This window comes from Pseudomonas sp. B21-054 (assembly GCF_026016345.1).
Taxonomy (GTDB): Bacteria; Pseudomonadota; Gammaproteobacteria; order Pseudomonadales; family Pseudomonadaceae; genus Aquipseudomonas.
The window spans coordinates 518658-749343 of record NZ_CP087204.1 but is presented as its reverse complement, the minus strand read 5'-3'; the positions used below and the strand labels follow the sequence as shown (position 1 = coordinate 749343).

The following is a 230686-nucleotide window of genomic DNA, read 5'->3' as shown; positions in this document are numbered from 1 at the left end:
TGTGTGGACCCGCACCTTATCCGCCCGCCAGCACCGGCATGTCATACATATATATCTCGAAACACCAGCAGGGCGGTGCAAGACTCGCTTATCCACTTTGACGGCGACCTGGCGTACACTGCGCGCCTTTGCAGCCCTGCGCTGCCCCCTGTAGATTTTTCCAAAGGTGCCCGCCATGCCTTGGCTGCAAGTACGTCTGGCCATCAGCCCGGAACAAGCCGAAACCTACGAAGACGCGTTTCTTGAAGTGGGCGCGGTATCGGTTACCTTCATGGACGCCGAAGACCAGCCGATCTTCGAGCCGGAACTCAATACCACACCGCTGTGGTCCCACACCCACCTGCTGGCCCTGTTCGAAGGCGGCACCGAGTCAGCCAGCGTGCTGGCCCATCTCGAGCTGCTGACCGGTAGCCCGTTGCCCGAGCATCACAGCGAAGTGATCGAAGACCAGGACTGGGAACGCAGCTGGATGGACAACTTCCAGCCGATGCGCTTCGGCCAGCGCCTGTGGATCGTCCCGAGCTGGCACGCCGCCCCTGAACCGGAGGCCGTGAACCTGCTGCTGGACCCGGGCCTGGCGTTCGGCACCGGCACCCACCCGACCACCGCCCTGTGCCTGGAATGGCTCGATGGCCAGGACCTCAAGGGCTGCGATGTACTCGATTTCGGCTGCGGCTCGGGAATCCTGGCCATCGCCGCGCTCCTGCTGGGCGCCAGGGAAGCGGTCGGCACCGACATCGACGTCCAGGCCCTGGAAGCGTCCCGCGATAACGCCGGGCGCAACAACATTGCCGAAGCACTGTTCCCGTTGTACCTGCCGCAAGACTTGCCACAGGTCCAAGCCGACGTACTCGTGGCCAATATCCTCGCCGGCCCGCTGGTGTCCCTGGCCCCGCAACTGTCGAGCCTGGTCAAGCCGGGCGGGCGCCTGGCGCTGTCGGGCATCCTCGCCGAGCAGGGCGAAGAAGTCGCCGCCGCTTATGCCGCGGACTTTGACCTCGACCCAATCGCCAATCGCGATGGCTGGGTGCGCATCACCGGACGTCGGCGCTAGAATGGCCGCCTGTATCGACCGGATTGCCGCATGACTGACAGTTTCGTCACCCAGTGCCCGCATTGCCACACCAGTTTTCGCGTCAGCCATACTCAATTGAGCGTGGCCCGCGGGGTGGTTCGTTGCGGCTCATGCCTGCAAGTGTTCAACGCCGCGCGGCAGTTGCTGGAACAACGCGCGACCAAGGAAACCGTCACGCCCCTGGCACCACCGATCAAGAGTCCTGGCGCCGAAGCCGCGCCCCGGGCGATCAGCCAGAAGCAATGGACCGCCGCCGAGCTGGACCTCGATGATCTGGACAAGGAACTGGCACGCCTGGAACGGCGCGACAAGCGGGCACCGGATACCTTCGGTCGACGCCGTGAGGACAACCTGAGCGCCCAACGCGACCCGCTCTCGAGCGAGCAGGAACCCTGGTCCGATAGCCTGTACAGCGAATCCGCTGCCGAACGCGCCGAAACGCTCATCCAGCCCCCCGTTGAGCCCTTCGAGCCCCATGAGCCCGCCCGGCCACCGCGCACCGAGCCATCTTTGTCCCTGGCCCTCGAACCGCTGGAACCGGAGGACGAACCTGTCACCCCGCTACGCCTGGAACCGGAGGACGAGCCCCACGAACACCTCGAGCGCCTGTCGGCCACCGACGACCACGACGACGAACCCGTGCAATCGGCACCGCTGCGCAAGTCGCGCGAACGCCATGAGCCCGGCCTACGCGCCGAGGCCCTCCATGACCTGGACGACGACCCCCTGCAACTGGACTGGCGCAAACGCCGCTCGCCCTGGGGCCGCCGGTTGCTGTGGAGCCTGTTGATCCTGCTCGCCGCCGCAGCCCTGGGCGGCCAGTACATTGCCTACCATTTCGAGGAATTGGCCCGCCAGGACCAATACCGTCCCTGGTTCCTGCAAATCTGCCCGACCATCGGTTGCGACGTACCGTCCAAGGTCGACATCGCCAAGATCAAGAGCAGCAACCTGGTGGTGCGCAGCCATCCGGAGTTCAGCGGCGCCCTGGTGGTGGACGCGATCATCTACAACCGTGCGCCCTTCTCCCAGCCTTTTCCCCTGCTGGAGCTGCGTTTCGCCGACCTCAACGGGCACTTGATCGCCAGTCGCCGCTTCAAGCCTGGGGAATACCTGGGCGGCGATCTCGAAGGCCGCGGCGAAATGCCGCCGCAGACCCCGATCCACATCGCCCTGGACATCCTCGACCCTGGCCCTAAAGCGGTGAACTACAGCCTGAGCTTCCATTCGCCCGAGTGAAGCCGCCAGGGGCGGTCGATTGACGACAGCTTTCTGACTCAGCCCACCCAGACCAAACCACTGGCGATAACAAAATAGCTGTTCAGATTTTATCCAATTCGACCTTTATCCAGTCATCGAGAGCGGGTATCATGCCAACCCTTTTTCGAAGTCTCATGATCCGGCCCCACTTCAGGGAAGTCCTATGTCGGCGGTACGCATCGGCCCATATACATTGCAGAACGGCCTGGTTCTCGCCCCTATGGCGGGCGTCACCGATCAGCCCTTTCGTCAGCTGTGCAAGCGACTGGGCGCAGGTCTGGTGGTTTCGGAAATGGTCACCAGCGACATGAGTTTGTGGAACACCCGCAAATCGCGCCTGCGCATGATCCACGAAGGCGATCCCGAGCCCCGCTCGGTACAGATCGCCGGTGGCGACGCACAGATGCTGGCGGAGGCGGCCCGGGCCAATGTGGCACTGGGCGCGCAGATCATCGACATCAACATGGGTTGCCCGGCGAAGAAGGTCTGCAACAAGGCCGCAGGCTCGGCACTTTTGAAAGATGAAGCCCTGGTCACCGAGATCCTGCAGGCGGTTGTCGCCGCAGTCGATGTGCCGGTGACCCTGAAGATCCGCACCGGGTGGGACCGGGAGAACAAGAACGGCCTGACGGTGGCGAAGATCGCCGAACAGGCAGGTATCACGGCGCTGGCGGTCCACGGCCGCACCCGTGCCGACCTGTATACCGGTGAAGCGGAGTACGACACCATCGCCGCGATCAAGCAGGCGGTGTCGATTCCGGTCTTTGCCAACGGCGACGTCGATTCGCCCGAGAAGGCCCGGTACGTGCTGGACGCGACCGGTGCCGACGGACTGTTGATCGGCCGGGCTGCCCAGGGGCGGCCATGGATTTTTCGTGAGATCGAACACTTCCTGCGCACGGGTGAAAAACTCGCTGCGCCGCAGTTGTCCGAGGTGGAACGTATTCTGCTAGAGCATCTGGCCGCGCTGCATGCCTTCTACGGAGAAGTCATGGGTGTACGCATCGCTCGCAAGCATGTGGGCTGGTATCTCGCAACCCTGCCGGGCGCCAGGGAGTTTCGCGCCCGTTTCAATCGTTTGGATGGTACGCAAGCACAATGCGCCGACGTTCAGGCGTTCTTCGCTGAGCGTTACAAGAGCCTGACAGGGGACGAAGGGGTGGCCGCATGACGATGATGACCGAGACTTTAGTGAGTGGAATAACACCCGTGAGCGACAACGTGAATTTGAAACAGCACCTCAACACGCCCAGCGAAGAAGGTCAGACCCTTCGCGGGAGTGTCGAGAAGGCGCTGCACAATTATTTCGCCCACCTTGAGGGCGCTGCCGTCACGGATGTGTACAACCTGGTGCTTTCCGAAGTCGAGGCACCGCTGCTCGAAAGCGTGATGAACTACGTCAAGGGCAACCAGACCAAGGCCAGTGAGCTGCTGGGCCTGAACCGCGGCACCCTGCGCAAGAAACTCAAGCAGTACGATCTGCTGTAAGCATTCAATCAAACCAGAAAGGCGCCCGCGTAAAAAACGGTCGCCTTTTTTGCTGACTTCCCTTGCTTTTGATGGAAATTGAAATGACCGACCAGACCACCCGCCTGCCGATCCGCCGCGCCTTGATCAGCGTCTCCGACAAGACCGGGATCCTCGAATTCGCCCGCGAGCTGCAACAGCTGGGCGTCGAGATTCTTTCCACCGGCGGGACCTTCAAGTTGCTGCAGGACAACGGCGTCGCCGCAGTGGAAGTCGCGGACTACACCGGTTTTGCGGAAATGATGGACGGTCGGGTCAAGACCCTGCACCCGAAGATCCACGGCGGCATCCTGGGCCGTCGCGGCATCGACGACGCCATCATGAACGAACACGGCATCAAGCCGATCGACCTGGTGGCCGTCAACCTCTACCCGTTCGAAGCCACCATCAACAAGCCTGGCTGCGACCTGCCGACCGCCATCGAGAACATCGACATCGGCGGCCCGACCATGGTCCGCTCGGCGGCCAAGAACCATAAAGACGTGGCCATCGTGGTCAACGCCAGCGACTACGCCAGCGTGCTGGAGAACCTCAAGGCCGGTGGCCTGACCTACGCCCAGCGTTTCGACCTGATGCTCAAGGCCTTCGAACACACCGCCGCCTACGACGGCATGATCGCCAACTACATGGGCACCGTGAACCAGGCCGCTGAAACCCTGTCGACCGAAGGCCGCAGCGAATTCCCGCGGACCTTCAACACCCAGTTCGTCAAGGCCCAGGAAATGCGCTACGGCGAGAACCCGCACCAGAGTGCGGCGTTCTACGTGGAAGCCAAGCCTGCCGAAGTCGGCATTGCCACCGCCACCCAACTGCAAGGCAAGGAACTGTCGTTCAATAACGTGGCCGACACCGACGCCGCACTGGAATGCGTGAAGAGCTTCGTCAAGCCTGCCTGCGTGATCGTCAAGCACGCCAACCCGTGCGGCGTGGCCGTGAGCCCGGACGCCGAGGGCGGCATCCGCCAGGCCTACGAACTGGCCTACGCCACCGACACCGAGTCGGCTTTCGGCGGTATCATCGCCTTCAACCGTGAACTGGACGCCGAGACCGCCAAGGCCATCGTCGAGCGTCAGTTCGTCGAAGTGATCATCGCCCCTTCGGTCAGCGAAGAAGCCCGCGCCATTGTTGCCGCCAAGGCCAACGTGCGCCTGCTGGCCTGCGGTCAGTGGTCGGCCGACCGTGCGCCGGCCTGGGACTACAAGCGCGTCAATGGCGGCCTGCTGGTGCAGAGCCGTGACATCGGCATGATCGGCAGCGAAGACCTCAAGGTGGTGACCCAGCGCGCCCCGAGCGAGCAGGAAATCCACGACCTGATCTTCGCCTGGAAAGTCGCCAAGTACGTCAAGTCCAATGCCATCGTCTACGCCAAGAACCGCCAGACCATCGGTGTCGGCGCCGGCCAGATGAGCCGCGTGAACTCGGCCCGCATCGCCGCCATCAAGGCTGAACACGCCGGTTTGCAAGTACAAGGCGCGGTCATGGCCTCCGACGCGTTCTTCCCGTTCCGCGACGGCATCGACAACGCGGCCAAGGTCGGCATCACCGCGGTGATCCAGCCGGGTGGCTCGATGCGTGACGCTGAAGTGATTGCGGCTGCTGATGAAGCAGGGATTGCGATGGTGTTCACCGGCATGCGCCACTTCCGTCACTGATACATCGATCAACTGCGGGAGCGAGCTTGCTCGCGATAGCGTCGGATCAGTCAGCATTGAAGTCCGCTGACACCCCGTCATCGCGAGCAAGCTCGCTCCCACAGAAAAGCAGCTTCAGTGCTGCATACAGAATCAGCGTCATCCGAGGTTTTTGAAATGAATGTTTTGATCATTGGCAGCGGTGGCCGTGAACACGCCCTGGCCTGGAAAGTGGCTCAGGATCCCCGCGTGCAGAAGGTTTTCGTGGCGCCGGGCAATGCCGGCACGGCCATCGAAGCCAAGTGCGAAAACGTCGCCATCGACGTGCTGGCCCTGGAGCAACTGGCTGATTTCGCCGAGAAGAACGTCGCGCTGACCATCGTCGGCCCGGAAGTGCCGCTGGTCGCCGGCGTGGTCGACCTGTTCCGCGCCCGTGGCCTGGATTGTTTCGGCCCGACCGCCGGCGCCGCGCAGCTGGAAGGCTCGAAAGCGTTCACCAAGGATTTCCTGGCGCGTCACAAGATCCCGACCGCCGATTACCAGAACTTCACCGAAATCGAGCCGGCCCTGGCCTATCTGCGGGAGAAAGGCGCGCCTATCGTGATCAAGGCCGACGGCCTGGCCGCCGGTAAAGGCGTGATCGTCGCCATGACCCTGGCCGAGGCCGAAGAGGCCGTGCGCGACATGCTGGCCGGCAATGCCTTCGGTGACGCCGGTTCCCGGGTGGTGATCGAAGAGTTCCTCGACGGCGAGGAAGCCAGCTTTATCGTCATGGTCGATGGCAAGAACGTCTTGCCGATGGCCACCAGCCAAGACCACAAACGGGTCGGCGACGGCGACAGCGGCCCGAACACCGGCGGCATGGGCGCCTACTCCCCGGCCCCGGTGGTCACCGCCCAAGTGCATCAGCGGGTCATGGACCAGGTGATCTGGCCGACCGTGCGCGGCATGGCCGAAGAAGGCAACGTCTACACTGGCTTCCTGTACGCCGGCTTGATGATCGACAAGGCTGGTAACCCAAAAGTCATCGAATTCAACTGCCGTTTCGGCGATCCTGAGACCCAGCCGGTGATGCTGCGCCTGCAATCGAGCCTGGTGCTGCTGGTCGAAGCCGCCCTGGCCCAGGCGCTGGACAAAGTCGAAGCCCAATGGGATCCGCGTCCAAGCGTCGGCGTGGTATTGGCGGCGGGCGGTTACCCGGGCGACTACGCTAAAGGTAGCGTTATCCAGGGCCTGGACGCCGCGGCCCGGTTGGAAGGCAAGGTTTTCCACGCAGGTACTGCCTTGAAGGACGGCCAAGTGGTGACCGCCGGCGGTCGCGTGCTTTGCGCCACCGCCATGGGCGCCAGTGTCGACGCCGCCCAGCAGCAAGCCTACAAGCTTGCCGCCGAGCTTGATTGGGAAGGCTGTTTCTACCGCAAGGACATTGGCTACCGTGCCATTGCCCGCGAGCGCGGTGAAAATCTGGAATAACCCGGTCATTCAGCCAGGCAAGGGTCGGTGGCCCTTGCCTGTCTACTCGGGCGCCGCGCATAGTTATAATCTGGCATCAACCTACGAAGGGATTTCGCCGTGCGCTGGCTCAGGATTGCCATAGGCTTTACCGTCACCCTGCTGACGCTGCTCTGCATGCTCCCGGCACAGGCCGCGCCAGGCAGTGGCTGGGCGATATTGCTCGACGAACAGGGCGACCTGAAGCTGAGCGACATCCGCTCTGCCCGCTACACCAATCAATTCAGCCCCATCGACCTGGACCGCCTCAAGGCGGCCGAACCCGGCGGGGCCCTGTGGCTGCGTTTCCGGCTGGCCCCCGATAAACATGAACAAATCCTGCGCATTTTCGCGCCCGACCTGTCCCGCCTGAATCTCTATGTGCTGGACGGCGATACCCTGGTTGACCAACAAGTCAGCGGCGATACCCTACCGCGTACCGAACTGCCCGTGCCCACCAGCGACTTCATGCTGGCACTGCCGCGCAGCGATAAACCGCTGGACGTCTACCTGCGACTGGCATCCCGACACGAACTGCGCCCCTACGTCACCCTGCAACCGGCGGTGTTGGCGGCGGCCAATCAGAACCAGACGCTGATCTATGGCCTGCTGTTCGGCTGCATCGCCATGCTGATCCTGCACAACCTCACCCGCTACGCCTATACCCGCTCACGCAGTTGCCTGTGGCTGGCGGCCTGCGAAGGGCTGCTGATGCTGAGCCTGGTGCTGCTGCTGAACCTGGCAGGCCCCTGGCTGCCCGACTGGCCCACGATCCAGACGCCGGGGGCCTACCTGGCCCTGCTGCTGACCGCGCCCTGCGGCTTGATGTTCGCCTATCGCTTTTTCGCGCCCCTGGGGCCGCATCCGCTGAACCGGCTGCTGCTGGGGGATATCGTGGTCGTCATGCTGTGCAGCCTGTTGCTGTTGTTCGTCAACACGCTGCCGCTCAATATCATGACCTATGCCCTCGTGGCTCTCGCCGGCCTGAGCATGCTGTTCGTCAGCGCCTGGCACTGGCAAAAGGGCTACCGCCCGGCACGGCTGTTTGTCGCGGCCATGGTGGTCTTCAACCTGGGCACGTTGATCATCCTTCCGGCGCTGCAAGGGCTCACGGAGGTCCCTCCGCAAGGTTTGATCGTCACGCTGCTGGTCTTCATCTGCATCAGTGGCCTGCTGATGAGTGTCGCCCTGGGCGAGCGCCAGCGCTCGATCAATGAAAGCCGTTTCAGCATCAGCCGCGACCTGGCGGCGAGCAATGCCGAGATCAATGCCAAGGCCGAGTTCCTGGCCAAGATCAGCCATGAGATCCGTACTCCGATGAACGGCGTACTGGGCATGACCGAACTGCTATTGGGCACCCCGCTGTCGGTCAAGCAGCGCGACTACGTGCAGACGATCCACAGCGCCGGCAATGAACTGCTGACCCTGATCAACGAGATACTCGACATTTCCCGGCTCGAATCCGGGCAGATCGAACTGGACGATGTACAGTTCGACCTCAATGCCTTGATCGAGGATTGCCTGAGCATCTTCCGCGCCAAGGCCGAGCAGCAAAATGTCGAGCTGATCAGCTTCATCCAGCCCCAAGTGCCGCGGGTGATCAGCGGCGATCCGACGCGGCTGCGCCAGGCGCTGCTGAGCCTGCTGGAAAACGCCTTGAAGAAGACCGACGAGGGCGAGGTGTTGATCGTCGTGGCCCTCGACGAGCGCAGCAATCAGCCACGCCTGCGCATCGCAGTGCAGGACAGCGGCTCGCCGATGGACGCCGAAGAACGCGACACGCTGATGCATGCCGAATTGCACAGCAAGAATTTCCTCTCGGCCACGCGCCTGGGCGGCAACCTGGGCCTGGTCATCGCCCGCCAGCTGATCATCCTGATGCACGGGGAGTTCGGCATCAAAAGCGGCAGCAGCCAGGGCAGCACCCTGTGGCTGACCTTGCCGCTGGACCCGGACCGCCTCGAACATCCGACTTCCGACCTCGATGCCCCGCTGCAAGGTGCGCGGGTGTTGATCGTCGACGACAACGACACCTGTCGCAAGGTGCTGGTGCAACAGTGCAGCGCCTGGGGCTTGAATGTCAGCGCGGTGCCGTCGGGCAAGGAAGCCCTGGCGCTGCTGCGCACCAAGGCGCACCTGCGGGATTATTTCGACGTGGTACTGCTGGACCAGAACATGCCTGGCATGACCGGCATGCAATTGGCGGCCAAGATCAAGGAAGACCCGAGCCTGAACCACGACATCCTGTTGATCATGCTCACCGGCATCAGCAACGCGCCGAGCAAGATCGTGGCCCGCAACAGCGGGGTCAAGCGCATCCTCGCCAAACCGGTGGCCGGCTATACCCTCAAGACGACCCTGGCGGACGAACTGAACCAACGCAACAAAGGCCAGCTGCCGAACGTACCGGTGAATGCGGGCCCGATCACGCCGGTGAAAGTGCCCAGCGATTTCCGCATCCTGGTGGCCGAGGACAACAGCATTTCCACCAAGGTCATCCGGGGCATGCTCGGCAAACTCAACCTGCAACCCGACACCGCCAGCAACGGCGAAGAAGCGCTCAAGGCCATGAAGGAGCAGCGCTACGACCTGGTCTTGATGGACTGCGAAATGCCGATCCTCGACGGGTTCTCCGCCACCCAGCAACTGCGCGCCTGGGAAGTCGGTAACCAGCGAACCCGCACCCCGGTGGTCGCGCTCACTGCGCACATCCTGGCTGAACACAAGGAGCGCGCCCGCCAGGCCGGAATGGACGGACACATGGCCAAGCCGGTGGAGCTTTCACAACTGCGCGAGCTGATCGAGCACTGGGTGGCCCAGCGTGACCAGCAGAACCGTACGGCGCAGACGTCCTGAGCCGACAGACGGCAAAACGCCTGATAGACTCCCGTCGTCTCCTTCGCCTTGAGCTTCGACCATGCTCCATGTGCTGTTCAGTGTTTACCTGAAGATGCTGGTGCTCTACAGCCCCTTCTTCGTGTTGTCGTGTTTTATCGGCCTGACTCGCGGCTACTCGCGCAAGGAGCAACGACGCCTGGCCTGGAAGGTGGCGACCGCGACGCTGGTGTCCAGCGTATTGCTGTACTTGTTCGGGCGAGTGATTTTCAGCGTGTTCGGCATCACCGTGGATGCGTTCCGTATCGGTGCCGGCAGTGTGTTGTTCATTTCGGCGCTGGGCATGGCCCAAGGCAAGTCGGCCGTACAAACGGACAATGTTCAGCAGGACGTGACCATCGTCCCGCTGACCATTCCGTTGACCGTCGGCCCCGGCACCATCGGCGCCCTGCTGGTGATGGGCGTGAGCCAGCCGCACTGGGACGACAAACTCATGGCCATCATCAGCATCGCCCTGGCCAGTTTCACCGTCGGCGTGGTGCTTTACCTGTCCAGTCGCATCGAGCGGATCCTGGGTGACCAGGGCTTGCAGATCGTCAGCCGGCTGATGGGTTTGTTTGTCTGTGCATTGGCGGCACAGATCATCTTTACCGGCGTGAGAGGGTACCTGGTGCCGTAGCCATCACGGTGCCTGGAACTCAGGCACGCTTGCGACGGCTGAATCTTTTACTCAGTACCTCCCTGCGGTGTTCGCCCAGATACTCTTCGATGTCTTGCCTGAACGCTTCGTAGCGGGCAGGGTTGAAGGTCACGAACGATTTACCGCGGAAGATATCTCGCGCTGAAGATTGCCAGTTCACGAACAGAACCCCACCGTTACTCGAAGTCCCGGACTGTCTTATCGAGGCGGACGATGCGACCAGGGTACCGTCGGACATCTGCTCGCATGGAATGACCGATAAACGCGCGCCTTCGGCCACCTTGACCTGGCTGTTGAACAGACGCATGGTCTCCTCATCTCGCTTCAGTCCATCAATCGTGGTGTTCACCACGGCACCGAGCACCGCCGCTCCCGGAACGCCGGCCTTAACACCATCGATGACCCCCTTGACGATATCGCTGATCACGAAATCCATGTCTACACGCCGGGCACTCTCGGAGTAACGGGTATAGCCGTCCTCGGCGATGAAGCACCCGAGGTCTCCCAGGCATTGGATAAAGGCGTCGTACCACGCCCGGGTATTTTTGCCGCCGGGCACCTCATAGTTGGCTTCCATGATCGCCATGGTCATCAGGTTTTCCATGATCGCCATGTTGTTCTGCGACATGTTGTTGCCATAGCCCACGAGCGCATCCCCCAACATGAGCGCATCCAGGTCCTTGTTCGGATTGTCATGCATCTGCACGACAGACCTGCGTACACGTCGACCCGCAGTGGCCAACGCCTTGCGCCTGTTGATACGCGCACTGAGCAACTCAACACTTTGCGCCACACTGATTACACTTTCGAACTGTTCCATAAAAACCTCCTTGGTTATATATAAGCCCGCTCCTGCGAACCCACTTCAATCTAGATTATTTTCTTCAAAAATAACAACACCGACTGTTTGCAGTATATGTAGCTGCCCACCCCTTCAAATATTCAGATTTAAATTAACTATCCACCCACTTAAAACCAACGTTCATCATTGCACTTCTGCCGCCACTTAACTTTAACGGAGAGCACTCATGAACAATGAACTATTAACCGGACTGGTCACCGGCCCCAACCTGTTTTCCTATATCGGGACACCGACCCTGCAAGACCACAATGACATTGCCGACTGCAACAACATCGCCACCCGATCGGCCGATCTCGGCCATCACCGTTATGCAAACCCCAAGGGCTGGTTCGAAGAGTATGCCCGCACCTTGAATTTCCTCGGCTGGTCGCTGTATGACGACTCCATCCATACGCGTACACAACATCTGCTCACAGGCTCCGTGGCCGATTTCCTGGTGGAGAGCGCCCACGCCATGAAGGATGCGCGGCAGGCCAACGCGATGATCGATACCCTCGACACGCTAAAAACCGATCACCCGGCCATCCTGTCCTTTGACAGCGAAACCCAGGAAGGCGAGACTTTTCAAATTGTCCCGGCCCGCTATGACTCACAAGGCAACCTTCATATTGCCCTGTTCAAGCTCGAACTGAGTGTCGAAATAAAACAACGCAACTTTCTGTTCTGGAACTGGGAAAGGCGTTCAGCCAGGATTATCCAACGCAGGGCTTTTCTGAAGTTAGACAGAAACGAACTCGACAGCAGAAGAACACTGATCAATCGATTATTGAATGAGCACTTGATGAGACGCTTTACCTTAAGAAAGGCGCGCCTCGTAAACTATTGACATTTCAAAGCCTGGCGTGACAGCGCAACGTCTTTTTCGGGATGACACGATTCAATAAAAAAGGGTTGCCCGTGATAACACCGGCAACCCTTTTCCACCTAAAGCCTAATCGTGGACGACGGCCTTGGTTCAACCCACTGCATTAGTCTCCTCCGTAGACGTTTCATTCGACAACGCTTCCAGCGTGACGCCGTTCTGGGCGTCCTGCAAAGCGTCCAGACGCTGCACCAGTGTGGAAACGGCATAGTGTCGATGCTCACCGAAACTGAGCAACACGTCGCCTCGCAAATTGACATCGGCCGCATACACCTCACGAAAAATCACACTGTGACCGCTGTCCGGATCGATGATCACCAGGTGCTCATGAACCTTGCTCAGCAGCAACTGGTCCGGCTCTTCCAGCTCCCAGATCAACTTGCCGGGGACAGTCACCGCACTGCCCAGCGGATGTCGGCAGTCGAGGACCACCGACTTGATCCTCAACCAGGCCGCTTTTGACAGCCGGTAACTCACCGCGCCTTGGCCCATGCGCAGGATCAGGATCTTGACGTCGTCAGGCATCAGCGGCAGGAGATCATCGATCTTCGCTTCATGGCCCTCGACGACCATGACCTCGCCTTCACGCTGGACATAGCTGAGCGGCCCACCATGGCCCATGCTGGGCAAGGTCAGCAGCTTTCCATTCTGGCTTTCATGCAACAGGATATTAGTCTGCTGCAGGGTTCCCAAGACTTCGAAAGACTCCGGAATGGCGGCCTTGGGCACCCGGATCACGCGCGCGCTCTCGGCCACGAACCACGTCAGGCTACCGGGTTCCTCCACCGACAAGAGCGGGCTGTGAAACGGCTGGCTCGCCAATTGCCTGAGCCCCTCGATCTCCCGGCCACCTTGCATGACGACCCATTCCTGAGTGACACCGGTAATCAACGCCGGCTCCTGATCCCGCAGCGCAACCACCACACCTTCGTATGTCACGCCACGCAGCCCCACCCCATCGGCCGTCAGCTCGACAAATTGCCAGGGCGACCATTCACGCTGCGGGTGGGGCAGCACGTCAGCCTTCAACAATTGCGACCCCTGGCCAAAGGCAGCGTCCACTTTCTGCGGATCGATAAAGGCCTGGCGATAGACTTCGCCGCTCGCCACATCGAGCAGCCAGGCGGCCTCGCCATCCGGGGTTGCGCCCAGCAGCCGCAGCTCCGTGGCGCTGCCCAGGTCAGCCAGCAGCAACCGGTTGCCGACGTACCAGGCGCACAACCGCTCGTCACCGCTGAAGTTGGTCAAACCGATCAGGGCAAGACTTTTGTTCCTGTGCTGCAGGACCAGCGCATCCAAGGCCGTCCACCATTGCGCCCGGTCCTTGAACCACTCTTCCCTGACGCCGCCCAGCGCCAGGTCGCCCTGGCCACTCAGGTTGTAGAACACACCGCCAGAGCCCAACGCCACGTAGCCACCGTCAACGGCGATGACATTTTCCAGCTGGGGGACACGTGCCCACCGGTTGGACCAATGCCCCTTGCCCTCCACCAAAGTACGCCGCCTACTGCACAGTTCCTGTTTGAGCCTGTCGTAGATGACAAACACATCGCTGTCGTCCGGCGGTGCGAGCAGCGTCAGATCCGTCATGTTCTTGATCGAGTCGGGCCAGCCACGTGGCTGGTTGCGCCTCGGCGAGGGACGGATGATCAAGCGGTCACTGCGGCGCACCCAGGCCATGTCCCGCCACTGCGCATCGGACTTCCAACAGATCGAAACGAAGGGGGCCGGTTGCCAATTGACGGTGACGAACGAATCCTCAGAATGGGTACTCGGTGTAAAGGACGGACTGTCACCCAGGACCTGCGACCAGTCGGCCAGCGTCTCGCTGGCACTCAAGGCCGGCTCCATCGCCAGATCCAGCTCTCGCGTGATCGAACCGAGCAGCAGTTGCCCGTCATGGATCAGATACACCAAGACATCGACGGTCTGATCCGCGCGGGTGTTTTGCTGGACGACATGAATCACCCCCTGCGCGTCCGCCTCGACGCTCTTGATGGTGCTTACCAGGTTGCTCGTACTGCGCAACCAGTAACGATGGCTCACCAACCCAGTGACCGCATCGACTTGCCAGATGATCACGTTCTGCGGGTCGTAGAAATAGCAGGAGTCGCCGACCACTGCCCTCAGCACCGCGTCCTCGACACCCAGCAGATCGTCGCGAATGTAAAGAAAGCGGTCCTCCTTCGCGTCATACCAGGCCGTGATGTAGCGAGGCTCGTCCGGGTCCTCAAACGGAATGAGGTGGTGGTGAATCGGTGTGTACGCCATCGCTAGACGGTGGTCTCGAGCCAGGGCCTTGAAATGATCCTGCAACGTTTGCTGATCCATGCCGGGCGGTGCGTCCAGTTCCAAAAGCACGAGCGTGCGGTTAGCCAAATCAACCTTGAATACTTGATTGTCGGCAAGCCGGAGTAAAACTTCGTGGCGCCACCCTCCAACGATCGTTACCTGAACGTCGTCGATGAAGAGCTTATCGTGACGCTCAATCCTGATCTCTTTCTCCGAGGCCCAAGAGGCGTCCATAAACCAAGTGGTCACCTGCAGGCTCGTCGACTCCAGGCTCAGTTTCACGCCGGGATGAACGACCAATGCGCATCGTTTGCCGGCCCCCTGGATTTTATAAGCGATCATGTTGTGCCAAATCGGGGGAATAAGAGGCACCACCAGTGAACGGTCAGCACTGTCGAGCAATACGTCGATCACCGTTGGCCGATAATCGGGAATCATGCGACGGACGATGTATTCACTGGGAAACGAATAAAAGGAAAACTGAAATTGCCAGCTGCCGTCCGCTTTCCTTTTCTCCAGGCGCCGTGCCGTGTCGAACCCGGTGTCATGACGCGATGTCGCGAATGGCAGGGCGATGTACTCATAGCGGTAACAGGTTTGCGGTGTGCAGGGCAGTATGATGACTTGGCCGGCAGGTGGCTTGAATGCAACTTGCCCCGGCAGACCTAGGTCTCGACGGATGTTAATGGCCCGATCGTAATCGAGTTCTATCGTCGGCACCCCAAAATGATCGCGTTGCGGATAGAGCTTGGGGCTGTCCAGCATCAACGCGCCCCGAGTCAGATCCAGCGCCTGGACGATCAACGAGGAGCGCGGCAGCCATGCACCCTGCCTGGCATCAAACCGGTACGCCTGCAGATGAGCCTTGGCGATTTCATCGAACAACACCCCGACCTCTTTGGCTTCTTCGGCAATGGTGGCGAAGCCCCGGGCCAGGGCCGCCACCCCCACCGCCAACCCACCGAGCATCACTGCGGCACCGCCCAGCATCGCGCCGGCGGTCGTGGCGCCAACCGCGTACGCCCCCACCGACAACACCAGGCTGGCGGAGTCGAAAGCCAGTTGGGTGCCGAACTGAGCGCGCTCGACGTCGTTGTGGGCCGTCGCCAATTGGTAGATGTCAAACCCGACATTGGCCAGTTGCAGCAGTCCCCCTGTGGCTTCACTGACGCTGGAGCCCAGCGCCGCCTTGACCACTGGCGCGACGGTACGAGCAATCAACTTCTCCTCGGCCAGTGCCTGCCGAACCAGGCCGACCAGGCCCGCGATATCCGCCACGACGCCATGCACCAACTGCGCGTAATTGACGTAGGCATGCAAGCGCACCGCCAGGGTCAGGGGCCGACTCGATCCTTCCTGTCCGCACAACGCGCTCATCAGGGCTTGTATGGCAAAGCCGGCGTTCAACGTGTGGACACCCCCTACCTCGGTTGGGTCGTTCATCGCGGAGGGTTTGTTGGCCAATGCCGAAAACTGTTCCGAGAGGTAGCTTTTTATACGCAGGAGTCGATGGTCATCCGTGACGACCCGTACCAGTTGCTCAGGCTTGACCGGATCGATCAAGCTCACCCGGTACGACCCGTCCGGCGTGACCTCCAGCGTATCGAACAACGGTACGAGGTGAGACGCCAGCTGGTTTTCCTGCCGCAGGCGGCTCGTCGCTTGCTCGATTTGCTGGCTCCACCAACGGCCATCCAGTGCCAGCAGGCAGCTGCCCAGGCGAGGGTTGTTCTGCAACGATTGTCCACGTGCGTTGGCCAGCCGCTGCCTCATAGGACGTTGCGACTGCTCGGGCAAGGCGTCGGGTTGCAGCAGTTTCGAAACCTCAATGGCACCGGGCAATACCAGCCTCGACACCCGTGCACCTTCCAGTTCGATCAGGTCGAAAGTCGGTCGCGCCGCATCGCCATACGCCGCGTAATGGCTGGCCATGTCCTGTTGAAGAAAGAACCGCTCCAGCGCCTGTCTGAACGGGGTCGGATGCTCGAACTCAAACACACCGAAATTCGGATCGTAGAAGTGATAGGTGCTGCGCTCCCCCTCAATGGTCTTGGCCACCAGCATGGCGTGGTTATCGGAGTTGAGCATCAGCGTGCTGGTGGTCGTCCTGGCTTGCAGGATGTCCACGACCTCATTCAGGTCCGAGCGCGCCAGCGCACTGCCAACGTCGCCGAGCTGCACATCGCGCAACGACTCCACACTGTTGAGGAAGGTCACCGAATCGCTGGCCCCGGGCTCGAGCACGGCGAGGTAGAAACGCTCGCGCAGGGTGTTGACCGCGGCCTTGCCTTGGGACAAGGCCGCGGCCATGGCGAGGGCCAGGGGATAGCAACGTCCGCCCACTCTGTCACCCTCGCCCTGGAGCAGCAGGTCCTGCGGCACAAGCTTGTTCGTGGCGGCCTCGAAACCGCTCAGGACAGCATTGAGGCGTTCGTCAATCCGGACGCGGTATTCAAGCTTCGCCACCTGACGGATCCGGGCAACGTGCTGGCCCCATTGGCGCAACGTCAACGGCTGCTCCAACGCGGTTTTCTTCATGCCCAAGGCGGTTTCGCCATGCCTCGGTGGCGCATCGGTGGCGCTGGCGAGCCCGGCCAGGAAGGCCGGCGCCTGACGCTGGAACAACGCTTGTTCGATCGCCGCATAACGGCCAGCGGTCCCGCGCGTGGCGAGGTTGTTGGCCAGGTTATCCAACGCTGGGCGAGCCGCGTCGAAGCTGCGGTTATCCAACGCCTTCGCACCACTCAGGCCTCCCAGTAGCAGGCGCTGCAAGGGACTCAGTTGAGCGACTTCGAAACGGTCGCTGGCGAGGCGGTCGAGGAGCTCAGCGATAGACAGTTGCCGCGTCTGCGAATCGCCCACCGATGCGGGCGGCAACGCATAGGCACTTTGATCGCGGATCGACTGACGCTCATCAAAACTCAGGGGGATGGGTTTATCGAAGGTCACCTCACCGTTATGGCTTTGGCTCATCGCCTGCATGAACGACTCGCCCAGCTCATCGGCCAAATGCTGCAACAACTCGGTGGACAACACATGTCGCCCCTCGATCACTGGCCAGCCTTCATCGAACTGGAGGGAGCGGTATTTGAGCAGCTCTGCCATATCACCCGCATAACGGGTCTTGAACTGGCCCTCTTGCCAGCGTTTTTTCTCGTCAATCAGCCATTGCGCGGTGTCTCGCGCGTTCTCCTTCCAGGAGTGATCCAGCTCCTCCTCCGTCGCCCGGTTGACCGTGGCGACGGCCGTGATCGCCGCCTCCGCCTGCCACTGTTCGGCGATTTGAGGGGTGAAATGTGCGCGTTGGTAGTCCGCCATCCCCTGGCGCATGGCGGCGGGACCGGTGAGATAGATCGTGCCTTCGCTCTGGGGGCGGATGCCATCGCTGTAGTAGGCGGCGGCCGCCTGCACCAGAAAAGCCACGGCCAGTTCAATTTCCGGTGGCAGCTCATGGAACGCACCGAACGCCTGCGTCGCGGCCTGGCCCGCCAGATCGCTCATGGCCTCGACGTCGATCAGGCTGACGTTTTGCTCATCGGCCAGGCGCGCGGTGGCGTCGACGACTTCATAGTTGAGCCGCAAGCGCTCGATCACGCTCTTGAGCATCGCCGCCCCGGGGTGGGCCATCAGGAATGCGTTGCCCACCAAATGTTGTTCGACGACAGCACGCAATTCGTCCGGTCGGGCCAGGCGCTCCACCGGGGGGCGGAAGACGCGGTTCAACGCCGGTCCGCTTTTAGCGAAACGTTCGAGCGCTTCGCGATGCTCGGCGGGGATCTCGTTGAAGTAGTCCGTGTACTTATTGCGCTGGGCCTGGCGTCCGGGCATCCATTCAGGGTTTCGATCCAGCAGCAGCTGCAGCACGCCCAGCCGCGCGTCCGTCTGGAACGCCCGGATGTCCACCTCGCCCAGCTTTTGCGCCAAGGGCGGCAGGCCATCGACATCGGCGTAGCTGCCGCCCTCGGCGAACAAGGCTTCGACACGCACAATATCGGAAGCCCCGGCAAACATGCCACGCAGATTGATCTCGCGTTCGTAGACATCCTGCAGATGCAGTGGCAATTCACCGCTGGCAAGATCGCGCAGTGCCAGGCTGCCCTCGGCCAACGCCTCGAGGCTGAGTCTGTTATTACTCTTCAGGGCCGACAACCGCGCCTTGTCCTGGCCATAAGCCCGAACCAGCAGGTCGACTCTCGCGTCATCGGCGCTGCCGCCGTTTTTCAGCGCCTCGGTGATGTGGGCGTACATCTGCTGCTTCAGGACGATGGCGCGTTCTTCATAACGGTCGCCCAACGTGAAGGCGTCGACGCTGTTTTCTGCGCCATTGAGCATGGCGTCAGCCTTGGCCGCTTCGACAATGATCCGGTTGGTTTCATAGGCCAGCAGCGCATCACTGTCATACCACAGGCTGATGCGATAACCCTCCGGGCCCAACACCTGTTTCCAGACATTGATGTAATCTCGCTGAATCGGCCCGATACCGCCCCCCAGCCAAACAAAATGCAGGTTTTTCGGCACCTCGGTGGCGGGCACTTTCAATTGCTCGACGCTATTGCGCAGACGCGTTTCGAAACCCTCTATCTTGTTGTAGGCATGCGCCAGATCCGCAGCCTCGACGCCCTCCGGCAACTCAGGTGTACGGCGACGCCTGCTGTTTCCCCGCAAAGCGCCCACGGCTTGTTTGAGAAGCCCCAAGGGCTCCAACATGCGGGGAGAATCGAGCAAGGCGATACAACCGAAGTAATACCGGAGCACCGCCTCATATTCATCAGAACCCTTGTGCGCTATTAAGGCCTGTTCAAGATCTTTGAGCCTCAACAAACCCACAAAATCGACGTAACTGTCCGTCGACAAAATTACAGATCCACTCATAAACAATACTTCCATTTATTGTATGTAAATAGCCAGGATCGCCTTCAGGCGCCCAGGCATCGACAAGTTGAACGACGCGCATCCATGCGCGGATAACTCAATGAGTTGCCTGACCAAACAATCCACTGTCACTCAAGTGACGGTTATAACCCACGAAGTGAAAGCCAACATAACCCTCATCAAGACATCGCTCAACCCGCAACGAATTCAATAAATGTCCAACAACACACCTCCATATTATTTATTCACAACTTGGCAGTCAGAACATAAGAACTTTCGACCGATTGCCTATAAAGCAGCTAACTAAAGTCAGGGCTTATTACATTCTGAGAAAACTGGATACAGGCAAGTAGACCGATGCCTGGCGCCGAGGCGGTGGCAGGCTTCAGGTGGTGGTGGCCCGAACGGACCACCGGATTTCATCAGAGCGGCTTGCTGCCGTACCAGCGCGGCGTGTACACCCAGTCGCCGCCTTCGGCGCGAGGGAAGACGCAGGTCGTGGAGGAACCGATCAGCACCATGGTGCGCATGTCCACCTGATCCGGGGTCAACTGCCCCAGCGTCGTGACACGCAGTGTCTGGCCCGGGCGACCGATGTCGCGTCCCAGCACCACCGGCGTCTGCGCCGCACGGTGGTGCCCGACGATTTCCAGCGCCCGCCCCAGTTGCCAGGGTCGGGAACGGGAAATCGGGTTGTAGAACGCCAGGGCCAGATCCGCCTCGGCGGCCAGGTCCAGGCGCTTTTCGATGATCGACCACGGTTTGAGATTGTCCGACAGCGACATCACGCAAAAATCATGGCCCAGCGGCGCCCCAGCCTGGGCGGCGGTGGCCAGGGAGGCCGAGACACCGGGAAGGATCTGTAAGTCGACGGTGTGCCAATGGGCATCCGTCGATTCATGCAACGCTTCGAGCACCGCGGCGGCCATGGCGAACACGCCTGGGTCGCCGGAGGACACCACCACCACGGAGCGTCCTTGGGCTGCCAGTTCGAAGGCGTGGCGGGCGCGCTGCATTTCTTCGCGGTTGTCAGTGCAGTGCTGCACCTGATCGGCCCGGAACGGCCCGGCCATGCGCACGTAGGTTTCGTAGCCCAGCACATCGGTGGCGCGGTCGAGTTCGGCGCGCACCGCCGGGACCATCAGCTCGGCAGCGCCGGGGCCAAGGCCGATCACCGCCAGGCGCCCGCGCGAACGGCCGACCTGTCGGGGGTCGAGGGGCTGTTCGGTCACAGCGACGGCATGCTCGCCCAACGCGCAAATAGACGCAGGTTGATCAAGGGTTTCGTTCAGCCATTGGCCGACGTCGCCAGCGGCCGACGCGAAACGCAGCGGCACGTTCAAGGTCGCTGCGGCTTCATGCAATTCCGGCCGGGCCATGTCGCTGTCCGCCGCCAACAGGCACGCCAGCGACTGCACGGCGAGGCCGGCCTCACGCAAAGTCTCGCCAACGGCCGGCGACGCCCCCGCGCTGATCGCCACGACGACATTGCGCGGATAGATACGCAGCTCATCCACCGCAGGCATGCCCGCGGCGCTGTCGATGCGGATCGCCAGCCGTGCGTGTTCATCCTCAGGCAACTGCGCCTGGCCCAGCCACGGTGCGGCGCCTTCAATGCGCACCGATTCACCGGCCAGCAGATCGGACACGAAACGCTTGCCCTGCTCCAGGTCGCCGAGGCGGTAGCCGCTCGGCGGATTGAGCAGGCAAGTGCCGAAACGCAATTCGCCGCTGGTGGTGATCGCCGGCGCGACTTGCAGCGCTTGCGCGATGTCGCGGGCCATGACATTGACCCCACCCAGGCCGCCCAGCAGCGGCACCACGGCGCTGCCATCTTCGGCCACCGCCAGCACCGGCGGCTCGACGCCCTTTTCCAGCAGCAGCGGCGCCAGGGTGCGGATGACGATGCCGGCCGCGCACAGGGCGATGATCGGCGTGTCGTGCTGATAGAGCTCACGCAAGGTGGCTCCGAACTCCGAGTATTGACGATCCGCGCCTTCGACCCGACCGGCCAGGCCGTAAATCAAGGCGTCGGGGTAGCGCTGCTGGATACGCCGGGCTGTCGCGAGGCTGCCCGGACCGAGGATGACGATTGCCGGAGCGTTGGACGTCATCCCTGCCACCGTTCGCCCGGCACAATGATCAACGAGAAGTACGGCGAAGACATCGGCTCGACTTCATCCAATGGCACGATTTTCTGGTTGGCCATGGTCGCCCGTTCGACGTACAGCGCCCGCCCGTCCAGGCCCAGTTCCTGAAGCACCTGGCGAACCTTGGGAAAGTTGCGCCCCAGCTTCATGATCACTGCCGCATCGGCATCGGCCAGGCGGCGCTTGAGATCATCGTGAGACAGCACGCCGGAGAGCACCGACAGGCTCTGGTTGCGATAGACCAACGGCGCACCGAGCACCGAGGCGCCCCCAAGCATCGAGCACACACCGGGAATGACCTCGGCGTCATAGCGCTCGGCCAGGCGATCATGCAGGTACATGTAGGAACCGTAGAAGAACGGGTCGCCTTCGCAGATCACCGCCACGTCGCGCCCGGCATCCAGGTGCACGGCCAATTGTTCGGCGGCCGTGTCGTAGAAATCGGCGATCACTTGCTCATAGGACAGCGGCGCCGGCAGTGCCTCGGTGGTGACCGGGTAGACCAGCGGCAGCAAGGTCTGCTCGGCCTGCAAATGGGCTTCGATAATGCCGAAGGCATTACCCTTCTTGCCCTTGGCGACGAAGTACGCCACCACCGGCGACTCGCGCAGCAGGCGCAAGGCCTTGACCGTAATCAGTTCCGGATCACCGGGGCCCACGCCGAGGCCGATCAGACGTCCAGGCTGCTGCATTATTCAATCTCCGTGGCGAGGGCATTGACGGCCGCGGCGGCCATGGCGCTGCCGCCGAGACGACCTTGCATGATCACGAACGGCACGCCCCGGCTGTTGGCCGCCAGCATGGCCTTGGACTCGGCGGCCCCGACGAAGCCCACCGGGAAGCCGAGGATCAGGGCCGGTTTCGGCGCGCCGGCATCGAGCATTTCCAGCAAGTAAAACAGCGCGGTCGGCGCGTTGCCGATCACCACGACACTGCCTTCCAGATGCGGGCGCCACAGCTCCAGGGCGGCGGCCGAACGGGTGTTGCCCAGCTCAAGGGCCAACGCCGGCACGCTTTCGTCGCGCAGGGTGCAGATCACCGGGTTGTTGGCCGGCAGGCGAGCCCGGGTCACCCCCTCGGAAACCATCCGCGCATCGCACAGGATCGGCGCGCCGGCGGCCAGTGCCTGGCGTCCGGCCGTGCCCGCGCCTTCGGAAAACTGCAGGCCGTCGACGGCCTCGACCATGCCGCAGGCGTGGATCACGCGTACTGCGAGTTTTTCCAGGTCGGCCGGGATACGCGCCAGGTTGGCCTCGGCGCGAATGATCGCGAAGGAGTTGCGATAGATCTCCTGACCGTCGCGGATGTAATCAAGCATCAAGGGGGCTCCGGGAGCGAGCGTCGAGCCAGTGGCCGAGCGCTTCAATAGTAAGATTGTGTGCCTGCAACGCGCCGAAACCTGGCAGCGTGGCATCGCGAAAATACAGGTCGTAACGACCGGGGGCGACCGCCAGCAAAGTGGCAGGCGCGATATGAGCCGCCGCGCAGGAACGCAGGCAGCCCGACAGGTGGACCTTCAGGGCGTGGCCTTGGCATTGCAGCAACTCGGCCAGTTGGCGGGCATCGGCCTTGGTGTCGGCCAGGGCTTTGCCACAGCCGCTGGAGCCGGTGCAGGCGATGAGGTGCGCCAAGGGTTGATCGAGCGAGCACAGCAGGCCCAGGCCCTCCAGCCGCGCCAAGACCTCGTCCGCACCCTCGCGGCGCACGTTGGGCAGCAGCAGGCTTTGCCACGGCGTGAAACGAAGGCTGGCATCGCCCTTCTCCCGCGCCAATTGCGCCACTCCTCGCAACATGATGGGGTCGAGCCGGCCCAGGGGCGCCGCGGCCCCCACATAGACACGGTCGTCATGCTGGGCCTGGACACCGATATGCAGTCCGTCGGTGGACGCGTCCCGCTGCCAATCGCGGCACGCTTGCAACGGCACGCGCCGGGCCAGCCGGGCCAGGAACTCATCCGTGGGGACCTCACTCAGCAGGTGGCGCATGCGGGTCTGGTCCGGGCGGGCCAGGTCGAGAAACTGCTCCAGCACCGCCACCACCAGTGCATGCCCCTGGGCCATCTGGACCCTACCCGCCGGCGCATCCAGCGGCGCGCCGGCCAGGCCGAAGGCCAACCAGGGTTCGCCGTCGCGGACAAGGGCCGACAACCACAGGTCATGATGATGTTCGAGCATCGCCAGCGCTTCCCCGCCGTCCAGCTGTATGGCGAACTTGGCCGACAGCTCATGGAAGCGTTCATGGGTTTGCAGGGTGGCAAGGATCTGCACGGCCAACGGGCGGGTGTCGAAGCGCATCTGCCGGTCGATCCCGGCCGAGGGGCTGAGCATCAGGTTGCGCACGTCATCGCCAGCGGGTGTTCGTGGCCCCAGCCCGGCGGCCAGCAGTGACTCGATCAGCGCGCCGTGCTCGGACCCAATCCCGCGGATTTGCAGGTTGCCGCGGTTGGTCGCCTCGATCACGCCACCAGCAAACCGCTCGGCCGCCGACGCCACGGCTTCGACCTGATCCGCCTGGATGGAACCGCCATCGAGCTTGATTCGGCAGATCCCACCGTCCAACGCCTGGACGACACGCAACAAACCCGGACAACCCGAGGGGCGTATGACGTTGGTTGATGGGCGTTCGTTCAAGGAGTAACCGGTACGTAGGACACGCCGCAACGGCGAAGGACCGCCATTATGCCTGCTTTGTTGGGGGGCATGAAAAGCTCGCCGGTCGAATTCAGGGCCGTGCGCTCACAGGGGCTCTCTGGCAGGCGTAAATGCGTGAGCTTTCGCTTTCTTTTTCGTAAGAATTTTTACTTTAAAAAACAGCTACATATCTTGAAATCATGGCTCATTTGAAAAAGTCAGGAAATACCTATTTATTCAAAGAGCAGCCAATCAAGCCACCGCATCTTCGATAAGGACATCAAGATATGCCACCAACCTCGACTTACCCTTACACCCCAGAGCAGGTCACGAGCGCGTTCACTGAAATCACCGCAACGTTATTCAATGGCATCAAGGCCGAGACCGTTCCCAAAATGCTGATCACCGCGGGATCTCAAGGCTCGGGTAAAACCTATCTGCTGGAAAACACACTCCTGCCCTCCCGACGCTACGGCAACTACGTGCGCCTGTACCTGCCCGAGTACCGGGAAAAACACCCTCGATATGCAGAGATGATCAAACGCGGTGTCCTGCACGCCTATGAGCATACCGAGGCATTTGTTCGGGAAGTCAGTTCGAAAGTCTTCGAGGAGGCGTTCAAACGCAAATACAACATCATCATGGAATGTGCGTTCGACAGCATCGATTTCGCGGCCTTTCCACCCATGGCGACGGCAGCCGGCTATCAGTTCGAAACCCATATCATCGCGTGCAAGAAAGGCTTTGCCCATCTGTCGAGCATCAAACGCGTACTCAAAAGCCTGGAAAAACAGGAAATGGAGAGGTTTGTCTCGCTATCGGCACTCAATGCCAGCCTGGGTAACGCTCAGGCGACCATCCTGGCTTTCGAGACGGCGGCCAAGGCGATCAGCGGCTCGCAGATTTTCTTGTACGAGCGCGGGTTCGGTCCATTGAACGATCGGATCCTGCGTGTCCAAAGCACCTATACCAAAGACTCGGACGGGACCGTGGTCATCACTGGACCAAAGATAGTCTATGCCAGTGCCTTTGAAACCATCGTCAACAACCGCCTCCATCTCATAGGTGATCGCGAAGAAATGGCAAAGGAATGCCACCTGGCGCTGCTCAAGACCCAAGCCCACGCTGAACACGTGCCTGACTCTGTCTACAACGATCTGTATGCCTATATCCTCAGGTACGTGGCTCGGTAGCGATCTGCCTGGGCCCGTGATTTCAAATGCTCCAGCGCCATCGCGAACAGGTTCGCTCCACAGGTTCACGCCTAAATTGAAGGGGCGCGGTATGATGGCGGCCCGGTTCGTGGGTGCACCAGCCCATCGATAAAACACATCCATTCGAGGAACACAGATGAGCCCCTGGCTGACCGTAGTGGGCATCGGCGAAGACGGCTTCAAGGGCCTGGGCCGGACGGCCCGCCATGCCTTGCTGCGGGCGTCGCGCATTGTCGGTAGTGATCGACAACTGGCGCTGTTGCCGGTGTGCATCCGCGGCGAACGGGAACTGTGGCCCAGCCCGTTTTCCCTGGAGCCGCTGCTGGCGCGACAGGGCGAGTCGGTGTGTGTGCTGGCCAGCGGCGATCCGATGTTCTATGGCGTGGGCGCGAGCCTGGCGAAACAGGTGCCTGGCGATCAGATGCGGGTGATACCGACGCCATCGTCCTGTTCGTTGGCAGCGGCGCGCCTGGGCTGGCCGCTGCAGGACGTGGTCACGCTGTCGCTGGTGGCGCGCCCCCTGGCGGCGCTCAATGCTTATTTATCCACAGGCGTCCGGCTGTTGCTGCTGAGCAATGACCGCCATAGCCCTGCCGCCGTGGCGACGTTGCTGCGCGAACGAGGGTTCGGGTCCAGCGCCATGATCGTCCTGGAACACTTGGGCGGCGCGGCGGAACGACGGATCGAAGGCACTGCGACGCAATGGTCCGACCCAGCCGTCGCGGACCTGAACTTGATCGCTATCGAATGCCGCAGCGAACCCTCGGCGTTGCGCCTGTCACGCCTGGCCGGTTTGCCGGACAGCGCGTTCGAACATGACGGCCAGTTGACCAAACGCGACGTGCGCGCCATCACCCTCGCCCGCCTTGCCCCAACCCCTGGCGAGCTGCTCTGGGATGTCGGCGCCGGCAGCGGCTCCATCGGCATCGAATGGATGCGCACCCACCCCAGCTGCCGAGCCCTGGCTATCGAAGCCGACGAAGGCCGGCAAGGCTTGATCGAACGCAACCGCGACACCCTCGGCGTGCCCGGCCTGCAACTGATTCGCGGCAGCGCCCCGCAGGCGCTGGACAACCTGGAGCGTCCAGACGCAGTGTTCATCGGTGGCGGCGTCACCCGCGAAGGCGTGCTCGACGCCTGCTGGGCCCAACTCAAGCCCGGCGGTCGGCTGGTCGCCAACGCCGTAACCCTGCAAAGCGAAATGACCCTGATGCACTGGCGCGAACGTCATGGCGGTGAACTGACCCGCATCCACATCGCCCAGGCCCAGCCGTTGGGCGAGTTCGACACCTGGCGCCAGGCCTTGCCGATTACTTTGCTGGACCTGACGAAGCCCCTCGATGCGTGACGAAACCGCCGAACAACCCGCCCCCCTGCGCAGCGGCCTGACCACCGGCAGCTGCGCCACCGCCACCAGCCTGGCGGCGGCCCGGTTGCTGCTGGGCGGCATCCACGCCGATGCCGTGGAGATCGTGCTGCCCAAGGGCAAGCACGTGCAAATGCGCCTGGAGTTCTGCCGGAGGACCGCACAAGGCGCCGAAGCCGGGACGATCAAGGACGCTGGCGACGACCCGGACGTGACCCACGGCGCCCTGCTGTTTTCCCAGGTGCGCTTGATCGACGAACCGGGGGTGCGTTTCATTGCCGGGCGCGGCGTAGGGACGGTGACGCGCCCCGGCCTGGTGCTGGAAGTTGGTGAGCCGGCGATCAACCCGGTGCCACGTAAAATGATCAACGATCACCTGGGCCGTCTGGCCGAAGACAGCGGTTATGCCGGTGGCTTCGAGGTCACGGTCAATGTCGAGGGCGGCGAAGCCCTGGCGCTGAAAACCATGAACCCTCGACTGGGGATTCTGGGCGGCCTGTCGATCCTTGGCACCAGCGGCATCGTCCGGCCGTTTTCCTGCGCGGCCTACATTGCCTCGATCCACCAGGGCATCGACGTGGCGACAACCAACGGCTACCAGCATGTCGCCGCCTGCACCGGCAATGCCAGCGAAGACACCATGCGCCGGGTGTACAACCTGCCGGAAATCGCCCTGATCGAAATGGGTGACTTCGTCGGCGCCGTGCTCAAGCATGTGCGCAAGGTGCCGGTGGAAAAGCTCAGCCTCTGTGGCGGCTTTGGCAAGATCAGCAAACTCGCCGCCGGCCACATGGACCTGCACAGCCGTCACTCGAGCATCGACCTGCCCCAACTGGCCGAATGGGCAGCCGCAATCGGCGCTGATGAAACCCTGCTGCAAGGCATCCGCGCGGCCAACACCAGCCAGCAAGCCCTGGCGATGGCCAGCGCCGCCGGTATCGCCCTCGGCGATGCGGTGTGCGAACACGCGCTGGCCTTCGCCCGCAGCGTGGTGCCGGCCCAGGTCCAGGTCGAAGTCTTCGCCATCGATCGCCAGGGCGGGATTGTCGGCCACGCCGGAGACTTCCAATGAAACGCATCCTGCTGCTCGGTGGCGTCACCGAAGCCCTGGCCATCGCCCGCACCCTCGGCCCCCAGCACATCTACAGCCTGGCTGGCATCGGTCGCGTCCCCACCGACCTGACCTGCCAGGTCCGCGTCGGCGGCTACGGCGGTGCCGAAGGCCTGGCGCACTTCATTCGCGAGCAGGGTATCGACCTGCTGCTGGACGCCACCCACCCCTATGCCGCGCAAATCAGCCACAACGCCGCCCACGCGGCCCGCACCTGCGGCATTGCATGCTGGGCCCTGCGGCGTCCGGCCTGGCAACCCCAGGCTGGGGATGACTGGCGCGAAGTGGCCGATTGGGCCGAACTGATCCAGGCCCTGCATCCCTTCCGCCGCCCCCTGTTCACCCTCGGCCGCGAACCGCTGCAACACCTGCACGAAATTCCACCAGAGCAATTCTGGACCCTGCGCGCCCTGGATATTTATCCCGGCAATGAACGCTGCGAAGTCATCGGCGCCCGCGGGCCGTTCCACATCGAAGGCGAGCGCGAGCTGTTCGAGCGCCGGCGGATCGATGTGCTGGTCAGTAAGAACAGCGGCAGCACGGCTACTGAGCCGAAGCTGGAGGTGGCTCGGGAGCGGGGGGTGCCGGTGTTGATTTTGCGGCGGCCGGTGTTGGCGGGGGTGGATCGGGAGTTTGGAGAGCTCAATGAAATGCTGGACGCTTTATCCGTACAAAACGGGTTCTGAATTCAGCACATTCGCGCGACATTTCTGACAAGTTTTCAAGACGAAGCCGGCTGTTTCGTCCAAGACGTTCAATTCTATAGTTCCACGCCTTAATACCCACCGCAGCACCTGGCAGTCATTAAGCATGAGCGACCCGTCTCGTGCCGAGGAAAGTGCTGCTTGCCAATGTGTATCCCAAGGAATACGATCCAAATGATCGAATTTGAACAGTCCCGAGTATTCTCAAGCTGGCTTAACGGGTTGAAGGACATTGCTGGGAAAGCTCGCATCATTGCCAGGCAATGATCGGCAGAGCATGGAAATTTTGGTGATTGCGAACCGGTGGGTAACGCAGTGTATGAGATGCGTATTCACTCGGGTCCTGGCTACAGAGTGTACTTCTCCCGTCAAGGCTCCGTGCTTTATTTGCTGCTTGTGGGAGGTGACAAATCGACTCAGAAACGGGATATCGCACGCGCTGTTCAAATGGCGCAAACCATGGGTAATGAGGAGTGAATCATGACTGAAGAATTCACACGTTTCGATGCAGTCACCTACCTCAAGACGCCTGAGGAAATGGCCGCTTATCTGGATGCCTGTTTTGAAGAGGATGCGGGTGACGGCGTACTGGTTCGAGCAGCTCTTAACGATATTGCCAGGGCAAAGGGCATGACGCAGATTGCTCGTGATGCAGGCCTGGGGCGAGAGAGTCTTTACAAAGCACTGGGAAGTACGGGCAATCCGGAGTTCACAACTATCATGAAAGTCATGAAAGCTTTGGGCTTGAGGTTACATGCGACGGCCATTTGACAGAGGTTCCCTTCCCCTCCTGTATTGGAGTGATTGAATACCGATTGATCAAAAACACGCGACGAGGGAACTTGCTCCCTCGCCATAAAAGCACTCACTTGAAGATCTGTTGCTACTGTTAACACCAGCCCTGCGACCCTATACCGCACGCGGCCTTTTTACTTCTCAACCCCGATCAGGCTAAATACCGCCACCTGATCGCCCAACCGAGCGGATTGCCCCATGTCCCGACAACGGCTTGCATTTGCCTGGATCGCCTGCTTCGCAGTGCTGTTCAACATGCTTGCCATGCCGCTTTCCGGCAACGTTGGCGCGATGGCGAATGCCCAGGCGCCGTCGGAGCAGCTGTTGTGGGGCAGTTTCTGCTCGTCCAGCGGCACGAAAATGGTCGCGGTTTCCCTGGGTAAGCTCGAACAGGGCACGTCGCAGAAGGACACTCACTCGACGATGCAGCATTGCTGGTGCTGCTCAGGCGTCGCATCGCTGGTGGCACTCACCGGCCATGCCCCGCAGTTGTACCTGGATGCTCGGCCCAGCCATCGCGGCATTGCCCATTCGAAGCTCGACAGCCCCACGCCCCGCCAGCAATGGCCAAGCCTCAACCCTCGCGCCTCGCCTCTGGTTTGATTCTTTCCGCACACATCTGCGCCTGAATCGTTCTGGAGAATCACCCATGTTGAACAGACTCATCCTGCTGGCTGCCCTGCTGCTTCCCGTCGGCTTCGCCCAAGCACACCAATACAAGGTAGGCGAGCTTGAGATTGCCCATCCGTGGTCTCAAGAGTTACCGCCCAACGCGCCGACCGTGGCCGCGTATTTCGTGATTCATAACGGCGGCAGCACCGCCGATAAATTGCTCAGCGTCGACTCACCGATTGCCGGCAAGGCCGAGCTCCACGAGCATGTGATGCAAAACGACCTGATGAAAATGCAACCGGTGCCCGTCGTGGATATCGCCCCTGGTGCAACCGTCACGTTCGCGCCGATGGCGTATCACGTGATGCTGCTGGAGCTGAAGGACCGCAGCCTGCTCAGCGACGGCAAGCGCTTCTCCATGACCCTGCATTTTGAAAAAGCCGGGGATGTCACCGTTGAGGTTGCGGTGCAGAAAAAAGCCCCCGACGGCAGCAAAACCCAAATGCACATGCACTGATAGCACCTGCCCATGGGTCTTCCTCGCAACAGGTCCGCCATGCCCCGCCGCCAGCCCTTGAGCCTGGCACGCGGCAGTTGGCTCAGCCTGTTCGCCATGTTGATGATCTTTATCGGCCCACTGATTTCTCAGTCGATGCCGATGGATCAGCGCATGTCCGTGAGCATGAGCATGTCGATGGACATGAGCATGAGCATGAGCATGGACATGCCAGCGGGAGCCCACGCCGCGCATGAGGCGCCAGCCGCCGAACACTGCCCGCCCCAGAGCGAACATCACGCGCTGTGGGAAAAATGCGGCTATTGCAGCCTGTTGTTCAATTGTCCGGCACTGACAGGCGGCCATCGTTTTACCGCCTTCGATACACCGCTCGCCAACACCTACACCAGCCCCTCCCCGCGCCTGGGCCATGCCCGGCCAGCGTTCTTCCCGGGTGCCCGCACCCGCGCACCACCCTTCGCCGCGTAAATCCGACACTTACCTCACCCGGTCGCACAAGACAGCCTCAGGTTGCCCGACCGTGTCGTTTACGTCTGTTCGATGGAATCATCATGTCCAGGTTTTCTGCCGGCATCGCTTTGGGCATTGCCCAGGTTAGCTGCCCCCCGAACGAGCCCCGGGTTCGTTTGCGTCACACCGTCGCCGCACTGTGCGGCTTACTGCTTACACCCTACGCACTCGCCGATGAGCACGAGCATCACGAGAGCCCGGTCGAAGAACTGAGCCCGACGGTCATCACCGCCATCGCTCCCAGTTCACCCCTGACCGTCGTCACCAACCCCAGGGACCCGCGTCAACCGGTGCCGGCCAGTGACGGTGGCGACTACCTCAAGACCATTCCCGGCTTTGCCCTGGTGCGCAACGGCGGCACCAATGGCGATCCGGTGCTGCGAGGCATGTTCGGCTCGCGGCTGAACATCCTCACCAATGGCAGCATGCTGCTGGGTGCCTGCCCGGGACGGATGGACGCACCGACCTCCTACATCTCGCCGGAAACCTACGACAAGCTCACCGTCATCAAGGGCCCGCAAACCGTGCTCTGGGGTCCCGGCGCATCGGCCGGGACCGTGCTGTTCGAGCGCGAACCGGAACAGTTCGGTGAACTGGGCACCCGGGTCAACGCCAGTGTGCTAGCTGGTTCCAACGGCCGTTTCGACAAGGTCGTGGATGCGGCAGCGGGCGGGCCACGGGGTTACGTTCGGGTGATCGGCAACACCGCCCACTCGGACGATTACCGCGACGGCAACAACGACACCGTGCCGTCGCGCTACGACAAGTGGAACGGCGACGTGACCCTCGGCTGGACGCCAGACGCCGACACCCTGCTGGAACTGACGGCCGGCAAGGGCGACGGTGAAGCGCGCTACGCCGGGCGCGGTATGGACGGCTCGCAGTTCAAGCGTGAAAGCCTCGGGCTGCGTTTCGAGCGGTCAAACATCGGCGGGGTGCTGGACAAGGTCGAGGCCCAGGTCTACTACAACTACGCCGACCATGTGATGGACAACTACACCCTGCGCACGCCGTCCGGCACCGGGATGATGGCCGGGCCCATGGCCTCCAACGTCGACCGCCGCACCTTGGGCGCGCGCATCAAGGCCACCTGGCGTTGGGCCGATGTGCAGTTGATCAGCGGCCTGGACGCCCAGACCAACGAGCATCGCCAACGCAGCAGCATGGGCGTGGATACCTACAAGGATCTGCCGTACACCAAGGACGCTGACTTCCACAATTACGGCGTCTTCAGCGAATTGACCTGGTACGCCGCCGATCGCGACCGAGTGATCACCGGCGCCCGGATCGACCGCGCCTCGGCCAAGGATTACCGCCAGAGCATCGGTTCCGGCATGGCGGCCCGCCCCAATCCCACCGCCGACGACACTCGCGCCGACACGCTGCCCAGCGGTTTCGTTCGCTACGAGCACGACCTGGACGACAGCCCCACCACCCTCTACGCAGGCGTCGGTCACGCGCAACGCTTCCCGGACTACTGGGAGCTGTTCTCGCCGAACGCCGGCCCCAGCGGTTCGCTGAATGCCTTCGATTCGATCAAGCCGGAGAAAACCACCCAGCTCGACTTCGGCCTGCAGTACAAGACCGGAGCCCTCGAAGCCTGGGCGTCGGGTTATGTCGGGCAGGTCCGCGACTACATCCTCTTCGACTACACCCCCGGCATGATGGGCAGCACCTCCCGGGCCGAGAACATCGATGCGCGGGTCATGGGCGGTGAATTGGGTGCGGCCTACAAGCTGAGCGAGCGCTGGAAAGCCGATGCGACCCTGGCCTATGCCTGGGGCAAGAACAGCAGCGACGGTAGCGCCCTGGCGCAAATGCCGCCGCTGGACGCACGCCTGGGGTTGACCTACAGCGAAGACCGCTGGAGCGCCGGGGCCCTGTGGCGGGTGGTGGCGGCGCAGCACCGTGTCGATGAAAACAAGGGCAACGTGGTGGGCAAGGACTACGGCAAAAGCTCGGGCTTCGGCGTGTTCTCGCTCAACGGTGCCTATCGCATCAATCAACACTGGAAGGTCAGCAGCGGTGTCGACAACCTGTTTGGCAAAGCCTACGCCGAGCACTTGAACCTGGCCGGCAACGCCGGGTTCGGCTACCCGGCGAGCGACCCGCAGGCCATCAACGAACCGGGGCGCACGCTCTGGACGAAGGTGGATATGAGTTTCTAACCGGCACCGGAGATCCGTCAGCAAGGACACAAACTGTGGGAGCGAGCTTGCTCGCGATGGCGAAGGCACATTCAACATCGATGCAAGCTGAGCCATTGCTACCGCGAGCAAGCTCGCTCCCACAGGGTTCGATTCCACCTTGACTGACGGCACAACATAACAACCTATTTGCCCTGCGGAGTGCTTTCTGATGAGCCAACCGAAACCGAATTTCTACAACCTGGCCTGGCGCTGGCATTTTTATGCCGGGCTGTTCGTGGCGCCGTTCATGGTGATGCTGGCCCTGACTGGCCTCATCTACCTGTTCAAGCCACAGCTCGATCCACTGATGTACGGCAGCCTGCTGAACGTACCCGCCGGGCATCACACCCTGGCGGCGGACGACTTGCTCAATAAGGTCCGCCAGGCCTACCCCGAAGGCCAGGTCAAACAGTACCTGCCGCCGGTCAACGCCGAGCGCAGTGCGCAGTTCGTGGTCATCGACAAGGGCCGGGAACTGAATGTGTTCATCGACCCGTACCACGGCGACGTCCTCGGCGAACAGGACGCGAAGAACAACCTGCAAGCCATGGCCCGGGCGATCCACGGCGAGCTGCTGATCGGCACCGTCGGTGACCGGCTGGTGGAAATGGCCGCTGGTTGGGGCGTGGTGCTGGTGGTGTCGGGGCTGTTCCTGTGGTGGCCTCGCGGGCAATCGTCGGCCGGGGTGCTGTGGCCACGCTGGAGTGCTCGCGGTCGCGTGTTCTGGCGCGATCTCCATGTGGTCGTCGGCTTCTGGGGTGCGGCCTTGTTGCTGGTGATGCTGCTCAGCGGCATGACCTGGACCGGCTTCTGGGGCAAGCAATACGCCAACCTCTGGAACCGCTTCCCGGCGGCGATGTGGAACGACGTACCCAAGTCCGACGTCGAGGCCGGCAGCCTCAACAACGCCCACCGCCAGACCGTGCCCTGGGCCGTGGAAAATACGCCGATGCCGATGTCCGGCGACCATGCCGAGCACATGGGCCACGGTGGCATGCACGAAGGCCCCGCCGCCCCGACCGTCAGCCTGCAAGCCGTACAAGACATCGCCACCGAACGCCAGGTCACACCCGGCTACAGCATCACCCTGCCAACCACGTCCACCGGTGTGTTCACCGTCGCCGTGTTCGCCGACGACCCGCGCAACGACGCGACCCTGCACGTGGACCAATACACCGGCAAAGTCCTGGCCGACGTACGCTGGGCGCATTACAGCCTCGTCGCCCGCGCCACCGAAACCGGCGTGATGCTGCATGAAGGCAAGATGTTCGGCCCGCTGAACCAGATCATCGTGCTGCTGATTTGCCTGATGATTTTGCTCAGCGCCGTGAGTGGCCTGGTGATCTGGTGGAAGCGTCGGCCCCAGGGCAAGTTCGGCGTACCGCCGCTGCGTCACGACCTGCCGACCTGGAAGACCGGGGTCTTCATCATGCTCGCCCTGGCGCTGGTGTTCCCCTTGGTGGGGGCGTCGCTGGTGGTGGTGTGGTTGTTGGATCGGCTGCTGGTCCGCTTCAATCGCGAGCCTGAGGTGGCCTCATCTTCAAGCTGAGACAGTGCACTAACGGAAGGCGGCGCGAACGCTCTACTATCGCGCCCGCCATCTAAACGCAGACCCCGGCCCCCTGTGGGAGCGAACTTGCTCGCGAGGGCGTCAGCCCATCCAGCATTGATGTGGCAGACAAACAGCTATCGCGAGCAAGCTCGCTCCCACAGTTGATCGTTGGCGACCATGACATCGGCGCCCCAATGCGGCGCACCCCATCGCACCAGCCCCCGAATCGCGATCACTCATGGTGCACTGCCCTGCCTCCCCTCCTCGCCACTTCCCTGTTTCCGGGCTTTTTTCCGACCGGGCACACCCCTTGCAAAAGCGCCTTCAGCGTTTGCATCTGCCCTCGAAAAAAACTCATAAGTCCATGGAGATCGCACAATGAAGCGTCGTAGCTTGATCAAGGCTTTTACACTCTCGGCAAGCATTGCCGCGATGGGCATGGCCTGGACCGTCCAGGCCGCCGAGACCATCAAGGTCGGCATCCTGCATTCGCTGTCCGGCACCATGGCGATCTCCGAGACGTCCCTCAAGGACATGGCGCTGATGACCATCGACGAGATCAACGCCAAGGGTGGTGTGAACGGCAAGAAGCTTGAAGCGGTGGTCGTGGACCCTGCATCGAACTGGCCGCTGTTCGCCGAAAAGGGCCGTCAGCTGCTGACCCAGGACAAGGTCGCCGTGGTGTTCGGCTGCTGGACCTCGGTGTCGCGTAAATCCGTATTGCCGGTGTTCGAAGAGCTCAATGGGCTGCTGTTCTACCCGGTGCAATACGAAGGTGAAGAGATGTCGCCGAACGTGTTCTACACCGGCGCGGCGCCGAACCAACAGGCGATTCCGGCGGTGGAATACCTGATGAGCGAAGAAGGCGGCAGCGCCAAGCGCTACTTCCTGCTGGGCACCGACTACGTCTATCCGCGCACCACCAACAAGATCCTGCGCTCGTTCCTGCACTCCAAAGGCGTGGCAGACAAAGACATCGAAGAGGTCTACACCCCGTTCGGCCACAGCGACTACCAGACCATCGTCGCCAACATCAAGAAGTTCTCGGCCGGTGGCAAGACCGCAGTCATCTCCACGGTCAACGGCGACTCCAACGTGCCGTTCTATAAAGAACTGGCGAACCAGGGCCTGAAAGCCACCGATGTTCCGGTCGTGGCGTTCTCGGTGGGCGAAGAGGAACTGCGCGGCATCGACACCAAGCCGCTGGTGGGCAACCTGGCGGCGTGGAACTACTTCGAATCCGTGGATAACCCAGCGAACAAGAAATTCGTCGAGTCCTGGAAAGCCTACGCCAAAGCCAAGAACCTGCCAGGCGCCGACAAAGCGGTGACCAACGACCCGATGGAAGCCACTTACGTCGGCATCCACATGTGGGCGCAAGCGGTGGAAAAAGCCAAGTCCACCGACGTCGACAAAGTCCGCGAAGCCCTGGCCGGCCAGACCTTCGCCGCACCGTCGGGCTACACGTTGACCATGGACAAGACCAACCATCACCTGCACAAGCCGGTGATGATCGGCGAGATCCAGGCCGACGGTCAGTTCAACGTGGTCTGGCAGACCGAAGGCCCGATCCGCGCGCAACCGTGGAGCCCCTTCATCGCCGGCAACGACAAGAAGCCTGACTATGCGGTGAAGAGCAACTGAGCCCATGGGTGTCGGCCCCAATCCCCGGGCCGACACACAACCCCTGTGGGAGCGAGCTTGCTCGCGATAGCGATGAATCAGCCAGAAGAACAGTGACTGACACACCGCTATCGCGAGCAAGCTCGCTCCCACAAAAAGCACTGCGCAAGGCCTAGCATATGCCCACCGCCCTTTACCGCCTCATTCTCGCCCTGGTGCTGCTGTTGCCACTGGAGGCCCACTCTGGCGATGCCGAAGACTTCGTCGCCGCCAACCCGACCCAGCAGGCCAAACTCCTGGAAACCTGGGCCGCGCAGCCTGAGCCTGCACGTGTCGAACTGATCAACGCCTTGCAGCAAGGCCAATTGACCGTCGACGGCCAGCCCAAGACCCTGCGCCTGAACAACCGCTTGCGCGGGCTGATCGAAACCGCCCTCGCCAGCCATCAACTGCTGGCCGTCGATGCTCGCGTACGCCTGGGCGCCGCGCAGCAATTGCAGAAAAGCGCCCGTCCAGCCCAACTGGCCTTCCTCGACCGACAACTGGCCGGCGAGCAGGACGAAGACGTGCACGCCGCCCTGAGCCTGGCCCTGGCGAACCTGCAACTGGTGGACACCAACCCGAGCGTGCGCCTGGCCGCCGTCCGTCTGTTGGGGGAAACCGGCGATCCACTGGCTCGCACTCGCCTGGAAGGCCTGCTCGAACCCGGCGTCGAAACCGATGCCAACGTGCGCACGGCCGCCGAAACCAGCCTTGCCCAAGTCAAACGCAAACTCCTGGTAGGCGAGCTGCTGGGCCAGGCCTTCAGCGGCATGTCCCTGGGTTCGATCCTGCTGCTCGCCGCCCTCGGCCTGGCCATCACGTTTGGCTTGCTGGGGGTGATCAACATGGCCCACGGCGAGATGCTGATGCTGGGCGCCTACTCCACGTATGTGGTGCAGATGCTGTTCCAGCGCTTCGCCCCGAACGCCATCGAGTTCTACCCGCTGATCGCCCTGCCGGTGGCGTTTTTCATCACCGCCGCCATCGGCATGGCTTTGGAGCGCACGGTGATTCGCCACCTATACGGGCGGCCGCTGGAAACCCTGCTCGCCACCTGGGGAATCAGCCTGATGCTGATCCAGCTGGTGCGCCTGGTGTTCGGCGCGCAGAACGTCGAAGTCGCCAACCCGGCCTGGCTCTCGGGCGGGATCCAGGTGTTGCCGAACCTGGTGCTGCCGTACAACCGCATCGTGATCATCGCCTTCGCGCTGTTCGTGGTGGTGCTGACCTGGCTGCTGCTGAACAAGACCCGCCTGGGCCTGAACGTGCGCGCGGTGACCCAGAACCGCAACATGGCCGCCTGCTGCGGCGTGCCCACCGGCCGCGTGGACATGCTCGCCTTCGGCCTCGGCTCGGGCATCGCCGGGCTCGGTGGCGTGGCCCTGAGCCAGATCGGCAACGTCGGCCCGGACCTGGGCCAGAGCTACATCATTGACTCGTTCCTGGTGGTGGTGCTCGGCGGCGTCGGCCAGTTGGCCGGTAGCGTGTTCGCCGCGTTCGGCCTGGGCATCGCCAACAAGATTCTCGAACCGCAGATCGGCGCCGTGCTCGGCAAGATCCTGATCCTGGCGTTGATCATTCTGTTCATCCAGAAGCGTCCGCAAGGCCTCTTCGCGCTCAAAGGACGGGTAATCGACTGATGAACCAGCCCCTGATGCTCACGGCCACGCAAAAGGCCGGCCCCAAACTCACCCTCGCCGTCGGCGCGCTGATCCTGGCGGTGCTGCTGAGCCTGCCGCTGCTGTCGCTGTTGGCGGCGGACAATCCGTTGCACGTCTCGGCTTATACCCTGACCCTGGTGGGCAAGATCCTCTGCTACGCCATCGTCGCCCTGGCGCTGGACCTGGTCTGGGGCTACGCCGGCCTGCTCTCCCTGGGCCACGGCCTGTTCTTCGCCCTCGGCGGCTACGCCATGGGCATGTACCTGATGCGCCAGGCCGCCGGTGACGGCTTGCCGGCGTTCATGACCTTCTTGTCGTGGACCGAGCTGCCTTGGTACTGGGCCGGCACCGACAGTTTCCTCTGGGCGATGTGCCTGGTGGTGCTGGCGCCGGGGTTGCTGGCGCTGGTGTTCGGCTTCTTCGCCTTCCGCTCGCGGATCAAGGGCGTGTATTTCTCGATCATGACCCAGGCCCTGACCTTCGCCGGGATGCTCCTGTTTTTCCGCAACGAAACCGGTTTTGGCGGCAACAACGGCTTCACCAATTTCCGCTCGATCCTGGGCTTTGGCATCACCGAGCCGGGCACCCGGGCGGTGCTGTTTTTCGCCACGGTGTTGCTGCTGGTGGCGAGCCTGTTCATCGGCTGGCGCCTGGCTCGCAGCAAGTTCGGTCGGGTGTTGACGGCCCTGCGCGATGCCGAAAACCGCCTGATGTTCTGCGGCTACGATCCCCGTGGTTTCAAGCTGTTCGTCTGGGTATTGAGCGCGGTGCTGTGCGGCCTGGCCGGGGCGTTGTATGTGCCGCAGGTGGGCATCATCAACCCCAGCGAAATGTCGCCGACCAACTCCATCGAGGCCGCCGTGTGGGTCGCCCTTGGCGGGCGCGGCACGTTGATCGGACCGCTGCTGGGGGCCGGCGTGGTCAATGGCATGAAGAGCTGGTTCACCGTGGCCTTCCCTGAGTATTGGTTGTTCTTCCTCGGTGCGCTGTTCATCGTCGTGACCCTGTACCTGCCCAAGGGCGTGATCGGGCTGCTGAAGAAACGAGGTGAACAATGAGAATCACAGCGAGTGCCGAATTCATGCTCGAACCGGCTTTCTTTCCGCCGGAACCCAACCAGGACGCCGGCAGCAGCCGCGACGCCATCGGCCTCGGCCAAGCGGCAGGCGTTGGCCTGAACACCCGCCACGGCACCATCCTGACCCTGGAAGACATCAGCGTCAGTTTCGACGGTTTCAAGGCCTTGAACGACCTGAACCTGTACATCGGCGTCGGCGAATTGCGCTGCATCATCGGCCCCAACGGCGCGGGCAAGACCACGTTGATGGACGTGATCACCGGCAAGACCCGGCCCAGCCACGGCAAGGCCTGGTTCGGCGAAACCCTGGACCTGACCAGCATGAGCGAAGTGCAGATTGCCCAGGCCGGCATCGGGCGCAAGTTCCAGAAGCCCACGGTGTTCGAAGCCCTGAGCGTGTTCGAGAACCTGGAGCTGGCGTTGAAAACCGACAAATCGGTATGGGCCAGCCTGCGGGCCAGACTGACCGGCGAACAGCACGACCGTATCGACGAAGTGCTCGAGACCATCCGCCTTACCACGTCGGTCAACCGCGCCGCCGGGTTGCTGTCCCACGGGCAAAAGCAATTCCTGGAAATTGGCATGCTGCTGGTGCAAGACCCGCAACTGCTATTGCTCGACGAACCGGTGGCGGGCATGACCGACGCCGAAACCGAGTTCACCGCCGAGCTGTTCAAGTCCCTGGCGGGCAAGCATTCGCTGATGGTGGTGGAGCACGACATGGGCTTCGTCGGCGCGATTGCCGACCACGTCACCGTGCTGCACCAAGGCAGCGTGCTGGCCGAAGGGTCGCTGGAACAGGTGCAGGCCGACGAGCGGGTTATTGAGGTTTATTTGGGTAGGTGAGCGTCGAGCCGCAAGCTTCAAGCGGCAAGTTGAAAGCAAAAGCCGCACACCATCCTGCTCTTACTTGCAGCTTGAAGCTTGCCGCTTGAAGCTCTAAAAAACGGAGTTCAAATGCTACAGGTCCAACACCTTCATCAATACTACGGCGGTAGCCACATCCTGCGGGGCCTGTCGTTCGACGTGAAGGTCGGCGAGGTGACGTGCCTGCTGGGGCGCAACGGCGTGGGCAAGACCACCCTGCTCAAATGCCTGATGGGCCTGTTGCCGGCCAAGGAAGGCGCGGTGAATTGGGAAGGCAAGGCCATCACCACCTTCAAGCCGCACCAGCGGGTCCATGCCGGCATTGCCTACGTGCCCCAGGGCCGGGAGATTTTCGGCCGGCTGACGGTGGAAGAAAACCTGCTGATGGGCCTGTCGCGGTTTCCCGGCGCCGAGGCCAAGGAGGTGCCGGCGTTTATCTACGAATTGTTCCCGGTGCTACTGCAGATGAAACAGCGCCGAGGCGGTGACCTGTCCGGCGGCCAGCAACAGCAGCTCGCCATTGGCCGGGCCCTGGCCAGCCGCCCGCGCCTGCTGATTCTCGATGAACCGACCGAAGGCATCCAGCCGTCGGTGATCAAGGAGATCGGCGCGGTCATCAAGAAACTGGCGGCCCGGGGCGACATGGCGATTCTGCTGGTGGAGCAGTTCTACGACTTCGCCGCCGAGCTGGCCGATCAATACCTGGTGATGTCCCGGGGCGAGATCGTGCAGCAAGGGCGTGGAGAAAATATGGAAGCCGAGGGTGTACGCGGGCTGGTTACGATCTAGTCTGTAACGTCCTGACGATCATTAGAAATCATGAACCTACCTGTCTCGCTGTTGACACCTTCGGCCCAATTCACCCCCAGCTGGCATGCCGAGCTGGAACTGGGCTACGCCCGGTTTGACGACTGCACACGCCCGGTACAGCGCCGCCATAAAGGTCCGCTGCGGGTGCAAAAACACCTGTACGCCGAAGGCCCGCAGGTGTGCCAGCACATCATCGTCCACCCGCCCGGTGGAATTGCCGGCGGTGATCGGCTGGACATCTCGGCCCACGTCGGGCCCGGTGCCTGGGCACAACTGACCAGCCCCGGCGCCGCCAAGTGGTACCGCGCCGCCGCCCCGGCGTACCAGCAACTGAGCCTGAGCGTAGCCGCCGGGGCGACCCTGGAATGGCTACCCCAGGAAACCATCGTCTTCAGCGCGGCCCAGGCCGAGCTCGGCACCTCGATCGACCTGCAGGGCGACGGGCGTTTGTTCTACTGGGACATGGTTGCCCTCGGCCGCCCAGCCAGCGGCGAACGCTTCGACCTGGGACATTTCCAGTCGCGGCTGGACATTCGTCGCGACGGCCAGTTGCTGTGGCATGAGCGCCAGCGCATTGTGGGCGGTGATGGCTTGCTCGACTCGCCCATCGGCCTGGGCGGGGATCCGGTGTTCGCCACGTTGTTGGTGACCGGGGAAATCGATAGTGCGTTGCTGGAGCAATGCCGCTCCCTGGGCCATGCGGTGCGCGGTGACCTGACCCAGTTGCCCGGCCTGGTCGTGGCGCGGTGCCTGGCGAGCGAGGCGTTGCTGGCGCGGGGGTGGTTGATTGAATTGTGGCGTTTGCTTAGGCCTGCATTGCTTGGAAGAGAGGCCGTACCACCGAGAATCTGGAGCACCTGAATTTGCTTTCCTGTGGGAGCGAGCTTGCTCGCGATGGCGGAGTGTCAGTCGACATCTATTTTGAATGTCCTGCCGCTATCGCGAGCAAGCTCGCTCCCACAGGGGGACGTGTTTACAGCGAAAACTATTTATCTGCCCTTATGGATTGCACATGGACCTGACCCCACGCGAAAAAGACAAGCTGCTGATCTTCACCGCCGGCCTCGTTGCCGAGCGGCGGTTGGCTCGTGGCTTGAAACTCAATTACCCGGAGGCCATGGCCTATATCTCCGCGGCCCTGCTCGAAGGCGCCCGTGACGGCCAGACCGTGGCCGAGCTGATGCACTACGGCACCACGCTGCTGAGCCGCGAACAGGTGATGGAAGGCATCCCGGAAATGATCCCGGAGATCCAGGTCGAGGCGACGTTTCCCGACGGTACCAAACTGGTCACCGTCCACCAGCCGATCGCCTGAGGCCATGCCATGACCTATCTCGTGCGCGACGCTCAGCCTACCGATCTGCCCGCGATCCGCGACATCTACAACGACGCGGTACTGAACACCACCGCGATCTGGAACGAACAGCTCGTAGACTTGGGCAATCGCCAAGCTTGGTTCAGCGCCCGGCAATCCCAGGGCTACCCGGTGCTGGTGATCGTCGATGCCGATGAAAACGTGCTCGGCTATGCTTCGTTCGGCGACTGGCGTCCCTTCGATGGTTACCGGCACACCGTGGAGCATTCGGTGTACGTACGCAGCGATCAGCGCGGCAACGGCCTCGGCCCACGGCTGATGACAGCACTGATCGAGCGCGCCAGGGCCTGCGGTAAACATGTCATGGTCGCCGCCATCGAAAGCGGTAACGGCGCCTCGATTCGCTTGCACGAGCGAGCCGGTTTCACCACCACCGGGCAAATGCCCCAGGTGGGTACCAAGTTCGGCCGCTGGCTGGACCTGACTTTCATGCAGTTGGTCCTCGATCCCGGGGCGCAACCGCCTGTCTTTGACAAGGAGTGATGCCTATGAACCCCGCCCAGTTGCGTCGAGTCCACGCTGAAAGTTTTGCGCATTATCGCCAGGGCCTGATCGATCTGTTGCTCGACGCCGTCGGCTATGGCGCCAGCGTGGGGTTCATGGCCGACCTTAATGCCGCCCAAGCCCGCGCCTATTTCGACGAAGTCCAGGCCAGCCTTGAACAGGGCCATCTGCTGCTGTGGGTGGTGGTCAAGGATGAGCAAGTGCAGGCCAGCGTCCAGCTAGCCCTGTGCCAGAAACCCAACGGTCTCAACCGGGCCGAAGTACAGAAGCTGCTGGTCCGCGGCGAAGCCCGGCGCCGTGGCCTGGGACAGCAATTGATGAGTGCCCTGGAACTCGGCGCCCGCCAGCACAAGCGCGGCCTGCTGTACCTCGACACCCAGGCCGGCTCCGAGGCCGAGGCGTTCTACCGCGCCATGGGCTACACCCGCGTCGGGGAACTGCCCGACTACTGCCAGAGCCCGGACGGGACCTACACCGCGACCACCATTTACTACAAGACTTTGGGGCAACCGCAATGATTCCAGGCCAATACCAGGTTCAGCCGGGCGACATCGAGCTCAACGTCGGCCGCCGCACCCTCACGCTGAACGTCGCCAACAGCGGTGACCGGCCGATCCAGGTCGGCTCGCACTACCATTTTTTCGAAACCAACGACGCCCTGGCCTTCGACCGTGCCGCCAGCCGCGGCATGCGCCTGAACATCCCGGCCGGCACCGCCGTGCGCTTCGAGCCGGGCCAGAGCCGCGAGGTGGAGCTGGTGGACCTGGCGGGGCATCGGCGGGTGTTCGGGTTTGCCGGGCGGGTGATGGGCGACCTGTAGGTCATCGGGTGCCTGCACTGGCCTCATCGCGAGCAAGCTCGCTCCCACAGGGGAACGCGATCAAATGTGGGAGCGAGCTTGCTCGCGATGAGTGAGCGCAGCGAACGGTTTCAACATTCAATTGAATTCCAAGGCAAGCACATGAAGATTTCGAGACAAGCCTACGCCGACATGTTCGGTCCCACCGTCGGTGACAAAGTCCGTCTGGCCGACACCGAGTTGTGGATCGAGGTGGAGAAAGACTTCACCACCTACGGCGAAGAAGTGAAATTCGGCGGCGGCAAGGTGATTCGCGACGGCATGGGCCAGAGCCAACTGTTGGCCGCCGAGGTCGTCGACACGCTGATCACCAACGCGCTGATCATCGACCACTGGGGCATCGTCAAGGCCGATGTCGGCCTCAAGGACGGGCGCATCGCGGCCATCGGCAAGGCCGGCAACCCGGACATCCAGCCTGACGTGACCATTGCCATCGGCGCCAGCACCGAAGTGATCGCTGGCGAAGGCATGATCCTCACCGCCGGCGGTATCGACACCCACATCCACTTCATCTGCCCACAACAGATCGAAGAAGCGCTGATGAGCGGCGTGACCACCATGATCGGCGGCGGTACGGGCCCGGCCACCGGGACCAACGCCACCACCTGCACGTCCGGGCCGTGGCACTTGGCGCGCATGCTCCAGGCCGCCGATGCGTTCCCGATGAACATCGGCTTCACCGGCAAGGGCAACGCCAGCCTGCCGGAACCGCTGATCGAACAGGTCAAGGCCGGGGCCATCGGCCTGAAGCTGCACGAAGACTGGGGCACCACGCCGGCGGCCATCGACAACTGCCTGAGCGTGGCCGACCAGTACGATGTGCAGGTGGCGATTCACACCGACACCCTCAACGAGTCGGGCTTCGTAGAAACCACCCTCGCCGCGTTCAAGGGCCGCACCATCCACACCTACCACACCGAAGGCGCTGGCGGCGGTCACGCACCGGACATCATCAAGGCCTGCGGTTTTCCCAACGTGCTGCCCAGCTCGACCAACCCGACCCGGCCGTTCACCCGCAACACTATCGACGAGCACCTGGACATGTTGATGGTCTGCCATCACCTGGACCCGAGCATCGCTGAAGACGTGGCCTTCGCCGAAAGCCGCATCCGCCGCGAGACCATCGCCGCCGAAGACATTCTCCACGACCTCGGTGCGTTCTCGATGATCAGCTCCGACAGCCAGGCCATGGGCCGCGTCGGCGAAGTCATCACGCGCACCTGGCAGACCGCCGACAAGATGAAGAAGCAACGTGGCGCCCTGCCCGGCGACGGCGAAGGCAACGACAATTTCCGCATCAAGCGCTACATCGCCAAGTACACCATCAATCCGGCGATCACCCATGGCATCAGCCATGAAGTGGGTTCCATCGAAGTGGGCAAGTGGGCCGACCTGGTGCTGTGGCGCCCGGCGTTCTTCGGCGTCAAGCCGACGCTGATCCTCAAGGGCGGCGCCATCGCCGCCAGCCTGATGGGCGACGCCAACGCCTCGATCCCGACGCCGCAACCGGTGCACTACCGACCGATGTTCGCAAGCTTTGGCGGATCGCGTCACGCCACCAGCCTGACCTTCATCAGCCAGGCCGCCGCCGAGGCGGGGCTACCGGAGCAATTGGGCTTGAAGAAGAGAATCGCCGTGGTCAAAGGTTGCCGCGATGTGCAGAAGACCGACTTGATGCACAACGACTACCTGCCGAGCATCGACGTTGATCCGCAGACTTATCAGGTCAAGGCCGATGGGGTGTTGCTGTGGTGTGAACCGGCTGAGGTGCTGCCGATGGCGCAGCGGTATTTTCTGTTTTGATGGTCGGTTGATACCTGAGCGAATACATGACTTTGTGGTGAGAGGGGTTTATCTGTGGCAAGAGGGGGTATCTGTGGCGAGGGGATTTATCCCCGCTGGGCTGCGCAGCAGCCCCAAGACTGACCGCCGTGGTGGGTCAGACTGACTGTGCTTAGCCTTTTTGGGGCGGGGATAAATCCCCTCACCACAGATAAATCCCCTCGCCACAGTCAGCAGCTGGCTTGAGGATCTGCATCACTCCACCAACCGCCCCAACCGCTGCTTGAGCATGCGGTTTTCGCTGCGCAGTTGCTGTACTTCCTCCAGCAGGTCCAGCGCCAGGGCGACGCCTTCCCATTCCAGCTCCAGCTCGCGGCGCAGCTTGGCCGCACGGCGGGCCAGGACCAGTTCATAGTCGGTGAAACGCCAATCCGTCGGGGCTGCGCCGTGGGGTTCGAGGATGCCATGGGCGACGATCTCGATCACATGGACGTCCGCCAACGCGGCGGCCTCGCAGAATTCCGTCAGGGTCAGTTCAATGATCGGGTTGTTCATGGTCTGCTTCTCCCAATGCCTTAACGGTCGAGTCTAGCCACAGGTGCTGCCTTCAGCCGGTCAGAAGTTCTCCCGCGGATCGAACGCGGCTTTCTTCGCCAGTTCTGCCCACAACGCCTTGACGGTCTCGTCGCTGGTCTTGGGCATCACGGCCTTGAGCTGCACGAACAGGTAACCGCGCTCGCCGGCCTTGTTGCGCAGGCCATGGCCCTTGGCGCGCATGCGCTGGCCGTTCTGGCTACCGGCCGGGACCTTGAGGTTGATCTTGCCGGTCAGGGTCGGTACCGCCACTTCGGTGCCCAAGGCCAATTCCCACGGTGCCAAAGGCAAGGTGATGATCAGGTCCTGGCCTTCTACGTCGAACTTGGGGTGCGGCGCGAAGCGAATGGTCAGGTACAAATCACCATTGGCACCACCACCGATACCGGGCGCACCCTGGCCCTTGAGGCGGATGCGTTCACCATCGGTCACGCCCAGCGGAATCTTCACGTTCAGGCTTTTACTGGTGTTGCTCACGTGCTGGCCGGCCGCGTTGTACTGCGGCACCTGGAAGCTGACTTTCTTCGACTCGCTCGACAGGGTTTCTTCCAGGAAGATCGGTAATTCCATTTCCACGTCTTGCCCTCGACGGCCGGCGCTGCGACCTGACTGTCCGCCACCGAAACCCGACCCGCGATTGCCGAAGATCGAACTGAAAAAGTCCGAGAAGTCACCGGTGTCCTGACCACCGCCAAAACCGCCACGGCTTTGCCACCCCGGTGGGCCCTGGAACGGCTGACCGTGCTGGCCATAACGGCGCAGGTCGTCATATTCGGCGCGTTTGTCGGCGCTTTTCAGCGCTTCATAGGCTTCGGAGACGTCCTTGAACTTGGTCTCGGCATCCTTTTCCTTACTGACGTCCGGGTGGTATTTGCGCGCCAGTTTGCGATAGGCAGCCTTGATCGTGCTGTCGTCCGCAGTCGGCTCCACACCCAGAATCTTGTAATAGTCTTTGAAGTCCATTGAAGGATCACCATCCGTTATCGATATCGCACCGCCACCCGCAGCATGCTCGTGGTACAAGTCCTGGGGTTTGACCGACCTCAAGGTTTGTGACCGGGCGGCGCATCAGAAGTTTATCGGCAGCCGGTGGCGGTTCTTGCATCCGCCCTGTGGCTACCAGGCTCATGCCAGCAAGTTTGGGGGTATAAGGGCGTCTTTCAAGGCCAGTGATTGCGAATTAGCAGATAACCGGCCTTCGAATCCGGGCCGCACTGACATACACTGCGCGGCCGTTTTTTCAACTGGAACCTGAAAGACATGAAAAACGCATCCCCGGCCCGTGCCTGCGGCATCGACTTCGGCACGTCCAACTCCACTGTCGGCTGGCTGCGCCCCGGCATGGAAACGCTGATCGCGCTGGAGGATGACAAGATCACCCTGCCCTCGGTGGTTTTTTTCAATTTCGAGGAGCGCCGCCCGGTGTACGGCCGCCTGGCCCTCCACGAATACCTGGAAGGCTACGAAGGCCGGCTGATGCGCTCGCTCAAGAGCCTGCTGGGCTCCAAGCTGATCAAGCAGGACACCAGCGTGCTGGGCACGGCCATGCCCTTCAAGGACTTGCTGGCGCTGTACATCGGCCAGCTGAAGACGCGCGCCGAAGCCACCGCCGGTCGGGAATTCGAAGAGGTGGTGCTGGGTCGGCCAGTGTTTTTCGTCGACGACGATGAAATGGCCGACCAGGAAGCGGAAAACACCCTGGTGGACGTCGCCCGCGCCATCGGCTTCAAGGAAGTTTCATTCCAGTACGAGCCTATCGCCGCGGCGTTCGACTATGAATCGACCATCGAAAAAGAAGAGCTGGTGCTGATCGTCGACATCGGCGGTGGTACGTCGGACTTCTCCCTGGTGCGCCTATCCCCCGAGCGTCGTACCCACGACAACCGGCACGCCGACATCCTCGCCACCGGTGGCGTGCACATCGGCGGCACCGATTTCGACAAACAACTGAGCCTGCAGGGGGTGATGCCGCTGTTCGGCTACGGCAGCCGCATGAAAAGCGGCGCGTACATGCCCACCAGTCATCACATGAACCTGGCGACCTGGCACACCATCAACGCGGTGTACTCGCAGAAGTCCACCCTGGCCCTGGGCAGCATGCGCTACGACATCGAAGACACTGGCGGCATCGATCGGTTGTTCCACCTGATCGAACAGCGCGCCGGGCACTGGCTGGCGATGGAAGTGGAAGAAACCAAGATCCAACTGACCCACGCCGACCAACGCCACGTGCCGCTGGACCGGATCGAGCCGGGCCTGAGCGTGGACCTGAGCCGGGCCTTGTTCGAGTCGGCCATCGACGGCTTGCTGGAGCGAGTGCGCGGCAGCGTCACGCAGTTGCTGGGCGATGCCAACGTGCGGGTCGATCAGGTCGACACGGTGTTCTTCACCGGCGGTTCCAGCGGCATCCCGGCACTACGCAACAGCGTCTCGGCGATGCTGCCCCAGGCGCAGCATGTGGAAGGCAATATCTTCGGCAGTATTGGCAGCGGGTTGGCGATTGAGGCGATGAAGCGCTATGGGACGCAGGTCTGATCCAGGACCGATGCGCCTGAATCGCGAGCAAGCTCGCTCCCACATTCGACCGCATTCTTTCTGAAGAACCCAGTCAACTGTGGGAGCGAGCTTGCTCGCGATGGCGCCAGACCAGACGCCACATACCCCCGATCAAACCATCCCCACCTGCTTCAACTCACTCTTCAGATACGCATAGTAAATCGGCCCCGCCACCACCCCCGGCAACCCGAACGCCGCCTCGAATACCAGCATCGCCATGAGCAATTCCCAGGACTTGGCGCTGATCTGCCCGCCGACGATGCGGGCGTTGAGGAAGTATTCGAGCTTGTGGATCACGATCAGGTAACCCAGCGCCGCCACGGCGACCCAGATCGACAGCGACAGACCGACAATGGTGATCAGCGTGTTGGACATCAGGTTGCCGATGACCGGCAGCAGTCCCAGCAGGAAGGTCATCACGATCAGGGTCTTGGTCAGCGGCAGTTTTATCCCGAACAGCGGCAGCACCACCGCCAGGAAAATCCCGGTGAAGAAGGTGTTGAGCAGGGAGATCTTGATCTGGGCGAAGACGATGTTGCGAAACGCCTTGACCAGCAGGTTCAGGCGATCGAACAGCGCGGCGGCCAGGGGCTTGCGCTTGGTCAGGTCGGGGATGCGCTGCAAGGCGACGATAGCCCCCAGTACCATGCCGATCAGCAACGTCACGAACATGTGGGCCGCGTCCTTGCCCACCAGTTGCAAGTCGCTCAGGTGCTTGCTCACCCAGTCACCAATCGCGACCCGGAACTCGGCGGCGCTGGCCGGCAGGTAGGCGTCGATAAACGGCGGCAATTGCCCTCGGGCGCGGTCGACCACCGTCATGAACTTGTCCAGGGAGGCTCCGGGGTTTTCCGCCTCATGGAGCAGGAAACTGAAGGCTCCGGCGAAGATCAGCGTCAGCACACTGACCACCAGCGTGCCCAGCAACGCCACCGCCAGCCAGCGGGCACGCCGGCCTTCGATCAAGCGCTGCAACTGCGGGGTGAGCATGTTGACCAGTTCGAACACCAGCAACCCGGCCAGCAGGCTCGGCAACAGGCGCAGTGGCAGCACCAGCAACAACCCACCAAAAATGATCACCCAACTGATCACCAACAATACATGACGCTGAGAAAACGTTGGCATACAGCCTCAAAACGAAACGGCGTGAAAGGATTGGCAGTCTGCCAGCCTTCCACTAGCAGCACTAGGGATTGTATCGACCGACCTTGGTCGGGGTTCAGTTATTTTTTGCAGCGATTGTGAGGGCCGTATCGCGAGCAAGCCCCACAATGGATCGAGCCATGCAAATCCAATGTGGGAGCGAGCTTGCTCGCGATGGGGCCCTCACTGGCTCAGGAAATCCCGGCGTTTATTTCTTTTTCAAGCACTCACTCATGAACGCCTTGCGGACATCGCCCTTCAGCGCCTGGGTGGTGGCGTCGGCGTTGCAGGTTTTCATGCGTTCCTGCGGCGTCGTCGGGGCGGCCTTGAGGCAGGTGCTCATGAAGGCCTTGCGCTCATCACCCTTGAGGGCCTTGGCAGTAGCGTCGGCGTTGCAGGTGGTCATCTTGGTCTGTTGCGCCGTGGCGGCGAAGCCCTGGGTACACAGCAGCAAACCGATCATCAACAAAGGCACACGCAGCATCTTCATGGTGTTTCTCCTGGTTGCCGCACGGGAGTGGGGCGATGAGGAGCAGTGTAGACAAAGCCTGTTACACCTTCATCTGCTCGATCTTCGCTGCGTGATCTACCGCCATCGCGAGCAAGCTCGCTCCCACAGTTGACCGCATTCCTTCTGACGAAACCCGATCGAATGTGGGAGCGAGCTTGCTCGCGATGAACGATAACGCGGTCCAGTCGGCTACACCCCGGCAGCCCTCAACCGCTCGGCGTGCTCGACGAACAACCGCACAGGTTCGGCGCCCTTGCCCACCAGCCCCAGCGCTTGGTTGACGATGTCGAAGTGATCCAGCGGGTAGTCATCGCCAATCACCGTCCCCAAGTGCGAGCTGTAGCGCCCGACCATGCCATCGCATTGCCCCGCTTCGCGCACGAAGGTGCGGGCGAACAATCGGCAACTGCGGTTAGTACCGTCGAACAAGTTGCCGCCCCTATCGGTCTTGCCCGGTTGCAAGGTCCCGGACCAGGAGTAATAACGCACACCGCTGACCACTTCCGGCCCCTGCCCACCCCAGGTTTCGGGCAAGCCCTGTGGATATCGCTGGTTGAACAGCGCCACGCCTTCCGTGGTGAGAGAGGCATGGGAAGCACGGATATCCACCGGCAACCTCGGCCCGCGATAGCCGGTTTCCAACAGGCTCATCAAGGCGTTGATCAGCCGCAGCAAGGCACTGAGCAAGCGGCCCCTGGCGCTGTCGGCCGGATAGTGGGTTTGCAGGTAATCGGCCAGTTCGGAGCCGTGGTTGGTGCCGGCCACCGAAGTGACCGATGCCACCAGGTCCGGGCGCATGGCAGCTGCGTAGCGGGCGGTGAGGCTCCCCTGGCTGTGACCGATCAGGTTGACCTTCTGCGCACCGGTTTGCCGCAGGATCTCCTCGATCCGCGCCAGTAGCTGCTCGCCGCGCACTTCGGATGAATGCAGCGGCGAAACCTTCACCGCCACCACCACGGCCCCACCCCGACGCAATGCTGAAACGATGCCATACCAGTAGGGGTACAACACCAGGCGAATAAACCCGAGCATGCCCGGGACCAATACCAGCGGGTAGCGAGTGGCGCAGCGCTGCGACATAGCGACATCCTTGTGATCGAGAGGGCCCAGCATCGGTACCGATGATGACCAGTCTATGACACCGACGTCACTTCAGCCTGATCAGCCTGCGGACAAATTCGGTAAAACTTTTTCAGGATCGCGTCACTCAGACCTAGAGTGATCGCGCCTACAGAGCGTGACGCCTCAACCGGATCAGCCTCCAGGAGAACGAGATGAGCGACATGCACTTATCCGATGTAACCACCCTGCGCGAACGTGCGCGGCAGAACGTGCAGAACGGCGCCGTGACCGAGGGCTACAGCGCCGATCGACAGGAAGTCGTTCGCCTGCTCAACGAAGCGCTGGCCACCGAACTGGTGTGCGTGCTGCGCTACAAACGCCACTACTTCATGGCCACCGGCCTCAAGGCCAGCGTGGCCGCCAGTGAGTTCCTCGAGCACGCGAACCAGGAAGCCGAGCACGCCGACAAACTCGCCGAACGCATCGTGCAACTGGGCGGTGAACCTGAGTTCAACCCCGACCTGTTGACCCGCAATTCCCATGCCCAGTACGTGGCCGGCAATACGCTCAAGGAAATGGTCTACGAAGATCTGGTGGCGGAACGGATCGCCATCGACAGCTATCGGGAAATCATCCAGTACATCGGCGAAAAAGACCCGACCACCCGGCGCATCTTCGAGGACATCCTGGCCCAGGAAGAAGAACACGCCGACGACATGGCCGATATCCTGGCCGATTTGTAAAAATCTCTAGACCCCCATCGCGAGCAAGCTCGCCCCCACATTTCGAGCGCATTCTTTCAGACAGAATGCGCTCCCCTGTGGGAGCGAGCTTGCTCGCGATGAGGCCAGCCGCCTCACCGCACAACCTGACTATCGCGCGGGCTTGACCGTCACCGGCGCCTTGCCGGCCTTCATCTGCTCCAGCAACGGCGCACACTGGTTCGGCTCGCCACCGCTGGGGGCGACCAGCGCCAGCAACCCGGCCGCTGGCGCCGCGATCACACCCAGCGCCACCATCCCGGCACCGCGCAGAATCAGCGGTACAGCCTTGACGCCGGCGGCAGGTTTGGAGAACTTGCCTCGCACGTACAACGGCGAGCGCAGGGAAATCAGCCGCCAGCCCTTGGACTCGGGAGTAACGGTCAGGTCCAATTGTTCAGTGGCCATGTTCGCCGTGCCATCGATGTAGATGATCGCGTTCTCGGTGTCGAACACGAACAGGCGGGTGGTCGCCAGGCCGGTCTTGATGTCGAAGTCCGCCGCTGCACAGTTGATCTTCACTTCCTTGTCACCAAAGATTTTCCCCACCACGTAGTTGCCGACGTTCAGCCCCGCCAACTCCATCAGCTCCCGACTGATGGCGCCGTCGTTGATGAGCATTTTCAGGGTGCCGTTGGAGGTACCCAGCAACGCCGCCACCGAATTGCCGCGCCCGGCAATATCGGCATCGCCGTTCAGCTCACCAAAACTGGTTTTCATCGGCTCGAAGCCAGGGAACAGTTGCTTGAGCTTGAAGCCGCGCGCGGTCAGCTTTGCCTGGCCTTCCAGGGGCTGGGTGTGCCCGTTGAGGCGGATCTGCGCATCGAGGCGGCCACCGGCCACGCCGAAGCGCAGGGGCTCAAGGCTTAGCTGACCATCGTTGAGCACCAGGTGCGTGTAGAGGTCGGTGAACGGCAATTGCGCGCTGTGGACGATGCGTTTGCCAGTGAATTCCACATCGGCATCCATCACGCTCCAGCGCTCGGTGCGAAACTCCTCCACGGGCAAGACCTTGTCGGTCGGCTGTTTGCTCGCGCCGCCACGGGCCTTTTGTTCGGCGTTGGAGTCAGCCCCGATCAGTGGCGCCAGGTCGCTGAACAGCAGTTGATTGGAGACCAGCGCGCCACTGAGCTTTGGCCGGGGCTGACTGGCGACATAGGCCAGGTCGCCATGGATATCGCTGTCGCCGATCTTGCCGTTGAACGCTTCATAGCGGAACAACGCCCCACTCGGTTCGTGGAGCTTGGCGATCAGGTGGCCGTCGGTGGCATAGGGCGGCGAATCCGGCAGGGTCACGCCGGTCAGGGGATAGAGATTGGCCAGGCTGTTGCCGGCCAGTTTCAAGCGCAGATCCAAAGCGCCGAGGTTCCTCGGATCGGTGAGGGTGCCGGCCAGTTCGACGCGGGTATCGCCGATCTTCGCCTGGGCCTGGAGCGGAAAGGGTTGTGAGGCGTCCTGCAACGCCAGCAAGCCGCCGACCTTGCCGGAACCGGTGAGGTTCTGCCCGTGATACTGCCCGTTGACCTTGAAGGCGAACGCATAATCCTGGGGCGTCGCGCCCTGGTCCTGGGCTTTCTTGGCGGCCTTGTCACCGACGATATCGCTGAACGGGATGGGTTTGCCCAGCGGGTCGATCAGCAGGTCGAGGCGAGTTTTCAGCGTCTGGTCGTCAAGGGTGACATGGCCCTTGTCGAAGCCAATGGCACCGATGTCCACCACCCAACTGGACGGCTCGGCGTCCGGGTCTTTCGGGTCGAACTGGAACGTCCAGTTGGCGCGTCCATCGGCCAGGCGTTGCAGGTTGGCATCGGGCTCGGTCAGATCGATACGGGGAATGGCCACTCGCCGGACCAGCAAGGCCAAGGGAGAAATGCGCAACTCAACACGCTTGAGCGTGACCATCTGTGGGGTTTTCGACCAGTCCGGGTTACCCAGGCTCAGGTCTTCGGCGACCACATGGGGCCACGGCACCCAAGCTCGCCAGCCCCCCTCCGCTGGCTCACGCTGCCAGATCACCGCCAGGTTGCCGTTGATCGCGAACGGCCGGTGCAACTCCTCGGAAACCTTGGCGTTGAGTGGCGGCTTGATCCGGTTCCAATCGAAGAAGGCGATGATCAGCACCAGCACCGCCAGCAAAACAACAAGGCAGGCAAAGCTCCAGGCGAAGATTTTTGAGGTGCGCGTCATGCACAAGGCTCCTGATGACAATTCAGCGCCCGGACCGCGACGCCTTTAGAAACACAAACCTGTAATCGGTTCGTTATGAAGAATAGGACTGACGGAACGGCCAACAGGTGCCGATGAACGGCACAAAAAAATGCCGGGAACCTGACCGATCAGCCAACAACCTGTTACCTCGCCCGCACATTTGCGAGGCAGCAATGGGTACAAAATACCCACCACAGTGCAAAACCTCACCTCGGAAACGCCCGTTCTAGAGCCTTTCCCCTGAACAATCAATTCCGTTGATTATTACCATTGCGTTTATGAACTTTTATATCGACTTATCGAGAGTAGCATTGCCCTCGTACCCACTTTATCGCCCTCCCAAGGAGCAATGATCATGAAACGCCAATTACTGATGAGTCTTTCCCTTTCACTGCTGGCCTCGACTGCTTTCGCACTGCCAGCCTCCGAACAAGCCACCCCTCAGGTCAGGGACAGCCATTCGGTCTACAGCCAGACCGTTGCCGAAGGTGGACGTGATCGCCTGGAAGAAAAAGGTTTGGCTGAAGACGGTTCCGACCGCACTCCACAGGGCCAAACCTTGGCTGAAGACGGTTCCGACCGCACCCCACAAGGCCAGACCCTGGCTGCTGACGGTTCCGATCGCACTCCACAAGGCCAGACCCTGGCTGCTGACGGTTCCGATCGCACTCCACAAGGCCAGACCTTGGCTGCTGACGGTTCCGACCGCACTCCACAAGGCCAGACCTTGGCTGCTGACGGTTCCGACCGCACCCCAGGCCAGACCCTTGCCGCTGACGGTTCCGACCGCACCCCAGGCCAGACCCTTGCCGCTGACGGTTCCGACCGCACCCCAGGCCAGACCCTTGCCGAAGGCGGTGGTGACCGCGTGAACGAACGCAACGGCACAGTGAGCTGAGCCCATGGTATCTCGGAAAAAAGCCCGATTCCCCCAATCGGGCTTTTAACGTTTCAAACGTCCCACTTTCCCCGCCTGATCCCTCTCTACCGTTCGACGTCGGCAAAGCTGATTTGCTAGAGTGCGTCGCTCCCGTGAATCAGAAGTCAGCCTTGCGATGCTGCCCCGCGCCGAACAGAAACAACAGACCCGAAACGCCCTGATGGATGCCGCCCGGCATTTGATGGAGTGTGGCCGCGGGTTCGGCAGCCTGAGCCTGCGGGAAGTCGCCAGGACGGCGGGCATCGTGCCCACCGGGTTCTATCGGCACTTCGCCGACATGGATCAACTGGGCCTGGCACTCGTCAGCGAAGTCGGCCAGACCTTCCGCGAAACCATTCGATTGGTGCGCCACAACGAATTCGTCATGGGCGGCATCATCGACGCGTCGGTGCGGATCTTCCTCGATGTGGTGCAAGTCAACCGCTCGCAGTTCCTGTTCCTGGCCCGCGAGCAATACGGCGGCTCCCTGCCGGTGCGCCAAGCCATCGGACGACTGCGCGAAGGCATCAGCTCGGACTTGGCCGCCGACCTGGCACTCATGCCGAAACTGCAACACCTGGACTTGGCCGGGCTGAGTGTGATGGCCGACCTCATCGTCAAAAGCGTGTTCGCCACCCTGCCGGACATCATCGATCCACCCGCCGAAGCCTTGCCCGAGCACCTCACTCCCCAGGTGAAAATCACCCAGCAGCTGCGGTTTATCTTTATTGGCCTCAAGCATTGGCAAGGGCTGGGTAGCACCGAGTAAATCCCGAATGTACCCGCTGTGGGAGCGAGCTTGCTCGCGATAGCGATTCATCAGTGGAGTTGATGCCGACTGACACTCCGCTATCGCGAGCAAGCTCGCTCCCACAATTTTTTCTCAAGCCGCAAAAGAGTGCACCGCTTTACGGCGCGCACCAAAATGGCACGCAACGCGAGACGCCAGCAAACACCTTCCCCAGCAGCACCCCCTTTTTCCTACATCCCCTTCGATTGGCAAGCCCCTTGCTCTAAACACAGCACTGTTCATTGCTGGAAGCACTCCGATGCTGGTGATTCACCGCAGAATCGACCCTCAACCCCGCTGGGACGCCGAGCTGCACCTGACCTTCGACGCCCGCAGCAAAAGCCGCCTGCGCTGTTTCAGTGCCGAGGGTGAAGACGTGGGGTTGTTTCTGGAGCGAGGCCAGCCGCCGCTGTACGACGGCGAATGCCTGCAGGCCGAGGACGGGCGCATCGTGCGTGTCTGTGCTCGCCCCGAACAATTGCTGCACGTCACCTGCGCCAACGCGTTCGAACTGACCCGCGCCGCCTATCACCTGGGCAATCGCCATGTTGCCCTACAAGTGGGCGATGGCTGGTTGCGCCTGCTGGACGATTACGTGCTCAAGGCGATGCTCGAACAACTGGGCGCCAGCGCCGAGCCCATCGATGCCCCGTTCCAACCGGAACATGGCGCCTATGGCGGCGGCCATCATCACTCGCGGCACGGCGACGAAGATTTCAACTACGCGCCGCGCCTGCATCAGTTCGGCGTACGCACATGAACCCGGCCTGGGCGCTGCTGCGCCTGGCCAGCCCGCAACTGCCGATTGGTGGCTACAGCTATTCCCAGGGGCTGGAGATGGCGGTGGATAACGGCCAGGTCAAGAACCCCGACGATGCGCGTCGCTGGATCAGCGATCAATTGCTGCTGAACCTGGCACGCTTCGAAGCGCCCCTGCTACTGGCCCACTGCACCGCAGCCGCCGCCGACGACTGGGACACCCTGCTGCGACATTGTGAAGAGCACCGCGCCAGCCGGGAGACCCGCGAGCTGTATCAGGAGAGTCGACAGATGGGCTACTCGTTGCAACAGTTGCTGGGCGGCCTGCCGGAACTGGACGCCGCCGCACGCGGGTTTCTCGAGCAACGCAGCGAGCCGCACCTGGCCCTGGGCTGGGCCCTGGCCGCCCGCGCCTGGCAGATCACGCCCCAGGACGCCCTCGCCGCCTGGCTATGGAGCTGGCTGGAAAACCAACTGGCGGTGCTGATGAAAACCCTGCCCCTGGGCCAGCAAGCCGCCCAACGCCTGACCAGCGAACTGTTGCCGTTGTTGCAGCAGGCCCAGCACAACGCTTCGAACATCGACCCCGATCATTACGGCAGCGCCGCGTTTGGCCTGTCACTGGCGTGCATGGCCCATGAGCGCCAGTACAGCCGTCTGTTCCGTTCCTAGGAGACACACATGAATACACAACCTTTGCGCGTCGGTATTGGCGGCCCGGTGGGTTCCGGCAAAACCGCGTTGACGCTGGCCCTGTGCCTGGCCCTGCGCGATCGCTACAACCTGGCGGTGGTCACTAACGACATCTACACCCGAGAGGACGCTGACTTCCTGGTGCGCAACGAAGCCCTGGCGCCCGAGCGGATCATCGGCGTGGAGACCGGTGGCTGTCCGCACACGGCGATTCGCGAAGACGCCTCGATCAACCTCGAAGCGGTGGACCAACTGAACCGGCGCTTCCCGGGCCTGGACCTGATCCTGGTGGAATCGGGCGGCGACAACCTGTCGGCGACCTTCAGCCCGGAACTGTCGGACCTGACCATCTATGTCATCGACGTCTCGGCCGGTGACAAGCTGCCGCGCAAGGGCGGGCCCGGCATCTGTAAATCGGACCTGCTGGTGATCAACAAAATCGACTTGGCACCGCTGGTGGGCGCGTCCCTGGAAATGATGGACAGCGACACCCGACGGATGCGCAACGACAAGCCCTTTGTGTTCAGCAACCAGAAAACCGGCCAGGGCCTGGACGCCATCATTGCGTTCATCGAGCGCCAGGGCCTGCTGACCGCCGCCTGACTTTTCCGACCTTCAACAAGGAAGCTTATCCATGACATCCAAACGTATCCTCGGTGCCCTCGCCCTGCTGCTAACCCCGGCCGTGGCCTTCGCCCACCCTGGCCATGGCGACAACGGCCTGATCGCCGGCCTCGGCCACCCCATTGGTGGGCTCGATCATTTGTTGGCGATGCTGGCGGTCGGCTTGTGGGCCGCGCAGCAGCAAGGCACGGCGCGCTGGGCGCTGCCGTGCACCTTCGTCGGGACGATGCTGCTCGGCGGCTTGCTCGGTTTTGAAGGCCTGGAGCTGCCGGCGCTGGAAAGCGGTATTGCCGCCTCGGTACTGGCCCTGGGCCTGGCCGTGGCACTGGCGGTGCGCCCACCGCTGGGCCTGGCGGTCGCCGCTACCGCCATGTTCGCGCTATTCCATGGCGTGGCCCATGGCTTGGAATTGCCGGACATGTCGAGTCCCTGGGCCTATGCGGCAGGCTTCGTCGCAGCCACGGCGGCGCTGCATGGCGCAGGTTTTGCGCTGGTTCGCGTGTTGCCTCGAGCGGCCGCGCCGTTGGTGCGGCTGGCTGGGGCGGCTTCGGCGGCGGCTGGGGTTTGGTTGTTGGCAAGCTGATTCTTTAGCGCCTGCCTGGCCGCTATCGCGAGCAAGCTCGCTCCCACAGTTGACCGAGTTTCGTCAGGAAGAATGAGGTCGAATGTGGGAGCGAGCTTGCTCGCGATGACGGACATACAAGCGCCATCTCTCTGGAGTCGGTCACTCTGCTACCATGTCGCGCAATCGCCCCCAGCCGTGACGACGTCCACCCATGCCTGATGCTTCCCGCCCCGCTCCCCAGCCTGAATTGACCGCCCTGTTCGCAACGGTGCGTCAGCATTTTCACGACGTGATCGTGCCAATGTGGCAAGGCCCGGGCTGGAATGCCGATTTGGCATTGCCATATGAATCCCTGGACGCCGGGCATTCGCCGCTGCCGCCCCAGCGCTATCGGGCCATGGCCTGTGCGCGGCAGTTGTATGTGTTCGCCAGCCTGATCGGCGAGGTGCCGCAGGCCGAAGAACGGGCCGGAGCACTGTTTCGCTCGCTGCAACGGCATTTCCACGATGCCGAACACGGCGGCTGGTTCTACAGCATCGACCCACAAGGCGCGCCGCTGGACACCGGCAAGGACCTCTACACCCACGCCTTTATCCTGTTCGCCTGCGCCCACTACTGGAGCAAGGTCCGCGAGCCGCTGGTGGAATCGGTACTCAACGCTGCCTTGGAAGTCATCGCCCGGCGCTTTGCCAGCGGCGATGGTCTCTACGAAGCCAGCCTCAAGCGCGATTGGTCAACGCGCGGAACCGGCCCTTTGCAAAACCCGCTAATGCACCTGGCCGAAGCCTTCCTCGCCACCCTCTCGGTTCGCCAAGACGCCAATGTCCGTCAAGCGTTGCTGAGCTTGTGCGATGGGATGTTCAAGCGCTTCATCGCCCCCCAGCAGCGCGTCATGATGGAGAAACCGCTCAAGACTGTGGATAACTGGTTCGAGCCAGGTCACCAGTTCGAGTGGTATTTCCTGCTGGCCTCCTCGCCGCTGTTGCGCGACGGCAAGTTGCATGCGGCCCTGGAGCGCAGCTTCGGCTATACCGAGCAGCAAGGCGTGAATCCGCAGTCTGGCGCGGTGTGCGCCATGCTGGGCCTGGCGCCGCACGCGGTCGTGCGCGACGCAACCCAGCGCATCTGGGCCCAGGCAGAGTATTTGCGGGCACTGACCTTACGCCCTGGGAACGAGGAAGCCTTGCTGCGCCAGTTGCAGGCACTGCAGCAACATTTCCTGCATCCCCGAGGCTGGAATGAGTGCCTGGACGCCGATGGCGCTGTCAGCCGCCTGGACATGCCTTCCACCACGCCGTACCACCTGCTGACCTGCTATCGCGGACTCGCCGATTATCTGGCCTAAAGCCCCTGTGGCGAGAGGATTTATCCCCGCTGGGCTGCGCAGCAGCCCTAAAAAGATAGATCGTGGGCTCAGGTCTTAGGGGAGCTACGCTCCCCAACGGGGATAAATCCCCTCGCCACAGGGCCCCCCAATAACGTTAGCCGTCAAACCTTGTTGCGCTCGATGGCAAACCCGGCCCAGGTCTGGCTCACCGGCATCAGCTCCAGGCTGTTGATGTTGATGTGGGCCGGCGTGTTAAGCACCCAGAAGATGGTATCGGCGATGTCCTGCGGCTGGATCGGCTCGGCCCCGGCGTAGGTCGAGTTGTAACGCTCCTGGTCGCCGCCGAAGCGCACCAGGGAGAATTCGCTTTCGCACAGACCCGGCTCGATGTTGCTCACCCGCACCCCGGTACCTTGCAGGTCGCAACGCAGGTTCAGCGAGAACTGTTTGACGAACGCTTTGCTCGCGCCATACACGTGGCTGCCCGGATATGGATAGTTACCGGCGATGGAGCCCAGATTGATGATGCCGGCGCCACGGCCATGGGCGATCAGGCGTGGCAGCAGCAGGCGGGTGCTGTAGATCAGGCCCTTGACGTTGGTGTCGACCATCGTGTCCCAATCATCGAGGTCGCACTTGGGCGCCGGGTCCACGCCCAAGGCCAGCCCGGCGTTGTTGATCAACCCCCGCAGCTTGGCGAACGACGGCGGCAGGTTGGCGATTGCCTCTTCCATGGCCGTGCGGTCACGTACGTCCAGCACCAGGCCATGGACCTCGGTCTGCTTCGACAGCTCGGCACACAGAGCATCGAGACGCTCTTCACGACGACCGGTCAGCACCAACTTCCAGCCAGCCTCGGCGAAACGACGGGCACAGGCCTCACCAAAACCGGACGTCGCACCGGTGATAAACAGGGTGTTGGACATCATGTTCTCCTTGCTTTGGGCTTAAGGCAGCCCTTGAATGGAAATCGGCCAACAGCATGCCCGGCCTGACACGCTACCGGCAAGGCTTGTGGAAACATGCTTTGTATCCCGCGACTGCCCATAAAATAACCAATTACCGCCAGGCCTTTTCAGACAAGGCCCACAGCCAATTGCCCGCACCTTATCCACAGGCACGTCCACAGTAATCGGGGGCAAGTACAAACTCTGCAAGCCGCTGTGGGTAAGGCTTTGCGAGGTATTTGGAAAATTTTTTCCCTTGACCCCGTAACGCAGGTTGTGCCGTCCGAGTTATCTGCTATAAGTCGCCGCTCATGAAGCGATGGCTCCAAGCCAGCAACTACGGCCCTCAGCGCGGTCTTTCCAGAGTTTAGTCACAGACTTATCCACAGGCTTGCCCACCGATTTTCGAGCCCTTTCCAGTGCTCATAAAAGTGTTGACAACCGACACTCACGCTTGACCAAAAACCCTTGATCAAAAAATAACCACAGGTCTGAAAGGCCCGGTTTTAAAGGCTTTCAGCCAGCTACTCCCACGTTACCCACAGTCGGTTCCACAGCAAACGGGGACAAGTCAAAACTGTGACAAAACAACTATTTGCGGCGACTTTATGTCGCGGTTTCGTAAGGGCTCAGGATTGTTGTCCACAATTCTCCCAAGCGACAAAAGTCCCCTTGTGGGAGCGGGCTTGCTCGCGAATGCGGTGGATCAGCCGGCATCGTGTTGATTGACACACCGCATTCGCGAGCAAGCCCGCTCCCACAGGGAATGAGGGGTGAATCCAAGGGATAAAAAAACCGGCGATCACTCGCCGGTTCCTGTTACAGCAACAGCAGCCTCAGTGCCCGCCCAGATACGCGTTGCGTACTTCTTCGTTAGCGAGCAACTCCTTGCCGGTACCGGTCAGGCGGATTTCACCGTTGACCATCACATAGGCACGGTCCGACAACCTGAGGGCGTGGTTGGCGTTCTGCTCCACCAGGAAGATGGTCATCCCGGTGGCCGCCAGCTCACGCAAGGTGGCGAAGATCTGTTTCACCACGATCGGTGCCAGCCCCAGGCTCGGCTCATCGAGCAGCAATAACTTCGGACGGCTCATCAACGCCCGAGCGATGGCGAGCATTTGCTGCTCGCCGCCGGACATGGTCATGGCCCGCTGGTTACGCCGTTCCTTGAGCCGTGGGAACAGCTCGAACATGCGCTGCATGTCTTCACTGGCGTACTTGTCACCGATGGGAATAGTGCCCATCAGCAGGTTTTCCTCGACGGTCATGTCAGGGAATACCCGCCGCCCTTCCGGCGACTGCGCGATACCGTTGGAGGCAATGTAGTGCGACGACTTCTGGGTAATGTCCACACCCTGGTAGATGATCTGCCCGCCCGCCGCACGGGGCTGGCCGAAAATCGACATCAGCAGCGTGGACTTGCCGGCACCGTTGGAGCCAATCAGGCTCACGGTTTCACCTTCCCCAATGTGCATCGAGACTTTTTTCAGGGCCTGGATCGGCCCGTAGAATACGTCCAGTTCCTTGAGTTCGAGGATAGGTCCAGTCATACCAGCTCCTCTTCATCGGCACCCAGGTAGGCCGCGATCACCTTCGGATCGTTGCGAATCGCCTCGGGACCGCCCTCGGCGATCACGTTGCCGTGGTCCAGCACCACGATGTGGTCGGAAATGCTCATCACCATGCCCATGTCGTGTTCGATCAGCACCACGGTCAGATCGTGCTCATCGCGCAGCAGCCGGATCATCGCGCTCAGCGCTTCGGTTTCCTGAGGGTTGAGGCCGGCGGCCGGTTCGTCGAGGCAGATAATCTGCGGACGGGTGCACATGGCCCGGGCAATTTCCAGGCGCCGTTGCTGGCCGTAGGAAAGCTCCCCGGCGAGGCGGTTGGCGCAGTCCACCAGATCCACCACTTCCAGCCAGTAGAAGGCATGGTCCAGCGCATCGCTTTCAGCCTTGCGGTAGCCCTTGGTGTTGAGGATGCCCGCCAGCAGGCTGCGGTTGACCCACATATGCTGGGCCACCAGCAGGTTTTCCAGTACCGACATTTCCTTGAACAGGCGGATGTTCTGGAAGGTCCGCGCCAGGCCGGCACGGTTCACCAGGTGAGTGCCGCCGAACATCTTGTAGTACATCCGGCTGGCGAAGGATGCCGGTGACACGAAGTCAGTCGGGCGAAACGCTTCGCCCAGCAGCTTGATGACGTTGGTCCGCTCGCCGCGCACGTTGAGTTCGATCTTGCCGCCCGTGGCCTTGTAGAACCCGGTCAGGCAATTGAACACCGTGGTCTTGCCCGCACCGTTGGGGCCGATCAGGGCGAAGATCGAGTTACGCTTGACCTGCAGGCTGACGTCGCTGAGGGCCTTGATCCCACCGAACTGCATCATCAGGTTTTCGACTGAGAGTACGACTTCGCTCATGGGGCTACTCCTTTACGCGGCGTCACACCGGTACGGCTGATGCGAATCAGGCCGCGCGGGCGCCAGATCATCATCAACACCATCAGTATGCCGAATAGCAGCACCCGGTATTCCGCGAAGCCGCGCAGCAATTCCGGCGCCACGGTCAGCACGAAGGCCGCGATCACCACGCCGATGGTCGAGCCCATGCCGCCCAGCACGACGATGGCGAGGATCAGGGCCGATTCGAAGAAGGTGAACGATGTCGGATTGACGAAGCCTTGGTAAGTGGCGAAGAACACACCGGCCAGGCCGGCCGTCGAGGCCCCGATGGTGAACGCCGAGAGCTTGACCAATACGTGGTTCAGGCCCATCGAGCGGCAGGCGATTTCATCTTCGCGCAAGGCTTCCCAGGCGCGACCGACCGGCATGCGGGTCAGGCGATGCTTGATGTACAGCACGGCCAGCACGACGAGGAACAACACCGCGTAGATGAAGTAGTACTTCACGTCCGGGTTGTAGGCGATGCCAAAAAACTCGTGGAAGGGTATGCCGCCGTCCTTCGCTCTTTTACCGAGCTCGAGGCCGAAGAAGGTGGGCAACGGCGCCGCCATGCCATTCGGGCCGCCGGTCAGGGACAGCCAGTTATTGAGGACCAACCGGATGATTTCACCGAAGCCCAGGGTCACGATCGCCAGGTAGTCACCGTGCAGGCGCAGCACCGGGAAGCCGAGGATGCAGCCGGCCAACCCCGCCGTGATCGCCGCCAGTGGCAGTACCGTCCAGAACCCCAGCCCCAGGTATTGATAACCGAGCGCCAGCCCATAGGCACCGATGGCGTAGAACGCTACGTAACCCAGGTCGAGCAGGCCGGCCAGACCGACCACGATGTTCAAGCCCAGGCCCAGCAGCACGTAGATCAGCCCGAGGATGACCACACCCAGCAGGTACGAGTTGGAGAAAAACGGGAACACCACGGCGATGACGATCACCAGCGGAATGATCCAGCGCAGCCGGGTCTTGTAGTCGGGCGGCAGAACATGAACCCCGGAACCGCTGCTTTCAAAACCTTCAAGAATTTTCAGGCCCTTGGGCGTTTGCAGGAACAGGCTCAGGGCAAAGCGGCCGGCCATGACGATGGCAACAATCCACGCCACTCGGGTCGTTTCCAGATTGAAACCGTAGCCGTCGAGGACCACGCCAACAATCGGACCGAACACAATGAGGGCAACCAGACCGGCAAGAATCGCGTCAACCAGGCTTCTTTTGATATCAATGGTTTTATGAGTGGTTGAAGACATCGCTTACACCTTCGACACAAGAGGACGGCCAAGCAGGCCTTGGGGCCGAAAGACCAGAACGAGAACGAGCAGCGAGAAGCTGAAGACGTCCTTGTAGTCCGAATTGACCAGGCCGGAGAACAGCGACTCGGAGATCCCGAGAATGATCCCGCCGAGCATCGCGCCAGGCAGTGAGCCGATCCCGCCGAGTACCGCGGCGGTGAACGCCTTGATGCCGATGATGAAGCCGGCATAGAAGTCGAACGTGCCGTAGTTCATGGTGATCAGCACGCCGGCCAGGGCCGCCATCGCTGCACCAATGATGAATACGTAGGAAATCACACGGTCGGTGTTGATCCCCAGGATCGAGGCCATCTTGCGGTCTTGCTGGGTCGCGCGGCACATGCGGCCGAGCTTGGTGTACTTGATGACGTAGGTCAGCAGGGCCATCCCGGCAAACGCAGCGACGAGGATGAAGACCTTGGTGTAGGTCAGTTGCACGAATCCGGTGCCGACTTCGACACGCCAGGCTCCCGTCAGCAAGGTTGGAACCCCTTGTTGCTTCGCGCCCTGGGCGATCTGTGCATAGTTTTGCAGGATCAGCGAAATACCGATGGCGCTGATCAACGGTGCCAGTCGGGTGGAGTTACGCAGGGGTTTATAGGCGACACGCTCGATGACCCAGCCATACACCGCCGTGACAATGATGGTGAAAACCAGGGTACCCAGCATCAGCAGAGGGAAGGATTCGATACCGAAGTATGCCAGCAGAGCCAGACTGATCGCCGCGAGGTACGCAGAGATCATGTAAACCTCGCCATGGGCGAAGTTGATCATGCCGATGATGCCATAGACCATTGTGTAGCCGATGGCGATCAGGCCATAGACCGACCCGAGGGTCAGGCCGTTGACCAGTTGCTGCAGGAAAATACCATCCATAACGCAATCTCACGCAGTGAGAACCTGCACACTCTTGAGTGTGCGGCTCTTCTAAGGAAAATACAGATTTACGTCGGAGCACTGTCAGTCAGAACACTAAATTCCTTGTGGAAGCTGGCCTGCCAGCGATAGCGCACAGACATTCAACATAGATGTCGCCTGTCAGTCCGCCATCGCGAGCAAGCTCGCTCCCACTGGAATCGGGGGATCTAGCCGATCGCGTTTACTTCTGTTTTTCCAACTGGTGGTATTTGCCGTCCTTGTCCCACTGGTAAACCACGTAGTCGGAGACTTTCAGGTCGCCCTTGGCGTCCCAGGTCTTCTCGCCCATCACGGTCTTAACCGGATTACTCTTCAACCACTCGGCCGCTTTTTCGCCACTGTTGGACTTGGCGCCGTTGAAGGCAGCCGCGAGGGTCTGGACCGAAGCGTAGGCATACAAGGTGTAGCCTTCTGGCTCAGTACCCTTGGCGCGGAACGCATCCACTACAGCCTTGCTGTCTGGCAGCAGGCGCGGGTCGGCGCCGAAGGTCATCAGCACGCCATCGACAAATTGCGGGCCGCCAGCGGTGGTGACCAGCTCGTCTGTCACGATGCCGTCGTCGGACATGAACTTGACGTCCTTCAGGCCTTGCTCACGCAGCTGGCGAACCAGGGGACCGGCTTCCGGGTGCAGACCACCGAAGTAGACGACATCGGCGCCAGCGCCGCGGATCTTGGTGACAATGGTGCTGAAGTCTTTTTCACCACGGGTCAGGCCTTCGTACAGCACCGGCTTCACGCCACGCTTCTCGAGCTGGGCTTTGGTTGCATCCGCCAGGCCCTGGCCGTAGGTATCCTTGTCGTGCAGCACGACGACTTTTTTACCTTTGAGCACGTCGACGATGTAGTCGCCGGCAACGATGCCTTGCTGATCGTCACGCCCGCACATACGGAACATGGCACTCAAGCCGCGCTCGGTCACAGTAGGGTTGGTAGAACCCGGAGTGATCGCAATGATGCCTGCTTCGTCGTAGATCTCGGAGGCCGGGATGGTCGACGAGGAGCAGAAGTGACCGACTACGCCCGCCACTTTCTGGTTGGTCAGGTCCTTGGCTACCGTAACGGCCTGTTTCGGTTCGCAGGCGTCGTCGCCCTTGACCAGCAGGATTTTTTCCCCGTTCACGCCGCCCTTGGCATTGATCTCGTCTGCCGCGGCCTGTGCACCCTTCATGTACTGTTCGCCAAATGCCGCGTTGGCGCCTGTCATGGGACCCGCTACGCCGATCTTGATGTCGGCCTGAGCAAACGCAGAAACACCCAGCGCAGCAGCCACTGCGAGGGCCAGAAAGCCTTTCTTGTAAAACGTCTGGGACATGAGGTGGTGCTCCAAGGTTTTTTTTAGTTGGCACTGCGACTTCACTTTCACGCAGAAGCTAAGAGCAAGGGCCGTGCCATCGGTTTTTTATTCTGAAAAAAGTCGCTGCTTTATTGTTATTTCGACTGTTTCGGGCCCTTTTTCACAGGGCGTGCAACCGTCTAAACCGCACGAGGTGCAACCATTTTGTAAAACAGGTACAACCATCAATGAGCCATCATTGCAACCGTCGCGCGAAACGGCGTGCAACCATGCTGTAACAACCTACGCTACCGAACTGCACACTCCCGGTGCGCGACTGCTACAACCCGCACCATAACAGGCTAGCCGCTGTGTCGGAAAACGCTGGTTCCGGTAACATTTTCCAACACTCAAATGACGATCCGCAGGCACTGGCCCGCGTGATACAGCGAAAAACCCGCTTCATACAGGCAACTGCGTACCCCCACCCCGACCAGTGGTTGCATGGGGGCGAAGGGGATCGGCAACGCCTTGGCATCACCCTGGCACAGGTAATCGGCGAAGGCCTTGCCCACCACCGTGCCGGTGGTCACGCCCCGGCCGTTGTAACCCGTCACGGCCACCAGACCCGGCGCCGGTTCGAACAGGCGCATCAGGTGATCAGGCGTGAAGGCGATGCAACCGGTCCAGGTGCACTCCCACTCCACCGGCTTGAGGTAGGGGAAGTAGTGCTGCTGCACCCTGTCGGCCCAAGCCCTGAGGAACCAGGTTGGCTTGCGGTTGCCATTGCCCAGGCTACCCAGCAACAAACGGCCGTCCTTGTCCCGACGAATGCTGCTCAACACCTGGCGGGTGTCCCACGAACCTTGCCCGCCCGGCAAAATGCGTCGAGCCGCCTCGTCGGTCAGCGGGGCGGAGGCGACTTGATAGTAGTAGCCGGGAAAGAAATTGCGCCGCAGCTCGGTCCAGTCGCCCTCGGTGTAAGCATTGGAGGCGATCACCACCTGCTCGGCCAACACCGAACCCTGGGCGGTCTGCACCGACCAGCGTTGGCCTTGGCGCTCCAGGCGCGTCACCGCTGAATGGTCGAACAGCTGGCCCCCCAAATCCTGCGCAGCCTTGGCCAACCCGCTGGTGTAGGCCATCGGATTGAGCGTACCGGCACGTCGATCGAGCAACGCCGCGGCGATTTTCGAGGTGCCAGTGGCCTCGACACAGGCATGGCCGGTGAGCAACTCCACCGGAGCGCCTCGGCGTTTCCATTGCGCTTCGCGACTGCGCAGGTCGGCCTCGCCCCGGGCGTTATGGGCCATGTGCAAGGTGCCTTCGCGGCGCAGCTGACAATCAATGTTGTACTTGTCGACGAGGCTGAACACCAAGGCCGGCGCGGCGCCCAGCATGCGGTTGAGCTGGCTGCCCACCGCCTCGCCGAAGCCGGCCTCGATGTCGTCCGGCGGGATCCACAGGCCGGCGTTGACCAGGCCGACGTTGCGTCCCGAGCCACCGTGCCCAGCCCGATGCGCTTCCAACACGGCAACGCGCTTGCCTTGCTCCAGCAAGTGCACCGCCGCCGATAATCCGGTGAAGCCTGCGCCGATCACGCAGACATCGACCGTGATCTCCTCCGTGAGCGCAGTATTTTCAGGCCTTTGCGGCGTCAGATTTTCCCACAGACATTCTTCGCGTAACGGCATTGCCAGACTCCGGAAATGAAACCCAACCATCACACTATTTAGCGTGGGAGCGAGCTTGCTCGCGATAGCGGTTCGCCAGTCACTGCCCTGTTGAATGTGCCGCCGTCATCGCGAGCAAGCTCGCTCCCACAAAGGATCTTCACGAATCGAAGATCCGACCCAAGCGACCTCAGTCGAAGGTAATCCCCTGCGCCAACGGCAACTCCAGCGAGTAGTTCACGGTGTTGGTCTGGCGGCGCATGTAGCCGCGCCAGGCGTCGGAGCCGGATTCACGACCACCGCCGGTTTCTTTCTCACCGCCGAACGCGCCGCCGATTTCCGCGCCGCTCGGGCCGATATTGACGTTGGCGATGCCGCAGTCGCTGCCCACGGCCGACATGAACTGCTCGGCTTCACGCACGTCGGTGGTGAAGATGCAGGACGACAAGCCCTGGGGCACGGCGTTGTTCAGGTGCAGGGCCTCGGCAAAGTCCTTGTAGCCGACCACATACAGGATCGGTGCGAAGGTTTCGTGGCGCACGACGTCGCTCTGCTCCGGCATCTCGACGATGGCCGGCGAGACGTAATAGGCATTCGGGAACTGGTCTTCGAGCTGGCGCTTGCCGCCGAACACCCGCCCGCCTTCGCTCAGGGCCTGCTCCAAGGCATCCTGCATGTTGTCGAAGCTGTGTTTATCGATCAACGGCCCGACCAGGTTGCCTTCCAACGGGTGGCCGATGCGCACTTTCGAATAGGCGGCCTTGAGGCGGGTGACGATTTCTTCTTTCACCGATTCATGGGCGATCAGGCGGCGCAAGGTGGTGCAACGCTGGCCGGCGGTGCCGACGGCGCTGAACAGAATGGCACGCACGGCCATGTCCAGGTCGGCGCTAGGGGCCAGGATCATCGCGTTGTTGCCACCCAGTTCCAGGATGCTGCGGGCGAAGCGCGCGGCGACTTTCGGCGCCACTTCACGGCCCATGCGGGTGCTGCCGGTGGCGCTGATCAAGGCCACACGTGGGTCATCTACCAACGCTTCACCGGCATCACGACCGCCGATGATCACCTGGCTCAGGTACGCAGGCGCATCGCTGAAATTCTTCAGCACGCGTTCGAACAGCGCCTGGCAAGCCAGGGCGGTGAGTGGGGTTTTCTCCGACGGTTTCCAGATCACCGCGTTGCCGCACACCAGTGCCAGCGTGGTGTTCCAGGCCCAGACCGCCACGGGGAAGTTGAAGGCACTGATCACCCCGACCACGCCCAGCGGATGCCAGGACTCACGCATGTGGTGGCCCGGACGCTCGGAGGCGATGGTCAAGCCGTACAGCTGGCGGGACAGGCCGACGGCGAAATCGCAGATGTCGATCATCTCTTGCACTTCACCCAGGCCTTCCTGGGTGATCTTGCCGGCTTCCCACGACACCAGTTCGCCGAGATCGGCTTTGTACTCGCGCAACAGGTCGCCGAACTGACGCACCAGCTCGCCGCGACGCGGGGCCGGTACGTTGCGCCACAAGTCGAAGGCATGCTCTGCACGGCTGACCTGTTGCTCGACCTCCGCGGCGCCTTCCCAGTTCACGGCGCCGATGCGGCTACCATCAATGGGTGAATGCACCGGCTCGGTGCCGTTCTGGTACAGGGCCGGGCTGACGCCCAGACGATCTAGCAATGCAGCAACCATGGGGATTTTCCTCAAGCGAAAGACAAAGGATTGGCAACCGGACGATCACGGTTGATCAGGCCTGTAGTTGTAGCTGGCCTGAGTCTTGCCAACAAACGACCTTTAAGCGAGATATCATTCCGTTTATTCATGCTGCCCATGACCGGTTAAGCAGAGCGACAAGAATTAAGGCCTCATCATGCTCAATAAACGCTATTTGCCGTCGATCACGGCGCTACAGTGCTTCGAAGCGGTGACCCGTCACCTGAGCTTCACCCGCGCCGCCGAAGAGCTGAACCTGACCCAGAGCGCCGTCAGCAAGCAGGTCGCGCAATTGGAGGAGTTGCTGCAGCACCTGCTGTTCCGGCGCGTGCGCCGACGCTTGCAGCTGACACCGGCGGGGGATTTGTACTTGGGAGAGGTCCGAAAAATCCTCACGCAGGTGGAAATGTCCACTCACTACCTACGTTCCTACGGTGGCGACACCGAAGTCCTGCGAGTCTCCACGCCCCCGACCTTCGGTGCGCGCTGGCTGGTCCCACGGCTGAAGGGCTGGCGCCTGCGGCATCCGACGATTCATCTGGACCTGTGCAGTGAACAGGAGGCCGACGATTTGCTGCAAGGGCGCAGCGACCTGGCGTTCTACTTCGGCCAGGGCTCGCGGGCCGGCAGCGAGTCCCTGAAGTTGTTCGGCGAAGAGCTGGTGCCGGTTTGCGCCCCGGGCAGCCTGCCGGAGCAGCCCTTCACCGAGCCGACGCAACTGGCCGACCTGGTGTTGCTGCAAAACGCGTCGCGCCCGCAAGCCTGGCACGACTGGTTCGCCCACCAGGGCTACCACACCGAACACAGCTACCACGGGCCGCGCTTCGAAACCTTCTACATGTGCATCCGTGCCGCCCAGGTCGGCTGCGGCGTCGCCCTGTTGCCACGGTTTCTGGTGGAAGAAGAGCTGGCCGATGGCAAACTGGTCATCCCCTGGCAGCATGCGATGCCGAGCACCGATGCTTACTACCTGGCCTACCCCGAACATTCGGCGGAAGTGCCCAAGGTACGGTTTTTCGTGGAGTGGATGCTTGGGCAGATCGAAAGCCCCGATAGGCCGCAATAGCAGCAGCCAGCACTAAACCCTGTGACGAGGGATACTAAAAATCACTGGCAATACCCACCCAGGTTATGCGCCACTAACCCCCTCATCCCAAACCGCTGCACCCCGCTGCCACCGCAGCGGCCTGCCTGGAGATTCCCGTTATGAGCGAGAGTGTGTTTGCCGATCGTATCGTGCAGAACCTGCTCGACACCGACTTCTACAAACTGACGATGATGCAGGCGGTGCTGCACAATTACCCCAACGTCGAAGTCGAATGGGAGTTTCGCTGCCGCAACAGCGAGGACCTGCGACCGTATCTGGCGGAGATCCGTTTCCAGATCGAACGCCTGGCCGAGCTGAGCCTGAGCGCCGACCAGTTGGGTTTCCTGGAGCGCATCAGCTTTCTGAAGCCCGACTTCCTGCGCTTCCTGGGCCTGTTTCGCTTCAACCTGCGCTACGTGCACACTGGCATCGACAACGGCGAGCTGTTCATCCGCCTGCGTGGGCCGTGGTTGCACGTGATTCTGTTCGAAGTGCCGCTGCTGGCCATTGTCAGCGAAGTGCGCAATCGCTATCGCTACCGTGAAATCGTCCTGGAGCAGGCACGGGAGCAGTTGTATCGCAAGTTCGACTGGCTGAGCGCCAACGCCAGCGCCGACGAATTGTCCGAACTGCAGGTAGCGGACTTCGGCACCCGCCGTCGGTTTTCTTACCGCGTCCAGGAAGAAGTGGTGAACGTGCTCAAGCACGATTTCCCCGGGCGGTTTGTCGGCACCAGCAATGTGCACCTGTCCCGGGAGCTGGACATGAAGCCCCTGGGCACCATGGCCCATGAATGGATCATGGCGCACCAGCAACTGGGCCCGCGGCTGATCGACAGCCAGATCGCGGCCCTCGATTGCTGGGTGCGCGAATACCGCGGCCTGTTGGGGATCGCGCTGACCGATTGCATCACCATGGACGCCTTCCTGAAGGACTTCGATCTGTTCTTCGCCAAGCTGTTCGACGGTTTGCGCCATGACTCCGGCGACCCGGTCATCTGGGCCGAAAAGGCCATCGCCCATTATCACCAGCTCGGTATCGACCCGATGAGCAAGACCCTGGTGTTCTCAGATAGCCTGACCTTGCCCAAATGCCTGGATATTTTTCGGGCCTTGCGTGGTCGCATTAATGTCAGCTTCGGTATTGGCACCAACCTGACCTGTGACATCCCGGGTGTAGAGCCCATGAGCATCGTGCTTAAAATGATCAGCTGTGACGGGCAACCCGTGGCCAAGATTTCAGACGAGCCCGGCAAGACCCACTGCAAGGATCCGAATTTCGTCGCCTACATGCGACACGTTTTTCAAGTACCTGCCGCCCTTTCTGACACATCAAGCAAGGAGTGAATTCATGCAAGCCGTACAGCGTGAGATTGCTGAACAGCTCAAGGTCCAGCCACCGTTCGCCGATGACGCCGCCCTCAAGGCCGAAATCGCCCGTCGGGTGAGCTTCATTCAGGATTGCCTGGTCAACTCCGGGCTCAAGTCCCTCGTACTGGGCATCAGTGGCGGAGTCGACTCGTTGACCGCCGGCCTGCTGGCCCAGCGAGCCGTGCGCGAACTGCGGGAGAAAACCGGTAACGCGGCCTACAAGTTCATCGCCGTGCGCCTGCCGTATGAAACCCAGTTCGACGAACATGACGCACAAGCCAGTGTGGACTTCATCGCACCGGACGAGCGCCATACCGTCAACATCGGCCCGGCGGTCAAGGCCTTGGCCAACGAGGTCCTGGCGTTCGAAGGCAAGGCGCCGAGCATGCGGGATTTCGTGGTGGGCAATACCAAGGCGCGGATGCGCATGGTGGCGCAGTACACCATCGCCGGCGCCGAGCAGGGCCTGGTGATCGGCACCGATCACGCGGCCGAAGCCGTGATGGGGTTCTTCACCAAATTCGGTGACGGCGCCTGCGACCTGGCCCCGCTGAGCGGCCTGGTGAAAAACCAGGTCCGGGCCATCGCCCGGGACTTCGGCGCGCCGGAATCACTGGTGGAAAAAGTCCCCACCGCGGACCTCGAAGACCTCTCCCCCGGCAAACCCGACGAAGCCGCCCACGGCGTGACCTACGGCGAAATCGATGCGTTCCTGCATGGCAAGACAATCCGCGAAGAAGCGGCCCGGATCATCTGCGAGACCTACCGCAAGACCGAGCACAAGCGGGCATTGCCATACGCCCCGTGACCGGCAATCTCTGTGGGAGCGAGCTTGCTCGCGATAACGGTGTGTCAGCCAGCTTCAATATTGGCTGATCCGACGCCATCGCGAGCAAGCTCGCTCCCACATTGGGACTGGGCGCCTCTGGGAGAACCAGGCCGGCTGTCAGGCCGCCTCGCCCGGCTTTTGATCTCGGGCGCCCCGTTAACCACGATGGCCGAACGCAGGCATTGCGCAGTGGGCATCCCGGCATGGATGCCGGGATAGCCGCGCTGGGCCATGGATGGCCCTTCGCGGCGGCCCACGGAGCAATGCCGGAGTGAGGGCATGCCGAGCCTAGGCGAGGCACCGAGTGGTGGGCAAAAGCGTTTTGCTTACTTTTGCGCTTCTCAAAAGTGAGCCGCCGTAAGGGCGGAACCATAAGAAGCCATTACCGCAGCAACGGATATACACCCAAACTATAACCCCCCACCAATGAAGCCCCGCCAAAAAAAAACGGCGCGTCCCCATCCCGGAAAAGCGCCGTTTTCTTGATCTTTGCGAACCGAGCTTACTTCAGGGTCACAGTGCCTTTCATCATCGAGATGTGGCCTGGAAACGAGCAGAAGAAACCGTATTTTTCGGCAGCGTCGAGTTTCGATACATCGAAGGTCACCGAGTCAGTCTCCTTGGCCCCGATCAGCTTGGTATGGGCAATGATGCGGGCATCCCCATCTTTCAGGTAGTTCTTGTCGATACCAGCGGCCAGGCCATCGGTGGCGATCGGCTGCATGTCGACCTCTTTGCTCAGCACCCAGTTATGGCCCATGACGTTTTTCGGCAAGCTGCCCGAGTGCGTCAGCTCAACGGTGAAGGTCTTGCAGCTCTTGTCGATTTCGATGGCCTTGGTGTTAAAGGACATCTGGTCGGTCGAGTCGATGGTGGTCTTGCACTCCGCTGCCATCAGTTGGCTGCTGGCCAGCGTTAACAGGGATACTGCAACAAGTTTGGCAAACATCGTGAATCTCCAAGGCATGGTTAACAAAATTCCTTCAAAGGGAAAGACTGCCTGATTTTGAGACAAGTTCCTATGACCTGAATCAAAGATTGTATACAACTTAAGGCTATCAGCCTGATGGACACAATCAACCAGCCAGACGTATGACACCGCTCTATGATCGCTCCCATCACCTCTCTGGAGCGCCCCTCATGAACATCAACAGCCTGTTATGCAGCTTGCTCGCCGCCTATGCCTGCGGCGCCAGCGGCACCTACGAAAAACCCCGGCATGAGGTTTAAGTGCTTTGCGCAACCCAGGCCAGGCTTTACTCTGGACCCGTTACTGACCACGGAGTAAAGCATGCCCATCGCGTCTGTTTGTGTATTTTGCGGCGCCAGCACCGGCACGAACCCAGCCTACCGTGAAGCGGCGCAGGCCCTGGGACGCACGTTGGCGGAACGAAAGCTGACCCTGGTCTACGGCGGTGGCGCCGTGGGCCTGATGGGTATCGTCGCCGATGCAGCCCTGGCGGCCGGCGGCGAAGTCATTGGCATCATCCCGCAAAGCCTGAAAGACAAGGAAATCGGCCACAGCGGCCTGACCCGCCTGGAAGTGGTGGATGGCATGCACGCCCGCAAAGCGCGCATGGCCGAACTGAGCGATGCCTTCATCGCCCTGCCCGGCGGCCTCGGCACGTTGGAGGAATTGTTCGAAGTCTGGACCTGGGGCCAGCTCGGCTACCACGGTAAACCGCTGGGGCTGCTGGAAGTGAACGGGTTCTACAGCAAACTCACCGGTTTTCTCGATCATATCGTCGGCGAAGGCTTCGTCCGCGCACCGCATCGTGACATGCTGCAAGTGAGCGAATCACCACACAACCTGCTCGATGCGCTGGACGAATGGCAACCGTCGGTGCAGCCAAAGTGGGCCGAACAAAAACCCAGCTAACCGCTCGCCCCCGATACAGGGCAGAATACGCGCCGCTCAACCTCACCTTCGACCCCAGAGGATCGCCCATGGCTAAACCCAATTATTCCTTCGCCAAACGTCAGAGAGACTTGGCCAAGGAGCAGAAGAAAGAGGAAAAGCTTCAGCGCAAGAAAGCGACAGCTGAAGAGGAAGCCGCAGCACTGACCCCGGATACCGAAGGCGAAGTCGCGGCAGAAGAGGATGTTGCTGCACCGAAAGATCAGGCACCCGACGCCTGAACCCCTCCGGGCCCGATGATGTAATCCGGCCCCACGGTTTGTGTCCAGGGCCGGCAGCCTAGCTGCCGGCCCTCACAACCCCAGCGCCTTGATAATCGACTCGCGATAACCTGTTGGCAGGTTCGCCGGTAACCGCCCCGGCTCGAACAGCCCGATCTCCTTGTGTTCATGACTGATCGTCGGCACGAAACCGCCCAGCAACTGGCAGCGGTAAGTGGAGATGAAGACGTGCTTGCCGGGAATCACCTCGAACAAGTACGAATCCAGCGGCTCTCCCACGCTCACCTCAACCGCCAGTTCTTCGTCGATCTCCCGCGCCAGGCATTGCGGCGCCGTTTCGCCCAATTCGATCCGCCCACCGGGCAACTCCCATTCATCCCGTTCGTTGAGCATCAGCACGACCAGGCCTTCGGGGGATTGCAGCACACCTTTGATGGAAACCGGGAACATGAAACCTTCCTCGTCAATTCAATACATACCCTGTGGGAGCGGGCTTGCTCGCGAAGGCGGTGTGCCAATCGACATCAATGTTGACTGTGCCGACGTCTTCGCGAGCAAGCCCGCTCCCACAAAGGGATCTCCTTACGATTCAAGCGGCATCACCGTCACCCGCACCTCGGGATCATGACTACCGCCCCCGAGGATCACCCCGCGCAACGGCGACACATCGGAAAAATCCCGCCCCCAGGCCAGGGTGATGTGTTCCAGGGCCGGTTGCACGTTGTTGGTCGGGTCGAAGTCCACCCACCCCAGCACCGGGCAATACACCGACACCCAGGCGTGGGACGCATCGGCACCGATCAGCCGTGGCTGGCCGGGCGGCGGCTGCGTTAGCAAGTAGCCACTGACGTAACGCGCCGCCAGTCCACGGGAACGCACGCAGGCCAACATCAGGTGGGCAAAATCCTGGCACACGCCCCGTCGCCGTTCCAGCACCTCCACCAATGGCGTCGCCACGTGGGTGGCTTCGGCATCGAAGGTGAACTCCTCGAAAATCTTCTCCATCAGCGCCCGAACGCCGAGCATCAACGGACGCCCCGGCGGGAAGCAGCTTTCGGAAAACTCGACGAAGCTGCGCTTGAGGTGCACATAAGGCGACTCGAAGCGGTAGCGACACGCATCCAGCAGCGGCGCAGCCAGCGGCCGGCCGCTGTAGGTCAGCGCGTTACACGTCGACTCCCAGGCAGGGGACAGGTTGAAGTCCAACTCGGGACGAGCCAACACCTCGACGCTCAGGCGGGCGTTGACCAACAACTCGTCATGGGGGCGTTCGAAGGCCAGGCGGGTCAGCGGGTTGCCAAACACATCCAGCTCATCGCGACGGATCGTCGGCTCCGGGTTGATCAATAGCAGCTGCTCAGTGCAGCGCTGCCAGTCACAGGGCCGCGGCCACAGGTGGGCAAGCTGCTGGGCCAGGGACACCGGGCTGTCGTAGTGATAATGGGTGTCGTGGAGGATCTGGTAACGAGCGTTCATCAGACGGACACCGTGCGCTGGCTGACGTCATCGACGTGGGCAAAATGACGCAAGGCCAGGCGATCGGAAACCTGGCCGCTGGCATCGGCGACTTCCTGCAACAGATCGGCCAAGCCGTCGAGCGCGGCGCGCAGGCTGGCTTCGCCGAACAGTGGGTTTTCCAGGCAGCGCAGGTCAAAACGTGAAAGGCGCGCCACCAGCTCTGGCAAGGCGGTTTCCCTGGGCACGCCAAAATCGTCGTTCAGACGCTTGAGGGTGCGGGTGACCAGCTTCAACTGGAAGAGCACGGCATGGGGGTTTTGTTCGTCCAGCAGCAACAGGTCAAGCACGGGGATCAATTGGGCCACCGCCAGGTAACGCGAACGGTAGGTGATGCTGCTGTTGCCCAGTTCCAACAGCCACTCCAACCCAGCCTGGTCGAACACAGCCTCGCCCCGCAGGAACGCGGCCAGGCTGCTGCTGAGAAATTGCAAACGCTCCAGGCGGCGGCCGATCATCAAGAACCGCCAGCCTTCGTCGCGGGTCATGTCGTCCAGGGCGAATCCCGACAGCGCCGCCAGGGACATCACCAATCGGTTGAGGAAGTCCAGCAACTCACCGAAATCCGGCTCCTCGGTTTCCAGCTCCATGGCTTCGCGCTGCAGTTCCACCAGCGCCTGCCAGTTTTCCCGGGAGAGCTTTCCGCGAACCTGCGAGGCCGCCCACTGCAAGCGCTGCAGGTTGGAGCGCAGGCTGAACGACCAGTCATCCCCCAGCAACGCCGCCTGCAGACGCTCCGGCAGTTCGCCCTCTTCGGGCAGCAGCATCAGGCTTTCGCCCAGGGACACCGCTGATTTCAAGGCCTGCGGGTCGTCGCCGTCGACATAACGCGCCAGCATGATCCGCAACAGCCGGGCGCTGTCGTCGCAGCGTTCGCAGTAGCGGCCAAACCAGAACAGGTTTTCCACCACCCGCGAAGGCAAGTACGGATCACGTCGCACCAGGTCATGGACGCCTACGGTTCGCTGGGCCTTCCATTGTTCACCGCCGGGCGCCTGCTCCCCCAGCACCCAAGTGTCCTTGCTGGCGCCACCGCGTTGCATCGACACCACTTCGGCGTCGGCCTCGGCGGCCACGCGGGTCAGGCCACCCGGCAGCACCCGATAATCGTCTTCCCCGGACACGGCATACACGCGCATGCCAATGGCCCGGGGTTGAAGTTGACCGTCTGCGGCCTGCCAGACAGGAGCCTGGGACAGTTGCGCCAACTCCTGGGCGACATAGGCGTAGGGCCGTGCCTGCATGCGCGCCGCCAATTGGCCGCGCTGCTCCTCGTTCAGGTCGCGACCGAATACCGGGCTGAAGCTTTGGGAAGGAAACGCCGGCTTGATCAACAAGTGAGGCAGTTTTTCCAGGGCCTGGGCCAGCACCGGCGGCTCGCCGCACCACCACGTGGCGATGGACGGCAGGATCAGGTCCTCGCCGAACAGATACTGGTTAATCTTCGGCAGGAACCCCAGCAGCCCCGGGGATTCCAGCACACCGCTGCCCAAGGCGTTGGCCACCAGCACCCGCCCCTGGCGCACCGCCTCCAGCAATCCCGGCACGCCCAGGGCCGAGTCGGTGCGCAGTTCCAGAGGGTCGCAAAAATCGTCGTCGAGCCGACGCATGATGGCGTGGACCCGGCGCAGTCCGCTGAGGGTCTTGAGGTAAACCGTGGCGTCCCGAACGGTCAGGTCGCCCCCTTCCACCAGCGGATAACCCAGCTGGCGCGCCAGGTAAAGATGTTCGAAATAGCTTTCATTGAAGCGCCCCGGCGTCAGCAGCACCACCAGCGGCGGCTCACTCTCGCTGGGAGCCTGCCGCGCGAGGGTTTCCTGCAAGGTGCGGAAGAAACCGGACAGGTGCTGCACCTTCAGGTCGCGATACAGGTCGGGAAAGGCGCGGGACACGATCATGCGGTTTTCCAGCGCATAACCGGCCCCCGAAGGCGCCTGGGTCCGATCCGCCGTGACCCACCAGCGACCATCGGGTGTACGGGCCAGGTCCACGGCATACAAGTGCAGGAAGATGCCGTCCGGCGGCGCGATGCCCTGGCACGGCCAGAGGAAATTGTTGTGCCCGAACACCAGCTCCGCCGGCAACAGCCCTTCGCTGATCAGCCGCTGCGGGCCATAGAGGTCAGCCAGCACTGCATTGAGCAGCCGTGCGCGCTGAGCGATCCCGGCCGACAGTTGCTTCCATTCCTGCGCATCGATCACATGGGGCAGCAGGTCCAGCTCCCACGGCCGATCCGCGCCCTTCGGATCCGCGTAGACGTTATAGGTGACGCCGTTTTCCTGGATCTGCCGGGCCAGCAGCGCCTGGCGCTGGATCAGATGGGCCGACGTACTGCGCTGCAACTGATCGAACAACCGCCGCCAGTGCGGACGCACCGCGCCGCTGTCATCCAGCAGTTCGTGATAGGTGCCCGTCGTCAGCGGGTAACGGTCAAGCAGGTCAGGCATGGAAAGCTCGGCAGACGGCAATAAAAGGTGAGACTAGCGCAGCGCGGGACGCCCGGATAGGTGAAATATCCGGGCGTCGCGTAAGACTTAGAAACGGCGCAGATCGAGCGTGAGGGGAAACTCGTCATCCATTGCCAGGCTGGGTATCGGAAGTTTCCCAGGCGTGTGTCCGATACGGAAGAAACGCGCCATCCGCCGGCTCTCGGCCTCGTTGGCATTCACCGGCAAGCTGTCGTAGTTGCGCCCGCCCGGATGAGCCACGTGATACTGACAGCCACCCACTGAACGCTGCATCCAGGTGTCGAGCAAGTCGAAGACCAGCGGCGCATGCACCGGGATGGTCGGTTGCAGGCAGTTGGCCGGTTGCCAGGCGCGGAAACGCACCCCGGCGACGAACTCGCCGACCCGACCGGTGGGTTGCAAAGGCACGGGCACGCCATTGCACGTCAGCAGATAACGTTGCGGCGCCAGGCCGCTGAGCTTGACCTGCAAGCGCTCCAGGGAGGAGTCCACGTAACGCACGGTGCCGCCCACCGCACCCTCTTCCCCCAACACATGCCAGGGTTCGAGGGCCTGGCGCAGCTGCAGCTCGATGCCGTTGACCGCGTAGTCGCCCACCTTGGGGAAGCGGAACTCCAGGTGCGCGGCGAACCACTCGGCCTGCACCGGGTAGCCGGCGGCGTTCAGCTCATGGATGACGTCGGCAAAATCCTGCTCGATAAAGTGTGGCAACAGGAAGCGGTCATGCAGCTCAGTGCCCCAGCGCGCCAGCTTCGCCGGTGCATAGGGCTCACGCCAGAACCGCGCCACCAATGCCCGCAGCAGTAATTGCTGGGCCAGGCTCATGCGGGCATGGGGCGGCATCTCGAAAGCGCGCAATTCCAACAGGCCGAGGCGTCCGGTGGCACCGTCCGGTGAATAGAGCTTGTCGATGCAGAATTCCGCGCGGTGGGTGTTGCCGGTCACGTCGATCAATAAGTTGCGCAACAGTCGATCGACCAACCAGGGTGGGCATTGCTCACCCGGCTCCGGCATTTGTGCGAAAGCGATTTCCAGCTCGTACAACGCATCGTTGCGCGCCTCATCCACCCGTGGCGCCTGGGAGGTCGGACCGATGAACAATCCGGAAAACAGATAAGACAACGACGGGTGGTTATGCCAATAACTGATCAGGCTGCGCAGCAGGTCCGGACGCCGCAGAAACGGTGAGTCAGCCGGTGTCGCGCCACCCAGTACGAAATGGTTACCGCCGCCGGTACCGGTGTGCCGGCCATCGATCATGAATTTTTCGGTGGTCAGTCGGGTTTGCCGCGCTTCTTCGTAGAGAAACTCAGTGCGCTCGACCAGTTCATCCCAAGTTGCCGAGGGTTGCACGTTGACCTCGATCACACCGGGATCGGGAGTGACGCGGAAATTGCTCAAGCGCGGATCGCTCGGCGGCTCATAGCCTTCCAACAGCACCGGACACTGCAGCTCCTCAGCGGTCGCTTCAATGGCGCTGACCAGTTCCAGGTAATCCTCGACCCGTTCCAACGGCGGCATGAACAGGTACAACCGGCCTTCGCGGGCCTCGGCACAGAACGCAGTACGGGTCAGCCAGTCGGCGGACTTGTCGATCTCTGGAACACGATCCTGCTCGGCCGCCGCCTCGCCGTGCCGCGCCAGCTGTTCAGTGTCGGGCAGCTCGGGCAAATCCTGGTTCGGGTCGGTGGGGTGGATAAACGGGTACTCGGCCGCCGTCACCCAAGGTTGGGACGCCAGTGGCAAGCGATAACCCAGGGGCGAATCCCCCGGCACCAGCCGGCAATGGTTGTCCCGCAGGTACCAGCGACCGCTTTGCCATTGATCACCCTTGGCGGTGCGGGCCAGGGGCAGGACCTGCCCGATCACTTTGTCCAGGCCCTGGTTGAAGACCTTGCGCAGCCGTGCCCGCTCCAAGGCGTCTTCCAGACGCGGGTCTTGGGCCGTGACGTTCGAAGGCAACGCCCCTTCGCGCCAGAGGTAATAGAAATTGTCTTCGTAGGCTGGGAAGACGAACCGCGCAGGAATATTCAAGCGCTCGGCGACGCTGGTCAGAAACCGCCCGGCCAATGCACCGTCGGCGCCGTAGTCTTGCTGCTCATCCGCGATCAATGCGTTGTTGTGCCAGATCGGCACCCCGTCTCGCCGCCAATAGCAGTTGAGCGACCAGCGCGGCAGCTGTTCGCCTGGGTACCACTTGCCCTGGCCGAAATGCACCAACCCCTTGGGCGCATAATGATTGCGCATGCGCTGGAACAGCTCGGCGGAGAGCCGACGCTTGTCCGGCCCGAGCGCCGCAGTGTTCCACTCGGCGCCGTCCGGGTCATCGATGGACACGAAGGTCGGTTCGCCGCCCATGGTCAGGCGCACGTCGCCCTCCAGCAGGTCAGCATCGATCTGGCGACCCAGCGTCTGGATCGCCAGCCATTGTTCCTCGGTGTAGGGCTTGGTGACCCGCGGCGCTTCCCAGATCCGCTCCACGGACATTTCGTGGCTGAATTCGCACTCGCACGGCTCCACCAAGCCACTGATGGGCGCCGCCGAGGACGGATCAGGACTACAAGCCAACGGGATATGCCCTTCGCCGGCGAACAGCCCGGAGGTCGCATCCAGGCCGATCCAACCGGCACCGGGCAGGTAGACCTCACACCAGGCATGCAAGTCGGTGAAGTCCACCTCGGTACCGGACGGGCCATCGAGGCTTTTCACATCGGCGGTCAACTGGATCAGGTAACCGGAGACGAACCGCGCGGCCAGGCCCAGGTTGCGCAACAACTGCACCAGCAACCAGGCTGAGTCGCGGCAGGAACCGGAGGCATGCTCCAGGGTGTGCTCCGGGGTCTGGACGCCGGGCTCCATGCGGATCAGGTAGTTGATGTCTTCGCTCAAGCGTTGGTTGAGCGCCACCAGGAAATCCACCGCCGGCAACGGCGTGCGGTCGATACCGTCCAGGTAGGCCTGGAACCTTGGCGTCAGCGGCAGGGTTTCAAGGTACGGCGCCAGCTCCTTGCGCTCATCGGCCGCGTAGGCGAACGGGATTTTTTCAGCGTAGGGCTCGAGGAAGAAATCGAACGGATTGAACACCGCCATTTCCGCCAACAGATCGACTTCGATCCGCAGCTCGCGGGTTTTCTCGGGAAACACCAAGCGCGCCAGGTAATTGCCCTGGGGGTCCTGTTGCCAGTTGATGAAGTGCTGGTCCGGGGAAACCTTCAGCGCATACGAAAGAATCCGCGTGCGGCTGTGGGCGGCCGGGCGCAGGCGAACGATCTGCGGGCCGAGTTCGACGGCGCGGTCGTAGCGGTAATGCGTAACGTGGTGCAATGCGACATGGATCGACACGACGTGCCTCCTGCGAGCCTGGGCGTTAGTGAAAGCGGCGCAAGACTTATGCCATGCAGGCAGGTCGGACACTTTCTTTGTCTACTCAAGGCAGTAGAGCACTAAAAACGCGCGATGCTCGCATTCGTGTGCAAAGGCGCGCACATAAATGTGGCGGGGAGGTAGCGAATCGACTCAGCGACGCGTGCGTGAGGCCTTGGCCGCTTGGATGATGTGTTCGCGTTGGCGGCGGATTTCTACCAGTTTGCCGCGCATTTCCCGATGGCGCTTACTGTTGAGCAACAGCAACCCCAACAGCGGCAACAGCACAGCGAACAGGTAGACGCCTTGATGCGGGCCGTAGGCAAACATTGGCAACACCGCTGCCAGGCATGCCAGGAAGTAACCCGCCACCCACCAGACCGCCCAGGCGCGCCCGCGAGCAATCATGAGGTTGCCCAAGACCAGCACGAGCACCAGGGCCAAGGTGCCGAGGCCAACATAGTCGCCCCTGACGGAAGGCTCCAGGGCACGCCAGTACGTAGTCCCAGCCAAGACCAGCAGCGTCGAGCCTGAAAAGCACCCCAGCAGAATGGTGCCCATGAACACCGGAAAATATCGGGCAAGAAAGCTCTTCAGTGAGCCTCCACCGATCATTCTGTGAACTCCTCGTACAGCCCGACGGCGACGGTTTTCACATGGCCGCCCCCTGTGTAACTGCCGATGACGCCCAAGGCGCCCCCTAAAGAATCTTTAATTTGAGTCAGCGTAGCGTGCCGGATTTCAGCCGACGAATAACGCTTGGGCAGGGCCCCCGCGCGTTGCTGCAGCTTGAGCAACTTGGCGGTCAGGCTCGGGTCCTTCAGCGTCAACAGCTCCTTGGTCAACTTGCTTCGCTCCTGCCGGCTCAACCCTTTGAGCAGCTGATACCAGCTTTTTCCGGTGCCTGCGGCTTTGTTGGCCTTGAGCAGACGGACAGTCGTCAGGGCTGAACCGCCGACACCCACCAGGGAAACCGCGTCAAGAATCGGCGAAACGATGTTGTACCAGTCAGCGTCGTTCATCTCGTCATTGCCAGTCGGATTGGTCAGCTCGTTCGCCACCCGCATTCCGCCAATGACGCATTGCGCGGTACTGGCCGTCGCGGCAGCGGCGCCCAGGGCAACGACAAAGGCACTTGCCCCCGCCGTAAAGGGCACAGCAACGCTGCCACTGAACACCACCACCCAACCAATCACCGCGGCGACACAGGACAAGCCGGCATTGGTTGCTTCAAGCCCCAGCTTGGACTCGCGTGGACTGCTTTTGACCTGATCGATGAACTGCTGTGGCGCGATGTATTTTTTCGCCTCGCGCAGAATGATGCGCTTGGGCGCGATGCTGCAAATCGGCTTGAACTCGCGCAGGGTCACGACGTTGTATTCGGAATCGACATACACCACACCCGCCCCGGCGATGCCAGGATCGGCGTCAATGGCAGCAAACAGGCGCGGCAGGTTGATCTGGCTTTCGATGCGTTTGCGGGCCATGAACTGGGAGAAGCTCAGGTCCATGCCGATGCCCGTTGTAGCGCTGCTCATATGAATCGTCCTTGAGAATCGGAAGTGAGTCTTTATCCCCTCGCCACAAGGATGCTGTGTTCGGGCGGTCGCCACGATAACAAACGGCCAGCACCGTCGCTAGAAAGCAAAACGCCAGCACTGAGGCTGGCGGTTTGCGTAGCAGTTTTACAATTAGCGCGGCACGACAGGCTTGCGCGCAGGCTTCGGTCCTTTGCCCTTGGCAGCGTCCTTGCGTTCCTTGGCGGCCTGCTGGTTGCGGGCGAATGCCGCGGCCTTGGCTTGTTCGCGCTTGTCCCACGGGTTGCCGCCATCACTGGCGCGCGGTGGCAGGCCGGTATGCTGGGTCAGGATCTTGGTGGTTTCCTTCGCCACTTTGTGGCTGCCGGCCGGCGTCGAGTTCTTGCGACGGGCGCTCTGGTAGCTGTCAGTGGCCGGCTGGTGCAACGGGATCAATTGGTTCTTGCCCGGCCCGATCAAGTCGGCGCGGCCCATGCGAGTCAGCGCTTCGCGCAGCATCGGCCAGCCCTTGGGATCGTGATAACGCAGGAACGCCTTGTGCAGCCGGCGCTGTTCCTCGCTCTTGACGATCGTCACCGCGTCGCTCTTGTAGGTGACCTTGCGCAGCGGGTTCTTGCCCGAGTGGTACATGGCAGTCGCCGTCGCCATCGGCGATGGATAGAACGCCTGCACCTGGTCGGCGCGGAAACCGTTGCCCTTGAGCCACAGCGCCAGGTTCATCATGTCTTCGTCGGTGGTGCCCGGGTGAGCGGCGATGAAGTACGGAATCAGGTACTGCTCTTTCCCGGCTTCCTTGGAGTACTTCTCGAACATCCGCTTGAATTTGTCATAGCTGCCGATGCCCGGCTTCATCATCTGGTTGAGCGGACCTTCCTCGGTGTGCTCCGGGGCGATCTTCAGGTAGCCGCCGACGTGGTGGGTCACCAGCTCCTTGACGTACTCCGGCGATTCGACCGCCAGGTCATAACGCAGGCCGGAAGCGATCAGGATCTTCTTCACCCCAGGCAAGGCCCGGGCGCTGCGGTACAGCTGGATCAGCGAAGAATGGTCGGTGTTCAGGTTCGGGCAGATGCCCGGGAACACGCAGGACGGCTTGCGGCACGCGGATTCGATTTCCGGGCTCTTGCAGGCGATGCGGTACATGTTCGCGGTCGGGCCGCCAAGGTCGGAAATGACGCCGGTGAAGCCCGGGACCTTGTCACGGATCTCTTCGATCTCGCGAATGATCGATTCTTCGGAACGGTTCTGGATGATCCGCCCTTCGTGCTCGGTGATCGAGCAGAAGGTGCAGCCGCCAAAGCAGCCACGCATAATGTTCACCGAGAAACGGATCATCTCGTAGGCCGGGATCTTTTCCTTGCCGTAGGCAGGGTGCGGAACACGTGCGTAAGGCATGCCGAACACGTAGTCCATTTCCTCGGTGGTCATCGGAATGGGCGGCGGGTTGAACCAGACGTCGACTTCGCCGTGCTTCTGCACCAGGGCGCGGGCGTTGCCTGGGTTGGTTTCCAAGTGCAATACGCGGTTGGCGTGGGCATAGAGCACCGCGTCGCCACGGACCTTTTCCACCGATGGCAGGCGAATCACGGTCTTGTCGCGGGTCATGCGCGGGCTCGCCAGGATCTGTACGACCTTGGCTTCGCTCGGGTCTTCAACCGGCCCCTTCTCCTGCTCGATGGCGCAGGCTTGAGTGTCCTGGGTGTTCACGTACGGGTTGATGATCTTGTCGATCTTACCCGGACGGTCGATGCGCGTGGAGTCGACTTCGTACCAGCCTTGCGGCGTGTCGCGGCGAATGAACGCCGTGCCGCGCACATCGGTGATGTCTTCGATCTTGTGACCGTAGGAAAGGCGCTGGGCGACTTCGACAATCGCGCGCTCGGCGTTGCCGTAGAGCAGGATGTCGGCGCTGGCGTCGATCAGGATCGAGTTACGCACCCGGTCCTGCCAGTAGTCGTAATGGGCGATGCGCCGCAGCGACGCTTCGATACCGCCGAGCACGATGGGCACATGCTTGTAGGCTTCCTTGCAGCGCTGGCTGTAGACCAGGCTCGCACGGTCCGGCCGCTTACCCGCCAAGCCACCGGGGGTGTAGGCGTCATCGGAGCGGATTTTCTTGTCGGCGGTGTAGCGGTTGATCATCGAGTCCATGTTGCCGGCCGCGACGCCGAAGAACAGATTGGGCTCGCCAAGCTTCATGAAATCGTCTTTGGACTGCCAGTTCGGCTGGGCAATGATCCCGACGCGAAAGCCCTGGGCTTCCAGCAGTCGACCGATGATCGCCATGCCGAAGGACGGGTGATCGACGTAGGCATCACCGGTCACGATGATGATGTCGCACGAATCCCAGCCGAGCTGATCCATCTCCTCCCTGCTCATCGGCAGGAACGGCGCCGGGCCGAAACATTCGGCCCAGTACTTGGGATAGTCAAATAACGGCTTGGCTGCTTGCATGTCGATGACCGGTATAAAAGATGAAAAATCGCGGGCGCGGAATATAGCACAAAAAATAACCAATTCCGACGGCTATGGTCGGAAATCGGCGGTACCTCTGTGGGAGCGGGCTTGCTCGCGAAGGCGGTGCGTCAGTCGACACTGAGGTTTCTGGCACACCGCCTTCGCGAGCAAGCCCGCTCCCACAGGTTATTCGTCATCATCAAAATTGTAGCTACCCGGCGCCAGGTTCTCGAATCGGGTGTACTTGCCGATAAAGGCCAGGCGGATGAAGCCGATCGGGCCGTTCCGCTGTTTGCCGATGATGATTTCGGCGATGCCCTTGTGTTCCGTCTCGGGGTGATACACCTCGTCGCGGTACACGAACATGATGACGTCGGCGTCCTGCTCGATCGCTCCGGATTCCCGCAAGTCGGAGTTCACCGGGCGCTTGTTGGGGCGTTGTTCCAGGGAACGGTTCAACTGGGAAAGCGCCACCACCGGGCAGTTGAACTCCTTGGCCAGGGCCTTGAGGGAACGGGAGATCTCGGAAATCTCGTTGGTCCGGTTGTCGCCGCTGGAGCCCGGGATCTGCATCAACTGCAGGTAGTCGATCATGATCAGCCCGACTTCACCGTGCTCGCGCACCAGGCGACGGGTTCGGGCGCGCATTTCCGACGGGCTGATACCGGCCGTATCGTCGATGAACAGCTTGCGGTCGTTGAGCAGGTTGACCGCCGACGTCAGGCGCGGCCAATCGTCGTCTTCCAGTTGGCCGGAACGGACCTTGGTCTGGTCGATACGCCCCAGGGACGAGAGCATTCGCATGATCAGCGATTCACCTGGCATCTCGAGGGAGTACACCAGCACAGCCTTTTCGCTGCGCAGCACGGCGTTTTCCACCAGGTTCATCGCAAAGGTCGTCTTACCCATGGACGGACGGCCGGCGACGATGATCAGGTCGGACGGTTGCAAGCCGCTGGTCTTCTCGTCGAGGTCGGTGTAGCCGGTGGACAGGCCGGTAATGGCGTTGTCGGTGTTGAACAAGGTGTCGATGCGATCGATGGCCTTGGTCAACAGGTCGTTGACGCTGACCGGGCCACCGGTTTTCGGCCGGGCCTCGGCGATCTGGAAGATCTGCCGTTCGGCTTCGTCGAGGATCTCGGCGGCGGTGCGGCCTTCCGGGTTGAAGGCACTGTCGGCGATTTCGGTGCTGATGCCGATCAATTGGCGCAAGGTGGCCCGCTCGCGCACGATCTGGGCATAGGCCTTGATGTTGGCGACCGACGGCGTGTTCTTCGCCAGTTCACCCAGGTAGCCGAGGCCGCCGACCTGGGACGTCTGGCCTTCCTTGTCCAACTGCTCGGACAGGGTGACGACGTCGATCGGCATGTTCTGATCGGCCAACTTGGCGATCGCACGGAAAATCAGGCGGTGGTCATGTCGATAGAAATCGCCGTCGGATACTTGATCGAGCACGCGTTCCCAGGCGTTGTTGTCCAGCATCAGACCACCGAGCACAGCCTGTTCGGCCTCGATGGAATGCGGCGGCACCTTCAGGGCAGCGGTTTGCAGATCGTATTGCTCAGGAGCGGTGATTTCGTTCATGGCCACTTGATTCTTTGGGAAACGCAGGGGTTTAAGAAAATCAGGAACTACAGAAAGACAAAGGGCACGACCTGTAAACAGGATCGTGCCCGATGTTACCGACTAGCACCCGAGGGTGCCAGCCGACAGGTGTTGCTTAAGCTGCTACCACGACAACGCGTACGGTGGCTTCAACTTCGGCGTGCAGGTGCACGGCTACGTCGAATTCGCCTACGTTGCGGATGGTGCCGTTCGGCAGACGAACTTCGCTTTTCGCCACTTCAACGCCGGAGGCGGTCAGTGCGTCAGCGATGTCGTGAGTACCGATCGAACCGAACAGCTTGCCTTCGTCGCCAGCGGTGGCAGTGATGGTCACTTCCAGCTCGGCCAGTTGGGCAGCACGGCTTTCGGCCGATGCTTTACGGTCTGCGGCGGCTTTTTCCAGCTCAGCGCGACGCTCTTCGAACGCAGCCAGGTTGGCAGCGGTCGCAGCGGTGGCTTTGCCGAAAGGCAGCAGGTAGTTACGGCCGTAACCGGCCTTAACGTTTACTTTGTCGCCCAGGTTGCCCAGGTTGGCGATTTTTTCCAGAAGGATCAGTTGCATGTGAAAATCCTCTAACTTTTAACCTTCACCGTTCGCGTTGTCGGCGTCTTTCGGCGCCATACGACCGCGAAAATCAATCAGGCTGTCGACGATGGCCAAGACCACCAGCAACGGATAGATCAGCTGCATGAACAGCAACAACGTGACGTACAACCCCACCAGCCAGAACCTGCCCAGTCGCTTTTGCGCCACCAGCCCGTGAATCAGGGCCAGGGCGGCAAAGACCAGCGGTACGCTGCACAACGGCGTGAGCATGGCCATCTGAGCACCGAAGTTCGGCCCCAGAAGCATGCCCGCCAGCAGCAACATCGCCAGCCCAAGCGGGAATCGGATGGCGCGAAATTCGCGACCAAAACCACCCGGGTTGTACAACAACGCCTGCCAGTAGCGCCCAATGATCAGGCTCAGCACACTGACGATTTGCAACAAGGCCGCAATCAGGCCGGTCAGGACCGGTGCGATCAGGGACGCGAAACGCGCCTGCTCCTCTACCGACATCTGCTGGTAGAGATCACCGAGAGCCTCGGGCAGGATTTTTATCAAAGCCTGCGACAGCATCTCGATCTGGGGTGCGAAAGCCACCCCGAGCACCACTGAAAACACCACTCCCATCGCTATGCTGACCAGCAGCACGCGGTTCCAGGATTCGCTGGCGCGCAACACCAACGCCAGCGCCGAAGACCCCAGCAGCACCATGAGTGCCCGCGGGTCAGCGGCATACAACCACCAGAACAAAGCCGGCAGCAGTCCCAGAGCAAGAACGCCAAGGGCGTCCTTCAATCCGCGCCGCAGGAGTACAAGACTTCCCGCGGCAGCACCCAACCAATACAACAACGGCAATGCCGCGCATCCAGCCACTACCAGAGTGGCCTGCATACGACCGCGCATGATGAACTCAGCTAAGGCGCGCATGCATTCAATCCTTTGCTACGTGTCGACTGCCCGGTCTCAGCGGCCGTGGCTGTCGGTGTAGGCCAGCAGGGCCAGGAAGCGGGCGCGCTTGATAGCGGTGGCCAGCTGACGCTGATAACGAGCTTTGGTACCGGTGATACGGCTTGGAACGATTTTGCCGGTCTCGGATACGTAGGCTTTCAGAGTGTTGAGATCTTTGTAATCGATCTCTTTCACGTCTTCAGCGGTGAAGCGGCAGAATTTACGACGACGGAAGAAACGTGCCATGTGATTGGCTCCTTAAAAGGTCCGTGGATTACTCGTCAGCGTTATCGCTGTTGTCGCTGTCGCTATCGCTGTCATCGCCTTCGGCGCTGTCAGAGTGCTCAGGACGGTCGCGACGCTCACGGCGCTCACTGCGGTTTTCTTCAGCCTTGAGCATCTCGGATTGGCCAGTGACGGCTTCTTCGCGACGGATGACCAGGTTACGGATCACTGCATCGTTGTAGCGGAAGTTGTCTTCCAGCTCGGCCAGGGCCTTGCCGGTGCACTCAACGTTCAGCATCACGTAGTGAGCCTTGTGAACATTGTTGATTGCATAGGCCAGTTGACGACGGCCCCAATCTTCCAGACGGTGGATTTTGCCGCCGTCTTCTTCGATCAGCTTGGTGTAACGCTCAACCATGCCGCCGACTTGCTCGCTTTGATCCGGGTGGACCAAAAAGATGATTTCGTAATGACGCATGAATGCTCCTTACGGGTTGTAGCCTGCCGCTCAAAAACGGTCAGACAAGGAGTGAATGACACTTATGGACTTGTGGACGCTAGACACATAAGTGCCTGCCATCACAGCAAGGGGCGCAATTGTAGAGAAGGGTCGAGGGAGGCGCAAGGCAATTGGTGATTATTTGAACAACCGGATCTATGCCAATACAAAAATACTGTGGGAGCGAGCTTGCTCGCGATAGCGGCGCGCCAGGCGACATTTCTGTCACTGATTCGCCGCCATCGCGAGCAAGCTCGCTCCCACATTTAATACTCGTCTGGCTCAGGGCTTCTTGGCGGCAACCTTGACACTACGCTGGCGCAGCGCCTCGAACAGGCACACACCGGTCGCGACCGAGACGTTGAGGCTGCTGACGCTGCCCGCCATCGGCAGCTTGACCAGGTAGTCGCAATGCTCACGGGTCAGGCGACGCATGCCCTTGCCCTCGGCACCCATGATCAGGATGGTCGGGCCAGTCAGGTCCTGGTCATAAATACTGACCTCTGCCTCGCCCGCCGTGCCGACCACCCACAGGCCGCGCTGCTGGAGCTTCTCCAGGGTACGCGCCAGGTTGGTCACGGCCACCAGCGGAATCACTTCCGCCGCGCCGCAGGCGACTTTACGCACCACCGGTGTCAACGTCGCCGACTTGTCTTTAGGCACGATGACCGCCAACGCACCGGCGGCATCCGCCGAACGCAGGCAAGCGCCAAGGTTATGCGGATCGGTCACGCCGTCCAGCACCAGCAACAACGGCGCACCCTCGGTGCGATCGAGCAGCTCGTCGAGCATCGCCTCGCCCCAGACCTGGCTGGGGCTGACTTCGGCCACGACGCCCTGGTGCACGCCTTCGACCCAGGCATCCATCTCGCGCCGCTCGGCCTGGCCGACCGCCACACGACTTTCGCTGGCCAACTCGATCAGCGTCTGGACCCGCGGGTCACTACGGCCTTCCGCCAACCAGATCTGCTTGACCCGCTTGGGGTGGTGACGCAACAACGCCTCCACGGCATGCACGCCGTAGATTTTTTCCAATTGACTCATGACCTGGCCTTGGGTTTACGCGCCCCGCCGCTTTTGGCTGGGGCCGAGCCCGCCTTGGGCGGGCCTTTACGGTGTTTGCTCGGCTTGCTGGTCGCCTTGTCCGGGGCCGACCGTCCGGCCTTTCCCCCAGACGCCGCTTTACCACCGCTTTTAGCTTCGGCAAGCAACGCCTGCTTCATTTCACGGCTTTTGCGCAGCTCGGCGTTTTTCGCCGCCGCATCGCTCGGACGATAGGCCTCGACGGCTTTTTCCTTGGCCGGACCGCGACGCCCGGACTTGGACGACGCCGGTTCGGCGGCGGTCTTGGCCGCAGGCGCGGCGGTTTCGCTGCCGCGCTTCTTGCGTCCAATCGGCGCGCTGATGGTTTTTTCGGCCATCTCGAAGTCGATCTTGCGCTCGTCGAGATCGACGCGCATCACCCGCACCTCGACGGTATCGCCAAGCCGGAAGCTGCGACCAGTGCGCTCGCCCGCCAGGCGGTGGTGCACAGGATCGAAGTGGTAGTAATCGCCCGGCAGCGCGGTGACGTGCACCAGGCCTTCGACATAGATGTCGGTCAGTTCGACGAACAGGCCAAAACCGGTCACGGCAGTGATCACGCCGGGGAACGATTCGCCCACGCGATCTTTCATGAACTCACACTTGAGCCAGTTCACGACGTCACGAGTCGCTTCGTCGGCACGCCGCTCACTCATCGAGCACTGCTCGCCGAGTTGCTCAAGGGCCGCTTCGTCGTACGGATAGATGCGCGCCTTCGGAATAGTCATCGCACCGGCACGCTTGACGTGCGGGGTGTCCATCTTCGAATGGATGACGCTGCGGATCGCCCGGTGCGTGAGCAGGTCGGGGTAGCGGCGGATCGGCGAAGTGAAGTGGGTATAGGCTTCGTAATTCAGGCCGAAGTGGCCTTGGTTATCGGCGCTGTACACCGCCTGGCTCAACGAGCGCAGCATGACGGTCTGGATCAGGTGGAAGTCCGGGCGATCCTTGATACCGGCCAGCAATGCCTGGTAATCCTTGGGCGACGGACCGTCCTTGCCCTTGTGCAGGGACAGGCCGAGCTCACCGAGGAACGCCCGCAGTTTTTCCAGACGCTCCGGCGGCGGACCGTCGTGGACCCGATACAACGCAGGGATTTCGTGCTTCTTCAGGAACTCGGCAGTGGCCACGTTGGCGGCCAGCATGCATTCCTCGATCAGTTTGTGAGCATCGTTGCGCACCGTCGGACGAATCTCGGCGATCTTGCGCTCGGTGCCGAAAATGATCCGGGTCTCCTGGGTTTCAAAATCGATCGCTCCGCGCACATGACGGGCCGCGAGCAGCACTTTGTAGAGCGAGTACAGCTCCTTGAGATGCGGCACGACGTCGGTGTACTCACCGCGAAGCTTGCGCGACTCGGCCAGTTTCGGCGTTTCCAGCATCGCGCTGACTTTGTTGTAGGTCAGGCGAGCGTGGGAATGGATCACCGCTTCGTAGAAGCAGTAATCGGTCATTTCACCGGATTTGGAGATGGTCATTTCGCAGACCATGGCCAGGCGATCGACCTGCGGGTTGAGCGAGCACAGCCCATTGGACAATTGCTCAGGCAGCATCGGTATGACCCGTTCAGGGAAGTACACCGAGTTGCCGCGCACCTGGGCTTCGGTGTCCAGCGCCGAACCGAGCTTCACGTAGCTGGAGACGTCGGCAATGGCGACGTACAACTTCCAGCCGCCGGAGAACAGGCGCAGCTTGCCAGGCTTGGCTTCGCAGTAGACCGCATCGTCGAAGTCCCGGGCGTCTTCACCGTCGATGGTGACGAACGGCAAGTGGCGCAGGTCTATGCGCTTCTCTTTGTCCTTCTCCTCGACTTCCGGCTTGAGCTTGGCGGCTTCCTTGAGGACCGCTTCCGGCCAGACGTGGGGGATGTCGTAGGTGCGCAGGGCAACATCGATTTCCATGCCCGGCGCCATATAGTTGCCGACCACTTCGACCACATCGCCCTGAGGCTGAAAGCGCGGGGTTGGCCAATGAGTGATCTTCACCTCGACGAACTGACCGACCTGGGCGTTGGCGTTACGGCCCGGGGTGACCAGCACTTCCTGCTGGATCTTCGGGTTGTCGGCGACGACGAAGCCGATGCCGCCCTCTTCGAAGTAACGGCCAACGATGCTTTCGTGGGCACGGGACACCACCTCGACGATCACGCCTTCACGACGACCGCGGCGGTCCAGGCCGGACACGCGGGCCAGCGCCCGGTCACCGTCGAACACCAGGCGCATTTGCGCCGGGCTCATGAACAAGTCATCGCTGCCGTCGTCCGGAATCAGAAAGCCGAAGCCATCGCGATGGCCGGCGATGCGACCCAGGATCAGGTCGAGCTTATCCACGGGGGCATAAGTGCCGCGCCGGGTGTAGATCAGTTGAGCGTCGCGTTCCATGGCGCGCAGACGGCGGCGCAGGGCTTCGAGCTGGTCTTCGGTGGTCAGACCGAACTCTTCGACCAGCTGCTCGCGGCTAGCAGGCGAACCCCGATCGGCGAGATGCGCCAGGATCAGTTCGCGGCTAGGAATAGGGTTTTCATATTTTTCCGCTTCACGAGCGGCCTCGGGATCGAGGGACTGCCAATCGGCCATTAGAGAGTTTTCACCTTGTCTATATACGGGTTAGTTTGGCATAGGCGTAATGAAACGGGAAATTTCAAGCAGCGATGCCCTTTTCTAAAGCCTTTTGACCCACCTTTGAAGCCCGGGACTGCACCGCTGGTGAAATTTCCCGGTTTTTTTCTTAAGAGGGGTTTACAGTTAAAAACACGCTCCGTATAGTGCGCGCCATCGACGACGCACACACGTTGCCGATACTGCCCAGATGGTGAAATTGGTAGACACGCCAGCTTCAGGTGCTGGTGACCGCAAGGTCGTGGAAGTTCGAGTCTTCTTCTGGGCACCAATTTCGAGCTGCAGATCAACGATCTACAAGCTCACCAAAAACCCGCGAAAGCGGGTTTTTGCATTTCTGGCCCTGCAATTTCGTTTGGCAATTACCAAAACAAAAACAGGGGTTTACAGATCAAAACGCGCTCCGTATAGTGCGCCACATCAACAGCGGCAACGCTGAAGATGCTGCCCAGATGGTGAAATTGGTAGACACGCCAGCTTCAGGTGCTGGTGACCGCAAGGTCGTGGAAGTTCGAGTCTTCTTCTGGGCACCAATTCAAGCTTCAAGGTTTACGACCTTGAATCTCACAGAAACCCGCGAAAGCGGGTTTTTGCGTTTCTGGCTTTTAGAATCCAATTCTCGCCACACGCCTCCAATCCGTACATGAGAAACAATATCGTTTATCATTGTTACAAGTTTTTGCTACACGACAGTGAGGAACCCCGCGAATGATGTTTCGAACCACCCTGGGCCGTGCCCTGACCTGCACCCTGCTCGGCCTGACCCTCGCAACACCCCTCGCCCACGCCGCCGACAAGGTGGAACTCACCCTCTACAACGGCCAGCACAAGGAAGTCGGCGACGAATTGGCCAAAGCCTTTGAAGCCAAGACCGGCATCCACGTCAAGGTGCGCAAGGGCAGCAGCAACCAGCTTGCCAGCCAGGTGGTCGAAGAAGGCGACCGCTCCCCGGCCGACGTGATCTACACCGAGGAATCGCCGCCCCTGAACAAACTCGGCGAACAAGGCCTGCTGGCAAAAATCGATGACGCGACCCTCAACGTCCTGCCCAAGGATTATGTCGCCGGCAACGGTACCTGGATGGGCGTCACCGCCCGCGTGCGCGTAGTGGCCTACAACCCGAAGCTGATCGACGAAAAAGACTTGCCCAAGACCGTCCTCGATTTTGCCCAGCCACAATGGCAAGGCAAGGTCGGCTTCGTACCGACCAGTGGTGCGTTCCAGGAACAGGCCGTCGCCATTATCAAATTGCACGGAATGGACGCCGCCGAAGAATGGCTCACCGGCCTGCGCGCCTTCGGCAAGGTCTATAGCAACAACATGGTCGCTCTCAAGGCTGTGGAAAATGGCGAGGTGGCGAGCGTCCTGGTGAACAACTATTACTGGTTCGCCCTGCAACGGGAGAAGGGCCAGCTCGACTCCAAATTGCATTACTTCACCGGCGGCGATGCCGGCGGCTTGGTGACCGTCTCCAGCGCCGCCGCGCTGAAATCCAGCAAACATCCTAAAGAAGCCCAACAGTTGCTCGCCTACATGGCCAGCGAAGAAGGCCAACGCGTGATCACCCAGACGTCCGCCGAGTATCCGCTGCATAAAGGCATGGCCTCGGATCGCGGCCTCAAGCCCTTCAGCGAACTGGAGCCGCCTAAGGTCACGCCAGCCGACCTCGGCAACGCCGAAGAGGCTCTGGAACTGGAACGCGAAGTCGGCCTGAATTGATGACCCCATCGCTAAGCGCCCCGCACCCCGCCGCAAGCTACATTCCGCGCCGCAAGCGTCCGCCGCTCGGGGTGTTGCTGCCGGTGCTGCTGTTGGTGTTCCTGAGCGCGCTGCCGCTGCTCTATGTCATCGTGAAGGCCTGGCAAGCTGGCTGGGCCGAAGCGTTGCACCTGCTGTGGCGCCCCTATGTATTCGGGCTGCTGCGCAACACCCTGGCACTGATGGTCGGCGTCACGCTGGCCTGCGGGATCATCGGCCTGTCCCTGGCCTGGCTGCTGGAGCGCAGCAACCTGCCGGGACGCCGGCTATGGGGCGTCATCCTCTGCCTGCCGTTCGCGGTGCCGGCGTTTGTCAGCAGCTTCACCTGGGTGTCCCTCAGCGCCCAGTTCGAAGGCCTGGGCGGAGCGATCCTGGTGATGACCCTGTCCAAATACCCACTGATCTTTCTCCCGGTGGCGGCGACGCTGCGCAACCTGGACCCCTCCCTCGAAGAGTCAGCCCGTACCCTGAGGCAAAATCGCTGGGGGGTGTTCTTCCGTGTCACCTTGCCGCTGCTCTGGCCTTCGCTGCTGGCCGGCTCATTGCTGATCGCATTGCACATGCTGGTGGAATTCGGCGCACTGTCGATCATCGGCCTGCAAACCTTTACCACCGCGATCTATCAACAATTCGAGCTGGAATTCAGCAACGCCAATGCCGCCATGCTGTCGGCGGTGTTACTGGCGCTGTGTTTGATTCTGCTGTGGCTGGAACTGCGGGTACGCGGCAAGGGCCGGCATGTGCGTACCGGCCAGGGCGCGGCACGACGGGCCGAACAAGTCCGGCTGGGGCCTTGGGCTGTTCTCGGGCAGGTGTATTGCCTGGCACTGACGATCATCGGCAGCGGCATTCCCCTGGGGATGCTGGTGTATTGGCTGGCAGTAGGCACTTCCGCCGCGTTTCCGGTGGGCGAAATCAGCGAGGCGCTGCTGTCGTCCCTGGCGCTCTCTCTCGGAGGGGCCGCGCTCTGCCTGGTGCTGGCGGTGCCGGTCGGCTTGCTGGTGGTGCGTTATAAGGGCCGCCTGGCGCTGTGGGCCGAACGCCTGCCTTACTTGCTCCACGCCTTGCCAGGGCTGGTGATTGCCCTGAGCCTGGTGTATTTCGCGCTGCACTACGTGCCGGCGCTGTATCAGACGTCAGGGCTGCTGCTGATCGCCTACGCACTGCTGTTCCTGCCACTGGCCCAGGCGCCGGTACGTACCGCGCTGAACAAGGCGGCACCGCAATTGGAAGAAGCCGCGCGCACATTGGGGGCTTCGTCGTTCAGCGCTTTTTGCCGGGTGACCTTGCCAATCATCTTCCCGGCGCTTGGGGCGGCATTTGCCTTGGTGTTCCTGGATGCGATGAAAGAACTGACGGCCACGCTATTACTGAGCCCAACCGGGCTCAACACGTTGGCGACGGCGGTCTGGGCCCATACATCCAATGTGGAGTTCGCAGCCGCCGCGCCTTATGCGGCGCTGTTGATTGTGGTCTCGGGATTGCCGGTGTATTTGCTGACGACGCGGATGTACCTGAGCCGCTGAAACCGCCATCGCGAGCAAGCTCGCTCCCACAGTTGGATTGGGGTACACCCGCAAGAGACAGGCCGGCTACCAGGCCGCCTTCGCGGGCAAGCCCGCTCCCACAGGGGAAACGCGGTCCCACCAAGAACCAGGTCGGCTACTAGGCCGCCTCGCGGTGGACGTTGATCTCGGCGCCCCGTTAACCACGCTGGCCGAACGCAGGCATTGTGGAGTGGGCAACCCGGCATGGATGCCGGGTTAGCCGCGCTGGGCCATGGATGGCCCTTCGCGGCGGGCCCACGGAGCAATGCCGGAGTGAGGGCACACCGAGCCTAGGCGAGGTGCCAAGTGGTGGGGCATGAGCGCTTTGGTTACTTTCGCGCTTTTCGAAAGTGACCCGCCGTCAGGGCGGAACCATAAGCCGCCGTTACCGCAGCAACGGATATGTACTCAATCAATAAAATCCTGACTGTCAGGCCCTGAACTGCCCCAAACTCGCCTTCAACTGCGCCGCCAAACTATCCAACACCTTGCCACTGGCGGTGGTCTCGACCACAGCCTGAGCCGCTTTCTCAGCCTGGGCATGAATGGTCTCCACCCGCCCGCGCACCGCTTGCGCACCCTGGGCCTGATGGGCCGCCGCCTGAGTCGCCAGGCCGATGGCCGCATGCACCTGCTCCACGGAAGCCTGAACCGACTGCTGCAGCCGCGCACTGTCACGCAGCACCAGCAAGCCCTCACTGGCCTGGCGTCCGGCCTGGCCGATAGCCGCCACCGCCTCGCGAGCGCCTTGCTGCAAGGCCACAATGTGCGCCTGAATGTCACCAGTCGAACTCTGGGTCTTGCTCGCCAACGCTCGCACCTCATCCGCCACCACCGCAAACCCACGCCCGGTCTCCCCAGCCCGCGCCGCTTCGATGGCCGCGTTCAAGGCCAGCAGGTTGGTCTGCTCGGCAATGCCATGAATCACGGTCAGCACCACTTCGATCTGCTCACTCTGCTGCGCCAGCCGCTCGATCACCTTCGCCCCGGTATCCACCTGCCCGGCCAACGCCTCGATCAAACCGCCAACCTTGGCCGAGGTGCGGGTGTTTTCATCGGTGGCCTTGCGAATCTCCACCACTTGCTGCAACGCCGCTTGCATCGCGTGACTTTCCGACTGCGCTTCGTCAGCCATTTGCGACAGCGCCCGCAGGCTCTCGGCCACTTCATCGCGCTGCATGCCCGCCGCCGCGTCAGCGCCGGAGTTACGCAGGGTCATAGCGCCAATTTCCTGCCCGGTGCGCTGGGCCACATCCCCCGCCTCTCGCACAATCGGTTGCAACTTATCCACAAAGCGATTGACCGCCGAAGCCATCTCGCCAATTTCATCCTTGCTGCTGATCTGCACACGCTTGGTCAGATCGCCATCGCCCGCCGCCAGGTCGTTCATCGCCGCGATCAACAACTTCAAGCGATTGACCACCCGACGTCCCAGTACCACGGCCAGCAGAACCAGCACGCCGAAGCCCACCAGCGACAGGCCCATGCCGATGCGCCAACGCAAGGTGCCCGCCGCGTCCTGCACGGTGCTGGCGGTGTTGGTCTGCATTTGCGTGGCCGTGGCCTGGGCCGATTCCAGGCGTCCGCGCATGGCGGCGGCACTGTCGGCTGCCGCGCCCTTGAGGCTGTCACCGACCAACTGGTCGCTGCTGGCAATCAGGGCCGAAAAGCGCTGGTCCAGTGCCTTCAGGTCGGCTTCAACGGAAGCCGTGGAAACCCCCATCAGGACTTTGCCGATCTCCACGCCGTTGGGGTTGATCGAGGCTTCGAGGTAATACACCGACGGATCGTTCTTCGCCGCATCCAGCACTTTGTCCAGCGCCCGCTCGCCGTTGCCTTTTTCCAGCAACGCCTTGTTGATCGGGTTTTCCCGGTTCAGATAACGGGTCAGGTGCTCTCCGGCGGCATCGTCATAGATGACGAACAGCACATTGGGATTGCGCTGGGCCCGACGAGCGAACTCGGAGAGCGTGGGCACGTCGTTGTCCCACATGGCGCGGGGTGCGACGGAGGCCAGGAGTTGCGCCATATCATTGGCGGAATCCTTGAGCGTTTTCTCCAGCGTCGTGCGCAATTGCGCCTGTTCGTCCTTCAGCCGCGTGGACAAGCCGGCAGTGAGACGCTGGCGGGTGTTGGCAGACAAACTGTCCAGGCTCGAGGTGACCTCGCGCCCGGCCTGCTCCAGTTCGCCAGACAATTTCTGACTGTCGCCCCCCAGCCGAGCGCCTAGATCGGCCTCCAGGGCGGTGACAGTGCTTCGTGTCAGCGCGACAGCCACCAGCACCTGCACCAAAAGGGCGATACCAAGCGTAACGAAGACGGGCCGCAACAGACGGCTTTGTAACAGTGAGAGAACGGCCGACACAGGGGAATCCCTCTACTAAACGCCATTAATTTGATGGCACTTCAAAGAAGTACTTATTGTTAAGGGTGCATAGCAAAGGTCGTGCCGTTCGACAGGCAGAAACGACAAAGGCCCCAAACGAGGGGCCTTTGTTTTTTACATCAACGACTTATCAGGCGAATGGGTGACGCAGAACGATGGTTTCGTTGCGGTCAGGCCCCGTCGAAATAATGTCGATCGGCGCACCGACCAGCTCTTCAACGCGCTTGATGTAGTTGCGGGCCGCCACTGGCAGCTCTTCCAGGGTCTTGGCGCCCACGGTCGACTCGGTCCAGCCTGGCATCTGCTCGTACACCGGCTCCAGACCAATGTAGCTGTCGGCATCAGTCGGGGCGTCGATGACAGCGCCGTCCTGGTTCTTGTAGCCCACGCAGATGTTGATGGTTTCCAGGCCGTCCAGCACGTCCAGCTTGGTCAGGCACAGGCCCGAGATGCTGTTGACGTCGATGGCGCGACGCAGGATGACGGCATCGAACCAGCCGCAACGACGGGCACGGCCGGTGGTAGCACCGAACTCGTGGCCGCGCTTGGCCAGGAAGGCACCGACGTCGTCGAACAGCTCAGTCGGGAACGGCCCCGAACCGACGCGGGTGGTGTAGGCCTTGGTGATGCCCAGGATGTAGTCCAGGTACATCGGACCAAAACCCGAACCCGTGGCGATGCCGCCGGCGGTGGTGTTGGAGCTGGTGACGTACGGGTAGGTGCCGTGGTCGATGTCCAGCAGCGAACCCTGGGCACCTTCGAACATGATGTCCTTGCCGGCGCGGCGCAGCTCATGCAGCTCGGCGGTGACGTCGAGCATCATCGGCTTGAGCAGCTCGGCGTACTCCATGCACTCGTCCAGGGTCTTCTGGAAGTCGATGGCCGGTTCTTTGTAGTAATTGACCAGCACGAAGTTGTGGTAGTCCAGCAACTCGCCCAGCTTGGCGGCGAAACGCTCGCGGTGGAACAGGTCACCGATGCGCAGGCCACGACGGGCCACTTTGTCTTCGTAGGCTGGGCCGATGCCGCGACCGGTGGTGCCGATCTTCAGCTCGCCACGGGCCTTTTCACGGGCCTGGTCCAGCGCAACGTGATAGGACAGGATCAGCGGGCAGGACGGGCTGATACGCAGGCGCTCACGCACCGGCACGCCTTTCTCTTCCAGCTTGATGATCTCCCGCAGCAGGGCGTCGGGTGCAACCACCACACCGTTGCCGATCAGGCACTGCACACCTTCGCGCAGCACACCCGACGGAATCAGGTGCAGAACGGTTTTTTCACCGTCGATCACCAACGTGTGACCTGCGTTGTGGCCACCCTGGTAGCGCACTACGGCGGCAGCATGTTCGGTCAGCAGATCAACGATCTTGCCTTTGCCCTCATCACCCCATTGGGTGCCCAGGACTACGACATTCTTACCCATAACACTTGTCCTCATTCGCGCAAACTTGGTGCCGGCCGCAGCCGACAGGAAAACTCAAGAAGCCAGCGGCAATACTTGCCAAAGCCCGTTCTGCTGAATCAATTGCCGGTCGCAGTCCGCTTCACGGGCGGCGGCCAAAGGTTGCCCAGGCAAAGCCTGGACAACGCGCTGACCCTCACTGCGCAACTGGCAGACCGCCTGCCAGAGTGCCGCATCCGTACTGTCAGGCATCCAGATACCGCCAGACGGTAGCTCGATTTCAGCACGCCCCAGGGTCACCAGGGTTTTCAAATCGGTGGAGAAACCGGTCGCCGGACGGGCACGACCGAAGTCGGCACCGATATCGTCATAACGACCGCCTTGGGCGATGGACTGGCCCACGCCCGGCACAAACACCGCGAACACGACGCCCGTGTGGTAGTGATACCCGCGCAACTCGCCCAGGTCGAAATACAGCGGCAACTCAGGGAAACGCACCGACAGACGCTCGGCAATCGCCAGCAAATCGTCCAGTGCCGCCAATACAGGCGCTGGCGCATGGGCCAGGCGTTCGCGGGCGGCGGTCAGCACTTCACGACCACCACACAGGTCCACCAGCGCTCGCAGCATGCCCGACAGATCAGCCGGCAGGCCTTCGGTCAGGCTGATGACTTCGTCGATGGCCTTGCGTTGCAGGGCGTCGAACAGCTGTTGTTCCACTTCGCCGGACAGACCGGCCGCACGGGCCAGGCCGCGATAGATGCCGACATGGCCCAGGTCCATGTGGACATCCGGCACGTCAGCCAGTTGCAGCATGGCCAACATCAGGCTGATGACTTCTACGTCGCTGCTCGGGCTGGCGTCGCCATACAGCTCGGCACCTAGCTGGATCGGGCTGCGTGAAGACGACAGGGCACGTGGCTGGGCGTGCAGCACACTGCCGGCGTAGCACAGGCGGCTCGGGCCTTCACGGCGCAGGGTGTGGGCATCGATGCGCGCCACTTGTGGCGTGATGTCGGCACGAAAGCCCATCTGCCGGCCCGACTGTGGGTCGATCACCTTGAAGGTGCGCAGATCCAGGTCCTGGCCCGCGCCGGTCAGCAGGGATTCCAGGTACTCGATATGCGGGGTGACGACGAATTCGTAACCCCAGCTCTGGAACAGATCCAACACCTGCCGACGCGCGACTTCGATACGCGCGGCTTCCGGTGGCAGTACTTCTTCGATGCCATCTGGCAGCAGCCAGCGGTCTACCGTTGCCATTACGCCATTCCCCTATGGTCCGGGCGGCCAGCCCTCGGGCAAGCCTTGAGTGAAGCAGAAAATACTTGGCCCACGCGCAAAACACGCGCATGAGCGACGTGACGAATGGCCAGCAATCGGCCTCGCCCAGCACCTTCCTCGAAAAACCTGTCGAGTCGTTCAACCCGACGCCTGCAATCAAAACCACAATCAAACGTGCAGACGCAAAAAAGCCGGGAATTTCCCGGCTGCCGCATCATACACACGTTTTCCCAAAGGATCACCCCGCCCGACGCTTTAGCCGCCGGGCGGAGTGCCTCAGGTCAACGTCGCATCAAGGCTTGGCCTTTTCCAGGTAGCGGAAGAAGTCGCTGCTTGGGTCCAGGACCATGACGTCGGATTTGTTCGCAAAGCTTTCACGGTAAGCGCGCAGGCTACGATAGAACCCGTAGAACTCCTGATCCTGGCCATAGGCCTTGGAGTAGATCGCAGCGGCCTGGGCATCACCATCACCACGGACCTCTTCCGATTCCCGATAGGCTTCGGCCAGCAGCACACGACGTTGGCGATCGGCGTCGGCACGGATGCCTTCGGCCAGCTCGTTACCCTTGGCGCGGTGCTCGCGGGCTTCACGCTCACGTTCGGTGCTCATGCGCTCGAACACGCTGCGGTTCACTTCCTTCGGCAGGTCGATGGCCTTGACCCGGACATCGACCACTTCGATACCCAGCTCTTTTTCCGCCATCGTGTTCAGCGAACGGGTGATGTCGGACATGAGCGCATCACGCTCACCGGACACGACTTCATGCAACGTACGCTTACCGAACTGGTCACGCAGGCCCGATTCCAGACGACGGGACAGACGCTCGTCGGCGATCTGCTTGAGGCCGGAAGTCGCGGTGTAGAAGCGCTCGGCATCTTTCACCCGCCACTTGGCGTAGGCATCCACCATCACGGCTTTCTTTTCCAGCGTCAGGAAGCGTTGCGTCGGCGCATCCAGCGTCATCAGGCGGGCGTCGAACTTGCGCACCTTGTTAACGTACGGCACTTTCACATGCAGCCCTGGCTGGACATCAGCCTGGACCACGCGACCAAACTGCAGCAACACCGCACGCTCGGTCTGAGCCACGATGTAGAAGCAGTTCCAGGCAGCGATCGCCACGACGACACCGACAATAAGGGCGATCAGCGATTTATTGCTCATCAGCGACTCTCCCTGGTACGTGCTTGCTGTTGCTGCAGTTCCGCCGCGCGGGCGTTGCCTTCATTATTGCTGGCGGCTGCCGCGCCGGTCGATGGCGTGCTGGTGTTGCGACCGCTCTCGACCATCTTGTCCAGCGGCAAGTACAGCAGATTGCTCTGGCCGTTCTTGTTGCCGGTCACAAGGACCTTGCTGGTGTTGCTGAAGACTTCCTGCATGGTGTCCAGGTACAGACGCTCACGGGTGACTTCAGGGGCCTTGCGATACTCGGCCACCAACTTGGTGAAGCGATCAGCCTCACCCTTGGCACGGGAGACCACTTCGTCGCGATAACCGTTGGCATCTTCGATGATGCGCTGGGCCTGACCACGGGCTTCCGGCACGACGCCGTTGGCATAGGTCTCGGCCTGGTTGCGCGAACGCTGTTCGTCTTCACGGGCACGAATCACGTCGTCGAAGGCTTCCTGGACTTCACGCGGTGCCGCTGCGCTCTGGACGTTGACCTGGGTAACGGTGATACCGGTGCGATAGGTATCGAGGAACCGTTGCAGGCGCTCCTTGATTTCGCTGGCCATCAGTTCACGACCTTCGGTCAACACCTGGTCCATGGCGGTGGAACCCACCACATGGCGCAAGGCACTTTCGGTCGCATGCTGCAGGCTGATTTCCGGCTGGTCGACGTTCAGCACGAAGTCTTGCAGGTTGGTGATCTTGTATTGCACGGTCAGTGGCACTTCGACGATGTTTTCGTCTTCGGTCAGCATCTGGCCCTGCTTGGTGTAGGCACGCTCACGCGTGACGTTTTCCATGTACTTCTGGTCGATCGGCGGAAAATAGATGTTCAAGCCCGGGCCGACGGTTTCATAGTACTTGCCGAAGCGCAGCACCACGGCCTGCTCCTGCTCGTCCACGACATAAACCGCGCTGTACAGCCAGACAGCCGCGAGCACGACGAGACCGATGCCGAGCAGGCCGAAACCGCCGCCCTTGCCCGGACGACCGCCGCCATCGTCACCGCGTTTTTTACCACCACCGAACAAACCGTTCAGGCTTTCCTGCAGCTTTCGAAAGGCCTCGTCGAGATCTGGTGGCCCCTTGCGGTCGCCGTTGTTACGACGCTTGCCACCCCAAGGATCCTGATTATTCGAGTTGCCACCCGGCTCATTCCAAGCCATAGCGCTCTCCATCTGATAAAGCAAAGACGCACCCACGGCGCGCCGACCAATGCTACAGAATGCCTGACACAGCTTTCTCAGGCTTTTATTGCAAAGTGTGTTGCTCGATGAATTCCATCGGTTGCAGCCCTTCGCGACTGATCAGCCGGTTAAGCTCCGACCGAGGCAGGCGAACAGCCAGCAGGTAGTCGCCTTCTTCGTCGTGTTCTTCTTTTTGCACCGCTCCCGACTCAAAGAACTGGGCACGCAGCCGGGCGAAACGTTGCGGTAACTTCAGCGTGCCCACAAACAGATCATTGCCCAACAGCTCCGCCACGGCCTGCTTGAGCAAGTCCAAGCCAGTACCATCACGGGCCGACAACCAGACCCGTTGCGGCTTGCCATCGGCATCGCGCTGGATCTGCGGCTCCACACCTTCGAGCAAATCGAGTTTGTTGTATACCTCGAGGATCGGCAAGTCCTGGGCGCCGATCTCTCCCAGCACTACCATGACTTGCTCGATCTGCAGCATCCGGTCCGGCTCGGCGGCATCGATCACGTGCAGCAGCAGGTCGGAGTTACTCGACTCTTCGAGCGTAGCCCGGAAAGCCTCGACCAGTTTATGCGGCAGGTGGCGGATGAAACCCACCGTGTCGGCCAGCACGATCGGCCCGAGGTCGTCCAGGTCGAGCCGGCGCAGGGTCGGATCGAGCGTGGCGAACAACTGGTCGGCGGCGTAGACGTCCGATTGCGTGACATTATTGAACAGGGTCGATTTGCCGGCGTTGGTATAGCCCACCAGTGAAACCGTCGGGATGTCCGCGCGCTTGCGGCCACGCCGCGACTGCTCGCGCTGGCTGCGGACCTTTTCCAGGCGCCCCTTGATCTGGCGCAGGCGAACCCGCAGCAGGCGCCGGTCGGTTTCCAGCTGGGTTTCACCCGGGCCGCGCAGACCGATACCGCCCTTCTGCCGCTCAAGGTGAGTCCAGCCACGAACCAGCCGCGTACTCATGTGTTCAAGCTGGGCCAGTTCGACCTGGAGCTTGCCTTCATGGGTACGGGCGCGTTGGGCGAAAATGTCGAGGATCAGCCCCGTCCGGTCGATCACACGACACTCGAAAACACGTTCGAGGTTACGTTCCTGACTGGGCGTGAGGATGTGATTGAAAATCACCAGGTCGACCTGCTCGGTCTTGACCAGGTCGCGCAACTCCTCGACCTTGCCACTACCGATCAGGAATTTAGCGGTTGGCCGATGACGCGGCACGTTGAAAAACGCGACGGTCTCGGCGCCGGCCGACAGTGCCAATTCCTGAAACTCCTGCGGATCTTCGCGCGCCTCAGGGTCCTGTCCATCCAAGTGAACGAGAATGGCCCGCTCACCACCACCGTGGCGCTCAAAGAACAAAGGAGACTCCTATCAGGCGTTACCCGGCTCAGCGTCACCGCCTTCGGTTTCGGTTGCGCTAGGCAGACGAATTGGACGAACTGGCACGACTGTCGAGATCGCGTGCTTGTAGACCATCTGGCTGACGGTGTTTTTCAGAAGGATGACGAACTGGTCGAAAGACTCGATCGTGCCTTGCAGTTTGATCCCGTTGACCAGATAGATGGACACCCCAACTTTCTCTTTACGTAAAGTGTTCAAGTAAGGGTCTTGTAGCGAATGCCCTTTTGACATGTGCCGCACTCCTTTAAGGATCAATAATAAAAATCGGAATCAGATGGCTTGGGCCGTCACACCCCCAAGGATAGACGGCAATTGCAAGGACTCAGCTCAATATGGAGATGGTCCCGAGGTATTTCAAGGCGCGTGGCAGATTGTCGCAATCAAGACTGTCAAGCCAATGCAGGTCAGTCCAGCTGCGCAGCCAAGTGAACTGGCGTTTCGCCAATTGGCGCGTGGCAATGATCCCACGCTCCTGCATCTCGGCTGACGTCAGCTTCCCGTCCAGGTAATCCCAGACTTGTCGATAACCCACCGCACGTATAGACGGCAACCCGGCATGCAGGTCACTTCGCTCACGCAGGGCTACGACCTCGTCTATGAACCCCTGTTCCAACATTAATGTGAATCTTTGTTCAATTCGCCGATGCAGCACTTGCCGGTTCGCCGGAGCGATGGCCAGATTCGCGACAGTATAGGGCAATTGTTGCAGTCCCGAAGCGGCTGCTTCAGTACTTTGCGCAGATTGTCGCTGGCGCAGGGCCGTCATGCTCTGGCCGCTGACCCGATAAACCTCCAGGGCCCGGCTGAGCCGCTGCGGGTCGTTGGGGTGGATTCGCGCCGCCGACTCCGGATCAATGACCGCCAATTGCTCGTGCAGGGCTTGCCAGCCAAGGCGCCCGGCCTCTTCTTCGATCTGCGCGCGCACCTCGGGATCGGCCGCTGGCATGTCCGCCAACCCATCGACCAAAGCCTTGTAGTACAGCATCGTGCCGCCCACCAGCAGCGGAATCTTGCCCCGTGCGGTGATATCGGCCATGGCTTGAAGGGCATCGCGACGGAAATCCGCAGCCGAATAGGCCTCGACCGGATCGAGGATGTCGATCAGCCGGTGCGGATATTCGGCCAGCAGCTCTTTCGACGGCTTGGCGGTGCCGATGTCCATGCCCCGGTAGACCAGCGCCGAATCGACGCTGATCAGCTCGCAAGGCAGGACTTTGGTCAATTCGATGGCCAGGTCGGTCTTGCCCGCAGCGGTCGGGCCCATCAGGAAAATCGCGGGGGGCAACTGGCTCATCAACGACCGCGCAAGAACAGTTTGTCCAGGTCGTCCAGGCCCAATTGGGTCCAGGTCGGCCGGCCATGGTTGCATTGGCCGCTGCGTTCGGTGTTTTCCATGTCCCGCAGCAGGCCGTTCATTTCCGGCAACGCCAGGCGCCGGTTGGCGCGGATCGCGCCGTGGCAGGCCATGGTGCCGAGCAGTTCGTTCAGGTGCGCCTGGATTCGGTCGCTGGTGCCGTACTCCATCAGGTCCGCCAACACGTCGCTGACCAGCCGATTGGCCTCGGCCTGCTTCAGCAACGCCGGAATCTGACGGATCGCCAGGGTTTCCGGGCCCAGGCGCTGCAATTCGAAGCCCAGGCGCTGGAACCAGCTCACGTGCTCTTCGGCGCAATCGGCTTCGCGCTGGCTGACGGCCAGGGATTCGGGCACCAACAGCGGCTGGCCGCTGAGGCCTTCGCTGGCCATGGCGATTTTCAGCCGCTCGTACATGATCCGCTCGTGGGCAGCGTGCATGTCCACCAGAACCAAGCCTTGGGCATTTTCCGAAAGGATATAAATACCTTTGAGTTGCGCCAGTGCATAACCCAGCGGCGGGATGTCGCCCTGGCCGTCGGGCATTGCTGCCGCACCGGCTTCCGGCAAGGGCTTGAAGAACTCGCGATAGGCCGCCTGGGCCTCGGCTGCCGGCACGTTGGATTGCGGGCGCGGGGTGTATTGATACTGATAGCCGCTGCCGGCCCCCGCTCCCGCCGCGTTGTAGCTCGGCTGCGGCTGGGGTTGTTCCAACAGTGCGTTGGCCGCCAGGCGCATCTCGCCCTGGGGACCGAATTCGCCGGCATCCAGCCCCGTCGGCCGGACCATGCCAGCCACCGCTGCCGGGGCGGCCAGTTGATCTTCCGGCCGCACGTCGCCCAGGGCGCGGTGCAAGGTGCCATAGAGGAAATCGTGCACCATGCGCCCGTCACGGAAACGCACTTCGTGCTTGGTCGGGTGCACGTTGACGTCCACCACCGCCGGATCGACTTCGAAAAACAACACGAAAGTCGGATGCCGGCCGTTGAACAGCACGTCGCGATAAGCCTGGCGCACCGCATGGGCCACCAGTTTGTCGCGTACCGCCCGGCCATTCACATAAAAATATTGCAAGTCTGCCTGGCTACGGGAAAAGGTCGGCAACCCGACCCAACCCCACAGGTGCAGGCCATTGCGCTCCACTTCGATGGGCAAGGCCTGTTCCAGGAAACCGGCACCGCACACGGCGCCCACACGCCGGGCGCGGGCCGCGTCGTCATGGGCTTCGTGCAGGCTGAGGATGGTCTTGCCGTTGTGGCGCAAATGGAACGCCACGTCAAAGCGCGCCAGGGCCAGGCGCTTGATGACTTCCTGCAAGTGGTCGAATTCGGTCTTCTCGGCCTTGAGAAACTTGCGCCGGGCCGGGGTGTTGAAGAACAGGTCGCGCACCTCCACCGAGGTACCCACCGGGTGGGCCGCGGGTTGGACGCGAGAAGCCATCTCCCGGCCTTCGGTCTCGACCTGCCAGGCCTGCTCGGCATCGCGAGTCCGGGAGGTCAGCGTCAGGCGCGACACAGAACTGATGGACGCCAGCGCCTCGCCACGGAACCCCAGGCTCATGACCCGTTCGAGGTCTTCCAGGTCGCGAATCTTGCTGGTGGCGTGCCGCGCCAGGGCCAGCGGCAGGTCATCGGCAGAAATACCGCCACCGTCATCACGCACCCGCAGCAACTTCACGCCGCCCTGCTCGACATCCACGTCGATGCGTTTAGCCCCGGAGTCGAGGCTGTTTTCCAGCAACTCCTTGATGACCGACGCCGGACGCTCGACCACTTCACCGGCGGCGATCTGGTTCGCCAGCCGTGGGCTGAGCAGTTCAATGCGAGCGTTGCTGCCGATCACTTCATCACTCATTGCTGGACCGCCACTTCATTGCCGGGAATGGTCAGGGTCTGGCCAATCTTGAGCTCGTCGCTCTTGAGATTGTTGGCGCTGCGCAAGGTGGCGGGTGACACCTGATAGCGCACAGCGATCATCGCCAGGGTTTCGCCGGGGCTGACCCGATGGTCCCGCGGGCCTTGGGCGATCTTGCCCGAGTCGCGCAGCCAGGCGATGTAGGTGCCTGGCGGTGGGTTCTGCTGGAAGAACTGCCGCACGCCGCTGCTGATGGAGCGGGCCAGCGCCTGCTGGTGATTGGCAGACGACAGCTTGGACGCTTCGTTGGCGTTGGAGATGAACCCGGTCTCCACCAGGATCGAGGGGATGTCCGGCGACTTGAGCACCATGAATCCGGCCTGCTCGACGCGCTGCTTGTGCAACGGAGTGACACGCCCGATGTTGCTCAAGACCTTCTGGCCGACGTTCAGGCTGGAGGTCAACGAGGCGGTCATCGACAAATCGAGTAACACACCGGCGAGCATCCGGTCCTTGTCATCGAGGCTGACGTTGCCAGCACCGCCAATCAGGTCGGAACGGTTTTCACTGTCAGCCAGCCAACGAGCGGTCTCGGAGGTGGCGCCACGGTCGGACAGGGCAAACACCGAGGCTCCGAATGCTGCCGCCGAAGGCGCGGCGTCGGCGTGGATGGAGACAAACAGGTCAGCGCCTTTCTTACGGGCGATTTCGGTACGGCCGCGCAAGGGAATGAAATAGTCACCGGTCCGGGTCAGTTCGGCACGGAAGCCTTTCATGCCGTTGACCTGACGCTGCAACTCACGGGCGATGGACAGCACCACGTCTTTTTCACGCTGGCCGCGCGAACCCGAGGCACCCGGGTCTTCGCCGCCGTGACCGGCGTCGATCACCACAATGATGTCGCGTTTGCCAGCCGGAGCCGGGGGCAGCTTGATCGCCGGCTCGGTCGGCGTCACCGGTACCGCTGGCAACGTCGCGACGTTGGTGGGCGGCGGCGGTGGCGGCGCGGCATCGGCCGGGTTGTCGAACAGGTCCACCACCAACCGGTTGCCATACTGGGCGTTCGGCGCCAGGGTGAAGCTTTTCGGGGTCACGGCTTTTTTCAGGTCGATGACCACCCGCAGGTCGGTCGGCGTCCGTTGGGCAGAGCGCATCGAGGTAATGGGGGTGTTGGCGGTGGCCACGTTCAACGGCGCCCCCAGGGACGCGCCATTGATGTCGATCACCAAGCGATCCGGGGCCGTCAGGGTGAATACGCTGTGCTGCACCGGGCCCGTCAGGTCGAAGACCAGCCGTGTGTTGTCCGGCGCCCGCCAGAGGCGAACGCTGTTGACCTTTGTCTCGGCCACAGCATCGACGGCCAGTGCCGTAAGCAACAGTCCTACGACAGCAACCACCGCGCGAAAGCGCATACCAAACCCCATCATCAATTAGTTTCCAATGCCAAAGCGGCACACCACGACTCGCCACGCGAGCCTTGCGGCGTCAGTTTCAGCGAACGCCCGCCGTTCTGCGCGCCAATGGTAATGGTCAGGTCCGGCTTTGGCAAAAAGCCTGCACCCTTCTGGGGCCATTCGATCAGGCACAAGGCATCATCTTCGAAATAATCGCGAATACCGAGAAATTCCAGTTCCTCGGGATCCACCAGTCGATACAGGTCGAAATGGAAGGCGCGAACGTCACCGATCTCGTAGGGCTCGACCAACGTGAACGTAGGGCTTTTTACCGCGCCAACGTGCCCCAGGCCGCGAATGATGCCCCGGGACAGGGTGGTTTTCCCCGCGCCAAGGTCACCTTCGAGAAAAATCAGCCCATGACCCCCAGTGGTGCGCGCTATACGCGCCCCGAATTCCGTCATGGCGTGTTCATCCGCCACGTACAGGGTTATTTCAGACACGGTGAATGCTCCTCCAACAACTGACGAATGGCCGGGATCAGATCGGTCGCCACCACTCCCCGACCCGATCGACCGGCTTGGGCACCGGCATTGGCGTGCAACCAGACCGCCAGGCACGCCGCATCAAAATCTTCCATGCCCTGGGCCAACAAAGCGCCGACCACGCCGGCCAACACGTCCCCCAGGCCGGCCGTGGCCATGGCCGGATGGCCCTGGCTGCAAACGACCAGGCGACCGTCCGGGCTGGCAATCAGGCTGCCGGCGCCCTTGAGAATCACCGTGGCGGTGTATTTTTTGCTCAATGCATGGGCCGCCGCCGGACGATCGGCCTGCACCTGAGCCGTGGAGATGTCCAGCAGCCGCGCCGCCTCGCCCGGATGCGGCGTGATGACACAGTGCTCGGGCAGGATGACGTCGCCGCTGCTCAGCAGGTTCAGCGCATCGGCATCCCACACTTGCGGCAGCGGCGCATTGGCCGCCACCGACAACAGGCTGCGTCCCCACGCGGCCTGGCCCAGCCCCGGCCCGACCACCAACACACTGGCCTGCTTGAGCAAGCCCATCAATTGGTTGGCCGAATGGGTGCCCTGCACCATGACCTCGGGCAAACGCGTCAGCGCCGCGGACACATGCTCGCTGCGGGTCGCCATGGATACCATGCCCGCGCCGCAACGCAGGGCGCTTTCGGCGCTCATCTGGATGGCACCGCCAAAACCTCGGTCGCCGCCAATCAACAGCACATGACCAAACCGGCCTTTGTGGGAAGTGGGCATGCGAGGCGCCAGACGCGGCAGATTATGCGGTGAGAGCAATCGAGCACTGGCCGCTGCCGCTTCAACGATGTCAGGGTCGGCGTGCAGATCGTTGAACACCAGTTCGCCCACCCGATCCGCCGCATCCCCCGTGACCAGGCCGAGCTTCAGGCCAATGAACGTCACAGTCAGGTCAGCCACCACCGCCGTGCCCAGTACCCGACCGGTGTCGGCACACAGCCCGGAAGGAATATCCACCGCGGCGACCGGCAGGCCACTGACATTGATCGTGTCGATGGCCCGCACATAGGGCTCGCGTACATCGCCGCTCAACCCAGTGCCGAGCAATGCGTCCAGCAGCACGCCGCGCAATTCGGATTCGTCCGACCACGGTTCCACCGGGACGCCTACAGCTACAGCCTCGGCGTGGGCATTGGCGGCGTCGCCCAGCAGGCGCCGGGGCTCGCCCACCGTCAGCACACGCACCGACCAACCGGCGCGCCGGGCCAGGGTCGCTACCAGATAACCATCGCCCGCGTTGTTGCCGTGGCCAGCCAGCACGGTCAGCTCGCTGGCGTCAGGCCAGTGCCGGACGATCGCACGCCACATGGCGCGGGCCGCGCGCTGCATCAATTCGAAGCCGGTGGTACCCGCCGCGATCAGTTGTGCGTCAAGGGCCCGGACCTGCACGGCACTGTACAGCGCGTCGGGAAAATCATCTTTAGTGTGCGGCATGCGTCTTCGGGCTCCGATGTCTGGCAGAATTATACGCATCTCAGCTCCGGTTTCTCTCGCCTCATGCCTGTCATTCCCACAGACCTCCCCGCCCTCGCCCAATCCATCAAGGACTGGGGCCGTGAGTTGGGTTTCCAGCAAGTTGGCATCAGCGGCCTGGACCTTGCCGAGCATGAGCAACATTTGCAGCGCTGGCTCGACGCGGGCTATCACGGCGAGATGGATTACATGGCTGCCCACGGCAGCAAACGCTCGCACCCCGAGGAGCTGGTGCCGGGCACACTGCGGGTGGTGTCCCTGCGCATGGATTACCTGCCCGGCGACACACAAATGGCGCAATTGCTCGGCCAACCGGAAAAGGCCTACGTCTCGCGTTATGCATTGGGCCGCGATTACCACAAATTGATCCGTAAACGTGTGCAGCAACTGGCAGAAAAAATCCAGGCGCTCATCGGCCCCTTTGGCTATCGCGCCTTCGTCGACAGCGCGCCGGTGCTCGAGAAGGCCATCGCCGAACAGGCCGGCCTGGGCTGGATCGGTAAAAACACCCTGGTGTTGAACCGCAAGGCTGGCAGTTATTTCTTTTTGAGCGAGCTGTTCGTCGACTTGCCGCTGCCCGTGGATCCGCCCCATGCCAGCGAACATTGTGGAAAATGCACGGCGTGCCTGGACATCTGTCCTACGAATGCCTTCGTCGGGCCCTACGTGTTGGATGCCCGTCGGTGCATCTCCTATCTGACCATCGAACTGAAAAGTGCCATCCCCGAAGAACTGCGGCCATTGATCGGCAATCGGGTGTTCGGGTGTGATGACTGCCAGATCGTCTGCCCGTGGAACCGCTTCGCCCGACCGTCCGGGGAAAGCGACTTCAAACCGCGCCACAACCTGGACAACGCCGGGCTGGCCGAGCTGTTCATGTGGGACGAGGACACGTTTCTGCGCAGCACCGAAGGCTCGCCACTGCGCCGCGCCGGTTACGAACGTTGGCTGCGCAACCTGGCGGTGGGCCTTGGCAACGCCCCCTCAACCATTGCGGTGCTGCAAGCGCTGGAGGCGCGACGCGATTATCCTTCGGAACTGGTGCGCGAGCATGTCGAGTGGGCGTTGCGCCAACACGCCGAGCGTCAGACCTCGTCGTTATAAACGAACTTCGGCATTTCCCAGTGAAAGCGAATCGCCAGGAGCCGCAGCAGGAAGCCGCCGAACAAAGTGATGAGAATCGCCTGTTCATTCGGCAATTGCAGGTAGACACAGAGTAGATAGCACCACGCGGCGGCAAACGAGACGCTGGCATAGAGTTCGCGGCGGAAGATCAGCGGGATATCGTTACAGAAGATGTCTCGCAGGATGCCGCCGAACACCCCTGTGATGACCCCACTGACCGATGCCACCAGCATGCCATGGCCCATTTCCAAGGCGGTCATGCACCCGATCAGCGTGAATGCCACCAGCCCCACGGCGTCGAGCACCAGGAACAGCGAGCGCAGATGGCGCATCCAGCGCGCCAGGAACACCGTCAGCATCGCCGCCGCGGTGGTCAGCACCAGGTATTCCGGGTGCTTGACCCAGGTCAGCGGGTAATGGCCAAGCAACACGTCGCGCACCGAGCCGCCCCCCAACGCCGTGATACAGGCGATCAGCACCACGCCGAACCAGTCCATGCCACGACGCCCGGCAGACAAGGCACCAGTCATCGCTTCGGCGGTGATGGCAATCAGATAAAGCATCAGCAACATGGTGGCGGTCCTTGCAGGAAGGCGCGCAGTCTAGCCATTTCGGGCAGGCACCAAAAGAGGGCGGTTCCGACAAGTCCAACACAGAAACCTGTGGCGAGGGGATTTATCCCCGCTGGGCTGCGCAGCAGCCCCTGATACGCCTGACACCAAGCAACCTGACACAACGGGGTATCAGGATATTGGGGCTGCTATGCAGCCCAACGGGGATAAATCCCCTCGCCACAAGAGCTCCGTCAGAACTTGATGAAATGCTTGCGGTAATGCTGCAGCTCGGCAATGGACTCGCGAATGTCGTCCAAGGCCAGGTGGCTGCCACCCTTCTGGAAGCTGTCACGCACGTCTGGAGCCCAGCGGGCGGCCAGTTCCTTGAGGGTGGAGACGTCCAGGTTGCGGTAGTGGAAATAGCTTTCCAGGGATTTCATGTGGGTATAGAGGAAGCGACGGTCCTGGCAGATGCTGTTGCCGCAGATCGGCGACTTGCCCTTCGGCACCCACTGTTCCAGGAACGCGATGGTCTGGGCCTCGGCTTCGGCCATGCTGATCTTGCTCTCGCGCACCCGCTGGGTCAGGCCCGAGCCGCCGTGCTGGCGGGTGTTCCATTCGTCCATGCCGGCCAGGATCTCGTCGCTGTGATGGATCGCGATCACCGGGCCTTCGGCCAGGGTGTTGAGGTCGCTGTCGGTGACGATGGTAGCCATTTCGATGATGACGTCGGTATCGGGGTTCAGACCGGTCATTTCCAGGTCGATCCAGATCAGGTTCTGCGGGTTTTGCATGGGGGAGCTCCTCGGCGTAGCTGCGCAGTTTAGCCTAGGCCGGCCCTTGGGCGTGCTAAACTCGCGGCCGTTTTACCCTATTCGCTGCATTTCTTCATACGGAACACCCATGGCCAAACGCCAACTCAATCGTCGTCAAAACTGGCGCATCGAAAAGATCCAGGGCGAGCGCGCCGCCCGCGCCGCCAAACGCGAATCCAGTGCTGTCGAAGCCTTGGAAGGTGGCGACCTGGGCCCGGAACAGACCGGTCTGGTGATCGCCCACTTCGGTGTGCAGGTCGAGGTCGAGGCCCGGGAAGGCGAACTGGCCGGCCAGGTGTTCCGTTGCCACTTGCGCGCCAACCTGCCGGCCCTGGTCACGGGTGACCAAGTCGTCTGGCGTGCCGGCAACCAGGGCATCGGTGTGATCGTGGCGCAATTGCCGCGCCACACCGAGCTGTGCCGTCCGGACAGCCGTGGTCAGCTCAAGCCGGTAGCGGCCAACGTCGACATGATCGTCATCGTGTTCGCCCCCCTGCCCGAGCCCCACGCCAACCTGATCGACCGTTACCTGGTGGCAGCCGAGCACGCTGGCATCCGCCCATTGTTGCTGCTCAACAAGTTTGATCTGATCGACGAGCACAACGCCCCGGCGCTGAACGCCCTGCTGTCGGTCTACCGGGATTTGGGTTACCCGGTGCTGGAAGTCTCGGCCCATCACGGCAACGGCATGGAGCAATTGCAACAGCAATTGGATGGGCGCATCAGCGTGTTCGTCGGTCAGTCCGGCGTTGGCAAGTCATCGCTGGTCAACAGCCTGCTGCCAGACGTCGAGACCCGTGTCGGGCCGTTGTCCGAGTTGTCCGGCCAGGGCACCCATACCACCACCACCGCGCGGTTGTTCCACTTCCCCGGCGGCGGTGAATTGATCGACTCGCCGGGCATCCGTGAATTCGGCCTGGGCCACGTCAGCCGGGCCGATGTCGAAGCCGGGTTCATTGAGTTCAACGAGCTGATCGGCACCTGCCGCTTCCGCGACTGCAAGCACGACCGCGAACCTGGTTGCGCGCTGCTCAAGGCGCTGGAAGAAGGCCGCGTGCATCAGCAACGGATGAACAGCTACCGCTCGATCATCGCCAGCTTGCCGGAAAGCAGTTACTGACCCGGAATGTGAGCCGGACACAATTGTGGCGAGGGGATTTATCCCCGCTGGGGCGCGAAGCGCCCCCCTTCGTATTCCATCCCGAGTATCAGATGAAAAGAGGGGCTGCTGCGCAACCCAGCGGGGATAAATCCCCTCGCCACAGGTTTGCTCTCGCCAGTCAGATCACTGTGCCGGCGGCGCGGCCGGCTTGGGCGCGGCATCGTCGAACAGATTCAGACGCTCGCGCAGCTCATGGGCCGGCACGGGTTGTTGATCCATCGGCAAGGCGTTCGGATCAGCCGCTGCGCCAGGCGTCTCAGGCACCTCACCCGGCGCGCCCTGCCCCTGGGCCGGATCCGGCGGCGGATCATCGGTTTGCGAACCTTCGATGGCTTGCTGGGCCTTTTTGGTCAACACCACGATATCGATACGCCGGTTGACCGGGTTGAACGGGTCCTTGCGGTCGAACAACGCCGAGGACGCATAACCGACCACCCGCGCCACCTGCTCGTCCGGATAACTGCCGGCCACCAAGGCGCGACGGGCCGCATTGGCGCGGTTGGCGGACAGTTCCCAGTTACCGAAATCACCTTTGCCGACGTAGGGCTTGGCATCGGTATGACCGCTGATGCTGATTTTGTTCGGCACCGCTTTGATGGTGTCGGCCATGGCCAGCAGAATGTCTTCGAAATAAGGTTTCAGGCGCGCACTGCCGGAATCGAACATCGGCCGGTTCTCGGCGTCCATGATCTGGATGCGCAAGCCGTTCGGCGTGATTTCGAACAGGATCTGGTCCTTGAATTTCTGCAGTTGCGGGTTCTCTTCGACCTTGTTCTGCAATTCTTGCAGCAGCAATTCCAGACGCTCGCGCTCGATCTGCTCGGCCATCCCTTCGACCTGCTCGGAGTCCACCGTCACCTTGTCGGGCTGGGGCTGGGACTTGACTTCCGGGTTGAGCGTCGTGTCCGGCGCGAGGGTCGGCGAACCACCCAGATCGATGATGTAGGGCGTGCCGCTTTCGGAAAAACCGACCGGGTCCTTGAAGTAACCGGCAATGGCAATTTTCTGCTCTGGGGTCGCGGTGGACAGCAGCCACAGCACCAGGAAGAACGCCATCATCGCCGTCGCGAAGTCGGCGAAGGCGATTTTCCAAGCGCCCCCGTGATGCCCAGCGGCTATGCGCTTGACGCGCTTGATGATGATCGGCTGGTTATTCTCCATGACTTAACGACCGCGAACCGCTTGTTCCAGCTCGGCGAAGCTTGGACGGTGCGCCGGATACAGGACCTTGCGACCGAACTCCACCGCCAGCGATGGCGGCATGCCCGAGGCCGAGGCCACCAGGGAAGCCTTGATGGCTTCGTAGATATTGAGCTCTTCCTTGGCATCATGGGCCAGGGAAGTGGCCAGCGGCCCGAAGAAACCATACGCGGCCAAGATACCGAAGAAGGTCCCCACCAGGGCCGCACCCACGTGCAGGCCGATGGACTTCTGGTCGCCGTCGCCCAGGGACGCCATGGTCACCACGATGCCCAATACCGCCGCGACGATACCGAAACCCGGCATGGCGTCGGCGATGCCGGTGACCGCATGGGAGGGGTGCTCCAGGTCTTCCTTGAGACTGTACAGTTCCATGTCGAACAGGCCTTCAAGCTCATGGGGAGCCATGTTGCCGGACGACATGATGCGCAGGTAATCACAGATGAACGCCGTCATGCGGGCGTCCTTGAGCACCGAGGGGTACTTGGCGAAAATCGGGCTGGCGGCGGCGTCTTCGATATCGCCTTCGATCGCCATCATGCCTTCGCGGCGGCTCTTGTTGAGGATTTCGTAGATCAGCCCCAGCACCTCAAGGTAGAAGGTGTGGCTGAAACGCGAACTGAACATGCCCAGAGACTTCTTGAGCACATGCATGGTCATATAGCCGGGGTTGGCCTGCAAGAATGCGCCGAGGGCCGCGCCACCGATGATCAAGACCTCGAAAGGTTGGATCAGGGCGGCAATCTTGCCATGGGAGAGCACGTATCCGCCGAGTACGCTCGCGAACACGACAATGATGCCGATAATTTTAGCCATAGATAGAAAGTACTTATTTAAGTCGGGTTCAAGGTCATATTCGGAAGCTGAAAAATCTCTTCTTCTACTTATCGGCAAAACTGCGCCAGACTATAGTCAGTTCCGGCGAAAAGCCAATTTTGCCCCGTTCCGGGCGTAGATACCCTTTGCGATGATCACGTCCAACCATGGCTAACGAAACGAAGGTTCCAACTCCACGACCGACCACGCTCGAAGGCTGGGTCAAGCTGCTCGACGGCGTCCACCTGCCCGTGCCCCACGCCAGTCATGACCTGGTCTGCAAGGCACTTGCCGACAGCCGCCGGTCGCTGCGTGACATCGCCGAGCTGATGCAGGACAGCCCCGCCCTGGTCTTGAGCGTCATCCGCGAAGCCAACCATCACACCCATGGCAGCCTCGCGGAACCGGCCGAAAACCTCGAGGTGGCCATCAACCGCCTCGGCCTTAAACGCACCGAAGAACTGCTCGCCCGCCTGCCCTCGTTGCCGGGTCATGAAATACCCATCGCCCTGCGCCAGCTGCAATTGATCAGCCAACACGCTACGCAACAGGCCAACGGTTTTTTTGCCAGCCGCCTGGCGCGGCTGTGGCAAGACATCCACTGGGGCAGCCTGTTGTTTCTGTCACCGCTCTGGCCACTGGCCCTGACTCATCCGCGATTGCTGGGAGAGTGGGAATTGCGGGTCATCCATAAAGGCCAGCCCGCCCGCGAGGTCGAACGCGAACTGTTCGGCGTCAGCCTGCTGGAAATCTGCCTGGCGCTGGTGGAAACCTGGCGCCTGCCGATCTGGATAATGCAGGGCTACCGCCTGCTGCTCAACGAACGCCGCGAACTGGTGCAAGTGCTCCGCATCGCCCGGGACAGCGAGCACCCGCTGCGCCAGCAGAATCGCCTGGACGATGACCCGACCCTGCGGCGCTGGCTCAATCAGCCCGCCAATACCGTGCTGCTGGCCAACGGCCTGGCCCTTTCAGCGCAACAAGCCTGGGACTCCCCCAACAGCGCTCGCTGGCAATATCTCACCAGTTTGTATCTGCAGATGTCGATGGATGACGTCCAGCAGCAGCTGCACCAACAAGCCGTCACCAGTGCCCGCCACGACGCCATGCCCGATCTCTGGCACCCGGCCGTGGCGCTGATCTGGCCCTGGGGCAGCCGCCGCATCCACCCCGGACTGCTACCCGCCGCCCCGCCGAGTGCCGAAGACCTGACCCAGTGGCGCAAGCAATGCTCTGCGTTGCTGGTGGAACCGAGCCCCTTCAGCAATGCCATGCACCTGACCACCTCGGCACGGGACGCGCTGGTGGCGTGCGGGATGCGCCGGGTAATGATCCTGATGGCTGATCGCAGCCAGACCAGCGTACGTGTGCACCAGACCGCCGGCCTGCCCAAGGAGGCCGCGGCCGCCAGTTTTTCCATCAATCAAAGCAAGGTCTTGCAGCGGTTGCTGGCCCAGCAGGCCCAGGTTCGCCTGAACCCGGACAACAATGCCCAATTCTCGGCGTTGCTGCCGCCGGGCCTGAGCAGCCTGTTCCGGGGCGAGCACCTGCTGCTGCGCTCGCTGACCTGCAACGGTCGAGTGATCATGCTGGTGGTAGTGGACCAGGGCGGCGGACCGTTCTCGGACGTGACCGTGCAAGCGTTCGGCAAAACCGTGCAATGCATCGAAAGGGCCCTGCATACCTTTACCAACCGCGGCCGCTGAACTTGGTACAATCCTTTCCCTTTGCGCCCCTGGAGACCTCACATGCCTGACTTCTCTGGCTTGCCGCTGGTGATCGAGCCGAGCGAGCTGCTGCCGCGCCTCGACGCCCGCGAACTGATCCTGGTGGACCTGACCAGCGCCGCCCGCTACAGCACCGGGCACATCCCCGGCGCACGTTTCGTCGACCCCAAGCGCACCCAGCTTGGCCAACCGCCGGCGCCGGGCCTGTTGCCGGCCAAAGCCGACCTGGAAGCACTGTTCGGCGAACTCGGGCATCACCCGGATGCGGTCTACGTGGTCTATGACGATGAAGGCGGCGGCTGGGCCGGGCGTTTTATCTGGTTGCTGGACGTGATCGGTCACTCGAACTATCACTACCTCGACGGCGGCCTGCTGTCGTGGCTGGACGAAAGCTTGCCGGTGTCCGTTGAAGTACCGGCCCCCGTCGCCGGCGCGGCGAGCCTGACGCTGCACGAAGCCCCCACCGCCACCCGCGAATACCTGCAAAGCCGTCTCGGTGCTGCCGACCTGGCGATCTGGGACGCACGCGGCCCGTTGGAATATTCCGGCGAGAAAGTGGTCGCAGCCAGGGGCGGACACATTCCCGGCGCGGTCAATTTCGAATGGACGGCCGGCATGGACCAAGCACGCAACCTGCGCATCCGCAAAGATATGCCGCAGATTCTCGAACAATTGGGGATCACGCCGGACAAAGAAATCATCACCCACTGCCAGACTCACCACCGCTCTGGCTTCACCTACCTGGTGGCCAAGGCACTCGGTTATCCGCGGGTCAAAGGCTATGCCGGTTCCTGGGGCGAATGGGGCAACCACCCCGACACCCCTATCGAGCTCTGAAGGTTCTTAAGGACAGTTAATGAAAAACCGTTTGTTCATCCTCTCTCAGTACCTGTTGCCCCACCATCTGCTGTCGCGGCTGGCCGGCTGCATTGCCGAATGCCGCGTGCGCTGGTTCAAGAATGCCTTCACCCAGTGGTTTGCCAAGCACTATCAAGTGGACATGTCCCAGGCGCTGGTGGAAGACCTGACGGCCTACGAGCACTTCAATGCCTTCTTCACCCGTGCCTTGAAAGACGGCGCACGCCCGCTGGACGAAACCCCGGGCGCGATCCTCAGCCCCGCCGACGGCGCCGTCAGCCAGCTCGGCCCGATCGAGCACGGCCGGGTATTCCAGGCCAAGGGCCACAGCTTCAGCGTGCTGGAACTGCTGGGCGGCGACGCAGCCAACGCAGCACCGTTCATGGGCGGCGACTTCGCCACCATCTACCTCTCCCCCAAGGACTACCACCGCGTGCACATGCCGCTGGCCGGCACCCTGCGGGAAATGGTCTACATCCCCGGGCGGATTTTCTCGGTCAATCAGACCACCGCTGAAAACGTTCCGGAGCTGTTCGCCCGCAACGAGCGCGTGGCGTGCATTTTCGACACCGAGCGCGGGCCGATGGCCGTGGTGCTGGTGGGCGCGATGATCGTGGCGTCCATCGAAACCGTCTGGGCCGGCCTGGTGACGCCGCCTAAACGTGAACTCAAGACCTTCCGTTACGATGAAGCCGCCCGTGCGCCGATCCACCTGGAAAAAGGTGCCGAACTGGGCCGCTTCAAGCTGGGCTCGACCGCCATCGTGCTGTTTGGCCCGGACCAGGTGACATGGGCCGAAGCACTGGTGGCCGGCTCGCCGGTGCAGATGGGCCAAGGGCTGGCACTGCCAAAGGCCTGAGTAAAGAATCATCAGTGTGGGAGCGAGCTTGCTCGCGATGGCGATGTAACGGTCACATCAATACCGACTGTCCTGGCGTCATCGCGAACAAGCTCGCTCCCACAGGGCATCCAGCATAGATAGGGCACTTCTTTTCGGCTACAACTGCTAGAGTTGGAAACATCCCCTTCATTTTCGGCCGGAGCCCGTCCACGGCATGAATGAGACCAGCCCTCTCCAGCGACTGCGCGTCCCAACCCCGACGCAGCCACGCCTGTCGTTCTGCGATGCAACGCCACGCGATCTCAAGCGCTGGATCGCCAACCTGCCCAAGGCCAACATCGGCGAAACCGCCCGCTTGCTGTATCAGGCCCTTGGCGAACTCAACCAGTTGCTCACACCCAGCGACAACCGTCTGCAGTTGCTCGAACTGCTGCGGCCCGAGGTGTATTACGTCTGCAAGCACCTGGAGCGTCACTTCCTGCAACAGGCCATCGTGCTGGATGAGCGCTCACGCAAAATCGTCAACCTGTGCCAGGCCCTGCAAACCCATCTGGCCGTGGGCTATAAACAAATCGTGGCGCGTATCGCGCCGAAATACACCAAGGACCAGGCCCGGCTGCTGAGCACCGCGTTGCAACGGGCAATGCATGCCCTCGACGGTACGCTGCTGCGGGTCACCCAGCTGTACAGCCCTGTCCCCGAAGGGCTATGGCTCGATTTGCATCAGCTGTACCGGATCGCCTGCCAACACCGGCTGCAGCACCAAAGCGTCAGCGATGAACTGGCCAGCCAGGTTCATCAGTTGAACGCGGAACAAACTTATGTCGTTGCCCTGCTGCTGGGCGCCTCTCGCAGCAATCAGCTGCGCCAGGGCCAGATCGCACGGTTGGCCGAAGTCCTGGAATCCTGGAGCCAGTGGGTCAAGCTGGACCCGGTCGCAACCGCCACCGGCCTGTTCGCTGTCGCGCCGGAACTGGATATCGGGCCCCGTTATCGCTCCAAGTTCAGGGCCGAGCAACAGCCGACCCTGCAAGGGTTTGATCCACAGCCGCTGGTGCAGGCAATCGCCACTCACCTGGAAAAGCCGGCCGATAACACCCTGCCCGTACCGGGCGGCATGAGCGCCGACACCTTGCATCACCTGCAAGCCGCCTGGGGCGAAGCGGCCGAACGCAGCTTCCAGCGCACCGAAGGCAACGGCACACTGACCCTGTGCGTGGGCATGAGTGCGCTGCACTACTACCTCGGTGGCGAGCGCTCTTTCAGCGAGATCCTGAAAAACCCCAGCACGCGCAAGGCCCGCTTCGAAGCCTCGCCCACCAAGACCAGCGATACCTGGAGCCAGGCCTTCGACGCCGCCCCGGCTGGCGACAACGACCTGCTGCCCTATGAAGAAATCGAGTATCCGGTCAACCCGGCCGATGACGATAGCAGCAGTTCCGACAACCAGCACCACTTCCCCACCTACGACTTGCCGATCATCAACCACAGCCCTGGAGGTTACTGCCTCGGCTGGCCGAAAGAGGTGCCGGAACAACTGCAAGCCGGGGAAATGGTCGGCATTCGGGACACCAGCGATCAAGCCTGGAGCATCGCCGTGGTGCGCTGGATCCGCCAAGTGCGCAACGGCGCCATGCAAATGGGCATCGAGCTGGTCGCCCCCCATGCCCAGCCTTGCGGGCTGCAACTGGTTCGGGAAGAGGCTGGGCCCGGTCACTACTTGCGCGGGCTGCTACTTCCCGAGATCAGCGCCATTGACCTGCCTGCCACCATGATCGCCCCGCGCATGCCTTTCCAGGAGGGCCAGCGCGTGTTGATCAATACCAATGGCCAGGAACGCCGCGCCGGCCTGGACCGGCGGGTTACCAGCACCCACAGCTTCAACCAGTTTTCCTATCACCCGGAAGACTCAACCGAGAGCGGGGATGGCGGCGACCAAGAAGGGAATTTCGATTCGTTGTGGAAATCGCTTTGAACAGCCAACACAACCTCTGTGGCGAGGGGATTTATCCCCGCTAGGCTGCGAAGCAGCCCCAATACAGTCAACTCCAGCCAGCCTGACACAACGAGGCATTAGGTTTTGGGGGCTGCTGCGCAGCCCAGCGGGGATTTATCCCCTCGCCACAGATGAATGCCTCCAAAAGATTGCGACAGACTCGAATCACAGCTGCCCGTCCCGATCCCTGAACCCCAACAGATACAGCACCCCATCCAACCCCAGGGTGGAAATCGCTTGCCTGGCCGACTGCTTGACCAGCGGCTTGGCCCGGAACGCCACGCCCAGGCCGGCGATGGCCAACATCGGCAAGTCGTTCGCACCGTCGCCCACGGCGATGGTCTGTTCCAGGCGCAAGCCTTCCTTCTCGGCCAGTTCACGCAGCAGGTCGGCCTTGCGCTGGGCATCGACGATCGGCTCGACGGCCACGCCGGTCACCTTGCCGTCCACTACTTCCAGTTCATTGGCGAACACGTAGTCGATGCCGAGCTTGGCCTGCAACTGCTTGGCGAAGTAGGTAAAGCCGCCAGACAGAATGGCGGTCTTGTAACCCAGGCGCTTGAGTTCGGCGAACAGCGTCTCGGCGCCTTCGGTCAGGCGCAGGGAGGCACCGATCGAGTCCAGCACGCTGACGTCCAGGCCCTTGAGCAGCGCCAGGCGCTCCTTGAAGCTGGCGCGAAAGTCCAGTTCACCGGCCATGGCTCGCTCAGTGATGGCCGACACCTTGTCGCCGACGCCAGCAGCCTTGGCCAGTTCGTCGATGACTTCGGCTTCGATCAGCGTCGAATCCATGTCGAACACCGCCAGGCGACGGTTGCGACGGAACAACGAATCTTCCTGGAAGGCGATGTCGACGTTCAGCTCCTGGGCCACGCTCAGGAATTCGGCGCGCAACGCCTGGGGATCGGCCGGCTCGCCACGCACGGAAAACTCGATGCAGCCCTTGCCCTTGTCATCCGGGGTGTCCAGCGGCATGCGCCCGGACAGTCGATCGATGTGATCGATGTTCAGGTCATATTTGGCGGTGATCGAACTGACGCGCTGCAATTGCTCGGCGGTGACCTTGCGGGTCAACAGGGTCACGATGTGGCGTTTCTTGCCCTGGCCGGCCACCCATTGCTGGTAATCGGCTTCGGACACCGGGGTAAAACGCACCTGCTGGTCGAGCTTGTAGGCCGTGAACAGGATGTCCTTGAGCACCGACTTGCTTTGTTCGGCGTCCGGGATTTCAACCAGGATGCCGAACGACAGCGTGTCATGGATCACCGCCTGACCGATGTCGAGAATGTTCACACCACCCTGGGCCAGAACGCCGGTAATGGCCGCAGTCAGACCCGGACGGTCACTGCCAGTGATGTTTATCAGGACGATTTCGCGCAAGGCGCACCCCCGCAGGTGGAAAAAAACCGCATTCTACCCACATTCAGTGACCATCGGGCACCGCCAGTGCTTTGCCGGTCATGGGGCTGTCGCTATACTGCGCGTCAATTTCACGGACAAAGAGCCGAGCTCAGTGAACCGGCCCACGCCAGTCAAAACCGACAACTTCTTCCTGCTGATCTTCCGTGCACTGCGCCACCGTCGTGTGCCGATTGCATTGCGCATTGCCAGCCATAACGTGATCCTGGTCGCACTGGCCCTGGTCATCTATGCCTGCGTGATGGGCCTGCAGTTCAAGCAGGCCATGCATGAGCAGGCCGATGCCCTGGGTGAGAGCCTGACCACCCAGACCGCCACGTCCGCCACCGAGCTGCTGGTGTCCAACGACATCCTCAGCCTCAACGTGCTGCTCAACAACCTGACCAAGAACAAACTGGTGGCCCACGCTGCCATCTACAGCGTGGACAACCGCATCCTCGCCGAGGCCGGCCAGCGTCCCAAGCCCGGCCTGCTGGGCGAGTCCGGCGGCATGTACCAGAGCAAGATCACCTTCCAGGACGTGACCGCCGGGCAACTGCGCATCAGCCTGGACATGGACCAGTTCCAGCAACCGATGACCATCAGCCTGCAAAGCATGGGCATCCTCAGCGCGATCCTGCTGGCGCTGGCATTGGCCCTGAGCCTGCGCCTGGGCCGGCACATCTCCACGCCGCTGCTGCAATTGCGCGTCTGGCTGCGGGATATCGACGAACACACCCCGGCCACCCAGCGCCAGGATGAAATCGGCGATCTGGCCCGGCAACTGCACGCCAGCTTCGCGCCAGAACCCGAGCCCGTGCCGGAGCCTGAAGACATCGACTACGCAGACGACGATGCCGAGCCAGGCTTCGAAGTGCGCAACCTGCGCGATCCGGGCTTCGACGAAAGCCAGCCGATGCCCGCCGCCAAACCGGCGCCTCGCCACGTGGTGCGCACGGCTGAAGACGATGAAGACGACGATGCCTTTGCCGACCTGCGGGACGAGTCGATTGCCGGGGAACCGCAACCGATCGCCAGGCCCGTCGCCTCTGACCAGCCACAGCACAGCGCCGTGCTGGCGGTGCAATTGGGCGCCCAGGAGCAATTGCGTCGCCTGCCTCAAGCGCGCCTGAAGGAACTGCTCGAACGCTACCGCGACTGCCTCGACCAGGCCGCCTCGCTGTATCAGGGCGAATTGCACACCCTGAACGACGGCAGCACGCTGATGCTGTTCCATACCGAAGACAGCGGTGACGACTACTTGACCAACGCCATTTGCTGCGGTGAGTTGCTGCGGGCCCTGGGCCACCAGTTGCAGATCGAAGTCGCCGACAGCGGCATCACCCTGCAACTGCAACTGGGCCTGACCCTGGGCGATGGACTGTTCGGCCTGAGCCAGATCGACCTATTGCTGACCGAAACCGCCCAGGACGCCCTGGCACTGTCGCAACACAGCCGCAACCTGCTGCTGGTGGAGCGCAAGGTCAACGACAATGCGCTGATCCGCCAACGCGCCCGCATCCGCCCCATCGCCAGCCCCGAAGGTGCGTGCTGCGTGGAGCGCCTGATGGAGCCTTATCCGTCGATGCTGGAACGGCAACTGGCGCGAATGCATGAGCGCCAGGCCTGAGTCCCGGGGACTGAAATAACGAAGCCCGCAGATGAGTGATTGTCTGCGGGCTTTTTGTTGTCTTCAGCGCCGCCATCGCGAGCAAGCTCGCTCCCACGCCGGGCCTGTGGCTTGCAGAAATCCCCTGTGGGAGCGAGCCTGCTCGCGATGAGGCCAAGACAGACAGCGCAAATCCAACTACAGAGTCGCACCCCACCCAACGCATCTTAGCTGTCGGGCTCAAACGAATACTCAAATGACACTTGCGCCGGCTCGCCATGGCCAGCCACGTAGCTGCCATTACCCCTCAGATTGACCAACTCCTCGGTGCCGGCGCCTTCCACGACACTCCAGGTACTGCGCGCCTTGCCTTCGGAAAATGACCCCGAATGCCGGGCAACAAATGTTCCGCGTTTACCGGCCACCACCGCACAAATGCGCTCAAAACCCACAAAGCACGCGGTGCCGTCAGCGCTATAGGACATCAGGTATTCGACGCTACTGGTTCCCTCGATGGCGCCGGAATAGGACTGCGTGATATTGGCATGGGAAAGTTTTGGAGCGCCTTCAAGCACTTGCGATGGCTTCTCATCCCAACCGGTTATCTGAAAGGTGCAACTGACTGTCGTTTTCATAGGGGTTAATGCTTCCTTGTCATTCTGTGGGCGGCCCGATTCGCCGGGCACTCATCTTGCCTGACGCCCACCAGGAATAAGAGCCCTTGCCCCACAGAAACAACAAAGCCCGCGTCAACGCGGGCTTTGTTTTGCATCCAGTCCTGGCGTCAGAACCTGAACACTTCCATGTCCGTACGAATTGGCAAGGCCATCGGGATCTTCGGGGACTTTTCCGGTTCAGCGGGCTTGGCCTGGCTCGGAGCGGCCTTACGCGGAGCTTCGACCACCGGTGGCTGGTTGGCCAGCGGTTTGAGGGCCACGGACAGTTGCTCGGCCAGGCGTTGCAGCAGCACGCCCTGGGCCTGGACCTGTGCAGCGGTAGTGCCGGCGTGCGACTCTTGCAGGTGCACGATGCGGTTCTCACGCACCTTGCCGCGGCGATCGATCAGTCGCCATTGGGCATCGAGTACCGCCGGTTGCGATTTGCCCGAGTCCAGGCGAGTGATCGATAGCAGCACCTGGACATCCGGCGTGAAGCCTTGGGTAGCCGGCGCCAATACCACGCGCTGGCTGTCCAGATGCCCCGCCACCTGACGCAGCAGCAACTGGTCGATGTCCGAGGACAGGCTGCCGGCCCAACGGCCGTCAGCCGCGGCCTGCAGGCTGCCGTCCGGTTGGCGTTGCAGTAGAGTTTCGCGTTGCAGGTAGTCGGCGATCAACACCGGGCCCAGCAAAACCGCCATGCCGGCGCTTTGCGCTGGCTGGGCCGGGGTGCCACTGTCGAGTTGATACAGCGACACAGGCTGATTGACGCTGCAGCCCGCCAGGCCAAGCAGGCCAGCGAGCCACAAAATAGGAAGGCGCAGAGCAGTCATCGTCCCGTCCAGGTGGCGGCCACAAGGCTTACCACAGTGAAAAAAAACTTGGTCATTATGAAGAACGCTCGGCCACGCCGGCGCTTGAAAGGGCCTATCATCCGTGAATATGCGCCGCGACTCCAGCGCGAAAGCATCGGCCTGCGGCTTTTAATCGCAGACCAAGCCCTCTAGCACGCCTAACTCAGGTTTTCGACGAGCAGTGCATCGACCCGTTGAAAACCCCTTGGAAGCTTATTACCCCGCCGACCGCGCTCACCTTTGTAATGTTCAAGATCGTCTGCCTTCAACGAAAGCGTACGCTTGCCGGCCTGTAGCACAAGCGTGGCGCCTTCCGGTATCACTGCAATATCCGTGACATATTCATCACGACTGGCCACCCGTTCGCCGGGAATACCAATAATCTTGTTGCCCTTGCCTTTGCCCAACTGTGGCAAGTCGCTGATTTTGAAGACCAACAAGCGACCTTCGGTGGTCACCGACGCCAGCCAATTGTTCTCGCGATCGCTGACCGGCCGCGGCGCAATGACCTTGGCGTTGTTCGGCAGGCTCAACAACGCCTTGCCCGCCTTGTTCTTGGCTTGCAGGTCCTCACCCTTGACCACGAACCCGTAACCCGCGTCCGATGCAATGACGTACAGTCCATCATCATCAGGCATCAGCACACATTCAAAAGTTGCACCCGGTGGAGGCGTTAATCGACCGGTCAGCGGCTCGCCCTGGCCGCGAGCCGATGGCAACGTATGCGCCGGCACCGAATAGCTGCGTCCGGTAGAGTCGACGAACACCGCAAACTGGTTGGAACGCCCGGCCGCCAAGGCCTTGAAGCCGTCCCCGGCCTTATAGGAAAGCCCCGTCGCGTCAATATCATGACCCTTGGCGGAACGTACCCAGCCTTTTTCCGACAGCACGACGGTGACTTTCTCGTTCGGCAGCAGATCGTGCTCAGTCAGGGCCTTGGCTTCGGCACGTTCGACGATCGGTGAGCGACGGTCGTCGCCATAGGTTTCGGCGTCCTTGAGCAGCTCGGTGCGTACCAGCTTCTTGAGCTTGGCTTCGCTGCCCAGCAGGGCTTGCAGCTTGGCCTGTTCCTTGAGCAATTCATCCTGCTCGGCCCGCAACTTCATCTCTTCCAAGCGCGCCAACTGCCGCAGGCGGGTGTCGAGGATGTAGTCGGCCTGGATTTCGCTCAGGTCAAAGCGGGCGATCAGGCTGGCCTTGGGATGCTCCTCGGTGCGGATGATGTGGATCACTTCATCCAGGTTGAGGTAGGCAATCAGCAAGCCGTCCAACAGGTGCAGGCGGCGCTCGACCTTGTCCAGGCGGAATTGCAGGCGCCGACGCACGGTCTTGACCCGGAACTCCAGCCATTCCACCAGCAATGCCCGCAGGTTTTTCAACTGCGGCTTGCCGTCCAGGCCAATGATGTTGATGTTGACGCGGTAGCTGGACTCCAGGTCGGTGCTGGCGAACAGGTGCTGCATCAGCGCGTCGTGGTCGACCCGGCTGTTGACCGGGATGATCACGATGCGGCAGGGGTTTTCATGGTCAGACTCGTCGCGCAGGTCCGCCACTTGCGGCGCTTTCGACGGTTTTGCCTGCATCATCGCCGCAATTTGCTCCAAGACCTTGGCCCCGGAGACTTGATGCGGCAATGCCGTGACAATGATGTCGCCGTCTTCGATGTGGTACACGGCGCGCATGCGCACCGAACCGCGACCGGTCTCGTAGATTTTCAGCAGGTCGGCGCGCGGCGTGATGATTTCCGCTTCGGTCGGGTAGTCCGGGCCCTGGATGTGTTCGCAGAGCTGTTCCACCGTGGCTTTCGGTTCGTCCAGCAGCCGTACGCACGCCGTAGCCACTTCCCGCAGGTTGTGGGGCGGCACGTCAGTGGCCATGCCCACGGCGATGCCGGTGGTGCCATTGAGCAGGATATTCGGCAAACGTGCCGGCAATACCAAGGGTTCATCGAGAGTACCGTCGAAGTTCGGCCCCCAATCCGCGGTGCCCTGGCCCAGTTCGCTGAGCAGCACTTCGGAATAACGCGACAGCCGCGCCTCGGTGTAACGCATGGCCGCGAAAGACTTGGGATCGTCCGGCGCACCCCAGTTACCCTGGCCGTCCACCAGGGTGTAGCGGTAGCTGAACGGCTGGGCCATCAGCACCATGGCTTCGTAGCAGGCCGAGTCGCCGTGGGGGTGGAACTTACCGAGCACGTCACCGACGGTGCGCGCCGATTTCTTGTGCTTGGAGTCGGCGTCCAGCCCCAGCTCACTCATGGCATAGATGATCCGCCGCTGGACCGGCTTCAAACCGTCGCCGATGTGCGGCAAGGCGCGGTCCATGATCACGTACATGGAGTAATTGAGGTAGGCATTTTCGGTGAAGTCAGCCAGCGATCGGCGTTCTACGCCGTCTAAGCTGTCTGCAAGAATGTCGCTCATGCGGGCCTCATCAGTTCGTTGTCTGGCGCAGCAGCATGGTGCCGTCGCGCTGGGTAAATTCAAGTTTGTTCAGGGCGCTCATGCCCAGCAGCACTTGCGTGCCACCCAGGCCTGGCGCCACCAGGGCACGCACATCGCGCAAGACGATGTCGCCCAATTGCAGGCGGTCGATGCGGGTGCGATAGCCCTCGCTCAAACCGTTGGCGGTACTCAATGTCACGCCGAAACCTTTTTCCAGCTTGAGGCGCTCGGCCAGCTCCACCGGGATCGCCACGTCGGTGGCGCCCGTGTCGAGCATGAAGTCCACCGGCTGGCCATTGATCTGGCCGCTGGCGACGAAATGCCCCTGTGTATTGTCGACCAGCCTCACCTCGATAAACCCTTCGCCTCTTTGCGAATACACCTCGGTGTTGGGGTTTTGCTGACGCTGCTCCCATTGGGCAAAAAACCGCGTTGCCAGGAACAGCGCCGCGCACCAGGCCACAATCATCAGCACCCGGCCGGCGCGTTTGCCCGGCGGTTGCTGGCTCATGGCGAGGCGCTCCAGCCACCGTCCGGCGCGGCGAAACGCCAGATGATGGGACGTCGTTCGCCGTCGGCCCGCGCGCCATCGTTGTTGTCCAGGCCGATCCAGGCGCCCTCGGCATCCACCACCAGCGCTTCGGCCAGGCCATAATCCTGTGAATAGCGTCGATTGTCTTGCAATGCCTCGGCGGCGAACGACCAGCAACGCTCCAGCTTGGCGGTCTGCGGGTCACGCCGGCAGACCTGATAGGCGTTGCGTTCCAAGGTAAACAGCTTGCCATTGAACAATGACAGGTCAGCGAAATCCCGCGAAACCGCTTTGGCCTTGGGGAATTGCGCCGGCTGCATCTCCAGCCCGGCTTCGCTCAGCAACACACAATTGCCGTCACAGTCCCACACCGTCTGCTGGCGCTTGATGAGCAGCAGGCCGCGACGTTCGCGCTCGGCGGCCAACCACAACTGGTCACCGGCCGGGTTGATCGCCAAGCCTTCGAACAACGCATTGAAATGCAGCAACATGCCGCTGGCGCGGGCCTGGCGAATCAGAGTGGGGGCGATTTTCAACCAGGACGCGGGGCCCGACGGCGGTACCTGCAACACCGCGGCATAGGACTCACTGACCACATAACGGTTGCCAGCGCTGTCACAGCTGATGCCTTCGAAATCCAGCTCGCCACCGCGCAGGAACGACGCCGCCCAGGTCCGCGAGCTCAAGCCCCAGGGCAACCCGCTGTCCGGCACCTTCGGCATCTGGATTTCAACCACCTCGGCCTGCCAGGCCCGCGCCTCGGAGGGTACGAGGCGATAAATCCGGTCATCGTCGCGATCGGACACCGTCCACATCTCGCCGCCGCACAGCGCCAACCCGGACAGGTTGCCGCCGCGCATGCCATCGACGGCGTGCTCGGACAGCAGCTTCAGTTCCGGCGCAGGTCCTGCGACTAGCGCCCCCGCCCACAGCCACAACGCCAGGGCGAACCCGTTGCGCATCAGGCCAGCACCTCGGCCAGGTCCCCTTTGGATTCGAGCCAGGTCTTGCGATCGCCGGCGCGCTTCTTCGCCAGCAACATGTCCATCATTTCCGAGGTCGCTTCAAAATCATCCAGGGTCAACTGCACCAGGCGGCGAGTGTTCGGATCCATGGTGGTTTCGCGCAACTGCGGCGGGTTCATCTCGCCCAGGCCCTTGAATCGGGTGACCTGCGGCTTGCCACGTTTCTTCTCGGCCACCAGGCGATCCAGAATGCCATCGCGCTCGGCTTCGTCCAGGGCGTAGTAGATTTCCTTGCCCAGGTCGATGCGGTACAGCGGCGGCATCGCCACGTAGACATGACCGGCGTCCACCAACGGGCGGAAATGCTGGACGAACAAGGCGCAGAGCAACGTGGCGATGTGCAGGCCGTCGGAGTCGGCGTCGGCCAGGATGCAGATCTTGCCGTAGCGCAGTTGGCTCATGTCGGCGGCGCCCGGGTCGACCCCGATGGCGACAGCGATGTTATGCACTTCCTGGCTGGCCAGCACTTCGCTGCCGTCCACTTCCCAAGTGTTGAGGATCTTGCCCCGCAACGGCAGGATGGCCTGGAACTCTTTGTCCCGCGCCTGCTTGGCCGAACCACCGGCGGAGTCACCTTCCACCAGGAACAGCTCGGAACGCATCGGGTCCTGCCCGGCGCAATCGGCAAGCTTGCCCGGCAAGGCCGGCCCCTGGGTGATGCGCTTGCGCTCGACCTTCTTGCTGGCCTTGAGACGACGACCGGCGTTGTTGATTGCCAGCTCCGCCAGGGCCAGGCCGGTTTCCGGGTTAGCGTTGAGCCACAGGCTGAACGCATCCTTGACCACCCCGGAAACAAAGGCCGCCGCCTCACGGGACGACAGGCGTTCCTTGGTCTGGCCAGAGAATTGCGGTTCCTGCATCTTCATCGACAGCACGAAGGCGATGCGTTCCCAAACGTCTTCCGGTGCCAGCTTCACGCCACGGGGCAGCAAGTTGCGGAACTCGCAGAACTCACGCATGGCATCGAGCAGGCCCTGGCGCAAGCCGTTGACGTGGGTGCCGCCCTGGGCCGTGGGGATCAGGTTGACGTAGCTTTCCTGGACGCTTTCGCCCCCTTCGGGCAGCCACAACAGCGCCCAGTCCACCGCTTCCTTGTTACCGGCCAGGCTGCCGCAGAACGGCTCGTCGGGCAGGCGTTCGAAACCGCTGACCGCGTCCACCAGGTAGGAGCGCAGACCGTCCTCGTAATGCCACTCGACTTTCTCACCGGTGGCCTTGTCCTCGAAACTGACCAGCAGCCCCGGGCACAACACGGCCTTGGCCTTGAGCACGTGCTTGAGGCGGCTGACGGAAAACTTCGGCGAATCGAAATACTTCGGGTCCGGCGCGAAATACACGCTGGTGCCGGTGTTGCGCTTACCGACGGTGCCGATCACTTCCAGCTCGGTGGCCTTGTAGCCATCGGCGAAGGTCATCTGGTATTCGTTGCCGTCACGCTTGACCCGCACCCGCACCTGGGTCGACAAGGCGTTGACCACGGAAATACCCACCCCGTGCAAACCGCCGGAGAACTGGTAGTTCTTGTTGGAAAACTTGCCGCCGGCGTGGAGCTTGGTGAGGATCAGCTCGACGCCCGACACACCCTCTTCAGGGTGTATGTCCACCGGCATGCCGCGACCGTCATCGCTGACTTCCAGCGAGTGATCGGCGTGCAGGATGACCTGCACCGACTTCGCATGCCCGGCCAAGGCTTCGTCGACACTGTTGTCGATGACTTCCTGGGCGAGGTGGTTCGGCCGACTGGTGTCGGTGTACATGCCGGGGCGCTTGCGCACCGGGTCGAGGCCCGAGAGGACTTCGATGGCGTCTGCGTTATAAGAGCTAGCGCTGGGAGTGGCCATGGGGTCTCGTCGTCAGTGTTCAATGAAAAAGGGGCGATGGCTCACAGCGACGTGAAGTCGATCGCCTGGTACAAATCGGCGCCAATGCCGGCAAAACTCAACAGCGCCGGCAACTGCTGGGCAAACCCTTGGAAACTGTGGTCGCCGCCGGCCTGGATGCGCAAGGCACAGGCGCGGTAATACTGCTGGGCGTGGCGATAATCCAGCGTTTCGTCACCGGTTTGCAACCATACCTGATACCGCTGCGGATCCTGGGGCGCCGGCACTTCCAGCTCGGCCAGAGCCGTCACGTGGTCGTGGGTCAATTCCCAGGTTTCGTCGGTGTACAAGTTCTTCTGTGTGCCCAGGTAACCGTCGAACATCCGATGCGGGCTGACGGCCGGGTTGACCAACAGGGCCTTGAGGCCGTGGCGTTCGGCCAAGTGAGTCGCATAGTAGCCGCCGAGCGAGCTGCCGACTAGCAGCGGTCGGCCCAGTTGTGCAATCGCCTGTTCCAGCTGACCGATGGCTTGGCGGGGGTGGTGGTGCAGGGCTGGGACTTGTAGGTGGTCGCTCAGGCCCAATTGCGCCATGACTTTGATCAGCTGACTGGCTTTGGTCGACGCGGGGGCGCTGTTGAAGCCGTGGATATAAAGGATAGAACCCGACATTGCCGACTCCCTGGGTGTTGGGCAAAGGCCGGAGTTTACAGGGAGTTTGTGGGGGTTTGGGGGTGATCTGTGCATCCAAGACAACACAAAACCCTGTGGCGAGGGGATTTATCCCCGCTGGGGCGCGAAGCGGCCCTTACATCCGACCCTTCTCTTGTATACCGAGTACATATCCGTTGCTGCGGTAACGGCCACTTAGGGTTCCGCCCTGACGGCGGGTCACTTTCGAAAAAGCGCGAAAGTAACCAAAGCGCTTCAGCCCCACCACTTGGCACCTCGCCTAGGCTCGGTGTGCCCTCACTCCGGCATTGCTCCGTGGGCCCGCTGCGAAGGGCCATCCATGGCCCAGCGCAGCTATCCCGGCATCCATGCCGGGATGCCCACTCCACAATGCCTGCGTTCGGCCAGCGTGGTTAACGGGGCGCCGAGATCAACGTCCTCCGCGAGGCGGCCTGATAGCCGGCCTGGTTTTGGGTGATCACGTTTCTCCAGTGAGAGCGGGCTTGCTCGCTTTTGCGCGCGGTGCGGTCAAGGTTGTGTATTGACGTTGTCCAGCATCCGATTCGCCAACAAGACGCCCAGCTCGATCAGTTGCTGAATGCCAAGGGCAACATGGCGTCGGGAGCCTTCCAGGTCGAAGGCAAGGTCGCTGACCATGGCATCGGCTGAGGCCAGGGTTTCGCTGAGGTTGGCCAGTAGGCTTTCGGTGTCGACGCCGTCCACGACGGTGAACAGTTGACCTGAGGGCTTTTTCTTTTTGGCTTGAGGTTTGGGGTCGAGATAGTGGTCGATGACGCGCTTGGCGGCTTCATCGAGTTTTTGGGGATCGAGCCCGGCGTGGGCTGATGAGGGATCGGTTTCGGGGGGATTGGGTGTGGCTTTGAACATGATGTAGTTCCTTTTACGTAGTGGAACCGCCATCTCCCGTTTCCAGGCGAGAGGGTGGCAGCTATGCACGGGCTGGAAAACCGAGGTAAAAGGCAATCCCGGTAGACTCGAAAGTCTCCCGCGCACAGCCGCCATAACGCAGAACTGAACGCTCAAAGCGCCGCAGTATCTCACGGGACTCGCTGATATGCCTTTTACTCATCGGGTTTCCAGGCCCGGCCGCTGAATTTGCAGCGGCCGAAAAAGGTTAGCGACAGCCCTTCCCACCCGGCAACCGCCAGAACTCGTCGGAAAAATCTACTTGAATCAGAAAGTGTGTCCGACCATTCCCACAAACCCTGGTCGGCTGTCAGGCCGCCATCGCGAGCAAGCTCGCTCCCACAATGGACCTGCTGTGCCACAAGATCTGTGTACACCAGCGATCCACTGTGGGAGCGAGCTTGCTCGCGAAAGCGGTGGGTCAGCTTGCATCTGCATTGCATGTGCCGCCGTCTTCGCGAGCAAGCCCGCTCCCACAATTGGATCGGAGTACGACAAAAGAGCCAGGCCGGCTATAAGGCCGCCTCGCGGTGGACGTTGATTTCGGCGCCCCGTTAACCACGCTGGCCGAACGTAGGCATTGTGGAGCGGGCATCCCGGCATGGATGCCGGGATAGCCGCGCTGGGCCATGGATGGCCCTTCGCGGCGGGCCCACGGAGCAATGCCGGAGTGAGGGCATGCCGAGCCTAGGCGAGGCACCAAGTGGTGGGGCAAAGCGTTTTGCTTACTTTTGCGCTTCTCAAAAGTGAGCCGCCGTCAGGGCGGAACCCTAAGCAGCCGTTACCGCAGCAATGGATATGTACTCAATCAAAACTCAATAACCGTCGGACTCATAGTCCGGGGTAAAAGCAAACCCAACCACCCGCTCAACCCCCGTCTCCAACCGCCCATCCGGCCAAAGCCGCAACCACCGATACCCCGGCGCCTGCGAGCCCACCGCAAAATCCTCACTCCCCGGCTCAAACTGAATACAGGTCGAAGGCGAAGCCAACAACCGAACCCCCTCACGGACCCGGTCAACCTCCTGATGCACATGCCCCCACAACACCGCCCGCACCTGAGGAAACCGATCCAACACCGCAAACAACGCCTCCGGATTGCGCAACCCAATCGGTTCCATCCACCCACACCCAATCGACACCGGATGATGATGCAGACAAACCAGATGATGCCGCTCCGGCGCCTCACTCAAGGCATTGGCCAACAGAATCAATTGCTCCTCAGCCAAAAACCCCGGCACCGACCCCGGCACGGCGGAATCCAACAGGGTGATGCGCCAGTTTCCAACATCCACCACCGGATCGAGCAACGTACTCTGGACCGCCGCCTCCAGCATGACCTGCGGCTCATCATGATTACCCGGAATCCAGCGCGCCGGCGCATCGATTCGCCCGCTCATCTGCCGAAACGCCTCATAGGACTCCAGCATTCCGTCCTGGGACAAATCCCCCGTGGCCAGCATCAGGTCGATCTTCGGCTGCTGCTTGAGCACCAAGTCAACGACCGCCCGCAGGCTGTCACGGGTATTCATGCCCAGCAACGAACCCTCGGCCTCGGCGAACAGGTGACTGTCGGATAGCTGGACCAGCAACGCAGCATCGGCGCTGGTCAGGATGGATACGTTCGGCAAATCGCTCTCTCCCAGGCGCACTCACGCCGTTGGATGACGCCGCAATTATGCTGGGGAAGATCGAAAGGGGAAACCCGCGAACCGGAACCGGTTCACAACCAGTGTCCAGTATTTGAAAGACAATTACCGAACGACTTCGAACTCGTGGCCCAGCGCCAGGCAATGACTCAGCCATTCCCCCAGGAACAGATTCAACTGGGCCTTTTCGTCCGGCTGGTGCATTGACGCATTGGGATAAGGATAGATGCCGCGAAAGCGTCGTGCATGTTCGGCGCTCACGACTTCGGCCATGCGCGCATCGTGATAGACCTGGACCTCCAGCTGCGGCACCGGCAACCAGGGCAAGCTGTGTTCCTGGCGCACCTGCAAGGTCGTGGTGTAGGGGCAGGTCTGCAGCACTTCGAGGGCCAGTACGCCGAGCATCTGGTCGCCGTGGGTCACGGCGATGCGGCGTGGTGCCGGGTCGTTGCGCATGTCCGGCAACAAGCGCATCAGGCGGGCGTAGTTGGCCTCGCAGGCGGCCTGCAACCCCACCAGATCGACGCGATAGCGATCGCGCAGCTTGTTCAGGACCATAGCCCCCTCACTTCATCGCGGTTCAAGGCCAGCCATTGCAAGGCAATGATGCTGGCCGCGTTGCAGATACGTCCGTCGCGCACAGCTTGCAAGGCATCTTCGAAAGCCCAGGTTTTCACCCGAATGTCTTCCGCTTCCTCTACAAGGCCATGCAGGCCTCCAGCCCCCGTGCTGTCGCAACGCCCCAGGTACAAATGCACGAACTCATTGCTGCCGCCCGGCGATGGAAAATATTTGGTCATCGGCCACAGCGCAGCGAAGACAAGCCCAGCTTCCTCCTGCGCTTCACGATGAGCAACTTCTTCCGGTTGCTCGTCCTTGTCGATCAGGCCGGCCACCAACTCCACCAGCCAAGGGTTGGCGGCCTTGCCAATGGCGCCGACACGAAACTGTTCGATCAACACCACTTCATCGCGTTGCGGATCGTAGGGCAGCACGCACACCGCGTCATGACGCACGAACAGTTCACGGCTGATTTCACGGCTCATGCCACCGGCGAACAATTCGTGGCGCAAGAGGACGCGATCGAGCTTGTAGAAACCCTGGTAGCAGCTCTCGCGCTTGACGATGTCCACGGTGCTCGGTGTGGCGTTGGCGAAATCGGTCATGACAATCCTCGTTTACAGTCGATCAATACGAGGTTCCAACCTCGGCTTCGCGCCATCCTAACGCGGCGATACCCTTTGATGCAGCCCCTTTCCACTCATCGAGATGGACGGCAGAAGGTGAAAGAACTCTAATGAGCTTAGTGGCGAACTGATTGTCCTGCTGACAGTCGAAGCGGGTAACTTTTCGCCTTTCCCTGTTTCATGAAGGACGCCCATGTCGCTTTTCAAAACTGCCTCCGTGGCCGCCATTGCCCTGACCCTGGGCGCTTGCCAAAGCCTGTTCGAACCCAACTACCGCGCACCGCTGGAAACCACCCGCGATGCCTCGGAGCAATTGCAACCCGGCTGCGCCAGCGCCAACTGCCCCTTAGTGAACATCGATACCCTGCGCTTTCCCGCCGAACCGACCCTGGACGGCATTGTCGAAAAACGCCTGCTGGAACTGGCCCGCTCCACCCCGGGCGCCCCGGTGGCGCCAACGCTGGCCGCCTATCGCGAGCAGTTTTTGCGCAGCGCCGCCCCGGGCAACAGCAGCTATTTGCAAGCCAAGGTACGTGAGCAGCATGACGGCTTGGTGATCATCGAACTGTCCAGCTACCTGGACACCGGCGGTGCCCACGGTACGCCGGGGCGCGGTTTCATCAACTATTCGCGCCCACAGCACAAGGTGCTGACGCTGTCGGACATGCTGCTGCCAGGCCAGGAAGAGGCCTTCTGGAAAGCCGCCCAGGTTGCGCACAACAGCTGGTTGATCAGCACCAAACTGGATCAGGAGCCCGACTTCCTGAAACAGTGGTCGTTCCAGAAAACCCCGAACGTGGCACTGACCTACGGCGGGGTGATCCTCAAGTACGAAGTGAGCACCATCGCGCCGTACGCCTTGGGCCACATCGAGTTGAAGATCCCTTACCCACGCCTCAACGGCATCCTCAAGCCCGAGCTGTTCCCCGGCCGTAGCTGAAGGCCCGACCCAGCAACAGTTGCAGCAACCCTGCCAGGACCAACGACGGCAGGGTTGCGCCGATGTCCGGGTAGAAATTGGCCAGCAGGTGATAAGTGCTCACCCCGCCCAGCCACGCCAACAGGGCCGGCCAGCGCAACGCGGCTGACACCACTTGGCTGCTGCGTTTGCGCAGGATGAAGTGGTCCACCAGCACCACGCCGAACAGCGGCGCGAACACCGAGCCGATCAGCAACAGGAAATTCTGGTACTGCGCCAACGGTGCGAAGCAGGCGATCAAGGTGCAAATGACGCCAATCGCCAACGCCAGATGCTCGACCTTCAGCCCCGACAACATGCCGCTGGACACCGCCGCCGAATGAATATCGGCAAAGGCGTTTTCCGACTCGTCCAGCAGAATCAGCAGTAACGGAATGCCCAGCCCGGCACCGGCCAGGGCCAGCAGCAACGCGTTGACTTCACCGCTCGGCGCGAACGCCAGGGTGTAGGCCACGCCCAGGCTCATCAACCAGAAGTTACCGATGAAGAAACCCACGGCCGTGCCGCCGAAGACGTTCCTGGCGCGTTGGCCGAAACGTGAGTAGTCGGCGATCAGCGGCAGCCAGGACAACGGCATGGCAATCGCGATATCGAATCCCACCGCCAGCGGCATTGAACCATCGCCCGCCTGGGCCCACAACGCCGCCAGGTCAGCCTTGGCGAACAGGTTCCAGGTCAACCAGATGCACGCCGCCAGCAGCAGCCAGATGCCCCACTTGCGCAGGACCTTACGCACGAAGGTCAACGGCCCACTCACGGCGAGCAGGGTCGCCAGGGCGCCGAAGAACAGCGTCCACAGCAGCGGGTTCGAACCCAGGCTGCCTTCACTGAAGACCCGTGCACCAAGCAGGCTGGCGGCATCGCGCATGACGATGATTTCGAACGAGCCCCAGCCGATCAGTTGCAACAGGTTCAACACCGCCGGCACGCTCGCGCCCTGGCCGCCGAGACTGAGCTTGAGAGCGGCCATGGCTGACAGGCCAGTGTCACTGCCTATCACCCCGACCGCCGCCAGCAGCAGGACGCCCACCAGTGTGCCGAGGAAAATCGCCAGCAACGAACCGCTCAGGCCCAGGCCCGGTGCGAGCAAGGCGCCGACCTGCAAGACCATCAGGCCGATGCCGAGGGAGAACCACAGGGAAAACAGATCGCGGGCGCCGAAGACGCGTTTGTCCAGGGGGACGGCGGTGTCTGGGGAGTAGGTGCTGGGTTGGATGTTCAAAGGTGGTTATCTCTGAAGGATATCTGTTGTTTTTTTGGCCGCTATCGCGAGCAAGCTCGCTCCCACAAGGGATCACAAGTGCACACAGATTTGTGTCCACAATGGATCCCCTGTGGGAGCGAGCTTGCTCGCGATGAGGGCAGTGAAAACACCGCCCCCTCAGCTCACATCACACTTTCTTGTAAAGCTGACTACCTTCCTGCTTGAACCGCTCCGCCTGCTCCGCCAAGCCTTGGGCAACGTCGACATCCACCGCTTCAATACGCTGGTTGGCCGCGTACTCGCGCACTTCCTGGGTGATTTTCATCGAGCAGAATTTCGGCCCGCACATCGAACAGAAATGCGCCACCTTGGCCGAGTCCTTCGGCAGGGTTTCGTCGTGGTACGAGCGGGCGGTGTCCGGGTCCAGGCCGAGGTTGAACTGGTCTTCCCAGCGGAACTCGAAACGCGCCTTGCTCAAGGCGTTGTCACGGATCTGCGCGCCGGGGTGACCTTTGGCCAAGTCGGCCGCGTGGGCGGCGATCTTGTAGGTGATGATCCCGGTCTTCACGTCATCCTTGTTCGGCAGCCCCAAGTGTTCTTTCGGGGTCACGTAGCAGAGCATGGCGCAACCGAACCAGCCGATCATTGCCGCGCCGATACCGGAGGTGATGTGGTCGTAACCCGGCGCGATGTCGGTGGTCAGTGGGCCGAGGGTGTAGAACGGCGCCTCGTCGCAGCACTCGAGTTGCTTGTCCATGTTCTCCTTGATCAACTGCATCGGCACGTGACCTGGGCCTTCGATCATGCATTGCACGTCGTGCTTCCAGGCGATCTTGGTCAGCTCGCCGAGGGTTTCCAGCTCACCGAACTGCGCTTCGTCGTTGGCGTCGGCAATCGAGCCCGGGCGCAGGCCATCGCCCAGCGAGAAGCTGACGTCGTAGGCCTTCATGATTTCGCAGATGTCTTCGAAGTGGGTGTAGAGGAAGTTTTCTTTATGGTGCGCCAGGCACCACTTGGCCATGATCGAACCACCGCGACTGACGATGCCGGTGACGCGCTTGGCCGTCAGCGGCACATAGCGCAGCAGCACGCCGGCGTGGATGGTGAAGTAGTCGACGCCCTGTTCGGCCTGTTCGATCAGCGTGTCGCGGAACAGCTCCCAGGTCAGGTCTTCGGCCGCGCCGCCGACTTTTTCCAGGGCCTGGTAGATCGGCACGGTGCCAATCGGCACCGGCGAGTTGCGGATGATCCATTCGCGGGTTTCATGGATGTGCTTGCCGGTGGACAGGTCCATGACCGTGTCCGAGCCCCAGCGGATGCCCCAGGTCAGTTTCGCCACTTCTTCTTCGATGGACGAACCCAGCGCACTGTTGCCGATGTTGCCGTTAATCTTCACCAGGAAGTTACGGCCGATGATCATCGGTTCCAGTTCGGTGTGGTTGATGTTGGCCGGGATGATCGCGCGACCACGGGCGATTTCGTCACGCACGAATTCCGGGGTGATGACTTTCGGCACGCTGGCGCCGAAGCTGTGGCCGGCGTGTTGCTGGTCCAGCAGGCCGGCGGCGCGGGCCACTTCCAGCTTCATGTTTTCGCGGATGGCGACGTATTCCATCTCGGCGGTGATGATGCCTTTGCGCGCGTAGTGCATCTGGCTGACGTTGGCGCCGGGCTTGGCGCGGCGCGGATTGTTCACGTGGGCGAAGCGCAGCTTGGTCAGTTCGGGATCAGCCAGGCGTTCCTGACCGAAGTTGGAACTCAGGCCCGCCAGGCGCTCGGTGTCGCCACGGGCTTCGATCCACGAAGAACGCACGTCGGCCAGGCCCTTGCGCACGTCGATGATCACGTTCGGGTCGGTGTACGGACCCGACGTGTCGTACACCACCACTGGCGCGTTGATTTCGCCGCCGAAGTCGGTGGGGGTCACGTCGAGGCTGATTTCGCGCATGGGCACGCGGATGTCCGGGCGGCTGCCCTGGACATAGATTTTTTGCGAGCGGGTAAAGGGCTGGACCGATTGCTCATCGACCTTGGCCGAATCGCTGAGGTTGGTCGCGTTTTTTGCTTTTGTCGTCATCACGGGCTCTCCAGACACACATCCAGGCAGTGGATTTTTGTCGGAGCGAACCTGTAACGAATGGACGCATCCCTGCACGAAAGTGCGGACGCTGTGCTTGCTGCTCGAGTGCGTTCAATGGTCGAACGACATCCCGGACGAAGCACAAGAGGACTCGCCGGGTGACGAGAAATCTTGTTCCCTACGCAGGCGCTAACCTGATCAGGTTCAACGGGATCCGAAATTATTCGATCTCAGCCTCATAGCAAGGCACCCCGACAAGAACCCGGCCAGTCTAGACACAACCACGAGAGAACGCCATCGCCAGGGTAAAAGGCGTGATGAATGGCGCATATACAGGATTGTTGCCGTGCGCGGGCGCAACTACACTCGCTACGCCGCGCCTCTTGTGCGCAAACATTCGAGAAGTAGGGATCGCCTCATGCTGCGCAAACTTTCACTGGCCCTCGCCGTGTCTTGTGCGTCCAACGGAATGGCCTGGGCTGCCGAAGCGCCCCTGACCACCAAAACCGATCTGGTGAGCGTGTACCAGGAGGCGGTGGACAACAACGCCGACTTGGCCGCTGCCCGCGCCCAGTATGGTGCCCAGAAGGAAGTGGTGCCCCAGGCGCGCGCCGGGTTGTTGCCCAACCTTTCGGCCGGCGCCGACCTGAACAACACCCGTACCGAGCTCGACCAGCCGGCGCTGACCGCCACCCGCAGCGCCACGGTCTACCAGGCCACGCTGTCCCAACCGATTTTCCGTGCCGACCGCTGGTTCCAACTCCAGGCGGCCAAGTCCGTCAACGAACAAGCCTCGCTGCAACTGTCGGCCACCGAACAGAACATGATCCTGCAAAGCGCCGAGAGCTATTTCAATGTGCTGCGCAGCCAGGACAACCTGGCCTCGACCAAGGCTGAGGAAGCGGCGTTCAAACGCCAGCTCGACCAGTCCAACGAGCGCTTCGACGTCGGCCTGTCGGACAAGACCGACGTGCTGCAATCCCAGGCCAGCTACGATACGGCACGGGCCAACCGGATCCTCGCCCAACGCCAGGTCGACGACGCCTTCGAAGCCTTGATCACCCTGACCAACCGCCAGTACAACTCGCTCCAGGGCATCGTCCATACCCTGCCGATCCTGCCGCCGGCACCGAACGACGCCAAGGCCTGGGTCGACACGGCGGCCAAGCAGAACCTGAACCTGCTGGCCAGCAACTACGCCGTTGATGCCGCCGAAGACACCCTGCGCCAACGCAAGGCCGGTCATGCGCCGACCCTCGATGCGATCGCCCAGTACAAAAAAGGCGACAACGACGGCCTCGGCTTCACCAACCCGAGCCCTACCGGACAGCGCTATGGCGGTGATGCCGAACAGCGCACCATCGGTTTGCAATTGAGTATCCCGATCTATAGCGGCGGGCTGACCAGCTCCCAGGTGCGCGAGTCGTACTCGCAACTCACCCAGACCGAACAGCAACGCGAAGGCTTGCGCCGGCAGGTGGTGGAGAACACCCGTAACCTGCACCGCGCGGTGAACACCGACGTGGAACAGGTCCAGGCCCGGCGCCAGTCGATCATCTCCAACCAGAGCGCGGTGGAAGCCACGGAAATCGGCTACCAGGTGGGCACTCGCAACATCGTCGATGTGCTCGATGCCCAGCGCCAGCTGTACACCTCGGTGCGCAACTACAACAACGCCCGCTATGACTACATCCTCGACAACCTGCGTCTCAAGCAAGCCGCCGGGACGTTGAGCCCAGCGGACCTGCAGGATTTGTCACGTTATCTCAAGCCCGACTACAACCCCGACCGCGACTTCCTGCCGCCGGACCTGGCGCAGGCAGCGGCGCAGCAGTTGCGCTCGCGGCCGGCGCAGTAGTGCCGCGACTTTGCCAGCGGCAGTAACCTTTGTGGCGAGGGGATTTATCCCCGCTGGGGTGCGAAGCGCCCCCATTCAAACTGCCTGACACACTGTGCTAGCAGGTTTTGGGGCTGCTTCGCAGCCCAGCGGGGATAAATCCCCTCACCACAGATACCCTGTAACCACAGATGTATCCTCTTGCCACAGAGCAATCATCACCGTCCAGCGAGCAACCGCCCCAACCCCTCCAGCAACCGCTCCAATGCGCCCTGATTGGTGCGCATCACCTTCAACCCCGCCTCGGCCATGCGCTGGGCATCGCGGGGCAGCTCGAACAGACGCTGTACCGCCAAGGCCAGGCTCTGGGCATCGTCGACTTCCTGCAACGCTCCGGCGGCGCGCAGTTGCGCGGCGATTTCAAGGAAGTTGAACAGGTGCGGTCCACTGAGCACCGGCTTCTGCAACGCCGCCGGCTCCAGCAAGTTGTGCCCGCCGTTGGACACCAGGCTGCCACCGACGAACGCACTGTCGGCCAACGCGTAGAGAAACAGCAGTTCGCCCATGGTGTCGCCCAGCAACACTGACGTCTGGGCGGTGACCGGTTGTGCACTGGAGCGCCGGACCGTGGCAAAGCCTTGGCTTTCGCACAACTGGTGCACGGCGTCGAAACGCTCGGGATGACGCGGCACCAGGATCAGCAACGCATCGGGATAGCTGTCGAGCAACCGACGGTGGGCGGCCAGCACCACTTCGTCCTCGCCTTCATGGGTACTGGCGGCGATCCAGACCGGGCGCTCCGTGGCTTGCCACTGGCGGCGCAAGGCGCTGGCGCTTTCCAACAGTTGCGGGTCGATGGTCAGGTCGAACTTGATCGAGCCGGTGACTTCGACGGTTTCTGCCCGGGCGCCCAACCGGCGCAAACGCTCGGCTTCGGCTTCAGTCTGGACGGCAAACAGGCTCATCTCGGCGAGCATCGGCCGGGTGAGCTTGGGAAAGCGTGCATAACCCCGCGCCGAACGCTCCGACAACCGCGCATTGGCCAGGGCCACGGGAATGCCGCGCCTGGCGCACTGGTGAATGTGGTTGGGCCACAGCTCGGTTTCCATGATCACCGCCAGCGACGGCCGGACCCGGTCGAGAAAACGCTTGGCGGCGCAGGGCAAGTCGTAGGGCAGATAGCAATGTTGAATGCGCGGCTCGTTGGCGAACATGGCCTGGATCCGCTCCGAGCCGGTAGGCGTCATGCAAGTGACCGTGATCGGCAACTGTGGATAACGTTGCAACAAGGCCCGGATCATCGGCGCGGCGGCGATGCTTTCGCCCACCGACACCGCGTGAACCCAGATGCCGCCCGGCACCATGACCGGCAGGCCCCAGGAGAAACGCTCGCCGATACGCCGGGCATAAGCCGGCGCCTTGCGGGCCCGCAGCCACAGCCGAATCGCTACCAGTGGCAGCCCCAGATAAAACAACGCGCTATAGAGAGTTCTGTTCATGGCGGCGGAGTTTATCGGTTTTTCAGCCGATCGCCTGCAACTGCACGGCAAAACGTTCCGCCAGCCAACGGGCCGCTGGCCCCAGGGGCTCGTCGCGGCGCCAGACCAATTCCACCACCAGGGCCGGCGGGGTCCATTCGCTCTTGAGCTCGACCATATCCCCCAGGTACGCCGGGTATTGCACCACATGCCGTGGCAGCCAGGCCCAGCCCAGGCCGCACCTGAGCCATTCGGCCAACACATAGAAGCTGTCAGCCCGCCAGACCTGTGGGCTGGCCTGCTCACTGCCGGGGTAGACGCTGGACTGGGTCGCCATCAGCAACTGGCGATGCCGGGCCATTTCCAGGCAGGTCACGTACGTATGATTGGCCAGGGCATGCTGCCGACCGCATACCGTCACCATCTCGACGCTGCCCAGCACCCGGCGCTCCAGCGCCTCGGGGATCTGGTCGTGGTAGAACAACAACCCGAGGTCGGCGCGACGCTCCACCAGTTTGCGCGCGACATCGCCCTGGGCGGCGCTGGCCAGTTGCACTTCGAGGGTCGGGAATCGCTCGGCCAGCGCCGCCAGGCTGTCGATGACGGGTTGATAGGGCATGGCTTCGTCCTGGGCCAGTCGCAGCGACGCTTCCTGCCCTCGCATCAAGGCCAGGGCTCGACCATTGAGACGCTCGCACTGGCGCAACACTTCCCGCGCCTCTTCCAGCAATGCCTGGCCGGCGTCGGTGAGCTTCGGCTGGCGACCGCTGCTGCGCTCGAACAGGCAAACCCCCAGGTCGGCTTCCAGCAGGGCAATCGCGCTGCTGATGGCCGACTGGGCCTTGCGCTGCTCTCGGGCCACAGCGGAAAACGAACGCTTGTCGGCGACACCGACGAACAGCCTCAGTTGCTCCAGATTCCACTGAACATTCATGGCTTAACCTATCTCTCAAGCAGATAGGTAATGACTTTACCCCATCTGACGCCGCTCTAAAATGACGGCATCGAAAGACGCCACCTTCAAAGAGGAACCCCCCATGAACGCTTACTACTACCTGGCTATCGCGATCTGTGCCGAAGTGATTGCCACCGTTTCGATGAAAGCGATCAAAGGCTTGAGCACGCCCCTGCCTCTGTTGCTGGTCATCGCCGGGTACGGCATTGCGTTCTGGATGCTCACCCTCGTAGTGCGCACCGTCCCGGTGGGCGTGGCGTATGCGGTCTGGGCCGGAATGGGGATCGTCATGGTCAGCGTGGCGGCGTTGTTCATCTACGGGCAGAAGCTGGACGTGCCGGCGATGCTGGGGATGGCGTTGATTGTGCTTGGGGTGGTGGTGATCCAACTCTTTTCCAAGACCGCCGGGCACTGAAGCTGCAAGAGAAGGCCCCCCCTCTCGCTTGTAACTTGCAGCTTGAAGCTTGAAACTTGCCGCTTCATTTCCTCCGAGGTCGCTGCATGCCATCCGTTATTTCCACCGACGTTCTGATTGTCGGCGCCGGAGTCGCCGGCCTCTGGCTAAATGCGCGCCTGCGCCGCCAGGGCTTTTCGACCGTGTTGGTGGAAAGCGCCAGCCTCGGCGGCGGGCAGAGCGTCAAATCCCAGGGCATCATTCATGGCGGCGCCAAGTACGCCTTGCACGGGGCGCTGACTGGCGCCTCGGAAGCCATCGCCGACATGCCACGGCGCTGGCGCGAAGCCCTGAAGGGCGAAGGTGAACTGGACCTGTCCGGCGTGCGCCTGCTGTCCGAGGCCCATTACCTCTGGTCCCCGGGCACCCTGGCCGGCAACCTCACCAGCTTCTTTGCCAGCAAGGCCGTGCGTGGGCGCGTCGATCAGGTCAAGGGCGAGCAACTGCCGCCGGCCCTGCAAGACAAGCGCTTCAAGGGCAAGGTCTATCGCCTGGCCGAACTGGTGGTGGACGTGCCCAGCCTGATCGCGCGCCTGGCGGAACTGGCCGGCGATAGTTTGCTGGCCGGGCAACACATCGAACCGCTGCGCGAAGGTGACGAACTGGCAGGCCTGAAGGTGGATGGCCGCGAGATTCGCGCCCAGCGCATTGTCCTCAGTGCCGGGGGCGGCACCGCCGACCTGCTCAAGGCCCTCGGCCTGGACCAACCGGCCATGCAGCGCCGACCGCTGCACATGGTGTTGGTCAAGGGCCCGAGCCTCAAGCCACTCTACGCCCACTGCCTGGGCGGCGGACCAAAACCACGGGTCACCGTGACCACCCACCCGGCCGCTGACGGCCAATGGGTCTGGTACCTGGGTGGCGACCTCGCTGAAGGCGACGCTGTGGCCCGCGAGCCCGCCGCGCAGATCGCCGCGGCCCAGAAAGAACTCGGCCAGTTGCTGCCCTGGGTCGATCTCAGCAGCGCGCAATGGGCCACGTTGCGGGTTGATCGCGCCGAACCGTTGCAGTCCGGCCTGACCCGCCCGGACAACGCCTTCCTCGCCGAACAGGATCGCCTGCTGGTGGGTTGGCCGACCAAACTGGCCCTGGCCCCGGATTTCGCCGATCGAGTGATCAGCGCGCTGCAACGCGATGGTCTGAAGCCAAGCCACCCAGCCCCACTGCCGGACCTGCCAAAACCGCCCATGGGCGTGCCCGCCTGGGAGCAATTGCTGCCATGAGCCAACCGACCCTGCACGACTTCCATCGCCCACTGGGCCAGACCGGCCCCATGGTTTCCCCCTTGGGCCTGGGCACGGTCAAACTCGGACGCGACCAGGGCGTCAAGTATCCCAGCGGTTTCCAGATTCCCGACGACGACGAAGCACGCAGGCTGCTCAAGCTGGCGCGCGACCTGGGCATCAACCTGATCGACACCGCGCCGGCCTATGGTCGCAGTGAGGAACGCCTCGGCCCGTTGTTGCGCGGCCAGCGTCACGACTGGGTGATCGTCAGCAAGGTCGGCGAGGAATTCAGCGACGGCCAGTCGCGCCACGACTTCAGTGCCGCTCATACCCGATTCTCGGTGGAACGCAGTCTCAAGCGCCTGGAAACCGACTGTATCGACCTGGTACTGGTGCACTCCGACGGCAATGACCTGGCGATCCTCAACGACAGCGAGGTCTATCCGACGCTGGCGGCGCTCAAGCGCGAGGGCAAGATCGGCGGCTTCGGTTTTTCCGGCAAGACCGTCGACGGCGGTTTGAAAGCCTTGGAGCAAGGCGATTGTGCGATGGTCACCTACAATCTGAACGAACGAAACGAGAAGGCTGTCATTGACTACGCAGCCGAGCACGGCAAAGCGATCCTGGTGAAGAAGGCCCTGGCCAGCGGTCACGTCTGCCTGAGCCCGGGTGTGGACCCGGTCCGTGCCAGCTTCGAACTGTTGTTTGAGCATCCCGGGGTCGCCAGTGCTATTGTCGGCACCATCAATCCGCTGCACCTCGCCCACAACGTCTCGACCGTCGCCAAGGTCCTACGTAAAAACTGACGCCGCCCCGCGCGGCATTAAGGAAGGAGCCGACATGCCGCGTACGCTCATCAGAAAGAACCCAAGCAACTTCAAGACCCTGCCCCTGCTCGTCGAAGCGACACCCGAAGGCCTGACCTACCAAAGCGTCGGGATGCCGTTGAATTTTTCCCAGACCTTGCAACGTCGCCGCCCGGTGACGGTGGACGATGCCGAGCGTTTTTCCCTGGAGCTGGCGAACCTGGGCGTCTCGGTGCGCCTGACCCTGCATTGGCAGAATCGCGACTATTGGGTACTGGTACGCCAGCGGCGGCAGGATCGCGGCGACGTGGTACTCAAGCTGATTTCCGGTTACGTCCCGGCCCACGAATTGAACCTGCCGCTGCTCACCGCCATCAATGAGATCGCCGAAGAGTGCCTGCTGGAAACCCCGGAAGGCTGGCTCGGCGGGCGCTTCAACGACACCTGGCTACCCGCCCCCTACGCCAGCGCCCTGCATTACCGCGAAGCCTTGCCGTTTCGCCTGACGCCGCTGTCGGGCTCGGCCCGCCCGGTGCGCAGCGCCAACCTGCAGTTGATCGAACGGCCACGGGCCTACGTGCATCTGCCGACGGCGTCGTTGCAGCTGATTTACGATTTGCGTCTGGATGTGCCCAAGGAAGCCAAGTCCCTGAGCCTGTTTCACGTCGATGAACGACTGGAGGGCGATCAACTGGTGGCGCGTCTGGATCGCAAACGACCGGACTTGTACCTGATGCCACTTGAAGACGGCAAACCGATAGGCGAACTGTATACGCTCAAACGTGATCAGCTGGTTGCGGCCAGTACACGAGGCCTGCACCTGGCTGAAAGCTTCGCCAGCCAAGAAGGCTGGGTGGTTCGCGACGAGCGCATCCGCTGGAAGGATTGGCTCGTCAAGCAGGGCCTGGTCGTGCACCCGCCTCGTCGCCAAGGCCTGACCAGCTTGCACAAAAAGGCTATGGGGCTGATGCGCATGGTTCGCGGAACGCTGCACAAGTAGCGTCAGCTGGAACGTCGTTTATCTACGTAGGTGCGCCAGCGCGCGAACAGATGGAAGTAACGGTTCTCGCGCTTGCCCATACCGCGTTTGGGCGAGAACGACTCTTCGGCGAAAGTGCCATTGATCCGTACCCGTGACGCGGTGGTCGGCAGGGTGCAAACCCTGACCCGCGCCTGCTGCAAAGCATATTTGAGCAGCCGCTCGGAATGCAGTTTCCTGCCCGTTGCCTCGCAAAAATCGAAAATACGTTCGATACGCTTGCCGTAGGCCCGGTAGGCATCACGTCCGCAGATCGCAAAACGATCGTTCAAGCCCCCCCACCATTGCCAATCCGGAATGTAGGCATTCAACCGGCGCGCATCAGGGTGAGCGAACACATAAGCGGGAAGCGCTGTGTGGTAGAAATTGTCGGGACGCACGAACACGACGAAATCCGGATCAAACGGTTCCATCATGGCCGTCACGGTATGCAGGGAGTTGAGCTGGTAGATCAGGTTTCTGAGCGAGGCGTGTTCGTCCGCCCAGGTATCGCCCAAGGCCTTGACCCGTTCGAAGTCCCAACGCTCCAGAACCCCATGGGTAGGGTCGAGCCGACCGGTCATGGTGCTGAACGGTGCATAGTTGTCGGCGTTCAGCTCACCTTGCTCACCCGAGCGCGGGTTTTGGATTTCATCGATCTTGTACAGGTGGTAAAAACACTGCACCTCGCTGCCCGCCGGGATTTGCGCCAGGACGTTTTCTCGAATAGAAGGAAAGCAGATCTCCGAATTTCTCGGGATACCAAAAAAAGCCACCGCAACTTTCAACACGCATCCTGCCCCTGTCGTAAAAAGACTCGCTCCCGATGGCAACGCATCAGGCGCTTGACCCCGCCAATCTGACTCAACGGCGACGAAACCAGCCTTGCCACCAACGCCTGCGCTGCAACGGCACGACGGTCACATCAGCCTTGAGCAACCACTGTCGCTCGTAATCCCAGGCGTGCCCCCCCCAGAGTTTTCCCGCTTCATTGGAAAAGCCCAAGGTCATGATTTCATAGGTATAACCCAAATGAGCGCGCAGCCAATCGAACAGCACCAGCGCATTGAAGCCCGTGGAGGGACCGACATAACGCTTGCCACCCGGCCTGTCGACCGGGTAGTTCCACAAGGGCGGCAACGGGATACGCTCCCGATACAGAGCCACGCCCGGCACCGGGGACATTTCCCCGGTGCACCCCACCAGCATGGTGAAACATCGCGCGCCGGGCAGCTCGAACAATCGCTGCACCTCGGGGTTGCAAGGCAGGCCGAAGAAATAGGCATCGGGGGCATTGAAACCGTGCACGAACACATTAACGCTCTGCGGGCTGAGCAGCGCCGATTTCACACAGGTGTTGAACGTCACGACCACATCATCGCTACCGATATCGAGCGCCTGGAAGTCGGCTGCCGTGATCGCCGGATTGTTCGCCACCAGCACCACTCGCGATGCCCGGCCCAGGCAATCCTTCAATGCCTGCGGCAGTGCACCGACTACCGATTGATCTCCGCCAGGCAGCAGATCAAGCGCCATTTCAGCGGTCCCAGACGAACGCTCATTCATGTCGTCTGCTCCGGCACCTTCATACCATAGCGAAGATTGACCCACCAACGAATGAGCGCCGAGGGTGCCTGCCAAGGGCGCATCTCACGCTGGATTTCAGTGGCCAGGGCCTGCCCGACACGAGCAAACGAATACCGGCTCTCGGCAAAAGCCTGGCCCTTGGCGGCGATGCGCGCCGCCAGTGCCTGATCCCGTTGCAGCAACTCCAGCTTCTGCACCGCTTCGTCTTCGGAGCGGTAGAAAACGATGTTCTCCATGTCCTCGAAACCGAGCAACTGATCCTCCTCGCCCTGACTCCAGGCAAGGAGCACGCAACCGCAGGCCATGGCTTCGAAGTTCTTGATCATGAACTCCCCCATGCCCAGGTCGGCGCTGACGAAGATCTTGATGCGATTGAGGGTTTCCAGATACTCACTGCCCGACTGGGTCCGCGTCACGAGCATGCCGGTGCGTCGAGCCAGCGATTCGAGCAAGGCTTTGCGTCGGGCATATTCGGTGCTCTTGAGGCTGCCGAGGAAACCGGCGGGAATATCACGAACGCCGCCAATATTGTGCAACATCTGTTCGTCATAGCCCTTGGAAACGAACACCGCATCGATACCCTCGGCCTGCATCCGGCGGGCCACCACGGCTCCCGACACCAGCGCGCGGCAACTGGGTAGACGGCGGTACAACCGCGAGTAAACGCCTTTGTACTTACTTTCGGGCATGTAGTTCTGATAAGCGTCGTGCTCGAGAAAGATCAGCCCAGGGATGCACTTCAACACGCTCAATTGCGGGGCCAGGCGTTTGACCCGGGAGAAAATCACCACCCGGTCGAAATCTTCGTAGTTGACCGACGCGAGGAACCGGCCCAGGTTCAACTGCTGCTGCTTACTCAGACGATAGATGGTGCAGTCGTCGCAGTTCTCTTGAACGACCGCGTACAGTCGATCAAGGATCACACGCTGTTCATCCATCACCAGGAGCATGACTTTCATAAGTTAATTAACCACGAAACAAAAGAAAGCAAGACCAATGAACAGGCTCGATCCGGGGAGGCAGTGCTTGCCGTGTAAGCCTTCCCGGGGGTATGGCGTGGATCCATCAACGGTTGCGGATCTTTTCGACAATGGCTGTCGTCGAGCTGTTCTCTACCAACCCCAACACCTTCACAGTGCCGCCGTAGGACGCGACGATGTCCGCCCCGACGACCTGATCGATCCCGTAGTCACCGCCCTTGACCAGCACATCCGGCTTGACCTGGCGCAGCAGGTTTTCCGGCGTGCCTTCGCTGAAGCTGATCACCCAGTCCACCGCGCCAAGGCCGGCCAGGACCGCCATGCGCCGGTCGACACTGTTGATCGGGCGACCCGGCCCTTTGAGACGACTCACGGAGGCGTCGTCATTGACCGCGACGATCAGGCGATCGCCCTGGGCCCTGGCCTGCTCAAGGTACGTCACATGGCCAGCATGCAGAATATCGAAGCAGCCATTGGTAAACACGATTCTCTCGTTGTGGGCACGGGCATCGTCAACGGCCAACAGCAATTGCTCCAGGCCCAGGACGCCGCGCTCGGAACCTTCTTCGCGCTGGATGGCACGCCGCAGTTCCGGGGCACTGATGGCCGCGGTACCGAGCTTGCCAACGACGATACCCGCCGCGAGGTTCGCCAGGGCTACCGCATGGGGCAATTCCTCGCCGGCGGCAATCGCGGCGGCCAGGGTGGAAATCACGGTGTCGCCGGCACCCGTCACGTCGAACACTTCACGGGCACGCGCCGGCAAGTGCAACGCGGGGTGATCGGGACGCAACAGGGTCATGCCATGCTCGCCACGCGTCACCAGCAGGGCACCCAGATCGAGGTCGTGCATCAACTGCGCGCCTTTGCTCACCAGGTCGTGCTCATCGACGCAACCACCAACAATGGTTTCGAACTCGCTGAGGTTCGGCGTGATCAGGCTCGCCCCACGATAGATGGAAAAATCCTTGCCCTTGGGATCGGCCACGACCGGAATGCCGCGGGCGCGGGCGGCCTGGATCAGCACCTGATGGTTTTTCAACGCACCTTTGCCGTAGTCCGACAACACCAACACCTTGATGCCTTCGAGCAGACGATCAACCTCGGCACCGAGGGCCAGGGGATCGGTGGCGAAAGGTTCTTCGAAGTCGATCCGCAGCAGTTGCTGGTGACGGCTCATGACCCGCAGCTTGACGATGGTCGGCTGGTGCGCAATGCGTTGGAATATCGCTCGCACGCCCGCGCCCTTGAGGCTGTTGGTCAGGCTGTCGGCAGCTTCATCGTCACCGGTCACGCCCACCAGGGAGGCCGGCGCGCCCAGGGCAGCGATGTTCAGGGCAACGTTGGCAGCACCACCGGGACGGTCCTCGATGTGCTCGACCTTGACCACCGGAACCGGCGCCTCAGGGGAGATCCGTGAGGTACCGCCATGCCAATAGCGGTCGAGCATGACATCGCCGACCACCAATACAGGGGCTTGATCGAATCGCGGCATGGACAACTTCATGGAGCATCCCACATACAAAATGAACAGGGCGGGGATATTAGCACAGGGTTGGCGCAAGGCTCGTCCATGGCAATAAACGGATGCACCGCTCAGCTTTGCAGCAATTCAACGAGGCGGGCGCTGGCTGCGGCCAACTCCAGTTCGCAGGTATTGATCACGCACTCAGGTGCCAGTGGCGCTTCATACGGACTGTCCAGCCCGGTAAAATTCTTCAACCGCCCCGCGAGCGCCTCCCGATAAAGACCCTTCGGGTCACGCTGGGCACAGACTTCGAAAGGGGTGCTCACATAAACTTCAAGAAAAGTACCCGGGGCAAATAATTGCCGTGCGATCTCACGATCGACCCGAAACGGGGAAATGGCCGCGACAATCACAATCAAGCCCGCGTCCACCATCAACCGGGCCACCTCGGCAATACGCCGGACATTCTCTTTGCGTGCCTCGGGCCCCATGCCCAAATCGCGACACAAGCCCTGGCGCAGGTTGTCGCCATCGAGCAGGCAGGTGTGCAAGCCCTGTTCGTGCAGCCGTACTTCCAGCGCGTTAGCCAATGTCGACTTGCCCGCCCCGGAGAGCCCGGTCAGCCAGAAACACTGCGGTCGCTGAGACTTGATCATCGCTCGGGCCCGCGGGGAGACCGTCTGTGCGCGTGACGAAGTAGACGACTGCTGCGACGACACCTCTGACATCCTGTCCATACCGAGCATCTCCAGAATCGAAATCGCCGTAATGGTCATTTCAACCGATCGCCGACCTGAGGGTCAATGGTCATCCGACCGTGAGACGTCGAGGGAACGGACCCAGAAAAGCTCATGCCGGCGCACTGCCTTGCGGAAAAACTCATCTTCCCCCAAGCGAGGCCAGCGACGTCCGGCCAGCAGCCGCTGGATCATTCGGCGCAGCCGCCGCTTGAACGGCGGGCGGCCTTGCAGGTCGTGCTGCATGCCCAAGGCCATAGCCTTGTCCATCCGAGTGGACTCATCCAGCAAAGGGCTCCATAACCCATCGGCCGGCAACGGCTCGATGGTCGGCGGCAGGGCAATGCCATAACCCGCCGGCCCCATGGGCCAACGATCATTGTCGTGCAGATGATTGGCATAGAGCAGCAACGTACGCGGACGCCAGCTACTGAGTTCAATCGCCTCCATCAACGCACGAGTGCTGGCGACATGATCGCTGTGGGGGTCCAGTTCAGGATGAGGCGTCAGGACGGCTTCGGGTCGATGATGCTCAAGCAGACGCACCAGATCAGCCACCAGGTTGCGCCAGGACGGTTCACCATCGACATCCCCCGGCAAACTCAAGGCATTGAAACGACGCACACTACGGATATCGTTTTCGCCAGACTCCAGGGAACCGAAGCTTTGCTCTGGTTGCCCAGCCATGGCATTCAATTGCAGGCAGTAGTACCCCAACTGCGTGCATTGCCGTTGTGGCACGCCGCCCCACAGGGGGATAGCCAGGCTGTCCCAACTGCGTAGACGCCCCTTGAGCCGAGCAGCCTGAGCAGCATCCAGGCCCATGTCACGATACCTTTCGGCCTCGATTTCACCTTGGGTCAGCGTGACGATAGCCACCTCGGACGCTCGGCTATAAAGACCGAAAGCCGCGAGTTCGGCATCGTCCGAATGGGGCGCGATGATGAGCAAACGTTGCTGGCCAAAGTCTGGACAGCTCAAAACATGTAGCGTCGCCTGCGGCGCCAGACTGCAAAAACGCCCTCGTATTTTCAGGCCTCCAGCCATCAATACCGCATCTTGTCCGGACAGGTTGAGAAAGCGCTCGCCCGCGACACCGCGCTCCAGATCCTGCCGGTCGTCGCCAATCCAGACCTGCGGATCAAGGAAACGCCCCAGCCAGTGGCTCTTGACCCGTATTTGCAAGATCAGGGTCCGCCCCGCATCGAACTCACCCGCCACTTGCAGGACGCCATCGACCAGCGTCGCGCAAAACTGCGGCGTACCCTCCGGAAAGTCGTAGCGATAATCATCGCCTGGAGCGTAGAACAAATGATCGGAAAACCAGGCTTCATGCACGACCCAGCCCAGCAGCAGACACAATGGCAATGGCCACCAAGCCACAAGAATACCGAACAGCAGCGCGATGAATAATGCACCGATCAGTAGTATCCGTTTGCGTTGGCGGTGGCGTTTAAGCAACTGCTGCTTGCGTCCACTCATGACTGCCTGACCTCATTCACACCTGATAAACCGGAACCCGGTGACACCAACGATCCTTGTATTCGCGATCGGCGCGGCCGAAGGAATACCGCAGGGGCTTGCCCAGCGCCCGCGCCTCTTCCCATGCCGCTTGGGTGTTGACGAAGCTGAGCACGCTGCCGGGGCTGAATTCGCGGTTTTGTGGGTCCACCCCACCGTTGATGTACTCCAGGCTGACCCACTTGGGCGCCTCGACCCGATACAGAATCTGCACGGCCATCGGCTCGTCATTCAGATAAACCAGCGAACCGGTCATGAATTCGCGCAACAGGCTGAACACTTCTGTCAGGTGGGCCTTTGCCGGTGTCTCGAAGTTCCAGCGGCGCTCGAACAGGTCGGCATAGATGGTCGCCTGTTCGCTGGCGCTCAGTTCCAGCATCGGCCGGATGCTTCCGCCGGCCTCTTCCAGCAGACGCTGTTCACGGCGCTGGTTGTAGCGGAACTTCTTGCTGTAATCCTCAGGCTCACGAGCCAGCGCCAGCCCTTCAGGCTGGGCCTTGAGGGTGGTGACATTCGCCGCATTGTGTTCCGAGACGTAACGCATGCGCTGGCGCACCGGGACTCGAACGTTCTCGGCGATGGGAAGGATGACCTCCGCATTACCCAGGTCGAACACGCCGCGCTTGCCTTCGCGCTTGAGTACTTCCTTGGACAAAGCCAAATGCCTACCCCAGCATGGGATCGCCGCAACCAATTGGCCATCGCGTTCCCAGCCCAGATACCGGACCGGCAGCCCGGCAAGCCCGGCAAGGCGTTCAACCACCTCGGGATGCGTAGCCACGCTGCCGCCGAAACGATGCCAGGCCTGGGCATAAACCGTGGAGTCGATCGGTGTCCAGCCGCGTTCACGCCACCAGCGCAGCCCCCTCAGCATATTCCGACCGAATGCGTGTCGGCTTCGTCATCGCGCTCTTTGAAGTTGCGGGCATGCAGGCGCGAATAGAAGCCGTTCATCGCCAGCAAATCCAAGTGGGTACCGCGCTCGACGATCCTGCCTTGGTCCATGACCAGAATCAGATCGGCCTTTTCGATGGTCGTCAGGCGGTGCGCGATCACCAGCGTGGTCCGGTCGGTCATGGCGTTATCGATAGAAGCCTGGATGTGGTGCTCCGACTCGGTGTCCAGGGCGGAAGTCGCCTCGTCAAGGATAAGAATCGGGACGTTCTTGAGCAGTGCCCGCGCAATCGCGAGACGCTGCCGCTGGCCACCCGAGAGCAGTACGCCATTTTCGCCAACCAGGGTTTCGTAGCCCTGAGGCATCGTCACGATAAACTCATCGGCATACGCCGCTTTCGCCGCCGCTTGAATATCGGCCAATGGCGCACCCGCCAAATCGCCATAGGCAATGTTGTTCGCCACCGTATCGTTGAACAACGTGACCTGCTGGTTCACCAAGGCGATCTGACGGCGCAGGCTGCGCAAGGTCAAGTCCTGGATGGGCACCCCATCAAGCAGGATCTGCCCTTGTTCATGCTGATAGAAGCGCGGTACCAGGTTGGCCAGGGTCGACTTGCCGCTACCGGAACGTCCCACCAGCGCGACCATCTGCCCGGCCTCGACGACAAAGCTGATGTCATCGAGCACCGGTTTGTCGGAGCCTGGGTACTTGAAACTCAGGTTGCGGACTTCCAACCGGCCGCTGACACGATCGATGAAGAGCGTGCCCTGGTCGACTTCCGGGGTCTCATCCAACTGTTCGAAGATACTTTCGGCGCCGGCCACACCTTTCTGGATGGTCGAACTGACTTCCGACAGCTGGCGGATCGGCTTGGGTAGAAGTCCCGCCATGGTGATGTAGGCGACCAGATCACCGGCCGACGCATCGCCACGAAGGTAAAGAACCAGAAACATGACGATGGCCATGCCTATGTAGGTAACCAGTTGCAGCATCGGCGTGTACACCGCGCCGGTCTTGGTCATCTTCAACTGTTTGTCGGTGTTGCTCTGGCTGGCGCGCTTGAAGCGGTTCTTCTCGTACTCTTCACCGCCGAAACTGCGCACGACACGATACCCCTGGACCGTTTCGGACACCACGTGAGTGATGTCTCCCATGGCCACCTGGATCTTCTTGCTCTGCTTGCGGAATTTCTTGCTGGTGCTGTTCACCATGATCCCGATCAAGGGCAGGATAGCCAGCATCACCAGCGTCAGCCGCCAATTCATCCACAACAGCGAGGCGAACAGGAACACCACTGTCAATCCTTCGCGGATGACGACTTTGATCGCATCCGTCGCGGCGCCGGTGACCATGGTGACGTTGAAGGTGATGCGGGAAATCAGGTGCCCGGAGTTATGACTATCGAAGTAGCGGTTGGGCAATTCCAGCAACTTGTTGAACAGCACCACGCGCAGGTCATGGACCAGTCCCAGGGAAACCCTGGCGAGAAAGAAGTTGCCCAGGTAGGACCCGACGCCCTGCCATAGCGCAATGATCACAATCATTATCGGTACAGCTTGAAGCAGTTGCAGGTCCTTGAGGTACGGGTTGTTCGGAAAGAGACTCGCCTCCGGGTTCGCCAAGCCGTCGACGAAGTACTTAAGGATGTAGGCCAGAACCGGCTGGGTCGAGGCGAAGATCAAGAAGCCCAGGATGCTCAACAAAAACAGCCCCACGTAAGGGCGCACATAGGACAACAGGCGGAGATAGATCTTCAGCGTCGACTGAGCGGGAACATCAGGATTGCTCATGGGAATCCGTACTTTGAAAAAGAAGCAATGCTACCACATCCCTCCGCCCCTTTAATGAAGGCCGCGACAGGTCAATCCGGGCCAAGTCGGTTAAGATGCGGGTCAATTTTGGGGGATGACGAATGCAAACACTCAATCACTCTTCCTACCTCGCGCTTCGCGAAGGTGCGAAAGTGCTCGAGGCTGACGGCAGCGGCGACAAGGTACTGTTGCTGCGCGACGGGCGCTACCTGAAACTGTTCAGGCGTAAACGGCTACTCACATCGGCACTGCTACGACCATACGCTCGGCGCTTTGCCCACAACACCGATGCCTTGCTCAAACGTGGCATACCCTGCCCCACCGTACTCGGTGTCTACCGGATAGCCAGCATCGCCCGCGACGCGGTGTACTACAGCCCACTGGAAGGCAAGACCATCCGCCAATTAAAGGCCTCCGTGGAAGACGCGGATGCCTTGCGGTTCGAACTCGGCACTTTCATCGCCCTATTGCACGAGAAAGGCGTGTACTTTCGCTCATTGCATTTTGGCAATGTGGTGCTGACACCTGAACACACCCTGGGCCTTATCGACATTGCCGACCTGCGCTGCCAGCGTCGTGCGCTGAGCAATGGCAAAAGGCTGCGCAACTTTGCTCACGTGTTGCGCTACAAGGAGGATCGCCACTGGCTGCTCGAACGGGATGGCGGCACCGCCTTCATCGAAGGCTACAGCCAAGGCCTGCCAGCCAATCGACGAACATCGCTGACGAATGCCTTGCGCCTGTTACTGGCGTGAAGCTCAGGAACCGATGACCAGCACCGTAGCGCCTTTGCGATTGGCAAATCGGGCGATGACTTTGCGCTTGTGCTGCGCCAGCCACTCCACCAGCCACGGCTCGTTTTCACGGGCCTCGATCAGAAAATAACGAAACTCACCGGCGTGTTCGGTCATCGCCTGCTCACGGGTCAACACTTGCAACGAGTACCCTCGGCCGGCGTAGTAGCTGATGCGTCCGTCTTCGAAGTATGCCGGGGCGCCTGCTTCCGTATTTGCCGCCATCCAACGGCCGGCCTCCACGAAGTGTTTTTTTCCAGGGCCGGTGGAGATCACGTTGGAGAGCATCACCAACAAACCCAACACTACGACGACCTTGCCCAGGCGTGGAAACTGGCCAACGAAGGCCGACAGTCCCAGAGCCAGGAATGGCATGCACAATAGATTCAGGAAGCTCATGTACCGTGCATTCATGAACTGCTGGCGCAAGAAGAACACCAGCAACACCAATACGTACAACAACGCCGCCCAGGCAAATGGACGATAGTCACGCCAGTACACCCGCAATACACCCCAGTTGCGCCGCAGGACAAAAGGCGCCGCAAAAGGCCCCATCAGCTTGACGAATGTGATGGTCAGCGTCGCCAGAATACCGAAGAAAATGATCCGTCCCGCCTCGTCCTGAGAGTACTTGGAGGTCAGGGAGTTGGCGAATTGCTCGCTCAGGACGTTGAACGAAGCGAAAACCGTGCGGACATCGATCATGCTCAGGTAGGCAGCCAGCCGGGGCGACGAAAATATGTCGAGCATGGACAGCGCGATGCCCCCCGCCACCACCGGAACCAGACTGAACTGGACGAAACGCTGGCGCTGCGTGGACGAAAACAGGTTGGGCAACTGCCACAGCCACAGCGCGGGAAGCAGCAGAATCGCTTCCAGACGGAACAGTATCGCCGCGGCAATAGCCAAATGGATGATGCCGGCGCGAACCCAACCGCCGCGCGCCTGCCAACGCAGGGCCAGCCAGAACGTCAGGGCACAGAAAAACCAGAAGCCGAATTCACGAATGATATCGTTTCGAAAAGCGTTGACCGCCGGCATCGCCAGCATCACCAGGCAAGCCCAACCGGCAGCGTGTGGCGTCTGTCGGCGGACGCAGTCCACCATCAGCGCGCAGGTGCCGGCAAGAAACAGCCCGCACCAGAGATAGGCGCTCAGTTCCAATGGAAGGTGCAGAGCGAAGTGTGTAGCGGCAAGGAGAAAGGAAAACCAGGGCCAGTCGAATGACTGCCAAGCGACTTTGGCTCCCTGCTGGGTAACTTGCTGGGCGATATCGATATACAGCGCGGCGTCACGCCCGACCGTTGCCGTCCCCAAAACGGCGATCAGCGAAAGCAGCAGGCTCCCCCAAAATGCAACCTGGACAGGATACTTGGAAAATACTTGTCGAACCCGGGCTCTCACATCACCGCCACGATCAACCACTGAACCCCCTTAAAAAATCAAACCTACACCATGCAAGGCTATCCAAGCCCGATGGCTCGTGGCAGCACAAAAAGCCACTCAGGCGCTCGCCTGGAGTTGCTGCCTACTTGATAAGCAGGCGCGCCGCCTTTCGCGTGTAAGACCAGCGCATGACGGTGCGCCAATCCGTCTGCAACGCCTGCAGGTAAAACTGCCTGGCCAGCTTGTATCTACCGCCAACATAACAGTCGCGAAACAACGACAGGCAACGCTGCGCCAAAAAACGCTGACGCAAATCATGCAGGTCCGCCGGCATGCGCTCAGCAGAAAAGACCTCGTCGACAATGTCCGTACCCGCGGCAAGACTTTGGATCAGGTCATTGCGCATGCTGTCGGCATGCTTGTGAATATAGGCCAGGGGCAGATCCAGAGCCGTGCAGGGAAATCGCGCCAGCACCTGAGCAAACACGGGAATATCTTCGACGTTACGAAAGCGTTCGGGATAAGTTCCGGGGCCGAACACCTCCCGGTGCATCGCGCAAGCGCCGTTGGAAATCGGCAGTGTTTTGTCCAGCAGATACCCACGGACCCTCTGGCGCGCCGTGGCCGGCAAATGTTTCATGCAATGCAAGCTGCGCTTGCCACCTGGGAACACCGACCAGTATCCGCCGATGATCATCCGGCTTTCAGGATGCAGGTCGATATGCTGTTTCAGTACCGCCAACGCATTTTCCGTCATCTCGTCGTCGGCATCGAGAAAAACCAGGAAGTCTCCAGTGGTTTCTTCTATGCCCCGATTCCGAACGGAAGATAACCCGCCATTAGACTTGCGCAGGAACCGAAACCGCCCGGCATGCTTGATCGACAACGCCTCCAGTACCTGCGGCGTCGTATCAGTGGAACCATCATCGATCACCAGCAACTCAGCCTGGGCATCCCCCAACTGTTTCATCACCGAATCGACCGCCCGCGGCAATGTTTCAGCGTAGTTGTAAGCAGGGATGACGACGCTGATCAGCACCTCAGTCATAAGCATCCACGCCGTCTTTGACCACCAGGATGTCTTCCATGATCAAGTATTGCAGGTCGGAACCATAGAACATGTTCAGCGCGTCGGTCGGCGAGCAGATCATCGGTTCGCCACGACGGTTGAGCGAGGTGTTCAAGGACACACCGTTGCCGGTCAGGACTTCCAGGGCCTTCATCATGTCGTAGTAACGCGGGTTGTACTCACGCTTGAGCACCTGGGCCCGGGAAGTGCCGTCTTCATGGACGACTTCCGGCACGCGGGTCTTCCACTCTTCAGCCACTTCGAAGGTGAAGGTCATGAACGGCGCCGGGTGATCGACCTTGATCATCTGCGGCGCAACGGTATCGAGCATGGACGGGCAGAAAGGCCTCCAGCGCTCGCGGAACTTGATCTGTTCATTGATGCGATCGGCCACGCCGCTGGCGCTCGGGCAACCGATGATCGAGCGACCACCCAAGGCCCGCGGGCCAAATTCCATGCGACCCTGGAACCAGGCCACCGGGTTGCCGTCGACCATGATCTTGGCGATGCGTTCGGGGGTGTTGTCGATCTTGCGCCAGGCCGGCTTGCTCGGATGACGGGCGCAGGCGGCAATCACGTCTTCGTTGCTGTAGGCCGGGCCGAGATAGACGTGCTCCATCTTCTCCACTGGCACGCCACGGGCATGGGACACATAAGCCGCCGCGCCCACCGCAGTGCCGGCGTCGCCGGAAGCCGGTTGCACGAACAGCTCCTTGACGTCGTCACGGGCAATGATTTTCTGGTTCAACTTGACGTTCAAGGCACAGCCGCCGGCGAAGGCCAGCTTGCCGGTTTCCTTGAGCACGTCACCCAGGTAATGGTCGATCATTTGCAGCGCGAGCTTCTCGAACAGCGCCTGCATGCTGGCCGCGTAATGGATATACGGCTCGTCGGCGATGTCGCCTTCGCGTTTCGGGCCGAGCCATTCGATCAGCTTCGGCGAGAAGTAAAAGCCTTTGCCCTTCTCTTTATAGCGACGCAGGCCGATCACGTTGGCGTAGTCGGTGTTGATCACCAGCTCGCCGTTTTCGAACGAGGCCAGGCGCGAAAAATCGTACTTGCTGGCATCGCCGTAGGGCGCCATGCCCATGACCTTGAACTCGCCGTCGAGCATTTCAAAACCCAGGAACTCGGTGATCGCGCCATACAGGCCACCCAGGGAGTCGGGGTCGAAGAATTCCTTGATCTTGTGGATCTTGCCGTTTTCGCCGTAGCCAAAGAAAGTCGTGGCGTATTCGCCCTTGCCGTCGATGCCCAGGATCGCGGTTTTCTCCTGGAAGCCCGAGCAGTGGTAGGCACTGGAGGCGTGGGCCAAATGGTGCTCGACCGGCTCGATCTTGATTTTCTTCGGATCGAAGCCCAGTTGCTCCAGGCACCAGACGATCTTGCGGCGATAACGCTTGTAACGACGGTTGCCCATCAGGATCGCGTCGAGGGCGCGGTCCGGGGCGTACCAGTAACGTTTGGCGTAGTGCCAGCGCGCCTCACCGAACAGGCTGATCGGGGCGAAGGGGATCGCCACCACATCGACGTCGGAAGGCTTGATGCCGGCCTGCTCCAGGCAGAACTTCGCCGACTCGTAGGGCATGCGGTTCTTTGCATGTTTATCGCGTACGAAGCGCTCTTCCTCCGCCGCCGCGATCAGCTTGCCGTCTATGTACAGCGCTGCGGAAGGATCATGGCTAAGGGCGCCGGACAGGCCAAGAATCGTCAATGCCACAGGGGTCAAGCCTCTTATGTCTGCATACGGGCGACAAGCGCCACGAAAAAATTGATGTGCCGCGTGCCGGAGCGCGAGGCAGCTAAAGGGCGGGATTATAGCGTAAAAGCGACCTTAAGCCTCTAGCGGTGAGTGGCGGACCGCTGTCCGGTGTTAACGGGGAAGGCAAAGCACCGCTCCCTTGCCACAGGACTCTACGGGGCGCTATCGACTGTTTTCGGCACCCGTTGATCAATCACCCGATACAACGCACTGCCCTCCGGCCAATTACGCATGAACCGCGCGCGATCACGGGCGTAAGCCGGAGCGAAGCTGGCGTGGGTGCGGTGCTGGCACATGGAATCCAGGTCAATCAGTGCCCAGCGGTCGTGTTGCCAGAACAGGTTGTGGCCCTTGAAATCGCCGTGGCTGATGCGCTCACGGATCAGGTCGGCGAACAGTCGGTCCAGCGCCAGCAATTCGGGCTCAGGGGCATCACCGCTTTCCATGTAGGGGCCGAAGCGTTCGATGATGTCGGGCCCAGGCAGGTATTCAGTCACCAGGTACGCACCGCGACGCAACCACAGGAAACGCTTTTCCAGCAATGCCAGCGGCTTGGGCGTGGCGATGCCGAGGAAGGCCAGGCGGTGGCCTTCGCGCCAGGAATGCCAGGCACGGCTCGGGCGCCAGAAGCGCTTGAGCCAGTGGGCGAAATTCTTGATGTTGTAGCGCTTGATCACCAGGGGACGGCCGTCCACTTCGACTTTGCCAACGCTCGCCGCACCACCGGTCTTGTACAGGTGCCCCCGGTCAAGCAAGGCATCCGCCTGTTCCAGCACCGGCGTCATGGCCACCTCTTCATCACGCCGGATCGCCCGCAGGCCGAATGCCCCACGCCGCACGCTGAACAGGCTGCACTCGCGCCCAACCTTTTCCAGGAAGTCCTTCAGGCGCCAGGCGTGGACCTTGTCGATCTGTTTTTGCAGCGCCTCCATGGGCAACGCGTGTTCAGCGTTGCCCAACAGGTAATACACCAACAGTTCTTCATTGAACGGTTCGAGGGATTTGGGCAACTGGGCGAAAAACACCCCCAGGTTCTCCAAGACCTTTTGCCGTGACAACGGCTGGCCCGGGGTTTCGGCGCGAATGCCGGCGCCGTCGATCAAATAGAGCTTGCCGTCATGGCGCAGCAGATTGTCCAAGTGCAGGTCTTCTTGCCACAGGCCTTTGCCATGTAATTGCGCGATGGCACCCAGGGCTTCGGCCAGCACTGCGGTTTGCTCGTCGGCCAGCAATGGCAGATGCTCGACCTGTTTCCAGGCATCCCCCAGGCTCTCGACGCCTTCGAGCAATTCGAACAACAACCAGCCACCCTCACCTTCTTTCAGGCCATCAGCCAGCAACAGCGGCGTGGTCAGGCCTTGGTCCGCCAGCAGGCGCACGCCTTGCAACTCCCGCTGAAAATGCCGGGCGGCCTTGCTGCCCACCAACAATTTGGCCAATACCGGCCGCCCGCGCCAGATGCCCGCACCGACGTAACGCTGCCCCGGCAACACCCGCAACAGCGAAAGCAGCTGTAACTGCGCCGGGCCGGCGGCATCGGCCAGTTCCAGGCTCAAGGGCAGGCCGGGGCTGCGGCCGACGTTCTTCAATTCGGACAAGTACATCAACGGGCTTCCTTATGGCTGCGCCGGGCGGTCAGGCGGTTCATCCAACTGTCGACCAGACCACTCTCGAGTGGTTGGTCCAGATAGGAGGACAGCAATTGGCGCACATCGTCGTGACTCCAGATCGAGGCGCGGCGCAGCAAAGGCTCCAGGTCCTTGATCCGATCTCGCTGGCCAAACAGCAACGGCCGAGTCTTTTCCAGGTCGATCAATTGCGCTTGATAGCCGCCATCGGTGGCTTGCAGAAAGATGTGCTTGGGGTAGAAGCAACCGTGCACCTGATGCTTGGCATGCAGGCGCCTCGCCAACTGACCACAGGCGTTCAGGATGGTGGTGCGTTGCGCCGCGGTCAGGATGGGCCAGCGTTGCACCAGCGAATCCAGGTCATCCCAACCATCCAGGGCACGAGTCAGCAGGATGGCCCGCACCTCGCCATCCACTTTGCGCTGACCATAAAACACCGCTTGCAGGGCCGGAATCCCCAACTGACGGTACCGACTGATGTTGCGAAACTCCCGGGAAAAACTCGGCTCGCCCAAAGGGTGGGACCAGGTTCGGGTCAGGTAATTACTCTGGCGCTTGAGGTAATAACCCTGCCCTTCCAGCTCCAGCCGAAACACGCTGCTCCAGCCGTCGCCCAAGGTATTGGGCTCATCCACCGCGTCCAATTGCCGCGCCCAAAGGGCCTCGAAGCTGTCCAGGCCATGGCGTTGCAACAACGCCCGGTCTTCAGCGGCCAGAAAATCAGTCATTCACGCCCCTCGAAAAATCTCACCACGTGACGGATGCGCTTCTTGTCACACGCATCGAGCCGGTCGCGCTGACGGTATTGCAGGTAAAAACGCAGGCGTTGGGTGGCCGACAAGTGGTACTTGGCCACTTTATCCAGGCACGCCAGGTCTTTGGTGATGCGGTACTTGAGCCAGAAACCGCGCCAGAAATCACCGTTCGGGCAGTCGATCAGGAACAGCTTCGATTGGTCATCGATCAGCAGGTTGCGCCACTTCAGATCGTTATGAGTGAAGCGGTGCTCATGCATGGTCCGGGTGTAAGCGGCCAGTTGCCGGCTCACCCCGTCGACCCAGCCCCGGTCCGCCAACCTCGAATCATGGCGATCAGCCAGGGCCGAGAGGTCTTCGGTGTGAGGCAGTTCGCGGGTAATCATCGCGCCACGGGCATAGGCGGCGCCGTTTCGCTCCAGGCCCCAGGCAACGATTTCAGCCGTGGGAATTCCCCATTTGGCGAAGCGCTTGAGGTTTTGCCATTCGGACTTGACCCGTGGCTTGCCCAGGTAGCGCCGCAAGCCTTTGCCGGCCCCGACATAGCGCTTGACGTAATAATTCACGCCGTTGCGCTGCACCCGGATCACCTCTGAGAGCGGGTCCCGCGTCAGACGCTCGCCTTGGAGGGCGAACACGGCCTCGAGGCTTCCGAAATCTTGCGCCAGCCCGGCGTAGGCCGGTTCCAGTGTCCAGCCCGACATCAGAGCGCATCCCCATACCGCTGTTTGCGGGCATACAGTTTGCTGGCCTTGCCTTCGAGCCAGCTCAGCAACGAAGCCTCTTCGGCGAGGATCCGGCGCAGCGGCTGCTGGAAGTAGCCCTTGAGGAAACGCAGCTTGTCGCGGCGAGTCAGGCCGATGTCCAACGCCGAGAAATACAACGCGGCCAAGTCTTTGTTGCGCCAGCGAGTGGTGATGGCCGGACGGGTCTGGGCGCGGTGCAGGTCGATCACCGAAAGCTTGAAATCCCCCGGTGTCACCGGTTTGTCAGTGTGCAGCAAAAAGTGGCAGATGTAGCAGTCACGATGGTTGACGCCGGCACGGTGCATCATCCCGGTCATGCGGGCGACTTCGGCGATCAGGGCATGCTTGAGCGCCGGCGGCGGTGGTTGCTTGACCCAATCGATGCTGAAGTCTTCGAGGCTGACGGTCGGCGCCAGTTCTTCGGTGACGATGAAGGAGTGCTGGTCCGCCGGATTGCTGCCCTTTTCGCCATACGCGACGGCTGTCATGGTCGGCACGCCAACTTCCTGCAAGCGCTGGATAGCCTTCCATTCCTGTCCCGCGCCCAGTACCGGTAGCTTGGCGGTCAGCAGGTTCTTGAAAATTTCCCCCCAACCGATGCCGCGATGGATCTTCACGAAAAAGCCGCGACCGTCCACCTCCGTGCGCAAGGTGCGCCGGGCTTCCAGTTCGCGATAGACCTCGCCCTTGAGCGCCTCGACTTCGGCGAACGCATCGCGCCCGGCCCAAAGGCTCTTGAACGGTTCGGCCAGCATCAACTTCATTATGCGTGCTCCGCCAATATCACATCGGCCGCGTGCTGCGGCATGCTGTAGAGGTCGGCCGTCTCGGCGAAGGCCAGACCGTTGCGGCTCCAAGCCGCCCGTGCGTCGGCGTCGCTCAACATGCGTCCCAGGTACTCGGTGAGCTGTGCCTGTTCGAACGGCTCGTCGAGCACCAGGCCGCTGTCGGCCTCGGCGATGTAATGGGCGTACCCGCACACTGCGCTGACCAGCACCGGCAACCCGGCCACCAGCGCCTCGAGCAGCACGGTGCCGGTGTTCTCGTTGTAGGCCGGATGGATCAACAAGTCGGCCCCCAGCAGGAAACGCGGGATGTCGCTGCGGCCCTTGAGGAACTGTACGTTGTCGCCCAGACCCAGCGCGGCACTCTGCAGTTGGAATACCTTGGGGTCGTCCTGGCCAATTACAAATAGTCGGGTGCGTTTTCGCAACTCGGCTGGCAACGCGGCCAAAGCCTTGAGGCTGCGATCCACGCCCTTGGTCTTGAACCCGGAACCGATCTGGACCAGCAGCAGGTCCTCGTCGGCCAGCTCGAATTCGGCACGGAACGCGGCGCGGATCTGGTCGGCATCGGCGGGCCGACGACGGTCCTGGGCGATGCCGGGAGGCAACAGGTGGAAGCGCTCCAGCGGCGTGTCGTAGTGCTTGATGAACAGCGGCTGCTGGACTTCGGAGATCATCAGCACCTCGGTCTTGGCGTCCTTGGCGAACACCGCCCGCTCGTACTCGGCGAAGTGCCGGTAGCGGCCCCAACGCCGATACAGCGAATTACGCAGGTTCTGTGCCTTGTCTTCGAAGCAGCCGTCGGCGGCGTAGTACACGTCCAGGCCGGGCATTTTGTTGAAGCCGATCAAGCGATCCACCGGGCGCTTGGCCAGGTCGGCTTCCATCCATGCACTGAGTTTCTCGTTGCGGCGATGGTTGAACAGCGCCTTGACCGGCGCGACCAGCACTTCGAAGCCGGGCGGCACGTCACCTTCCCAGATCAGCGTGTAGACACGGATCTGGTGACCGCGCTGCTGGCACTCCAGGGCGATGCGCATGAAGTCACGCTGCAGGCCGCCAAAGGGGAAATACTTGTAAAGGACAAAAGCCAATTGCATCAGCGCGGCTCCTCAGCCAATAACGTGCTCAGGTGGCTGGCAACACGCTCGGGGTTCAGACGCGTGAAGCACAGGGGCTGCTCGCGTTTCAGGTCAAACCGACGGGCATCTTCGGCGGTCGGCGGGTAAGTGCACTGCTTTTGCATGCAGGGTGCACAGGGAAAATCGCTGGCGAGGTGTACCTGGCCTTTGCCGTAGGCTCCCGTCAGCACCGGATTCGTCGGACCGAGCAGCGAAATCGTCGGCACGTCCAAGGCCGCGGCCAGGTGACCGAGCCCCGTGTCCACGGCCACGCAAGCCTGGGCGCCGGCGAGGATCTTGCCCATTCCCCCCAGATTCAGCTTCGGCAGTACCAGGGCATTGCGTAACCCGCTGGCAATGCGTTCGGCCCGAGCCTTCTCGGCTGGGTTGCCCCACGGCAGTTTTACCACCACGCCGAACTGCCCCATGCGCTCGGTGAGCTGGCGCCAATAGAGTTCGGGCCAGTGCTTGGACTCCCAGGTCGTGCCATGCAGGAACACCACGTAGGGATAAGGGCGTGGCAATTCCACCAGTCGGTCGATGTCGAGGCCATAGCTGCCCTGGGTTTGCGGCAAGTCATAGCCCAGCGCCAGGGCGAACAACTGGCGCACGCGCTCGACCGCATGCTGACCACGGGCCACCGCCAGGCGCCGGGAATAGAAACGCGCCGCCAAGGGCTCCCGGGCCGAATCCTTATCCAGGCCAGCCACCGGGGCCTTGACGTAACGGGTCAGCCAGGCACTTTTCAACAGGCCCTGGGCATCAATGACCAGGTCGTACTTTTGCGCGCGCACGCTCTGCTTGAAGCGTCGCCATTCGCCGCTCTTGATGGTCTGCCAGAGGTTCTTGCGCCAGCGCCGGATCGCCACCGGGATAATCTTGCCCACGGCCGGGTGCCAGGTGGGAATTTCGGCGAAGCCTTCTTCCACGACCCAATCGAACTTAATGCCAGGAATCGCCCGCGCCGCGTCAGTCAGCGCGGGCAGGGCGTGAATCACATCCCCCAGCGAAGAGGTCTTGATCAGCAATACCCGCAAGTTACTGAACCTCCACGGGTGTGCCCTGCAAACGGTCCAAGGCCTCGTTAACCGACGGCGGCATGAGTTGGCGCAGGCAGTTGTAATGACCGAAGCGGCAGGTACGGTCGAAGCATGGGCTGCACTCGATGCCCAGGCGCACGACCTCGACCTTGTCGGCCAGCGGCGGCGTGAAGCCCGGCGACGTGGAGCCGTAGACCGCCACCAATGGACGGTTCAAGGCGGCGGCCACGTGCATCAGGCCGGAGTCGTTGGACACCACCGAATCGGCGCAGGACAGCAGGTCGATGGCCTCGGCCAGGGACGTATCGCCGCTGAGGTTCACCGACTCTTCCCGAAGGCCCGGGATCAGCCGCGAGCGGATGTCTTCGCCCACCGAGTGATCGTTTTTCGAACCGAACAGCCAGACTTGCCAGCCGTCGCGAATCTTTGCCTCGGCGACCTGTGCGTAATGCTCCGCCGGCCAGCGCTTGGACTCGCCAAACTCTGCGCCCGGACACAGGGCCAGTACCGGACGATCCAGACTCAGGCCGAACTTGACCAGCGCCGCTTCCCGGGTGACCGGATCGATCTGCAGGTTCGGGCGCGGATACGGCTTGGGCAACTCGGCACCCGGCTCGTAGGCCAGGGCCATGAAGCGCTCGATCATCAGCGGATAACGGTCTTTGTCCAACGTGCGCACGTCGTTGAGCAGGCCGTAGCGAAACTCGCCACGCCAGCCGGTGCGCTTGGGAATACCGGCGAAGAACGGCACCAGCGCCGATTTCAAGGAATTGGGCAGCAGGATCGCCTGGTCGTATTGGCCAGCGAGGGATTTACCAATGCGCCGACGGGTCGCCAGCTCCAACACGCCGTGGCCGAGCGGGAAGCTCAGGGCCTTGCGCACCTCGGGCATGCGCTCAAGGATCGGCCGGCTCCACTCTGGAGCCAGGACATCGATTTCGCACTGTGGATGGCGCTGTTTCAGACACTGGAACAGTGTCTGCGCCATCACCATGTCACCGACCCAACTGGGCCCAACGATCAGAATATTCATGTGGCTTCCAAAAACGATACGGGGAGGCCTACGCCTCCCCGCCTCGAGAATCACTGTGGCTTAGGTCGTTACCTGTTGCCTTCAATCTACAACTGTGGGGGCGAGCTTGCTCGCGATAGGGCCATAACATTCAACATCCATGCTGCCTGACATTCCGCTATCGCGAGCAAGCTCGCTCCCACAGGGTCCCGCATAGGTTTCAAGTACCGTGCAGCACTACAAATCCACTGTGGGGGCGAGCTTGCTCGCGAGGAGGCCAGCACATTCAACATCAATGTCACCTGACACACCGCCATCGCGAGCAAGCCCGCTCCCACATTTAAAGCTTCAGCTCAGCCCCAACTCCCGCCAAATCCGCAGCACCTGTTGACGCTCATCCACGAACTGGTCGCCTGCAATCACCCCGGCATCTTTCTGCAAGGCCTGGCGGTGAGCGGCGGAGCGGTAGGCTTTATAGGCCTCGCGCAACAGGGTGGCGTCTTCCGCCGGCATCAACCCGACTTCCTGCAACCCTTCCAGGATGCGGATGTTATCGGTGTAGCGCAGCAGCGATGGGTGTTCCTCGGACCACGCCAGGGCCGCGTATTGCACCATAAATTCAATATCGACGATACCTCCGGCATCCTGCTTGAGGTCGAAGGGCGCCGTGGCCTCGAAGGCATTTGCCGCGGTCCCGGCGGCGGTGGCCTTGCTGCCCAGGTTATCGCGCATCTTGGCGCGCATTTCACTGACCTCCTGGCGCAGCGTCGGCAAATCACGCTGGCGCCCCAGCACCTGGGCGCGGACTTTCTCGAACGCCTGGCCCACATCCTGGCTGCCCACCAGCACCCGGGCCCGCACCAACGCCTGATGCTCCCAGGTCCAGGCCTCGTTCTCCTGATAACGGGCAAACGCCCCGAGGGAACTGACCAATAACCCTGATGCCCCGGACGGCCGCAGACGCATGTCCACTTCATACAACTGCCCGGAGTTGGTCTGGGCAGTCAGCAAGTGAATGATCCGCTGGCCAAGCCGAGTGAAGAACTGCGCGCCGTCGATAGGTTTCGGCCCATCGGTTTCCGCCAGGGGGTCGCCGTCGTGGATGAACACCAGGTCCAGGTCGGAACCATGCCCCAATTCCAGGCCGCCGACTTTCCCATAGCCGACAATAATGAAGCCCGGATCGCACAAGCTGCCATCGGTGCGCAGCGGCACACCATGCTTGGCCACCGTCTGGCGCCAGGCCAGGGCCAGGACTTGTTCGAGGATGGCCTCGGCCAGCCAGGTCAGGTAGTCGCTGACTTTCATCAGCGGCAGGCTGCCGGCGATTTCCGAGGCCGCCACCCGCAGGCGATGCGCCAGTTTGAAATGCCGCAGCGCTTCCATCTGCTGCTCAAGGTCATCCTCAGGAATGCGCGTCAGGCGCTCACGCAACTCAGCCGCCAGTTCCGGCGCCAAGGGCGGCTTGAACAGGCGGCCTTCATTGAGCAATTCATCGAGTAACAGCGGAAAACGTGTGATCTGCTCGGCGATCCACGGGCTCGCCGCGCACAGCGTCAGCAAGCGCCGCAGGGCGCCGGGGTTTTCCGTCAGCAACACCAGATAGGCCGAGCGACGGGCCACCGCTTCCACCAGCGGCAGCACCCGCTCAAGCACCAGGTCGGGATTGGCATGTTCCACCGCCTGAGCCAGCAGACGCGGAATAAACGCATCCAGACGCTCGCGCCCCAGACGCTGCATGGCGCGCAACTGCGGACTGCCGCGCAAAACGGCCAAGGCTTTCAGCGCCTTGGGTGCGTCGGCGAAACCGCCCTCTTGCAGCTGACGACACGCGGCCTCTTCATCCTGGCTGTCCTCCCACAATGGCAACCACTCGCCGCCCACTGCCACTTCGCTTTCGCTGCCCTCGTCTTCATCCGGGTCCGCGATGACCTGGCCGAAATGCCAGGCAACCCGTCCGCGCCAGTACATCAATTGTTCATGGAAGGCCGGCCAGTCGGCAAAGCCCAGCATGAACGCAATGCGCGCCTGGTCCTGCGGGCTGTCCGGCAGCATCTGGGTCTGACGGTCGGCGATCGCCTGGATCGCATGTTCGGTGTAGCGCAGGAATTCGTAGCCCTGGCGCAACTCGTCGATCACCTTGGCCGGCAGATAGCCCTGGCCTTCCAGGGTGCCCAGCACTTTGAGCAGCGGCCGTTGCTGCAAACTCAAGTCGCGCCCGCCGTGGATCAGTTGGAACGCCTGGGCAATGAACTCCACCTCGCGAATACCGCCCGAGCCCAGCTTGATGTTGTCGGCCATGCCCTTGCGCCGGACCTCCTGCTGGATCAGCTGTTTCATGGTGCGCAACGCTTCGATGGCAGAGAAGTCCAGGTAACGGCGATAAACGAACGGGCGCAGCATGTCGAGCAATTGCGCGCCAGCCACCTGGTCACCCGCCACCACTCGCGCCTTGATCATGGCGTAGCGTTCCCAGTCGCGGCCCTGGTCCTGGTAATACTGTTCCAACGCGTTGAAGCTCAGCACCAGCGCACCCGCCGAACCGTAGGGGCGCAGGCGCATGTCGACGCGGAACACGAAACCGTCGACAGTCATCGGGTCCAGGGCCTTGATCAGGCGTTGGCCAACGCGAATGAAAAACTCCTGGTTATCCAGGGGACGCTTCGCACCGACGGTTTCGCCGCCCTCGGGGTAGGCGAAGATCAGGTCGATGTCCGACGACAGGTTCAGCTCCACCGCACCGAGCTTGCCCATGCCCAGGATGACCATGTGCTGCACCTCGCCACTGCGCCGGCCTGTTGGCGTGCCGAACTGCTGGACGAGGCGCTGGTAGAGCCATTGATAGGCCTGGTCGATGCAGGTGTCGGCCATGTCCGAGAGGTCGCGACAGGTCTGGACCAGATCGGCCCGGCGTGTCAGGTCGCGCCAGATGATCCGTACCTGCTGGCGGGTACGCTGGCGGCGCAGGACGCGGCCCAGTTCGTCTTCGGTTTCAGCGGCCTGCACGGCGGCGGCAATCTGCGCGCGCATTTCACCGGGCGCCAGGCTGCGGTCCAGTTCGCCGCTGCGTACCAGCTCCAGCAGCATTGCCGGGTCGCGGACACTCTGCTCGATGACAAAATCACTGGCGGCGGCAATGCGCTTGAACTCATCCCAGCGCTCAGACGTCCAGGCGGACAACCCGTGGTCGTCGTCCAGTGAGGCGACCGCCGCACGGAACGACTGCTCGGCACGGTTGACCAATGACTGGAGAATGGCCGGTACCATTTCCGGTATTGGGGCAAGCGAGGGCAGGCTCATGGTCTATCCTTGATCGGCGCGGGAGAAGCTGGATGTAGTGTTTTTTCAAAGAACACTACCTGATCGACTGTCGAACAAAGATGATAAATAGCTGAAAATCTGATTTTATTGGCAGCCTGCATCAAGTTTTTACCTGTTCGAGTTGGCTAAAGACCAACAGTAACGATTATTCTCACAACGAAACGAGGGGCCACGAGTCGCTCATGTGTAGTTTTACTACTCGTCTATACATTCGAAAGGCTGAAACGGCCGACGATTTGTAGTAAAACTACACGCCGCCGAAACAACCCTTCGGCAATCCAAGAATTTATATCGTCTGCCCACAAGGCCAGTCGCAAACTCAGGCAACCGATTCTGGTAGCCTTTCCGCCCTGGAGCAAGCCATGCAAGACCTCGATCCCGTCGAAACCCAGGAATGGCTGGACGCCCTGGAATCGGTTCTCGACAAAGAAGGCGAAGACCGTGCTCATTATCTGATGACCCGTATGGGCGAACTCGCAACCCGCAGCGGTTCGCAACTGCCCTACGCCATCACTACGCCATACCGCAACACGATCCCTGTGACCCACGAAGCACGCATGCCTGGCGACCTGTTCATGGAACGCCGCATTCGCTCGCTGGTCCGTTGGAACGCGTTGGCCATGGTCATGCGTACCAACCTGAAAGATTCTGACCTGGGCGGTCACATCTCCAGCTTCGCCTCCAGCGCGACGCTGTATGACATCGGCTTCAACTACTTCTTCCAGGCCCCGACCGACGAACACGGCGGCGACCTGATCTACTTCCAGGGTCACGCATCGCCAGGCGTCTACGCCCGTGCGTTCATGGAAGGCCGCATCACCGAAGACCAGATGAACAACTTCCGCCAGGAAGTGGACGGCAACGGCCTGTCCTCGTACCCGCACCCTTGGCTGATGCCGGACTTCTGGCAGTTCCCGACCGTGTCCATGGGCCTGGGCCCGATCCAGGCGATCTACCAGGCGCGCTTCATGAAGTACTTGGAAGCCCGCGGCTTCATCCCGGCCGGCAAGCAGAAAGTCTGGTGCTTCATGGGCGACGGCGAGTGCGACGAGCCGGAATCCCTGGGCGCTATTTCCCTGGCCGGCCGCGAGAAGCTGGACAACCTGATCTTCGTCATCAACTGCAACCTGCAGCGCCTCGACGGCCCGGTTCGCGGCAACGCCAAGATCATCCAGGAACTCGAAGGCGTGTTCCGTGGCGCCCAGTGGAACGTCAACAAAGTCATCTGGGGCCGTTTCTGGGACCCACTGCTGGCAAAAGACGTCGACGGCATCCTGCAGCGCCGCATGGACGAAGTCATCGACGGCGAGTACCAGAACTACAAGGCCAAGGACGGTGCGTTCGTTCGCGAGCACTTCTTCAACTCGCCTGAACTCAAGGCGATGGTTGCCGACCTGTCCGACGACGAGATCTGGAAGCTCAACCGTGGCGGCCACGACCCGTACAAGGTCTATGCGGCGTACCACCAGGCAGTCAATCACAAAGAACAGCCGACCGTCATCCTGGCCAAGACCATCAAGGGTTATGGCACCGGTGCGGGCGAAGCGAAGAACACTGCGCACAACACCAAGAAAGTCGATGTCGACAGCCTGAAGTTGTTCCGCGACCGCTTCGACATTCCGGTCAAGGACAGCGAGCTGGAAAACCTGCCGTTCTTCAAGCCCGAAGAAGGCAGCGCCGAAGCCCGTTACCTGGCCGAGCGTCGTGCCGCACTGGGCGGTTTCGTACCGCAGCGCCGCGCCAAGAGCTTCAGCCTCCCGACGCCGCCACTGGAGACCCTCAAGGCGATCCTCGACGGTTCGGGCGACCGTGAAATTTCCACCACCATGGCCTTTGTGCGGATCCTCGCGCAGCTGGTCAAGGACAAGGAAGTCGGCCAGCGCATCGTCCCGATCATCCCGGACGAAGCCCGTACCTTCGGTATGGAAGGCATGTTCCGTCAGTTGGGCATCTACTCGTCCGTCGGCCAGCTCTACGAGCCAGTCGATAAAGACCAGGTGATGTTCTACCGCGAAGACAAGAAGGGCCAGATCCTCGAAGAAGGCATCAACGAAGCGGGCGCCATGAGCTCCTTCATTGCCGCCGGTACTTCGTACTCCAGCCACAACCAGCCGATGCTGCCGTTCTACATCTTCTACTCGATGTTCGGCTTCCAGCGTATCGGCGACCTGGCCTGGGCCGCCGGCGACAGCCGTACCCGTGGCTTCCTGATCGGCGGTACCGCGGGCCGGACTACCCTGAACGGTGAAGGCCTGCAGCACGAAGACGGCCACAGCCACATGCTGGCCGGGACCATCCCGAACTGCCGCACCTATGATCCAACCTACGGCTACGAGCTGGCGGTGATCATCCAGGACGGCATGAAGAAGATGACCGAAGAGCAACAGGACGTCTTCTACTACATCACCGTGATGAACGAGTCCTACCAGCAGCCAGCCATGCCGGCCGGCGTGGAAGCGGGCATCGTCAAGGGTATGTACCTGCTCGAGGAAGACACCCGTGAAGCGGCGCACCACGTCCAACTGATGGGCTCCGGCACCATCCTGCGTGAAGTGCGTGAAGCCGCGAAGATCCTGCGTGAAGAATTCAACGTCGGCGCCGACGTCTGGAGCGTCACCAGCTTCAACGAACTGCGTCGCGATGGCCTGGCCGTGGAACGCAGCAACCGTCTGCACCCGGGCCAGAAGCCTAAGCTGAGCTACGTCGAAGAGTGCCTGAACGGCCGCAAAGGTCCGGTCATCGCCTCTACCGACTACATGAAGCTGTTCGCCGAGCAGATCCGCCAGTGGGTTCCTTCCAAGGAATTCAAGGTGCTGGGCACCGACGGTTTCGGCCGTAGCGACAGCCGCAAGAAGCTGCGTCACTTCTTCGAAGTCGACCGTAAGTTCGTTGTGTTGGCAGCCCTGGAAGCCCTGGCTGATCGTGGCGATATCGAACCTAAGGTAGTGGCCGAGGCCATCGCCAAGTTCGGCATCGATCCAGAAAAACGCAACCCACTGGACTGCTGAGGAGAATTTTCGTGAGCGAACTCATTCGCGTACCTGACATCGGCAGCGGTGAAGGTGAAGTCATTGAACTGTTTGTGAAAGTCGGCGACCGCATCGAAGCCGACCAGAGCATCCTGACGCTTGAATCGGACAAGGCCAGCATGGAAGTGCCTGCGCCGAAGGCCGGTGTGATCAAGAGCCTGAAAGTGAAGCTGGGCGATCGCCTGAAAGAAGGCGACGAACTGCTGGAGCTGGAAGTCGAGGGCGCCGCTGCGGCACCTGAGGCGGCCGCGCCTGCAGCGGCCCCGGCGGCGGCTGAAAAGCCTGCCGCTGCACCCGCTGCCGAGGCGGCTCCCGCCCCGGCTGCTGCGCCTGCGGCTGCCACGGTCCAGGACATTTATGTCCCGGACATCGGTTCGTCGGGCAAGGCCAAGATCATCGAAGTACTGGTCAAGGCCGGCGACACCGTCGAAGCCGACCAGTCGCTGATCACCCTGGAATCCGACAAAGCCAGCATGGAAATCCCGTCGCCGGCCGCCGGTGTGGTGGAAAGCGTCGAGATCAAGCTGGAAGACGAAGTGGGCACCGGTGACCTGATCCTGAAGCTGAAAGTAGCCGGTGCCGCCGCACCGGCCGCGCCAGCCCAGGCCGCAGCGCCTGCTGCCAAGACCGAAGCTGCTCCGGCTCCAGCTCCAGCTGCCGCCGCACCGGCCGCCAAGGCCGAGGCGCCAGCCCAGGCAGCAGCGCCTGCGCCAAGCGGTGCCAAGGTGCACGCCGGCCCTGCGGTGCGTCAGCTGGCCCGTGAATTTGGCGTCGAGCTGTCGGCCGTTGGCCCAAGCGGCCCGCACGGTCGTGTGCTCAAGGAAGACGTGCAAGCCTACGTCAAGGCCATGATGCAGAAGGCCAAGAATGCACCGGCCGAAGGCGCCACCGGCGGCGCGGGTATCCCGCCGATTCCGGCGGTGGACTTCAGCCGCTTCGGCGAAACCGAAGAAGTGGCGATGACTCGCCTGATGCAAATCGGCGCATCGAGCCTGCATCGCAGCTGGCTGAACATTCCCCACGTGACTCAGTTCGACCAGGCCGACATCACCGAGCTGGAAGCCTTCCGTGTTGCGCAGAAAGCCGTGGCAGAAAAGGCCGGCGTGAAGCTGACCGTGCTGCCGCTGCTGCTCAAGGCCTGTGCGCACCTGCTCAAGGAACTGCCGGACTTCAACAGCTCCCTGGCCCCAAGCGGCAAGGCTGTGATCCGCAAGAAATACGTGCACATCGGCTTTGCCGTCGACACCCCGGAAGGCCTGCTGGTGCCGGTCATCCGCAACGTCGACCAGAAGAGCCTCTTGCAACTGGCTGCCGAAGCCGCTGCCCTGGCCGAAAAAGCCCGGAACAAGAAGCTCACCGCCGACGACATGCAAGGCGCCTGCTTCACCATCTCCAGCCTCGGCCACATTGGCGGCACCGGCTTCACGCCGATCGTCAACGCGCCGGAAGTGGCGATCCTGGGTGTTTCCAAGGCCACCATCCAGCCTGTCTGGGACGGCAAAGCCTTCCAGCCGAAGCTGATGCTGCCGCTGTCGTTGTCCTACGATCACCGTGTAATCAACGGCGCCGCCGCCGCACGCTTCACCAAGCGTCTGAGCGACCTGCTGGGCGACATCCGCACCATCCTGCTGTAACACCGGACGGCCCTTCCTCGCGAAGGGCCGTTCGAAGCACCGTTTTCCGAGCGCCACGCTCGTACCTCAACCCCGCCCGTTTGGCGGGGCTTTTTTTGCCTGAAATAAAGGTCGACGTTTGGAACGGGCCAATAACTTTCCTACCTCCTCCCGCATAAATGACTACATCCTCTAGTGGTCATCACCTACAACTTCCGCCCCCTCCCCGATCAATATTTATGATGCGCCGCGCTTTAGCATCAGACCACCAATTCAACTAACGACTTGCCTCTGAACTTTCTAAAAAAAACACTGAATTTCGAATGGATTCGAATATGTTAAAACCTACCGTCGGCCCTATTGTCGGCCATACAACAACGGATCACGCACGTATATTCCTGCGGGGCGATTACGATAACAACTTGGTATTCGCCGGTATTCGCCATCGGCGCCTGGGCGATACAGTCTGGTCGAAAGGGCATTTTGTTCAATTGAAAGCCTACCGCGACATGTCCGATGTCATCGTCTTGAAAGACCTTCAACCTGACACCGCCTATGAATATCAGGCCGGCTGGCTCAGCCCCTTGAGTCCGACCCATACCGTGGAAACCATTCAGGAGCTGCCGCTGCAATGGCCCAGGAAAACCTACTGTTTGCGCACGCCGGCCAGCAAACCGGGTACACCACACGCTTACATCGTGGGCTCTTGCCGTTATCTGCGAGTCACTCGTGGCGTCCCGTTGCTACCCGGACTCGGGGACCGTACCTTCGCCGGCATCAATCGTATTGTGGAACAGGCCAGCCCGCCGATCAGCGCTGTCGTGATGGCCGGCGACCAGGTTTATCTCGACGACCTGAATGCTGTCGCTCCGGACCGAAACTATAAGGACATTCTTTTTAAGTACCGCACCGTTTTTGCCCAGCCGCATATCCAAAAGTTAATGTCCGGGACACCGACCTATATGATCCTCGACGACCATGAAATCGAGGATAACTGGCCAGCCAATAAAAACGGCAACGATGAGATCTTGTATGCAAATGCCATGAATGCTTATGCGCTTTATCAGGCCAGTCATGGGCCCGCTCATGAACTTTCAAGCGACGGGACATTAAATAAATCGCTAAAGCGGTACTGGTATCTATTTGCCAACAGCGATATCGAATGGTTCGTCACCGACAGCCGGACGCAACGCAACCTGGCGGCGGACGATCGGCGCATCCTCGATGAGGAACAGGAACAGTCCCTGCTCGAATGGCTCGTCAACAGCCCCGCCCGGGTCAAATTCGTCGTCACCAGCGTCATGTTCTTCCCTGACAGCAAACGCAACGACGGTGACGCTTGGCAGGCCTTCCCGAAACAACGCCTGCGTTTGCTGGAAACCATTCGCCGCCATGGGATCAAGAACGTGATTTTCGTGTCCGGTGACGTTCACGGTTCCATGACCAGTTGCCTGCATCACAGCCAGGATCCTGATTTTGAAGTCAATACCGTGGTGTCCTCGCCGTTCTACAACAGCAAACTGCTGCCTTTCGCAAAAGCCTCGGATTTTATTTTCGACCCACCCATGGCCCGGACGGAAACCGCTGAATATCACTACGCACTGACCAGCAAAGTGGTCAGCCAGGACAACTTCGCCCGTCTGTATGTCACGGCGCAGAGCGTTCAGGTCACCTTTTACGACCGTGACGGCAGCGCACTGCAAGCCGTCGATATCCCGTTGCGCTGACGGGTGGTATAACCACCCGTGTCCTCTGATCGGCTGGCAACTGTAGAAATCCCCCTGTCGGCCGATAAAAGGTTTATAGCACTTGGCCTTCATCTCTCTTGTCAGCCAGTGCCGCAATGATGCAACCTTGCGGCAATCCGTAATTACAAGGGCGTCAGCCCGGCGCGATCAGCATTTTCGAAGCGAGTTTCCTCATGAAAAGCCAACCCGATGCCGCCAGCCGTATGGCGGCCGAGGTAGTGACGCAGTTGCCGGTGCCCTCGCGGCTCGGCATGCTGCGTTTCGAACGGCTGAATGAAGCGAGCTGGGCGCTATTGTTCCTCGACCCCAATTGCGAACGTTACTTCGGCCTGCCGGCAGTAGAGCTGTGCTCGCTGGTCAGCGCGCCCTATGCCAGCCTGATGGAGCCCGAGGCGCGCTATCAACTGCATGACGCCATCCAGCAGCAACTGGCCCAGTCCTCCCATTACCAGATCCGCTATACGCTCCATACCACCAAAGGGCCCATGAACCTGTTGGAAACGGGTGAAGCCTACAAGCAGCACAATCGCCATCTGCTGCGCGGTTTCCTGCTGGTGGTGGACAGCTTGCTGCAAAGCGAACCGTCGATACCGGCCTTGGACCTGGAAACCCAGAACTCGCGCCTGCAAATCGCCCTGGAATTGAACCAGCGGGCCCAGCAAGAGCAGCTCCAGCATCTGGACCGGGTGCGCGCCCAACAAGACCTGATTCTGCTGCTGAGCCGTCAGCGCTACAGCGCCAGCAATTCGCTGCACGAAGCCGCCGAACTCATCACCCGCAGCGCCTGCGATATCTACCAGATCGACTGCGCCAGCATCTGGGACCTGACAGACGGCAAGCTGGTGCCGATTTCGGCCTTCAACCGCGTCACCCAGGAATACTTTCTGCCGGACGTGATCGACGCCAACGAATTTCCTGATTACATGGAAGCGTTGCAGACCTGCCGTGCCATCGACGCCCACAACGCGATGCGCGACCCACGCACCCGGGAAATGGCCGAGAACCTGCGCGCCCGCAACGTCAACGCCATCCTTGACGCCAGCATTCGTATCGACGGCCAGGTGGTCGGCGTACTGTGCCTGGAACAGGTGGGCGCCACCCGCGCCTGGCAATCGGACGAAATCGCCTTTGCCGGTGAACTGGCCGACCAGTTCGCCCAGGTCATCAACAACCACAACCGACGCACCGCCACCAGTGCCCTGCACCTGTTCCAGCGCGCCGTGGAGCAGAGCGCCAACGCGTTCCTGCTGGTCAATTGCGACGGCGTGGTGGAATACGTCAATCCGAGCTTCACCGCCATCACCCAATATTCCACCGAAGAAGTGCACGGCCAGCGCCTGTCAGAGCTGCCGGCCCTGGAGAACCTCAGCGAGCTGCTGTTCGACGCGCCCTCGGCGCTGGCCCAGAGCAACAGCTGGCAAGGCGAATTCAAAAGCCGACGCAAAAACCTGGAACCCTACTGGGGCCAGTTGTCGATTTCCAAGGTCTACGGCGACAATCGCGAACTGACCCACTACATCGGCATCTACGAAGACATCACCCAGACCAAACTGGCCCAGCAGCGCATCGAGCGCCTGGCCTACACCGACAATCTGACCAACCTGGGCAACCGCCCGGCGTTCATCCGCAACCTCGATGAACGCTTCGCCCGGGACAGCGACTCGCCCATCAGCCTGCTGTTGGTGGACATCGACAACTTCAAGCGCATCAACGACAGCCTCGGTCACCAGACCGGCGACAAACTGCTGATCAGCCTGGCCCGGCGCCTGCGCAACAGCCTGAGCCCCAGCGGTAGCCTGGCGCGGTTCGCCAGTAATGAATTCGCCGTGCTGCTGGACGACACCGACCTGGAAGCCGGGCAACAGGTCGCCAGCCAGTTGCTGATGACACTCGACAAACCGATGTTCGTCGATAACCAACTGATCAGCGTGACCGGCTCCGTGGGCCTTGCCTGCGCGCCGCTGCATGGCCGCGATCCCCAGACCCTGATGCGCAACGCCGGGCTCGCCCTGCACAAGGCCAAGGCCAACGGCAAGCACCAGGTCCAGGTCTTCACCGAGGCGCTGAACGCCGAAGCCAGCTACAAGCTGTTCGTGGAAAACAACCTGCGCCGCGCCCTGACCCAGAATGAACTGGACGTGTTCTACCAACCCAAGCTGTGCCTGCGCAGCGGCCGCTTGCTGGGCATGGAAGCATTGTTGCGCTGGAATCATCCCGAAAAGGGCATGATCCGCCCGGATCAGTTCATCAGCGTGGCCGAAGAAACCGGCCTGATCATCCCCATCGGCAAATGGATCGCCCGTCAGGCTTGCCGCATGAGCAAGCAGTTGACCGCCGCCGGCCTGGGCAATCTGCAAGTGGCGATCAACCTGTCGCCCAAGCAGTTCTCCGACCCGGACCTAGTCGCTTCCATCGCCAGCATCCTCAAGGAGGAACAGCTGCCGGCCCGCCTGCTGGAGCTGGAACTGACCGAAGGCCTGCTGCTGGAAGCCACTGAAGACACCCACTTGCAGCTCGACCAGCTCAAGCGCCTGGGCCTGACCCTGGCCATGGACGACTTCGGCACGGGTTACTCATCGCTGAGCTACCTGAAAAAATTCCCGATCGACATCATCAAGATTGATCGCAGCTTCATCCACGAGATCCCGGACAACCAGGACGACATGGAAATCACCTCCGCGGTGATCGCCATGGCCCACAACCTGAAACTCAAGGTCGTGGCCGAAGGCATCGAAACCTCCCAGCAACTGGCGTTCCTGCGCCGTCACCGCTGCGATGTCGGCCAGGGCTACCTGTTCGACCGTCCGATCCCCGGCGCGGAGCTGATCGAAAAGCTCAAGCGCTACCCGCGCGGGCCTCTGGTCTGACAGCTGCGTGTAGCTTGCGGCGGCTTTTCTGAGGCACACTGACGGTCTATTTCGCTCAATTCAATCTGACTGAGAGGACTGATAATGGTCTTGCGCTCGGAAATCCTGGTGAATAAAAACGTGCTCCCTACTCAAGAACAAGCCCTGCCTGGCCGTGAAACCCCGATGACCGTGCCGGACAAACACTTCGTCCTCGACGCGCCCCTGCTGGGCCCGTTTGCCATGGACGTGGATTTCGCGATCTTCGGCCTCGGCTGCTTCTGGGGCGCGGAACGCAAGTTCTGGCAGCGCGAAGGCGTGGTCAGTACCGCGGTGGGTTACGCCGGTGGTTTCACGCCGAACCCGACGTACGAAGAGGTCTGCTCGGGCCTTACCGGCCACAGCGAAGTGGTGCTGGTGGTCTACGAGCCAGCGAAAGTCAGCTACGAACAGCTTCTGAAGATGTTCTGGGAACTGCACAACCCGACCCAGGGCATGCGCCAGGGGAACGACATCGGCACCCAGTACCGTTCGGTGATCTATGCCACCACCCCGGCCCAACTGGCGGCGGCCGAACACAGCAAGCAAGTCTTCCAGGATGAGTTGACCAAGGCCGGCAAAGGCACCATCACCACCGAAATCGAAGAAGCACCGACGTTTTACTTCGCAGAGACTTATCACCAGCAGTACCTGGCGAAGAACCCGGAAGGCTATTGCGGGATTGGCGGGACCGGCGTGACGTGCCCGATCTGACTAAAAGCCTGTTCGCGATATCGGTGGGCCTGGGGCGGTGATGTTGAATGTGCCGCCGTCATCGCGAGCAAGCTCGCTCCCACAGGTCCGGAGGCATACACAAATGTTGTTGCACCCCAGACCAATGTGGGAGCGAGCTTGCTCGCGATAGCGCCCTTGCGGACACCAGCAAAACATCACTCAGCGATCAACCAGTCCATCTGCCACCCGCCCTGGGTCTGCCCCAGCTTTTTCGACAGCCACGGCAGCAGCTCACGCAACTCTTCTTCCAGCCCCCACGGCGGATTGGCAATCGCCAGGCCGGAGCCGTTCAGGCTGTTGGGCGTGGCCAGCGGATGCACCAGCAATTCCACCCGCAACAATTTCGGCGCCCCCGTACCGGCCAGGTCCTGGTAGAACCGGCGCAGCATCCGCTGGTCCTTCACCGGGTACCAGATCGCGGCCACCGTCTGGCGCATCCGGCCAATGGCGTCCTTGAGGGAGGCGGCGCAACGCTGCATCTCATCGAGCTGCTCGAACGGCGGATCGATCAGCATCAAGCCACGTTTCTCGGCCACTGGCAGCAGCGCCCGGGGCACGTGCCAGCCTTCACCCAGGTGCACGGTCACGCGACGGTCGCCTTTCATGTTGTCCTTGAGCAGCACGCCATCTTCGGGGTGTTTTTCGTTGAGTAACACCCGGTCCTGCGGCCGGGTCAGGCGCCGCGCCAGCTCCGGTGACCCCGGGTAGTAGCGCAGTTGCCCATCCGGGTTCATTTCGTGCAGCACCTTCATGTAATCGGCGGTCAGCGGCGGCAGATCCTCCTGGCCCCACAACCGCGCGATGCCTTCCAGGTATTCACCGGTACGATTGGCCTGGTCGCCCTGCAAGTCGTACAGCCCGATGCCCGCATGGGTATCGAGGTAGGCGAAGGGCTGCTCCTTGCGCGACATCAGGGCGATGAGGCGGGTCAAGGTCAGGTGTTTGAACACGTCGGCGTGATTGCCGGCGTGGAAGGCGTGGCGATAATTCATGGCGGCTCCTGCGAAGGGCGACGAGTTTACCTTGAAGCGCGTCGAACGTCAGGGGTTCGCAGCCGAGCGGACGCGCCGCATGAAGGTTCGCTGGCATCAGTCCAGTTCTTGCCGCAAGTACGCCTGCAATTGCGCTTTTGACGCACGAGCTGATCCAGGGATTTCAAGGAAGTGCGCGATCTTGCAGCGCAGAACGCTCTCGTCAGCCTGCTCGAACAGGTACGGGTGCTCCTCGCTCAGCCACTTGAACAGGTTGTTCAGCAGACAATCCGTCGACGTTTCGGCCAATTCATCCAGCAGTAAAGGAGGAACCTCCCACCAGGGAAAAGCCCGAGCCGAGCCCTGGACGTTCCCCACGACTTCAAGGGATTGGCCGTTGATCAGACAACGGCTGATAACGGGCAGCAACTGCCCCGCATCCACCTCGCCGGACTGCAGGATGGGCCACACGAACCGTCCATCCCAAAAGCGGAAAAAAACCGACTTGCCGCCGGGCAACAGAACCTGCGTAAGCCCACGCAGATGCTCGGCAAGGATTTCCTGGCCGGCAGAAGACACCGCCAGCCAACCCCAATCAAGCGAGTCGGTGGCCGCCACCCAGTCAAGGAACTCACTGTCTATGGCGACAGCGCCGACATAGGGCATGACCGATTCCCACTCGGCGTAAGGCGTATCGGCCCAGATCGGGGTGGGTGCCAACATCATCGAGCGCCTCCAGGCCGTCAACGGTCCGACGGCACAAGCGTTGCTGAAGACAGCGAAGAGCTGCTCGCCTGCCTGCAAGGGGTGTCGCTCCAGCCAGGCGTGCGGAGTTTGGCCAGTGCTCATGGGCGCTCCCGGACATCAACAAATTTGCCAAAGGCCGGCGGTACCGCGCAGACGCCTTGCTTGCAACGCTCACATTCCTCGCAAAACGGCGCCTGGCCTTGCAGGCTGAGGATTTGTGCGAGAGAAAGTGGAGCAGCCGTCGCGGCGACGCGCTTTTCGGTCAGGACGGGCAATATTGGCGTCGCGCTCATAGCGGCCATCGGCGCACCACCGACCTCAATGGGCACGCTGCTGAAAATCCCGCCCGCACCAATGTTGATCCAATGCCCGCCGGCCTGAATGGTCGCACTGACGCCGCCGTCCAGGACCACTTGCTGCCCCGCGTGAACGTGAAAATGCTGGCTGGCGCTGAGGGCCTGGCTGGTCACACGAATATGCCGCTCGCCGGTCACCACCAAGTGATCGTCCTGCCTGACTTCGGCCTGACGCCGTCCGTGGGTGAGGCGCTGCTCATCAGCCTTGAGCTCGTGCCGCGCCGTGCCGGTGACGACGACGCTGCGCTCATGATCGACCTGCAACCGCTGGTCGTGCAACACGTGCTGGGTCCAGTTGCGCTGCGCGCGCAGATAGATCTCCTCGGCCCCCTGGCGATCCTCGATGCGCAACTCGTTGTACCCCCCTCCGCCAGGGCTGCTCTGGCTGCGCAATATGCTGCGGGTCTTGTCCGCCGGCAGATCCAGTGGCACCGGGTTGGCGCCGTTCGGTAGACAACCCACCACCAGAGGCTTGTCCACGTCGCCATCGATGAAACCCACCAGTACTTCCATGCCGACCCGAGGAATCATCACACCGCCGTAACGGTCGTGAGCCCAACCGGAGGCCACCCGCAGCCAGCAACTGGAATGCTCGTTTCGTTGGCCGTCGCGATCCCAGATCAGTTGCACCTTGACCCGTCCGAATTCGTCGCAATGGATCTCGCTGTCGACGGGCCCGGTCACCACCGCCGGTTGATAACCGTGGGCCGGCGGCTTTTCGTGACGCAGGGGCGGACGGAAGAAAACATCCCATGGGGTGGCCAGGAAAGTGTTGCTGTACCCCTGGAATTCATCCGGACTATCGCCGGCTGTTTCTTCCAGCACTTGCGGCTGGCGGCCGCGGTGGCTGACCTCCGTGAGCAGCCACAGGTCATTCCACTGCGCTCGGGGATGTCCATGGATTTGCATGAAATGCCCGCTGACGAGGGCTGTTTGATCACTGCGCCCCTCCGCCAGCCGGTAATCGGCACCGTGGCGCTCGAGGACGCGCCGGCTCAGGTAGCGCCCCTGTTCGCGGTCGGAAAACTGGCCGGGGTAGCGATAGTCTTCCAGTACCGGTTGCTGCTGATTATCGAGGCTGGTTTGCAACAGTAGGCTGGGTTTGCGGAAATCGTAGTCGCGCAGCGTCACCGCGTTGGTCCGGGCCTGGAGGCGCACCGCCAGACGCTTGATCGCCGGTTCGTCGGCGACCATGCCACTGCCTGGCAGATACATCGTCGACTGCGGTAAACGGGGAAACACCGTTTGGTCGTCACCAAACACCAGCAGGTGACCGTCAGGGCTGTGCCTGAAGTGGTAATGGATGCCAACCTCGGCGCAAAGCCGCTCGATGAAGGCCAGATCGCTCTCACCGTACTGCACGCAGTATTCACGCTCGGGGTATTGCCCGCCGAAGCTGAACTGGAACGCATCGCCCTGGATACCATGGTCCTTCAAGACCCTGGTGATGATCGCTGGCACGCTCAGATGCTGGAAAATCCGCTGGTTGATGCGATGACGCAGGTAAGCCAGGCGTGGCACCAGGCTGATCTGGTAACGGGTCAGGCGCTTGCCCGAATCACCCTGGGCCACGCTGTAGACCTGGCCATGTATGCCACGGCCCGGCGCATCAAAACCCAGGTAGGCCTGACAGTGCAGGAGCTCCTCCAATGCCAGGTCGGGGCGCTCACTGACCAGCTCCACGTCAAAGCGATAGGGCTGGCTGATGGCCTCCTGGCCCTTGAACTCAAGCACCTCGAGCCCGTTCGGCCCGCTGTCGAGCGTCAGCGTGAAACGCGGTTGGTTGGCAGGCGCGAACATCCGATGTCCTCTGCTGAATGAAAGGCGGGCGATTCTGCATCAGCCATACGGAAAGTTGATCGACGCTCAGAAAAAACAGATTTGCCTTACGTACAAAGAGCTAAAAGCTGCAAAACGTATGGCACTTTCCGACAGACATTCCTTGCATCGTGAGCTACAGAAACCGTCGCACGAATGAATCAGCAACTTCTTACAACGCAACAGGACTCGAGCTGCAAGTTGGCGTGATAACGTTTTTTACCCGTTATAAAAAGCAAAGGACGCAACCCATGACCATTCGCCACGCAAAGATTGCAATGACCCTGGCGCTCGCCGCATTCGCCTTCCTGACCGTGTTCAACAACATCACGGACTACAGCTCCAACTTCAATTTCGTCCAGCACGTGCTGAGCATGGATACCACCTTCCCTGACAATGCCGCCCGCTATCGAGCCATCGATCAACCCTGGATGTGGCACGGCGCCTATTGGCTGATCATCCTCGGTGAAGCGATCACGGCAGGGCTGCTGGGCTACGGCGCGCTGAAGCTGTGGCAGGCACGCAAGGCCGAGGGCGTGGTGTTCGCACGCGCCAAGGGATGGGCCATCGCCGGTTTGACGGTGGGTTTCTTCGTCTGGTTTTTCGGCTTCATGGTCGTCGGCGGCGAATGGTTTCTGATGTGGCAGTCAGATATCTGGAACGGCCAGGATGCCGCGTTCAGGTTCTACATGGCGATCCTGGGTGTACTGATCTTCCTCAACCAGCCCGATACTGACATGAAGTGACCTTAAGAGTGACGGCGAAGATCGCAATCGCCAACTGGTCCGCTCCAGCAAAAACAAAAACATTTATTAATACTTTTTATAGCTAAATAGCATTTAAAACTGTCAGGACTGACAGTACCCAAAAAAGCAAAAAAGGTAATAGTCCACTGCACGATGCATGAGCACCCGAACATCCCAATGTTCAAAAAGCTGTTAACAAGAGCACAACAGTCAGGAGCTCACTATGAAACCCTCTTTGTTCGCCGCTGCATGCCTGATGATTTTTTTTGACCTTTGCACACCCGCAGAGGCTCAATTGATTTGGGATGGAGATGCCGCCAATCCTATTGGTAAAGAAAAAATATTCGGGAATGCCGTGAGTGAATGCCCGGCACCGTCCAGCATCACCGTGATAGACGATACGACCCGAGGCAAAGCCTGGTTATTCCATAAAGGCGCCGGCGAACCCCGCTGCGAGGCGCGCAATATCAGGACTGGCGCCAATCACACACCTTATCGATTCGAAAAAGACAAAACCTACTTCATTGGCTGGTCATTCAAGCTGAATGACACCCAGAGCAATCATCATCCATTCCAATGGAAGTCCTATGAAACGGGCCATCAACAAAACTATCCGTTCCTGATGAATGCCAAGGACGGCAACTTGAGGCTTTTCTACTACGGCATCCCAGGCGAGACATCCGGGGTGATCTGGACTCAACCCATTGAACCGTTCAAGTGGTATTGCCTGATCTTGGCCATCCATACGTCCAATCAATCAGGCAGCGGCTGGGGAGAGCTATGGTTCGATGGTCAAGCACAGACATTCAGCAACGGCCAGAAGCGCTTTTCCGGAAGAACCTGGGACGGCGCGAACATAGGTGCAAACGAGCCTAAATGGGGCGCCTATAACAAACATCAGCCGGGCGTCATGGAGGATGTAAAAAACTATATTTCCGGCCTGAAGATAGGCACCACGTACGCCGATGTCGAACAGGCCTGCCGTTGAGGGGCTGGATTCGCTCGGTGAATCACACGCGTTGCCAGTCCCATCCCACCTGACACCCCATAAAAAACGGCCCGCCTCCATGGGAGACGAGCCGTTTCTTATGCAAACGCTCAAGCGAGCCATCCAGGCCCCGCTGAAGCCTTACTGGTTCAGACGAAAATCTTTTTCGGCCGCTTCGAAGCGCTGCAGCATACCGGTGGTAGGCGAGCCCATCTTGCTGACGAAGTAGATAGCCAGGCTGGCGAAGATAAAGCCTGGGATGATTTCGTACAGGCCCAGCAGTTCGAAGTGTTTCCAGACGATCACGGTGATCGCACCCACCAGGATGCCGGCCAATGCGCCGTTACGGGTCATGTTTTTCCAGATCACGGAGATCAGGACAACCGGACCGAAGGCGGCACCGAAACCGGCCCAGGCGTAGCTCACCAGGCCCAGTACACGGTTATTCGGGTTGGCAGCCAGGGCGATGGCGATCAACGCCACCAGCAGCACCATGGCGCGGCCGACCCAGACCAGCTCCAGCTGGGAAGCGCTCTTGCGCAGGAAGGTTTTGTAGAAGTCTTCGGTCAAGGCGCTGGAGCACACCAGCAACTGGCAGCTCAAGGTACTCATCACCGCCGCCAGGATGGCCGACAACAGCACACCGGCAATCCACGGATTGAACAGCAGTTTTGCCAGCTCGATGAACACACGCTCATGGTTTTCGGTCACGGGACCGGCCACGTCAGGATGGGCCGAGAAATAAGCAATGCCGAAGAAGCCAACGGCAACGGTACCGCCCAGGCACAGGATCATCCAGGTCATGGAGATGCGACGAGCGTTGGCAATGGACTTGACCGAATCGGCCGCCATGAAGCGCGCCAGGATATGCGGCTGGCCGAAGTAGCCCAGGCCCCAGCCCATCAGCGAGATCACGCCAATGAAGGTGGTGTTTTTCAGCATGTCGAAGGACGAAGGGTCTTTCGCTTCGATGGCCAGGAACGTCGTGTCCACGCCGCCGGTGGCCAGCAGCACGATGATCGGCGTCAGGATCAACGCGAAGATCATCAGGGTCGCCTGTACGGTGTCGGTCCAGCTCACGGCCAGGAAACCACCGACGAAGGTGTAGGCAATGGTCGCCGCAGCACCGGCCCACAGCGCGGTCTCGTAGGACATGCCGAAGGTGCTTTCGAACAGACGGGCACCGGCCACGATGCCGGATGCACAGTAGATGGTGAAGAACACCAGGATTACCACCGCAGAGATGATCCGCAGCACGCCGCTCTTATCTTCGAAACGGCTGGAAAAGTAATCTGGCAGCGTCAGTGCGTCGCCGTTGTGCTCGGTCTGCACCCGCAGGCGCCCGGCCACGAACAGCCAGTTCAGGTAGGCACCGACGATGAGGCCGATGGCGATCCAGCTTTCCGACAGGCCGGACATATAGATGGCACCCGGCAAACCCATCAACAACCAACCGCTCATGTCGGAGGCACCGGCAGACAGTGCGGTCACGACACTGCCCAGGCTACGACCACCCAGGATGTAATCGGAAAGGTTATTGGTGGAGCGATAAGCCATCAGGCCGATCAGGACCATGGCTGCGATGTAGATCACGAAGGTGATCAAGGTGGGATTACTAACACTCATGAGTTACGCCCTGGCTTTGTTTTTATGTAGCGGTGGCAGCTGAAAGCGCCGCCAACACAGATGGTGTAGCGACGATTTGCAGTCCCGCGAATTTATGACTGATGTTTCCCCAGGAAAGCCATCAGCCGATGCCCCTCGGCTTGGAGCCGGTTGCACCTTGGCCGCGAATGCTATTCAACAAATCAAATAAGGTGCAACCAGTTTCGCTCGAATCAGTTGCACCTGATCGGTTTTATCGCAAAAACTGTATTTTTTGCTCCCTTTTAGTGCAGTCGCACGGCCTAGCTAGAAGCCAAAGCACTAAGGCGATGCAGGATTGCCAAGCCCGCATTTTACTTCCTGATGAGCTGCTCATTATTTCGACAAAAAAAGGGTTGCACCCGGTTGCACCCCGGTCAGCTCGCAGCTAATCTTGCCGCCAGCTGATGCCACGCGATACGTGGTAAACATGAGGATAAAAATATGGCTACCACCACCCTTGGGGTCAAACTCGATGACCCAACCCGCGAACGCCTCAAGGCGGCCGCAACCTCGATTGATCGCACGCCTCACTGGCTGATCAAGCAGGCAATTTTCAATTACCTGGAAAAACTCGAGGGTGGTGCAACCCTGACCGAGCTGAACGGTGCGGTCCGCGCCGACAGCGATGACGCTGGCGACATCCAGGTCGACCACGCCCACCAATGCTTCCTGGAATTTGCCGAGAGCATCCTGCCGCAATCGGTCCTGCGCGCCTCCATCACCGCCGCTTACCGTCGCCCTGAGCCGGAAGTGGTGCCGATGCTGATCGAGCAGGCCCGCCTGCCCGCCGAAATGGCCGAAGCCACCAACAAGCTGGCGGCTTCGATTGCTGAAAAGCTGCGTAACCAGAAGAGTGCCGGTGGCCGTGCCGGTATTGTCCAGGGCCTGTTGCAGGAATTTTCCTTGTCGTCCCAGGAAGGCGTGGCGCTGATGTGCCTGGCCGAAGCGCTGCTGCGCATCCCGGACAAAGGCACCCGCGATGCACTGATCCGCGACAAGATCAGCACCGGTAACTGGCAGCCACACCTGGGCAACAGCCCGTCGCTGTTCGTCAATGCCGCCACTTGGGGCCTGTTGCTGACCGGCAAGCTGGTCGCCACCCATAACGAAACGGGCCTGACCTCCTCCCTGAGCCGCATCATCGGCAAGAGCGGCGAGCCGATGATCCGCAAGGGCGTCGACATGGCCATGCGCCTGATGGGCGAACAGTTCGTCACCGGCGAAACCATCGCCGAAGCCCTGGCCAACGCCAGCAAGTTCGAAGCCAAGGGCTTCCGCTATTCCTACGACATGCTCGGTGAAGCCGCTCTCACCGAACATGACGCCCAGAAATACCTGGCCTCGTACGAACAAGCCATCCATTCGATCGGCAAGGCCTCCCACGGTCGTGGGATTTATGAAGGCCCGGGCATTTCCATCAAGCTCTCGGCGCTGCACCCGCGTTACAGCCGCGCCCAGTACGAGCGCGTGATGGAAGAGCTGTACCCACGCCTGCTGTCGCTGACCCTGCTGGCCAAGCAATACGACATCGGTCTGAACATCGACGCCGAAGAAGCCGACCGCCTCGAGCTGTCGCTGGACCTGCTCGAGCGCCTGTGCTTCGAGCCGCAACTGACCGGCTGGAACGGCATCGGTTTCGTGATCCAGGCGTACCAGAAGCGTTGCCCATACGTGATCGACTACGTCATCGACCTGGCGCGCCGCAGCCGTCATCGCCTGATGATTCGCCTGGTAAAGGGCGCCTACTGGGACAGCGAAATCAAACGCGCCCAGGTCGAAGGCCTGGAAGGCTATCCGGTCTATACCCGCAAGGTGTACACCGACGTGTCCTACATCGCCTGCGCACGCAAACTGTTGTCGGTGCCGGAAGTCATCTACCCGCAATTCGCCACGCATAACGCTCACACCCTGGCGGCCATCTATCACATCGCCGGTCAGAACTATTACCCGGGCCAGTATGAATTCCAGTGCCTGCACGGCATGGGTGAGCCGCTGTACGAACAGGTTGTCGGCAAGGTTTCCGAAGGCAAGTTGAACCGTCCATGCCGCGTATACGCCCCGGTCGGCACCCACGAAACGCTGCTGGCTTACCTGGTGCGTCGCCTGCTGGAAAACGGCGCGAACACTTCGTTCGTCAACCGTATCGCCGATCAGTCGATTTCCATCCAGGAGCTGGTGGCCGATCCAGTGGCCAGCATCGAGCAGATGGCGACGCTGGAAGGCGGCTTCGGCTTGCCGCACCCGCGTATCCCGCTGCCCCGTGACCTGTATGGCAGCGAACGCGCCAACTCCGCCGGCATCGACCTGGCCAACGAACATCGCCTGGCCTCGCTGTCCTGCGCCCTGCTGGCCACCGCGCATAACGACTGGAAAGCCGCGCCGATGCTCGGTTGCGCCGCCAGCGAAGCAACACCGGCGCAGGTTTTGAACCCGTCCGATCTGCGTGACGTGGTTGGCCATGTGCAAGAAGCCACAATCACCGACGTCGACAATGCCATCCAGTGTGCCCTCAATGCCGCACCGATCTGGCAGGCCACGCCGCCGGCCGAGCGCGCCGCGATCCTGGAGCGTGCCGCCGATTTGATGGAAGGCGAGATTCAGCCGCTGATGGGCTTGCTGGCCCGTGAAGCCGGCAAGACCTTCGCCAACGCCATCGCCGAGGTGCGTGAAGCCGTGGACTTCCTGCGCTACTACGCGGTGCAGGCACGCAACGATTTCACCAACGACGCCCACCGCCCACTGGGTCCGGTGGTCTGCATCAGCCCGTGGAACTTCCCGCTGGCGATTTTCAGCGGCCAGGTTGCCGCCGCACTGGCCGCCGGCAACCCGGTTCTGGCCAAGCCCGCCGAGCAGACGCCATTGGTGGCCGCCCAGGCGGTGCGCCTGATGCTCGAAGCCGGCATTCCGGAAGGCGTGCTGCAACTGCTGCCGGGCCGTGGCGAAACCGTTGGCGCCCGCCTGGTCGGCGACGATCGGGTCAAAGGCGTGATGTTCACCGGTTCCACCGAAGTCGCGCGCCTGTTGCAGCGCAACATCGCCGGTCGCCTGGACAACCAGGGTCGCCCGATTCCGCTGATCGCCGAAACCGGCGGCCAGAACGCAATGATCGTCGACTCCTCGGCGCTGACCGAACAAGTGGTCATCGACGTGGTGTCTTCGGCGTTCGACAGCGCTGGCCAGCGTTGCTCGGCCTTGCGGGTGCTGTGCTTGCAGGAAGATTCCGCCGACCGTGTCATCGAAATGCTCAAGGGCGCCATGGCCGAAGCACGTCTCGGCAACCCTGAGCGTCTGTCGGTAGACATCGGCCCGGTGATCGATGCCGAAGCCAAGGCTGGCATCGAGAAACACATCCAGGCCATGCGCGACAAGGGTCGCACCGTGTACCAGATGGCAATCGCCGACAGCGACGAGTGCAAGCGCGGCACTTATGTGATGCCGACCCTGATCGAGCTGGAGAGCTTCGACGAGCTGCAGCGCGAGATCTTCGGTCCGGTGCTGCACGTGGTGCGCTACAAGCGCAAGGAACTGGATCAGCTGATCAGCCAGATCAACGCTTCCGGCTATGGCCTGACCCTGGGCGTACACACTCGCATCGACGAGACCATCGCCAAGGTGGTCGACAACGTCCATGCCGGTAACGTCTACGTGAACCGCAACATTGTCGGCGCCGTGGTCGGTGTGCAGCCATTCGGCGGCGAAGGCCTGTCGGGCACCGGCCCCAAGGCCGGCGGTCCGCTGTACCTGTACCGCCTGCTGTCGACACGTCCTACCGATGCGATCCAGCAATCCTTCGCCCGTGGCGATGCCCTCACCGCGCCGGACCTGCGTTTGCGCGACGCCATGAGCAAACCGCTCACCGCCCTGCAAGCCTGGGCCGACAGCCAGAAGCTCGCTGAACTGAGCGCCCTGTGCGTGCAGTTCGCCGGCCAATCGCAAAGCGGCATTACCCGCCAGCTGACCGGCCCGACCGGCGAACGCAACAGCTACGCCATCCTGCCCCGCGAGCATGTGCTGTGCCTCGCGGACGTGGAAGGCGACCTGCTGACGCAACTGGCGGCCGTACTGGCGGTAGGCGGCTCGGCCGTGTGGCCGGAAACCGACACCAGCAAGGCCTTGTTCACCCGCTTGCCGAAAGAGATTCAGGCACGCATCCAGCGGGTTGCCGACTGGGCCAAGGACGAGGTGCTGTTCGATGCGGTCCTGCATCACGGTGATTCGGACCAACTGCGCAACGTTTGCCAGCAAGTGGCCAAGCGCGCCGGCGCCATCGTCGGGGTGCACGGTTTGTCCCAGGGCGAGACCAATATTGCGTTGGAGCGTCTGGTGATCGAGCGGGCCTTGAGCGTCAACACCGCTGCGGCGGGGGGTAACGCTAGTCTGATGACTATCGGTTAAACCCGCTGTAGACCAGGCAGCTGCAATGGGTGCCTGGTCAACGAAATCCCTGTGGGAGCGAGCTTGCTCGCGATAGCGGTGCTTCAGTCAGGAATGTTGTCGACTGGGGCACCGCTATCGCGAGCAAGCTCGCTCCCGCATTTTGATTAGCGTCACCCCCGCTCCTCCATCACTCAAATCAATCATCCTGTTCAACCTCTATTCCCGCACCTAGACTCGGTCCATTCCAAAAAAAGGTAGGCCGCCATGTCCGAGACGTTGCTCAGTTCCCGCAATCTGGCTTTCGAGCTGTACGAAGTCCTCGATGCCGAGGGCCTGACCCAGCGCGAGCGGTTCGCCGAACACAATCGCGAAACCTTCGACGCGGCCCTCGCGACCGCCCGCAACATCGCCGAGAAATATTTCGCACCGCACAACCGCAAGAACGATGAAAACGAACCGCGCTACGAGAACGGTCAGGCAATTCTGATTCCGGAAGTGAAACCGGCGGTGGATGCGTTTCTCGAGGCGGGCTTCCTCAACGCTGCGCGCAGTTTCGACGCGGGCGGCATGCAGCTGCCAACGTTGCTGTCCCAAGCCTGTTTCGCCCACTTCCAGTCGGCCAACGCCGCCTCCACTTCCTATCCGTTCCTGACCATGGGCGCGGCGAACCTGATCGAAAGCTTCGGCAGCGAGGAACAAAAGCAACGCTTCCTGCAACCGATGATCGACGGCCGCTTCTTCGGCACCATGGCCCTGACCGAGCCCCACGCAGGCTCGTCGCTGGCGGACATTCGTACACGTGCGGAGCCGGCGTCCGACGGCAGTTATCGAATCAAGGGCAACAAGATCTTCATCTCCGGCGGCGACCATCCGCTCTCGGAAAACATCGTGCACATGGTCCTGGCGAAATTGCCCGACGCGCCGCCGGGGGTGAAGGGCATCTCGCTGTTTATCGTGCCCAAGTTCCTGGTCAACGACGACGGTAGCCTGGGCCCGCGCAACGACGTGCTGCTGGCCGGGCTGTTCCACAAGATGGGCTGGCGCGGCACCACCTCCACGGCGTTGAACTTCGGCGACAACGGCGACTGTGTCGGTTACCTCGTGGGCAAACCGCACCACGGCTTGAGCTACATGTTCCAGATGATGAACGAGGCACGCATCGGCGTCGGCATGGGCGCGGTGATGCTCGGCTACGCCGGCTACCTGTATTCCCTTGAATACGCCCGTGAGCGTCCGCAGGGCCGGGTGCCTGACAGCAAGGATCCGACTACCGCTCCGGTGGCGATCATCCAGCACGCCGACGTGCGCCGCATGCTGCTGACCCAGAAAGCCTACGTCGAGGGTTCGTTTGACCTGGGTTTGTACGCGGCACGGCTGTTCGACGACACCACCACCCTTGAAAACGAAGTCGAGCGCAGGCGCGCCCAAGAGCTGCTGGATTTGCTGACCCCCATCGTCAAATCCTGGCCATCGGAGTTTTGCCTGAAGGCCAATGAACTGGCGATCCAGATTCTTGGCGGCCACGGCTACACCCGCGAATACCCGGTGGAGCAGTATTACCGCGACAACCGCCTGAACCCGATCCATGAAGGCACCCATGGCATCCAGTCCCTGGACTTGCTGGGGCGCAAGCTGGCGCAAAACGGCGGTGCCGGGCTCAAGCAACTGATTCGCCTGGTGGCCGACACCACCGAACGCGCCCAGGCGCACGAATCACTGACACCCTTGCGTGAGCCGCTGGAAGCCTTGGTAGCGCACCTGCAGACGGTCACCCTCGGCCTGCTGACGGACCTGGCCCAAGGCAAGGTCAACAGCAGCCTCGCCAACTCAGCGTTGTACCTCAAGGTGTTCGGTCACATGGTGATCGGCTGGCGCTGGCTGGAACAGGCGATTCGTGCCGAAGAAGGGTTGGCCAAGGGGCATGCGGCGGACAGCGATTTCTATAAAGGCAAGCTGCAAGCGGCGCGGTACTTCCTGACCTGGGAAGTGCCGGGTTGTCACCATGAACTGGCGATTCTTGAGGCGCGGGATGACACGTGCCTGGGGATGCGGGATGAGTGGTTCTGAGGCGGGTCTTGCGGTGCGGCTGAAAACCAATCGCGAGCAAGCTCGCTCCCACATTTGATCGGCAGTGAACACAACTCCGTGCCCACAGAAATATCCTGTGGGAGCGGGCTTGCTCGCGAAAGCGGCGGATCAGACAAATCAATTGTGACTGATATACCGCCTTCGCGAGCAAGCCCGCTCCCACAATTAGATCACCGCCAACCCTGGGTCCTAAAAGACTTCAGGCCTGCTGAATCGTCTTGGCAATCACCTCGACCGTGGCGCTGACTTGCTCTTGATAACGGTCGAGTTCCGCTTGATGTTGCTTCTGCATTTCCATCTGCTGCGAACACAGGTTCATCGCCGCCAGCACCAGCAGGCGATCGCCGATCAGCGTCGGGTATTTCCTCTTGGTGTCGGCCAGGGCGGCCTTGAGCATCGAAGCGGCGTCCAACAGGGCCTGTTCCTGCCCGGCCGGCGCCTTGATCGAATAGTCCTCTCCCAGGATCGAGACGACTGTCACCCCATCGGCGCCGTGCTTCATGCGCTGACAGGACCGGCGCTGGCGCGCTCGATCAGGGCTTGGATACGGGCGGCGGTGGTGCCGTGCAGTTCTTCCTGTTCCATCAGGCTCAGTTGCAAGCTTTCGTTTTCATCCTTGGCCCTGGCAAGTTCAGCGCTCAGGGTTTCGTTCAGGCCGGTGAGGTGACGATTCTGTTGCACCAGGTCATTGACCAGTTGCTCCAGCTGGCTGAGGGATGTTTCCAACATATTGATTTCCAGGCTTTTTCAAGGGGCGCGTACGATAAAGAAAAGTCACCGCCGATGCCACGACTTACCAGTGGCGGTGCTTCGCTGGCGAGTGGTAAAGACTATGAAGGGGCAGTCTGGTTCCTACCCTTCGTCGCATTCCCTGGGTGGTTCTGCGGCAAAAGTACGCATCCTGTTCAAGACTTTAGTCGTATGACCGATAAGTCAGTGAACACTAGCCACAGTCCCGCACGGACGCGCCTCTCTCGGTACTATCCATGTCCCTACGTAATATGAACATCGCGCCGCGGGCGTTCCTGGGGTTTGCCCTGATCGGCGCCCTGATGCTGGCCCTTGGGGTATTTGCCCTGACCCAGATGAGCAAAATCCGCACGTCCGGCGAGAGCATCGCCCAGAACAGCGTGCCCAGCATCAAGGCCCTGAATGAGTTCACCCAGCTCACCCTGCGCCTGCGCGTTTTGTCCTATCGCTTGCTGGTCAACCGCGAGCCGGACATCCAACAGAAAACCTACGATCTGGTCGAACAACGCAGCCAGCAGATCCGCGCGGCCCAGACCACCTACGAAAAGCTCATCAGCGCTTCGGACGAACGGGCCGCCTACGACCAACTCGTGCAACTGCTCGGGCAGTACCGTCAGCTCGAAGAGCGCATGAAAACCCTGTCGCGCAATAATCAGGTCGATGAACTGCGGGCGCTGCTCAACACTGAACTGCTGAGCAACTCAGATGCCATCAATGCCGCAATCGACCGCTTGGTGGAGATCAACAACCTGCAAGCCGAGGCTCTCAATAAAGGCGCGGCGCAACAATATTCAAGCGCTTTCAACTGGGCGGTCACCCTGCTGGTCATCGCCACCGGCCTGACCCTGCTGTTCGCCTGGCTGCTGACCAGCAGCATTACCAAGCCGATTGCCAACGCCCTGGACGCTGCCGAAGAAATCGCCAAGGGCAACCTGACTCGGCCGATCACCGTGGATGGCAGCGACGAAGCCGGGCGCCTGCTGCGGGCGATGTCGACCATGCAGGAAAAACTGCGCGACACCCTGCAGCGGATCTCCGGCTCAGCCACACAACTGGCCTCCGCCGCCGAAGAGCTGAACAGTGTCACCGACGAAAGCGCCCGTGGCCTGACCCAGCAGAACAACGAAATCGAACAGGCCGCCACCGCAGTCAACGAAATGACCAGCGCCGTGGAAGAAGTCGCGCGCAATGCGGTCAGCACCTCCGAAGCCTCGAAAAACGCCACCACGTCGGCTGGCGACGGCCGGGACCTGGTGCAGGAAACCGTCAGCGCCATCGAACGCATGAGCGCCGACGTGCAGGGCACCGCGGCGTTGATCGGCAACCTGGCCAATGAGTCCCGAGACATCGGCAAGGTGCTGGACGTGATCCGTGGCCTGGCCGACCAGACCAACCTGCTGGCCCTGAACGCCGCCATCGAAGCCGCACGTGCCGGTGAGGCCGGTCGTGGTTTTGCCGTGGTGGCGGATGAAGTGCGCGCCCTGGCCCATCGCACCCAGCAGTCGACCAGCGAGATCGAACGCATGATCGGCAGCATCCAGAGCGGCACCGAACACGCCGTGGATTCGATGCGCAACAGCACCGAGCGCGCCGAGTCGACCCTGAACATCGCCCGCGGCGCCGGCATGTCCCTGGACACCATCAACACGGCCATCGTCGAGATCAACGAACGCAACCTGGTGATCGCCAGCGCCGCCGAAGAACAGGCTCAGGTGGCCCGTGAAGTGGACCGCAACCTGGTGAACATCCGCGACCTGTCGGTGCAATCGGCCACCGGCGCCAACCAGACCAGCGCCGCCAGTGCCGAACTGTCGCGCCTGGCCGTGGACTTGAACAACATGGTCGGACGGTTCAGCCTTTAAGGCTCAACCTGCCTTTGTGGCGAGAGCTTCCTGTGGCGAGGGGATTTATCCCCGATCGAGTGCGAAGCGCTCGCCTTTGGACTGCATGACTACACAGATTTGGGGGCTGCTCCGCAGCCCAGCGGGGATAAATCCCCTCGCCACAAAAGCAGACTCACTTTCTTCCTGTAAATAAATGATGACGGGGCTTGCGCCCCTCAATCCCAAACCTTTTTTGACAGCATCACATTTCAACAGGTTAGAATCGCTGGCACGCAGACTGCATGGTCAGTCTGCGCCCGCCCCTCAGTTTTCTCGGAGTACTGCCTTTGACTGCGACAACCATCAACAGCCTGTTCTTGATCGGCGCGTTGCTGGTAGGTGCGAGCATTCTGGTCAGTTCTCTTTCGTCCCGCCTGGGCATCCCGATCCTGGTGATCATCCTGGCCGTGGGCATGGTGGCCGGTGTCGACGGCGCCGGTATTCTTTTCGATAACTACGCCACGGCTTATCTGGTCGGCAACCTCGCCTTGGCCGTCATCCTGCTGGACGGCGGCTTGCGCACGCGGGTCTCGAGTTTTCGCGTGGCGCTGTGGCCGGCGTTGTCGCTGGCCACGGTCGGTGTGTTGATCACCACCGGGCTGACCGGGCTGGCAGCGGCCTGGCTGTTCAATCTGAACCTGATCCAGGGCCTGCTGATCGGCGCCATCGTCGGCTCGACCGATGCCGCGGCGGTGTTCTCGCTGCTGGGCGGCAAGGGCCTGAACGAGCGGGTCAGCGCCACCCTTGAGATCGAGTCCGGCAGCAACGACCCCATGGCGGTGTTCCTCACCGTCACCCTGATCGGCATGCTTGCCAGTGGTGAAACCGGCTTGCACTGGAGCTTGTTGGGGCATCTGTTGCGCGAGTTCGGTATCGGTTCTGTGATCGGCCTGGGCGGTGGCTGGCTGATGCTGCAACTGGTCAATCGCATCAATCTGGCCAACGGCCTCTACCCGATCCTCGTCATCAGCGGCGGCCTGGCCGTGTTCGCCCTGACCAACGCCCTGCACGGCAGCGGTTTCCTCGCGGTTTACCTGTGCGGCCTGGTGATCGGCAACCGCCCGGTGCGCAGCCGCCACGGCATCCTGCACATGCTCGATGGCATGGCCTGGCTGGCCCAGATCGGCATGTTCCTGGTGCTGGGGCTGCTGGTCACCCCCCACGACCTGCTGCCGATCGCCCTGCCCGCCCTGGGCCTGGCGCTGTGGATGATTCTGTTTGCGCGCCCGCTGTCGGTCATGGTGGGCCTGCTGCCGTTCAAGGCGTTCCATGGTCGCGAGAAAGCGTTCATTTCCTGGGTCGGCCTGCGCGGCGCGGTGCCGATCATCCTGGCGGTGTTCCCGTTGATGGCCGGGCTGCCCCACGCCCAGCTCTACTTCAACCTGGCGTTCTTTATCGTGCTGGTGTCACTGCTGGTGCAGGGCACGAGCCTGCCGTGGGTCGCCAAGTTGCTGCACGTGACCGTCCCGCCGGAGCCCTTGCCGATTTCCCGGGCGGCGCTGGAAGTCCATGTCACCAGCGAGTGGGAACTGTTCATCTATCGCCTGGGCGCGGAAAAATGGTGCATCGGCTCGCCCCTGCGGGACCTGAAAATGCCCGATGGCACCCGCATCGCGGCATTGTTTCGTGGCCAGCAACTGCTCCATCCGTCGGGTAGTACGGTGCTGGAAGTCGATGATTTGCTGTGTGTTATCGGCCATGAACATGACTTGCCGGCCCTTGGAAAGCTGTTCAGCCAGGCGCCGCAACGCGGCCTGGATTTGCGCTTCTTCGGCGACTTCGTACTCGAAGGAGACGCCCAGCTGGCCGCGGTTGCCGCCCTGTACGGATTGCAACTGGATGGCATCGACCCGGACATGTCCCTGGGTCGTTTCATCGCTCAGAAAGTGGGCGGCGCACCAGTGGTCGGTGACCAGGTGGAATGGAACAACACCCTGTGGACCGTCGCGGTCATGGACGGGAACAAGATCGGCAAAGTGGGCGTCAGATTCCCCGAAGGAAGTCGCCCGGGTCCCGGCTTGTTCCTCTAAACTGCTCCCACTCTCACTTGCTTGACCGGTCTCTATGCCTACCCTGCGCTCCTTTTTCACCATCGCCCTGCTGGGCCTGAGTCTTTCCATCTGCACGCTGCAAGCCGCTGAAGCGCTGACCAGCGCCTCGGTAGAGGCCAGCCTGGACAAGATCGCCGACCGCAAGCTGCCGGAAGCCGAGCAGAAGGCCTTGCAAGCGGTGCTGCAAAACACCCTGACCCAGCTCAACAACAAGGCCGACTACGAACAGAAGCTGCTCGCCCTCAAGCAGCAATTGGCCACCGCCCCCAAGCAGAACATCGAAAACCAGCGCGAACTGGCGCGGCTCAAGGGCACCACGGTGGTGCCGGTGGCGCAACGCTACGCCAACCTGCCGATTCCCCAGCTCGAACAGATGCTGACGGAACGCTCCACCCAGCAGGGCGACCTGCAAAAAGCCCTGGCGGACGCCAACAGCCTGATCATCACCGCCCAAACCCGGCCAGAGCGGGCCCAGGCCGAAATCTCCAACAGCCAGACCCGCATCCAGCAGATCAACGCCACGCTCAAGGCCGGTCGGGACGCCGGCAAGACCCTGAGCGCCGAGCAGCGCGACCAGCTCAACGCCGAGCTGCTGGCGCTCAACGCGCTGATTCCGCTACGCCGCCAGGAACTGGCTGGCAACAGCCAACTGCAGGACCTGGGCAATGGCCAGCATGACTTGCTGATGGAAAAAATCACCCGCATGGAGCAGGAAATCCAGGACCTGCAAAACCTGATCAACCAGAAACGCCTGGCTCAGTCCCAGGAGACGGTGACCCAGCAATCCATCGAAGCCCAGAAGGCCGGTGGCAGCAGCTTGCTGGCGACCGAGAGCGCGGCCAACCTGAAGCTCTCCGACTACCTGCTCAAAAGCACCGACCGCCTCAACGAGGTGACCCAGCAGAACTTGCAGACCAAGCAACTGCTGGACAACGTCACCCAGACCGACGCAGCCCTGGACGAGCAGATCAGCGTGCTCAAGGGCAGCCTGCTGCTCTCCAAGATTCTCTACAAGCAACGCCAGACGCTGCCGCGCCTGAAGCTGGACCAGAACCTGGCCGACCAGATCGCTGACATCCGCCTGTATCAGTTCGAAGTCAGCCAACAGCGCGAATTGCTGAGCAACCCGAGCGCTTATGTCGACAACCTGCTGGCCACCCAGCCGTCGGAGCAGGTTACGCCGCAACTGCGCAAGACCTTGCTGGAACTGGCACTGACCCGCGTCGACCTGCTGGAACGCCTGAACCGCGAGTTGAGCGCGGTGCTCAACGAATCCATCACCTTGCAGCTCAACCAGAAGCAACTGCTCAGCACCGCCCAGAACCTGCGGTCGACCCTCGAAGAACAGATGTTCTGGATCCCCAGCAACAAGCCGCTGGATTTCGAGTGGATGCGTGGCGTGCCGGCCCGCCTGGAAAAACAGGTCGATTCGCTGCCCTGGACCTCGAGCCTCACTGAACTGGCCGATGGCCTGACCCAACGGCCGCTGCTGTTCCTGCCCCTGGCGTTGCTGATCGGTGCGCTGCTGTGGCGACGCAACAGTCTTTATGCCCGGCTGAACAAGGTTCACCAGGACGTGGGTCACTTCAAGCGCGACAGCCAGTGGCACACGCCCCAGGCGATCCTGATCAATATCCTGCTGGCGATGCCGGTGGCGCTGGCATTGGCGCTGTGCGGCTACGCCTTGCAGATCGACGCACGCGGCCAAAACGCCAACCTCGGCGCGGCGCTGCTGCAGATCGGCCAGGCCTGGCTGGTGTTCTACACAGCCTATCGAGTGCTGGCCCCCGGCGGTGTCGCCGAGTTGCATTTCCGTTGGGAGAAACCCCAGGTCGAATTCCTCCGGGGCTGGATCCGTCGGCTCGGGCTGGTGGTGCTGGCGCTGGTGGCCGTGGTGGCGGTGGCTGAACTGCAACCCTCGGCCCTGGCCGACGACGTGCTCGGCATGCCGGTGGTCCTGACCTGCTACGCCCTGATGGCGTGGCTGCTCAGTCGCCTGCTGCTGAGCAGCCCGACGCACCGGAACACGTCGCTGTTTCGCAAGGCCGTCGGGGTGCTGTTCACAGCGTTGCCTATCGCGCTGTTCGTGGCGGTGTGCTTCGGCTACTACTACACCGCGCTGAAGCTCAGCGACCGGCTGATCAACACCCTGTACCTGCTGATGTTCTGGCTGGTGATCGAAGCCACCTTTGTCCGTGGCCTGTCGGTCGCGGCGCGGCGCCTGGCCTACCAGCGTGCCCTGGCCAAGCGTCAGGCGGCCAAGGAGGCCGGCGACGGCGAAGCGGTGATCGAGGAACCGACGCTGGATATCGAAAAGGTCAACGAACAGTCCCTGCGCCTGATCCGCCTGGCCTTGCTGGGCGGCTTCATCGCCGCGCTGTATTGGGTCTGGTCGGACCTGATCAGCGTGTTCTCGTACCTGGACAACATCACCCTCTACGAATACACCAGTGGCACCGGCGCCAACATGAGCATGGTGCCCATCAGCATCGGCGACATGCTCGGTGCGCTGATCATCATCGGCATCACCTTCGCCCTTGCCCGCAACCTGCCGGGCCTGCTGGAAGTGTTCGTGCTGTCGAAGCTGAACCTGGCCCAGGGCAGTGCCTATGCCACCACGACGCTGCTGTCGTATGTGATCGCCGGCTTTGGTTTCGTCACCACCTTGTCCACCCTCGGCGTGAGCTGGGACAAACTGCAATGGCTGGTGGCCGCATTGTCGGTGGGCCTTGGCTTCGGCATGCAGGAGATCTTCGCCAACTTCATCTCCGGGATCATGATCCTGTTCGAGCGCCCGGTGCGGATCGGCGACACCATCACCATCGGCAACCTGTCGGGCACGGTCAGCAAGATCCGCATTCGTGCGACCACCATCACCGACTTCGACCGCAAGGACATCATCGTCCCGAACAAGACCTTCATCACCGGGCAACTGATCAACTGGTCGTTGACCGACACCGTCACCCGGGTAACCCTGAAACTGGGCGTGGACTACGGCTCGGACCTGGACCTGGTGCGTGAGTTGCTGCTCAAGGCGGCCCGCGAGAACCCACGGGTGCTGAAGGAACCGGAACCGATCGTGTACTTCCTGAATTTTGGTGAAAGTACCCTCGACCATGAGTTGCGCATGCACGTACGCGACCTTGGTGACCGCAACCCGGTGCTGGACGAAATCAACCGTTTCATCAACCGTGAGTTCAAGAAAGAGCACATCAACATCTCCTTCCGGCAGATGGAAATCTATCTGAAGAACATGCAGGGCCAGGAGTACAAACTGGTACCCGCCGAGCCAGATAAAAAGACCATCACACCCGTGCCTTCGGCTGTTGCCAGCATCAAGCCGGTGCCCGAGCCGCCGCAAGAAACACTCGACTGATGCGCGCAGCCTGAGGGCGTCGCGCCGGAGACGGCCATGAAAACGCTGGAAACCCTGACCTTCGATAACCGTTTTGCCCGCCTGGGCGACGGTTTCTCGACCCACGTGCTGCCCGAGCCCATCGACCATCCACGGCTGGTGGTCGCCAGCCCGGCCGCCATGGCGTTGCTGGACCTGGACCCGACAGAAGCCGAGGCACCACTGTTTGCCGAAATCTTTGGCGGCCACAAGCTCTGGGCCGAAACCGAGCCACGGGCAATGGTGTATTCCGGGCATCAGTTCGGTCACTACAACCCACAATTGGGCGACGGTCGAGGCTTGCTGCTGGGCGAGGTGTACAACGAGGCCGGCGAGCACTGGGACTTGCACCTCAAGGGCGCCGGCCAGACGCCGTTCTCACGGATGGGCGACGGACGGGCGGTGCTGCGCTCCTCGATCCGCGAATTCCTCGCCTCCGAAGCCCTGCATGCCCTGGGCATTCCCACCACCCGGGCCTTGTGCGTAATCGGCTCGGACACCCCGGTATGGCGGGAAAAGCAGGAGCGCGCCGCCATGGTCCTGCGCCTGGCGCCCAGCCATGTGCGCTTCGGCCATTTCGAATACTTCTACTACACCAAGAAACCCGAGCTGCAAGCGGCCCTCGCCGAGCATGTGTTGAACCTGCACTTTGCCGAGTGCCGCGAACAGCCGGAGCCGTACTTGGCGATGTTCCGCGAAATCGTCGAGCGCAATGCCGAGCTGATTGCCAAATGGCAGGCCTACGGTTTCTGCCACGGCGTGATGAACACCGATAACATGTCGATCCTGGGCATCACTTTCGACTTCGGACCGTTCGCCTTCCTCGACGACTTCGACGCCAACTTCATCTGCAACCACTCCGATGATCAGGGTCGCTACTCCTTCAGCAACCAGGTGCCCATCGGCCAATGGAATCTCAGCGCCTTGGCCCAGGCCCTGACGCCGTTCATCAGCGTCGAAGCCCTGCGCGAGACCCTCGGGTTGTACTTGCCGCTGTACCAGGCCCATTACCTGGACCTGATGCGTCGCCGCCTCGGCCTGACAAGCGCCGAAGAAGACGACCAGAAACTGGTGGAACGCTTGCTGCAATTGATGCAGAACAGCGGCGTCGACTACAGCCTGTTCTTTCGCCGACTGGGCGATCAATCCCCCGAGCCGGCCGTCGCGACCCTGCGCGATGACTTCGTCGACCTCAAGGGCTTCGATGCCTGGGGCGAGCTTTACGTCGCCCGGGTCAACCGCGAAGGCCCCGTCGATCAAGACCAGCGTCGCACCCGCATGCACGCCGTCAACCCGCTGTACGTGCTGCGCAACTACCTGGCGCAAAAAGCCATCGACGCCGCCGAGTCAGGCGACTACGACGAAGTGCGCCGCCTGCACACCGTGCTGAGCAAGCCGTTCGAGGAACAACCGGGCATGGACAGCTACGCGCAACGTCCGCCGGAGTGGGGCAAGCACCTGGAGATCAGTTGCTCGTCGTAGCCCAGCGCCGCGGATGAAAAAAACCACCCGCCCAACACATACCTGTCTGGATCGCAGACATGACTACCCTGTGGCGAGGGGATTTATCCCCGCTGGGCTGCGCAGCAGCCCCAACACAGGCAACGCGGTGCAACAGATGAACCGCGTCAGCCGGGTTACGACTGCTTCGCAGCCGAGCGGGGATAAATCCCCTCGCCACAAAAGCAGGTCGGTATTTCGCAGCGCTACACCGATCCATCAAGTAAAGGTTTCAACCGATACACCGAAGCGCTCCGCCAACCAGCGGATTTGCCTCAAATTGAGCTGACGCTTACCGCTCAATACCTCCGATACCACCGATTGGGTACCAACGCCCGGTAAGTCGCTCTGGCTCATGCCATGTTCACGCATCAGGTAACGCAGCGCCTCGACGCCACTCACCTTGGGCATTGGCCTATGCTGCTGGTCCCATGCCTCGATCCATTCGCCGATGATATCCACCAGGCTCATGAGAGGATGGGCTTCGTCTTCGCCCACCAAGGCCAACAGCTCATCAAGAGCACCCGCCAACCGGTCATAATCCTCTTCGCTCCTGGGTTTTCGCAGCAGGGGCGACACAAATTCCCAATGGGCAGCGACTTGTTCAATCAGTGCACTCATCACTATTTTTCTCATCGCATTTGCAATGGGAAAGGTAAACATAAATTCTGCTCATCGCAAATTGCGATAGCATCAGTAAGGCGGGCTCAAGGCTTCAGGCCTCGGTAAAAAATGTGAGCGGATGTGCGCCCTGCTCACCCCACCTTATCGTTCCCCTGCTCGGGCGTCTCGATTCCCGGCTCCGCTTCGGCATTGTCCTTGTCAGTCGGTTTTGCCGGTGGTTTTTCCTCGGGATAACCGGGCATGCCGCGGGCATCTTCGGGGGTCAGTTCATCCCGATCGTAGCGGCGATCGATGGCGTAGGCCGGGGCGGCGTTGGGGTCTTCGTCACGACCGGCGGTACCGAGGACGAAGCCGTCGTCATTGGGATTGTCCACGGCCTGTGGGGTGTCTGGGTCTTGAGGATTGCTCATGGGACCTCCGGGTTGCGAACAAGTACGTTGTGATTTTTTTGAGGGCCTGGCGGGCGTTGAGTGCAACGCACCTGATGAATGGCAGCCTGGTAGCCGCCCTTCGCCGCAGGCAAAAAAAACCAACGACCCCGGCCCCTACGCCATGTCGCTGTAGCTGAACTCCTCGGCCAGAAAATCAATCAGCGCACGCACCGACGGCAGCAACCCGCGTCGTGAGGCAAAGATTGCGTGAACGATCCCGCACTTGGGCGTCCAGCCCGGCACCAGTTCCACCAGCCGGCCAGCCGCGATGTCTTCACGCACCACCACGGTGGGCAAGTGGGCGACGCCGATGCCGGCCAGCACGGCGTGACGCAGGGCCAACAGGTCGTCAGTGACCATGCGCGGTTCATGGCGGATCAATGCGCGGCTGCCGTCCGGGCCGAACAACTCCCACTGGTATTCCCGCTGTGCCCCACCCCAATGCACGCTCGGCAGGCCGTTGAGGTCCGCCGGCGAAGCGGGTGAAGACAAGCGCTCAAGGTAATCCGGGCTGCCTACCAGGCACTGCGTACTGTTGCTCAGCACTTTCATGACCATGTCGGTGTTTTCCAGCGGTGGAAAGCGCACCCGCAAGGCGATATCGAAACCTTCATGGATCAGGTCGACCCGCCGGTTGGTGCTTTCGATGAACAACTCCACCCGCGGGTACTTGAGCATATAGCGAGTCAGCATCGGCCCGACCCAGCTATTGAGCAATGCCGTCGGGCAACTGATGCGCACCAGCCCCTGGGGTTCGGAACGGTTGCGCTCGATCACTTCCGCCGCGCTCTCGGCCTCGACCCGCATCGCCAGGCAGCGCTGGTAATAGGCCTGGCCGATCTCCGTCAGCGTGCAATGGCGACTGGTGCGGTGGAGCAGCCGCACTCCGAGACGCTCCTCCAGTTGGGCAATACGCCGGCTGAGCTTCGACTTGGGCATGTCCAGCGCGCGGCCGGCGGCGGCGAAGCCCCGGTGTTCAACGACCTGAGTGAAGTAGTACAGCGTATTGAGGTCTTCGATGATCGTTCTCCAAATAGAACGCTAAGGCTAATTTTCGCAGTCTAGCGCATCAAAGGTGCCAGTTTTAATCTACACCCATCGAAACGCAACACGGATTGAAGCCGGGCGCTTCGACCGGATGAGTCAACGATCAATCGCTACACCGACATTGAAAACCTTAACCACGCCGACCTTTGGCAACCAAAACTTAACGAGGACTACGCCATGACCACTTCCTACAACCGTCTCGACAAAGATAACGCCGCCGTTCTGCTGGTTGACCACCAGGCCGGCCTGCTGTCCCTGGTCCGCGACATCGACCCGGACCGCTTCAAGAACAACGTGCTGGCCTTGGCCGACCTGGCGAAGTACTTCCAACTGCCGACCATCCTCACCACCAGTTTCGAAACCGGCCCCAACGGCCCGTTGATGCCAGAGCTCAAGACCCTGTTCCCGGACGCGCCGTACATCGCTCGCCCAGGCCAGATCAACGCCTGGGACAACGAAGACTTCGTCAAGGCCATCAAGGCCACCGGCAAGAAGCAACTGATCATCGCCGGCGTGGTCACCGAAGTCTGCGTAGCCTTCCCGGCACTGTCGGCCCTGGCCGAAGGTTTCGACGTGTTCGTGGTCACCGATGCCTCCGGCACGTTCAACGAACTGACCCGTCAATCGGCCTGGGACCGCATGTCGTCCTCCGGTGCGCAACTGATGACCTGGTTCGGCCTGGCCTGTGAACTGCACCGCGACTGGCGCAACGATGTGGAAGGTTTGGCGACCTTGTTCTCCAACCACATCCCGGACTACCGCAACCTGATGACCAGCTACAACACGCTGACCAACGCCAAGTAACAGCCTCACCGATATACCCTTGTGGGAGCGAGCTTGCTCGCGATAGCGGTCTGACAGTCGATGCAGTATTGACTGATACACCGCCATCGCGAGCAAGCTCGCTCCCACAGGTTTTTGTGGTGGTTTCTATATAGTGTTCAATCTGTGCCAATGATTTTTCCTGGAGACTGACCTGATGCTGATCCCCTGCCCCCATTGCAACGGGCTCAACCGCATACCCGCCGAACGCCTCGGCGACCAGCCCAAGTGCGGACGCTGCAAGGCCCAGGTGTTATTGAGCAAACCGTTCGAACTCAAGCAAGGCGACTACGCCAGCCAGATCAAGGGCGACCTGCCGTTGCTGGTGGATGTGTGGGCCGATTGGTGTGGGCCGTGCAAGTCCTTCGCCCCGGTGTTCGAACAGGCCGCCGCGCAACTGACGGGCAAATGCCGCTTGGCCAAGCTCGACAGCGAGGCCAACCAGCAGCTGTCGGCGCAGTTGGGGATCCGCTCGATTCCCAGCCTGATTCTGTTCAAGGATGGTCGGGAAGTCGCGCGCCAGAGCGGGGCATTGCCGTTGCCGCAATTGATGAGCTGGTTGCGCAGCCAGGGGATTTGATGCTCAGCGGCCTTTGTTGGCCGCACGCAGAAAATCCCCCCAACGCCGCACCAGGTAGTTGTGCTCGTCCATCACCGAGTTCCACACGGCGATATGGCCCATGCGTTGCTCATACGAACCGCCGTCGCGAATTTCGCCGATGTCGATCAAGGGTTCGCCATCGCTGCCCGGCAGCACTTCACGGGCCGGTTTGCCAGCGTACCAATAGTCCCATTCGGCATCGCTCAAATGGTCGCGGCTGCGGGGCGGGTTGCTGATGTAATAACCCTGGCGCGCCATGACCGCGCCAGGCCATCCCGAGAGCCACCAATTAAGGAACGCATAGGCGGCATCCAGCACCGCTCCCCGGGCATGACGTGACACCGACAACCCACCGAACCAGGCGCGATAACCTTCCCGGGGCACGGCAAGGCGGTACTTGATCCCGGCCCGATGCAGGCGCATGAGGGTCGGAGACCAAAGGCTCTCGATGTCGATGGTCGGGCTGAGCATCAGTTGCGCCGCCTGTTCGTCATCCGACCAGAACGCCGCGAAATGACCTTCGCGCTGTTTGCGCACCAACACGTCGGCCAGGCTGTCGATCTCTTCGATGCTGAGATTGCCGATGTCCTTGAACGACGCCAACCCCATGCCCTGTATCGCCAGCGCCGCGTCGATGGCACCAATCGCCGCGTCGCTTTGCAGCGCGGTACGCCCGCTCCAGGCCGGATCGAGCAGCCAGCCCCAACTCTCGTTGTCACGGGAAAACCCCGCCGGCAAACGTTCCGGGCGGTAGGCAAAACTGTCGGCGTTGTGGGTCAGCGGCAACATGCTGATGTAGTCGCTGACGGTGCTGCCCAGGCTGCCGTCGTGTTGCACGTACAGGCGCTCATTGGGCACGCTGCCGCTGACCGGGCGATCCGCGGCGGACAACCGGCCGCGCTTGGGCAGGTCGTTGATCTCGTGCCACAGCGCGATGCGCCGGGTGTCGATGGGCTGGATCGCTCTGGCCGGCCAGACGAAATCAACGTTGTGAAACCATTGGTCGTACAGGTCGTAGCTGTCCGGTTGCATCACCGCAATGCGCTGGGCCTGCTCGACGCTGTGGACCTGATAGACCAGGCGAATGCCCAGGTCCTGTTCGGCGCGAATCCGCAGGGATTCGAGCAAGGTGACGGAGGTGCCAAGCACCCGCAGTGTGATGGACGTGCCGCTGATCATCAGGCACTCACCTCAGCCGCCGGTGCGAAGCAACGAGCAAAGACATCGAACGAATGCCGCAACCGCTCCGGGTCCAGGCCCCTGACGATAAATACCAGGCGCGATTGGCGCTCGGCACTGGGCCAGCGGGGCAAATGCACCGGCGCGTGCAGGCAATGCTGCACACCATGGATGACGACTGGGGCCTGGAGGCTGTTCACGTTGAGCAATCCCTTGACGCGAAGAATGCGTTCGCCGTGGCATCTTAGCAGCATCGACAACCAGACCCCGAAGCCGATCCAGTCCAGCGGCTGATCGAAGGTCAGGCAGCAAACCTGGGCGTCGCCGTGCGACGTAACCTGGTCCTGCGGACGATGCAGTTGCCAACGGGCCACCTCGACTTCAGGCGCCGCGCCACGCAGGCCTTCGCCCAACAATAATTGATCGCCACTGAGCACGTCGTGGGTATCGAGCAGCGACGCCCCCGGGTTCAGCGTTTGCAGCCGTTGACGCAACGCGCTGACAGCCGACGCAGCGGCCTGATCGGTCTTGCTCAACAGCAGGCGGTCCGCGGCGGCTACCTGGGCCAGCCACTCCGGGTGAATGCGCGCCTGCAGTTCGGCGTGGCAGGCATCGACCAGCGTCACCACCAAGCCAATATGGAAGCGTCCGCGCAATTGCACGTCGTTGTTGAGTGTCGCCAGGATCGGCGCCGGATCGGCCAGCCCGGTCGTCTCCAGGATCACCCGTCGAAAAGCCGGGATCTCGCCCCGGTCACGCCGCGCCAGCAGATCGAGCAACGCGTCTTTCAACTCGCCGCGGATGGAACAGCAGACGCAGCCGCTGGGCAACAGCACGGTGTCCGGCGCCACCTCCTGGACCAACAAGTGATCGATGCCGATATCGCCGAACTCATTGATCAACAACGCGGTGTCACCGAGGCTTTCGCCTTGCAACAGACGGTTGAGCAAAGTGGTCTTGCCGCTACCGAGAAACCCGGTCATGACGTTCAAGGCGATGCTCATGAGCCCTGCTCCAGAGACCGCAGTAGGGCCGGATCGAGCGGGTCCGCTGCCCGGCCCGTCATCGACTCGGCCAGGCTCCACAACTGGTCGAGCCCGCTGGCCAGTTCCTGCCGCCCGGTGGCGCCCAGCAGCAGATACGCCGTGCCTTGGAAATCCTCGACCTTGAGCCGTAACGGCGCCAACACGCGATTGATCGCTGAAATCCGCCGCAATCGCTCGCGACGCCGGGGCAGCCCATCACCCAGCGGATCGCTCCAGTGGACATCCTCGCCCAATAGACCGCACAAGCCACACATGCTTCAGCACTCCTTCATGGCATGACGTCGCCGGCGTTCGGTCCCAGGGTTTGCCCCACGAACAGGTTGCCTCCCGGGTCACTGGCCAGCAACACGGCGGTGGGCGCCACTTCCGTGGCCAAGCCGAAGCGTCGCAAAGGCAGTTCGGCGGATTTGGCCTGTTTCCAGCTTTCACTGATGCCGGCCACCAGCGGTGTTTCGATCGGCCCGGGGGCAATGGCATTGACCAACACGTTGTCGGCGGCCACTTCCAGGGCCAGTGACTTGGTAAAACCGATCACCCCGGCTTTGGCCGCCGCGTAGTGGCTGAGCTCGGCCCCGCCTTTGATGCCCAATTGCGAGGCGACGTTGATGATCCGCCCCCAGCGCTGCGCCAGCATGTGTGGCAAGGCTCGCTGACTGGCGATGAACACGCTGGTCAAGTCGACCCGGAGCATGTCGTTCCACATGTCGATGCTCAGCTCGGTGCAGCGCGCCTGGGTCAGCATGCCGGCGTTGTTGACCAGGATATCGATACCGCCGAACCGCTCGACGCACGCATCGACCCCAGCCTGGGCCCCTTCGACCGTGCCGACGTCGGCTACACACTCGAAGACCTCGACCGCCAGCGCACGACAGTCCTTAGCAATGGCGTACAAGCGTTCTGCATCACGATCGGCCAGTACCAGGCGCGCGCCTTGCTCGGCATAGGCTCGCGCGATGGCGGCACCGATGCCGCTGCCGGCGCCGGTGATCACGGCGCGGCGGTTGAACAGTTGTTGCATGGGAAAATCCTCCAGATCCAGAGCAAACATGGGCAGCCATCAATTGAAAAACACAACCGTGACGCCCTGCTTCAATCCGGCCAACGCACGGTCAGGCCGCCGTCAATGATGATGCTCTGGCCCGTCAGGTAGCTGGACTCGTCGCTGGTCAAGAACCGCACCAGCGACGCCACCTCATCGGCCCGGCCGACTCGCCCCAGCGGAATCGCCCGGGCCGCCTTGGCCAGGCCTTCGGGCCCGAGGGAATTTTTACTGTCCAGGGACTGCGGCGTCTCGATCAGGCCCGGGATCACCGCATTGCAGCGAATACCCTGCGCGGCCAACTCCACCGCCAGAGAACGACATAGGCCCGGCACACCGGCCTTGGCCGCGGCGTAATGGGAGTGGTCCTGCCAGCCATACACACCGCCGGCGATCGAAGAAATCGCCACCAACGCACCGCCCTCGCTCATGTAGCGAACGCTGGCGCGGAAGGTGCGCATCACCCCGGTCAGATCGACATCGAGCATGGCGTTCCAGGCCTCGTCGCTCATTTCCAACAGGGGCGCGCGGCGCAACAGGCCGGCGTTGGCCACGGCGTAATCAAGACGCCCGAAGGTGCTGAATGCCTGCTCGGCCAGGTTATCCACCGAACGACTGTCGGTGACGTCCAGTGGCAGCATCAGGCATTCGCCGCCCAACGCCTCGATCTGCTGGCGGGTGTCTTGCGGGTCGTGAGGGTCCGCCGGCAGATAGCCGGCGGCCACAGCCACACCGTGACGGGCATACGCCACGGCAAGGGCCTGGCCGATGCCGCTGGCGGCACCGGTAATCAATGCAACTCTACGGGTCATGAGGACCTCCTTATTTCACGGTTTCCGGACGGACGTGGCGCGCCGCGAACATCAGCGCGCCGGAGAGGAAACAAGGCAGCGCACCGAAGTACAGCGCCGAGGTCTGCCAGTTGCCGCCTGCCGACAGCACCTGGGTGGCACCGAACCCGGCCACCACCGCGCCGATCGGCCCCATGGCATGGATAATCGCACCGCCCGTGGCGCGGATGCTGGTGGGGAAACTCTCACCGATGAAAAACAGCGCCGCCGAATAGGGCCCGATCAGGAAGAACAGGCCCAGGCTGTAAAGGCCGACCACCATCGGCAAGTTGCTCGGACCGTAGAGCATGCCGGCAAACGACAGCCCACCCAGCATCCAGCCCAACGCGATGACATTGCGCCGACCGATCTTATCGCCCATCCAGCCATGGCTCAGGTAACCGCAGTAGCCCACCAGGTTGGAGAGCACCAGGATGATCAACGAGTTTTCGAAGGAAATATGGTGCACGCTGACGATCACCGTGGTGCCGAGCACGCTGAACACCTGGATCGCCGCCCAATTGAGCAGGATCGCCGCGCCGATCACCAGCGTCGCGCGCCGCGACGTGCCGCGAAAGGCCGCCGCGAGGCCGGCCTTGCTGTGTTCCTCGTAATCGACGCCGTAGGTGGACGCCACCGCTTGGGCATCGGCAACCGCACCGCTCTTGCGCAACTGGCCGATGCGCTGGTGGATCTGGAACTGCGGGCTTTCCTTGAGCTTGCGCGCCATGATCGCAATGACGATGGCCGGGATCGCCGCAAAGATGAAGCAGCCCTGCCAGCCGATGGTCGGCAGCAACACCGCCGTCAAACCGGCGGCGGTCAATGCGCCCACCGGCCAGCCACCCTGTACCAGGCTGTAGATGAAGCCACGGCGCTTGGCCAGCCTCGGGTCATCGGAGGCGGCGTAAAGCTCGCTCAGGTAGGTGGCATTGACGGTCTCCTCGGCGTAACCCAACCCGCCCAGAGAACGGATCAGGATCAACGGCGACTTGCCCCAGGCACCGCCAATGGCCGTCAGTGCCGAACAGATCGCCGCGCCGCTGACGGTGAAGATGATCCCCATGCGCCGGCCCAGGCGGTCCACCAGCGGACCGATAGCCAACGCCACCACCGCCGTACCGACCGCCACCCAGGTGGCGATTTCGGCTTGCTCGACTTCGCTCCAGTTGAAGTGCCGGCCGATTTCCGGCAACAACGTGCCGAACAGAATGAAGTCGTAGACCGCAAACACCCAGGCAAAAAAAGCGATCCAGGTGGCGAAGCGCACCTGGGCCGGCGTCAATTGCTCGGGTTTCCAGCCAGTCAGGTCGAGTTTGTTATAGATGGACATGAGAACACGCCTCGGTTAAATGCCGGATCAGCGGCTGCGGGGGTTGCGACGAATGAAGTCATCGGCAATTTCATCGAACGTGACGAAGCGCACGCCGGCATGGCCCTGGATGTGTTCGATCAGGCGCTCCAGCATCAGCAGCACCTGGGGACGCCCGGAGACGTCGGGGTGGATGGTCATGGTGAACACGGCATGCTCGTGTTCGCGATAGACCCAGTCGAACTGATCGCGCCACATCTCCTCGAGGTGCCGTGGATTGACGAAACCGTGGCTGTTGGGCGACTTCTTGATGAACATCATCGGCGGCAAGTCGTCGAGGTACCAGTTCGCCGGGATCTCCACCAAGTCGGTTTCCTGGCCACGCACCAACGGTTTCATCCAGGTGTCCGGGTGTTGGCTGTAGTCGATCTTGGTCCAGCTGTCGCCGACGCGAACGTAGTAGGGATGAAAGTCGTTGTGCATCAGGCTGTGGTCGTACTTGATGCCTTTCTTGAGCAGCAGCTCGTTGGTCACTTTGCTGAATTCCCACCAGGGCGCGACGTAGCCGGTAGGCCGCTTGCCGGTCACCTGGGTAATCAACTCGATGGATTTATCGAGCACTGCTTCTTCTTGTTGCGGGGTCATCGCGATGGGATTTTCGTGGCTATAGCCATGCACGCCGATCTCGTGGCCCGCGTCAGCCACGGCTTTCATCTGCTCGGGGAAGGTCTCCAGGGAATGCCCAGGGATAAACCAGGTGGTGCGCAGGCCGTAGCGTTCGAACAGTTTGAGCAGGCGCGGCGCGCCGATTTCACCGGCAAACAGGCCACGGGAAATATCGTCGGGCGAATCTTCACCGCCGTAGGAGCCGAGCCAGCCCGCCACGGCGTCGACATCGACCCCAAATGCACAAAGAATATCTTTAGCCATGATCGGCCTCCGGTTGTGGTGGTTGTTTAAACATCAATCAGGAGTTGGCCAGCGTCGCCTCGACCGAGCGCGCGACCCGCAAGAGCCGGGCGTCCTCGCCTTGGGGCACGCTAAGCAGCAGGCCAGTGGGCAATCCCTGGCTGTCACGACCGCTGGGCAGGTTGATGCCGGGCATGTCGAGCAAGCTGCCGGGCATCGTCAGCCTCAGGGTGGCGAGATTGGTCCGGACAAACAGTTCGTCGTCGGCTTCCAAAGGCGCCAGCGGCGGGGCGACGTGGGCCACGGTCGGCGTGAGCAGCACCGCGCCGTCGAGCTCTTCGACGAGTTGGCGCTGCAAGGCCGAGCGGGCATCGTAGAGTTTGAGCACCTGGCTGGCGGTCATGGGCCGCGCCGCTTCGAGACGCCGGCGAACCCGCGGGTCGAGGCGTTCGGCATCGGCGCTGTCGAGCAAGGCCTCATGCAAGGCAAACGCCTCGGCGGCCCCCAGCCAGCCGTGGTCGCGGATCAGCGCGAGGCTGGCCTGCAAAGCCGGCAATGGCCGAATCTCCACCAGCGCCCCGGCCGTGCGCAGCGCCTGGATACCGGCCTGCACATTGGCCCGCACCGCAGCCTCGACACAGGCATCCTCCAGCACCGCTTGCTCGACCCAGAAACGCTGCCCGGCCAGGCTGCGCACCGGTGGCGTTTGTCGTGGGTCGCGCCCCTGAAGCAGCTCGTCGATCATCCAGGCGTCACGCACGCTACGAGTCAACGGGCCGACGCTGTCGATGCTGTGGGCCAGGGGAAATACCCCGTCGCGACTGTAACGACGGGAACTGGCGCGAAACCCTACCAGGGCGTTGAAAGCCGCCGGGACGCGGATCGAGCCGGCGGTATCGGTGCCCATGGCGATCGGCACGATGCCCGCCGCGACGGCCACCGCCGAACCGCTGGAGGAGCCGCCGGGGATGCGTGGCTGTGCATCGCTGAACGGGTTGACCGGCGTGCCAAAGTGCGGGTTGAGACCAAGCCCTGAATAGGCGAATTCGCTGAGGTTGGTCTTGCCCAGGCAGACCATGCCCGCTCGGCTAAGCAGGCTGACACTGGCGGCGTCCAACAGCGCGGGCGGTGCATCCCGACGCACCGCCGCTGCCGCGGTGGTGACACTGCCGGCCACGTCGAACAAATCCTTCCAAGCCAGCGGCACGCCATCGAAGCCACTCAACGGTTGCCCGGCACGCCAGCGCGCCGCCGAGGCCTGCGCTTCGCGCCGGGCCCGGGCTTCGGTCAGCGACACGAACACATGTTCGGCATGCGCGGCTTGCTCCAGTGCTTGCTCCAGCACTTGGACCGGGTCGGTACGCCCCAAGGCGAAGGCTTCGGCGAGCGCAATGGCATCCGGCGAGGAAAATGAATTCATGGGCGAGGCATCCAAAAACGTATCATTTATTAAAATGTACATTTATCTGGAGCAGTTTCCATGCCAGCTACGTGGGCGTCGCCGATACTTGTCGAATCTCCCTTTCCGCCAACGACCTGGAATCATCGGCTTAGAGCGGCGTCCATGGTTGGGATGAGCCGGGTGTTGGTCAAAACCTGAATGGGAGGCTTACCTAATGTACATTTTAAGAAAAGATACATTTAAGTGCATAAAAGTAACGTTTTGATGGAGCGAGCCCCACGAAAGGGCGCACCAATGTGACCCTCAGTGACACAGGACACTGTGAGAGAATCCCGCCATCACCGACACGCCCAGAGGAATCGATGAAAGCAGCGCCAGCCCAAGACCCACGCACCGCGTCGCGCTACGCGATGATTCACCAGGTATTGCGTGACGCAATCACCGAGGGCACCGCGCTGCAAGGTTTGGTCTTACTGGAAGCGCCGCTGGCCGAGCTGTTCGGTACCAGCCGTGTGCCGGTGCGCAAGGCGCTGGATCTGTTGCACGAAGAGCGGTTGATCCGGCGTTTTGACGGGCGTGGGTACTTGATCAATCCCCTGGGCCTGGATATCGAGCCGCTACGCCTGCCCTTGAGCCATGCCCACCTGGGCCTGGCGAGCGGCGAAGAACTGGTGGACACGCGGCCACTGGGGGAGCGGATCCACGAGGAAATCGGCAGTGCGCTGCTGACCTGCATTACTTTCGGCCACTACCGTCTCGATGAACAAGCCGCCGCCGAGCATTACGGCGTGAGCCGGGCCGTGGTGCGAGAAGCCCTGATGCGCCTGAGGGACCGTGGTTTGCTGGAAAAAGAACCCTATTCACAATGGCTGGCCGGCCCGCTCACCGCCCGTGAAGTCACCGAAGATTATGAATTGCGCGCCTGCCTGGAGCCCGAGGCACTACGTCAAAGCGCGCCTGGGCTGAGCCGTGAGCAACTGCAAGCCATGCTGGAACGGGTGACCCAGGCGCAACAGGCTGAGCATTGCCCGGAAGAGACGATCCAGCGCATCGAGGAAGACCTGCACCAGCACTGCCTCAGCGGCCTGCAAAATCGCAAGATGGCAGCACTGATTCGCCAGGCCCAAAGCCCGATGATCATCAGCCGGATTTTTTCCCGGCTGCTGGGAATCGGCGCGGACCCCGCCATGCTGGCCGAGCATCGCCTGATCCTGGAACTGCTGTTACATGGCGCCTTCGACGCCGCCGCGCTGAACCTCAAGGAGCATTTGCAACGCGCCCGGCAACGCATGTTGCAACGCCTCAAGGTGCTGTCGGTCGTGCCGGAACAAGACTTGCCACCCTACCTGAGCAAAATCAGCTGATCGCCCAGGATCGGCCGCCAGCCCTCAACTTTCCAGCAATCCATGCAGTTCCACGAACTGCTGGGTCAGCTTGTGCCGCGGGTCCAGGTGGATCAGCGGCAGGCTCGCCTGGTGAGATTCGCGCATGCGCACCGAACTGCTCAGGTACACCGGCAATACTGGCAGGCCTTCGGCAATCAGCTCATCAAGAATCTGTTGTGGCAGGCTGGCGCGGGCCTGGAACTGGTTGACCACGATGCCTTCGACTTCCAGGCCTTCGTTATGGTCGTCCTTGAGCTCTTCGATTTCCGCCAGCAAACCATACAGCGCCTGACGGGAGAAACTGTCGCAATCGAAGGGGATCAGCACGCGGTCGGCGGCGATCAACGCTGAAACCGCATAGAAGTTCAGGGACGGCGGGGTGTCCAGGTAAATCCGGTCGTAATCCTCCTCCAACTCTTCGAGCAGTTTGCGCAGCTTGTTGATCTTGTGTTTTGCCTCAAGCTTGGGCTGCAAATCCGTCAGCTCTGCGGTGGCGGTGATGACGTGCAGGTTGTCGAACGGCGTTTCGTAGATATCCACCTTGTTCTTTTTCGAGAACGGCCCGGACGACAGGGTTTGCTTGAAAAATTCGGCAATGCCCATGGGAATGTCATCGCCGGTCAGGCCCGTCAGGTACTGAGTGGAGTTGGCCTGGGCATCCAGGTCCACCAACAGCGTGCGATAGCCCTCGCTGGCGCTGACCGCCGCCAGATTGCAGGCGATGCTGGACTTGCCCACCCCCCCCTTCTGATTGAACACCACACGCCGCATGTCAAAACCTCCGTGTATCAAAGATTCCCGAGTGTAGTAGGCCACGACACTGCTTCGCTACCTTCCATGCAGATGGACCACAGCGCCTGTGGCTTTTTCATTCAATGGGGCGTCAATTCGCCGGGAAAATGACAGAAACAACTGACAGACAGGCTCGTCATGATCGCGACAATGGTCCCGGGCCGATGTTGAGCGGACCAGCGGGCCTATTTCGCTTGAGCAAAATGTAACCAGTATTTGCTACAAGCCAGCCGCACCGGGATAATGCGCGCCTCTTGGGTCTCAAGACCATGCAGGGATGGACGCGGGTCAACCACTGAACCGTGACAATAAAAGCCCGCAGGGGTGGGATGAACTTTGTGATCAATTTCAATATCGCCCAATGGCGCGCGTGGGCCCCGGGGCTCGAAAGCGTGGACGATTGGCAGGCGTGGAGCCGACAGCCGGTCGTGCTAGCTGCCAGCGATGCCGCCCCTGACGTATCGTTTCTGCCAGCCATGCAGCGTCGGCGCCTCAGCCGCCTGGCGCGGATGGCCTTCAGTGTCGGCTGGCCGCTGGCCGAGGGGCGTCCCAACCTACCGTTGGTCTTTATTTCCCGCCACGGCGAAACCCCGCGCACTTTCGAGATTCTCAAGGACCTGGCGGCCGACCAACCTTTGTCGCCCACCCAGTTCAGCCTGTCGGTGCACAACGCGGTGATCGGCCTGTGGTCGATCATGCGCGGCGAAACCAGCGAGATGACCGCCCTGGCCGCCACCGGCGACGGGCTGGAACATGGTGTGCTGGAAGCTGCCGCGCTGTTGAACGAAGGCGCGCCGGCCGTGCTGCTGGTGATCACCGAAGAACAACCTCCCCAGGTGTATGCCCCCTGGGTCAACGACGTACCGTTTCCCTATGCGGTGGGCCTGCTGCTCACCCCGGGCGACGACTGGCGATTGGACCTGGCCGCCCAGGCCGGTCAAATGCCGGGCAGCGACTGGCCCCATGCCCTGGATTTGTTACGTACGCTGCTGGACAACAAGAGCACCTGCCAACATGCCTGGAAGAATCGTGTATGGACCTGGCAACACAGCCGGTGACCGGTAAATATCGCGACGCCTATTACTGGCGCCTGCTCGCGACCGCCGCAAGCTTCGCCCTGTTCGGGCTGGGCGGGCTGTGCCTGCGGTTGCTGGTGTTTCCGTTACTGGCCTGGCTGCCCGGCGATGCCCAGGCCCACCGACAACGGGCCCGTCGCACGGTCGGACGGTTGTTCTGGTTCTTTATCCGGTTCATGGCCCGCTCCGGCGTGCTCACCTATCAAATCGATGGCGCCGAAAAACTCGGTCGGCCCGGGCAGATGATCATCGCCAACCACCCGTCGCTGATCGACGTGGTGTTCCTGATCGGGCTGGTGCGCGACGCCAACTGCGTGGTCAAGCAAAGCCTGTGGGATAACCCCTTTACCCGAGGGCCGCTGCACGCGACCCAATACATCAGCAACGATGGCAGCATGGACATGCTCGACGCCGCCAGCGATGCCCTGCAAGACGGCCAGAGCCTGATCGTGTTCCCTGAAGGGACGCGCACCCAACCAGGCCATGCGCCGGCCTTTCATCGGGGCGCAGCGGCCATCGCCCTGCGCGGTGCGAAAATCCTCACCCCCGTCACCATCAAGGTCTGCCCCACTACCCTGACCAAGGCCGAACCCTGGTATCGCATCCCCCAACGCCGCGTGCACTTCAGTTTTCGCGTGGGGGCCGATATAGATCCACAGGCCTTCGCCGCGCTCGGCCCTCCGCCACAGGCTTCGCGCAGGCTCAACGATTTTCTGCACCACTATTTCATCAAGGAGCTCGCCGAAGATGAGCGATCTGCACCGTGACATCAAAAAGCTGATCATCGACGCCCTCGGCCTCGAGGACATCAGCATCGACGATATCGGCGACCACCAGACCCTGTTCGGCGAAGGCCTGGGCCTGGACTCGGTGGATGCCCTGGAACTTGGCCTGGCGATCCAGAAGAAGTACGGCATCAAGATCGATGCCGACGCCAAGGACACCCGTAACCACTTCAGCAATGTGGCAAGCCTTGCGGCCTTCGTCACTGCAAAAAGCGTAGCCTGAGACCAGACCATGCAAACTCGTGACGACATTTTCAACACCCTGCGCGATGCTCTGGTCGAGCTTTTCGAGCTGGACCCTGAGCGCGTAACGCTGGAATCGAACCTGTACCAGGACCTGGAAATCGATAGCATCGACGCGGTCGACCTGATCGATCACATCAAGCGCCAGACCGGCAAGAAAATCGCCGCCGAAGAATTCAAGTCGGTGCGTACCGTCAACGACGTGGTCGAGGCGGTCTATCGACTGGTCCAACCGGCCGCATGAGCCGGCTGATTGGCCTCGGCCTGCTGCTGGCAGGCCTGCTGTACCCCTTTGCGGTGTATTTCGGCATGGAGCACTTCGCCCCGTGGCAGTTCGGGCTGCTGCTGGGTAGCCTGTGGCTGGCCCGGGCATTGCTCGGCAAGGGTGGGGCCAACAGCCGCTGGATGGCGGCCACGGCGATTGTGTTTTGTGTATTGCTCGCGCTGTTCGACAGCCCGCTCCTGCTGCGTTGGTATCCGGTACTGATCAGCGCCTTCATGCTCGGGTTGTTCGCCCTGAGCCTGAAATACGGCCCACCAATGGCCGAACGCCTGGCCCGTCTGCGCGAACCGCAGCTGCCGGCCAAAGCGGTGGTGTATACCCGCCAGGTCACGGTGGCCTGGAGTGTGTTTTTCCTGTGTAACGGTTTGCTCGCCGCCGTCCTGACCCTCTGGGCGCCGCTGAGTTGGTGGATGTTGTACACCGGCCTGATTTCCTACGGATTGATGGGGCTGCTGTTTGCCATTGAATGGCTCATACGACAAAGGGTAAGAGGCCGCCCATGAATTGGATAACACTTGAGCAGATGTTGCTCGGGGCACAACCGGAGCGTGCGGTTACCGTCGATCCGGCGCTGGATCATTCGCAACTGCGGGACGAAGCGTTGCGCCTGGCCGCCGGATTGCAGGCCCGGGGCATACGGCGCGTGGCCGTGCACCTGGAAGATGCGGCCGAGTTGGCAGTGGCGCTGCTGGGCGCCTGGCGCGCCGGGGCCAGCGTGTTGCTGCCGGCTGATCTGCAAGCGCAAACCCGCCAACGCTGGGCGGCGGACGTCGACCTGTGGCTGACCGACCAGCCTGGCGACACGCGCCTTGACGACTTGCGGCAGGCCCCACTGAGCCCTGCCGAACTGGACCTCGACCAGTGCTGGCTGAGCCTGTGCACTTCCGGCTCCAGCGGCGAGCCCAAGCGCATCGAAAAAACCCTGCGCCAGTTGAGTAATGAGGTCCACGCCCTGGAGCAATTGTGGGGCGCAGAACTGGGCTCGGCCTGCATGATCGGCAGCGTCGCCACCCAGCACATCTACGGCCTGCTGTTCCGGGTGCTCTGGCCATTGTGCGCCGGGCGTGCGTTCGTACGGCGGCAGTTGGCCTTCCCGGAAGACTTGCAACGCGCCAGCCGCGAGCATCCGGCCTTCGCCTGGGTCGCCAGCCCGGCGTTGCTCAAGCGCATGGGCGATAACCTCGACTGGCCGGCCTTGGCCGGCGTGCGTCGGGTGTTTTCCTCCGGTGGCGCCTTGCCGGCCGAGGCCGCCCAAAGCCTGCAGCAACGCCTGGGGCAATGGCCGACGGAGATCTTCGGCAGCTCGGAAACCGGCGGGATCGCCTGGCGCCAGGGCGGTGGACTGTGGCAGCCCTTTGCCGGCGTAGAACTGAGCCAGGACAGCGACGGCGCCTTGCTCATCGCTTCGCCCTATCTGCCGACCGGTCATGTCGAACACACCGCCGACGCGGCGCGGATCGCTGAGGACGGACGCTTTGAGCTGCTCGGGCGGCTGGACCGTATCGTCAAGCTCGAAGAAAAACGCATTTCCCTGCCGATGCTGGAACAGGCGTTGGTAGCCCACGACTGGGTCAGCGAAGCGCGGCTGGGGGTGGTGCAGGAAAATCGCGCCTCCCTCGGCGCACTGCTGGTACTCAGCGAAAACGGCCTGCGCGCCCTGCGCAACCAGGGCCGGCGCGCCGTGACCGAGGGCCTGCGCCGGCACCTGAGCGAGCACTGCGAAACCTTGGCCTTGCCTCGACGTTGGCGCTGGCTGCGGCAGTTGCCACTCAACGCCCAGGGCAAGTTGCCCCAGGCCGAAGTCGAAGCCTTGCTGATGGCGCTGCGCCCCAAAGGCCCCGAAGTCCTGGAACAAGTCGAAAGCGACGGTGAATGGAACCTGCAACTGGTCGTGCCGCCGGACCTGGCCTACTTCAGCGGCCACTTTCCCACCGCGCCGGTACTGCCCGGCGTGGTACAGGTCGACTGGGCCATGGACCTGGGCCGACAACTGCTGGACTTGCCGCCTCGGTTCGTCGGCATGGAAGTGCTGAAATTCCAGCAACTGGTCCGCCCCGGCGATCAGATCCAACTGCACCTGCGCTTCGACCGCGAACGCGGCAAACTGTATTTTGCCTACCGCAATGCCACGGCGGCCTGTTCCAGCGGGCGGATTGTGTTGGGGATGGCGAATGATTAATGCTCACACTGCCCTCCTGTGGCGAGGGGATTTATCCCCGCTCGAGTGCGAAGCGCTCGCCATCAGTCTGTGTCGTTGCACAGAATTTGGGGTCGCTGCGCAACCCAGCGGGGATAAATCCCCTCGCCACAGGGAGGCGGTGCACAGTGGCTCGTTGGAAGGCGGAAAATATGCATAACCCCTGCGCCGTCATCCCGGTCTACAACCACGAAACCGCCATCTCGGCCGTGGTCCAGGCGTTGCTCGCCAACGGCCTGCCCTGCGTGCTGGTGGATGACGCCAGCAGCCCGGCCTGCGCGGCTGTGCTGGAGCGGCTGGCCGAGGGCGAGCAAGTTCATCTGGTCAGGCTGGCGGTCAACCAGGGCAAGGGCGGCGCGGTGATGACCGGTTTGCGGGAGGCTTCGCGCCTGGGCTTCAGCCACGCCTTGCAGGTGGATGCCGATGGTCAGCACGACCTTGGCGACGTCAAGACCTTCATCGAGCAATCCCGCGCCCACCCGGACGCAGTGATCTGTGGTTATCCACACTACGACGCCAGCGTGCCGAAAGGTCGCCTGTACGCGCGCTACCTGACCCACGTCATGGTCTGGATCAACAGCCTGTCCTTGCAGATCCGCGATTCCATGTGCGGTTTCCGGGTCTATCCCCTGCCGCCGACCCTGGCACTGATCGACTCGGCCAATATTGGCAAACGCATGGATTTCGACTCGGACATCCTCGTGCGCCTGGCCTGGCGCAATCAGCCGATGCACTGGTTGCACACCCGGGTTCATTACCCCCAGGACGGGGTCTCGCACTTTCGCCTGTTCCACGACAACGTACTGATCTCCAGCATGCATACGCGGCTGTTCTTCGGCATGCTGGTGCGTTCTCCCTTGATTCTCTGGCGACGGTGGCGGGCATGAGCCTTCAGGCAGACAAACAACACTGGGCCGACCGCCAGGAGCGCGGCAGCTTCTGGCTGATGAAGTTCACGGCGCTGGCCGCCAAGGTGCTGGGCCGCCGCCTGCTGAGCCCGCTGCTGTATGGCATCGTCCTGTATTTCTTCGTTTTCGGCCGCGCCGCCCGGCAGGCCGCCTGGCAATACCAGCAGCGCCTGGCCGACTGGAGCGAGCGCCCCGAGCTGCGTCCAACCCATCGGCGGGTGTTCGGGCAGTTCATGGCCTTTGCCGACTCCCTGCTCGACAAGCTCGACGTCTGGAACGGCAAGCTGAGCATCGAGCAGATCGAAATCGTCGACCCGGCGCTGCTGCGCAATCATCTGCGCGATACCCGCGGGCAGATGCTGGTGGGCGCACACCTGGGCAACCTGGAGATGTGCCGGGCCCTGGCCGAGCTGGGCGAGAAAGTGACCATGAACGTGCTGGTGCACACCAAGCATGCCGAGCAGTTCAATCGCTTGCTGGGCGAAGCCGGCGCCACGCACCTGCGGCTGATCCAGGTCAGCGAGCTGGACCCGCTGATCATGCTGCAACTGAGCGAGCGCCTGGAGCGCGGCGAGTGGCTGGCGATTGCCGGCGACCGCGTGCCGCTGCATGGCGGTCGTAGCGTGACCGTGGACTTCATGGGCCACCCGGCCGCATTCCCCCAAGGGCCCTGGTTGCTGGCCGGTCTGTTGAAATGCCCGGTCAACCTTTTGATGTGCCTCAAGCACGAGGGACGCTATCGCGTCACCCTCGAGCCCTTCGCCGAGGCCGTGGTCTGGAAACGCCACGACCGCGAGCAAGCGATCGCCCACTGGGCCGGTCGCTATGCCGAGCGCCTGGCGCATTACTGCCTCCAGGGCCCCCAACAGTGGTTCAACTTTTACCCTTTCTGGAAGACCGATGACGATGCCCACTCTTGAGCCGGTAACCTTCGGCGAACGCCCCTTGCGCATCGAAGATGTGTTGGCCCTGGCCAACCGTCAGGCGCCGACGCAATTGCAGGATGACCCGGCGTTCCGCCAGCGCATCGCCAAGGGTGCGCAATTCCTCGACTCTTTGCTGGACAAGGAAGGCGTGATCTACGGCGTGACCACCGGTTATGGCGACTCCTGCGTGGTGGCCGTACCGTTGCACCACGTCGAGGCCCTGCCGCGCCATTTGTACACGTTCCACGGCTGCGGCCTGGGCAAACTGCTAGACGCCCAGGCCACGCGCGCAGTGCTGGCGGCGCGTTTGCAGTCGCTGTGCCACGGCGTGTCCGGGGTGCGGGTGGAACTGCTGGAGCGGCTCCAGGCTTTTCTTGAACATGACATCCTGCCGCTGATCCCGGAAGAAGGCTCCGTAGGCGCCAGCGGAGACCTGACGCCGCTGTCCTACGTGGCGGCCACGCTGTCCGGCGAACGGGAAGTGATGTTCCGCGGCGAACGCCGCCTGGCCGCCGATGTGCACCGCGAGCTGGGCTGGACCCCGCTGGTACTGCGGCCCAAGGAAGCCCTGGCGCTGATGAATGGCACCGCCGTGATGACCGGCCTGGCCTGCCTGGCCTTCGCCCGCGCCGATTACCTGCTGCAACTGGCGACCCGCATCACCGCGCTGAACGTTGTCGCACTGCAAGGCAACCCGGAACACTTCGATGAGCGCCTGTTCGCCGCCAAGCCACACCCCGGCCAAATGCAAGTCGCCGCGTGGCTGCGCAAGGACCTGGCCATCGACGCGCCGACCGCGCCGCTGCATCGCCTGCAGGATCGCTACTCCCTGCGCTGCGCCCCCCACGTGCTCGGCGTATTGGCCGACAGCCTGAACTGGCTGCGCTCGTTCATCGAGATCGAACTCAACAGCGCCAACGACAACCCGATCATCGATGCCGAAGCCGAACGCGTGCTCCACGGCGGGCATTTCTATGGCGGGCATATCGCCTTCGCCATGGACAGCCTGAAGAATCTGGTGGCCAACGTCGCGGATTTGCTGGATCGGCAACTCGCGCTGCTGGTGGACGAGCGCTACAACCATGGCCTGCCGAGCAACCTGTCCGGCGCCAGCGCCGAGCGGGCGATGCTCAACCATGGCTTCAAGGCCGTGCAGATCGGCACCAGTGCCTGGACCGCCGAAGCCTTGAAAAACACCATGCCGGCCAGCGTGTTCTCGCGCTCCACCGAGTGTCACAACCAGGACAAGGTGAGCATGGGCACCATCGCCGCCCGGGATGCCATCCGCGTGCTGGAGCTGACCGAGCAAGTGGCCGCCGCCACGCTGCTGGCCGCCAACCAGGGCGTGTGGCTGCGCGGCCGCGGCGAAGACGCGCGGCCACTGCCGCCGGCCCTGGCCGCCATGCATGCACAACTGGCCGAGGACTTCGCGCCAGTCATCGAAGACCGGGCCCTGGAAAGCGAGCTGCGCCTGTGCCTGCAACGCATTGCAGAACAACACTGGAGGCTGCATGCGTAGCAAGGGAATGCTGCACGTCGACACCCAGATCGTGGTGCCGTTTTTCGACGTCGATTCGATGAACGTGGTCTGGCACGGCCATTACGTCAAATACCTGGAAGTGGCCCGCTGCGCCTTGCTCGACCTGATCGGCCACAACTACAACGACATGCTCGAATCCGGCCATGCGTGGCCGATCATCGACCTGCAACTGCGCTACGTGCGCAGCGCCGTGTTCGGCCAGACCCTGACCGTGCGCGCCAGCCTGGTGGAATGGGAGAACCGGTTGAAGATCAACTACTTGATCAGCGACGCAGAAACCGGCGAACGCCTGACCCGTGCCAGCTCCGTGCAAGTGGCCGTGGACATGGCCAGCCGTGAAATGCTGTTGGCCTCGCCCCGGGTGTTTGTCGACGCCGTCGAAAGGATGCTGCCATGAAACGCCTGTCCACCTGGCTGCTGCTGTGCTGCCTGTCGCCCCTGGCCCAGGCATTCGATTTGCAACAG

At 61.7% G+C, this 230686-nt stretch carries 191 protein-coding genes, 2 tRNA genes, 2 pseudogenes and 1 riboswitch (1 of these 196 running past the window's edge); of the genes and pseudogenes, 91 read left to right on the top strand and 104 right to left on the bottom strand.

Annotation, left to right across the window (positions count from 1 at the left end):
• The first annotated feature begins 175 nt into the window (after positions 1-175).
• The 8 genes from prmA (at position 176) to LOY70_RS03210 (ending at position 10498) form a co-directional block, all read left to right on the top strand.
• Positions 176-1054, top strand: a complete 879-nt coding sequence (gene prmA, locus LOY70_RS03245; RefSeq protein ID WP_265033276.1) for a 50S ribosomal protein L11 methyltransferase — start codon at positions 176-178, stop codon at positions 1052-1054.
• Positions 1055-1084: 30 nt separating this feature from the next.
• Complete coding sequence (locus LOY70_RS03240) at positions 1085-2314, top strand: DUF3426 domain-containing protein (protein WP_265033274.1); 1230 nt, start codon at positions 1085-1087, stop codon at positions 2312-2314.
• Between the two features lie 184 nt (positions 2315-2498).
• The gene (gene dusB / locus LOY70_RS03235) at positions 2499-3506 is read left to right on the top strand and encodes a tRNA dihydrouridine synthase DusB (protein WP_123345044.1); all 1008 of its coding nucleotides are present in this window, start codon (positions 2499-2501) and stop codon (positions 3504-3506) included.
• The gene (gene fis, locus LOY70_RS03230) at positions 3503-3823 is read left to right on the top strand and encodes a DNA-binding transcriptional regulator Fis (protein WP_025211617.1); all 321 of its coding nucleotides are present in this window, start codon (positions 3503-3505) and stop codon (positions 3821-3823) included. The genes dusB and fis overlap by 4 nt, the downstream gene beginning before the upstream one ends.
• Positions 3824-3906: 83 nt before the next feature.
• Positions 3907-5514 carry a bifunctional phosphoribosylaminoimidazolecarboxamide formyltransferase/IMP cyclohydrolase gene (purH, locus tag LOY70_RS03225; protein ID WP_265033268.1) on the top strand — a complete coding sequence of 536 codons (1608 nt, stop codon included), beginning with the start codon at positions 3907-3909 and terminating at the stop codon, positions 5512-5514.
• Positions 5515-5670: 156 nt separating this feature from the next.
• Positions 5671-6966, top strand: coding sequence for a phosphoribosylamine--glycine ligase (gene purD / locus LOY70_RS03220; protein WP_123345046.1), 1296 nt, complete (start codon positions 5671-5673; stop codon positions 6964-6966).
• A 99-nt stretch (positions 6967-7065) separates the two neighbouring features.
• Positions 7066-9840 (top strand): hybrid sensor histidine kinase/response regulator, encoded by a 2775-nt coding sequence (locus LOY70_RS03215; RefSeq protein ID WP_265033266.1) that lies wholly within the window; start codon positions 7066-7068, stop codon positions 9838-9840.
• 61 nt (positions 9841-9901) lie between these two features.
• The gene (locus tag LOY70_RS03210) at positions 9902-10498 is read left to right on the top strand and encodes a MarC family protein (RefSeq protein WP_014336378.1); all 597 of its coding nucleotides are present in this window, start codon (positions 9902-9904) and stop codon (positions 10496-10498) included.
• Positions 10499-10517: 19 nt separating this feature from the next.
• Here LOY70_RS03210 and LOY70_RS03205 read toward each other — a convergent pair whose 3' ends face one another.
• Positions 10518-11339, bottom strand: a complete 822-nt coding sequence (locus tag LOY70_RS03205; protein ID WP_265033260.1) for a hypothetical protein — start codon at positions 11337-11339, stop codon at positions 10518-10520.
• Positions 11340-11547: 208 nt separating this feature from the next.
• Here LOY70_RS03205 and LOY70_RS03200 point away from each other — a divergent pair, with 208 nt between their 5' ends.
• Positions 11548-12207, top strand: a complete 660-nt coding sequence (locus tag LOY70_RS03200) for a hypothetical protein (protein ID WP_265033258.1) — start codon at positions 11548-11550, stop codon at positions 12205-12207.
• Positions 12208-12336: 129 nt separating this feature from the next.
• Here the strand turns inward: LOY70_RS03200 and LOY70_RS03195 are convergent, their stop codons facing one another.
• The 5 genes from LOY70_RS03195 to cobG form a co-directional block, all read right to left on the bottom strand.
• Positions 12337-19407, bottom strand: coding sequence for a TcdA/TcdB pore-forming domain-containing protein (locus tag LOY70_RS03195; protein WP_413776624.1), 7071 nt, complete (start codon positions 19405-19407; stop codon positions 12337-12339).
• 422 nt (positions 19408-19829) lie between these two features.
• Positions 19830-21521, bottom strand: a complete 1692-nt coding sequence (gene cobJ / locus LOY70_RS03190) for a precorrin-3B C(17)-methyltransferase (protein ID WP_265033255.1) — start codon at positions 21519-21521, stop codon at positions 19830-19832.
• A complete protein-coding gene (locus LOY70_RS03185; RefSeq protein WP_123415122.1) occupies positions 21518-22249 on the bottom strand; it encodes a precorrin-2 C(20)-methyltransferase in 732 nt (243 codons plus the stop codon). Before LOY70_RS03185 ends, cobJ begins: the two co-directional genes overlap by 4 nt.
• On the bottom strand, positions 22249-22875 hold the full coding sequence (locus LOY70_RS03180) for a precorrin-8X methylmutase (RefSeq protein WP_047227378.1): 627 nt from the start codon (positions 22873-22875) through the stop codon (positions 22249-22251). Before LOY70_RS03180 ends, LOY70_RS03185 begins: the two co-directional genes overlap by 1 nt.
• Positions 22868-24187: a precorrin-3B synthase gene (gene cobG, locus LOY70_RS03175; protein WP_320110197.1), complete on the bottom strand. Its 1320-nt coding sequence runs from the start codon at positions 24185-24187 to the stop codon at positions 22868-22870. The genes LOY70_RS03180 and cobG overlap by 8 nt, the downstream gene beginning before the upstream one ends.
• Positions 24188-24474: 287 nt before the next feature.
• Between cobG and LOY70_RS03170 the strand changes: the two genes are divergently transcribed.
• The 22 genes and pseudogenes from LOY70_RS03170 (at position 24475) to ureC (ending at position 45379) form a co-directional block, all read left to right on the top strand.
• Positions 24475-25380, top strand: coding sequence for a zeta toxin family protein (locus LOY70_RS03170; RefSeq protein WP_265033248.1), 906 nt, complete (start codon positions 24475-24477; stop codon positions 25378-25380).
• Positions 25381-25537: 157 nt separating this feature from the next.
• Positions 25538-26749 carry a precorrin-6y C5,15-methyltransferase (decarboxylating) subunit CbiE gene (gene cbiE, locus LOY70_RS03165; RefSeq protein WP_265033246.1) on the top strand — a complete coding sequence of 404 codons (1212 nt, stop codon included), beginning with the start codon at positions 25538-25540 and terminating at the stop codon, positions 26747-26749.
• On the top strand, positions 26742-27839 hold the full coding sequence (locus LOY70_RS03160; RefSeq protein ID WP_265033245.1) for a cobalt-precorrin-5B (C(1))-methyltransferase: 1098 nt from the start codon (positions 26742-26744) through the stop codon (positions 27837-27839). Before cbiE ends, LOY70_RS03160 begins: the two co-directional genes overlap by 8 nt.
• A complete protein-coding gene (locus LOY70_RS03155) occupies positions 27836-28564 on the top strand; it encodes a cobalt-precorrin-6A reductase (RefSeq protein ID WP_265033243.1) in 729 nt (242 codons plus the stop codon). Before LOY70_RS03160 ends, LOY70_RS03155 begins: the two co-directional genes overlap by 4 nt.
• Before the next feature lie 192 nt (positions 28565-28756).
• Positions 28757-29059 (top strand): annotated as a pseudogene (locus LOY70_RS03150) (type II toxin-antitoxin system RelE/ParE family toxin).
• A 3-nt stretch (positions 29060-29062) separates the two neighbouring features.
• Entirely contained in the window at positions 29063-29353 is a 291-nt protein-coding gene (locus tag LOY70_RS03145; RefSeq protein ID WP_265033241.1) for an addiction module antidote protein, read from the top strand.
• 222 nt (positions 29354-29575) lie between these two features.
• Entirely contained in the window at positions 29576-29980 is a 405-nt protein-coding gene (locus tag LOY70_RS03140) for a DUF2946 domain-containing protein (protein ID WP_265033239.1), read from the top strand.
• Between the two features lie 46 nt (positions 29981-30026).
• Positions 30027-30506, top strand: a complete 480-nt coding sequence (locus LOY70_RS03135) for a copper chaperone PCu(A)C (RefSeq protein ID WP_265033237.1) — start codon at positions 30027-30029, stop codon at positions 30504-30506.
• Between the two features lie 39 nt (positions 30507-30545).
• Entirely contained in the window at positions 30546-30974 is a 429-nt protein-coding gene (locus LOY70_RS03130; RefSeq protein ID WP_265033236.1) for a DUF2946 domain-containing protein, read from the top strand.
• Positions 30975-31057: 83 nt separating this feature from the next.
• Positions 31058-33184, top strand: coding sequence for a TonB-dependent copper receptor (locus tag LOY70_RS03125; protein WP_265033234.1), 2127 nt, complete (start codon positions 31058-31060; stop codon positions 33182-33184).
• A 190-nt stretch (positions 33185-33374) separates the two neighbouring features.
• Positions 33375-34754, top strand: a complete 1380-nt coding sequence (locus LOY70_RS03120) for a PepSY-associated TM helix domain-containing protein (protein WP_265033232.1) — start codon at positions 33375-33377, stop codon at positions 34752-34754.
• A 381-nt stretch (positions 34755-35135) separates the two neighbouring features.
• On the top strand, positions 35136-36401 hold the full coding sequence (gene urtA / locus LOY70_RS03115; RefSeq protein WP_063323138.1) for an urea ABC transporter substrate-binding protein: 1266 nt from the start codon (positions 35136-35138) through the stop codon (positions 36399-36401).
• A gap of 158 nt (positions 36402-36559) precedes the next feature.
• Positions 36560-38062 (top strand): urea ABC transporter permease subunit UrtB, encoded by a 1503-nt coding sequence (gene urtB, locus LOY70_RS03110; protein ID WP_265033228.1) that lies wholly within the window; start codon positions 36560-36562, stop codon positions 38060-38062.
• Entirely contained in the window at positions 38062-39141 is a 1080-nt protein-coding gene (urtC, locus tag LOY70_RS03105; RefSeq protein ID WP_265033226.1) for an urea ABC transporter permease subunit UrtC, read from the top strand. Before urtB ends, urtC begins: the two co-directional genes overlap by 1 nt.
• Positions 39138-40007 (top strand): urea ABC transporter ATP-binding protein UrtD, encoded by an 870-nt coding sequence (urtD, locus tag LOY70_RS03100; RefSeq protein WP_265033224.1) that lies wholly within the window; start codon positions 39138-39140, stop codon positions 40005-40007. Before urtC ends, urtD begins: the two co-directional genes overlap by 4 nt.
• Before the next feature lie 111 nt (positions 40008-40118).
• Positions 40119-40817: an urea ABC transporter ATP-binding subunit UrtE gene (gene urtE, locus LOY70_RS03095; RefSeq protein WP_265033223.1), complete on the top strand. Its 699-nt coding sequence runs from the start codon at positions 40119-40121 to the stop codon at positions 40815-40817.
• Between the two features lie 30 nt (positions 40818-40847).
• Entirely contained in the window at positions 40848-41699 is an 852-nt protein-coding gene (locus LOY70_RS03090) for an urease accessory protein UreD (RefSeq protein ID WP_265033221.1), read from the top strand.
• Positions 41700-41850: 151 nt separating this feature from the next.
• Positions 41851-42153, top strand: coding sequence for an urease subunit gamma (gene ureA, locus LOY70_RS03085; protein WP_003197350.1), 303 nt, complete (start codon positions 41851-41853; stop codon positions 42151-42153).
• Between the two features lie 9 nt (positions 42154-42162).
• Positions 42163-42696, top strand: a complete 534-nt coding sequence (locus tag LOY70_RS03080) for a GNAT family N-acetyltransferase (protein ID WP_265033219.1) — start codon at positions 42163-42165, stop codon at positions 42694-42696.
• A gap of 5 nt (positions 42697-42701) precedes the next feature.
• Positions 42702-43235, top strand: coding sequence for a GNAT family N-acetyltransferase (locus tag LOY70_RS03075; protein ID WP_265033217.1), 534 nt, complete (start codon positions 42702-42704; stop codon positions 43233-43235).
• A complete protein-coding gene (locus LOY70_RS03070) occupies positions 43232-43537 on the top strand; it encodes an urease subunit beta (RefSeq protein WP_265033215.1) in 306 nt (101 codons plus the stop codon). Before LOY70_RS03075 ends, LOY70_RS03070 begins: the two co-directional genes overlap by 4 nt.
• Before the next feature lie 141 nt (positions 43538-43678).
• Positions 43679-45379 (top strand): urease subunit alpha, encoded by a 1701-nt coding sequence (gene ureC, locus LOY70_RS03065; RefSeq protein ID WP_265033213.1) that lies wholly within the window; start codon positions 43679-43681, stop codon positions 45377-45379.
• Between the two features lie 234 nt (positions 45380-45613).
• On the opposite strand, the gene LOY70_RS03060 is transcribed toward ureC, so the two are convergent.
• Positions 45614-45913, bottom strand: a complete 300-nt coding sequence (locus tag LOY70_RS03060) for a chaperone modulator CbpM (protein WP_025211589.1) — start codon at positions 45911-45913, stop codon at positions 45614-45616.
• 60 nt (positions 45914-45973) lie between these two features.
• Positions 45974-46915, bottom strand: coding sequence for a DnaJ C-terminal domain-containing protein (locus tag LOY70_RS03055; protein ID WP_265033210.1), 942 nt, complete (start codon positions 46913-46915; stop codon positions 45974-45976).
• 297 nt (positions 46916-47212) lie between these two features.
• Here LOY70_RS03055 and LOY70_RS03050 point away from each other — a divergent pair, with 297 nt between their 5' ends.
• Positions 47213-48487, top strand: coding sequence for an Hsp70 family protein (locus LOY70_RS03050; protein ID WP_265033208.1), 1275 nt, complete (start codon positions 47213-47215; stop codon positions 48485-48487).
• A gap of 132 nt (positions 48488-48619) precedes the next feature.
• On the opposite strand, the gene LOY70_RS03045 is transcribed toward LOY70_RS03050, so the two are convergent.
• The 3 genes from LOY70_RS03045 to LOY70_RS03035 all read right to left on the bottom strand — a co-directional run bounded on the left by LOY70_RS03045 (position 48620) and on the right by LOY70_RS03035 (position 51242).
• Positions 48620-49633: an AI-2E family transporter gene (locus LOY70_RS03045; protein WP_003197331.1), complete on the bottom strand. Its 1014-nt coding sequence runs from the start codon at positions 49631-49633 to the stop codon at positions 48620-48622.
• 226 nt (positions 49634-49859) lie between these two features.
• On the bottom strand, positions 49860-50141 hold the full coding sequence (locus LOY70_RS03040) for a PsiF family protein (protein ID WP_123345071.1): 282 nt from the start codon (positions 50139-50141) through the stop codon (positions 49860-49862).
• A gap of 210 nt (positions 50142-50351) precedes the next feature.
• Positions 50352-51242 carry an esterase/lipase family protein gene (locus LOY70_RS03035; protein WP_265033201.1) on the bottom strand — a complete coding sequence of 297 codons (891 nt, stop codon included), beginning with the start codon at positions 51240-51242 and terminating at the stop codon, positions 50352-50354.
• Positions 51243-51436: 194 nt separating this feature from the next.
• Between LOY70_RS03035 and LOY70_RS03030 the strand changes: the two genes are divergently transcribed.
• On the top strand, positions 51437-51967 hold the full coding sequence (locus tag LOY70_RS03030) for a ferritin-like domain-containing protein (protein WP_025211584.1): 531 nt from the start codon (positions 51437-51439) through the stop codon (positions 51965-51967).
• Positions 51968-52096: 129 nt separating this feature from the next.
• Here the strand turns inward: LOY70_RS03030 and LOY70_RS03025 are convergent, their stop codons facing one another.
• Positions 52097-54172: an AsmA family protein gene (locus LOY70_RS03025; protein WP_265033198.1), complete on the bottom strand. Its 2076-nt coding sequence runs from the start codon at positions 54170-54172 to the stop codon at positions 52097-52099.
• Positions 54173-54548: 376 nt separating this feature from the next.
• Here LOY70_RS03025 and LOY70_RS03020 point away from each other — a divergent pair, with 376 nt between their 5' ends.
• From LOY70_RS03020 to LOY70_RS02990, 7 genes are all read left to right on the top strand, one after another.
• Positions 54549-55091 carry a hypothetical protein gene (locus LOY70_RS03020; RefSeq protein WP_265033197.1) on the top strand — a complete coding sequence of 181 codons (543 nt, stop codon included), beginning with the start codon at positions 54549-54551 and terminating at the stop codon, positions 55089-55091.
• Positions 55092-55248: 157 nt separating this feature from the next.
• Positions 55249-55881 (top strand): TetR family transcriptional regulator, encoded by a 633-nt coding sequence (locus LOY70_RS03015; RefSeq protein ID WP_265033195.1) that lies wholly within the window; start codon positions 55249-55251, stop codon positions 55879-55881.
• Between the two features lie 280 nt (positions 55882-56161).
• The gene (gene ureE, locus LOY70_RS03010; protein ID WP_265033194.1) at positions 56162-56662 is read left to right on the top strand and encodes an urease accessory protein UreE; all 501 of its coding nucleotides are present in this window, start codon (positions 56162-56164) and stop codon (positions 56660-56662) included.
• Complete coding sequence (locus tag LOY70_RS03005) at positions 56659-57333, top strand: urease accessory protein UreF (protein ID WP_123415098.1); 675 nt, start codon at positions 56659-56661, stop codon at positions 57331-57333. Before ureE ends, LOY70_RS03005 begins: the two co-directional genes overlap by 4 nt.
• Before the next feature lie 9 nt (positions 57334-57342).
• Positions 57343-57957 (top strand): urease accessory protein UreG, encoded by a 615-nt coding sequence (gene ureG / locus LOY70_RS03000; protein WP_123345077.1) that lies wholly within the window; start codon positions 57343-57345, stop codon positions 57955-57957.
• 31 nt (positions 57958-57988) lie between these two features.
• Positions 57989-58561 carry a HupE/UreJ family protein gene (locus LOY70_RS02995; RefSeq protein ID WP_265033192.1) on the top strand — a complete coding sequence of 191 codons (573 nt, stop codon included), beginning with the start codon at positions 57989-57991 and terminating at the stop codon, positions 58559-58561.
• A gap of 193 nt (positions 58562-58754) precedes the next feature.
• Entirely contained in the window at positions 58755-59888 is a 1134-nt protein-coding gene (locus tag LOY70_RS02990) for an AGE family epimerase/isomerase (RefSeq protein WP_265033191.1), read from the top strand.
• A 143-nt stretch (positions 59889-60031) separates the two neighbouring features.
• Here LOY70_RS02990 and LOY70_RS02985 read toward each other — a convergent pair whose 3' ends face one another.
• The 8 genes from LOY70_RS02985 to LOY70_RS02950 all read right to left on the bottom strand — a co-directional run bounded on the left by LOY70_RS02985 (position 60032) and on the right by LOY70_RS02950 (position 70109).
• Entirely contained in the window at positions 60032-60796 is a 765-nt protein-coding gene (locus LOY70_RS02985) for an SDR family oxidoreductase (protein WP_265033189.1), read from the bottom strand.
• Positions 60797-61653: 857 nt separating this feature from the next.
• Positions 61654-62370 carry an ABC transporter ATP-binding protein gene (locus LOY70_RS02980; RefSeq protein ID WP_265033187.1) on the bottom strand — a complete coding sequence of 239 codons (717 nt, stop codon included), beginning with the start codon at positions 62368-62370 and terminating at the stop codon, positions 61654-61656.
• Positions 62367-63239 carry an ABC transporter ATP-binding protein gene (locus LOY70_RS02975; RefSeq protein WP_025211573.1) on the bottom strand — a complete coding sequence of 291 codons (873 nt, stop codon included), beginning with the start codon at positions 63237-63239 and terminating at the stop codon, positions 62367-62369. Before LOY70_RS02975 ends, LOY70_RS02980 begins: the two co-directional genes overlap by 4 nt.
• Positions 63236-64519 carry a high-affinity branched-chain amino acid ABC transporter permease LivM gene (gene livM, locus LOY70_RS02970; RefSeq protein WP_265033182.1) on the bottom strand — a complete coding sequence of 428 codons (1284 nt, stop codon included), beginning with the start codon at positions 64517-64519 and terminating at the stop codon, positions 63236-63238. The genes LOY70_RS02975 and livM overlap by 4 nt, the downstream gene beginning before the upstream one ends.
• Positions 64520-64522: 3 nt before the next feature.
• Positions 64523-65437 carry an ABC transporter permease subunit gene (locus tag LOY70_RS02965; protein ID WP_092175879.1) on the bottom strand — a complete coding sequence of 305 codons (915 nt, stop codon included), beginning with the start codon at positions 65435-65437 and terminating at the stop codon, positions 64523-64525.
• A gap of 223 nt (positions 65438-65660) precedes the next feature.
• On the bottom strand, positions 65661-66794 hold the full coding sequence (locus LOY70_RS02960) for a branched-chain amino acid ABC transporter substrate-binding protein (protein WP_265033179.1): 1134 nt from the start codon (positions 66792-66794) through the stop codon (positions 65661-65663).
• A 371-nt stretch (positions 66795-67165) separates the two neighbouring features.
• A complete protein-coding gene (locus LOY70_RS02955; protein ID WP_265033177.1) occupies positions 67166-68449 on the bottom strand; it encodes an NAD(P)/FAD-dependent oxidoreductase in 1284 nt (427 codons plus the stop codon).
• A gap of 169 nt (positions 68450-68618) precedes the next feature.
• A complete protein-coding gene (locus tag LOY70_RS02950) occupies positions 68619-70109 on the bottom strand; it encodes an aldehyde dehydrogenase family protein (RefSeq protein WP_310366567.1) in 1491 nt (496 codons plus the stop codon).
• Positions 70110-70287: 178 nt separating this feature from the next.
• Between LOY70_RS02950 and LOY70_RS02945 the strand changes: the two genes are divergently transcribed.
• The 3 genes from LOY70_RS02945 (at position 70288) to nadE (ending at position 73395) form a co-directional block, all read left to right on the top strand.
• On the top strand, positions 70288-71196 hold the full coding sequence (locus LOY70_RS02945; RefSeq protein WP_265033175.1) for a LysR family transcriptional regulator: 909 nt from the start codon (positions 70288-70290) through the stop codon (positions 71194-71196).
• 140 nt (positions 71197-71336) lie between these two features.
• Entirely contained in the window at positions 71337-72563 is a 1227-nt protein-coding gene (pncB, locus tag LOY70_RS02940) for a nicotinate phosphoribosyltransferase (RefSeq protein ID WP_123345087.1), read from the top strand.
• Positions 72564-72567: 4 nt separating this feature from the next.
• The gene (gene nadE / locus LOY70_RS02935) at positions 72568-73395 is read left to right on the top strand and encodes an ammonia-dependent NAD(+) synthetase (RefSeq protein ID WP_265033173.1); all 828 of its coding nucleotides are present in this window, start codon (positions 72568-72570) and stop codon (positions 73393-73395) included.
• 523 nt (positions 73396-73918) lie between these two features.
• On the opposite strand, the gene azu is transcribed toward nadE, so the two are convergent.
• A complete protein-coding gene (gene azu, locus LOY70_RS02930) occupies positions 73919-74365 on the bottom strand; it encodes an azurin (protein WP_265033171.1) in 447 nt (148 codons plus the stop codon).
• Between the two features lie 342 nt (positions 74366-74707).
• On the opposite strand from azu, the gene LOY70_RS02925 reads away from it, so the two are divergent.
• Both LOY70_RS02925 and LOY70_RS02920 read left to right on the top strand, forming a co-directional pair.
• Complete coding sequence (locus tag LOY70_RS02925; RefSeq protein ID WP_265033169.1) at positions 74708-75295, top strand: TIGR00730 family Rossman fold protein; 588 nt, start codon at positions 74708-74710, stop codon at positions 75293-75295.
• Positions 75296-75363: 68 nt separating this feature from the next.
• Positions 75364-75555, top strand: a complete 192-nt coding sequence (locus LOY70_RS02920; RefSeq protein ID WP_123345090.1) for a hypothetical protein — start codon at positions 75364-75366, stop codon at positions 75553-75555.
• A gap of 72 nt (positions 75556-75627) precedes the next feature.
• Here LOY70_RS02920 and LOY70_RS02915 read toward each other — a convergent pair whose 3' ends face one another.
• From LOY70_RS02915 to rnr, 14 genes are all read right to left on the bottom strand, one after another.
• Complete coding sequence (locus LOY70_RS02915; protein ID WP_265033167.1) at positions 75628-76005, bottom strand: NUDIX hydrolase; 378 nt, start codon at positions 76003-76005, stop codon at positions 75628-75630.
• A 132-nt stretch (positions 76006-76137) separates the two neighbouring features.
• Complete coding sequence (locus tag LOY70_RS02910) at positions 76138-77031, bottom strand: transglutaminase family protein (protein WP_265033165.1); 894 nt, start codon at positions 77029-77031, stop codon at positions 76138-76140.
• Positions 77031-79517: a circularly permuted type 2 ATP-grasp protein gene (locus LOY70_RS02905; RefSeq protein WP_265033163.1), complete on the bottom strand. Its 2487-nt coding sequence runs from the start codon at positions 79515-79517 to the stop codon at positions 77031-77033. The genes LOY70_RS02910 and LOY70_RS02905 overlap by 1 nt, the downstream gene beginning before the upstream one ends.
• An 87-nt stretch (positions 79518-79604) precedes the next feature.
• Positions 79605-82880 (bottom strand): DUF2126 domain-containing protein, encoded by a 3276-nt coding sequence (locus LOY70_RS02900; protein ID WP_265033161.1) that lies wholly within the window; start codon positions 82878-82880, stop codon positions 79605-79607.
• Positions 82881-83054: 174 nt separating this feature from the next.
• Positions 83055-83516 (bottom strand): hypothetical protein, encoded by a 462-nt coding sequence (locus LOY70_RS02895; protein ID WP_265033160.1) that lies wholly within the window; start codon positions 83514-83516, stop codon positions 83055-83057.
• The gene (locus LOY70_RS02890; protein ID WP_265033158.1) at positions 83513-84439 is read right to left on the bottom strand and encodes an NAD synthetase; all 927 of its coding nucleotides are present in this window, start codon (positions 84437-84439) and stop codon (positions 83513-83515) included. The genes LOY70_RS02895 and LOY70_RS02890 overlap by 4 nt, the downstream gene beginning before the upstream one ends.
• A gap of 153 nt (positions 84440-84592) precedes the next feature.
• Positions 84593-86893, bottom strand: coding sequence for a YgiQ family radical SAM protein (locus tag LOY70_RS02885; protein ID WP_123345097.1), 2301 nt, complete (start codon positions 86891-86893; stop codon positions 84593-84595).
• Positions 86894-87082: 189 nt separating this feature from the next.
• Complete coding sequence (dnaB, locus tag LOY70_RS02880) at positions 87083-88480, bottom strand: replicative DNA helicase (protein ID WP_003186384.1); 1398 nt, start codon at positions 88478-88480, stop codon at positions 87083-87085.
• A gap of 136 nt (positions 88481-88616) precedes the next feature.
• Positions 88617-89063 (bottom strand): 50S ribosomal protein L9, encoded by a 447-nt coding sequence (gene rplI, locus LOY70_RS02875; RefSeq protein ID WP_003186385.1) that lies wholly within the window; start codon positions 89061-89063, stop codon positions 88617-88619.
• Between the two features lie 18 nt (positions 89064-89081).
• Entirely contained in the window at positions 89082-89975 is an 894-nt protein-coding gene (locus tag LOY70_RS02870; protein WP_123345098.1) for a hypothetical protein, read from the bottom strand.
• A 36-nt stretch (positions 89976-90011) separates the two neighbouring features.
• Entirely contained in the window at positions 90012-90242 is a 231-nt protein-coding gene (rpsR, locus tag LOY70_RS02865; protein ID WP_002551829.1) for a 30S ribosomal protein S18, read from the bottom strand.
• A gap of 28 nt (positions 90243-90270) precedes the next feature.
• Entirely contained in the window at positions 90271-90699 is a 429-nt protein-coding gene (gene rpsF, locus LOY70_RS02860) for a 30S ribosomal protein S6 (RefSeq protein ID WP_025211554.1), read from the bottom strand.
• A 303-nt stretch (positions 90700-91002) separates the two neighbouring features.
• Positions 91003-91764, bottom strand: coding sequence for a 23S rRNA (guanosine(2251)-2'-O)-methyltransferase RlmB (gene rlmB, locus LOY70_RS02855; protein ID WP_265033154.1), 762 nt, complete (start codon positions 91762-91764; stop codon positions 91003-91005).
• Entirely contained in the window at positions 91761-94379 is a 2619-nt protein-coding gene (gene rnr / locus LOY70_RS02850) for a ribonuclease R (protein WP_265033152.1), read from the bottom strand. Before rnr ends, rlmB begins: the two co-directional genes overlap by 4 nt.
• Before the next feature lie 226 nt (positions 94380-94605).
• Here rnr and LOY70_RS02845 point away from each other — a divergent pair.
• The 4 genes from LOY70_RS02845 to LOY70_RS02830 all read left to right on the top strand — a co-directional run bounded on the left by LOY70_RS02845 (position 94606) and on the right by LOY70_RS02830 (position 97705).
• Positions 94606-94692 (top strand) — tRNA-Leu (locus LOY70_RS02845).
• A 175-nt stretch (positions 94693-94867) separates the two neighbouring features.
• A tRNA-Leu gene (locus LOY70_RS02840) sits at positions 94868-94954 on the top strand.
• Between the two features lie 175 nt (positions 94955-95129).
• Entirely contained in the window at positions 95130-96140 is a 1011-nt protein-coding gene (locus LOY70_RS02835; RefSeq protein WP_123415080.1) for an extracellular solute-binding protein, read from the top strand.
• Complete coding sequence (locus LOY70_RS02830; RefSeq protein ID WP_265033150.1) at positions 96140-97705, top strand: ABC transporter permease; 1566 nt, start codon at positions 96140-96142, stop codon at positions 97703-97705. The genes LOY70_RS02835 and LOY70_RS02830 overlap by 1 nt, the downstream gene beginning before the upstream one ends.
• 451 nt (positions 97706-98156) lie before the next feature.
• Here LOY70_RS02830 and LOY70_RS02825 read toward each other — a convergent pair whose 3' ends face one another.
• The 12 genes from LOY70_RS02825 to LOY70_RS02770 form a co-directional block, all read right to left on the bottom strand.
• The gene (locus LOY70_RS02825; RefSeq protein WP_265033148.1) at positions 98157-100091 is read right to left on the bottom strand and encodes a methyl-accepting chemotaxis protein; all 1935 of its coding nucleotides are present in this window, start codon (positions 100089-100091) and stop codon (positions 98157-98159) included.
• A 151-nt stretch (positions 100092-100242) separates the two neighbouring features.
• Positions 100243-101535, bottom strand: a complete 1293-nt coding sequence (locus LOY70_RS02820) for an adenylosuccinate synthase (protein ID WP_003186407.1) — start codon at positions 101533-101535, stop codon at positions 100243-100245.
• 54 nt (positions 101536-101589) lie between these two features.
• Positions 101590-102777: an ATP phosphoribosyltransferase regulatory subunit gene (locus LOY70_RS02815; RefSeq protein ID WP_025211548.1), complete on the bottom strand. Its 1188-nt coding sequence runs from the start codon at positions 102775-102777 to the stop codon at positions 101590-101592.
• A 313-nt stretch (positions 102778-103090) separates the two neighbouring features.
• Positions 103091-103960, bottom strand: coding sequence for a protease modulator HflC (gene hflC / locus LOY70_RS02810; RefSeq protein WP_025211547.1), 870 nt, complete (start codon positions 103958-103960; stop codon positions 103091-103093).
• Positions 103960-105132 (bottom strand): FtsH protease activity modulator HflK, encoded by a 1173-nt coding sequence (gene hflK, locus LOY70_RS02805; RefSeq protein ID WP_123415077.1) that lies wholly within the window; start codon positions 105130-105132, stop codon positions 103960-103962. The genes hflC and hflK overlap by 1 nt, the downstream gene beginning before the upstream one ends.
• Before the next feature lie 85 nt (positions 105133-105217).
• A complete protein-coding gene (gene hflX / locus LOY70_RS02800; protein ID WP_025211545.1) occupies positions 105218-106519 on the bottom strand; it encodes a ribosome rescue GTPase HflX in 1302 nt (433 codons plus the stop codon).
• A gap of 12 nt (positions 106520-106531) precedes the next feature.
• The gene (hfq, locus tag LOY70_RS02795) at positions 106532-106792 is read right to left on the bottom strand and encodes an RNA chaperone Hfq (RefSeq protein ID WP_025211544.1); all 261 of its coding nucleotides are present in this window, start codon (positions 106790-106792) and stop codon (positions 106532-106534) included.
• Between the two features lie 91 nt (positions 106793-106883).
• On the bottom strand, positions 106884-107855 hold the full coding sequence (gene miaA / locus LOY70_RS02790) for a tRNA (adenosine(37)-N6)-dimethylallyltransferase MiaA (protein ID WP_265033136.1): 972 nt from the start codon (positions 107853-107855) through the stop codon (positions 106884-106886).
• Positions 107855-109768, bottom strand: a complete 1914-nt coding sequence (mutL, locus tag LOY70_RS02785; RefSeq protein WP_265033134.1) for a DNA mismatch repair endonuclease MutL — start codon at positions 109766-109768, stop codon at positions 107855-107857. Before mutL ends, miaA begins: the two co-directional genes overlap by 1 nt.
• Entirely contained in the window at positions 109765-111195 is a 1431-nt protein-coding gene (locus LOY70_RS02780; RefSeq protein ID WP_025211541.1) for an N-acetylmuramoyl-L-alanine amidase, read from the bottom strand. The genes mutL and LOY70_RS02780 overlap by 4 nt, the downstream gene beginning before the upstream one ends.
• Positions 111195-111665 carry a tRNA (adenosine(37)-N6)-threonylcarbamoyltransferase complex ATPase subunit type 1 TsaE gene (tsaE, locus tag LOY70_RS02775; RefSeq protein WP_265033132.1) on the bottom strand — a complete coding sequence of 157 codons (471 nt, stop codon included), beginning with the start codon at positions 111663-111665 and terminating at the stop codon, positions 111195-111197. The genes LOY70_RS02780 and tsaE overlap by 1 nt, the downstream gene beginning before the upstream one ends.
• The gene (locus tag LOY70_RS02770) at positions 111653-113152 is read right to left on the bottom strand and encodes an NAD(P)H-hydrate dehydratase (protein ID WP_265033130.1); all 1500 of its coding nucleotides are present in this window, start codon (positions 113150-113152) and stop codon (positions 111653-111655) included. The genes tsaE and LOY70_RS02770 overlap by 13 nt, the downstream gene beginning before the upstream one ends.
• 63 nt (positions 113153-113215) lie before the next feature.
• Here LOY70_RS02770 and queG point away from each other — a divergent pair, with 63 nt between their 5' ends.
• Complete coding sequence (queG, locus tag LOY70_RS02765; RefSeq protein ID WP_265033128.1) at positions 113216-114295, top strand: tRNA epoxyqueuosine(34) reductase QueG; 1080 nt, start codon at positions 113216-113218, stop codon at positions 114293-114295.
• Here queG and LOY70_RS02760 read toward each other — a convergent pair.
• Both LOY70_RS02760 and orn read right to left on the bottom strand, forming a co-directional pair.
• A complete protein-coding gene (locus LOY70_RS02760; protein ID WP_003186433.1) occupies positions 114277-114888 on the bottom strand; it encodes a trimeric intracellular cation channel family protein in 612 nt (203 codons plus the stop codon). The two genes, queG and LOY70_RS02760, sit on opposite strands and share 19 nt — an antisense overlap.
• A gap of 233 nt (positions 114889-115121) precedes the next feature.
• Positions 115122-115664 (bottom strand): oligoribonuclease, encoded by a 543-nt coding sequence (gene orn, locus LOY70_RS02755; RefSeq protein WP_265033111.1) that lies wholly within the window; start codon positions 115662-115664, stop codon positions 115122-115124.
• A gap of 109 nt (positions 115665-115773) precedes the next feature.
• Here orn and rsgA point away from each other — a divergent pair, with 109 nt between their 5' ends.
• Positions 115774-116805, top strand: a complete 1032-nt coding sequence (gene rsgA / locus LOY70_RS02750; RefSeq protein WP_028237543.1) for a small ribosomal subunit biogenesis GTPase RsgA — start codon at positions 115774-115776, stop codon at positions 116803-116805.
• A gap of 165 nt (positions 116806-116970) precedes the next feature.
• Here the strand turns inward: rsgA and motB are convergent, their stop codons facing one another.
• Together motB and motA are read right to left on the bottom strand one after the other, a co-directional pair.
• Entirely contained in the window at positions 116971-118008 is a 1038-nt protein-coding gene (motB, locus tag LOY70_RS02745; RefSeq protein ID WP_265033106.1) for a flagellar motor protein MotB, read from the bottom strand.
• A 3-nt stretch (positions 118009-118011) separates the two neighbouring features.
• Positions 118012-118863: a flagellar motor stator protein MotA gene (gene motA, locus LOY70_RS02740; protein ID WP_123345113.1), complete on the bottom strand. Its 852-nt coding sequence runs from the start codon at positions 118861-118863 to the stop codon at positions 118012-118014.
• Positions 118864-119030: 167 nt separating this feature from the next.
• Here motA and LOY70_RS02735 point away from each other — a divergent pair, with 167 nt between their 5' ends.
• The 4 genes from LOY70_RS02735 (at position 119031) to LOY70_RS02720 (ending at position 124264) form a co-directional block, all read left to right on the top strand.
• On the top strand, positions 119031-120569 hold the full coding sequence (locus tag LOY70_RS02735; RefSeq protein ID WP_265033104.1) for an HDOD domain-containing protein: 1539 nt from the start codon (positions 119031-119033) through the stop codon (positions 120567-120569).
• Between the two features lie 42 nt (positions 120570-120611).
• On the top strand, positions 120612-121427 hold the full coding sequence (locus tag LOY70_RS02730; RefSeq protein WP_265033102.1) for a rhodanese-like domain-containing protein: 816 nt from the start codon (positions 120612-120614) through the stop codon (positions 121425-121427).
• Between the two features lie 19 nt (positions 121428-121446).
• Entirely contained in the window at positions 121447-122307 is an 861-nt protein-coding gene (gene asd, locus LOY70_RS02725; protein WP_265033100.1) for an archaetidylserine decarboxylase, read from the top strand.
• A 196-nt stretch (positions 122308-122503) separates the two neighbouring features.
• The gene (locus LOY70_RS02720; protein ID WP_265033099.1) at positions 122504-124264 is read left to right on the top strand and encodes a molecular chaperone; all 1761 of its coding nucleotides are present in this window, start codon (positions 122504-122506) and stop codon (positions 124262-124264) included.
• A 186-nt stretch (positions 124265-124450) separates the two neighbouring features.
• On the opposite strand, the gene serB is transcribed toward LOY70_RS02720, so the two are convergent.
• Positions 124451-125665 carry a phosphoserine phosphatase SerB gene (serB, locus tag LOY70_RS02715; protein ID WP_123345118.1) on the bottom strand — a complete coding sequence of 405 codons (1215 nt, stop codon included), beginning with the start codon at positions 125663-125665 and terminating at the stop codon, positions 124451-124453.
• Positions 125666-125798: 133 nt separating this feature from the next.
• Between serB and LOY70_RS02710 the strand changes: the two genes are divergently transcribed.
• Positions 125799-127313 carry an AhpA/YtjB family protein gene (locus tag LOY70_RS02710; RefSeq protein WP_265033097.1) on the top strand — a complete coding sequence of 505 codons (1515 nt, stop codon included), beginning with the start codon at positions 125799-125801 and terminating at the stop codon, positions 127311-127313.
• A gap of 206 nt (positions 127314-127519) precedes the next feature.
• Here LOY70_RS02710 and LOY70_RS02705 read toward each other — a convergent pair whose 3' ends face one another.
• The 11 genes from LOY70_RS02705 to LOY70_RS02655 all read right to left on the bottom strand — a co-directional run bounded on the left by LOY70_RS02705 (position 127520) and on the right by LOY70_RS02655 (position 139039).
• Positions 127520-127927, bottom strand: coding sequence for a DUF3224 domain-containing protein (locus LOY70_RS02705; protein WP_265033095.1), 408 nt, complete (start codon positions 127925-127927; stop codon positions 127520-127522).
• Positions 127928-128076: 149 nt separating this feature from the next.
• Positions 128077-128784, bottom strand: a complete 708-nt coding sequence (locus tag LOY70_RS02700) for a membrane integrity-associated transporter subunit PqiC (protein ID WP_265033093.1) — start codon at positions 128782-128784, stop codon at positions 128077-128079.
• A gap of 179 nt (positions 128785-128963) precedes the next feature.
• Entirely contained in the window at positions 128964-131228 is a 2265-nt protein-coding gene (gene parC / locus LOY70_RS02695) for a DNA topoisomerase IV subunit A (RefSeq protein WP_265033091.1), read from the bottom strand.
• Positions 131229-131238: 10 nt separating this feature from the next.
• Positions 131239-131760: a TIGR02281 family clan AA aspartic protease gene (locus LOY70_RS02690; RefSeq protein ID WP_123415062.1), complete on the bottom strand. Its 522-nt coding sequence runs from the start codon at positions 131758-131760 to the stop codon at positions 131239-131241.
• Positions 131757-132743: an esterase-like activity of phytase family protein gene (locus tag LOY70_RS02685; RefSeq protein WP_265033089.1), complete on the bottom strand. Its 987-nt coding sequence runs from the start codon at positions 132741-132743 to the stop codon at positions 131757-131759. Before LOY70_RS02685 ends, LOY70_RS02690 begins: the two co-directional genes overlap by 4 nt.
• Positions 132743-134647: a DNA topoisomerase IV subunit B gene (gene parE / locus LOY70_RS02680; RefSeq protein WP_123345127.1), complete on the bottom strand. Its 1905-nt coding sequence runs from the start codon at positions 134645-134647 to the stop codon at positions 132743-132745. Before parE ends, LOY70_RS02685 begins: the two co-directional genes overlap by 1 nt.
• Positions 134648-134688: 41 nt before the next feature.
• Complete coding sequence (locus LOY70_RS02675; protein WP_265033085.1) at positions 134689-135297, bottom strand: YqiA/YcfP family alpha/beta fold hydrolase; 609 nt, start codon at positions 135295-135297, stop codon at positions 134689-134691.
• A gap of 528 nt (positions 135298-135825) precedes the next feature.
• The gene (locus LOY70_RS02670) at positions 135826-136185 is read right to left on the bottom strand and encodes a DUF6124 family protein (RefSeq protein ID WP_265033083.1); all 360 of its coding nucleotides are present in this window, start codon (positions 136183-136185) and stop codon (positions 135826-135828) included.
• Positions 136186-137039: 854 nt separating this feature from the next.
• The gene (cpdA, locus tag LOY70_RS02665) at positions 137040-137855 is read right to left on the bottom strand and encodes a 3',5'-cyclic-AMP phosphodiesterase (RefSeq protein ID WP_265033081.1); all 816 of its coding nucleotides are present in this window, start codon (positions 137853-137855) and stop codon (positions 137040-137042) included.
• 123 nt (positions 137856-137978) lie between these two features.
• Entirely contained in the window at positions 137979-138431 is a 453-nt protein-coding gene (locus tag LOY70_RS02660; RefSeq protein WP_003186471.1) for a DUF1249 domain-containing protein, read from the bottom strand.
• A complete protein-coding gene (locus LOY70_RS02655) occupies positions 138422-139039 on the bottom strand; it encodes an NUDIX domain-containing protein (protein WP_265033071.1) in 618 nt (205 codons plus the stop codon). Before LOY70_RS02655 ends, LOY70_RS02660 begins: the two co-directional genes overlap by 10 nt.
• 214 nt (positions 139040-139253) lie before the next feature.
• Between LOY70_RS02655 and LOY70_RS02650 the strand changes: the two genes are divergently transcribed.
• Positions 139254-140000, top strand: a complete 747-nt coding sequence (locus LOY70_RS02650) for an RsiV family protein (RefSeq protein WP_265033069.1) — start codon at positions 139254-139256, stop codon at positions 139998-140000.
• On the opposite strand, the gene cytX is transcribed toward LOY70_RS02650, so the two are convergent.
• Positions 139969-141261 carry a putative hydroxymethylpyrimidine transporter CytX gene (cytX, locus tag LOY70_RS02645; RefSeq protein WP_265033067.1) on the bottom strand — a complete coding sequence of 431 codons (1293 nt, stop codon included), beginning with the start codon at positions 141259-141261 and terminating at the stop codon, positions 139969-139971. The two genes, LOY70_RS02650 and cytX, sit on opposite strands and share 32 nt — an antisense overlap.
• A 169-nt stretch (positions 141262-141430) precedes the next feature.
• Positions 141431-143320 (bottom strand): phosphomethylpyrimidine synthase ThiC, encoded by a 1890-nt coding sequence (thiC, locus tag LOY70_RS02640; protein ID WP_025211519.1) that lies wholly within the window; start codon positions 143318-143320, stop codon positions 141431-141433.
• A 161-nt stretch (positions 143321-143481) separates the two neighbouring features.
• Positions 143482-143587: riboswitch (TPP riboswitch) on the bottom strand.
• A gap of 154 nt (positions 143588-143741) precedes the next feature.
• On the opposite strand from thiC, the gene LOY70_RS02635 reads away from it, so the two are divergent.
• Entirely contained in the window at positions 143742-145181 is a 1440-nt protein-coding gene (locus LOY70_RS02635; protein WP_265033064.1) for a TolC family outer membrane protein, read from the top strand.
• A gap of 197 nt (positions 145182-145378) precedes the next feature.
• Here the strand turns inward: LOY70_RS02635 and waaA are convergent, their stop codons facing one another.
• Together waaA and LOY70_RS02625 are read right to left on the bottom strand one after the other, a co-directional pair.
• Positions 145379-146659, bottom strand: a complete 1281-nt coding sequence (waaA, locus tag LOY70_RS02630) for a lipid IV(A) 3-deoxy-D-manno-octulosonic acid transferase (protein ID WP_265033062.1) — start codon at positions 146657-146659, stop codon at positions 145379-145381.
• Between the two features lie 22 nt (positions 146660-146681).
• The gene (locus LOY70_RS02625; protein ID WP_265033060.1) at positions 146682-147572 is read right to left on the bottom strand and encodes a LysR family transcriptional regulator; all 891 of its coding nucleotides are present in this window, start codon (positions 147570-147572) and stop codon (positions 146682-146684) included.
• A gap of 103 nt (positions 147573-147675) precedes the next feature.
• Here LOY70_RS02625 and LOY70_RS02620 point away from each other — a divergent pair, with 103 nt between their 5' ends.
• The 4 genes from LOY70_RS02620 (at position 147676) to LOY70_RS02605 (ending at position 151079) form a co-directional block, all read left to right on the top strand.
• On the top strand, positions 147676-148008 hold the full coding sequence (locus LOY70_RS02620; RefSeq protein WP_047225891.1) for a DMT family transporter: 333 nt from the start codon (positions 147676-147678) through the stop codon (positions 148006-148008).
• Positions 148009-148094: 86 nt separating this feature from the next.
• Positions 148095-149270, top strand: coding sequence for an NAD(P)/FAD-dependent oxidoreductase (locus tag LOY70_RS02615; protein ID WP_265033056.1), 1176 nt, complete (start codon positions 148095-148097; stop codon positions 149268-149270).
• Entirely contained in the window at positions 149267-150079 is an 813-nt protein-coding gene (locus tag LOY70_RS02610; protein ID WP_265033054.1) for an aldo/keto reductase, read from the top strand. The genes LOY70_RS02615 and LOY70_RS02610 overlap by 4 nt, the downstream gene beginning before the upstream one ends.
• Positions 150080-150113: 34 nt before the next feature.
• Positions 150114-151079 carry a metal ABC transporter ATPase gene (locus tag LOY70_RS02605; protein WP_123345157.1) on the top strand — a complete coding sequence of 322 codons (966 nt, stop codon included), beginning with the start codon at positions 150114-150116 and terminating at the stop codon, positions 151077-151079.
• A 2-nt stretch (positions 151080-151081) separates the two neighbouring features.
• Here the strand turns inward: LOY70_RS02605 and LOY70_RS02600 are convergent, their stop codons facing one another.
• From LOY70_RS02600 to msbA, 8 genes are all read right to left on the bottom strand, one after another.
• On the bottom strand, positions 151082-151888 hold the full coding sequence (locus LOY70_RS02600) for a hypothetical protein (RefSeq protein ID WP_265033051.1): 807 nt from the start codon (positions 151886-151888) through the stop codon (positions 151082-151084).
• Positions 151889-151961: 73 nt separating this feature from the next.
• Positions 151962-152663 (bottom strand): hypothetical protein, encoded by a 702-nt coding sequence (locus LOY70_RS02595; protein WP_265033049.1) that lies wholly within the window; start codon positions 152661-152663, stop codon positions 151962-151964.
• Positions 152660-153643, bottom strand: a complete 984-nt coding sequence (locus LOY70_RS02590) for a glycosyltransferase (RefSeq protein WP_265033047.1) — start codon at positions 153641-153643, stop codon at positions 152660-152662. Before LOY70_RS02590 ends, LOY70_RS02595 begins: the two co-directional genes overlap by 4 nt.
• A gap of 106 nt (positions 153644-153749) precedes the next feature.
• Complete coding sequence (gene hldE / locus LOY70_RS02585; RefSeq protein WP_265033046.1) at positions 153750-155171, bottom strand: bifunctional D-glycero-beta-D-manno-heptose-7-phosphate kinase/D-glycero-beta-D-manno-heptose 1-phosphate adenylyltransferase HldE; 1422 nt, start codon at positions 155169-155171, stop codon at positions 153750-153752.
• Between the two features lie 89 nt (positions 155172-155260).
• Positions 155261-155860: an adenylyl-sulfate kinase gene (gene cysC / locus LOY70_RS02580; protein ID WP_409201641.1), complete on the bottom strand. Its 600-nt coding sequence runs from the start codon at positions 155858-155860 to the stop codon at positions 155261-155263.
• A 72-nt stretch (positions 155861-155932) separates the two neighbouring features.
• The gene (locus tag LOY70_RS02575; protein WP_265033044.1) at positions 155933-157351 is read right to left on the bottom strand and encodes a PIG-L deacetylase family protein; all 1419 of its coding nucleotides are present in this window, start codon (positions 157349-157351) and stop codon (positions 155933-155935) included.
• Between the two features lie 16 nt (positions 157352-157367).
• Positions 157368-158264 (bottom strand): GNAT family N-acetyltransferase, encoded by an 897-nt coding sequence (locus LOY70_RS02570; protein ID WP_123415041.1) that lies wholly within the window; start codon positions 158262-158264, stop codon positions 157368-157370.
• Positions 158258-160078: a lipid A export permease/ATP-binding protein MsbA gene (msbA, locus tag LOY70_RS02565; RefSeq protein WP_265033041.1), complete on the bottom strand. Its 1821-nt coding sequence runs from the start codon at positions 160076-160078 to the stop codon at positions 158258-158260. Before msbA ends, LOY70_RS02570 begins: the two co-directional genes overlap by 7 nt.
• A 122-nt stretch (positions 160079-160200) precedes the next feature.
• On the opposite strand from msbA, the gene LOY70_RS02560 reads away from it, so the two are divergent.
• Positions 160201-160854 carry a toluene tolerance protein gene (locus tag LOY70_RS02560; RefSeq protein ID WP_123345177.1) on the top strand — a complete coding sequence of 218 codons (654 nt, stop codon included), beginning with the start codon at positions 160201-160203 and terminating at the stop codon, positions 160852-160854.
• A 3-nt stretch (positions 160855-160857) separates the two neighbouring features.
• Here LOY70_RS02560 and LOY70_RS02555 read toward each other — a convergent pair whose 3' ends face one another.
• From LOY70_RS02555 to glnE, 11 genes are all read right to left on the bottom strand, one after another.
• Complete coding sequence (locus LOY70_RS02555) at positions 160858-162210, bottom strand: hypothetical protein (RefSeq protein WP_265033038.1); 1353 nt, start codon at positions 162208-162210, stop codon at positions 160858-160860.
• 211 nt (positions 162211-162421) lie between these two features.
• Positions 162422-163327: a glycosyltransferase family 2 protein gene (locus LOY70_RS02550; RefSeq protein WP_265033036.1), complete on the bottom strand. Its 906-nt coding sequence runs from the start codon at positions 163325-163327 to the stop codon at positions 162422-162424.
• Positions 163320-165068 carry a carbamoyltransferase gene (locus tag LOY70_RS02545; RefSeq protein ID WP_123345184.1) on the bottom strand — a complete coding sequence of 583 codons (1749 nt, stop codon included), beginning with the start codon at positions 165066-165068 and terminating at the stop codon, positions 163320-163322. The genes LOY70_RS02550 and LOY70_RS02545 overlap by 8 nt, the downstream gene beginning before the upstream one ends.
• 194 nt (positions 165069-165262) lie before the next feature.
• The gene (locus LOY70_RS02540; protein ID WP_265033033.1) at positions 165263-166714 is read right to left on the bottom strand and encodes a lipopolysaccharide kinase InaA family protein; all 1452 of its coding nucleotides are present in this window, start codon (positions 166712-166714) and stop codon (positions 165263-165265) included.
• On the bottom strand, positions 166714-167466 hold the full coding sequence (locus LOY70_RS02535) for a lipopolysaccharide kinase InaA family protein (RefSeq protein ID WP_123415035.1): 753 nt from the start codon (positions 167464-167466) through the stop codon (positions 166714-166716). The genes LOY70_RS02540 and LOY70_RS02535 overlap by 1 nt, the downstream gene beginning before the upstream one ends.
• Positions 167463-168197 (bottom strand): lipopolysaccharide kinase InaA family protein, encoded by a 735-nt coding sequence (locus LOY70_RS02530; RefSeq protein WP_265033030.1) that lies wholly within the window; start codon positions 168195-168197, stop codon positions 167463-167465. The genes LOY70_RS02535 and LOY70_RS02530 overlap by 4 nt, the downstream gene beginning before the upstream one ends.
• Complete coding sequence (gene rfaP / locus LOY70_RS02525) at positions 168197-169003, bottom strand: lipopolysaccharide core heptose(I) kinase RfaP (RefSeq protein WP_265033028.1); 807 nt, start codon at positions 169001-169003, stop codon at positions 168197-168199. Before rfaP ends, LOY70_RS02530 begins: the two co-directional genes overlap by 1 nt.
• Positions 169003-170124, bottom strand: a complete 1122-nt coding sequence (locus tag LOY70_RS02520; RefSeq protein ID WP_265033026.1) for a glycosyltransferase family 4 protein — start codon at positions 170122-170124, stop codon at positions 169003-169005. Before LOY70_RS02520 ends, rfaP begins: the two co-directional genes overlap by 1 nt.
• Positions 170124-171182, bottom strand: a complete 1059-nt coding sequence (gene waaC, locus LOY70_RS02515; protein WP_265033024.1) for a lipopolysaccharide heptosyltransferase I — start codon at positions 171180-171182, stop codon at positions 170124-170126. The genes LOY70_RS02520 and waaC overlap by 1 nt, the downstream gene beginning before the upstream one ends.
• A gap of 1 nt (position 171183) precedes the next feature.
• Complete coding sequence (gene waaF / locus LOY70_RS02510; protein WP_265033022.1) at positions 171184-172218, bottom strand: lipopolysaccharide heptosyltransferase II; 1035 nt, start codon at positions 172216-172218, stop codon at positions 171184-171186.
• A gap of 327 nt (positions 172219-172545) precedes the next feature.
• A complete protein-coding gene (gene glnE, locus LOY70_RS02505; RefSeq protein ID WP_265033021.1) occupies positions 172546-175497 on the bottom strand; it encodes a bifunctional [glutamate--ammonia ligase]-adenylyl-L-tyrosine phosphorylase/[glutamate--ammonia-ligase] adenylyltransferase in 2952 nt (983 codons plus the stop codon).
• Positions 175498-175880: 383 nt separating this feature from the next.
• On the opposite strand from glnE, the gene aceE reads away from it, so the two are divergent.
• The 5 genes from aceE (at position 175881) to msrA (ending at position 185507) form a co-directional block, all read left to right on the top strand.
• The gene (gene aceE / locus LOY70_RS02500; protein ID WP_265033019.1) at positions 175881-178526 is read left to right on the top strand and encodes a pyruvate dehydrogenase (acetyl-transferring), homodimeric type; all 2646 of its coding nucleotides are present in this window, start codon (positions 175881-175883) and stop codon (positions 178524-178526) included.
• A gap of 11 nt (positions 178527-178537) precedes the next feature.
• The gene (aceF, locus tag LOY70_RS02495; protein ID WP_265033017.1) at positions 178538-180181 is read left to right on the top strand and encodes a dihydrolipoyllysine-residue acetyltransferase; all 1644 of its coding nucleotides are present in this window, start codon (positions 178538-178540) and stop codon (positions 180179-180181) included.
• A 314-nt stretch (positions 180182-180495) separates the two neighbouring features.
• Complete coding sequence (locus LOY70_RS02490; protein ID WP_265033015.1) at positions 180496-181887, top strand: alkaline phosphatase D family protein; 1392 nt, start codon at positions 180496-180498, stop codon at positions 181885-181887.
• Positions 181888-182081: 194 nt separating this feature from the next.
• A complete protein-coding gene (locus tag LOY70_RS02485; protein WP_265033014.1) occupies positions 182082-184775 on the top strand; it encodes a putative bifunctional diguanylate cyclase/phosphodiesterase in 2694 nt (897 codons plus the stop codon).
• A gap of 84 nt (positions 184776-184859) precedes the next feature.
• On the top strand, positions 184860-185507 hold the full coding sequence (msrA, locus tag LOY70_RS02480; RefSeq protein WP_265033012.1) for a peptide-methionine (S)-S-oxide reductase MsrA: 648 nt from the start codon (positions 184860-184862) through the stop codon (positions 185505-185507).
• A gap of 176 nt (positions 185508-185683) precedes the next feature.
• Here msrA and LOY70_RS02475 read toward each other — a convergent pair whose 3' ends face one another.
• The 3 genes from LOY70_RS02475 to LOY70_RS02465 all read right to left on the bottom strand — a co-directional run bounded on the left by LOY70_RS02475 (position 185684) and on the right by LOY70_RS02465 (position 189402).
• On the bottom strand, positions 185684-186520 hold the full coding sequence (locus LOY70_RS02475) for a 23S rRNA (adenine(2030)-N(6))-methyltransferase RlmJ (protein WP_265033010.1): 837 nt from the start codon (positions 186518-186520) through the stop codon (positions 185684-185686).
• Positions 186521-186616: 96 nt separating this feature from the next.
• A complete protein-coding gene (locus tag LOY70_RS02470; protein ID WP_265033008.1) occupies positions 186617-187348 on the bottom strand; it encodes a DUF4123 domain-containing protein in 732 nt (243 codons plus the stop codon).
• The gene (locus LOY70_RS02465) at positions 187345-189402 is read right to left on the bottom strand and encodes a type VI secretion system tip protein VgrG (RefSeq protein ID WP_265033006.1); all 2058 of its coding nucleotides are present in this window, start codon (positions 189400-189402) and stop codon (positions 187345-187347) included. The genes LOY70_RS02470 and LOY70_RS02465 overlap by 4 nt, the downstream gene beginning before the upstream one ends.
• A 269-nt stretch (positions 189403-189671) precedes the next feature.
• On the opposite strand from LOY70_RS02465, the gene LOY70_RS02460 reads away from it, so the two are divergent.
• Both LOY70_RS02460 and LOY70_RS02455 read left to right on the top strand, forming a co-directional pair.
• A complete protein-coding gene (locus tag LOY70_RS02460; protein WP_265033005.1) occupies positions 189672-190166 on the top strand; it encodes a DUF2165 family protein in 495 nt (164 codons plus the stop codon).
• A 223-nt stretch (positions 190167-190389) separates the two neighbouring features.
• The gene (locus LOY70_RS02455) at positions 190390-191154 is read left to right on the top strand and encodes a polysaccharide lyase (RefSeq protein ID WP_265033003.1); all 765 of its coding nucleotides are present in this window, start codon (positions 190390-190392) and stop codon (positions 191152-191154) included.
• Positions 191155-191295: 141 nt separating this feature from the next.
• On the opposite strand, the gene putP is transcribed toward LOY70_RS02455, so the two are convergent.
• Entirely contained in the window at positions 191296-192780 is a 1485-nt protein-coding gene (gene putP / locus LOY70_RS02450) for a sodium/proline symporter PutP (protein ID WP_265033001.1), read from the bottom strand.
• A 462-nt stretch (positions 192781-193242) separates the two neighbouring features.
• Here putP and putA point away from each other — a divergent pair, with 462 nt between their 5' ends.
• Together putA and LOY70_RS02440 are read left to right on the top strand one after the other, a co-directional pair.
• Complete coding sequence (gene putA / locus LOY70_RS02445; RefSeq protein WP_265032999.1) at positions 193243-197196, top strand: trifunctional transcriptional regulator/proline dehydrogenase/L-glutamate gamma-semialdehyde dehydrogenase; 3954 nt, start codon at positions 193243-193245, stop codon at positions 197194-197196.
• Between the two features lie 246 nt (positions 197197-197442).
• The gene (locus LOY70_RS02440) at positions 197443-199245 is read left to right on the top strand and encodes an acyl-CoA dehydrogenase (RefSeq protein WP_265032998.1); all 1803 of its coding nucleotides are present in this window, start codon (positions 197443-197445) and stop codon (positions 199243-199245) included.
• A 220-nt stretch (positions 199246-199465) separates the two neighbouring features.
• Here the strand turns inward: LOY70_RS02440 and LOY70_RS02435 are convergent, their stop codons facing one another.
• Complete coding sequence (locus LOY70_RS02435) at positions 199466-199768, bottom strand: cell division protein ZapA (RefSeq protein WP_092395632.1); 303 nt, start codon at positions 199766-199768, stop codon at positions 199466-199468.
• Positions 199765-199995: a hypothetical protein gene (locus LOY70_RS02430; protein ID WP_123345234.1), complete on the bottom strand. Its 231-nt coding sequence runs from the start codon at positions 199993-199995 to the stop codon at positions 199765-199767. The genes LOY70_RS02435 and LOY70_RS02430 overlap by 4 nt, the downstream gene beginning before the upstream one ends.
• Before the next feature lie 257 nt (positions 199996-200252).
• On the opposite strand from LOY70_RS02430, the pseudogene LOY70_RS30065 reads away from it, so the two are divergent.
• The 5 genes and pseudogenes from LOY70_RS30065 to selO all read left to right on the top strand — a co-directional run.
• Positions 200253-200975, top strand: a pseudogene (locus tag LOY70_RS30065) (MCP four helix bundle domain-containing protein); the annotation flags it as partial.
• Between the two features lie 30 nt (positions 200976-201005).
• On the top strand, positions 201006-201878 hold the full coding sequence (locus LOY70_RS30060) for a methyl-accepting chemotaxis protein (RefSeq protein ID WP_371915037.1): 873 nt from the start codon (positions 201006-201008) through the stop codon (positions 201876-201878).
• A 308-nt stretch (positions 201879-202186) separates the two neighbouring features.
• Complete coding sequence (locus LOY70_RS02420) at positions 202187-203929, top strand: potassium/proton antiporter (RefSeq protein WP_265032993.1); 1743 nt, start codon at positions 202187-202189, stop codon at positions 203927-203929.
• Positions 203930-203963: 34 nt separating this feature from the next.
• Complete coding sequence (gene mscK / locus LOY70_RS02415; protein WP_265032991.1) at positions 203964-207326, top strand: mechanosensitive channel MscK; 3363 nt, start codon at positions 203964-203966, stop codon at positions 207324-207326.
• 36 nt (positions 207327-207362) lie between these two features.
• Positions 207363-208826 carry a protein adenylyltransferase SelO gene (gene selO / locus LOY70_RS02410; RefSeq protein WP_265032989.1) on the top strand — a complete coding sequence of 488 codons (1464 nt, stop codon included), beginning with the start codon at positions 207363-207365 and terminating at the stop codon, positions 208824-208826.
• A 237-nt stretch (positions 208827-209063) separates the two neighbouring features.
• On the opposite strand, the gene LOY70_RS02405 is transcribed toward selO, so the two are convergent.
• The 3 genes from LOY70_RS02405 to LOY70_RS02395 all read right to left on the bottom strand — a co-directional run bounded on the left by LOY70_RS02405 (position 209064) and on the right by LOY70_RS02395 (position 210919).
• A complete protein-coding gene (locus tag LOY70_RS02405) occupies positions 209064-209465 on the bottom strand; it encodes a helix-turn-helix domain-containing protein (protein WP_265038252.1) in 402 nt (133 codons plus the stop codon).
• 134 nt (positions 209466-209599) lie between these two features.
• On the bottom strand, positions 209600-209878 hold the full coding sequence (locus tag LOY70_RS02400) for a hypothetical protein (RefSeq protein ID WP_265032987.1): 279 nt from the start codon (positions 209876-209878) through the stop codon (positions 209600-209602).
• A gap of 135 nt (positions 209879-210013) precedes the next feature.
• A complete protein-coding gene (locus tag LOY70_RS02395) occupies positions 210014-210919 on the bottom strand; it encodes a LysR family transcriptional regulator (RefSeq protein WP_265038250.1) in 906 nt (301 codons plus the stop codon).
• A gap of 204 nt (positions 210920-211123) precedes the next feature.
• Between LOY70_RS02395 and ycaC the strand changes: the two genes are divergently transcribed.
• Both ycaC and trxC read left to right on the top strand, forming a co-directional pair.
• Entirely contained in the window at positions 211124-211750 is a 627-nt protein-coding gene (gene ycaC, locus LOY70_RS02390; RefSeq protein WP_025211469.1) for an isochorismate family cysteine hydrolase YcaC, read from the top strand.
• A 175-nt stretch (positions 211751-211925) separates the two neighbouring features.
• Positions 211926-212348, top strand: a complete 423-nt coding sequence (gene trxC / locus LOY70_RS02385) for a thioredoxin TrxC (protein ID WP_025211468.1) — start codon at positions 211926-211928, stop codon at positions 212346-212348.
• Positions 212349-212351: 3 nt separating this feature from the next.
• On the opposite strand, the gene LOY70_RS02380 is transcribed toward trxC, so the two are convergent.
• The 8 genes from LOY70_RS02380 to LOY70_RS02345 form a co-directional block, all read right to left on the bottom strand.
• The gene (locus LOY70_RS02380; RefSeq protein ID WP_265032986.1) at positions 212352-213548 is read right to left on the bottom strand and encodes an ABC transporter substrate-binding protein; all 1197 of its coding nucleotides are present in this window, start codon (positions 213546-213548) and stop codon (positions 212352-212354) included.
• A complete protein-coding gene (locus LOY70_RS02375; protein WP_265032984.1) occupies positions 213548-214552 on the bottom strand; it encodes a CobW family GTP-binding protein in 1005 nt (334 codons plus the stop codon). The genes LOY70_RS02380 and LOY70_RS02375 overlap by 1 nt, the downstream gene beginning before the upstream one ends.
• Positions 214549-214848 (bottom strand): hypothetical protein, encoded by a 300-nt coding sequence (locus LOY70_RS02370; protein WP_123345263.1) that lies wholly within the window; start codon positions 214846-214848, stop codon positions 214549-214551. Before LOY70_RS02370 ends, LOY70_RS02375 begins: the two co-directional genes overlap by 4 nt.
• Before the next feature lie 14 nt (positions 214849-214862).
• The gene (locus LOY70_RS02365; RefSeq protein ID WP_265032981.1) at positions 214863-215612 is read right to left on the bottom strand and encodes an SDR family NAD(P)-dependent oxidoreductase; all 750 of its coding nucleotides are present in this window, start codon (positions 215610-215612) and stop codon (positions 214863-214865) included.
• A 71-nt stretch (positions 215613-215683) separates the two neighbouring features.
• Positions 215684-216445: an SDR family NAD(P)-dependent oxidoreductase gene (locus LOY70_RS02360; protein ID WP_265032980.1), complete on the bottom strand. Its 762-nt coding sequence runs from the start codon at positions 216443-216445 to the stop codon at positions 215684-215686.
• Between the two features lie 10 nt (positions 216446-216455).
• Positions 216456-217796, bottom strand: coding sequence for an MFS transporter (locus LOY70_RS02355; protein ID WP_123345269.1), 1341 nt, complete (start codon positions 217794-217796; stop codon positions 216456-216458).
• A 27-nt stretch (positions 217797-217823) separates the two neighbouring features.
• Positions 217824-218705 (bottom strand): polysaccharide deacetylase family protein, encoded by an 882-nt coding sequence (locus LOY70_RS02350; protein WP_123415008.1) that lies wholly within the window; start codon positions 218703-218705, stop codon positions 217824-217826.
• Between the two features lie 37 nt (positions 218706-218742).
• Positions 218743-220104, bottom strand: coding sequence for an amidase (locus LOY70_RS02345; protein ID WP_265032977.1), 1362 nt, complete (start codon positions 220102-220104; stop codon positions 218743-218745).
• A gap of 344 nt (positions 220105-220448) precedes the next feature.
• On the opposite strand from LOY70_RS02345, the gene LOY70_RS02340 reads away from it, so the two are divergent.
• The gene (locus LOY70_RS02340) at positions 220449-221450 is read left to right on the top strand and encodes a GntR family transcriptional regulator (RefSeq protein WP_265032975.1); all 1002 of its coding nucleotides are present in this window, start codon (positions 220449-220451) and stop codon (positions 221448-221450) included.
• Between the two features lie 24 nt (positions 221451-221474).
• On the opposite strand, the gene LOY70_RS02335 is transcribed toward LOY70_RS02340, so the two are convergent.
• Entirely contained in the window at positions 221475-222242 is a 768-nt protein-coding gene (locus LOY70_RS02335) for a ParA family protein (RefSeq protein ID WP_123345278.1), read from the bottom strand.
• A 350-nt stretch (positions 222243-222592) separates the two neighbouring features.
• Here LOY70_RS02335 and LOY70_RS02330 point away from each other — a divergent pair, with 350 nt between their 5' ends.
• From LOY70_RS02330 to LOY70_RS02280, 11 genes are all read left to right on the top strand, one after another.
• Positions 222593-223321 (top strand): beta-ketoacyl synthase chain length factor, encoded by a 729-nt coding sequence (locus tag LOY70_RS02330; protein WP_038436388.1) that lies wholly within the window; start codon positions 222593-222595, stop codon positions 223319-223321.
• Positions 223297-224106 (top strand): lysophospholipid acyltransferase family protein, encoded by an 810-nt coding sequence (locus LOY70_RS02325; RefSeq protein ID WP_265032974.1) that lies wholly within the window; start codon positions 223297-223299, stop codon positions 224104-224106. The genes LOY70_RS02330 and LOY70_RS02325 overlap by 25 nt, the downstream gene beginning before the upstream one ends.
• Complete coding sequence (locus tag LOY70_RS02320) at positions 224087-224347, top strand: phosphopantetheine-binding protein (protein WP_265032972.1); 261 nt, start codon at positions 224087-224089, stop codon at positions 224345-224347. Before LOY70_RS02325 ends, LOY70_RS02320 begins: the two co-directional genes overlap by 20 nt.
• Before the next feature lie 9 nt (positions 224348-224356).
• Positions 224357-224611: an acyl carrier protein gene (locus LOY70_RS02315; RefSeq protein ID WP_030140951.1), complete on the top strand. Its 255-nt coding sequence runs from the start codon at positions 224357-224359 to the stop codon at positions 224609-224611.
• On the top strand, positions 224608-225153 hold the full coding sequence (locus LOY70_RS02310) for a hypothetical protein (RefSeq protein WP_123345288.1): 546 nt from the start codon (positions 224608-224610) through the stop codon (positions 225151-225153). Before LOY70_RS02315 ends, LOY70_RS02310 begins: the two co-directional genes overlap by 4 nt.
• Positions 225150-226829 carry an AMP-binding protein gene (locus tag LOY70_RS02305; protein WP_265032970.1) on the top strand — a complete coding sequence of 560 codons (1680 nt, stop codon included), beginning with the start codon at positions 225150-225152 and terminating at the stop codon, positions 226827-226829. Before LOY70_RS02310 ends, LOY70_RS02305 begins: the two co-directional genes overlap by 4 nt.
• 170 nt (positions 226830-226999) lie before the next feature.
• On the top strand, positions 227000-227734 hold the full coding sequence (locus LOY70_RS02300; protein ID WP_265032968.1) for a glycosyltransferase family 2 protein: 735 nt from the start codon (positions 227000-227002) through the stop codon (positions 227732-227734).
• Entirely contained in the window at positions 227731-228675 is a 945-nt protein-coding gene (locus LOY70_RS02295) for a glycosyl transferase (protein ID WP_265032966.1), read from the top strand. The genes LOY70_RS02300 and LOY70_RS02295 overlap by 4 nt, the downstream gene beginning before the upstream one ends.
• The gene (locus tag LOY70_RS02290) at positions 228656-230200 is read left to right on the top strand and encodes an HAL/PAL/TAL family ammonia-lyase (RefSeq protein WP_265032965.1); all 1545 of its coding nucleotides are present in this window, start codon (positions 228656-228658) and stop codon (positions 230198-230200) included. Before LOY70_RS02295 ends, LOY70_RS02290 begins: the two co-directional genes overlap by 20 nt.
• Positions 230193-230618 (top strand): acyl-CoA thioesterase, encoded by a 426-nt coding sequence (locus LOY70_RS02285; RefSeq protein ID WP_265032964.1) that lies wholly within the window; start codon positions 230193-230195, stop codon positions 230616-230618. The genes LOY70_RS02290 and LOY70_RS02285 overlap by 8 nt, the downstream gene beginning before the upstream one ends.
• Positions 230615-230686, top strand: partial view of a LolA family protein gene (locus LOY70_RS02280; protein ID WP_265032963.1) — the 5' portion only. It continues 522 nt past the right edge of the window; 72 of the gene's 594 nt are visible here — the first part of the coding sequence; the start codon lies at positions 230615-230617; the stop codon falls past the right edge of the window. Before LOY70_RS02285 ends, LOY70_RS02280 begins: the two co-directional genes overlap by 4 nt.

Bases quoted from the DNA above. Each gene is read 5' to 3' on its own strand.
- prmA (WP_265033276.1), top strand. From the start codon at position 176: ATGCCTTGGCTGCAAGTACGTCTGGCCATCAGCCCGGAACAAGCCGAA.
- LOY70_RS03240 (WP_265033274.1), top strand. From the start codon at position 1,085: ATGACTGACAGTTTCGTCACCCAGTGCCCGCATTGCCACACCAGTTTT.
- dusB (WP_123345044.1), top strand. From the start codon at position 2,499: ATGTCGGCGGTACGCATCGGCCCATATACATTGCAGAACGGCCTGGTT.
- fis (WP_025211617.1), top strand. From the start codon at position 3,503: ATGACGATGATGACCGAGACTTTAGTGAGTGGAATAACACCCGTGAGC.
- purH (WP_265033268.1), top strand. From the start codon at position 3,907: ATGACCGACCAGACCACCCGCCTGCCGATCCGCCGCGCCTTGATCAGC.
- purD (WP_123345046.1), top strand. From the start codon at position 5,671: ATGAATGTTTTGATCATTGGCAGCGGTGGCCGTGAACACGCCCTGGCC.
- LOY70_RS03210 (WP_014336378.1), top strand. From the start codon at position 9,902: ATGCTCCATGTGCTGTTCAGTGTTTACCTGAAGATGCTGGTGCTCTAC.
- LOY70_RS03205 (WP_265033260.1), bottom strand. From the start codon at position 11,339: ATGGAACAGTTCGAAAGTGTAATCAGTGTGGCGCAAAGTGTTGAGTTG.
- LOY70_RS03200 (WP_265033258.1), top strand. From the start codon at position 11,548: ATGAACAATGAACTATTAACCGGACTGGTCACCGGCCCCAACCTGTTT.
- LOY70_RS03195 (WP_413776624.1), bottom strand. From the start codon at position 19,407: ATGAGTGGATCTGTAATTTTGTCGACGGACAGTTACGTCGATTTTGTG.
- cobJ (WP_265033255.1), bottom strand. From the start codon at position 21,521: ATGACGTCCAACGCTCCGGCAATCGTCATCCTCGGTCCGGGCAGCCTC.
- LOY70_RS03185 (WP_123415122.1), bottom strand. From the start codon at position 22,249: ATGCAGCAGCCTGGACGTCTGATCGGCCTCGGCGTGGGCCCCGGTGAT.
- LOY70_RS03180 (WP_047227378.1), bottom strand. From the start codon at position 22,875: ATGCTTGATTACATCCGCGACGGTCAGGAGATCTATCGCAACTCCTTC.
- LOY70_RS03170 (WP_265033248.1), top strand. From the start codon at position 24,475: ATGCCACCAACCTCGACTTACCCTTACACCCCAGAGCAGGTCACGAGC.
- cbiE (WP_265033246.1), top strand. From the start codon at position 25,538: ATGAGCCCCTGGCTGACCGTAGTGGGCATCGGCGAAGACGGCTTCAAG.
- LOY70_RS03160 (WP_265033245.1), top strand. From the start codon at position 26,742: ATGCGTGACGAAACCGCCGAACAACCCGCCCCCCTGCGCAGCGGCCTG.
- LOY70_RS03155 (WP_265033243.1), top strand. From the start codon at position 27,836: ATGAAACGCATCCTGCTGCTCGGTGGCGTCACCGAAGCCCTGGCCATC.
- LOY70_RS03145 (WP_265033241.1), top strand. From the start codon at position 29,063: ATGACTGAAGAATTCACACGTTTCGATGCAGTCACCTACCTCAAGACG.
- LOY70_RS03140 (WP_265033239.1), top strand. From the start codon at position 29,576: ATGTCCCGACAACGGCTTGCATTTGCCTGGATCGCCTGCTTCGCAGTG.
- LOY70_RS03135 (WP_265033237.1), top strand. From the start codon at position 30,027: ATGTTGAACAGACTCATCCTGCTGGCTGCCCTGCTGCTTCCCGTCGGC.
- LOY70_RS03130 (WP_265033236.1), top strand. From the start codon at position 30,546: ATGCCCCGCCGCCAGCCCTTGAGCCTGGCACGCGGCAGTTGGCTCAGC.
- LOY70_RS03125 (WP_265033234.1), top strand. From the start codon at position 31,058: ATGTCCAGGTTTTCTGCCGGCATCGCTTTGGGCATTGCCCAGGTTAGC.
- LOY70_RS03120 (WP_265033232.1), top strand. From the start codon at position 33,375: ATGAGCCAACCGAAACCGAATTTCTACAACCTGGCCTGGCGCTGGCAT.
- urtA (WP_063323138.1), top strand. From the start codon at position 35,136: ATGAAGCGTCGTAGCTTGATCAAGGCTTTTACACTCTCGGCAAGCATT.
- urtB (WP_265033228.1), top strand. From the start codon at position 36,560: ATGCCCACCGCCCTTTACCGCCTCATTCTCGCCCTGGTGCTGCTGTTG.
- urtC (WP_265033226.1), top strand. From the start codon at position 38,062: ATGAACCAGCCCCTGATGCTCACGGCCACGCAAAAGGCCGGCCCCAAA.
- urtD (WP_265033224.1), top strand. From the start codon at position 39,138: ATGAGAATCACAGCGAGTGCCGAATTCATGCTCGAACCGGCTTTCTTT.
- urtE (WP_265033223.1), top strand. From the start codon at position 40,119: ATGCTACAGGTCCAACACCTTCATCAATACTACGGCGGTAGCCACATC.
- LOY70_RS03090 (WP_265033221.1), top strand. From the start codon at position 40,848: ATGAACCTACCTGTCTCGCTGTTGACACCTTCGGCCCAATTCACCCCC.
- ureA (WP_003197350.1), top strand. From the start codon at position 41,851: ATGGACCTGACCCCACGCGAAAAAGACAAGCTGCTGATCTTCACCGCC.
- LOY70_RS03080 (WP_265033219.1), top strand. From the start codon at position 42,163: ATGACCTATCTCGTGCGCGACGCTCAGCCTACCGATCTGCCCGCGATC.
- LOY70_RS03075 (WP_265033217.1), top strand. From the start codon at position 42,702: ATGAACCCCGCCCAGTTGCGTCGAGTCCACGCTGAAAGTTTTGCGCAT.
- LOY70_RS03070 (WP_265033215.1), top strand. From the start codon at position 43,232: ATGATTCCAGGCCAATACCAGGTTCAGCCGGGCGACATCGAGCTCAAC.
- ureC (WP_265033213.1), top strand. From the start codon at position 43,679: ATGAAGATTTCGAGACAAGCCTACGCCGACATGTTCGGTCCCACCGTC.
- LOY70_RS03060 (WP_025211589.1), bottom strand. From the start codon at position 45,913: ATGAACAACCCGATCATTGAACTGACCCTGACGGAATTCTGCGAGGCC.
- LOY70_RS03055 (WP_265033210.1), bottom strand. From the start codon at position 46,915: ATGGACTTCAAAGACTATTACAAGATTCTGGGTGTGGAGCCGACTGCG.
- LOY70_RS03050 (WP_265033208.1), top strand. From the start codon at position 47,213: ATGAAAAACGCATCCCCGGCCCGTGCCTGCGGCATCGACTTCGGCACG.
- LOY70_RS03045 (WP_003197331.1), bottom strand. From the start codon at position 49,633: ATGCCAACGTTTTCTCAGCGTCATGTATTGTTGGTGATCAGTTGGGTG.
- LOY70_RS03040 (WP_123345071.1), bottom strand. From the start codon at position 50,141: ATGAAGATGCTGCGTGTGCCTTTGTTGATGATCGGTTTGCTGCTGTGT.
- LOY70_RS03035 (WP_265033201.1), bottom strand. From the start codon at position 51,242: ATGTCGCAGCGCTGCGCCACTCGCTACCCGCTGGTATTGGTCCCGGGC.
- LOY70_RS03030 (WP_025211584.1), top strand. From the start codon at position 51,437: ATGAGCGACATGCACTTATCCGATGTAACCACCCTGCGCGAACGTGCG.
- LOY70_RS03025 (WP_265033198.1), bottom strand. From the start codon at position 54,172: ATGACGCGCACCTCAAAAATCTTCGCCTGGAGCTTTGCCTGCCTTGTT.
- LOY70_RS03020 (WP_265033197.1), top strand. From the start codon at position 54,549: ATGAAACGCCAATTACTGATGAGTCTTTCCCTTTCACTGCTGGCCTCG.
- LOY70_RS03015 (WP_265033195.1), top strand. From the start codon at position 55,249: ATGCTGCCCCGCGCCGAACAGAAACAACAGACCCGAAACGCCCTGATG.
- ureE (WP_265033194.1), top strand. From the start codon at position 56,162: ATGCTGGTGATTCACCGCAGAATCGACCCTCAACCCCGCTGGGACGCC.
- LOY70_RS03005 (WP_123415098.1), top strand. From the start codon at position 56,659: ATGAACCCGGCCTGGGCGCTGCTGCGCCTGGCCAGCCCGCAACTGCCG.
- ureG (WP_123345077.1), top strand. From the start codon at position 57,343: ATGAATACACAACCTTTGCGCGTCGGTATTGGCGGCCCGGTGGGTTCC.
- LOY70_RS02995 (WP_265033192.1), top strand. From the start codon at position 57,989: ATGACATCCAAACGTATCCTCGGTGCCCTCGCCCTGCTGCTAACCCCG.
- LOY70_RS02990 (WP_265033191.1), top strand. From the start codon at position 58,755: ATGCCTGATGCTTCCCGCCCCGCTCCCCAGCCTGAATTGACCGCCCTG.
- LOY70_RS02985 (WP_265033189.1), bottom strand. From the start codon at position 60,796: ATGTCCAACACCCTGTTTATCACCGGTGCGACGTCCGGTTTTGGTGAG.
- LOY70_RS02980 (WP_265033187.1), bottom strand. From the start codon at position 62,370: ATGACTGGACCTATCCTCGAACTCAAGGAACTGGACGTATTCTACGGG.
- LOY70_RS02975 (WP_025211573.1), bottom strand. From the start codon at position 63,239: ATGAGCGAAGTCGTACTCTCAGTCGAAAACCTGATGATGCAGTTCGGT.
- livM (WP_265033182.1), bottom strand. From the start codon at position 64,519: ATGTCTTCAACCACTCATAAAACCATTGATATCAAAAGAAGCCTGGTT.
- LOY70_RS02965 (WP_092175879.1), bottom strand. From the start codon at position 65,437: ATGGATGGTATTTTCCTGCAGCAACTGGTCAACGGCCTGACCCTCGGG.
- LOY70_RS02960 (WP_265033179.1), bottom strand. From the start codon at position 66,794: ATGTCCCAGACGTTTTACAAGAAAGGCTTTCTGGCCCTCGCAGTGGCT.
- LOY70_RS02955 (WP_265033177.1), bottom strand. From the start codon at position 68,449: ATGCCGTTACGCGAAGAATGTCTGTGGGAAAATCTGACGCCGCAAAGG.
- LOY70_RS02950 (WP_310366567.1), bottom strand. From the start codon at position 70,109: ATGGTTGCTGCATTGCTAGATCGTCTGGGCGTCAGCCCGGCCCTGTAC.
- LOY70_RS02945 (WP_265033175.1), top strand. From the start codon at position 70,288: ATGCTCAATAAACGCTATTTGCCGTCGATCACGGCGCTACAGTGCTTC.
- pncB (WP_123345087.1), top strand. From the start codon at position 71,337: ATGAGCGAGAGTGTGTTTGCCGATCGTATCGTGCAGAACCTGCTCGAC.
- nadE (WP_265033173.1), top strand. From the start codon at position 72,568: ATGCAAGCCGTACAGCGTGAGATTGCTGAACAGCTCAAGGTCCAGCCA.
- azu (WP_265033171.1), bottom strand. From the start codon at position 74,365: ATGTTTGCCAAACTTGTTGCAGTATCCCTGTTAACGCTGGCCAGCAGC.
- LOY70_RS02925 (WP_265033169.1), top strand. From the start codon at position 74,708: ATGCCCATCGCGTCTGTTTGTGTATTTTGCGGCGCCAGCACCGGCACG.
- LOY70_RS02920 (WP_123345090.1), top strand. From the start codon at position 75,364: ATGGCTAAACCCAATTATTCCTTCGCCAAACGTCAGAGAGACTTGGCC.
- LOY70_RS02915 (WP_265033167.1), bottom strand. From the start codon at position 76,005: ATGTTCCCGGTTTCCATCAAAGGTGTGCTGCAATCCCCCGAAGGCCTG.
- LOY70_RS02910 (WP_265033165.1), bottom strand. From the start codon at position 77,031: ATGAACGCTCGTTACCAGATCCTCCACGACACCCATTATCACTACGAC.
- LOY70_RS02905 (WP_265033163.1), bottom strand. From the start codon at position 79,517: ATGCCTGACCTGCTTGACCGTTACCCGCTGACGACGGGCACCTATCAC.
- LOY70_RS02895 (WP_265033160.1), bottom strand. From the start codon at position 83,516: ATGATCGGTGGAGGCTCACTGAAGAGCTTTCTTGCCCGATATTTTCCG.
- LOY70_RS02890 (WP_265033158.1), bottom strand. From the start codon at position 84,439: ATGAGCAGCGCTACAACGGGCATCGGCATGGACCTGAGCTTCTCCCAG.
- LOY70_RS02885 (WP_123345097.1), bottom strand. From the start codon at position 86,893: ATGCAAGCAGCCAAGCCGTTATTTGACTATCCCAAGTACTGGGCCGAA.
- dnaB (WP_003186384.1), bottom strand. From the start codon at position 88,480: ATGAACGAAATCACCGCTCCTGAGCAATACGATCTGCAAACCGCTGCC.
- rplI (WP_003186385.1), bottom strand. From the start codon at position 89,063: ATGCAACTGATCCTTCTGGAAAAAATCGCCAACCTGGGCAACCTGGGC.
- LOY70_RS02870 (WP_123345098.1), bottom strand. From the start codon at position 89,975: ATGCGCGCCTTAGCTGAGTTCATCATGCGCGGTCGTATGCAGGCCACT.
- rpsR (WP_002551829.1), bottom strand. From the start codon at position 90,242: ATGGCACGTTTCTTCCGTCGTCGTAAATTCTGCCGCTTCACCGCTGAA.
- rpsF (WP_025211554.1), bottom strand. From the start codon at position 90,699: ATGCGTCATTACGAAATCATCTTTTTGGTCCACCCGGATCAAAGCGAG.
- rlmB (WP_265033154.1), bottom strand. From the start codon at position 91,764: ATGAGTCAATTGGAAAAAATCTACGGCGTGCATGCCGTGGAGGCGTTG.
- rnr (WP_265033152.1), bottom strand. From the start codon at position 94,379: ATGGCCGATTGGCAGTCCCTCGATCCCGAGGCCGCTCGTGAAGCGGAA.
- LOY70_RS02835 (WP_123415080.1), top strand. From the start codon at position 95,130: ATGATGTTTCGAACCACCCTGGGCCGTGCCCTGACCTGCACCCTGCTC.
- LOY70_RS02830 (WP_265033150.1), top strand. From the start codon at position 96,140: ATGACCCCATCGCTAAGCGCCCCGCACCCCGCCGCAAGCTACATTCCG.
- LOY70_RS02820 (WP_003186407.1), bottom strand. From the start codon at position 101,535: ATGGGTAAGAATGTCGTAGTCCTGGGCACCCAATGGGGTGATGAGGGC.
- LOY70_RS02815 (WP_025211548.1), bottom strand. From the start codon at position 102,777: ATGGCAACGGTAGACCGCTGGCTGCTGCCAGATGGCATCGAAGAAGTA.
- hflC (WP_025211547.1), bottom strand. From the start codon at position 103,960: ATGAGCAATAAATCGCTGATCGCCCTTATTGTCGGTGTCGTCGTGGCG.
- hflK (WP_123415077.1), bottom strand. From the start codon at position 105,132: ATGGCTTGGAATGAGCCGGGTGGCAACTCGAATAATCAGGATCCTTGG.
- hfq (WP_025211544.1), bottom strand. From the start codon at position 106,792: ATGTCAAAAGGGCATTCGCTACAAGACCCTTACTTGAACACTTTACGT.
- miaA (WP_265033136.1), bottom strand. From the start codon at position 107,855: ATGAGCCAGTTGCCCCCCGCGATTTTCCTGATGGGCCCGACCGCTGCG.
- mutL (WP_265033134.1), bottom strand. From the start codon at position 109,768: ATGAGTGATGAAGTGATCGGCAGCAACGCTCGCATTGAACTGCTCAGC.
- LOY70_RS02780 (WP_025211541.1), bottom strand. From the start codon at position 111,195: ATGATGGGGTTTGGTATGCGCTTTCGCGCGGTGGTTGCTGTCGTAGGA.
- LOY70_RS02770 (WP_265033130.1), bottom strand. From the start codon at position 113,152: ATGCCGCACACTAAAGATGATTTTCCCGACGCGCTGTACAGTGCCGTG.
- queG (WP_265033128.1), top strand. From the start codon at position 113,216: ATGCCTGTCATTCCCACAGACCTCCCCGCCCTCGCCCAATCCATCAAG.
- LOY70_RS02760 (WP_003186433.1), bottom strand. From the start codon at position 114,888: ATGTTGCTGATGCTTTATCTGATTGCCATCACCGCCGAAGCGATGACT.
- orn (WP_265033111.1), bottom strand. From the start codon at position 115,664: ATGCAAAACCCGCAGAACCTGATCTGGATCGACCTGGAAATGACCGGT.
- rsgA (WP_028237543.1), top strand. From the start codon at position 115,774: ATGGCCAAACGCCAACTCAATCGTCGTCAAAACTGGCGCATCGAAAAG.
- motB (WP_265033106.1), bottom strand. From the start codon at position 118,008: ATGGAGAATAACCAGCCGATCATCATCAAGCGCGTCAAGCGCATAGCC.
- motA (WP_123345113.1), bottom strand. From the start codon at position 118,863: ATGGCTAAAATTATCGGCATCATTGTCGTGTTCGCGAGCGTACTCGGC.
- LOY70_RS02735 (WP_265033104.1), top strand. From the start codon at position 119,031: ATGGCTAACGAAACGAAGGTTCCAACTCCACGACCGACCACGCTCGAA.
- LOY70_RS02730 (WP_265033102.1), top strand. From the start codon at position 120,612: ATGCCTGACTTCTCTGGCTTGCCGCTGGTGATCGAGCCGAGCGAGCTG.
- asd (WP_265033100.1), top strand. From the start codon at position 121,447: ATGAAAAACCGTTTGTTCATCCTCTCTCAGTACCTGTTGCCCCACCAT.
- LOY70_RS02720 (WP_265033099.1), top strand. From the start codon at position 122,504: ATGAATGAGACCAGCCCTCTCCAGCGACTGCGCGTCCCAACCCCGACG.
- LOY70_RS02705 (WP_265033095.1), bottom strand. From the start codon at position 127,927: ATGAAAACGACAGTCAGTTGCACCTTTCAGATAACCGGTTGGGATGAG.
- LOY70_RS02700 (WP_265033093.1), bottom strand. From the start codon at position 128,784: ATGACTGCTCTGCGCCTTCCTATTTTGTGGCTCGCTGGCCTGCTTGGC.
- parC (WP_265033091.1), bottom strand. From the start codon at position 131,228: ATGAGCGACATTCTTGCAGACAGCTTAGACGGCGTAGAACGCCGATCG.
- LOY70_RS02690 (WP_123415062.1), bottom strand. From the start codon at position 131,760: ATGAGCCAGCAACCGCCGGGCAAACGCGCCGGCCGGGTGCTGATGATT.
- LOY70_RS02685 (WP_265033089.1), bottom strand. From the start codon at position 132,743: ATGCGCAACGGGTTCGCCCTGGCGTTGTGGCTGTGGGCGGGGGCGCTA.
- parE (WP_123345127.1), bottom strand. From the start codon at position 134,647: ATGGCCACTCCCAGCGCTAGCTCTTATAACGCAGACGCCATCGAAGTC.
- LOY70_RS02675 (WP_265033085.1), bottom strand. From the start codon at position 135,297: ATGTCGGGTTCTATCCTTTATATCCACGGCTTCAACAGCGCCCCCGCG.
- LOY70_RS02670 (WP_265033083.1), bottom strand. From the start codon at position 136,185: ATGTTCAAAGCCACACCCAATCCCCCCGAAACCGATCCCTCATCAGCC.
- LOY70_RS02660 (WP_003186471.1), bottom strand. From the start codon at position 138,431: ATGGTCCTGAACAAGCTGCGCGATCGCTATCGCGTCGATCTGGTGGGG.
- LOY70_RS02655 (WP_265033071.1), bottom strand. From the start codon at position 139,039: ATGACCGATTTCGCCAACGCCACACCGAGCACCGTGGACATCGTCAAG.
- LOY70_RS02650 (WP_265033069.1), top strand. From the start codon at position 139,254: ATGTCGCTTTTCAAAACTGCCTCCGTGGCCGCCATTGCCCTGACCCTG.
- thiC (WP_025211519.1), bottom strand. From the start codon at position 143,320: ATGACGACAAAAGCAAAAAACGCGACCAACCTCAGCGATTCGGCCAAG.
- LOY70_RS02635 (WP_265033064.1), top strand. From the start codon at position 143,742: ATGCTGCGCAAACTTTCACTGGCCCTCGCCGTGTCTTGTGCGTCCAAC.
- waaA (WP_265033062.1), bottom strand. From the start codon at position 146,659: ATGAACAGAACTCTCTATAGCGCGTTGTTTTATCTGGGGCTGCCACTG.
- LOY70_RS02625 (WP_265033060.1), bottom strand. From the start codon at position 147,572: ATGAATGTTCAGTGGAATCTGGAGCAACTGAGGCTGTTCGTCGGTGTC.
- LOY70_RS02620 (WP_047225891.1), top strand. From the start codon at position 147,676: ATGAACGCTTACTACTACCTGGCTATCGCGATCTGTGCCGAAGTGATT.
- LOY70_RS02615 (WP_265033056.1), top strand. From the start codon at position 148,095: ATGCCATCCGTTATTTCCACCGACGTTCTGATTGTCGGCGCCGGAGTC.
- LOY70_RS02610 (WP_265033054.1), top strand. From the start codon at position 149,267: ATGAGCCAACCGACCCTGCACGACTTCCATCGCCCACTGGGCCAGACC.
- LOY70_RS02605 (WP_123345157.1), top strand. From the start codon at position 150,114: ATGCCGCGTACGCTCATCAGAAAGAACCCAAGCAACTTCAAGACCCTG.
- LOY70_RS02595 (WP_265033049.1), bottom strand. From the start codon at position 152,663: ATGAATGAGCGTTCGTCTGGGACCGCTGAAATGGCGCTTGATCTGCTG.
- LOY70_RS02590 (WP_265033047.1), bottom strand. From the start codon at position 153,643: ATGAAAGTCATGCTCCTGGTGATGGATGAACAGCGTGTGATCCTTGAT.
- hldE (WP_265033046.1), bottom strand. From the start codon at position 155,171: ATGAAGTTGTCCATGCCGCGATTCGATCAAGCCCCTGTATTGGTGGTC.
- cysC (WP_409201641.1), bottom strand. From the start codon at position 155,860: ATGTCAGAGGTGTCGTCGCAGCAGTCGTCTACTTCGTCACGCGCACAG.
- LOY70_RS02575 (WP_265033044.1), bottom strand. From the start codon at position 157,351: ATGAGTGGACGCAAGCAGCAGTTGCTTAAACGCCACCGCCAACGCAAA.
- LOY70_RS02570 (WP_123415041.1), bottom strand. From the start codon at position 158,264: ATGCTGAGGGGGCTGCGCTGGTGGCGTGAACGCGGCTGGACACCGATC.
- msbA (WP_265033041.1), bottom strand. From the start codon at position 160,078: ATGAGCAATCCTGATGTTCCCGCTCAGTCGACGCTGAAGATCTATCTC.
- LOY70_RS02560 (WP_123345177.1), top strand. From the start codon at position 160,201: ATGCAAACACTCAATCACTCTTCCTACCTCGCGCTTCGCGAAGGTGCG.
- LOY70_RS02550 (WP_265033036.1), bottom strand. From the start codon at position 163,327: ATGACTGAGGTGCTGATCAGCGTCGTCATCCCTGCTTACAACTACGCT.
- LOY70_RS02540 (WP_265033033.1), bottom strand. From the start codon at position 166,714: ATGTACTTGTCCGAATTGAAGAACGTCGGCCGCAGCCCCGGCCTGCCC.
- LOY70_RS02535 (WP_123415035.1), bottom strand. From the start codon at position 167,466: ATGACTGATTTTCTGGCCGCTGAAGACCGGGCGTTGTTGCAACGCCAT.
- LOY70_RS02530 (WP_265033030.1), bottom strand. From the start codon at position 168,197: ATGTCGGGCTGGACACTGGAACCGGCCTACGCCGGGCTGGCGCAAGAT.
- rfaP (WP_265033028.1), bottom strand. From the start codon at position 169,003: ATGAAGTTGATGCTGGCCGAACCGTTCAAGAGCCTTTGGGCCGGGCGC.
- LOY70_RS02520 (WP_265033026.1), bottom strand. From the start codon at position 170,124: ATGCAATTGGCTTTTGTCCTTTACAAGTATTTCCCCTTTGGCGGCCTG.
- waaF (WP_265033022.1), bottom strand. From the start codon at position 172,218: ATGAATATTCTGATCGTTGGGCCCAGTTGGGTCGGTGACATGGTGATG.
- glnE (WP_265033021.1), bottom strand. From the start codon at position 175,497: ATGAGCCTGCCCTCGCTTGCCCCAATACCGGAAATGGTACCGGCCATT.
- aceE (WP_265033019.1), top strand. From the start codon at position 175,881: ATGCAAGACCTCGATCCCGTCGAAACCCAGGAATGGCTGGACGCCCTG.
- LOY70_RS02490 (WP_265033015.1), top strand. From the start codon at position 180,496: ATGTTAAAACCTACCGTCGGCCCTATTGTCGGCCATACAACAACGGAT.
- LOY70_RS02485 (WP_265033014.1), top strand. From the start codon at position 182,082: ATGAAAAGCCAACCCGATGCCGCCAGCCGTATGGCGGCCGAGGTAGTG.
- msrA (WP_265033012.1), top strand. From the start codon at position 184,860: ATGGTCTTGCGCTCGGAAATCCTGGTGAATAAAAACGTGCTCCCTACT.
- LOY70_RS02475 (WP_265033010.1), bottom strand. From the start codon at position 186,520: ATGAATTATCGCCACGCCTTCCACGCCGGCAATCACGCCGACGTGTTC.
- LOY70_RS02470 (WP_265033008.1), bottom strand. From the start codon at position 187,348: ATGAGCACTGGCCAAACTCCGCACGCCTGGCTGGAGCGACACCCCTTG.
- LOY70_RS02465 (WP_265033006.1), bottom strand. From the start codon at position 189,402: ATGTTCGCGCCTGCCAACCAACCGCGTTTCACGCTGACGCTCGACAGC.
- LOY70_RS02460 (WP_265033005.1), top strand. From the start codon at position 189,672: ATGACCATTCGCCACGCAAAGATTGCAATGACCCTGGCGCTCGCCGCA.
- LOY70_RS02455 (WP_265033003.1), top strand. From the start codon at position 190,390: ATGAAACCCTCTTTGTTCGCCGCTGCATGCCTGATGATTTTTTTTGAC.
- putP (WP_265033001.1), bottom strand. From the start codon at position 192,780: ATGAGTGTTAGTAATCCCACCTTGATCACCTTCGTGATCTACATCGCA.
- putA (WP_265032999.1), top strand. From the start codon at position 193,243: ATGGCTACCACCACCCTTGGGGTCAAACTCGATGACCCAACCCGCGAA.
- LOY70_RS02440 (WP_265032998.1), top strand. From the start codon at position 197,443: ATGTCCGAGACGTTGCTCAGTTCCCGCAATCTGGCTTTCGAGCTGTAC.
- LOY70_RS02435 (WP_092395632.1), bottom strand. From the start codon at position 199,768: ATGAAGCACGGCGCCGATGGGGTGACAGTCGTCTCGATCCTGGGAGAG.
- LOY70_RS02430 (WP_123345234.1), bottom strand. From the start codon at position 199,995: ATGTTGGAAACATCCCTCAGCCAGCTGGAGCAACTGGTCAATGACCTG.
- LOY70_RS30060 (WP_371915037.1), top strand. From the start codon at position 201,006: ATGTCGACCATGCAGGAAAAACTGCGCGACACCCTGCAGCGGATCTCC.
- mscK (WP_265032991.1), top strand. From the start codon at position 203,964: ATGCCTACCCTGCGCTCCTTTTTCACCATCGCCCTGCTGGGCCTGAGT.
- selO (WP_265032989.1), top strand. From the start codon at position 207,363: ATGAAAACGCTGGAAACCCTGACCTTCGATAACCGTTTTGCCCGCCTG.
- LOY70_RS02405 (WP_265038252.1), bottom strand. From the start codon at position 209,465: ATGAGTGCACTGATTGAACAAGTCGCTGCCCATTGGGAATTTGTGTCG.
- LOY70_RS02400 (WP_265032987.1), bottom strand. From the start codon at position 209,878: ATGAGCAATCCTCAAGACCCAGACACCCCACAGGCCGTGGACAATCCC.
- ycaC (WP_025211469.1), top strand. From the start codon at position 211,124: ATGACCACTTCCTACAACCGTCTCGACAAAGATAACGCCGCCGTTCTG.
- trxC (WP_025211468.1), top strand. From the start codon at position 211,926: ATGCTGATCCCCTGCCCCCATTGCAACGGGCTCAACCGCATACCCGCC.
- LOY70_RS02380 (WP_265032986.1), bottom strand. From the start codon at position 213,548: ATGATCAGCGGCACGTCCATCACACTGCGGGTGCTTGGCACCTCCGTC.
- LOY70_RS02375 (WP_265032984.1), bottom strand. From the start codon at position 214,552: ATGAGCATCGCCTTGAACGTCATGACCGGGTTTCTCGGTAGCGGCAAG.
- LOY70_RS02370 (WP_123345263.1), bottom strand. From the start codon at position 214,848: ATGTGTGGCTTGTGCGGTCTATTGGGCGAGGATGTCCACTGGAGCGAT.
- LOY70_RS02365 (WP_265032981.1), bottom strand. From the start codon at position 215,612: ATGCAACAACTGTTCAACCGCCGCGCCGTGATCACCGGCGCCGGCAGC.
- LOY70_RS02360 (WP_265032980.1), bottom strand. From the start codon at position 216,445: ATGACCCGTAGAGTTGCATTGATTACCGGTGCCGCCAGCGGCATCGGC.
- LOY70_RS02355 (WP_123345269.1), bottom strand. From the start codon at position 217,796: ATGTCCATCTATAACAAACTCGACCTGACTGGCTGGAAACCCGAGCAA.
- LOY70_RS02350 (WP_123415008.1), bottom strand. From the start codon at position 218,705: ATGGCTAAAGATATTCTTTGTGCATTTGGGGTCGATGTCGACGCCGTG.
- LOY70_RS02345 (WP_265032977.1), bottom strand. From the start codon at position 220,104: ATGAATTCATTTTCCTCGCCGGATGCCATTGCGCTCGCCGAAGCCTTC.
- LOY70_RS02340 (WP_265032975.1), top strand. From the start codon at position 220,449: ATGAAAGCAGCGCCAGCCCAAGACCCACGCACCGCGTCGCGCTACGCG.
- LOY70_RS02335 (WP_123345278.1), bottom strand. From the start codon at position 222,242: ATGCGGCGTGTGGTGTTCAATCAGAAGGGGGGGGTGGGCAAGTCCAGC.
- LOY70_RS02330 (WP_038436388.1), top strand. From the start codon at position 222,593: ATGAACTTTGTGATCAATTTCAATATCGCCCAATGGCGCGCGTGGGCC.
- LOY70_RS02325 (WP_265032974.1), top strand. From the start codon at position 223,297: ATGGACCTGGCAACACAGCCGGTGACCGGTAAATATCGCGACGCCTAT.
- LOY70_RS02320 (WP_265032972.1), top strand. From the start codon at position 224,087: ATGAGCGATCTGCACCGTGACATCAAAAAGCTGATCATCGACGCCCTC.
- LOY70_RS02315 (WP_030140951.1), top strand. From the start codon at position 224,357: ATGCAAACTCGTGACGACATTTTCAACACCCTGCGCGATGCTCTGGTC.
- LOY70_RS02310 (WP_123345288.1), top strand. From the start codon at position 224,608: ATGAGCCGGCTGATTGGCCTCGGCCTGCTGCTGGCAGGCCTGCTGTAC.
- LOY70_RS02305 (WP_265032970.1), top strand. From the start codon at position 225,150: ATGAATTGGATAACACTTGAGCAGATGTTGCTCGGGGCACAACCGGAG.
- LOY70_RS02300 (WP_265032968.1), top strand. From the start codon at position 227,000: ATGCATAACCCCTGCGCCGTCATCCCGGTCTACAACCACGAAACCGCC.
- LOY70_RS02295 (WP_265032966.1), top strand. From the start codon at position 227,731: ATGAGCCTTCAGGCAGACAAACAACACTGGGCCGACCGCCAGGAGCGC.
- LOY70_RS02290 (WP_265032965.1), top strand. From the start codon at position 228,656: ATGACGATGCCCACTCTTGAGCCGGTAACCTTCGGCGAACGCCCCTTG.
- LOY70_RS02285 (WP_265032964.1), top strand. From the start codon at position 230,193: ATGCGTAGCAAGGGAATGCTGCACGTCGACACCCAGATCGTGGTGCCG.